Source organism: Ruegeria sp. C10 (assembly GCF_056537805.1).
The window spans coordinates 1-229055 of the sequence record NZ_JBQFSC010000001.1 but is presented as its reverse complement, the minus strand read 5'-3'; the positions used below and the strand labels follow the sequence as shown (position 1 = coordinate 229055).

At 57.0% G+C, this 229055-nt stretch carries 217 protein-coding genes and 1 pseudogene (1 of these 218 running past the window's edge); 99 read left to right on the top strand and 119 right to left on the bottom strand.

Annotation, left to right across the window (positions count from 1 at the left end; translation table 11 throughout):
* Positions 1 to 35 carry the 3' portion of a trans-3-hydroxy-L-proline dehydratase gene (locus tag ACR0DE_RS01090; protein WP_480751204.1) on the top strand. It extends 988 nt beyond the left edge of the window, so the window shows 35 of its 1023 coding nt (coding positions 989-1023); its start codon lies off the left edge, out of view; the stop codon is at positions 33 to 35.
* Positions 36 to 72: 37 nt separating this feature from the next.
* Here the strand turns inward: ACR0DE_RS01090 and ACR0DE_RS01085 are convergent, their stop codons facing one another.
* Positions 73 to 654: a YceI family protein gene (locus ACR0DE_RS01085; RefSeq protein WP_170422841.1), complete on the bottom strand. Its 582-nt coding sequence runs from the start codon at positions 652 to 654 to the stop codon at positions 73 to 75.
* A 98-nt stretch (positions 655 to 752) separates the two neighbouring features.
* Here ACR0DE_RS01085 and ACR0DE_RS01080 point away from each other — a divergent pair, with 98 nt between their 5' ends.
* The 3 genes from ACR0DE_RS01080 to ACR0DE_RS01070 are packed head-to-tail and all read left to right on the top strand — an operon-like array spanning position 753 to position 3150.
* The gene (locus ACR0DE_RS01080; RefSeq protein WP_255612221.1) at positions 753 to 1277 is read left to right on the top strand and encodes an RNA polymerase sigma factor; all 525 of its coding nucleotides are present in this window, start codon (positions 753 to 755) and stop codon (positions 1275 to 1277) included.
* Complete coding sequence (locus ACR0DE_RS01075) at positions 1274 to 2011, top strand: hypothetical protein (protein WP_170596179.1); 738 nt, start codon at positions 1274 to 1276, stop codon at positions 2009 to 2011. The genes ACR0DE_RS01080 and ACR0DE_RS01075 overlap by 4 nt, the downstream gene beginning before the upstream one ends.
* A 59-nt stretch (positions 2012 to 2070) precedes the next feature.
* On the top strand, positions 2071 to 3150 hold the full coding sequence (locus ACR0DE_RS01070; RefSeq protein ID WP_480751201.1) for a helix-turn-helix domain-containing protein: 1080 nt from the start codon (positions 2071 to 2073) through the stop codon (positions 3148 to 3150).
* A gap of 171 nt (positions 3151 to 3321) precedes the next feature.
* Here the strand turns inward: ACR0DE_RS01070 and ACR0DE_RS01065 are convergent, their stop codons facing one another.
* The 8 genes from ACR0DE_RS01065 to ACR0DE_RS01030 all read right to left on the bottom strand — a co-directional run bounded on the left by ACR0DE_RS01065 (position 3322) and on the right by ACR0DE_RS01030 (position 14216).
* A complete protein-coding gene (locus ACR0DE_RS01065; protein ID WP_170646939.1) occupies positions 3322 to 4398 on the bottom strand; it encodes a DUF2793 domain-containing protein in 1077 nt (358 codons plus the stop codon).
* A 181-nt stretch (positions 4399 to 4579) separates the two neighbouring features.
* The gene (locus ACR0DE_RS01060; protein WP_170818456.1) at positions 4580 to 6010 is read right to left on the bottom strand and encodes a mannose-1-phosphate guanylyltransferase/mannose-6-phosphate isomerase; all 1431 of its coding nucleotides are present in this window, start codon (positions 6008 to 6010) and stop codon (positions 4580 to 4582) included.
* 77 nt (positions 6011 to 6087) lie between these two features.
* Entirely contained in the window at positions 6088 to 6981 is an 894-nt protein-coding gene (gene galU, locus ACR0DE_RS01055) for a UTP--glucose-1-phosphate uridylyltransferase GalU (RefSeq protein WP_170407796.1), read from the bottom strand.
* Between the two features lie 242 nt (positions 6982 to 7223).
* Positions 7224 to 9029 carry an ABC transporter ATP-binding protein gene (locus tag ACR0DE_RS01050; RefSeq protein ID WP_480751198.1) on the bottom strand — a complete coding sequence of 602 codons (1806 nt, stop codon included), beginning with the start codon at positions 9027 to 9029 and terminating at the stop codon, positions 7224 to 7226.
* Between the two features lies 1 nt (position 9030).
* Positions 9031 to 9960, bottom strand: a complete 930-nt coding sequence (locus tag ACR0DE_RS01045) for an ABC transporter permease subunit (RefSeq protein WP_170394482.1) — start codon at positions 9958 to 9960, stop codon at positions 9031 to 9033.
* Between the two features lie 10 nt (positions 9961 to 9970).
* Positions 9971 to 10894 carry an oligopeptide ABC transporter permease OppB gene (gene oppB / locus ACR0DE_RS01040; protein WP_170422826.1) on the bottom strand — a complete coding sequence of 308 codons (924 nt, stop codon included), beginning with the start codon at positions 10892 to 10894 and terminating at the stop codon, positions 9971 to 9973.
* A 66-nt stretch (positions 10895 to 10960) separates the two neighbouring features.
* Complete coding sequence (locus tag ACR0DE_RS01035) at positions 10961 to 12589, bottom strand: peptide ABC transporter substrate-binding protein (RefSeq protein ID WP_170407804.1); 1629 nt, start codon at positions 12587 to 12589, stop codon at positions 10961 to 10963.
* Between the two features lie 391 nt (positions 12590 to 12980).
* A complete protein-coding gene (locus tag ACR0DE_RS01030; protein WP_480751196.1) occupies positions 12981 to 14216 on the bottom strand; it encodes a lytic murein transglycosylase in 1236 nt (411 codons plus the stop codon).
* Between the two features lie 132 nt (positions 14217 to 14348).
* Between ACR0DE_RS01030 and ACR0DE_RS01025 the strand changes: the two genes are divergently transcribed.
* The 6 genes from ACR0DE_RS01025 to ACR0DE_RS01000 are packed head-to-tail and all read left to right on the top strand — an operon-like array spanning position 14349 to position 20873.
* A complete protein-coding gene (locus ACR0DE_RS01025; RefSeq protein ID WP_480706210.1) occupies positions 14349 to 15311 on the top strand; it encodes a cytochrome ubiquinol oxidase subunit II in 963 nt (320 codons plus the stop codon).
* Entirely contained in the window at positions 15308 to 17398 is a 2091-nt protein-coding gene (locus tag ACR0DE_RS01020) for a cbb3-type cytochrome c oxidase subunit I (protein ID WP_480751191.1), read from the top strand. Before ACR0DE_RS01025 ends, ACR0DE_RS01020 begins: the two co-directional genes overlap by 4 nt.
* On the top strand, positions 17395 to 18027 hold the full coding sequence (locus ACR0DE_RS01015) for a cytochrome c oxidase subunit 3 (protein WP_480751189.1): 633 nt from the start codon (positions 17395 to 17397) through the stop codon (positions 18025 to 18027). Before ACR0DE_RS01020 ends, ACR0DE_RS01015 begins: the two co-directional genes overlap by 4 nt.
* A complete protein-coding gene (locus tag ACR0DE_RS01010) occupies positions 18020 to 18346 on the top strand; it encodes a cytochrome o ubiquinol oxidase subunit IV (RefSeq protein ID WP_255612219.1) in 327 nt (108 codons plus the stop codon). The genes ACR0DE_RS01015 and ACR0DE_RS01010 overlap by 8 nt, the downstream gene beginning before the upstream one ends.
* A gap of 35 nt (positions 18347 to 18381) precedes the next feature.
* The gene (locus ACR0DE_RS01005; protein WP_480751186.1) at positions 18382 to 19359 is read left to right on the top strand and encodes an HlyD family secretion protein; all 978 of its coding nucleotides are present in this window, start codon (positions 18382 to 18384) and stop codon (positions 19357 to 19359) included.
* Entirely contained in the window at positions 19356 to 20873 is a 1518-nt protein-coding gene (locus tag ACR0DE_RS01000; protein WP_480751184.1) for a DHA2 family efflux MFS transporter permease subunit, read from the top strand. The genes ACR0DE_RS01005 and ACR0DE_RS01000 overlap by 4 nt, the downstream gene beginning before the upstream one ends.
* Here ACR0DE_RS01000 and crcB read toward each other — a convergent pair.
* A complete protein-coding gene (gene crcB, locus ACR0DE_RS00995) occupies positions 20870 to 21232 on the bottom strand; it encodes a fluoride efflux transporter CrcB (RefSeq protein WP_170394509.1) in 363 nt (120 codons plus the stop codon). The genes ACR0DE_RS01000 and crcB overlap by 4 nt on opposite strands.
* The gene (locus ACR0DE_RS00990) at positions 21229 to 21636 is read right to left on the bottom strand and encodes a fluoride efflux transporter FluC (RefSeq protein ID WP_255612218.1); all 408 of its coding nucleotides are present in this window, start codon (positions 21634 to 21636) and stop codon (positions 21229 to 21231) included. Before ACR0DE_RS00990 ends, crcB begins: the two co-directional genes overlap by 4 nt.
* Positions 21637 to 21852: 216 nt before the next feature.
* On the opposite strand from ACR0DE_RS00990, the gene ACR0DE_RS00985 reads away from it, so the two are divergent.
* Positions 21853 to 23433: an FMN-binding glutamate synthase family protein gene (locus ACR0DE_RS00985; RefSeq protein WP_480751179.1), complete on the top strand. Its 1581-nt coding sequence runs from the start codon at positions 21853 to 21855 to the stop codon at positions 23431 to 23433.
* A 6-nt stretch (positions 23434 to 23439) separates the two neighbouring features.
* Here ACR0DE_RS00985 and ACR0DE_RS00980 read toward each other — a convergent pair whose 3' ends face one another.
* The 4 genes from ACR0DE_RS00980 to ACR0DE_RS00965 are packed head-to-tail and all read right to left on the bottom strand — an operon-like array spanning position 23440 to position 27356.
* Positions 23440 to 24096 carry an ABC-type transport auxiliary lipoprotein family protein gene (locus ACR0DE_RS00980; RefSeq protein WP_480751176.1) on the bottom strand — a complete coding sequence of 219 codons (657 nt, stop codon included), beginning with the start codon at positions 24094 to 24096 and terminating at the stop codon, positions 23440 to 23442.
* Positions 24093 to 25409 carry an MlaD family protein gene (locus ACR0DE_RS00975; RefSeq protein ID WP_170394518.1) on the bottom strand — a complete coding sequence of 439 codons (1317 nt, stop codon included), beginning with the start codon at positions 25407 to 25409 and terminating at the stop codon, positions 24093 to 24095. The genes ACR0DE_RS00980 and ACR0DE_RS00975 overlap by 4 nt, the downstream gene beginning before the upstream one ends.
* A 5-nt stretch (positions 25410 to 25414) precedes the next feature.
* Positions 25415 to 26230 (bottom strand): ABC transporter ATP-binding protein, encoded by an 816-nt coding sequence (locus ACR0DE_RS00970; RefSeq protein WP_170394521.1) that lies wholly within the window; start codon positions 26228 to 26230, stop codon positions 25415 to 25417.
* Between the two features lies 1 nt (position 26231).
* Positions 26232 to 27356, bottom strand: coding sequence for an ABC transporter permease (locus ACR0DE_RS00965; protein ID WP_480751173.1), 1125 nt, complete (start codon positions 27354 to 27356; stop codon positions 26232 to 26234).
* Between the two features lie 396 nt (positions 27357 to 27752).
* Between ACR0DE_RS00965 and aspT the strand changes: the two genes are divergently transcribed.
* Genes aspT through ACR0DE_RS00945 form a run of 4 tightly spaced genes read left to right on the top strand, consistent with a single transcriptional unit; the run spans position 27753 to position 33732 of the window.
* Positions 27753 to 29438 (top strand): aspartate-alanine antiporter, encoded by a 1686-nt coding sequence (gene aspT, locus ACR0DE_RS00960; protein ID WP_480751171.1) that lies wholly within the window; start codon positions 27753 to 27755, stop codon positions 29436 to 29438.
* Positions 29439 to 29456: 18 nt separating this feature from the next.
* The gene (locus ACR0DE_RS00955) at positions 29457 to 31073 is read left to right on the top strand and encodes a bifunctional aspartate transaminase/aspartate 4-decarboxylase (RefSeq protein ID WP_480751169.1); all 1617 of its coding nucleotides are present in this window, start codon (positions 29457 to 29459) and stop codon (positions 31071 to 31073) included.
* Positions 31074 to 31128: 55 nt separating this feature from the next.
* The gene (locus ACR0DE_RS00950; protein ID WP_480751167.1) at positions 31129 to 33030 is read left to right on the top strand and encodes a PAS-domain containing protein; all 1902 of its coding nucleotides are present in this window, start codon (positions 31129 to 31131) and stop codon (positions 33028 to 33030) included.
* Positions 33031 to 33732 carry a response regulator transcription factor gene (locus ACR0DE_RS00945; RefSeq protein WP_170394537.1) on the top strand — a complete coding sequence of 234 codons (702 nt, stop codon included), beginning with the start codon at positions 33031 to 33033 and terminating at the stop codon, positions 33730 to 33732.
* Positions 33733 to 33806: 74 nt separating this feature from the next.
* Here the strand turns inward: ACR0DE_RS00945 and ACR0DE_RS00940 are convergent, their stop codons facing one another.
* The 5 genes from ACR0DE_RS00940 to ACR0DE_RS00920 form a co-directional block, all read right to left on the bottom strand.
* Positions 33807 to 35117, bottom strand: a complete 1311-nt coding sequence (locus ACR0DE_RS00940; protein ID WP_170625511.1) for an HlyD family type I secretion periplasmic adaptor subunit — start codon at positions 35115 to 35117, stop codon at positions 33807 to 33809.
* Positions 35101 to 37233 (bottom strand): type I secretion system permease/ATPase, encoded by a 2133-nt coding sequence (locus tag ACR0DE_RS00935; RefSeq protein WP_480751165.1) that lies wholly within the window; start codon positions 37231 to 37233, stop codon positions 35101 to 35103. The genes ACR0DE_RS00940 and ACR0DE_RS00935 overlap by 17 nt, the downstream gene beginning before the upstream one ends.
* Positions 37230 to 37412, bottom strand: coding sequence for a hypothetical protein (locus ACR0DE_RS00930; RefSeq protein WP_480614396.1), 183 nt, complete (start codon positions 37410 to 37412; stop codon positions 37230 to 37232). Before ACR0DE_RS00930 ends, ACR0DE_RS00935 begins: the two co-directional genes overlap by 4 nt.
* Before the next feature lie 367 nt (positions 37413 to 37779).
* Positions 37780 to 38586: a SapC family protein gene (locus ACR0DE_RS00925; protein ID WP_480751162.1), complete on the bottom strand. Its 807-nt coding sequence runs from the start codon at positions 38584 to 38586 to the stop codon at positions 37780 to 37782.
* A gap of 64 nt (positions 38587 to 38650) precedes the next feature.
* Positions 38651 to 42505, bottom strand: coding sequence for an Ig-like domain-containing protein (locus tag ACR0DE_RS00920; RefSeq protein ID WP_480751159.1), 3855 nt, complete (start codon positions 42503 to 42505; stop codon positions 38651 to 38653).
* 349 nt (positions 42506 to 42854) lie between these two features.
* Here ACR0DE_RS00920 and ACR0DE_RS00915 point away from each other — a divergent pair, with 349 nt between their 5' ends.
* Complete coding sequence (locus tag ACR0DE_RS00915) at positions 42855 to 44768, top strand: M10 family metallopeptidase C-terminal domain-containing protein (RefSeq protein ID WP_480751157.1); 1914 nt, start codon at positions 42855 to 42857, stop codon at positions 44766 to 44768.
* A 20-nt stretch (positions 44769 to 44788) separates the two neighbouring features.
* Here ACR0DE_RS00915 and ACR0DE_RS00910 read toward each other — a convergent pair whose 3' ends face one another.
* The 3 genes from ACR0DE_RS00910 to ACR0DE_RS00900 all read right to left on the bottom strand — a co-directional run bounded on the left by ACR0DE_RS00910 (position 44789) and on the right by ACR0DE_RS00900 (position 49527).
* On the bottom strand, positions 44789 to 46096 hold the full coding sequence (locus tag ACR0DE_RS00910) for an HlyD family type I secretion periplasmic adaptor subunit (protein WP_480751155.1): 1308 nt from the start codon (positions 46094 to 46096) through the stop codon (positions 44789 to 44791).
* Positions 46096 to 47835: a type I secretion system permease/ATPase gene (locus ACR0DE_RS00905; RefSeq protein ID WP_170394562.1), complete on the bottom strand. Its 1740-nt coding sequence runs from the start codon at positions 47833 to 47835 to the stop codon at positions 46096 to 46098. Before ACR0DE_RS00905 ends, ACR0DE_RS00910 begins: the two co-directional genes overlap by 1 nt.
* Before the next feature lie 360 nt (positions 47836 to 48195).
* On the bottom strand, positions 48196 to 49527 hold the full coding sequence (locus ACR0DE_RS00900; RefSeq protein ID WP_480751153.1) for a nucleotide sugar dehydrogenase: 1332 nt from the start codon (positions 49525 to 49527) through the stop codon (positions 48196 to 48198).
* Between the two features lie 355 nt (positions 49528 to 49882).
* Between ACR0DE_RS00900 and ACR0DE_RS00895 the strand changes: the two are divergent.
* A pseudogene (locus tag ACR0DE_RS00895) lies at positions 49883 to 50008 on the top strand (IS5/IS1182 family transposase); the annotation flags it as partial.
* Positions 50009 to 50248: 240 nt separating this feature from the next.
* Positions 50249 to 52228 carry a bifunctional 2',3'-cyclic-nucleotide 2'-phosphodiesterase/3'-nucleotidase gene (locus ACR0DE_RS00890; RefSeq protein ID WP_480751151.1) on the top strand — a complete coding sequence of 660 codons (1980 nt, stop codon included), beginning with the start codon at positions 50249 to 50251 and terminating at the stop codon, positions 52226 to 52228.
* A gap of 89 nt (positions 52229 to 52317) precedes the next feature.
* Here ACR0DE_RS00890 and ACR0DE_RS00885 read toward each other — a convergent pair whose 3' ends face one another.
* From ACR0DE_RS00885 to ACR0DE_RS00855, 7 genes are all read right to left on the bottom strand, one after another.
* Positions 52318 to 53466, bottom strand: a complete 1149-nt coding sequence (locus ACR0DE_RS00885; RefSeq protein ID WP_480751149.1) for an amidohydrolase — start codon at positions 53464 to 53466, stop codon at positions 52318 to 52320.
* Between the two features lie 108 nt (positions 53467 to 53574).
* Positions 53575 to 54591, bottom strand: coding sequence for a GlxA family transcriptional regulator (locus ACR0DE_RS00880; RefSeq protein ID WP_170801809.1), 1017 nt, complete (start codon positions 54589 to 54591; stop codon positions 53575 to 53577).
* A gap of 317 nt (positions 54592 to 54908) precedes the next feature.
* Positions 54909 to 55904 carry a helix-turn-helix domain-containing protein gene (locus ACR0DE_RS00875; RefSeq protein WP_480751147.1) on the bottom strand — a complete coding sequence of 332 codons (996 nt, stop codon included), beginning with the start codon at positions 55902 to 55904 and terminating at the stop codon, positions 54909 to 54911.
* A gap of 96 nt (positions 55905 to 56000) precedes the next feature.
* The gene (gene gcvP, locus ACR0DE_RS00870; RefSeq protein WP_170596853.1) at positions 56001 to 58856 is read right to left on the bottom strand and encodes an aminomethyl-transferring glycine dehydrogenase; all 2856 of its coding nucleotides are present in this window, start codon (positions 58854 to 58856) and stop codon (positions 56001 to 56003) included.
* Between the two features lie 111 nt (positions 58857 to 58967).
* Positions 58968 to 59333: a glycine cleavage system protein GcvH gene (gene gcvH / locus ACR0DE_RS00865; RefSeq protein WP_170393732.1), complete on the bottom strand. Its 366-nt coding sequence runs from the start codon at positions 59331 to 59333 to the stop codon at positions 58968 to 58970.
* 17 nt (positions 59334 to 59350) lie between these two features.
* The gene (gene gcvT / locus ACR0DE_RS00860; RefSeq protein ID WP_480439042.1) at positions 59351 to 60448 is read right to left on the bottom strand and encodes a glycine cleavage system aminomethyltransferase GcvT; all 1098 of its coding nucleotides are present in this window, start codon (positions 60446 to 60448) and stop codon (positions 59351 to 59353) included.
* Positions 60449 to 60739: 291 nt separating this feature from the next.
* Positions 60740 to 61927 (bottom strand): Zn-dependent hydrolase, encoded by a 1188-nt coding sequence (locus ACR0DE_RS00855; RefSeq protein ID WP_170664254.1) that lies wholly within the window; start codon positions 61925 to 61927, stop codon positions 60740 to 60742.
* 129 nt (positions 61928 to 62056) lie between these two features.
* Here ACR0DE_RS00855 and ACR0DE_RS00850 point away from each other — a divergent pair, with 129 nt between their 5' ends.
* Genes ACR0DE_RS00850 through ACR0DE_RS00835 form a run of 4 tightly spaced genes read left to right on the top strand, consistent with a single transcriptional unit; the run spans position 62057 to position 65548 of the window.
* Positions 62057 to 62707 (top strand): histidine phosphatase family protein, encoded by a 651-nt coding sequence (locus ACR0DE_RS00850; RefSeq protein WP_170513888.1) that lies wholly within the window; start codon positions 62057 to 62059, stop codon positions 62705 to 62707.
* Between the two features lie 10 nt (positions 62708 to 62717).
* A complete protein-coding gene (locus tag ACR0DE_RS00845) occupies positions 62718 to 63332 on the top strand; it encodes a glutathione S-transferase family protein (protein WP_170394586.1) in 615 nt (204 codons plus the stop codon).
* Between the two features lie 14 nt (positions 63333 to 63346).
* Positions 63347 to 64402, top strand: coding sequence for a saccharopine dehydrogenase (locus ACR0DE_RS00840; protein ID WP_480751143.1), 1056 nt, complete (start codon positions 63347 to 63349; stop codon positions 64400 to 64402).
* Positions 64403 to 64405: 3 nt separating this feature from the next.
* Positions 64406 to 65548: a saccharopine dehydrogenase family protein gene (locus ACR0DE_RS00835; protein WP_480751140.1), complete on the top strand. Its 1143-nt coding sequence runs from the start codon at positions 64406 to 64408 to the stop codon at positions 65546 to 65548.
* A gap of 66 nt (positions 65549 to 65614) precedes the next feature.
* On the opposite strand, the gene ACR0DE_RS00830 is transcribed toward ACR0DE_RS00835, so the two are convergent.
* The 4 genes from ACR0DE_RS00830 to ACR0DE_RS00815 form a co-directional block, all read right to left on the bottom strand.
* Entirely contained in the window at positions 65615 to 65815 is a 201-nt protein-coding gene (locus tag ACR0DE_RS00830) for a DUF1127 domain-containing protein (RefSeq protein ID WP_480563455.1), read from the bottom strand.
* A 57-nt stretch (positions 65816 to 65872) separates the two neighbouring features.
* Complete coding sequence (locus ACR0DE_RS00825; RefSeq protein WP_170394595.1) at positions 65873 to 66109, bottom strand: DUF1127 domain-containing protein; 237 nt, start codon at positions 66107 to 66109, stop codon at positions 65873 to 65875.
* A 130-nt stretch (positions 66110 to 66239) separates the two neighbouring features.
* Positions 66240 to 66557 (bottom strand): DUF3775 domain-containing protein, encoded by a 318-nt coding sequence (locus ACR0DE_RS00820; protein WP_170408475.1) that lies wholly within the window; start codon positions 66555 to 66557, stop codon positions 66240 to 66242.
* An 87-nt stretch (positions 66558 to 66644) separates the two neighbouring features.
* Entirely contained in the window at positions 66645 to 67415 is a 771-nt protein-coding gene (locus ACR0DE_RS00815; protein WP_480751138.1) for a DUF1365 domain-containing protein, read from the bottom strand.
* A 147-nt stretch (positions 67416 to 67562) separates the two neighbouring features.
* Between ACR0DE_RS00815 and ACR0DE_RS00810 the strand changes: the two genes are divergently transcribed.
* From ACR0DE_RS00810 to ACR0DE_RS00800, 3 genes are read left to right on the top strand one after another with little or no spacing between them, the layout of a single operon-like run.
* Complete coding sequence (locus ACR0DE_RS00810; RefSeq protein ID WP_480752556.1) at positions 67563 to 68219, top strand: sigma-70 family RNA polymerase sigma factor; 657 nt, start codon at positions 67563 to 67565, stop codon at positions 68217 to 68219.
* A 10-nt stretch (positions 68220 to 68229) separates the two neighbouring features.
* Positions 68230 to 68880 carry a ChrR family anti-sigma-E factor gene (locus ACR0DE_RS00805; protein ID WP_170426202.1) on the top strand — a complete coding sequence of 217 codons (651 nt, stop codon included), beginning with the start codon at positions 68230 to 68232 and terminating at the stop codon, positions 68878 to 68880.
* A gap of 49 nt (positions 68881 to 68929) precedes the next feature.
* Positions 68930 to 69334, top strand: coding sequence for a hypothetical protein (locus ACR0DE_RS00800; RefSeq protein ID WP_480751134.1), 405 nt, complete (start codon positions 68930 to 68932; stop codon positions 69332 to 69334).
* A 3-nt stretch (positions 69335 to 69337) separates the two neighbouring features.
* Here ACR0DE_RS00800 and ACR0DE_RS00795 read toward each other — a convergent pair whose 3' ends face one another.
* The 6 genes from ACR0DE_RS00795 to ACR0DE_RS00770 form a co-directional block, all read right to left on the bottom strand.
* On the bottom strand, positions 69338 to 70567 hold the full coding sequence (locus ACR0DE_RS00795) for a DNA recombination protein RmuC (RefSeq protein WP_480751132.1): 1230 nt from the start codon (positions 70565 to 70567) through the stop codon (positions 69338 to 69340).
* 52 nt (positions 70568 to 70619) lie between these two features.
* Entirely contained in the window at positions 70620 to 72470 is a 1851-nt protein-coding gene (gene mutL, locus ACR0DE_RS00790; RefSeq protein ID WP_480751129.1) for a DNA mismatch repair endonuclease MutL, read from the bottom strand.
* A 283-nt stretch (positions 72471 to 72753) separates the two neighbouring features.
* Positions 72754 to 73683: a metal ABC transporter permease gene (locus ACR0DE_RS00785; protein WP_480706439.1), complete on the bottom strand. Its 930-nt coding sequence runs from the start codon at positions 73681 to 73683 to the stop codon at positions 72754 to 72756.
* Positions 73680 to 74885 carry a metal ABC transporter permease gene (locus ACR0DE_RS00780; protein WP_223117183.1) on the bottom strand — a complete coding sequence of 402 codons (1206 nt, stop codon included), beginning with the start codon at positions 74883 to 74885 and terminating at the stop codon, positions 73680 to 73682. The genes ACR0DE_RS00785 and ACR0DE_RS00780 overlap by 4 nt, the downstream gene beginning before the upstream one ends.
* A 2-nt stretch (positions 74886 to 74887) precedes the next feature.
* Entirely contained in the window at positions 74888 to 75691 is an 804-nt protein-coding gene (locus tag ACR0DE_RS00775) for a metal ABC transporter ATP-binding protein (RefSeq protein ID WP_480561978.1), read from the bottom strand.
* Between the two features lie 3 nt (positions 75692 to 75694).
* Complete coding sequence (locus ACR0DE_RS00770) at positions 75695 to 76648, bottom strand: metal ABC transporter solute-binding protein, Zn/Mn family (RefSeq protein WP_170426190.1); 954 nt, start codon at positions 76646 to 76648, stop codon at positions 75695 to 75697.
* Positions 76649 to 76847: 199 nt separating this feature from the next.
* Here ACR0DE_RS00770 and deoC point away from each other — a divergent pair, with 199 nt between their 5' ends.
* Genes deoC through ACR0DE_RS00755 form a run of 3 tightly spaced genes read left to right on the top strand, consistent with a single transcriptional unit; the run spans position 76848 to position 81025 of the window.
* On the top strand, positions 76848 to 77846 hold the full coding sequence (gene deoC, locus ACR0DE_RS00765) for a deoxyribose-phosphate aldolase (RefSeq protein WP_480751126.1): 999 nt from the start codon (positions 76848 to 76850) through the stop codon (positions 77844 to 77846).
* Between the two features lie 10 nt (positions 77847 to 77856).
* Positions 77857 to 80190 carry an aldehyde dehydrogenase family protein gene (locus tag ACR0DE_RS00760; protein ID WP_480751124.1) on the top strand — a complete coding sequence of 778 codons (2334 nt, stop codon included), beginning with the start codon at positions 77857 to 77859 and terminating at the stop codon, positions 80188 to 80190.
* 25 nt (positions 80191 to 80215) lie between these two features.
* Positions 80216 to 81025, top strand: coding sequence for an SDR family oxidoreductase (locus ACR0DE_RS00755; RefSeq protein ID WP_480751121.1), 810 nt, complete (start codon positions 80216 to 80218; stop codon positions 81023 to 81025).
* 531 nt (positions 81026 to 81556) lie between these two features.
* Here ACR0DE_RS00755 and ACR0DE_RS00750 read toward each other — a convergent pair.
* The 7 genes from ACR0DE_RS00750 to ACR0DE_RS00720 form a co-directional block, all read right to left on the bottom strand.
* Entirely contained in the window at positions 81557 to 82861 is a 1305-nt protein-coding gene (locus tag ACR0DE_RS00750; protein ID WP_170626781.1) for a M16 family metallopeptidase, read from the bottom strand.
* Positions 82858 to 84198, bottom strand: coding sequence for a M16 family metallopeptidase (locus tag ACR0DE_RS00745; RefSeq protein ID WP_170513933.1), 1341 nt, complete (start codon positions 84196 to 84198; stop codon positions 82858 to 82860). Before ACR0DE_RS00745 ends, ACR0DE_RS00750 begins: the two co-directional genes overlap by 4 nt.
* 85 nt (positions 84199 to 84283) lie before the next feature.
* Complete coding sequence (locus ACR0DE_RS00740) at positions 84284 to 84799, bottom strand: DUF3035 domain-containing protein (RefSeq protein WP_170466572.1); 516 nt, start codon at positions 84797 to 84799, stop codon at positions 84284 to 84286.
* 50 nt (positions 84800 to 84849) lie between these two features.
* Positions 84850 to 85320, bottom strand: a complete 471-nt coding sequence (gene lspA / locus ACR0DE_RS00735; protein WP_170394647.1) for a signal peptidase II — start codon at positions 85318 to 85320, stop codon at positions 84850 to 84852.
* Complete coding sequence (purH, locus tag ACR0DE_RS00730; RefSeq protein ID WP_480751117.1) at positions 85320 to 86909, bottom strand: bifunctional phosphoribosylaminoimidazolecarboxamide formyltransferase/IMP cyclohydrolase; 1590 nt, start codon at positions 86907 to 86909, stop codon at positions 85320 to 85322. Before purH ends, lspA begins: the two co-directional genes overlap by 1 nt.
* A 22-nt stretch (positions 86910 to 86931) precedes the next feature.
* On the bottom strand, positions 86932 to 88671 hold the full coding sequence (locus tag ACR0DE_RS00725; protein WP_480751115.1) for a heparinase II/III family protein: 1740 nt from the start codon (positions 88669 to 88671) through the stop codon (positions 86932 to 86934).
* Between the two features lie 88 nt (positions 88672 to 88759).
* On the bottom strand, positions 88760 to 90019 hold the full coding sequence (locus ACR0DE_RS00720) for an RsmB/NOP family class I SAM-dependent RNA methyltransferase (protein WP_480751113.1): 1260 nt from the start codon (positions 90017 to 90019) through the stop codon (positions 88760 to 88762).
* Positions 90020 to 90109: 90 nt separating this feature from the next.
* Between ACR0DE_RS00720 and ACR0DE_RS00715 the strand changes: the two genes are divergently transcribed.
* A complete protein-coding gene (locus tag ACR0DE_RS00715) occupies positions 90110 to 90292 on the top strand; it encodes a DUF1674 domain-containing protein (protein WP_170394659.1) in 183 nt (60 codons plus the stop codon).
* On the opposite strand, the gene ACR0DE_RS00710 is transcribed toward ACR0DE_RS00715, so the two are convergent.
* Positions 90293 to 91153: a LysR family transcriptional regulator gene (locus ACR0DE_RS00710; protein WP_170394662.1), complete on the bottom strand. Its 861-nt coding sequence runs from the start codon at positions 91151 to 91153 to the stop codon at positions 90293 to 90295.
* Positions 91154 to 91252: 99 nt separating this feature from the next.
* Between ACR0DE_RS00710 and tmpA the strand changes: the two genes are divergently transcribed.
* Positions 91253 to 92389 carry a 2-trimethylaminoethylphosphonate dioxygenase gene (tmpA, locus tag ACR0DE_RS00705; RefSeq protein ID WP_170466584.1) on the top strand — a complete coding sequence of 379 codons (1137 nt, stop codon included), beginning with the start codon at positions 91253 to 91255 and terminating at the stop codon, positions 92387 to 92389.
* The gene (tmpB, locus tag ACR0DE_RS00700) at positions 92386 to 92976 is read left to right on the top strand and encodes a (R)-1-hydroxy-2-trimethylaminoethylphosphonate oxygenase (RefSeq protein WP_170515037.1); all 591 of its coding nucleotides are present in this window, start codon (positions 92386 to 92388) and stop codon (positions 92974 to 92976) included. Before tmpA ends, tmpB begins: the two co-directional genes overlap by 4 nt.
* A gap of 72 nt (positions 92977 to 93048) precedes the next feature.
* Here tmpB and dapB read toward each other — a convergent pair whose 3' ends face one another.
* The gene (gene dapB / locus ACR0DE_RS00695) at positions 93049 to 93858 is read right to left on the bottom strand and encodes a 4-hydroxy-tetrahydrodipicolinate reductase (protein ID WP_480751110.1); all 810 of its coding nucleotides are present in this window, start codon (positions 93856 to 93858) and stop codon (positions 93049 to 93051) included.
* 90 nt (positions 93859 to 93948) lie between these two features.
* Here dapB and rbfA point away from each other — a divergent pair, with 90 nt between their 5' ends.
* The 3 genes from rbfA to truB are packed head-to-tail and all read left to right on the top strand — an operon-like array spanning position 93949 to position 96044.
* Positions 93949 to 94344, top strand: coding sequence for a 30S ribosome-binding factor RbfA (gene rbfA, locus ACR0DE_RS00690; RefSeq protein WP_170513964.1), 396 nt, complete (start codon positions 93949 to 93951; stop codon positions 94342 to 94344).
* Entirely contained in the window at positions 94341 to 95081 is a 741-nt protein-coding gene (locus tag ACR0DE_RS00685; protein ID WP_480751107.1) for a phosphodiester glycosidase family protein, read from the top strand. The genes rbfA and ACR0DE_RS00685 overlap by 4 nt, the downstream gene beginning before the upstream one ends.
* 54 nt (positions 95082 to 95135) lie before the next feature.
* A complete protein-coding gene (truB, locus tag ACR0DE_RS00680; RefSeq protein WP_480751104.1) occupies positions 95136 to 96044 on the top strand; it encodes a tRNA pseudouridine(55) synthase TruB in 909 nt (302 codons plus the stop codon).
* A 7-nt stretch (positions 96045 to 96051) separates the two neighbouring features.
* Here the strand turns inward: truB and ACR0DE_RS00675 are convergent, their stop codons facing one another.
* The gene (locus ACR0DE_RS00675; protein ID WP_170515046.1) at positions 96052 to 97500 is read right to left on the bottom strand and encodes a pyridoxal-dependent decarboxylase; all 1449 of its coding nucleotides are present in this window, start codon (positions 97498 to 97500) and stop codon (positions 96052 to 96054) included.
* A 106-nt stretch (positions 97501 to 97606) separates the two neighbouring features.
* On the opposite strand from ACR0DE_RS00675, the gene ACR0DE_RS00670 reads away from it, so the two are divergent.
* The 3 genes from ACR0DE_RS00670 (at position 97607) to rpsO (ending at position 99654) form a co-directional block, all read left to right on the top strand.
* Positions 97607 to 98110, top strand: coding sequence for a DUF1643 domain-containing protein (locus tag ACR0DE_RS00670; protein WP_170513974.1), 504 nt, complete (start codon positions 97607 to 97609; stop codon positions 98108 to 98110).
* Between the two features lie 96 nt (positions 98111 to 98206).
* Positions 98207 to 99241, top strand: coding sequence for a calcium-binding protein (locus ACR0DE_RS00665; protein WP_480706466.1), 1035 nt, complete (start codon positions 98207 to 98209; stop codon positions 99239 to 99241).
* Between the two features lie 143 nt (positions 99242 to 99384).
* Complete coding sequence (gene rpsO / locus ACR0DE_RS00660; RefSeq protein ID WP_050605082.1) at positions 99385 to 99654, top strand: 30S ribosomal protein S15; 270 nt, start codon at positions 99385 to 99387, stop codon at positions 99652 to 99654.
* A 386-nt stretch (positions 99655 to 100040) separates the two neighbouring features.
* On the opposite strand, the gene ACR0DE_RS00655 is transcribed toward rpsO, so the two are convergent.
* Positions 100041 to 101288: an MFS transporter gene (locus tag ACR0DE_RS00655; protein WP_480751098.1), complete on the bottom strand. Its 1248-nt coding sequence runs from the start codon at positions 101286 to 101288 to the stop codon at positions 100041 to 100043.
* 450 nt (positions 101289 to 101738) lie between these two features.
* On the opposite strand from ACR0DE_RS00655, the gene ACR0DE_RS00650 reads away from it, so the two are divergent.
* Positions 101739 to 101948, top strand: a complete 210-nt coding sequence (locus ACR0DE_RS00650) for a hypothetical protein (RefSeq protein WP_170566948.1) — start codon at positions 101739 to 101741, stop codon at positions 101946 to 101948.
* A gap of 116 nt (positions 101949 to 102064) precedes the next feature.
* On the opposite strand, the gene ACR0DE_RS00645 is transcribed toward ACR0DE_RS00650, so the two are convergent.
* Complete coding sequence (locus ACR0DE_RS00645) at positions 102065 to 103666, bottom strand: BCCT family transporter (protein WP_170394697.1); 1602 nt, start codon at positions 103664 to 103666, stop codon at positions 102065 to 102067.
* Positions 103667 to 103934: 268 nt separating this feature from the next.
* Here ACR0DE_RS00645 and ACR0DE_RS00640 point away from each other — a divergent pair, with 268 nt between their 5' ends.
* From ACR0DE_RS00640 to pnp, 4 genes are all read left to right on the top strand, one after another.
* Positions 103935 to 104288 (top strand): ArsR/SmtB family transcription factor, encoded by a 354-nt coding sequence (locus ACR0DE_RS00640; RefSeq protein ID WP_170426150.1) that lies wholly within the window; start codon positions 103935 to 103937, stop codon positions 104286 to 104288.
* The gene (locus ACR0DE_RS00635) at positions 104269 to 104691 is read left to right on the top strand and encodes an SRPBCC family protein (protein ID WP_170426148.1); all 423 of its coding nucleotides are present in this window, start codon (positions 104269 to 104271) and stop codon (positions 104689 to 104691) included. The genes ACR0DE_RS00640 and ACR0DE_RS00635 overlap by 20 nt, the downstream gene beginning before the upstream one ends.
* Entirely contained in the window at positions 104688 to 105056 is a 369-nt protein-coding gene (locus ACR0DE_RS00630; RefSeq protein WP_480751091.1) for a DUF1761 family protein, read from the top strand. The genes ACR0DE_RS00635 and ACR0DE_RS00630 overlap by 4 nt, the downstream gene beginning before the upstream one ends.
* A 224-nt stretch (positions 105057 to 105280) precedes the next feature.
* On the top strand, positions 105281 to 107431 hold the full coding sequence (pnp, locus tag ACR0DE_RS00625) for a polyribonucleotide nucleotidyltransferase (protein WP_170515055.1): 2151 nt from the start codon (positions 105281 to 105283) through the stop codon (positions 107429 to 107431).
* Positions 107432 to 107725: 294 nt separating this feature from the next.
* On the opposite strand, the gene ACR0DE_RS00620 is transcribed toward pnp, so the two are convergent.
* Positions 107726 to 108226: a helix-turn-helix transcriptional regulator gene (locus ACR0DE_RS00620; RefSeq protein ID WP_170394711.1), complete on the bottom strand. Its 501-nt coding sequence runs from the start codon at positions 108224 to 108226 to the stop codon at positions 107726 to 107728.
* Between the two features lie 36 nt (positions 108227 to 108262).
* Complete coding sequence (locus ACR0DE_RS00615; RefSeq protein ID WP_480751087.1) at positions 108263 to 108802, bottom strand: hypothetical protein; 540 nt, start codon at positions 108800 to 108802, stop codon at positions 108263 to 108265.
* Between the two features lie 250 nt (positions 108803 to 109052).
* Between ACR0DE_RS00615 and ACR0DE_RS00610 the strand changes: the two genes are divergently transcribed.
* Together ACR0DE_RS00610 and ACR0DE_RS00605 are read left to right on the top strand one after the other, a co-directional pair.
* The gene (locus ACR0DE_RS00610; RefSeq protein ID WP_480751084.1) at positions 109053 to 109682 is read left to right on the top strand and encodes a TIGR02466 family protein; all 630 of its coding nucleotides are present in this window, start codon (positions 109053 to 109055) and stop codon (positions 109680 to 109682) included.
* A gap of 315 nt (positions 109683 to 109997) precedes the next feature.
* On the top strand, positions 109998 to 110993 hold the full coding sequence (locus ACR0DE_RS00605) for a Hint domain-containing protein (protein WP_480751081.1): 996 nt from the start codon (positions 109998 to 110000) through the stop codon (positions 110991 to 110993).
* 40 nt (positions 110994 to 111033) lie between these two features.
* Here ACR0DE_RS00605 and ACR0DE_RS00600 read toward each other — a convergent pair whose 3' ends face one another.
* Positions 111034 to 111684 carry a peroxiredoxin gene (locus tag ACR0DE_RS00600; protein WP_170408508.1) on the bottom strand — a complete coding sequence of 217 codons (651 nt, stop codon included), beginning with the start codon at positions 111682 to 111684 and terminating at the stop codon, positions 111034 to 111036.
* Between the two features lie 218 nt (positions 111685 to 111902).
* On the opposite strand from ACR0DE_RS00600, the gene ACR0DE_RS00595 reads away from it, so the two are divergent.
* Complete coding sequence (locus ACR0DE_RS00595; protein ID WP_480751079.1) at positions 111903 to 113342, top strand: aldehyde dehydrogenase family protein; 1440 nt, start codon at positions 111903 to 111905, stop codon at positions 113340 to 113342.
* Positions 113343 to 113398: 56 nt separating this feature from the next.
* On the opposite strand, the gene ACR0DE_RS00590 is transcribed toward ACR0DE_RS00595, so the two are convergent.
* Positions 113399 to 113833, bottom strand: coding sequence for a glyoxalase superfamily protein (locus ACR0DE_RS00590; protein WP_170408510.1), 435 nt, complete (start codon positions 113831 to 113833; stop codon positions 113399 to 113401).
* A gap of 175 nt (positions 113834 to 114008) precedes the next feature.
* Positions 114009 to 114860: a bifunctional helix-turn-helix domain-containing protein/methylated-DNA--[protein]-cysteine S-methyltransferase gene (locus ACR0DE_RS00585; RefSeq protein WP_170636551.1), complete on the bottom strand. Its 852-nt coding sequence runs from the start codon at positions 114858 to 114860 to the stop codon at positions 114009 to 114011.
* Positions 114861 to 114992: 132 nt separating this feature from the next.
* Between ACR0DE_RS00585 and ACR0DE_RS00580 the strand changes: the two genes are divergently transcribed.
* From ACR0DE_RS00580 to ACR0DE_RS00560, 5 genes are all read left to right on the top strand, one after another.
* The gene (locus ACR0DE_RS00580) at positions 114993 to 115430 is read left to right on the top strand and encodes a MarR family winged helix-turn-helix transcriptional regulator (RefSeq protein ID WP_480751076.1); all 438 of its coding nucleotides are present in this window, start codon (positions 114993 to 114995) and stop codon (positions 115428 to 115430) included.
* A 1-nt stretch (position 115431) separates the two neighbouring features.
* Positions 115432 to 116073 (top strand): cysteine hydrolase family protein, encoded by a 642-nt coding sequence (locus tag ACR0DE_RS00575; protein ID WP_480751074.1) that lies wholly within the window; start codon positions 115432 to 115434, stop codon positions 116071 to 116073.
* 96 nt (positions 116074 to 116169) lie between these two features.
* Positions 116170 to 116814, top strand: a complete 645-nt coding sequence (nth, locus tag ACR0DE_RS00570; RefSeq protein WP_480751072.1) for an endonuclease III — start codon at positions 116170 to 116172, stop codon at positions 116812 to 116814.
* Positions 116811 to 117800, top strand: coding sequence for an adenosine kinase (locus ACR0DE_RS00565; protein WP_480751070.1), 990 nt, complete (start codon positions 116811 to 116813; stop codon positions 117798 to 117800). Before nth ends, ACR0DE_RS00565 begins: the two co-directional genes overlap by 4 nt.
* Before the next feature lie 82 nt (positions 117801 to 117882).
* Entirely contained in the window at positions 117883 to 119220 is a 1338-nt protein-coding gene (locus ACR0DE_RS00560; protein WP_480561954.1) for a serine hydrolase domain-containing protein, read from the top strand.
* Between the two features lie 6 nt (positions 119221 to 119226).
* On the opposite strand, the gene ACR0DE_RS00555 is transcribed toward ACR0DE_RS00560, so the two are convergent.
* Positions 119227 to 119712 carry an RNA pyrophosphohydrolase gene (locus tag ACR0DE_RS00555; protein ID WP_170394750.1) on the bottom strand — a complete coding sequence of 162 codons (486 nt, stop codon included), beginning with the start codon at positions 119710 to 119712 and terminating at the stop codon, positions 119227 to 119229.
* A gap of 137 nt (positions 119713 to 119849) precedes the next feature.
* On the opposite strand from ACR0DE_RS00555, the gene ACR0DE_RS00550 reads away from it, so the two are divergent.
* The 3 genes from ACR0DE_RS00550 (at position 119850) to ACR0DE_RS00540 (ending at position 122611) form a co-directional block, all read left to right on the top strand.
* Positions 119850 to 121877, top strand: coding sequence for an FAD-dependent oxidoreductase (locus ACR0DE_RS00550; protein ID WP_480751067.1), 2028 nt, complete (start codon positions 119850 to 119852; stop codon positions 121875 to 121877).
* 96 nt (positions 121878 to 121973) lie between these two features.
* Positions 121974 to 122225: a hypothetical protein gene (locus ACR0DE_RS00545; RefSeq protein ID WP_170394756.1), complete on the top strand. Its 252-nt coding sequence runs from the start codon at positions 121974 to 121976 to the stop codon at positions 122223 to 122225.
* Positions 122222 to 122611 carry a hypothetical protein gene (locus ACR0DE_RS00540; protein ID WP_480751065.1) on the top strand — a complete coding sequence of 130 codons (390 nt, stop codon included), beginning with the start codon at positions 122222 to 122224 and terminating at the stop codon, positions 122609 to 122611. The genes ACR0DE_RS00545 and ACR0DE_RS00540 overlap by 4 nt, the downstream gene beginning before the upstream one ends.
* Before the next feature lie 26 nt (positions 122612 to 122637).
* Here ACR0DE_RS00540 and ACR0DE_RS00535 read toward each other — a convergent pair whose 3' ends face one another.
* Positions 122638 to 123078: a DUF4399 domain-containing protein gene (locus ACR0DE_RS00535; protein WP_170466618.1), complete on the bottom strand. Its 441-nt coding sequence runs from the start codon at positions 123076 to 123078 to the stop codon at positions 122638 to 122640.
* Between the two features lie 228 nt (positions 123079 to 123306).
* On the opposite strand from ACR0DE_RS00535, the gene ACR0DE_RS00530 reads away from it, so the two are divergent.
* Complete coding sequence (locus ACR0DE_RS00530; protein ID WP_170394766.1) at positions 123307 to 124212, top strand: LysR family transcriptional regulator; 906 nt, start codon at positions 123307 to 123309, stop codon at positions 124210 to 124212.
* 66 nt (positions 124213 to 124278) lie between these two features.
* Here the strand turns inward: ACR0DE_RS00530 and ACR0DE_RS00525 are convergent, their stop codons facing one another.
* The 5 genes from ACR0DE_RS00525 to ACR0DE_RS00505 form a co-directional block, all read right to left on the bottom strand.
* Entirely contained in the window at positions 124279 to 125094 is an 816-nt protein-coding gene (locus ACR0DE_RS00525) for a DUF2189 domain-containing protein (RefSeq protein WP_170514036.1), read from the bottom strand.
* A gap of 148 nt (positions 125095 to 125242) precedes the next feature.
* Positions 125243 to 126142, bottom strand: a complete 900-nt coding sequence (locus tag ACR0DE_RS00520; RefSeq protein ID WP_480751061.1) for an OmpA family protein — start codon at positions 126140 to 126142, stop codon at positions 125243 to 125245.
* A complete protein-coding gene (locus ACR0DE_RS00515) occupies positions 126139 to 126711 on the bottom strand; it encodes a peroxidase-related enzyme (protein WP_480561944.1) in 573 nt (190 codons plus the stop codon). The genes ACR0DE_RS00520 and ACR0DE_RS00515 overlap by 4 nt, the downstream gene beginning before the upstream one ends.
* A gap of 10 nt (positions 126712 to 126721) precedes the next feature.
* The gene (locus tag ACR0DE_RS00510) at positions 126722 to 127432 is read right to left on the bottom strand and encodes a GNAT family N-acetyltransferase (RefSeq protein WP_480751058.1); all 711 of its coding nucleotides are present in this window, start codon (positions 127430 to 127432) and stop codon (positions 126722 to 126724) included.
* Positions 127429 to 128151, bottom strand: a complete 723-nt coding sequence (locus tag ACR0DE_RS00505; RefSeq protein ID WP_170394779.1) for a molybdopterin-binding protein — start codon at positions 128149 to 128151, stop codon at positions 127429 to 127431. The genes ACR0DE_RS00510 and ACR0DE_RS00505 overlap by 4 nt, the downstream gene beginning before the upstream one ends.
* A 51-nt stretch (positions 128152 to 128202) precedes the next feature.
* Here ACR0DE_RS00505 and sfsA point away from each other — a divergent pair, with 51 nt between their 5' ends.
* Positions 128203 to 128904, top strand: coding sequence for a DNA/RNA nuclease SfsA (gene sfsA / locus ACR0DE_RS00500; RefSeq protein ID WP_480751053.1), 702 nt, complete (start codon positions 128203 to 128205; stop codon positions 128902 to 128904).
* Positions 128905 to 129013: 109 nt separating this feature from the next.
* Positions 129014 to 129826, top strand: coding sequence for a type I methionyl aminopeptidase (gene map / locus ACR0DE_RS00495; RefSeq protein ID WP_170394785.1), 813 nt, complete (start codon positions 129014 to 129016; stop codon positions 129824 to 129826).
* On the opposite strand, the gene ACR0DE_RS00490 is transcribed toward map, so the two are convergent.
* From ACR0DE_RS00490 to ACR0DE_RS00475, 4 genes are read right to left on the bottom strand one after another with little or no spacing between them, the layout of a single operon-like run.
* Positions 129814 to 129993, bottom strand: a complete 180-nt coding sequence (locus tag ACR0DE_RS00490) for a hypothetical protein (protein WP_170394788.1) — start codon at positions 129991 to 129993, stop codon at positions 129814 to 129816. The genes map and ACR0DE_RS00490 overlap by 13 nt on opposite strands.
* Positions 129994 to 130018: 25 nt before the next feature.
* Positions 130019 to 130654 (bottom strand): HAD family hydrolase, encoded by a 636-nt coding sequence (locus tag ACR0DE_RS00485; protein WP_480752554.1) that lies wholly within the window; start codon positions 130652 to 130654, stop codon positions 130019 to 130021.
* A gap of 1 nt (position 130655) precedes the next feature.
* On the bottom strand, positions 130656 to 131213 hold the full coding sequence (gene rsmD / locus ACR0DE_RS00480) for a 16S rRNA (guanine(966)-N(2))-methyltransferase RsmD (protein ID WP_480751049.1): 558 nt from the start codon (positions 131211 to 131213) through the stop codon (positions 130656 to 130658).
* Positions 131210 to 132421, bottom strand: a complete 1212-nt coding sequence (locus ACR0DE_RS00475) for an NAD(P)/FAD-dependent oxidoreductase (protein ID WP_480568837.1) — start codon at positions 132419 to 132421, stop codon at positions 131210 to 131212. Before ACR0DE_RS00475 ends, rsmD begins: the two co-directional genes overlap by 4 nt.
* Before the next feature lie 99 nt (positions 132422 to 132520).
* Here ACR0DE_RS00475 and ACR0DE_RS00470 point away from each other — a divergent pair, with 99 nt between their 5' ends.
* The 4 genes from ACR0DE_RS00470 to ACR0DE_RS00455 all read left to right on the top strand — a co-directional run bounded on the left by ACR0DE_RS00470 (position 132521) and on the right by ACR0DE_RS00455 (position 134051).
* Positions 132521 to 133006: a peroxiredoxin family protein gene (locus ACR0DE_RS00470; RefSeq protein ID WP_170394799.1), complete on the top strand. Its 486-nt coding sequence runs from the start codon at positions 132521 to 132523 to the stop codon at positions 133004 to 133006.
* A 103-nt stretch (positions 133007 to 133109) separates the two neighbouring features.
* Positions 133110 to 133355: a glycine zipper 2TM domain-containing protein gene (locus ACR0DE_RS00465; RefSeq protein ID WP_170394802.1), complete on the top strand. Its 246-nt coding sequence runs from the start codon at positions 133110 to 133112 to the stop codon at positions 133353 to 133355.
* Between the two features lie 11 nt (positions 133356 to 133366).
* The gene (locus tag ACR0DE_RS00460; RefSeq protein WP_170426101.1) at positions 133367 to 133714 is read left to right on the top strand and encodes a CREC-EF hand family protein; all 348 of its coding nucleotides are present in this window, start codon (positions 133367 to 133369) and stop codon (positions 133712 to 133714) included.
* Between the two features lie 28 nt (positions 133715 to 133742).
* Entirely contained in the window at positions 133743 to 134051 is a 309-nt protein-coding gene (locus tag ACR0DE_RS00455) for a hypothetical protein (RefSeq protein WP_170394808.1), read from the top strand.
* Here the strand turns inward: ACR0DE_RS00455 and ACR0DE_RS00450 are convergent.
* From ACR0DE_RS00450 to ACR0DE_RS00435, 4 genes are read right to left on the bottom strand one after another with little or no spacing between them, the layout of a single operon-like run.
* Positions 134034 to 134339, bottom strand: a complete 306-nt coding sequence (locus tag ACR0DE_RS00450) for a 4a-hydroxytetrahydrobiopterin dehydratase (protein WP_170394812.1) — start codon at positions 134337 to 134339, stop codon at positions 134034 to 134036. The two genes, ACR0DE_RS00455 and ACR0DE_RS00450, sit on opposite strands and share 18 nt — an antisense overlap.
* Entirely contained in the window at positions 134336 to 135523 is a 1188-nt protein-coding gene (locus tag ACR0DE_RS00445; protein ID WP_223117220.1) for a GNAT family N-acetyltransferase, read from the bottom strand. Before ACR0DE_RS00445 ends, ACR0DE_RS00450 begins: the two co-directional genes overlap by 4 nt.
* 45 nt (positions 135524 to 135568) lie before the next feature.
* On the bottom strand, positions 135569 to 136339 hold the full coding sequence (locus ACR0DE_RS00440; RefSeq protein WP_170408532.1) for a glycerophosphodiester phosphodiesterase family protein: 771 nt from the start codon (positions 136337 to 136339) through the stop codon (positions 135569 to 135571).
* Complete coding sequence (locus tag ACR0DE_RS00435; RefSeq protein WP_170394820.1) at positions 136336 to 136791, bottom strand: RidA family protein; 456 nt, start codon at positions 136789 to 136791, stop codon at positions 136336 to 136338. The genes ACR0DE_RS00440 and ACR0DE_RS00435 overlap by 4 nt, the downstream gene beginning before the upstream one ends.
* Positions 136792 to 137088: 297 nt before the next feature.
* Between ACR0DE_RS00435 and ACR0DE_RS00430 the strand changes: the two genes are divergently transcribed.
* On the top strand, positions 137089 to 137904 hold the full coding sequence (locus ACR0DE_RS00430; protein WP_170394822.1) for an MlaA family lipoprotein: 816 nt from the start codon (positions 137089 to 137091) through the stop codon (positions 137902 to 137904).
* Positions 137894 to 138502 (top strand): MlaC/ttg2D family ABC transporter substrate-binding protein, encoded by a 609-nt coding sequence (locus ACR0DE_RS00425; RefSeq protein WP_170408534.1) that lies wholly within the window; start codon positions 137894 to 137896, stop codon positions 138500 to 138502. The genes ACR0DE_RS00430 and ACR0DE_RS00425 overlap by 11 nt, the downstream gene beginning before the upstream one ends.
* Before the next feature lie 59 nt (positions 138503 to 138561).
* On the opposite strand, the gene ACR0DE_RS00420 is transcribed toward ACR0DE_RS00425, so the two are convergent.
* The 5 genes from ACR0DE_RS00420 to ACR0DE_RS00400 form a co-directional block, all read right to left on the bottom strand.
* A complete protein-coding gene (locus ACR0DE_RS00420) occupies positions 138562 to 139371 on the bottom strand; it encodes a methyltransferase domain-containing protein (protein ID WP_480751043.1) in 810 nt (269 codons plus the stop codon).
* 106 nt (positions 139372 to 139477) lie between these two features.
* A complete protein-coding gene (locus ACR0DE_RS00415; RefSeq protein WP_480751041.1) occupies positions 139478 to 140575 on the bottom strand; it encodes an ABC transporter ATP-binding protein in 1098 nt (365 codons plus the stop codon).
* A 5-nt stretch (positions 140576 to 140580) separates the two neighbouring features.
* Positions 140581 to 141480 (bottom strand): carbohydrate ABC transporter permease, encoded by a 900-nt coding sequence (locus ACR0DE_RS00410; RefSeq protein WP_170514078.1) that lies wholly within the window; start codon positions 141478 to 141480, stop codon positions 140581 to 140583.
* Complete coding sequence (locus ACR0DE_RS00405) at positions 141473 to 142345, bottom strand: carbohydrate ABC transporter permease (RefSeq protein WP_480751038.1); 873 nt, start codon at positions 142343 to 142345, stop codon at positions 141473 to 141475. The genes ACR0DE_RS00410 and ACR0DE_RS00405 overlap by 8 nt, the downstream gene beginning before the upstream one ends.
* Before the next feature lie 57 nt (positions 142346 to 142402).
* The gene (locus ACR0DE_RS00400) at positions 142403 to 143647 is read right to left on the bottom strand and encodes an ABC transporter substrate-binding protein (RefSeq protein ID WP_480751036.1); all 1245 of its coding nucleotides are present in this window, start codon (positions 143645 to 143647) and stop codon (positions 142403 to 142405) included.
* A 217-nt stretch (positions 143648 to 143864) separates the two neighbouring features.
* Here ACR0DE_RS00400 and ACR0DE_RS00395 point away from each other — a divergent pair, with 217 nt between their 5' ends.
* Together ACR0DE_RS00395 and ACR0DE_RS00390 are read left to right on the top strand one after the other, a co-directional pair.
* Entirely contained in the window at positions 143865 to 144602 is a 738-nt protein-coding gene (locus ACR0DE_RS00395; protein WP_170408540.1) for a response regulator transcription factor, read from the top strand.
* Positions 144599 to 146041, top strand: coding sequence for a sensor histidine kinase (locus ACR0DE_RS00390; protein ID WP_480751032.1), 1443 nt, complete (start codon positions 144599 to 144601; stop codon positions 146039 to 146041). Before ACR0DE_RS00395 ends, ACR0DE_RS00390 begins: the two co-directional genes overlap by 4 nt.
* On the opposite strand, the gene fliP is transcribed toward ACR0DE_RS00390, so the two are convergent.
* From fliP to fliF, 4 genes are read right to left on the bottom strand one after another with little or no spacing between them, the layout of a single operon-like run.
* Positions 146042 to 146770 carry a flagellar type III secretion system pore protein FliP gene (gene fliP, locus ACR0DE_RS00385; RefSeq protein WP_480586391.1) on the bottom strand — a complete coding sequence of 243 codons (729 nt, stop codon included), beginning with the start codon at positions 146768 to 146770 and terminating at the stop codon, positions 146042 to 146044.
* Positions 146767 to 147054, bottom strand: a complete 288-nt coding sequence (locus tag ACR0DE_RS00380; protein WP_480751028.1) for a FliM/FliN family flagellar motor switch protein — start codon at positions 147052 to 147054, stop codon at positions 146767 to 146769. Before ACR0DE_RS00380 ends, fliP begins: the two co-directional genes overlap by 4 nt.
* Positions 147047 to 147643 (bottom strand): ABC transporter ATP-binding protein, encoded by a 597-nt coding sequence (locus ACR0DE_RS00375; protein WP_170802617.1) that lies wholly within the window; start codon positions 147641 to 147643, stop codon positions 147047 to 147049. Before ACR0DE_RS00375 ends, ACR0DE_RS00380 begins: the two co-directional genes overlap by 8 nt.
* Positions 147643 to 149232, bottom strand: a complete 1590-nt coding sequence (gene fliF, locus ACR0DE_RS00370; RefSeq protein ID WP_480751026.1) for a flagellar basal-body MS-ring/collar protein FliF — start codon at positions 149230 to 149232, stop codon at positions 147643 to 147645. Before fliF ends, ACR0DE_RS00375 begins: the two co-directional genes overlap by 1 nt.
* Positions 149233 to 149351: 119 nt before the next feature.
* On the opposite strand from fliF, the gene ACR0DE_RS00365 reads away from it, so the two are divergent.
* From ACR0DE_RS00365 to ACR0DE_RS00345, 5 genes are read left to right on the top strand one after another with little or no spacing between them, the layout of a single operon-like run.
* Positions 149352 to 149849, top strand: a complete 498-nt coding sequence (locus tag ACR0DE_RS00365; RefSeq protein WP_480591566.1) for a flagellar basal body-associated FliL family protein — start codon at positions 149352 to 149354, stop codon at positions 149847 to 149849.
* Positions 149850 to 149858: 9 nt separating this feature from the next.
* The gene (locus tag ACR0DE_RS00360) at positions 149859 to 150371 is read left to right on the top strand and encodes a DUF6468 domain-containing protein (RefSeq protein ID WP_170802619.1); all 513 of its coding nucleotides are present in this window, start codon (positions 149859 to 149861) and stop codon (positions 150369 to 150371) included.
* Complete coding sequence (locus tag ACR0DE_RS00355; protein ID WP_480751023.1) at positions 150368 to 150961, top strand: MotE family protein; 594 nt, start codon at positions 150368 to 150370, stop codon at positions 150959 to 150961. The genes ACR0DE_RS00360 and ACR0DE_RS00355 overlap by 4 nt, the downstream gene beginning before the upstream one ends.
* Positions 150962 to 151007: 46 nt before the next feature.
* A complete protein-coding gene (gene motA / locus ACR0DE_RS00350) occupies positions 151008 to 151877 on the top strand; it encodes a flagellar motor stator protein MotA (protein WP_170426076.1) in 870 nt (289 codons plus the stop codon).
* Positions 151874 to 154021, top strand: coding sequence for a hypothetical protein (locus ACR0DE_RS00345; RefSeq protein ID WP_480751021.1), 2148 nt, complete (start codon positions 151874 to 151876; stop codon positions 154019 to 154021). The genes motA and ACR0DE_RS00345 overlap by 4 nt, the downstream gene beginning before the upstream one ends.
* Positions 154022 to 154701: 680 nt before the next feature.
* On the opposite strand, the gene betB is transcribed toward ACR0DE_RS00345, so the two are convergent.
* Entirely contained in the window at positions 154702 to 156156 is a 1455-nt protein-coding gene (gene betB, locus ACR0DE_RS00340) for a betaine-aldehyde dehydrogenase (protein WP_480751018.1), read from the bottom strand.
* Between the two features lie 191 nt (positions 156157 to 156347).
* Here betB and ACR0DE_RS00335 point away from each other — a divergent pair, with 191 nt between their 5' ends.
* On the top strand, positions 156348 to 156677 hold the full coding sequence (locus tag ACR0DE_RS00335) for a hypothetical protein (RefSeq protein ID WP_170598300.1): 330 nt from the start codon (positions 156348 to 156350) through the stop codon (positions 156675 to 156677).
* 6 nt (positions 156678 to 156683) lie between these two features.
* Here ACR0DE_RS00335 and ACR0DE_RS00330 read toward each other — a convergent pair whose 3' ends face one another.
* Positions 156684 to 157184 (bottom strand): potassium channel family protein, encoded by a 501-nt coding sequence (locus tag ACR0DE_RS00330; RefSeq protein ID WP_170394876.1) that lies wholly within the window; start codon positions 157182 to 157184, stop codon positions 156684 to 156686.
* Between the two features lie 64 nt (positions 157185 to 157248).
* Positions 157249 to 158154: an oxygen-dependent tRNA uridine(34) hydroxylase TrhO gene (gene trhO, locus ACR0DE_RS00325; protein ID WP_170737172.1), complete on the bottom strand. Its 906-nt coding sequence runs from the start codon at positions 158152 to 158154 to the stop codon at positions 157249 to 157251.
* Positions 158155 to 158250: 96 nt separating this feature from the next.
* On the opposite strand from trhO, the gene pncA reads away from it, so the two are divergent.
* Positions 158251 to 158844, top strand: coding sequence for a bifunctional nicotinamidase/pyrazinamidase (gene pncA / locus ACR0DE_RS00320; RefSeq protein ID WP_170408552.1), 594 nt, complete (start codon positions 158251 to 158253; stop codon positions 158842 to 158844).
* Positions 158845 to 158847: 3 nt separating this feature from the next.
* Here the strand turns inward: pncA and ACR0DE_RS00315 are convergent, their stop codons facing one another.
* Entirely contained in the window at positions 158848 to 159378 is a 531-nt protein-coding gene (locus ACR0DE_RS00315; RefSeq protein WP_480751013.1) for a hypothetical protein, read from the bottom strand.
* Between the two features lie 164 nt (positions 159379 to 159542).
* Between ACR0DE_RS00315 and pncB the strand changes: the two genes are divergently transcribed.
* Positions 159543 to 160835, top strand: coding sequence for a nicotinate phosphoribosyltransferase (gene pncB, locus ACR0DE_RS00310; protein ID WP_170733937.1), 1293 nt, complete (start codon positions 159543 to 159545; stop codon positions 160833 to 160835).
* Here pncB and ACR0DE_RS00305 read toward each other — a convergent pair.
* From ACR0DE_RS00305 to ACR0DE_RS00285, 5 genes are all read right to left on the bottom strand, one after another.
* Positions 160832 to 162283 (bottom strand): aldehyde dehydrogenase family protein, encoded by a 1452-nt coding sequence (locus ACR0DE_RS00305; RefSeq protein ID WP_170733938.1) that lies wholly within the window; start codon positions 162281 to 162283, stop codon positions 160832 to 160834. The two genes, pncB and ACR0DE_RS00305, sit on opposite strands and share 4 nt — an antisense overlap.
* 36 nt (positions 162284 to 162319) lie before the next feature.
* Positions 162320 to 163918 (bottom strand): dipeptide ABC transporter ATP-binding protein, encoded by a 1599-nt coding sequence (locus ACR0DE_RS00300; RefSeq protein WP_170733939.1) that lies wholly within the window; start codon positions 163916 to 163918, stop codon positions 162320 to 162322.
* Complete coding sequence (locus ACR0DE_RS00295) at positions 163915 to 164730, bottom strand: ABC transporter permease (RefSeq protein ID WP_170648868.1); 816 nt, start codon at positions 164728 to 164730, stop codon at positions 163915 to 163917. Before ACR0DE_RS00295 ends, ACR0DE_RS00300 begins: the two co-directional genes overlap by 4 nt.
* A complete protein-coding gene (locus ACR0DE_RS00290; RefSeq protein WP_170426057.1) occupies positions 164727 to 165674 on the bottom strand; it encodes an ABC transporter permease in 948 nt (315 codons plus the stop codon). Before ACR0DE_RS00290 ends, ACR0DE_RS00295 begins: the two co-directional genes overlap by 4 nt.
* 154 nt (positions 165675 to 165828) lie before the next feature.
* A complete protein-coding gene (locus ACR0DE_RS00285; protein WP_480751009.1) occupies positions 165829 to 167316 on the bottom strand; it encodes an ABC transporter substrate-binding protein in 1488 nt (495 codons plus the stop codon).
* A gap of 171 nt (positions 167317 to 167487) precedes the next feature.
* Here ACR0DE_RS00285 and panB point away from each other — a divergent pair, with 171 nt between their 5' ends.
* The 3 genes from panB to glpK all read left to right on the top strand — a co-directional run bounded on the left by panB (position 167488) and on the right by glpK (position 170724).
* On the top strand, positions 167488 to 168327 hold the full coding sequence (gene panB / locus ACR0DE_RS00280; protein WP_480751007.1) for a 3-methyl-2-oxobutanoate hydroxymethyltransferase: 840 nt from the start codon (positions 167488 to 167490) through the stop codon (positions 168325 to 168327).
* Entirely contained in the window at positions 168324 to 169175 is an 852-nt protein-coding gene (gene panC, locus ACR0DE_RS00275; RefSeq protein WP_480751004.1) for a pantoate--beta-alanine ligase, read from the top strand. The genes panB and panC overlap by 4 nt, the downstream gene beginning before the upstream one ends.
* Before the next feature lie 70 nt (positions 169176 to 169245).
* Entirely contained in the window at positions 169246 to 170724 is a 1479-nt protein-coding gene (gene glpK / locus ACR0DE_RS00270) for a glycerol kinase GlpK (protein WP_480751002.1), read from the top strand.
* Here glpK and smpB read toward each other — a convergent pair.
* From smpB to ACR0DE_RS00220, 10 genes are all read right to left on the bottom strand, one after another.
* Positions 170721 to 171203, bottom strand: coding sequence for an SsrA-binding protein SmpB (gene smpB, locus ACR0DE_RS00265; protein WP_170394914.1), 483 nt, complete (start codon positions 171201 to 171203; stop codon positions 170721 to 170723). The genes glpK and smpB overlap by 4 nt on opposite strands.
* Before the next feature lie 44 nt (positions 171204 to 171247).
* Positions 171248 to 171790: an isopentenyl-diphosphate Delta-isomerase gene (gene idi / locus ACR0DE_RS00260; protein WP_170394917.1), complete on the bottom strand. Its 543-nt coding sequence runs from the start codon at positions 171788 to 171790 to the stop codon at positions 171248 to 171250.
* Between the two features lie 144 nt (positions 171791 to 171934).
* Complete coding sequence (locus ACR0DE_RS00255; protein WP_170394920.1) at positions 171935 to 172348, bottom strand: c-type cytochrome; 414 nt, start codon at positions 172346 to 172348, stop codon at positions 171935 to 171937.
* 112 nt (positions 172349 to 172460) lie between these two features.
* A complete protein-coding gene (locus tag ACR0DE_RS00250) occupies positions 172461 to 173474 on the bottom strand; it encodes a P1 family peptidase (protein ID WP_480750999.1) in 1014 nt (337 codons plus the stop codon).
* Positions 173475 to 173556: 82 nt separating this feature from the next.
* Positions 173557 to 174303 (bottom strand): SDR family oxidoreductase, encoded by a 747-nt coding sequence (locus ACR0DE_RS00245; protein WP_480750996.1) that lies wholly within the window; start codon positions 174301 to 174303, stop codon positions 173557 to 173559.
* 60 nt (positions 174304 to 174363) lie between these two features.
* Positions 174364 to 174783, bottom strand: coding sequence for an alternative ribosome rescue aminoacyl-tRNA hydrolase ArfB (gene arfB, locus ACR0DE_RS00240; protein ID WP_480750992.1), 420 nt, complete (start codon positions 174781 to 174783; stop codon positions 174364 to 174366).
* Positions 174784 to 175046: 263 nt separating this feature from the next.
* Complete coding sequence (locus ACR0DE_RS00235; RefSeq protein WP_170394930.1) at positions 175047 to 175694, bottom strand: queuosine precursor transporter; 648 nt, start codon at positions 175692 to 175694, stop codon at positions 175047 to 175049.
* A gap of 91 nt (positions 175695 to 175785) precedes the next feature.
* On the bottom strand, positions 175786 to 176670 hold the full coding sequence (locus tag ACR0DE_RS00230) for an esterase-like activity of phytase family protein (RefSeq protein ID WP_170394933.1): 885 nt from the start codon (positions 176668 to 176670) through the stop codon (positions 175786 to 175788).
* Complete coding sequence (gene mepA / locus ACR0DE_RS00225; RefSeq protein ID WP_170636587.1) at positions 176643 to 177506, bottom strand: penicillin-insensitive murein endopeptidase; 864 nt, start codon at positions 177504 to 177506, stop codon at positions 176643 to 176645. Before mepA ends, ACR0DE_RS00230 begins: the two co-directional genes overlap by 28 nt.
* Positions 177503 to 178870, bottom strand: a complete 1368-nt coding sequence (locus tag ACR0DE_RS00220) for an MFS transporter (protein ID WP_170394940.1) — start codon at positions 178868 to 178870, stop codon at positions 177503 to 177505. The genes mepA and ACR0DE_RS00220 overlap by 4 nt, the downstream gene beginning before the upstream one ends.
* A 133-nt stretch (positions 178871 to 179003) precedes the next feature.
* Here ACR0DE_RS00220 and ACR0DE_RS00215 point away from each other — a divergent pair, with 133 nt between their 5' ends.
* The 3 genes from ACR0DE_RS00215 (at position 179004) to yaaA (ending at position 182213) form a co-directional block, all read left to right on the top strand.
* Entirely contained in the window at positions 179004 to 179291 is a 288-nt protein-coding gene (locus tag ACR0DE_RS00215) for a YggT family protein (protein WP_170394943.1), read from the top strand.
* 78 nt (positions 179292 to 179369) lie between these two features.
* Positions 179370 to 181409 carry a DNA helicase RecQ gene (gene recQ, locus ACR0DE_RS00210; protein WP_480750989.1) on the top strand — a complete coding sequence of 680 codons (2040 nt, stop codon included), beginning with the start codon at positions 179370 to 179372 and terminating at the stop codon, positions 181407 to 181409.
* A gap of 33 nt (positions 181410 to 181442) precedes the next feature.
* Positions 181443 to 182213, top strand: coding sequence for a peroxide stress protein YaaA (yaaA, locus tag ACR0DE_RS00205; protein ID WP_480750987.1), 771 nt, complete (start codon positions 181443 to 181445; stop codon positions 182211 to 182213).
* Here yaaA and ACR0DE_RS00200 read toward each other — a convergent pair.
* The 6 genes from ACR0DE_RS00200 to ACR0DE_RS00175 form a co-directional block, all read right to left on the bottom strand.
* Complete coding sequence (locus ACR0DE_RS00200; RefSeq protein ID WP_170426031.1) at positions 182204 to 182665, bottom strand: VOC family protein; 462 nt, start codon at positions 182663 to 182665, stop codon at positions 182204 to 182206. The genes yaaA and ACR0DE_RS00200 overlap by 10 nt on opposite strands.
* Positions 182666 to 182674: 9 nt before the next feature.
* Positions 182675 to 184888, bottom strand: a complete 2214-nt coding sequence (locus ACR0DE_RS00195; RefSeq protein ID WP_480750983.1) for a response regulator — start codon at positions 184886 to 184888, stop codon at positions 182675 to 182677.
* A 66-nt stretch (positions 184889 to 184954) separates the two neighbouring features.
* Positions 184955 to 186997 carry a hypothetical protein gene (locus tag ACR0DE_RS00190; RefSeq protein WP_480750981.1) on the bottom strand — a complete coding sequence of 681 codons (2043 nt, stop codon included), beginning with the start codon at positions 186995 to 186997 and terminating at the stop codon, positions 184955 to 184957.
* Positions 186994 to 189756 carry a DUF4159 domain-containing protein gene (locus ACR0DE_RS00185; RefSeq protein ID WP_480750979.1) on the bottom strand — a complete coding sequence of 921 codons (2763 nt, stop codon included), beginning with the start codon at positions 189754 to 189756 and terminating at the stop codon, positions 186994 to 186996. Before ACR0DE_RS00185 ends, ACR0DE_RS00190 begins: the two co-directional genes overlap by 4 nt.
* Positions 189753 to 190628: a DUF58 domain-containing protein gene (locus tag ACR0DE_RS00180; protein ID WP_170515220.1), complete on the bottom strand. Its 876-nt coding sequence runs from the start codon at positions 190626 to 190628 to the stop codon at positions 189753 to 189755. Before ACR0DE_RS00180 ends, ACR0DE_RS00185 begins: the two co-directional genes overlap by 4 nt.
* On the bottom strand, positions 190625 to 191632 hold the full coding sequence (locus ACR0DE_RS00175) for an AAA family ATPase (protein WP_480750977.1): 1008 nt from the start codon (positions 191630 to 191632) through the stop codon (positions 190625 to 190627). The genes ACR0DE_RS00180 and ACR0DE_RS00175 overlap by 4 nt, the downstream gene beginning before the upstream one ends.
* 64 nt (positions 191633 to 191696) lie before the next feature.
* Between ACR0DE_RS00175 and ACR0DE_RS00170 the strand changes: the two genes are divergently transcribed.
* The gene (locus ACR0DE_RS00170) at positions 191697 to 192275 is read left to right on the top strand and encodes a DUF1285 domain-containing protein (RefSeq protein ID WP_480750975.1); all 579 of its coding nucleotides are present in this window, start codon (positions 191697 to 191699) and stop codon (positions 192273 to 192275) included.
* Here ACR0DE_RS00170 and ACR0DE_RS00165 read toward each other — a convergent pair.
* A complete protein-coding gene (locus ACR0DE_RS00165; RefSeq protein ID WP_480750973.1) occupies positions 192257 to 193207 on the bottom strand; it encodes a DMT family transporter in 951 nt (316 codons plus the stop codon). The two genes, ACR0DE_RS00170 and ACR0DE_RS00165, sit on opposite strands and share 19 nt — an antisense overlap.
* Before the next feature lie 179 nt (positions 193208 to 193386).
* Here ACR0DE_RS00165 and ACR0DE_RS00160 point away from each other — a divergent pair, with 179 nt between their 5' ends.
* Positions 193387 to 194142, top strand: coding sequence for a TIM barrel protein (locus ACR0DE_RS00160; RefSeq protein ID WP_170408575.1), 756 nt, complete (start codon positions 193387 to 193389; stop codon positions 194140 to 194142).
* Positions 194143 to 194215: 73 nt separating this feature from the next.
* Positions 194216 to 194446: a DUF2798 domain-containing protein gene (locus ACR0DE_RS00155; protein ID WP_170408576.1), complete on the top strand. Its 231-nt coding sequence runs from the start codon at positions 194216 to 194218 to the stop codon at positions 194444 to 194446.
* Positions 194447 to 194491: 45 nt separating this feature from the next.
* Here the strand turns inward: ACR0DE_RS00155 and polA are convergent, their stop codons facing one another.
* From polA to ACR0DE_RS00140, 3 genes are all read right to left on the bottom strand, one after another.
* Positions 194492 to 197293 carry a DNA polymerase I gene (polA, locus tag ACR0DE_RS00150; RefSeq protein WP_170613426.1) on the bottom strand — a complete coding sequence of 934 codons (2802 nt, stop codon included), beginning with the start codon at positions 197291 to 197293 and terminating at the stop codon, positions 194492 to 194494.
* Positions 197294 to 197397: 104 nt separating this feature from the next.
* Positions 197398 to 198060, bottom strand: a complete 663-nt coding sequence (locus ACR0DE_RS00145; protein ID WP_170408578.1) for a YrbL family protein — start codon at positions 198058 to 198060, stop codon at positions 197398 to 197400.
* 44 nt (positions 198061 to 198104) lie between these two features.
* Positions 198105 to 198290, bottom strand: a complete 186-nt coding sequence (locus ACR0DE_RS00140; RefSeq protein WP_170426216.1) for a zinc-finger domain-containing protein — start codon at positions 198288 to 198290, stop codon at positions 198105 to 198107.
* An 87-nt stretch (positions 198291 to 198377) separates the two neighbouring features.
* Between ACR0DE_RS00140 and ACR0DE_RS00135 the strand changes: the two genes are divergently transcribed.
* Entirely contained in the window at positions 198378 to 199370 is a 993-nt protein-coding gene (locus tag ACR0DE_RS00135) for an ABC transporter ATP-binding protein (protein WP_170567003.1), read from the top strand.
* Here ACR0DE_RS00135 and ACR0DE_RS00130 read toward each other — a convergent pair.
* The gene (locus ACR0DE_RS00130; RefSeq protein WP_170566845.1) at positions 199367 to 199834 is read right to left on the bottom strand and encodes a DUF1203 domain-containing protein; all 468 of its coding nucleotides are present in this window, start codon (positions 199832 to 199834) and stop codon (positions 199367 to 199369) included. The two genes, ACR0DE_RS00135 and ACR0DE_RS00130, sit on opposite strands and share 4 nt — an antisense overlap.
* Positions 199835 to 200030: 196 nt before the next feature.
* On the opposite strand from ACR0DE_RS00130, the gene ACR0DE_RS00125 reads away from it, so the two are divergent.
* A complete protein-coding gene (locus tag ACR0DE_RS00125) occupies positions 200031 to 200969 on the top strand; it encodes a DMT family transporter (protein ID WP_170566842.1) in 939 nt (312 codons plus the stop codon).
* 54 nt (positions 200970 to 201023) lie between these two features.
* Here ACR0DE_RS00125 and ACR0DE_RS00120 read toward each other — a convergent pair whose 3' ends face one another.
* A complete protein-coding gene (locus tag ACR0DE_RS00120; RefSeq protein ID WP_170394983.1) occupies positions 201024 to 202136 on the bottom strand; it encodes an S-(hydroxymethyl)glutathione dehydrogenase/class III alcohol dehydrogenase in 1113 nt (370 codons plus the stop codon).
* Between the two features lie 129 nt (positions 202137 to 202265).
* Here ACR0DE_RS00120 and ACR0DE_RS00115 point away from each other — a divergent pair, with 129 nt between their 5' ends.
* On the top strand, positions 202266 to 202553 hold the full coding sequence (locus ACR0DE_RS00115; RefSeq protein WP_170408581.1) for an I78 family peptidase inhibitor: 288 nt from the start codon (positions 202266 to 202268) through the stop codon (positions 202551 to 202553).
* A 2-nt stretch (positions 202554 to 202555) separates the two neighbouring features.
* Here the strand turns inward: ACR0DE_RS00115 and ACR0DE_RS00110 are convergent, their stop codons facing one another.
* Entirely contained in the window at positions 202556 to 203281 is a 726-nt protein-coding gene (locus ACR0DE_RS00110) for an SDR family NAD(P)-dependent oxidoreductase (RefSeq protein ID WP_170515234.1), read from the bottom strand.
* A gap of 185 nt (positions 203282 to 203466) precedes the next feature.
* On the opposite strand from ACR0DE_RS00110, the gene ACR0DE_RS00105 reads away from it, so the two are divergent.
* The 5 genes from ACR0DE_RS00105 to ACR0DE_RS00085 are packed head-to-tail and all read left to right on the top strand — an operon-like array spanning position 203467 to position 207667.
* On the top strand, positions 203467 to 204795 hold the full coding sequence (locus ACR0DE_RS00105) for an FAD-dependent oxidoreductase (protein ID WP_170426006.1): 1329 nt from the start codon (positions 203467 to 203469) through the stop codon (positions 204793 to 204795).
* On the top strand, positions 204752 to 205291 hold the full coding sequence (locus tag ACR0DE_RS00100) for a hypothetical protein (RefSeq protein WP_480750963.1): 540 nt from the start codon (positions 204752 to 204754) through the stop codon (positions 205289 to 205291). The genes ACR0DE_RS00105 and ACR0DE_RS00100 overlap by 44 nt, the downstream gene beginning before the upstream one ends.
* The gene (locus tag ACR0DE_RS00095) at positions 205291 to 206514 is read left to right on the top strand and encodes an MFS transporter (RefSeq protein WP_480750960.1); all 1224 of its coding nucleotides are present in this window, start codon (positions 205291 to 205293) and stop codon (positions 206512 to 206514) included. The genes ACR0DE_RS00100 and ACR0DE_RS00095 overlap by 1 nt, the downstream gene beginning before the upstream one ends.
* Positions 206511 to 207128 (top strand): DUF3833 domain-containing protein, encoded by a 618-nt coding sequence (locus tag ACR0DE_RS00090; protein ID WP_480750958.1) that lies wholly within the window; start codon positions 206511 to 206513, stop codon positions 207126 to 207128. Before ACR0DE_RS00095 ends, ACR0DE_RS00090 begins: the two co-directional genes overlap by 4 nt.
* Positions 207125 to 207667: a DUF3833 domain-containing protein gene (locus ACR0DE_RS00085; RefSeq protein ID WP_170514209.1), complete on the top strand. Its 543-nt coding sequence runs from the start codon at positions 207125 to 207127 to the stop codon at positions 207665 to 207667. Before ACR0DE_RS00090 ends, ACR0DE_RS00085 begins: the two co-directional genes overlap by 4 nt.
* A gap of 36 nt (positions 207668 to 207703) precedes the next feature.
* Here ACR0DE_RS00085 and ACR0DE_RS00080 read toward each other — a convergent pair whose 3' ends face one another.
* From ACR0DE_RS00080 to ACR0DE_RS00070, 3 genes are all read right to left on the bottom strand, one after another.
* Positions 207704 to 208492, bottom strand: coding sequence for an ATP-binding cassette domain-containing protein (locus ACR0DE_RS00080; RefSeq protein ID WP_170395006.1), 789 nt, complete (start codon positions 208490 to 208492; stop codon positions 207704 to 207706).
* A gap of 1 nt (position 208493) precedes the next feature.
* Positions 208494 to 209618, bottom strand: a complete 1125-nt coding sequence (locus ACR0DE_RS00075; protein WP_170408588.1) for an ABC transporter permease — start codon at positions 209616 to 209618, stop codon at positions 208494 to 208496.
* 87 nt (positions 209619 to 209705) lie between these two features.
* Entirely contained in the window at positions 209706 to 210656 is a 951-nt protein-coding gene (locus ACR0DE_RS00070; RefSeq protein ID WP_170395010.1) for a sugar ABC transporter substrate-binding protein, read from the bottom strand.
* A gap of 187 nt (positions 210657 to 210843) precedes the next feature.
* Here ACR0DE_RS00070 and ACR0DE_RS00065 point away from each other — a divergent pair, with 187 nt between their 5' ends.
* Positions 210844 to 211848: a LacI family DNA-binding transcriptional regulator gene (locus ACR0DE_RS00065; protein WP_480750955.1), complete on the top strand. Its 1005-nt coding sequence runs from the start codon at positions 210844 to 210846 to the stop codon at positions 211846 to 211848.
* Here ACR0DE_RS00065 and ACR0DE_RS00060 read toward each other — a convergent pair.
* From ACR0DE_RS00060 to ACR0DE_RS00050, 3 genes are read right to left on the bottom strand one after another with little or no spacing between them, the layout of a single operon-like run.
* Positions 211845 to 212978, bottom strand: coding sequence for a Gfo/Idh/MocA family protein (locus ACR0DE_RS00060; protein ID WP_170408589.1), 1134 nt, complete (start codon positions 212976 to 212978; stop codon positions 211845 to 211847). The genes ACR0DE_RS00065 and ACR0DE_RS00060 overlap by 4 nt on opposite strands.
* Before the next feature lie 13 nt (positions 212979 to 212991).
* A complete protein-coding gene (locus ACR0DE_RS00055) occupies positions 212992 to 213885 on the bottom strand; it encodes a TIM barrel protein (RefSeq protein ID WP_480750953.1) in 894 nt (297 codons plus the stop codon).
* Positions 213886 to 213904: 19 nt separating this feature from the next.
* Entirely contained in the window at positions 213905 to 215008 is a 1104-nt protein-coding gene (locus ACR0DE_RS00050) for a Gfo/Idh/MocA family protein (protein WP_170566823.1), read from the bottom strand.
* Positions 215009 to 215137: 129 nt separating this feature from the next.
* Between ACR0DE_RS00050 and iolD the strand changes: the two genes are divergently transcribed.
* The 9 genes from iolD to ACR0DE_RS00005 all read left to right on the top strand — a co-directional run bounded on the left by iolD (position 215138) and on the right by ACR0DE_RS00005 (position 228644).
* Positions 215138 to 217006 carry a 3D-(3,5/4)-trihydroxycyclohexane-1,2-dione acylhydrolase (decyclizing) gene (gene iolD / locus ACR0DE_RS00045; protein ID WP_170566821.1) on the top strand — a complete coding sequence of 623 codons (1869 nt, stop codon included), beginning with the start codon at positions 215138 to 215140 and terminating at the stop codon, positions 217004 to 217006.
* The gene (locus ACR0DE_RS00040) at positions 217006 to 217845 is read left to right on the top strand and encodes a phytanoyl-CoA dioxygenase family protein (protein ID WP_170395022.1); all 840 of its coding nucleotides are present in this window, start codon (positions 217006 to 217008) and stop codon (positions 217843 to 217845) included. The genes iolD and ACR0DE_RS00040 overlap by 1 nt, the downstream gene beginning before the upstream one ends.
* Positions 217842 to 218819, top strand: a complete 978-nt coding sequence (gene iolC, locus ACR0DE_RS00035; protein WP_170395024.1) for a 5-dehydro-2-deoxygluconokinase — start codon at positions 217842 to 217844, stop codon at positions 218817 to 218819. Before ACR0DE_RS00040 ends, iolC begins: the two co-directional genes overlap by 4 nt.
* A gap of 12 nt (positions 218820 to 218831) precedes the next feature.
* Positions 218832 to 219689, top strand: a complete 858-nt coding sequence (locus ACR0DE_RS00030; protein ID WP_170395026.1) for a 5-deoxy-glucuronate isomerase — start codon at positions 218832 to 218834, stop codon at positions 219687 to 219689.
* On the top strand, positions 219686 to 220516 hold the full coding sequence (locus ACR0DE_RS00025; RefSeq protein WP_170566819.1) for a class II fructose-bisphosphate aldolase: 831 nt from the start codon (positions 219686 to 219688) through the stop codon (positions 220514 to 220516). Before ACR0DE_RS00030 ends, ACR0DE_RS00025 begins: the two co-directional genes overlap by 4 nt.
* A 1-nt stretch (position 220517) precedes the next feature.
* Positions 220518 to 221507: an inositol 2-dehydrogenase gene (iolG, locus tag ACR0DE_RS00020; RefSeq protein ID WP_480750946.1), complete on the top strand. Its 990-nt coding sequence runs from the start codon at positions 220518 to 220520 to the stop codon at positions 221505 to 221507.
* 2203 nt (positions 221508 to 223710) lie between these two features.
* Positions 223711 to 225897 (top strand): adenylate/guanylate cyclase domain-containing protein, encoded by a 2187-nt coding sequence (locus ACR0DE_RS00015; RefSeq protein ID WP_170395032.1) that lies wholly within the window; start codon positions 223711 to 223713, stop codon positions 225895 to 225897.
* A gap of 26 nt (positions 225898 to 225923) precedes the next feature.
* The gene (locus ACR0DE_RS00010) at positions 225924 to 227075 is read left to right on the top strand and encodes a phosphatase PAP2 family protein (RefSeq protein WP_170395034.1); all 1152 of its coding nucleotides are present in this window, start codon (positions 225924 to 225926) and stop codon (positions 227073 to 227075) included.
* A gap of 21 nt (positions 227076 to 227096) precedes the next feature.
* Entirely contained in the window at positions 227097 to 228644 is a 1548-nt protein-coding gene (locus ACR0DE_RS00005) for a S8 family serine peptidase (protein WP_480750944.1), read from the top strand.
* The last annotated feature ends 411 nt before the right edge of the window (positions 228645 to 229055 follow it).

Genomic DNA, 229055 nt, shown 5'->3' with positions numbered 1-229055 from the left:
GCGGCTATCGCCTAAGCGACACTTGGGGGGCATAAGCCGGGGCCAAATTCGACCCCGTACTATTCTTTGGTTTCAACCTTCGAGACTGAACATCAATCGTGCGGTCACCGGTACGGTGCGGGTGATGCTGGGTAGTTGCGCCAACTCCATCAGCTTGTCTACGCCTGCCGAAACGCCCGCATCCTCGGTGCTGATGAACACCATGTCGTTGGTTGAAACCATGACGGTATCTTCGGCCACACGCAGGACAAACATATCGGTGTAGAATTCCACCTCGGTCCCCGCCAGAGCCAGCTTCGCATCCACCTCAATCGTGTTACTGGCCCCCACATCCAGCTTCGACACTTGGTCCATATCAATATTCGCGCTCAATGTCGCGGTCGCGGCCTTGCGAAACACATACTCGATCATCCGTTCGTTACGGATGTCGATATTCGTTTCGACCGACGACAGATCGATATCGATATTAACCTTGCCATCTTCGCTGACATGACCCGAAAGGTTGGTGAAAGAATTGACCTCTCCTACATCATCGATCTTGACCGTTCCATAAGCCAGATGAGACGCATCCGGGTTTAGTGTCCAATCAGCGGCCAGACCCGGGCCTGCAATAATAGCCGACGCAATCGTGATTGTTTTGAACAGAAGTTTCATTTCTTTCCTCCAGGATCTATGACAGTTCTGACCAAGCGGGCCCGGTCCCATGTCAAAGCAAACACACACAGGTCGCGTTTTATTCGATGAGTGTTGAGATGAGCACCGAACAAGCCGTGCGCGGCGCAATCCAGACCCACTCGAAACGGGTCTGGCGGTTTGGGCTGGCTTTGTCGGGTGCGTCGGACGTTGCGGATGATCTGTTGCAGGCGACGGCATTGCGTGCGTTGGAGAAACACCACCAGGTCACCTCGTATGAACGGCTGGACAGTTGGCTGATGACGATCTGCCGTTCAATATGGCTGAACGAGATACGGGCGCGATCCGTAAGAAAGGCGCAGGCGCTTTCGGTCACGCCCGAGGCGGAATTAGTCGCGACAGGGCCTGATTCAGAAACGAATATTTTCGCCGCTCAGGTGTTTACTCAAGTGATGCAACTGCCAGAGGCGCAACGTGAAACGGTGATGCTTGTGTTTGTCGAAGGCTACAGCTACCGCGAAGCTGCGGATATGCTGGACGTACCCATCGGCACAATCATGAGCCGGCTTTCCAATGCCCGGCAGAAACTGAAAACCGTTATGCAGCACGATGCGGCTGACACCGTGCAACGGAGTGGCAAATGAAGTTTTCCGACGAAACACTTCTGGCCTATCTGGAAGGCAGCCTCGATGAGGCCGAAGCCCGCGCCATCGAAGACGCGGTGGCCGAGGATTCTGCACTCGAACACCGTCTCATGGCGCTCGACCCATTTGCCCAGGTTGTGCAGCAGGCTTTTGAAGGCATTCCAACTGAGGCGCCTTCGATCGATCTGCCCATTCCGAGCGCTCAACAATCCAATGCCGGACCGCTCCGTTTGCTGGCGGTCGCAGCCTCAGTTGCTGTTATTGCTGCGTCTGCAACATTCTGGGCCACGCGACCACAGGCATTGGGCTGGGCGGAGCAGGCTGCGATCTATCAATCGCTATATTCACCGGACACGATTGCCGATCTGGACAATTCTCAGCAAACCCTGGACGCGCAGTTTGTTCAGGCCGAGGCTCAGTTGGGTCGTTCACTGAACCGGGACGTGTTGGAAACTCTGCCGGGCCTTGATCTGAAACGTGCTCAGGTACTGTCGTTCAAAGGTAAACCTTTGGTGCAGGTGGTCTTTGCTGACGCCCAGGGCAATCCGGTGGCGTTTTGTGTGATCCGGCAAGGCGCGGGAGCACCGGTCAAGGATGTGAACCTTGCGGTGCTCAGTGGTCTTGCGACAGCTACATGGGCGAATGATGGCTACGGCTATATGCTGTTGGGTGGAGATGCGCAAACAGACCTGAGTGGAGAACTAAGTGTTTTGACCGAGGCGTTCTCAGGCTGAGCGACAAGAATCCGCAAAACCACTTGTGAACCGCGGTAAATGCCCGAAGAATACCCGACATGAAGCCGAACCCTCAGATACCGGACCCGGATGATGAGGCCTTGGAAGAAGGGCCGCGCAGCATCTATGACGCCGATCCGCCGGAAGACGACGATTTGTGGTTCCTTCCGCCCGACGGCGAAGAAGACCCGGGAGAATTTCTGCCCTCTGTACCGAGACCGGACCAGCGTTTGCTGTTTGACCCAAGGGACTGGCGTGCGGCCCAATCCGAGTTATCAGCTGAACTTGCCGATCTGGCCGTGACATTTGGAGCTCTGGATGAACGTTTGCGCGCGGGTCCCAAGGGGTGGGGTCACCGTCTGGCCCTGATGGAGGTCTCGGATCTGGGCTGGTGGACGGGCGATCGGATCAGCATCGACCGCCTTGCGCTTTGGACCGGTTTGCGGATCGGAGCAACCGGTGATGATGTGCAGGCTTTGTATCGGGCGGGATGGGCAGTGAGGCGGCTGTCGTCGGGTGCTGCGCCATCAGAGGGCGGCTGGGATGCGGGGCTGACCGCTTTTCTAGACCGTCAGGCCCAAGGTTTCGAAGATACACCCGAAGCAGTGATTGATCTGGCGGAAACCATGCGAAATGTCGCCGGTTTGCACCCGGTTACCCAGGCCGCCATCGGATTTCACGCGTGGCGCGCGTTGTCTCCTGGCATCGGACAGGATACCGAGGCCGCGGTCATCGCGGCCCGTCATGCCTCCGCGATGGGTCGAGGTGGCGCATTGTTCATGCCGCTTTCTCTGTCGGGCCCAGGTGCATTGCGGGGGGCAGGATCGTTGGACGAGAAACTTTCGGTCTGGATTCAGGGGGCAGGCCAGGCCTCACTTGCGGCTTTGCTGCATTTGGACCGGATCAGCGCTTGGGAAGAGCGCGCCCGCGACGCCATTTCGGACCTAAGCGGTCGAACCCCACCCGTGCTGATTGATGCATTAACGGCTTGGCCGATGGTTTCCGCCCCGCTGGCCGAAGAACTGACCCATGCCTCGCGTGCAGCGGCACAGCGAAATCTGGACAAATTCAGCGATAGGGGGCTGATCCGCGAAGTAACCGGGCAGGGTCGATATCGCGTATGGACGGCGGCCTTGTAACTGGCATTGATCTGTCGCTTTCACAAAGAGTGAAATGATAGGGTTGTTAGCTGGGTTCCTGGTATCGATCTTGGTACAGGATAAGACAGATCTTTGCGTGTTGTCTGGATCGGTCAGAAACCAATTTGCAAGAACGATAACCGTCCGGGCGATGGCCCGAACGGTCTTTATTCAGTACCAACGACCGACTGCGATCACTGTTGGCGCTATACTGGTAGCGTCCAAGGATGGAGCCATCACCTGATACGTCGCTTGAGTTTCTGAAGGTGCGTCAAACCCCATAAATCGGCCAATACCGCCGCCGTTCCCGCTGAGAGCGGGAGAACTGCTGTCAGCAAAGGCAATAGGGAAATCCCAATTGGCGGTACCGCTGGCGAACATACTACCAGTTGCGGTCGTGCAGGCCACCGCACTTAGAACGGCGGTGCAAATCTGGGTTCCGTCAGCAAAGCGCGTGTAGTCACCATTTGCATTGCCGCCCCTCTCGATCACCGCTCCGCTGGGTACGCCGCTGCTTTCGGATACGGTGCCCAGCACATTGCCCGGTCCGTACCCGTAATCTGCCCGCATCAGGCGACCCGAGGTGGTGTCATCGGCGCTGCTTTGCACAGCCGCTCCGCTGGCTGTTCCGGTTGTGGCGTCAAACCGCAAAGCATCGACCCAGCTTCCGCCATCCTGCGAGACCTTGATTGAAAAATTTGTATCGCCGGATAGGCCCATTTCGGCATGGCCGGTCCAGTTCGATTGAAACAGCAGCGAGGCAGTATCACCGGCACCAGCCTTGTTGATCTTGAGTTGGTGGCCAGCGCCCTCATGCGTCAACAAGGTGGCAGGGCTACGTACGGCCAGACGGTTTGTGCTGTCTGATCCGGTTGCGATGCCGATCCCGGAAAGGTTCTGTGTATTGACCGGCGGGTCGATCCACGCCGACCCGTCCCAGACTTTCAACAGCCCTGCATTTTGATCCCAAGCCCGCCAGCCCATGTCGGGCGTCAAGAAATGCCACCCGTTGTCCAACCAAGCCGCCAGTTTTCCATCCTGTCCGGACCATGCTGCGGTTGGAGACGTGCCCAATGCATAGGTTTCACCCTGATCAGGAGCAGCTGGTGGGATAGTCGCGTTAACGGACGCAACGCTTAGCTGCACCACCAGATCTAGCGCACGCAGCGCTTCGTTATGGGTCACATGTTTTTGGGCCTGCGCGGGTTGCAGATAGGGCAGATTTAGACGGGGAGAGTTCTGTGGCATGGGCATCCTCCTGTGGTGTCGGTCCGATGATGATTGCGCGCCACACTGCCGTGATGTGCGTAAATCCCGCCTGACCCAGCCGAACGCCCAGGTTTCGAATTTTTAAGATTTGGTCTCAGAAATATGGAGACATCTGCCTTGCAGATGCCCCAAAACTTGGATCAGTTCTTGAAATCAGATCTCAGTCACGCGCGTAGACATCTTCGTAGCGAATAATGTCATCTTCACCCAAATAGGTCCCGGTCTGCACCTCGATAAGAACCATTGGCACTTTGCCTGGGTTTACCATCCGGTGCACGGCCCCGAGCGGCACATAGACGGATTCATTCTCAGACACGAGCTGTACCTTGTCGTCAATAGTCACCTCGGCGGTGCCTTCCACGACAATCCAATGCTCGGACCGATGGTGATGCGATTGCAAGCTCAGCGAAGCGCCGGGATGGACGTGAATGCGTTTGACCTGAAACCGATCGCCGATGACGAGGCTTTCGAACCATCCCCAAGGGCGATGATCAACGGGCAATGCTTCCGCCTGCTTGGCGCCTTTTGCCTTCAATGCTGCGACGGCCTGCTTGACGTCTTGCGCCCGGTCCATGCTGGCGACCAAAACCGCGTCAGGCATAGCCACGGTGATTACGTTCTCTAACCCCATTGCAACAACTTCTTGCGCGGGCGATTCAGAACGCACCAGCACGTTGCGACAATCTATGGCGGTCACTTCGCCGGCAGTTGCAACGCCGTCCGTATCGGGGTTGCTAAGCTCTTGTACGGCAGACCAGCTGCCCACGTCTGACCACCCGGCGGCATAAGGGACAACGCTGAGATTGTCGGCCTTCTCCATAACCGCATAGTCGATAGAGATGTCCTGAGCCGTCGCCCAGGCCTCGGGATCTAACCGCAGGAAGCCCAGATCACACTGCGCATGCTCAACCGCCTTCTGAACGGGCGCAATTAGATCATGTGCATGCTGGTCGAACGCCTCAAGAATATCTCGGACTGCGAACAAAAAGATGCCCGAGTTCCAAAGATAACTCCCTTCAGCCACCATTGCCTTGGCGTTTTCAAGATCGGGTTTTTCAACGAACCGGTCAAGTTGCACAGAAGCGCCTGACGAGTCCGGTGCTTGGGCGAGCTTAAGGTAGCCATACCCGGTTTCGGGTCGGTCGGGTGTGATCCCAAATGTCACCAGATCTCCACGCTCGGCTATTGTTCGGACACCTTCGGTGACGGCCTCGTGAAAGGCCGCACTGTCTGGAATAACGTGATCCGACGCGGCTACCAGCATCATCCCGTCGGGATCAATGGATGAAAGGTGCAGAGCAGCGGCCAGCACTGCAGGTGCAGTATTGCGTCCTTCGGGTTCGATCAAGATCGGACCCGGATCGACTCCGATGGCCATCAATTGTTCAGGGACAACAAAGCGGAAAGCCTCGTTGGTCAGGATCAGAGGTTTGGCGTAAGGCGCGTCGGTCGGGCCTTTCAACCGCTCGGCACATTGCTGCAGCAGGCTGGTTTCACCAATCAGCGGAACAAACTGTTTGGGGTAGCTTTTACGCGACAACGGCCAAAGCCGAGTGCCGGATCCGCCACATAAAATTACAGGATAGACCATGCTCACGGTGCCTGCCCCTTCTGAACCTTTTATCTTAAACTATTGAATTGAAATCGGAATAGCTGACACAACTAGGCCTACTGCGCGGCCCGATCAGAGGCCACGACTTCATGCAGATATTGGTTTAGGTCGTCGCGCAGATCATCGCGAGCCAATGCGAACGAGACCGTTGCCTGCAGAAAGCCAGCCTTTGAACCACAATCGAACCGCTGTCCGTCAAACTTGTAGCCAAAAACAGGAACACCATTGCCAATATCCTCAGCAATTGCGTCGGTCAGTTGGATTTCGCCGCCACTTCCCTTCTTTTTCTGGTTCAGATTGTACAGAACCGAAGGACCCAAGATGTAACGACCGATCACCGCTAGATTGGATGGCGCGTCCTCGGGTTTCGGTTTTTCAACCATTCCTTTGGCACGGACAACCGTTCCAACATTCTGGCCGGTATCCAGAATACCGTAGGAGCTGGTTTTTTCGTTGGGAACTTCCATCGCGGCGACCATGTTGCCGCCGGTTTCCTCATAGGCTTCGACCATCTGCTGTAGGCAGGGTTTGTCGGCGGCAATCACATCGTCGGGCAGCATCACGGCAAAGGGTTCATCCCCGATCAGTCGACGGGCGCACCAGACCGCATGCCCCAATCCCAAAGCCTTGTGTTGACGGATATAGGCAATTGCTCCGCTTTCCATATTGGTTGCGTTCAAGACTTCAAGCAGTTCGTCTTTGCCCTTAGACTTGAGGTCCTGCTCCAGCACGAGATTGTGATCGAAATAGTCCTCAAGTGCTGATTTTCCGCGCGATGTCACGAAGATGAATTCAGTGATCCCGGCCGCACGCGCTTCGTCGATGGCATATTGGACCAGCGGACGATCAACCAATGTCATGATTTCCTTTGGCACCGACTTTGTCGCCGGAAGAAACCGAGTGCCCATTCCCGCTACGGGAAATATCGCCTTGGTGACTTTGCGTACCATATTACCTCACTAATTCTATATATTGCCGACGACTCTCGGTGATGCCGGAGCCCCCACATATAATCTAAAATCCTACCAATCAATCACACCCGGCTGGTCTGCTACGGGTTCGCTGGAATCTGCCATTAACTTAAGGGCAGAGTCAAAACGAAACACGACCGAAAGCGGGATCACCGAACCAATCCACTAATCACTTGTTCTATGAAGTTTAAAACGCGCCCCTTAGATCGGGGCGCGTAAGATTATGCATTGGCCATAATCACCTCAAGCGGATCGTGTTCGGCGACGAAATGATCCGGGGCAATCTCACTGAGTTGAGGTACATAGTCGGTCTCACCCATAGACAATCTGCTGGGCAAAAAGCGCAAAGCTGCTTTCGGATCCATGGGAGAAGGCAATTCTCCCGGTAGTTTAAGCCTTTGGCGGCTGCGCTCGACATCCGGATCAGGGATCGGAACCGCCGAAATCAGGGACTGAGTGTAAGGATGTTTCGGTTCGGAACAGATCACTTCACCATCGCCCAATTCAACGATGCGGCCCAGATATAGAACCATGATCCGGTTCGAAACCGCGCGTACCACAGACAAATCGTGGCTGATGAAGATCATCGATAGGCCAAACTCTTGTTGCAGTTCACGCAACAATCCTACGATCTGGGCTTGAATGGACACATCCAGCGCAGAAACTGCCTCGTCACAGATAATCAGTTTTGGTTTGTTGATCATGGCACGCGCGATTCCAACACGCTGGTTTTGCCCCCCGGACAGCTCGTGCGGATACCGGTTGATCATGTTGGCCTTCAAGCCAACACGCTCCATCATCTCTGCGACCAGCTCTTTGCGTTCCCGTTCGGTCAGATCCGGGCGATAGGTTTTCAGCGGTTCTGCGATCGAGGCCGAGATCGTCATCCGTGGATCAAGGCTCGCCAGCGGGTCCTGAAACACGATCTGCAGGTCCTTGCGGTACTTGTTCAACTCGGCCCGTTTCAGCCCGACGATCGGATGCCCCAGCCAGCTGACATTGCCCGCGCTGGGTTCGATCAGTTGCAGCACAGCCCGGGCCAGCGTGGATTTGCCACAGCCGGATTCTCCAACAACACCTAGAGTCTCGCCCTTTCGGATGTCGAAACTCACGCCATCAACGGCTTTCAGCGGTACCTTGTGCCCAAATAGACCTCCCGAGACATGGATGGGGAAATGAACCTTGACGTCATCCACTTTCAGTAGCGGTTCTCCCGTCTGCGTAAGAGCTTTCGGAGCATCGCCCGCATCAATTCGCGGCATAGCCTCAAGTAGCGTTCGGGTATAATCATGCTGAGGAGAACGAAAGACTTCGCGCGTGTCACCGGCCTCCACAAACTCACCCATACGCATGACTTGAATATTGTCGCACATGCGCGCAACAACGCCCATGTCATGGGTGATCAGAGCTATGGCCGTACCTTCATCCTTTTGCAACCGTACCATCAGGTCCAAAATGTCGGCCTGAACGGTCACATCCAACGCAGTAGTCGGCTCATCCGCGATCAAAAGTTTGGGATTACACAGCATCGACATGGCGATCATCACACGCTGACGCATGCCACCAGACAATTCATGTGGATATTGATCCAGCCGCCGTTTCGCTTCAGGGATGCGAACGCGATTCAGCCAGTCAAGGCAACGTTGGCGGGCAGCCGAGCCTTGCAAACCTTCGTGAACCTGTAGCACCTCGCGCATTTGCTGGCCGACTCGCAGATGTGGGGTCAGCGCGGTCAGCGGATCCTGAAAAATCATGCCGACGTCTGAGCCACGAATCTTGTTGATTTTGTTCACAGGTAGATTCAGGATTTCCTGACCATTCAGCAAAGCAGAGCCAGACGCATGGCCAGCGGAGGGCAACAGCCCCATCGCTGCCATGAACGTCTGGCTTTTGCCCGAGCCACTTTCGCCGACGATGCCCAGACATTCGCCGGGATTGATGTCGAAACTGATGCCTTTTACAGCGTCAACCACGCCGTCGGGTGTATCAAATCGGACGCTCAGGTCCTTCACGGAAAACAGACTCATATCAGCGATCCTTCGGGTCCAGAGCGTCGCGCAGCCCGTCACCGATGAAGAACATGGTGATGATGATGGCGACATAAAAAGTAAGAGGGAACATCAGCTGCCAGAGCGTACCATACGCCATGGTGCCAGCCCCTTCGGCGATCAGGCGGCCCAACGATGTGTAGGGTTCTGAGATTCCGAGGCCGAGGAACGAGATGAAGCTTTCGGTCAGGATCATCTCAGGCACCAGTAACGAAGCGTACACGATCACAACGCCCAACAGGTTGGGCAGAATGTGACGGTACATGATGGTAAATTCGCTGACACCGGCGGCGCGCGCGGCTTCGATAAATTCGCGGTTCTTCAGGGTCAGGGTTTGCCCCCGAACAATCCGTGCCATCGTCAGCCAACCAACAGCGCCCAAGGCGATGAACAGCATGAAAAAGGATCGTCCCGCCACGACAAGCAGCAAAATGATGATCAGTGTTGCCGGAATAGCAAGCAGGATGTCCACGAACCGCATCATGGCACTGTCGGTGCGTCCGCCAATATATCCAGCGGTGATGCCATAGCAGGTGCCGACGATCAGAGCGGTCGCGGCCCCGATCAAACCGACCAGCAGCGATGTGGTGGTGGCCTGAATGACACGGCTGTATAGGTCGCGCCCCAGATCATCGACGCCGAAAAAGTGTCCGGTTTCGATGGACGGCATGCCCATGCCGCGCACGTCCCCCATGACGTTCCAATCGATCTCTTCATTGTTCCAGACCGCGAAGTAAGGCCCAACAATTGTGAACAACACGATCAGACCTAAAATGAAAACGCTGGCCATTGCGGCCTTGTTGCGGACAAAACGTATCCGTGCGTCCTGCCAAAGCGAGCGCCCCTGAATGACCGTGTAATCAGTGATTTCCTCGGCCAGATGGGCGGCTTTTTGTGATTTTCCAAGCATTGCCTGCCCCTCAGTATCGGATTTTTGGATCGAACCAGGCATAAGCCAGGTCGGTCAGAAGGTTCACAACCACGGTCAACGCGCCGTAAAGAATGGTGACCCCCAGCAGCACAGCATAGTCGCGAGACAAGGCCGAGCCGACATAGGCCTGCCCCAGACCACCGGTTGAGAAATAGATGTCGACAAAAACCGAACCGGTCAGAACGTAGACAAAAACCGGCCCGAGGTACGAGACCACGGGAAGCAATGTCGGCTTAAGCGCATGGCGCCAGATCACGGTTCTTGTCGGCAATCCCTTGGCCCGTGCAGTTCGAATGAAGTTCGAGTTCAGAACCTCCAGCATCGATGACCGCGTAATCCTTGCGATCGATCCCATGTAGGAGGTCGCCAACGCAATCACCGGCATCACCAGATACTGCCATTGACCGCCATGCCAGCCGCCACCCGGCAGCCACCCCAGCCACAGGGTAAAGGTCAGGATCAGGATCGGCCCCATGATGAAGTTAGGAAGCGCCTGAGCGGCGATACCCAGACCCACCGCAAAGTAGTCAATCCAGCTGTTGTGTTTGATTGCAGCGGCAATTCCCAGCGCGACGCCAACGGAAGTTGCAACAAGGAAAGACAACGAACCATAGGTCAGCGAAATCGGGAAACCCTGCGCGATGATGTCGTTCACATCCCGATCCTTGAATTTGAAGGACGGTCCGAAATCAAAATGCACCACGATGTTGTACAGATAGTCCCAAAGCTGTTTCCACAGCGGTTGGTCCAATCCATAACGCGCCTCGATATTGGCCAGAACCTGCGGCGGCAATGGCCGTTCCGAGGTGAATGGCCCGCCAGGCGCGATGTGCATGAGGAAAAAGCAGGCGACGATCAATAACAGGATCGTCGGAATAGCGACCAGCAGCCGCTTTAAACTGTAGGCAAGCATTTTATGCCCCCGTGTTTATTGGCCCTGCCCCGGATGTCTCCGGGGCAGGGCGTGGTTCAAAGACGATTATTCAGCGAGCTTGTAGAGGTTCTTCGAGTACCAGTTCTGCTCGACGTTGTTCACCGGCCAGTTGCCTACATCGCTGTCCATCATATAGACGCCTGCGTAGTGATAGATCGGGATCACAGGCGTTTCTTGGGCGATGATGCGTTCAACTTCGGTGTAAAGCGGAGCCGGATCGTCCGAGGTTTTGGCCTCGGCCAGCAGCTCATCAACGCGCGCGTTGGCATATTTCCCGTCATTATAGCCCGAGTCCGACTGCAGCAGGTCCAGGAAGGTCGACGCCTCGTTGTAGTCTCCGCACCAAGCACCACGTGCCAGCTCAAAGTTTTGGTTGCCGCGCTCCTCGAGGAAGACTTTCCACTCCATATTTGCCAGTTCGGCGTTCACGCCAAGCTTCTGCTTCCACATCTGGCTCAGCGCAACGGCGACCTTCTTGTGGTTTTCCGCGGTGTTATAAACCATCTGGAAGCTCAGAGGGTTGTCAGGCCCATAACCTGCTTCTGCTAGAAGCTCCTTCGCCAACTCGTCGCGTTCGGCTTGGGACATGGATGCCATCTCAACGGCCGGAACGGTGAAGCCTGCGGTTGCTTCGGGGGCGAAGGTGTAGGCTTCGGGCTGACCGCCTGCCATCACTTTTTCGGTGATAATCGCACGATCAACGGCCAGTGACAGGGCTTGGCGGACGTTCGGGTCCTTGAAAGCCTCGGGGCCACCATCAGACAGATTGAAGGTGTAATAATAGTTGCACAGGCGTGGGAAGCTGATGGCTTCTACGGGGTGCTCTTCCTTCAGACGTGGGTACTGGCCGGCTGGAATTTCGGTGCGGTCCAGTTCGCCAGCCAAATAGCGGGTCAGGGCGACGTTTTCATCATTGATGACCAGCGCCACGACCTTGTCGATGATGGTGTTATCGTTGTCCCAATAGGCGGTGTTGCGTTCACGTACCGAGCGTTCCTGCGGCAGGTGCTCGGTCAGAACATATGCGCCGTTCGAGACGATGTTTTCCGGTTTGGTCCAGGCGTCACCAAATTCTTCGATCACTTTCTGCGGTGCCGGGAAGGTTGTCGAATGTGTGGTCATCTGCGGGAAATAGGGCAGGGGGGCGCTCAGGCGGACTTCCAGCGTTTTGTCGTCGATGGCTTTGACACCCAACTCATCTACCGGTTTTTCGCCCGCGATGATCTCGGCAGCGTTTTCGATCGACATCAGTTCCATGAACCACGCATAGGGCGACGACAGTTCGGGATCGACGGCGCGCTTCCAGGCATACACAAAGTCACCTGCGGTCACCGGATCACCATTCGACCACTTCGCTTCATCGCGCAGGGTAAAGGTGTAAACGTCCTTGGTATCGTTGACCGAGAATTCGGTGGCGACACCAGGAACCAGGTTACCGTCCTCATCCTGATTCATCAGGCCTTCAAACAGATCGCGAACAATTTCTGCACCCGACACATCTTCTACGACTTGCGGGTCGACCGAGCTGTGTTCATCGAGAATCCGATAGGTGAAGGTCTGATCGTCGGCCAGGGCTTCTCCGGTTTCGGGATGTGTACCGGCAGCAATTGCAGCACCAGTAATGATGGTCGAGGACAACAGTCCTGCCAAAGAGGTTCTGATTATTTTGTTCATGTGTTTACTCCCATTTTGTATGGTTTCGAACGTCCAAACCGCATTCGCGGTGGGCGCTTGTCTGCCATTTTGTCTCCGGCAATTGTCTGGACTTTACCTTGATCTAGATCGTGCCAAGATCGATAATTTCGGCATTCATGCATCAGGCAATGTCAGAGATCCGAATGCGAAAGCTATCTTTCACTGCCCATGAACCTGTCAGTTTTGAAGCAAAGGTAAAGGGTTTTGCGGTGGGTGAAGACCACAAAGGCTGATTAGAACCGCAGCCGGCGGAGGTGTTAAAATTTTATTTTGAAACGCTTCGTAGCAGTGACATTTTCGTGAAGCTCAACATATCACCGTGGGTGAATGTGTTCGCATTGATGCTCGTAAATGGCGAATCAGTACGCTGCTACGGCTTCAGAACGGCCTTCAATGAGGCATCGGGGAAGCAGGTTGGTATGCTTCCAGAAGCCTCTTGCCAGCGCCCGATCGAGCGTCGGGTTTTGTATCCGGGCAGGCCATCGACGCCACCGACGTCATGACCCTGTTGAACAAGCACCTGCTGCATGCTGGCGACATCTGAACGATAGAGATTGCCGACATCGCCCCAACGACCCCGAAAATCGCCAACTCCGTATTGGATGCGATCACCGACATGTCCCACAAACAGCGCATAAAGGTCGCTGGTGTTATAGTCTTTGAGGACATAGAAATTGGGCGTTACGATAAAGGCCGGACCGCTACGACCGGCAGGCATCATAAGATAGCCCTCGGCATCAAGTTCATGTGCCGGAAAAGGTTTGCCGGAAACGCGATTTACGCCCATGGCGACCCAATCGCGGATCAACCGCCCCTGATCAGGGCCCTCCAACGCGCAAGAAACGGTCGTGGGTAGGATAACTTCGAACCCCCAGTCGCGGCCTGTCACCCATCCGTGCTCGTCAAGATACGCGCCGATCGATGCAATCGTGTCCGAGGCTGATCCCCAGATATCAGTTCGGCCATCCCCATCGCCATCGCGCGCGTAAGTCAGAAAATTTGTGGGCATGAACTGAGGCTGCCCCAAGGCACCCGCCCAACTGCTTTTCAGTGCGTGGCCTTGGCCGTGACCGGATTCAGCGATCTGTAGCGCAGCAATCAGTTCAGCCGTGAAATACTCTGCCCGTGTGCTCATGAACCCTTTGGTGCCCAGCACCTGAAACGCATTATGGCGGATCGGGACTTGTCCGTATCCGCTTTCGCGGCCCCAGATGGCCAGTATGATACGGGCAGGTACGCCGGTTTCTGTCTCGACACGTGATAGCGTGTCCGCGTGGCGCCTAGCCATCTTGCGACCGACGGAGGTGGCACCTTGGACTGATCCGGCATTGAAATATCGACCAGGTGAGCCGAACTCGGCCTGCCGTTGTTGCTTGGGTGTCTTTTTGGGCCTACCCGGCGGAACCAGGTCAGGAAGGTCCCAGTTTAGCGTTACCCCGTCAAAGGCACTTTGGAACGTGCGTTTCGAAACGCCCTTGGCTTTTGCCCGAGGCCATATGGCTTGTTGCAGCCAGTTCTGGAACTGACGTTCAACCTCAGCGCGATCTTGCGCTACCGAGGGGGCGGCAAGACAAACCAGGGAGACTATAGCAAGAACCAAACGCATATGATTGGTCTCGCGCGCGCTTGACCTCATGTCAACAGCGCCGCCGCAGGGTGATTTTGGAAAAGTTCTTGAGAAAATCCGTGACTCTGCCGATAGTTGCCGGGAAACCCCGCCGCAAGAGGATCATCAGGTGTGACCTTGTCTCGGATACATTCAGTCGCTGTGCCAGCCTTGGTGATCTTTGTTGCTCTGTTGTTGACGGCTGAGTCTGCCGGGGCGAGTGATAGCTTCATGGACCCCCAAGGCCCGATTGCAGCGGTGCAAAAGACACACCTTTTGCGCGCGACGGCTCTTATCCTGATCGCTGTGATACCGGTTCTGGCTCTGGTGCCGCTGATTGCCCTGCGTTATCGCCGACGTAAGGGTGGAAATGCTGCATACACGCCGCATTGGGATTTTTCGGCGAAGCTTGAATTTGTGATGTGGGGCGTCCCGGTCGTGATCGTGATGATCCTGTCTTTCTATCTCTGGAAAGCGACACATCGTCTTGACCCTTATTCGGCCCCTTTTGGAGAAGAGCCTGCCCTAAATGTGCAGGTGGTTGGCCTCGATTGGAAATGGCTGTTCATCTATCCGGATCATGGCATCGCAACGGTGGGAGAACTGGGCATACCGATCAAACAGCAAGTTGCGATGACGCTGACCACAGACACGGTGATGCAGTCGTTCATGATCCCGGCGCTGGCAGGGCAAATCTATGCCATGCCGGGGATGACGACTCGGCTACACCTGGTGGCAGACTCGCCTGAGACGATGCAAGGCGAGAACACACAGTATAATGGCCGAGGATTCACAAAGCAGAAATTCCTGGCGCAAGCGATGCAGCCCGAGGATTTTCAGGCATGGGTCGCCAGTGTTAAAGCGCATGGCATACCGTTGACCGAAAGCACCTATCGGACGTTGGCGATGCGTACGGATCGGGATGAGGTGCAGGCGGCATTGGGCACAGAACTCATGCCGCTGAATGCGCTTTATTTCACGCTGGAAGAGGGCGACCTGTTCCATTCGATCCTGCGTCGTTACCACAGCGGAGAGCCTCTGCAGTTGGATCAGCAACCCGGAACGGCTGAATACGGGCAGGAGGCAAGCCAATGACAAATGCCGAGACCGGCTTCTTCGGTCGCCTGAGTTGGGATGCATTTCCCATTGCCGGACTGATCCAGAATCCTGGCGCAAATGAGATCATTGCAAACGCTGCTGCTGCCATTGTGATCGTGGGCGTAGTGGTAGTGATTGGCATCCTGACGTGGTTCCGGTTGTGGGGCCCGCTCTGGCGCGATTGGCTGACCAGCGCTGATCACAAGAAGATCGGCATCATGTACATTGTCTTCGCCATCGTCATGCTGGCGCGGGGCGTCCTGGAAGGTGTGGTGATGCGGGCCCAACAGGCGGCGGGACCGGGGGACGGATTTCTGGAACCCGAGCATTTCGCGGAACTGTTTAGCACTCATGGCACCATAATGGTGTTCTTCGTCGCGGTACCTTTTGTCTTTGGCGTCGCTAATTACATAATTCCGCTCATGATAGGCGCGCGCGACGTGGCCTTTCCGGTGATGAACCAGATCGGGCTTGGTCTGACCGTCTCGGCCGGGCTAATGCTGATGGTCTCGCTGGTGGTGGGCGAATTCTCAACAGGTGGTTGGACCGCCTATCCGCCCTATACCGGGGCCGCGTTCAATCCCGGCGTTGGGCCGGATTACTGGATCTGGGCCATCGTGGTCTCTGGCGTGGGCACAACACTGACTGGCATCAACTTTGCCGTCACGATCTACAAGCTGCGTGCGCCGGGGATGAAGTTCATGCGGTTGCCCATGTATTGCTGGACGATCATTTGCAGCTCGATCCTGATCATCTTTGCTATGCCGCCCCTAGGCGTTGCCGCGCTGCTGCTGGCCGCTGACCGATATCTCGATTTCCACTTCTTCACCAATGACCTTGGTGGCAACATGATGAACTATGCCAACCTGTTCTGGCTGTTCGGTCACCCCGAGGTCTACCTGCTGGTCCTGCCCGCCTACGGCATCTATTCCGAGGTCTTTGCCACCTTTTCGGCCAAGCGGCTTTATGGCTACAACTCACTGGTCATCGCAACAATGTCGATTGCGGTCATGTCATTCACGGTTTGGTTGCATCATTTCTTCACCATGGGGCAAAGCGCTCTGATCAACGCGGTGTTCGGGATTGCCACGATGCTGATCGCCATTCCGACCGGGGTAAAGGTCTATGACTGGATGGCGACTCTGTACCGTGGGCGGATTCGATTCTCGGTCCCGATGCTTTATGGCCTTGCGTTCTTGTTGTTGTTCGTCATCGGCGGCCTCAGCGGAGTGGTTCTTGCCAATCCAACCGTCGATTATCAGGTCCATAATACGCTGTTTCTGGTTGCTCATTTCCACAACGCGTTGCTACCCGGTGTGCTGTTCGGGTTGCTCGCCGGCTATAACTACTGGTTCCCCAAGGCCTTTGGGTTCCGTCTAAACGAGTTCTGGGGCCGCGTTTCGGTTTTCTGCTGGACGGTTGGGTTTCTGCTGACCTTCATGCCGCTCTACTTCGTTGGTCTGATGGGCATGCCCCGCCGGTCGTTCAGTTGGGAGGATCCCAGCTTTCACCCCTACATGATCACCGCCGCCATAGGATCGCTGGTGATTACTTGCGGGTTGCTTTCGATCCTGGTCCAATTGTGGGTCAGTATACGCGACCGAGAACAGACCCGCGCACCGGTCGGTGATCCTTGGGATGGGCGCACGCTGGAATGGTCGATCCCGTCTCCGCCGCCACCCTACAACTTCGCTATTATTCCGCAGGTTAGTGACCGCGATGACTTTGCTGCAGCTAAGGAGCGCGGACAAGCCTACCCTACACCCGCGGCCTACGAAGATATCGAGATGCCGCGCAACACCGGCATCGGGTTTATCCTCTGCGTGCTCAGTGGCATCTGGATGTTCTCTCTGGTCTGGTGGATCTGGTGGCTGGCAGCACTGATGACCATCGCGATGATCCTCGCCATTATCATCTGGAGCTTCGACACCAGCACCGAGGTCATCATCCCCGCCGAAGAGGTCCGCAAAGAACACGAGGCGTGGTTGGCGCTGGTCCACAGCACCGACGCTGTGGATCGCGATCATGAAAGTACACCGGAAAATCGCGGCCTCGCCTGCCCGGATATGGAGGCCGTGACATGAGGCGCGCACCCAAGCACAGCTATCCGGGGATAAACCTCGGCGAGGACCACGCCAGCGCCCACAAGGCGGCCGAAGTCGTCACTTTCGGCTTCTGGGTCTTCCTGATGAGCGATCTGGTCTATTTCGGCCTGATGTTCGCGATCTATATCACCATGATAGACGCGCAGGCCGGCGGTCCGGGCCCGCATGAGCTGTTCGACCTGAAAAGCATCTTTGCCCAGACTCTCATTCTGCTGACCAGCAGTTTGACCGTCGGGCTGGCGATGTTGGCGCTGAAATACAACCTGCCTCGGGCACGGATCGTGCTGTGGTTCGGAGTGACTCTGCTGCTGGGGCTCAGTTTTCTGGTTTTAGAAATCCGTGATTTCATGAACATGGCAGCCCAAGGCGGTATCCCACAGCGTAGCGGGTTTTTGTCGGCCTTCTATGGTCTCGTACCGCTCCACGGCTTGCATGTTGCAGCAGGGTGTCTGTGGCTAATCGTGCTGGGTATTCAGCTGCGTGTGTTCGGGCTGACCGATCTGCTGATGTCGCGTATGGTGCGGTTGGCGCTATTCTGGCATTTCCTCGACCTGATCTGGATCGGCATAATAACCATCGTGTATTTCGGAGGGCTGGCCTATGGATAAACGATCCGAGATGCATCACCGCGAACGGCGGCGTTACGTGATTGGCTATGGTGGGTCACTGCTGCTCACGCTGGTGGTATTTGTGATCGCCTATCATTTCGGTATTGAAACACCAGGCGTCTATATGACCATCGGCCTTCTGGGGTTGGCACAACTGGTTGTTCAACTGATCTATTTTCTACACATCGACCGCCGCCGCAGCAGCCGAGAGGATCTGGACCTGGTTCTGTTCTCGACACTTGTTCTGCTGATTATCATCGGCGGGACAGTTTGGATTCTGGGCAATCTGGCCATGCGCATGCATATGCAGGTGATGTGAGGTCGCTCGATTAGGCACCGAAAAGGAAGCTGCTTATGAAGTCATTCAAGGCAATTGCCGCCGCAGGGATCCTGGTCACGATTGCTGTTGGATTGTTCCTTTTCTGGCGGCATGAAGAGCGGTATCCGTCAACAAAAGACGCCTATATCGGCGCGAATATCATCTATGTGGCCGCACAGGTGACCGGGCAGGTTTCAGACGTTGCGGTGGTCGAAAACCAGCCGGTCAATGCAGGCGATTTGCTGTTCTCGATTGATCCGACACAGTTCCAAGCCTCGGTCGATCAGGCCAAAGCTAATCTGGACAGTGCCATTCAGCAGGCTGACTCCTTTTCGAACCAGATCACCGCTGCACAGGCCGCTGTCGAAAGCGCCAACTCGTTCTTCGATACCGCGCAGAGCAATCTTGAACGTGCCCGGGCCTTGTTTTCGGACGGAGACCTCGCGCAGGCCTCGCTTGACCAAACCACATCCGAATTCGCGCAGGCCTCGGCCCGTTTGACCACCACCCGGTCCGAGCTTTCAGCGTTGCAAAGTGGCCTCGCGGCCCGGCAGGACAATGTGTTGTCCTCGCAGGCTGCGTTGGAAATCGCGCAGGCCGATCTTGTCTGGACCAAGGTCTATGCAGCGGCCGATGGCTGGATCGCAAATCTGACGCTGCGGCCAGGGTCGTCTGTCTCGGCCAATGCGCCGCAATTTTCCATTGTCGAGTCGTCTGACTGGTGGGTCGATGCAAATTTCAAGGAAACATCACTGCCACGCATCCGACCCGGTCAGCCGGTCACAGTGCAGGTGGATATGCTTCCAGACACGACCCTGACCGGCAAGGTTGCGTCGATCGGTCGAGGCTCGGGCGATACGTTTTCGTTGTTGCCGTCCGAAAACTCCAGCGGCAACTGGGTCAAGGTCACTCGACGTTTCCCGGTGCGGATTGAGCTTGATCCAACTGATGCTCCGCTGCGTGTAGGAGGCAGCAGCAAAGTTACGGTGGATACTACCGGAACCAGCCAATGACTGATGCCGGCCATATCAATCGCGTGATTGTCGTGGCCGTCGTGCTCAGTGCAATTCTCGAAGTTCTGGACAGTACCATCGTCAATGTTGCGTTGCCGCATATTCAGGCGGCTTTTGGGGCCACAACCGATCAGGCGACATGGATCTTAACCAGCTATATCGTCTCAGCCGTTGTGGTCATGCCGCTGACCGGGTTTGTCGCGCGTCGGGTCGGGCGGCGCAGGCTGATCCTGACTGCGGTCACGGGTTTTGCCACAATGTCTGTCATGTGCGGCCTGTCATGGAGTCTTCAGACTATCGTCGCGTTCCGCCTGGCGCAGGGCATGTTCGGCGCGTTCCTGATCCCGTTGTCGCAGTCCATCCTGTTTGACGCCTTTCCACGTGAAAAACGGGGGCAGGCCATGGCGGTCTTTGGCTTGGGCGTGGTGGTCGCACCGGTGTTGGGCCCAACTGTAGGTGCAGTCCTGACGGAGTATTTTTCGTGGCGAATGGTGTTTTTCGTCAATCTTCCGGTCGCTGCCATGGCCCTGCTGCTTTTGGCGGGCGAGTTGCCGGACGACAAAACCGAAGAGGTGCGCATCGACTGGAAAGGCCTGGCGCTGCTGGCAGTTGGCATTGGATGCCTTCAATTCATTCTTGACCAAGGTGAGACCAAGGACTGGCTGTCATCGAGGATGATACAGCTGGCGCTGATCGCTTCGGTTCTTGGGGCGCTGGGGTTCATAGTCCATTCTCTGACATCCCGGCATTCTGTCGTTGATTTGAGCCTTTTTGCGGATCGCAACTTTGCCCTGTGCAACCTGGTGATAGCGGGGTTCGCGATCTCATTGTTTGGCGGGATCGCCATACTGCCAACCTTTGTGCAAAGCCTGCTCGATTACCCCGTGATCGAATCCGGTCATTTGTTCATACCGCGCGGGATCGCCGCAGGTGCATCGATGGTGCTGACCGGGGCCGTACTGGTCACCCGGTTTGATCCACGAGTTTTAGCCGGGTTGGGGATGCTGTTGACAGCAGTGGGGAATTTCATGTTGGGCACGCTCAACCTCGACGCCGGTTTCTGGCAACTGGCTTGGCCGGGCTTTGTCAGTGGTCTGGGGATGGGGCTGGTGTTTGTGCCGATGTCTATTCTGGCATTCGAGAGCATCAGTAAATCAAGGCAGGATGAGGCCTCGGGCCTATTCAACGTCACCAGGCAGCTTGGCTCTTCGGTAGGTATTTCATTGGTGGGGACTTGGGTCGTGCGAGGCCTGCAAACCAATACGGCAGTGCTCAGCCAGAATGTGACACCCTACAATCCTGCTGCACAGGCTTATCTTGCGCCGCTGGGGCTGACACCCGATAGCGCCCAGGGTGCCTCCATTCTGGGGCAAGAAATTTCTCGACAGGCCGAGATGATCTCGTACCTTACTGTATTCAACAATCTTGGACTGCTGGCGTTGGCCACGATCCCACTGTTGTTCTTCTGCCGCGCGCCCAGGCCCGATCAAAGGGCTGCAGCACCCGTTCACTAGCGCGTCAGAACAAGGCCCAGCCATAGCGCGAACCAGCACAAGACGAGGCTGAGAACGATGTTACCGGCGGCAAATACGATCGTCCGTTCACGGTGCAATTGGAGCGATTGATAGGCGAAGCTTGAGAATGTGGTAAAGCCGCCGCAAAACCCGAATACAAGGCGTTTTTCCTCTTCGCCCATTTCCGCAGAGCCACCCAGATAACCAATCCATAGACCCAGCAGAAGGCTGCCCAGAACATTCACGATCAGGGTCGAGTACGGCAGATCATGCGTCACCCGAAGCGCCAGCCAATGCCGCAGTACAGCCCCCAATCCTCCGCCCAATGCGAACATGGCATGCAGATACAAGGTCGTCATTCCGATGTTTCCCGGGAATGATGCCGCCGACCCAGCGCTTCCCCAAGAACCGCCGCCGTAAGACCAAATGCGATCTCCGCGCTTACGGCGATAACCACAAACCAATTCCCGGTTTCTGCCAGTCTTTCCAGCTCGGCGACGAATGAGGAAAACGTCGATAGCCCACCGCAAAATCCAACGGCCCCTAGATGCAGGACGTGGGCGTGGACACGATTTCGAATGGCATAGAGCCAACCTAGAACGAAACAGGCCGCAACATTGATGCCGAAAGTCGCGGTTAGGAACGGAGCGCCGGGGATCTCCAGCGAAAATAGCTCGCGCAGCAACGACCCTGCAGCACCCCCCACAAAGACGGCTGTATACATCAGGGCGCGATGCCCGAATACAGGCGCTGTTTTCGACACTGCGGTTGATCCTGCTCTGACCAGCGTTTCATTTTGCATACAGACTGCTTTTGCTTGGTTCAACCGGCCTCGCTAACCCAACCGTTATCTTTGTTTGATTAGCAAGGGCTTGCGCAAACAGGTCAATTTGTTCCACGTTCTGGATGAAGAGCAGGGTCATGGACCCAATGTCCATTCAAAGTCACGCTGTCACAGCGCTACTCAGGGAGATAGGAAATGATTGTTCGCAGGCTTTACTATTTCCTCAGCTATGTCTGCTTGCCTTTGACTTTGCTTTGGGGTTTTTTCTGGCCACCCGCCCACTGGTTGCTGATCATACTGATCCCCTATGCGGTTGTCGGTCTCTACGATATGCTGACAACCAAGCATAATGTGCTGAACAACTACCCGGTACTGGGTCACTTCCGATATATGTTGGAGTTTGTCAGCCCTGAAATCCGGCAGTATTTCGTTGAAACCAATGAAAGCGGGCGGCCCTATAATCGGATCATCCGCAGTCTGGTCTATTCCCGCGCCAAGGGGCAGGTGGATACTCAGGCGTTTGGCACTCAGTACGATATCATGACGGTAGGTTATCACCGCGCTGATCACTCGCTATCCCCCAAGCACGTCGAAGAGAGCGAAGAACGGGTGATACTGGGCGGCCCTCAGTGCGACAAACCCTACAATGCGTCGCGTCTGAACGTATCAGCAATGAGTTTCGGTGCACTCAGCGCCAACGCAATCCGTGCTTTGAATGGCGGTGCAAAAGATGGGGGTTTTGCGCATAACACGGGCGAAGGCGGACTGTCCCCCCACCATCTGGCAGAAGGTGGAGACATCATCTGGCAAATCGGAACAGGATATTTTGGATGCCGCACGCCTGAAGGTGGGTTCGATAAGGACCTGTTTGCCGAAAAGGCCAAGAAAGATGTCGTCAAAGCGATCGAGATCAAACTATCGCAAGGGGCGAAGCCGTCTCATGGCGGGGTCCTACCGGCAGCAAAGGTGGATGAAGAAATCGCCGAGATTCGTGGGGTTCCAGTACATCAGGATGTGATTTCCCCACCTATTCATTCGGCCTTTGATGGACCGACTGGATTGATGCATTTCGTTCAGCATCTGCGAGAGATGTCAGGTGGCAAGCCCGTGGGCTTCAAACTGTGCATCGGTCGTCGATCCGAGTTTATGGCGATTTGCAAAGCGATGCTGGAAACCGAAATCCTGCCCGATTTCATCACGGTGGACGGCGCAGAAGGGGGCACCGGCGCTGCGCCGGTCGAGTTCACCAACCGCTTGGGAATGCCGCTTAACGAGGCGCTGATCTTTGTAAACAACTGCCTGCGCGGTATTGGAGTCCGTGACAAGGTGCGGGTGATCTGTTCGGGCAAAGTGGCAACCGGATTCGACATGGTCGAAAAGTTCGCTCTGGGTGCGGATATGTGCAACGCGGCGCGGGCGATGATGTTTGCGGTGGGGTGCATTCAGGCGCTTCATTGCAACACCAACAGGTGCCCCTCCGGGGTGGCGACGCAAGATCCGATCCGTGGGCGTGCAGTGAATGTGCCGCAGAAACGACAGCGCGTGCATCGGTTTCATGATGCGACGCTTGAAAGCTTCCGCGAGATATTGGGGGCTATGGGTAAAGCAAAAGTTTCCGACCTGCGCCCCGCTGACATCCGCCGCCGCAATGCGGATGAGCGAGAGCGGTCTTATGCCGAGCTTTACAGCTTTCTGGAAGAAGGCTCTCTGTTGGGCAAGAAAGTCCCCGAAGAATTCGCCGCTGACTGGCAAGTCGCCTCGGCCAGCCAATTCTAGCGAGCGCTAGCTAGGTCTTGATCGCGGGTTATTGAGCGTATGCGTATGAATCTTACGGATGCTCCATTCCACGGCATCCCGCATTGTCTTGCCCAAGGCGATATCAAAGGCCTCAACCAGTTCGGGTGTTTTATCGCTGGTCGCCAGCACTGCTTCCTGGAATGAGCTTGAAGCGATGATCTTGTCCTCATACTCATCGATGATTTTGATGTTGATGCGCACTTCCACACGAACCGTTTTGGTGTCTTCGGTTTCGCTAATGACAATGCCCTGAAATTCGCGCAGATCAGGCGCAATCACATAGTCCGCTCTCAGGCCTACGGTCGAACGTCCTACAGCCGCGACCTTGCCCGAATTCTCGTAGCTTTCGACCATCAGCGCCTGCACAATCAACGGCGCGCGATCCACCCAGCGGGCCCGCGGCAGATACTGAACCTGCAGCAAGGTGGGCTGCACGGCGATCTGATCAGTGTTCACGGCAGCCGTCGCTGTGGGTTCTTCGACAACGATCTGTTTTTGGATACGCGGCAGCGATGACGAGAACGTGCTTTTGGGGGTCAGCAAATACAAATCATTAGGCTTGGAAGCCTGCCGCAGCGTGCCCAAGCCCGTGCAGCCCGTCAATGTGGCCAAAACCAGAGTCAATATTAAGGGCCGTATCATTGACGAAACTCCGATGCTTGGGTGCCTAACAAAAAGCGGGCAGGGTCGCGTTCGACCTTGTCGACCAATCTATCCAGACTGATGACCAGACGCTGTGATTCCTCGATGAACCGGATGAACTGAGGCAACCCAACGCGCAAGAAATCTGAAACCTGACGGCGGTTGTCCTGAACGATCCCGTCTATGGTTCCCAAAAGATCCGACGCCGATTGGGAGGCGCTGAGAACATCGTCGGAAATCTTGTCAATCTTTTCGGTGATGTTCGAGACAGTTTCCGCAACCTGATTGGCCGCCTTACTCACATCTTCAGCGACAGGTGAGATATCCTCGTCCATCACGCGGTTTGCCGAGTCAAACGCCCTCTCTGCTGAATCGAGCGCCCCTTTGGCTGAATCCATAGTCGATGTAACCGATTCAAGGGTGGTGTTTGCATTCAGAACAGTCTCGCTGATTACCTCAAGCGTAACGCTGCCTTCATCTGACAGGCGAGTCAGCCTTTCGGCCAGGATTGACCCGCGTTCGATAAAAGGCCGGATATCTTCCTGAATCACGCTTTCAGCACTGGCAATGGCGTTATTTGCAGTCTCTAGCGTTGTTTTGGCGGATTCTGAGGTCTCTTTGATGCTCTTCAGCGTGTCCGTTCCTGTGCTCAACGTCGTCTCGGCCGTGTTCGCCAACGTATCCAGTCTCTTGGTAAATTCTCCAACGTCTTTGGCCGCACCGCCCAAATCGGACGAGAGCGACTGGAAATCCGTCAGAGTTTTATCCAGCTTGCCCGACGCTTCTGCCAGATTGTTCAGGATATCCGACACCGCCTTTCGGTTTTTGTCATCAACAACCGAATTGAGGTTCTCCAACAGGGTGACCGCCTTTTCCAGAACCTCTGGCGCACCCTCAAGCAAGGATTGAATCGAACTGCGCTTGCTTGGGATGACACTGTTCTGGGCTAGCCTTTCTGCGGTTGGAGACCCTCCGGAAAGCTCAACATAAGCAACCCCTGTCACACCCAGAGATTGCAACTGTGCGATGGTTTCTTTGGTAACAGGGATGTCGGCATCAACCTCAAGCCGCACTCGCACCTTTGACGGGTCATCTTTGTCCAAGTCCAGGGAAACCACCTGACCCACAGGCAAGCCGTTGTAATTTACGCCACCTGCAGCCGACAGGCCCGAGACATTGTCGAACAACACATCATAATAGGCGTATTGCCGGGTCACTTCGAATTTGGCGAGCCACAGAAAGAACCCGAAGGCACCAAGGATGCCCGCCAGGGTGAACGCACCGATCAGGATGTAATTCGCTCGGGTCTCCATCGCCTCTACCTGTCCTGCCCCTTCTGTTGTGCCGCACGGGCGCGGGGGCCTGTGAAATATTCCTGAACCCAAGGATGGTCGACCTTGGTCATCTCTTCTATCGGACCTTCAACCAGCACGCGTTTTTCCGCAAGTACCGCGACGCGATCACATATGGCATAAAGGCTGTCCAGATCATGCGTTACCATGAACACGGTCAGCCCCAACGTGTGCTGAAGTTCCCCGATCAGTTCATCATATGCGGCGGCCCCGATCGGGTCCAACCCGGCAGTTGGTTCGTCCAGAAAAACGATTTCAGGGTCCAGCGACAGGGCGCGGGCCAACGCGGCGCGTTTACGCATTCCGCCGGACAGTTCCGAAGGGAACTTGCTACAACTTAGTTGAGGCAAGCCAACAAGACTGATCTTCAGACCACCCAGTGCGGCCATCAATTTTTCACTGATACCCGTGTGCTCGCGCAGAGGCGCCATCACGTTCTGCAATACAGTCAGTGAGGAAAACAGCGCACCGTCCTGGAATGCCACACCCCAGCTTCTTTCGATCCGCTGACGTTCTTCTTCGGGGCCATTAAGAACATCGACGCCAAGAACCTCAATACTTCCCGACTTGGGCTTGTTCAGCCCGACGATCGTACGCAAAAGCACGGACTTCCCAGTGCCCGATCCACCGACAACACCCAGCACTTCACCGCGCCAGACATCGAGGTTGAGGTTGTCGTGGACCACTTGCTCGCCGAATTGGTTGGTTAAATTGCGCACACGAATAACGGCTTCGCGTTTCGTGTCGGATTGGGGCTTGTCCTGAAGCGCGGCTCCATCCATGTCAGATCCCCAACTCTGAGAAGAAGATCGAAAACAGGGCGTCGATGGCGATGACCATAAAGATCGATTGCACGACCGAGGCTGTCGTCCGCTGACCAACGCTTTCGGATGAACCTTTGACCTGCATAGCCTGCCAGCAGGCAATGACACCGATCACCAGTGCAAAGAACGGTGCCTTGATCATCCCGACGGCAAGCTGTGCGACGCCGGTATTTTCCTTCAACCGGGTCAGGAACATGCCGGGGCTGACACCGAGGTCGATCCAACTCATCAACGCTCCGCCGATCAGGCCAGCCATATCGGCAACAAAGCCAAGAATGGGCAACATGATCAACAGCGCCAGAACACGGGGAATGACCAGAACTTCAATCGGATCCAACCCCAGGGTGCGCATCGCATCAATCTCTTCCTGCACCTTCATCGAGCCAATCGAAGCCGTAAAAGCCGAACCGGAGCGACCAGCGACGATGATCGCTGTCAGCAGGATACCAAGCTCACGCAGGATCGAGATGGAGATCAATTCGACAACAAAGATCTCAGCCCCGAACTGTTTCAACTGCGTCGCGCCCTGAAAGGCCAGAACGACGCCGATCAGGAAACCCATCAAGGACACAATCGGCAACGCCTTGAAGCCGACTTGCTCCATCTGTGACACCAAGGCAGCACGACGCAGTCGCCATGGCATGATCAGAGTCCGGACCAATCGATGCAGAGTAAGGCCAAGAAAGCCGATGATTGATAATGTGTCCTGCCAGGCGCCAAAAGCTTTTTGCCCAATCCGGGCAACCCAATTCACAAAGCCATGCGGCGGCAGTTCTTCTCCTGTAACCTCGGATATGTTGTGCGATACTGTTTCGATCAATGACGAATGCGCAGGGGCCAACCCTTCGAGCTGGACCTGAGCGCCTTCGCTTCCCATCCGCTGCACCAAATTGGCGACTAGCCAGGCCCCTCCGGTATCCAGCGATTCCACCTGCGACATGTCCACAATGACATCTTGGCCGTTGGGCTTTTGGGCAGCAAAACCCGCTTCGACACGATCCAACGATTGAGTGCGCAGATCTCCGGCAAGGCGGATACAAACGCCGGTTGCGCTGGTCTCGGAAATAATCGTCGGCCGTGTCATAGCGGTATGTGATGGCAAACACCGGGTCGCTGCAATGGATTTGTTCGAACCCCTCAGGATTTTGCACCCGCGCATTGCGGTAGAGCGACAGTGAAGCCCATGGTTCCGGTTCTGGAGCAGGCAGAGCGGGCGAGCCATGCGTTTCGCGTGTTTGCATTGTGGCGCAGGCTCAGTCGGGGTGTTCTGAATGAGGGCGGACAAGCAGAACTATTAATATTCAGATAATTATAGACAAATGTCCTTTGTAAGGTATCGTGAGGCCGAAGTTTTCCTGTTGCGGTTGTGTGTTCGAACAGGCGGCTTGGTCGGGCAGCAAGTGGGCCAATTGGGCGCTTCTTCACCTTGTCTCCGGCTTTTGCCTCAAATGCCTGTCAGGCGCGGATTGAGAGGTGATTGATGGTCGATTGGCTGGTGCATATTCTTCAAAATTACCCTGAACTGGCGGTGTTTCTGTCCATCGGTATCGGCTTTCTCGTTGGTCCCTGGAAACTGATGGGATTCAGTCTGGGCACGGTCACGGCAACGTTGTTGGCGGCGGTGGTGATCGGTCAGGCCCAGATTGAAATCGACTCGGCGGTCAAATCGACTTTCTTCATCTTGTTCATCTTTGCTGTGGGCTACGGTGTCGGACCTCAGTTCATCCGCGGCCTGAAAGCAGACGGCGCGCGCGAGGTGTTCTTTGCTCTCAGCGTGCTCGCACTTTGCCTTGTAATCCCGATCATCGCAGCTAAGGTCGCTGGTCTGGAACTTGGCTATGCCGCGGGGCTTTATGCCGGATCGCAGACGATTTCAGCGGCGATTGGGGTTGCCACTGACCAGATCGGTCAGCTGGGCCTGTCGGCGGAACAGGCCAAGACCTATGCCAACCAGATTCCGATCGCCTACGCGGTGACCTACATTTACGGCACAATCGGATCGGCCATCATTCTGGCCAAGATCGGCCCGCGCCTGATCGGCGTCGATCTGGTCGCGGCCTGCAAGGAATATGAAGCTAAGCTGGGTGGCACGACGTCGGTTGAAACCGGTGATGGCATCGTCTCGGCATATCGCGCGATCGAGGCGCGGGCCTTTGAGATCCCAGAAGGTAGCGATCTGCTGGGGCAACCGGTCAAAGATCTGATGCCCGGTATCCGCATCTATGCCGAACGCCTGAGACGTGACGGGAAGATCATAGAGGTAGATGATAACACCGTATTGCAGGCCGGAGATGTTGTGATGTTCTCAGGCCGCCGCGCTGATCTGGTGGGTTTGCTTGAGACCAATCTTACAGAAGCTGACGTGCCTGATCTGCTGAGCATACCGTCGGAAAAACTGGATGTGCTGATCACCAGCAAAGAGGTTCATAACAAGACGCTTGAAGAGCTAAGCAAACTGTCGATTGCGCGGGGCATTTATGTCTCGAAACTGATGCGAAACATGCAGGATTTGCCGCTGCTACCCGGGACCGTCGTGCATCGTGGTGACATCGTCACAATTCAGGGCAGCAAGCGGCATGTCGAGGCCGCCGTTGCCCAGATTGGCTATGCCGATCGCCCGGTAGACACTACAGATCTGGCCTTTGTAGGCTGGGGGATATTCATCGGTGGCATCATTGGAACACTGTCAGTCATGATGGGTGGTTTCCCGATCAGCCTTTCCACCACCGGAGGCGCGCTGCTGGCTGGGCTGGTGCTGGGCTGGCTGCGTACGGTGCACCCGACCTTTGGGCGCATCCCGGGTCCGGCGCTTTGGTTGATGAACACTCTGGGTCTGAACGTGTTTATCGCGGTGATAGGGATCACCGCAGGGCCGGGATTTGTCGCGGGACTGCAACAGGCCGGTATTGCGCTGCTGCTATGGGGAATCGTCGCGACTTCGCTACCAATGATCTTTGCAGTTTACGTCGGGCATTACGTGTTCAAATTCCACCCGGCCATTCTGTTTGGTGCCTGCGCAGGTGCGCGCACCACGACAGCGGCGTTGGGTATGATCCAGGAAGCCGCGCAAAGTCGCATCCCGGCGCTTGGCTACGGAATGCCGTATGCGATTGGAAATACATTATTGACCATCTTCGGGATGGTCGTTGTTTTGATCCTAAGCTGATTTGGAGAGGTTCACGTTATGGATAGAGTAACGCTGCACGATTACGAAGCACTCAGCCCGTTTCAGATCAAGGATGAGCTGATCAAACTGGCCTCGGCCGAGGCGCGTAAGGCCAATAGCGCTTTCCTGAATGCGGGGCGTGGCAATCCTAACTGGGTTGCCACCCGTCCGCGTGAAGCGTTCTTTGCCCTTGGTCAATTTGCCATAACTGAATCCAAACGTGTGATGGATCACCCCGCTGGTTTAGGCGGAATGCCGGCGCAAAAAGGTTGCCATGGGCGGCTGCAAAGCTGGGCGTCTGATAATTCCGAAACGCCGGGCGTCGATACGCTGCTTGAGCTCGTGGCGCATGCCATATCCGCATTTGATTTCGATGCGGACGAGTTTGTGCATGAACTGACGGATTCGATCATCGGTGATAACTATCCGGTGCCTGACCGCATCCTGAAACACAATGCCACCATTGCCCATGAATACCTGATGTGGTCCATGTGTCGGGGCCACCGGCCTGACGCTCAGTTCGATCTGTTCGCAGTCGAAGGCGGCACGGCGGCGATGTGCTACATCTTCAAGACGCTCAAAGCCAACCGATTGCTGAACCCGGGTGACACGATAGCTCTGTGCACTCCGATCTTCACGCCTTACTTGGAAATGCCTGAGTTGGAGGATTACAGCCTTGAATCCGTGCATGTGGAAACCGATGAAGAGGATGGTTTTCAACTGACCGACCAAGCAGTGGAAAAGTTGAAAGATCCCAATGTAAAAGCGTTCTTCCTAGTCAATCCCGGCAATCCGTCTTCGGTCGCGCTCAGTACCGCGTCACTTCGCAAACTAGCGGATTTGGTGGAGAATCACCGGCCTGATCTGATCGTGCTAACGGATGATGTTTACGGCACCTTTGTGCACGATTTTACCTCGGTCATGGGCCATCTGCCGCGCAACACAATCGGTGTGTATTCCTACTCGAAGTATTTTGGCTGCACCGGCTGGCGTCTCGGCGTGATTGCCGTGGCGCAAGACAACATCTTCGATCTCAAGCTGGCGGATCATCCGGATGAGATCAAACAGGCCCTGGACAGGCGCTATGGCACGCTTAGCCTGACACCACGTGACATTCGCTTTATCGACCGGCTTGTGGCCGATAGCCGCGATGTGGCCCTGAACCACACAGCAGGCCTGTCGCTGCCGCAGCAGGTGATGATGACGCTGTTTTCACTCAGTGAATTGGTCGACAGCAAGAAAATCTATCAGACCGCCTGCATGGAGCTGGTTCATCGCCGTTTCAAACTGCTGACCGAAGCGATGGGCGTCGAGGTGCAGGCAGGTGAGCATTACGACGCCTATTACGGCATCATCGATTTCGAATATTGGTTGCGAAAATATGTCGGTGAAGATGTCGTGGCTTGGATCAAGCAGAATGTTCACCCATTGGATATTGCGTTCAAATTGGCGGAAGACTATGGGATCGTTCTGCTGAACGGCAGCGGATTTGATGCTCCGGGCTGGTCGGCTCGCGTGTCCTTTGCGAACCTGCCGGACGAGGCGTATTCGCAGATCGGGACAGCCGTTCGATCAGTGGCACGCGGCTATGTTCAAGCCTACCGTGCCGCGAACAATTTGCCGCTGCACGGATAGGTAAATCTCCCTACACCTGCGCCTGAACTGGTGATACCCATGGGCGCAGGGGAGGATGAATTTGGACATTTCCGAACAGCGCATCAAGGCGATGACCACGGCTGGCCTGAACCTGATCGGTCAGGCGCTGTCAATTTATGACAGCCAATTGCGTCTCGTGGTCAGCAACCTGCGGTTTCAGGAAATGTTCGACCTGCCAAACGAACTTGTCGAGCCGGGGGCTCTGTTTCGCGACACCATATATTTTCTCGCTAGCCGCGGGGAATACGGTTCGGTCGGTGATGTTGACGAGATGGTCGAGCTACGCGTTTCGCAGGCCCTCGCGTTCGAGCCGCACTATATGGAGCGGACCCGGCCCAATGGTCAGGTGATCTCGGTCGAAGGTGCACCTTTGCCCAATGGGGGTTGGGTGGCCGTCTATACCGACATAACTCGCACGAAGCGGGTAGAAGATTTGCTGCGTGCCCGTTCAGAAGAACTGTCTGGCCAACTTCTAAGCCATGCCGAAGAGCTTTCCGCAACCAACCGCAAACTGGCCGCAACCATCACCGCGCTGGAAGAAGCCAAGCGTCAACTGACCGAGATCGAGGCCCGCACGCGGATGACGACCGAGATGATGCCGGCTCATATCGCGCATCTGGATGCCGATGGACGATACGATTACTCAAACCGCCGCCTCAGTTCGGTCATGCCCGGCCGTCCGTCTGACATTCTAGGCCTTCATATATCAAAGGCTTTGGGGTCATCTGCCTATGACCGGGTAAAGCCACATCTGGAACAGGCCTATGGAGGCCAACCTTCGGTTTTCGAGTTTACCGAAGATCAGGATTCACGCCGCATTCGGGTATCTTTCACCCCGGATAAAGCGGGTGGTGTTTATGTCATGTCGGTGGATATCACCGAAGAAACTCAAGCCCGTGTCGCCCTTCAGCAAACGCGGCGCAGAGCCATGGCGGCGCAGATGACAAGCGGGCTTGCCCATGACTTTTCTAATTTGCTGACCATTATTCTGGGCATGCAGGCGCGATTAGAGAGGATGGATCTACCCGAGGAAGCCGATCAGCTAGTCACGGCTACGCAACAAACTGCCCGACGCGGGGGGCAACTGCTGAATCGCATCGCAGACATGACCGGCAATCGCACGCCTCAACCTCAGGCGACGGATATGCGCGGTTTACTTGAGGATTTGCGAATCCTTGCCACCCCGTCCTTGCCGCGGGGCATGGGGTTGTCGGTGGTCAATACTCTACCCGACAAGGCGCTGATGCTCGATCCCGGCATGGTTCAGGATGCACTGCTGAACCTGGTTCTGAATGCGCGGGATGCTTGCGGCACATCAGGCCAGATCACAATCACCGCGCATACAATCGGGACAATATGGGTTGAGATCACGGTGTCGGACACTGGCCCGGGGTTTACCGGGGAAGCATTAAAGAAGGCGTTAAACCCATTCTTTTCCACCAAAGGCAGCGATGGCTCGGGGTTGGGACTTCCAATGGTCTACGACACGGTAAAGCTGGCGGGCGGTGACCTTAATTTGCGCAACACGCCTTCTGGTGCTTCGGTCGTGATACGTTTGCCCTACCGTCCTGCCCCGTCCGCGCAAGCGGGTCTCGTATTGTTGGTTGAAGACAGCGATGACCTGCGCAGTCAGTTCCGGGACATGCTGGTCGATTTGGGGTGTTCGGTGATCGAGGCAAGCTCGGTCGATGAAGCTTTGACCTTGACGTCGGAAATCGGTGATATCGCGCTGGTTCTATCAGATATTAAGCTGGAGGGCGAAGGCACTGGGATCGACATTGTCGACCGCCTGAATGGTGCGTTGCCCTGTATACTGATGACGTCGCTGCCGCTAAATGACCCGCTACATCATCAGGCATTGACCCGTGCACCTGTCCTAAGCAAACCATTCACATCGTCGCAATTGTCGGCGTTGATCCGAACCGAGGCCGCCTGAATGACACAACCTTTGGTGACCATTCTCGATGACGAACCTGAAATCCGCCGTATCCTAACGGAAGCGCTGGAAGATGCCGGGTTTCAAACTCAAAGCTTTTCACGTGCCCGTGAATTTGAAGCTTCGCTGAAAAGGGTCACTCCGGATCTGTGTTTGGTGGATTTATCATTGCCGGATACTGATGGACTTGCACTTGTGCACAAACTTGCGCTTGAGCAAGGTGCTGCCGTCATCATCATATCAGGCCGCGCTCAGGTGCAGGACCGGGTAACGGGATTGGAGCTTGGCGCAGATGATTACATCACCAAACCATTTGATCCAGCCGAAGTAATTGCTCGGGTCCGCGCCCGGCTACGCTCTACTGGACCAGCAACGCCGAATTCAGACATAGCCGAATTCAATGGTTGGACCGCACAGTTTGATCGATATGTCTTGATCAATGCCGATGGCGTCGAGACACCTTTCAGTCATGCCGAAGGTGAGGTTCTGCGATTGTTTCTTGAAAGTCCCAAACGCCTGATCAGCCGCGCGCGCATGCAGGACATGTTGGGTGGCGGGGCAGGTGACAGCTTTGACCGCGCTATGGATGTTCGGATTTCCCGCTTGCGAACGAAGCTGGGCGAAGATCCCAAAAACCCGCGCCTTATTAAAACGATATATGGTGCGGGATATATCTTTCTTGGTGACGTGACCTGGTCTTAGTCGTCGGTCCCCCCCGACGCCTAAGATGTCTATCGGCTGGCGCTTTGCTATCTGCTGCCCATCTGTCGTTCTCTTCAATCGCGCAGCGCCTCGTCTTTTATCTTCAGAACAGGTTGGATCAGATAATCAAGAACTGACTTTTGGCCTGACAGAATATCGACTTGAGCGATCATTCCTGGGATGATTTCAACCGCTGTACCACCCGCATCCAACATCGTGTCTGAAGTCTGAATTTCGACGACGAAAACCTCTTCTTCACTTCGTTCCGAGCGAGTGATGGTGTCGGCACCGATTCGAACGATCTCACCATCCAGACTGCCGTACCGCGAAAAATCGTAGGCCGTGATCTTGATTTTGACCTTTTGCTCTGGGTGCAGGAAGGCGATGTCCTTGGGTCGAACATAGGCTTCCACCAACAATCGGTCGTCCAACGGAACAATCTCAATCAGTTCCTCACCGCTTCGGGCCATCCCGCCGATCGTCGTCCGGTGAATCCGGTTTACGACACCCCGTACGGGGGCCCGGATCAGCGCGCGAGACGCACGGTCACGCAAAGAGGGTAGGGCAGGTTGCAAGGCGGCAAGCTCTGCCGAAACCAAAGCCAGATCGGTTAGTGCGGCACTACGAAACCGACTACGCGTCGCGCGGACCTTGTCATCCACTTCATCTAGCCCGGCCTTCAACCGGTTGATCATCGCCTCTGCTCTGACCTTGCGGCCTTTCCATTCCGCCTCGCTACGGCGCAGGGCCAAAAGGGTTGTTGCCGGTTCCATCTTCTGTTCGACCAATGGCACCATCATAGCGCGCTCATCGGCCAACACATTCAGGGTCTCGGTTGACGTGACCTGGTCAACCAATCCCTCTTCGTACTCGCGTTGCCGCTGTTCGCGCTGTCGAGAGAGAATTGCAATCTCAGCTTCAAGTTCTGCTTGCCGACCGTGGTACAGCGCAGTCTCCGACCGCACGACATCTGGCGCGCCAGTCAGAAGATCGTCGTCGAACTCAAGCTCAGCCCCATCGATTTCGGCACGTAGTCGTTGTGCGCGGGCCATCAAACCAAAGGCACGCTGTTGCTCTTGGCTCAACTCTCGTTCGATCTGAGTAGTATTCAGCTCCATCAGCAATGTACCAGCCTCAACCACCAGACCCTCGCGCACGTGAACGGACCGCAAAACACCGGGTTCGGTCGCTTCGATCACCTGAATATCGCCGGATGGCACGATACGCCCATCTGCCCTCACGACATCGTCGAGTTCAGTTAAATGAGCCCAGGCGACGGCGCTTATCAAACAACTGAGTATCAGGAGCAGCAGCAATGATCCCCGCAGCGGTGACCCTCCACGCATTTCACGGGCGAGGCTTTCCAGATCAGGATGCCGCGACATTCAGATGCCTCCCGTGTTTGCGAACTGTCTGCGTCAGGATGTTTTTGGGTCCGTCCATCGCAATTTTGCCATCCTCAATCACTATGACCCGATCAACCAGTTCCAGCAGGCTGGTTCGGTGCGTCACGATGATCATCGTGGTATCTGGCGTGGTCTTTTTAAGGCGGCGTATAATTTCGGATTCGGATTTGATGTCCATCGCGCTCGTAGGCTCATCCAGCAGCAGAACAGGAGGATGCCCGATAAGCGCCCGGGCCAATGCAATCGCCTGCCTTTGACCACCTGACAATCCTTCTCCTCGTTCGGCTACAGGCTGATCATAGCCCCGTGGGTGCCGCGCGATAAAATCTTCGACACCTGCAATGCGCCCTGCACGGATCAGTTCATCATCACGCGGGCGCACCGACCCGCTGGCAATGTTTTCCCGGACGGTACCGGAAAACAGCCAGATGTCTTGCAAGACTGAACCAATATTTCGCCGCAAGTCTCCGGGATCAATCTGGCGAATGTCCAGCCCGTCCAACATCACCGAGCCCACGCGCGGTTGGTAGAGGCCCAACAGCAGTCGCGCAATCGTACTCTTGCCCGACCCAATCTGGCCCAGTACAGCGACTTTTTCACCGGGTTCGATTGTAAATGAAACACCTTTCATCGCGTCTTCCGTTTGATCAGGATATGCGAAATGAACATTGTTAAACGTTATCCGCCCGGAAAACTCGGATCTGCTGATCCAAGATTTGCCTTCAGGCCGCTCATTGCTCGCCTGCATTAACGTGTCCAGATTGCGGTAGGCACTGCGTGCCTGATTGACACGTGTCAGGGTTTGCGCCAATTGTCCCAGCGGTGCCAGGGCACGGCCGGTCAGCATCACCGACGCAACAAGTGCCCCCATGCTCGTCTGGCCATCCGTGATCAGAAATACACCATAAAAGACGATAAGAACTTGCGCGGCCTGCTGAGTAAATCCAGTTAGGTTCAGGGCAAATTGAGTAACGGCCCTGCTGCGTGATCCGTAGTTTGACTGGCGTGCAATTGCACCTTCCCACCGCATTCGCATCTGCCGACTGGCGGCGGTTGTCTTGATGGTTTCCAAGCCTGATACAGCCTCAACCAGAACAGATTGCTTGGATTGTCCGTCTGCAAAACTTTGTTCAGCAAGACGCGACAGGATCGGTTGAACAGCCAGTCCGCTGAGAAGAACGACTGGTACAGCGAGTGCTGGAACAAGCGCCAGCGGGCCGCCCACCATATAGATCGCGAATATGAATACCGCGATGAATGGCAAGTCTACGACAGCGACGAGTGTGGCAGAAGTGAAGAATTCACGCAAAGTTTCGAATTCGCGGATGGTACTGGCCATTGCACCCGTTGAGCCCGTTCGGGACGACATGCGAATATTCAGCACCTGGTCAAATACTCGCCGTCCCATGGACATGTCAGCATTCTGGCCGGCGCGATCTATGAACCCCGCGCGAAGGAGCTTCAGCGCGAAGTCAAAAAGAAGCGCCAACCCCACGCCAAGCGTCAAAGCTATCAGCGACTCGGTCGCCTCGTTGGGCAAAACCCGGTCGTAGACGATCATGATAAAGACTGAGGTCGTAAGCCCCAGAACGTTTGCCATCGCCGCAGCCAGCGCCACCTGAACGTAAGACCAGCGGTTTGCGGAAAGTGCCGACCAGAACCAATGACCCCGCTGATCCGCTTGATCTGCGTTAATCTCGTCGCGGTGCAAGGGTCGAAACAACAATGCATAGCCCGTGTAGACTTCGCCCACGCCGCTTTCGGGAACCTCTCCGATACCGTCATCCAAAGCGGGGTCGTAAAGCAATAGATCGCCATTGCGCGTGCGCCCGTGGTACACAACGGCGCGATCGCCTTCCAACAACAAGATCGCAGGTGCCAGCGTTGTATCAAATGCCGACAGCTTTCGCGCACCAAACCCGACCTGCAGGCCTGCTTGTTGTGCCGCGTGCATCGCATCGCGCACGGTCAACTCACCTGTATCACCAGATTGGCAGGCGTTCAGTGCTGCCACTGTCAACGGTCGCTCAAGTGTCGCCGCGACATTCAACAAGCAAGCTTCCAGTTCGGTCAGAGTTGCACGATCAACATTCATAGCGACTTATCCAGCGTGTCCATCGTGAACCCCGGAAAATCCAGAATGTTCTCAGTTAGGCTCAATGAGGCGTAATTGGCCAAAGCGAAGTTCTGTTCTGCCAGAATCAGCCGTTCCTGTAGCTGCATGTAGTTGCGTTTCTTACCCGACACTCGGGATTTCGCGGTCAATACACCCATTCTAGCTTCATGACCGTTTGATACCCGCAAGCAAGACGGCACTTCACTACTATTGGAGTTCGTCTGTACGGGCCGAGCTATCAACCCCAATAAGGCCTGAGCCAAAAATGCACCGCCAGCGGCATTCTGGTAAGCTTGGATTGTCCTTGTTTTGGACCCACTTCGTGCCACAATCGAACTGCTCTGAACAGCCTGTCGCACTTGTTGGTTAAAAGCGTTCTTTGAAAGTTGTTTTGATCGTGCTGTTGCGCTTGCTCCGGTCGTTCCTCGCGTTAAAGATGTCTCGACATCGGCTAGGTTGGGCGTTGAGGTGCAGGCTGAAACTGACAGCAACCCCGCTGTTATGCCAAGGATTCCAAGCCCGAACTTAACCCGTTGCATGGATCGCGCCCTCCTTGCATTGTCCGTGCCGAACTTCTTCAGCAAGTGCAGTCATGAATCCGCCAAAGGTGTCGTTTTGTTCTGAACTCCTCGTGCCTGATTGGCTCTGTGCACTGGACAGCCAAACGCAATGCGACAGGGATACTTGATGAGCGTGAATCAACCGTAGCGCGCCGCTGGAAAGCAGGGCCAATTTATTAGACTCGGGCAATCGTTCCAGCAGAATTGGATCGACGCCCCAGTAACCCTCGGTCAAAGTGATGCCATTCTGTTCGCCCAGTGGTACAAGCAGACCCATTTCAGCGATCAAAGAGCAGACTTGGTCAGTTTTGTTTGCCGAGGCCAGGCGATTTTGCAGAAAGCGGCGCACACGGCAGAGATCCTGCGTCAAAAGTCCGTCCACTGTAAAAAATGGTTGGTCCTTCGGGTCATGTGTTACCAACCCTGAATCCTCGTCGACAAACAGACGTGACCGAGAGTCGCCCTTTTTCATAGCTTCTGCGTGGAATGGAAAGCAACGCAACGCTGAGGGCACATAAGGCGCAAGCCAGCGACCGTTTTGGTCGACGAAGGGCGGTGCCATTTCCGGGATGACTGAGAATAGTGCGACGGGAGAAAAACCTGTTTGGTTTGACAGGAACACAATCGGAAAAGATGTGGCAATTTCCGGAACTTCTGAGATGACGATGGGACAGGCGTCCATCTCTGCAACAAATTGGTATGATGTGAACCGGCGCCAGAATCGATTCCTGTGCCGTACAAGGCTGACTGGGAAAAGGCCGTTCTCTGCCATGTGATCCTCTTGTTCTGAAGAGGCGAGGCTACATTTGTGCATCGCCCCAAGCTACGAGCGCCGTTTAGGCTGAAGCGCCAGTTGGGTCAGTGATCAGGATGTTGTCGTCGGACAAACTGCTCAGATCGGAAAGGCCATCGAACTGTGCAAGCGCTTCGACCGACGCCGAATCTAGGCCAGAGTAGTCAACCTTCACCAGAATGCTGTCAGTGCCGTCCGTTGCCAGCAGATACATCTCATCACCTGATTGAGCACCATTCAGGTTTTCGGCTGCGCTAGTGATTGTATCCAGATCAAGGTCCGAAAGCGTGGTCTCCAGCCCGACGAACCCGGTGTTGGCACCAATTGTGCCGCCGGCCACCAAGGTCTCCACACCGGTCCCGTCGCCGCGAAGCGATGTGGTATTCAACCCCTGGAACATCAAGGCGTCAGAAACGCTGGCTGCTGGGCCCAGTGTGAAACCATTGATCGTATCAATGCCATTTGAAGATGGGTCAGCTTCGAAAACGATGACGTCTCGACCCGCCCCGGACACATCTATGGTGTCGTCGCCTTGGTTGCCGCGGATGACATCATCAACATCCGAGCCCGTAATGGTATCATTCCCACTGGTGCCGAGATGGTGCTGTGATGGCCCTCCGTCTGGAGTGGTCAACGTCAAGACGATGGGTTGGTTCGCGTCCGGAACTGTCATGGTAAATGTCACCACAGGCTGCGATAAGTCCCCATAGCTCGTGGCCGCGCCCGCGAAACTGATTGCGGAACCTCCATTCGGGTTAGCCAGAAAGAGATTGAAGTCAGGGTTTTCTGTCTCGGAGCCGCTATCGTAGGTCGCCACCGAAGGATCGAACCCCAGCTCGGCGGTAAAGGCCAGACCGCTTGAGATATCGCGATCGGAATCTGCGTAGACCTCGAACGTCACTGTCGTTCCGCTGCGACTGGCTTCAACGATGGTGTAGGCCGCCGGAACATGAGCAATTGCCTGTTCGGACACCGGATCAGGATCGGGGCCGCCTGCGACTGTCGCCTGTGCCGCGAAATCGAGGGCGTCTCCCGCTTCAATCGAGGCAAAGCTTGCGGCAGGCGCGGACAGGGTCCAGCTCCCATCGGCCGCAACCGTCGCCGAACCAAGCGAGACCGAGTTAAGTGTAACATCGACCGCTTGTCCGGCTGACAGGCCTGCGGAACTGCCTGATACGGTCATTCCAGTGTTTTGTACATCGCTCAGCGACACGGCACTATTGGCACCCACATCATCGATGTAGAGGATAGGTTTGAAATCCGTGGCCAACATGGTTGTCGCATCGGTTGTCGGGTTTCCTGCGGCGTCTTGAACCGATGCCGTGACCGCAAAATTGCCTCCATCGGCCAAACTGGCCAAATCCGCCGAAGGAATGCTTGTGCTCCACAAGCCACCAGAAACCACCGCACTGTAGGTCTGGTTATTAAGGCTAATCGTTACAATCTGCCCGTCCTCGGCATTTGTTGTCCCCGACACATTGAGGTCTGTTCCCTGTTCAACGATATCCAGAACCGATCCAACCGAAAGCGGGTTCAATGCAATTGTTGGTGCGCTGAGGTCGGTGGTGAAACTGGTCGTCGCAGCATTCGTGTTGCCAGCCGCATCCGTGATTGAGGCGTTCACGTCATACCTTTGCCCGTCCTGCAGGCCGCTCAAGTCTGCGGCCGCAGCTGTGAATGTCCAGATGCCACCGTTTACTATGGCGATTCCGCCGGTCAGAACCGCACCTCCGGACTGGACGATCTGTACCGAAACTTGCGTACCATTGGCCGCATCAGAAGTTCCCGAGACCACCAGATCCGTTGCTTGCTCGGTCAGGTTGACTACCGCTCCATCTGACAGTGATGATATGGCGAGCGACGGGGCGGAGAAGTCCGTGTCGAAGCTGTTGGTCGCCTGTATCGCCAGATTGCCGGCGGCATCCGATACATCCGCTGTCACGCTGATCGTAGCCCCATCGGGTAGCGCCGCCAAATCCGCCGAGGGGACACTCACCGACCACCCCCCGGTTGAGGCCTGTCCTGTGTAGGATTGGCCGTTCAGATTTACGGTGATTGTCTGACCATCTTCGGCGGATGTAGTGCCCGTAATGGTCAAGTCCGTACCACGTTCCGCAGCATTCAAAACCGCTCCGTCCGAAAAACTGTCGATACTCAGAGTTGGGGCGGTGACATCTTTGGATAAGTTGACGCTGGCTTGCGGGGCGACAAGGCCGTCGGCGTCCGTCACGTCGCCTGTGATATTGAAGTCTCCGCCATCGGCAAGCGCAATGAGATCGGCGCTGGGGATTGTCACACTCCAACTGCCGCCCGAGACCGAGTCGGTATAAGTCTGCCCATCAAGGGCTACTGTTACCTGCTGCCCGTCGGTTACGTTCCCTGTTGTCCCGCTTACGACCAGGTCAGATCCGGTTTCGACCGCATTCAGGATAGCCCCGACCGACAAGGGAGTGATTGCAATTGATGGGCCCGTAAGATCGACCGGAACGGATACCGATATCGGTGTTGCCGAATTGCCGGCTGTGTCGCTGACGGCAACTGAAACGGATGCGGGCACACCGGTTGCCAAACCAGACAAATCGGCATTCGGGATCGTCACTGACCAACTGCCGCCCGATACAGAACCCGTGTAATCCTGACCGTCGAAAGATACATTGACCACCTGGCCGTTTTCAGCTGTGGTCGTGCCCGACAAGACAAGATCCCCAACGACATCGGCCAGATCTATTGAACCGCCACCCACTGGGTTTAGTGTCAGATCAGGCGCGGTCAGATCAGTGTCAAAACTTCCATTGGCCTGAGCTGCTGGGTTCCCTGCGCGATCCGATACATCAGCCGTCACCGTGACGCTTGACCCGTCTGGCAGCGTGGTAAGATCTGAAGCGGGCACCGAAACGCTCCAGCCGCCGTCCGAAACGGTGCCACTATAGGATTGCCCACCAATCGCTACCGTTACGGTCTGCCCATTCTCGGCATCCGTTGTGCCAGAGATTTCGAGATTTGTACCTTGTTCTGCAGCATTCATTACCGCACCCGCCGAGAATGTATCGATGGTCAGGACCGGCGGAATGGTATCAACGTCGAACCTTGCGGTTTCAGCCGATAGCTCCATCCCGCTACCATCCAGATGGCGCACGGAAACATCCGAGATCCCCTGAGGCAGGGCCGCTGCCTCGGCCTGCGTCAGTGAAACGCTCCAGCTTCCGTCGCCTGCAGGAGTGACTGATTTTGTCACCGATCCGATGGTAACTTCGACAGTCGTTGTTCCATCCGGCGCTGTTGTTTGGCTGCTGAGATTGCTCAATGCGTTTGATTGCAGCTCAGCCAGGTTCAGGCTGGGCGGTCGAGGAGGTGAGGGGGTAACGGTGGGTTCGGCATCAGTTTCATCGTCGCTGTCTCCACCGCCGCCGCCTCCGCCACCGGCAGCTGCAGCACCGGCTATTCCCAACCCGCCCAAGGCCAGCCCGGCACCGCTTACGCCACCTGCGGTCGCTGCGGTCGCACCTGCGGCCTCTGCGGCTAGACCTAATTGTGCAATTTCGCCGACGACTTCATCTGCAACCATTATGGTGCCGTTTTCCAGAATCTGTACGTTCTCGGCAGAGACAACAATCGTCCGCCCATCTGTCAGTTTCAGCTGCACGTCGCCATTCGAAAGCAGCTTTGCCACCCGAACGCCCGGAATTGACTCAGCAAACTGATGAGACGCAAGCTGTTCATTGGTGGCCTGCGCAAGAGCTGGTAATGCGAATAGTGTCGAGCCAAGGCCGCCAGCAACCCCGCGTCCTACCCATCGCTGAAGTTTTTTGTCGAACCATTTGCGGATATGGCGCGTACGTTGCGCATCGGGCCCGGCGTCCGTGGTCGATTTATTGGTCGAAACGGTATCTTTGGTCATTTTGCCCTCTCATTAGATGGACGCTGGTCGTTGCGTGATATGCTGTTTTCGGCCGATCTGGTCTGTGGTTTGATCTTCTGAGCCATTCGACCGCTGCGAAAAATTTGAGTTAATCTGGAACTGAAGTCCTTGTTTTCACCACATTTCTGTTCTGGTTCAGAACCGAACATCGTTTCATCCTGTATGTGTTGCCAGGGGTGGCAGGGGGTAACGGGCGATGATGCTTCAGTTCGAAAGAGTGGTGGCAACGGGGACCGCAGCGCTCGATTCAGGTATCGGCGATACGGCTTTAAAAACGTTTAACGGGGAAACGTATCTTTACAGCACGAGCGGATCCGGGGGAGGGCTCGTGTCTTGGCGCCTTGTGGAGGGGGCTGGCCCACAAGAACAGGACCAACAATATTTCGATGCCTCGATTGCCCATCAGGTCGGGCACAGCGGAACCCCGATTCATCTGGCGGGCAATGATCAACTGGTCCTCGACGTCGATACTGCCACAGGGCTTGTGGGTTATCAACTAAACGCGGATGGCACTATCGGTGCCTTGCAAGAAACCAATGCCTTGACGGGCGGCGGGGATATCGCTGCAGCGGTTCAGGTGACGATTGGGGCTGGCGACTTGCTTGCGCTTGCGCATGAGGACACAGGCCAGATCGGCACCTACAGTATTAATGGTGATGGATCGCTGAGCCCGGCGCATAGCATCAACGCGTCTGCCAGTACGCTTCAGACCCTGCAATCGGGGTCGAATCATTTCATAGTCGGCGCAGATGCAACCAGTGGAACAATCTCGTCATATTCGATCGATCAAGGCAGCGGCGTGTTCTCTGAGGTTGCCGGTAATGACGATATCCAAACGCTGGGCATCAGTTCTCCTACGGCGGTTGAGGCAATTCAAGCCTATGGAAAGTCATGGATTGTTGTGGCCGGATCGCAAAGCAATTCGCTAAGCGTTATGGAATTGGGCGCCAGCGGGCAGTTAAAACCGACGGATCATATTCTGGACACCCTGCATACCCGGTTTGGGGCCGTACAGGATCTTTCAGTCCTTGAGGTTGATGGTCGGGTTTTCGTGGTGGCTGGGGGCGGGGATGATGGGATCACGCTGTTTACAATGACGCCGGACGGGCAGCTCATCCATATGGATAGTTTTGCTGATACCCTGGACAGTGGATTGCAAAATGTCCAAACGATCAGCGTTGCGCATATGGGGGATGAGCTGCAGATATTTGTATCATCTCAACAGGATGCAGGGCTCACTCAGTTGAGCGTATCGATTGCCGACCTTGGAATTGTTGTCGAAGGCTTCGGTACAGTAACCGGTACCGCGCAGGACGACATGCTAAAAGGCGGTGTACTGGACACTATTCTGGACGGCGGAGCAGGGGACGATATGCTGATTACGGGCACTAGTTCCACGACCATGACGGGTGGTGCTGGCGCGGACATCTTTGTGATCCGTCAAACAAGTGGCCCGACTGTGATCACGGACTTTCAGGCCGGCACCGATCGTTTGGATCTGACCGATTATCCTTTTCTGCGCACCCCAGCGCAGTTGGATTTCACTTCCACCGCTCGAGGCGCCCAAATCGCTTATCGCGACGAAACGATAGAACTTGTTTCAGCTAATGGCACGTCCCTGACAACTGAGCAGGTATTCGGCGCTGGATTTGGTGGTCCTGATCATATTCCTGTCAATCTGGGTAGCGGGCCGGATAACAACTCATCAGACGGGGTAGCTGGTGGGTTCACGCTGAATTCGACGACTCCAAACGCAGCGTTGGGAAATGCTGAAATCCGGTTCACCCCAGACGGAGGGTCTGCAATTGTTGCTCAGGCAAATGCACAAGGTGAATTTGATCTGGATCTACCAGACGGCGCGTTTCCCGGCCAATTGGACATCATTAAATCGTATTCAACGGCAAGCAGCGAGATAACAGCGCTGGACTCATTGCAGGTTTTGCGCATGTCGGTTGGACTTGATCCGACATGGGGTCCGGCAACGGCCGAAAATTACATCGCGGCCGATATCACCCGAGATGGATCGGTAAACGCGTTGGATGCACTGGCAATTCTTCAGGTTGCGGTTGGCCAGCCTTCTGCGCACAACGCTGAGTGGGTTTTTCTGGATGCAAATGCGGATCTATCCGGAATTTCACGCAGCAACGTCACCTACGAAACCGGAGCAGAGGTCACTATTGTTGATAGTGATCTGTCGGTCGACATGACCTCAATACTGCTTGGCAATATCGAGGCAGTTTGAATGAGACTGCGTGACCGGTGCTATTCTCGAAACGCGCGGTAGAAGTAATCTGCCAATGGTTTGACCAGGTAAGAAAGCGGAGTGCGTTCATCAGTTTTGATCATGGCTTCGACAGGCATACCCGGCAACAGTTCCTGGCCATTCAAACGGTCCAGTTGTCCTTCGTCAGGCACAACTTCAGCACGGTAGAAGGTAAAGCCGCTTGTCTCATCTGTGAATGAATCTGCTGAGACATTGATCACACGGCCATTCAGCTCGGGCGTGTCGCGTTGATTGAATGCGGGAAAGCGCAGGGCGACTTCCTGTCCGCGATGTAACTGATCCACATGCAACGCATCCACCCGTGCTGCGACCAACAAGGGCGTATCCTGCGGCACTACATACATCATCGGCTCACCCGGCTGGATCACAGACTGGATGGCAAAAACCTGACTGTCGTAAACTGTGCCAGCGACGGGTGCACGGATGTCTAGACGCGACAAACGCTCGGAAAGGGAAAGACGACGTTCTGCCAGTTCTACAACGCGAGACTGCACATCCCGAAGCTCGGTGATGGCTTCTTCGCGCCGCGTGGCCTGCAATTCAACAATTTGAATTTCGGTCGTAGCGATCTGGCCTGTCAGTCGCGCAACTGTGGATTCGAGGCTGCCAATTTGCCCTGTTAGATTTGCCTCTTCCCGCTGCAATGCAGAAACGCGGCTGGCCTGCGTCAGGCCGCGATCAAGCAAACCTTGCTGATCTTCGAGCTCCGTTCTGATCAATTCAACCTGAGTATTCAGTGACGCCAATTGCGCCTGCGTCCCCTCAATCTCGTTCTGGATCTGTATCTTCTGTTTCCCAAGCTGGTCGATCTGCTGGGTCAGCGTTTCCAACCTGGCGTTGAACAGACGTTGTTGGCCTTCCAACAGATCGTCGTCGATCGATTCGCGGGCTTTGAGCTCTTGCAGATTTTGCTTTAACGTATCTGCGTTCGCACCATCCCGTTCAGCCTCTAGCCGGGTCTTTCGGGCAAGTAACTCAAATAGCTGAGATTCCACGATCGTTTGTTCCGAGGCCAAAAACGTATCGTCAAGCCGCAGCATCATGTCCCCACGCGCCACTGCGTCACCGTCACGAACGAATATCTCGCCTACAACGCCACCATCGGGGTGTTCGATGACCTGACGATTGCTCTGAACTTCGATCACACCTTGCGAGATAATAGCACCGGCCAGCTCAGTGCGGACGCTCCATAATCCCAGTCCCAGGATCAAAACTGCCAGAGCCAAAAGTCCGACAAAAGCGGGCGCTTTAATACTCCAAACGGGACGTGAACTCTTGTCTGGCATTATTCACCCACCTTGTTCAGGTGCCTTTTGATAACGTTGGCGTTTTGGACCATCGTGTTCAAAACTTCATCGCGCCCACCGGATTTGACGATTTGGCCCTTCTCGACAACGACAAGATCGTCGCATTCCGAGATCGCCTGAGGCCGGTGCGTCATGATGATCGTGGATTTGCCCGCGCTCTTGAGCTCGCGGACCGCGTTGTTCAGGGCGAGGGTTCCGTCTGCATCCAGGGCCGAGTTTGGCTCATCCAGAATCAACAATACCGGATTACCATAGAGAGCGCGCGCTAATGCAATCCGCTGTTTCTGCCCACCGGAAAGCTGGCTGTCATTGCCCTCAAGGAAGGTATCGTATCCTTTCTCAAGTCCCAGAATCAGTTCATGTGCATTGGCTGTTTTCGCTGCGGCAACTACCGCTTCAGGATCAGGGGTTTGTGACATCCGGGCGATGTTTTCAGCAACCGTTCCGTTAAAGAGGGTCACTTGCTGGGGCAAATAGCCAATATGTTGCCCAAGATCATCAGGGTCGTATTGATCAAGTGTAGCGCCGGCCAAGCGGATTTCCCCTGCCGCCGGTTGCCAAAGGCCCAACAACGCTTTGGCTAGGGTCGTTTTGCCAGACCCACTTTTACCAATCACACCCAGAGCTGTGCCGGGGCGCAACTCAAGTGCCGCATTCCGTAGTGTCGGTGTCTTCGCGCCCGGAGGGATCACCGTCAGGCCCTTTGCGACAAGATGTGCTTTGGGAACGGGTAGTTTGGTGCGCGACGCCTCGGGGGGCGTTGAATCAAGAAATGTGTTCAGGTTAATCCATGCCGTGCGCGCGCGTTCGATCATCGACCATTGACCCACCGCCATTTCGACCGGAGCCAAAGCGCGACCTAGAAGGATCGTGCCAGCAATCATAGCACCGGGCGTCATTTCGTTGCGCAGAACCAGCAACGCGCCAAGCGCCAGCATGGCGGATTGCAAAAACAGCCGCAGAGACTTAGTCAACGAAGTAAAGCTGCCGGTCCAGTCGCTTGCGGATATGGATTGAGAAAGCGCCTCGGTGCGTTGGTTCAACCAGCGTTTTGAGACATCTTCCTGCATGCCCTGAGATCTGACGACCTCGGCAGCTTGTCTGGCGTGTTCAGAAAATGCATTTGCTTTGGCAGAGGCGATTTGAGCATCTGCCACTTTGCGATGGGTCAACGCTTGGTTTAGTAGGGCGATAACAACCAGAAGCGTTCCGCCTGCGACGGCCAACCAGCCTAGCAACGGGTGGAACAGGAAAATTGCAGCCACAAAGATTGGAGTCCAAGGGATGTCCATTACCGCCAACAAAACGGGCGAGGCACATAATGCACGGATCGATTCCAGATCTCGCAATGCAGTCGCAGGTGCTGATCGAACCTGTGGGAACAATGCGCGTCGCATGGTCCCTTCAAACACGCGTTCATCGAGTGCTGATTGAAATCGCGCTCCGAACCGAGCCACAATTCGGCCGCGCGCATAGTCCAACATCGCCATAAGCGCATAAAGCAACGCGACAAGCAAAAAAAGCGCTGATAAAGTCTCGACCGAGCGCGACCCAAGGACCCGATCATACACTTGCAGCATGAACAGCGGTCCGGTCAGCATAAGCAGATTGACAAAAACGCTGAAAATGAAGGCAAGCGCCAGGAAACTGTTCCCCTGATTACGAACCTTTCGCAGCTCATGACGCTGAGGCGGGGTGTTGCGGTTTTTCAAGCTCACGCGTTTTGGCCCTTGATTGCTCACAATTGGAACTCGTCAACAGCCAATCTTCCTGTACCCGAAGGCGGCCTGACATTTCCCGCAACTATATCTGCCTACCTGCACCGGAACAACGCGCGTTTCATGCGCCGCCAGTTGTTTAGGCGGTGTTCGTACCTATGAATTGATTGGAATGGCAGGAAAGTGCCGACATTTTTGCCTTGCGGGTCCAATACTCAGCGCATTCATCCAGCGCTTAGGACACCGTCAAACCATTCAGAGTTTTGGTCCCGCGTAAGCGATCATACGAGCGACAGCCGTTCCTAAGTACCATCCGCCAGATGTTCCGGCTCAGCTACGCAGAGCCGGTCGCAGTTTCATTTAAGCACGAACAATATTTTGCTCAGAGGTACGGTATTTACCGCGGGTGTCGATGAGGAGCTTCGCGTGATTTTTGATCAACTCATAATCAAAGGCATCGTGATTGGTCGCCAGAATAACTGCATCCTGCTCCGACAGAACCTCAGGGGTAAGGGTTTCAGATGACAATTCAAAGAAGTGTTCCCGCATCGTGGGAAATTCGGGCACATGGGGGTCCGAGTAGCTGAGGTCTCCTCCATTGTCTCGGATCAGCTCCATCAAGGTGACAGAAGGGCTCTCTCGCATGTCGTCGACATTTTTTTTGTACGCGATGCCCAAAACCATGATTTTACTGCCACGAATCGCTTTGCTGCGATCATTCAGCGCATTGGCGAGTTTGCCAAACACATATTCCGGCATCGCCGTGTTCACTTCACCGGCCAATTCGATGAAGCGTGTGTTGATGCCGTATTCACGTGCTTTCCAGGTCAGGTAAAATGGATCGATAGGGATGCAGTGCCCTCCAAGTCCCGGACCCGGATAGTAAGGCGTAAACCCGAAGGGTTTGGTCGCGGCCGCGTCGATAACCTCAAAAATATCGATCCCCATGCGGTCAGCAACGATTTTCATCTCGTTCACGAGGCCAATGTTTACCGCCCGGTGGATATTTTCCAGAAGCTTTGTCATCTCGGCAGTTTCAGTCGAGCTTACTGGTACGAGTTTATCAATTGCGTGTTCATAAAGCGCGATACCCGCTTTCAGGCAGGCGCCTGTATGCCCGCCGACAACCTTTGGGATGGTATTGGTGGTAAAATCCGGGTTGGCTGGGTCTTCCCGTTCAGGTGAGTAGACCGCAAAAATATCCTCGCCGACCTTGAGGCCGTTCTTCTCAAGCCGAGGCAAAACTTCTTCTTTGGTTGTGCCTGGATAAGTTGTGCTTTCCAGCGCAATAACCTGACCCGGACGCAAATGATCTGCTATCTGATCGCACGTGTCGGTGACAAAGCTCAGATCTGGCTCGCGATATTTGTTGAGTGGCGTTGGCACGCAAAGCATAATGCCATCCGCCTCAGCGATACGCGAAAAATCCGTGGTAGCTTCGAACCCATTTTCCCGTGCCGCTGTGATGCGGGCATCGTCGATATGCTCAATCGAACTGTGACCGGAGTTTAAGTCCTGCACCTTTGTGGCATCCAGATCGAAGCCAATGACCCGGTATCCAATTTCGGTATATCTGAGGGCCAGGGGTTGACCGACATATCCCAGTCCAACAATCCCGATCACAGCCTGCTTCGCATTAAGTTTGTGTAGCAGGTTGTCCAGTGATGTCTGTGTCATGACAAAATCGCTCATTATCTAAGTCTGCGCAGGAAAGTCAGAGGGGGCCCGAATACGAAGTCGCGTCTCTACTAGTTGCTTTGGTGGAAAAGGCAATGGGTATTTGCTTTGCAAACAGTTTTGGCCATTGTAACTTCGTCAAGTTCGGAAGCCATTGACTTGCAGCTTTCACTTTTTTCCCGATTGGAAAATTGAACTGAAATCATGATTTAGTTCATCGGCTGGCTGACGCGCAGTTAGCACGCCTAGACCCTTCATCCCGAAGTCGCCTAGAAAGCCCCGGTTCGACGATAGGTGTGTATTGAGAGAAATAGTCTTTTTCATTCACAATGATATGCGCTGACGTGCCGCTCATGCCGATTATGGTCCGCGCAAGACCCCGGTCAAATATGACAAGCGCCGGTATAAACGGCAAAACCGCATCAAGATCATATCCGATAGACTCAAGGGTCTAATGCGCGTTGCGACGCTCTTTGACCGCTGTTCGGGGGTCTGACTCTCAGCTAGCGCTCTCGCGGAAACCGCCATCCATCGGTTGGAAGGCCTGACGATGGGGGCAGTTCGCTGCAATCGCCTTTGGTGCGTAAAGTGGCTTGGACTGTGCAATTCAATACAATAGGCTTTTAGGATCCTACCCCCAAGTTCGACATGTTTGTTGCAAAGATCTTCACTGTCATACCCTTGTTGTGAAAAGCATCCAGAACACGCGTCGATCCACAAACCTGAGAGGTGCCTTATGTCCTATTCCAATCGTAGTTTGATTTCGCGCCGTCAGTTTCTTGCCACTACGACCGCCAGCGCTGCTGCCATCACCTTGCATCCCTTTTCGGCGGCGGCGGCCAACAATCAGGCGCATCTGAGGATCATGGAAACCACTGACATCCATGTTCACGTGTTCCCATACGATTACTATGCGGACAAACCGCGCGATACTGTCGGGCTGTCGCGGACCGCTTCGATCATTAATGAGATCCGTTCCGAGGCGACAAATTCGCTGCTCGTCGATAATGGAGATTTTCTGCAAGGCAATCCGATGGGCGATTACATCGCCTATGAGCGTGGCATGAAAGAAGGCGACAGCCATCCGATCATCACTGCCTTCAATACTGTTGGTTATGACGCTGCCACTTTGGGCAATCACGAGTTCAACTATGGCCTAGATTTCCTTGAAAAAGCGCTTGCTGGTGCAGAATTCCCCGTGGTTCTGGCCAATGTTGCAAAAGAGACTGGGGCGTCCCCCCGCGATGATACGACTCTGGTGAAGCCCTATGCCATCCTTGAGCGTGAGATTGAAATGGGGGATGGCAGCAAGCATCCGATCAAGGTTGGTGTCATCGGATTTACTCCACCGCAGATCATGAACTGGGATCGCAAGCATCTGGAAGGCAACGTGCAGGCGCGTGACATTGTCGAAACTGCGCAGGCTTACGTCCCCGAGATGCAAGAGCAGGGTTGCGACCTGGTCATCGCCCTGTCGCATTCCGGCATTGGGGATGCGGATCACGCTGATGGAATGGAAAATGCTTCAGTCGTTTTGGCAGGGGTCGATGGCATCGACGCGCTGGTGACCGGGCACAATCACCTCGTATTCCCGTCCGCTACCTTTGCTGATCGTCCCGGCATTGATGTCGACAAGGGGACCTTGATGGGCAAACCGGCGGTCATGGGCGGATTTTGGGGGTCACATCTTGGCCTGCTGGACCTGCTGCTTGAGCGCGACGGGAACGAATGGCGGGTTGTGACGACAACGTCTGAGGCGCGCCCGATTTCAAAGCGCAACGAAGATCGTTCAATCACAGCACTTGTTGGCGACGATCAGAAGGTGCTGGACTCGGTCGCGAAAGACCATGACGAAACACTGGCCTATGTACGCCGTGCGGTCGGCAAGACTTCGGCTCCGCTGCACAGCTACTTCGCGTTAGTTGCGGATGACCCATCGGTGCAAATCGTCTCGATCGCGCAGAAATGGTACGTCGAAGAGATGATGAAGGGCACCGAACATGAGGATCTGCCCATTCTATCGGCTGCAGCGCCGTTCAAGGCCGGGGGTCGCGGCGGCCCGGACTATTACACAGATGTTCCGGTGGGCGATGTTGCGATCAAAAACGTGGCTGATCTTTACCTGTATCCCAATACCGTGCGCGCGGTGCGGGTGAACGGTGCACAGGTTCGGGGTTGGTTGGAACGCTCGGCGGGTATGTTCAACCAGATCGAGGCGGGATCCGAGGATGCGATTTTGCTAAACCCGGACTTCCCGTCTTACAATTTCGACGTGATGGACGGTGTGACCTACCAGATCGACTTATCGCAACCGTCGCGCTTTGGACCCAAGGGGGAAGAGATCAACCCGGATGCAGCCCGTATCGTAGATTTGGCCTTCAACGGTGAGGCGGTCACGGATGACATGGAGTTCATCATTGCCACCAACAACTATCGTGCTTCGGGCGGCGGCTCTTTCCCGGGCGCAATGGGTGATACCGTCGTGTTCGAAGCCCCTGACACCAACCGCGACGTGATCGTGCGGTATATCGTCGAGCAAGGAACAATCGATCCCAAGGCCGATGCAAACTGGTCGTTTGCGCCGCTTTCTGACACCACCGTGTTGTTTGAAACTGGTCCAAAAGCGCGCGACTACATGGGCGAAGTCAAAGGCGTCACCATCGAGGACGCCGGTGAAGGCGCTGATGGGTTTGCGGCATTCCGCATCAGGCTCTAGCAAGGGTAAGGTCCAAATTATAGTGTGAGCGGCCGTCCTAGATCATTCATCTGACGGCCGTTCGAAGGTGCTATGTTGCTGGGCCCCGTTCAGTCTTCGTCTTGAAGCGGAAGCCTATCGCGCACGAGATTTGCCCAGAATTCCGCGCCGATCGGCAGTAACGCATCGTTGAAATCGTAGTCGTTCGAATGCAGCGGTTGACCGTTGGAGCCGGATTCACCGTTGCCCAATAGGATAAAGCAGCCGGGTACGGCTTTGCAAAAATGCGCGAAATCCTCTGAAAAGCTCATCGGTTGACGATTGGGAAGTGTGTCCAGCCCGGATAGCTGCGCGACGCGGATGGCAGCCTCGGTCGGGATCGGTGCGTTGACTGTTTCGATGAATTCGGTTTTGAAATCCACTTGGACTTCGACGCCATGGGCGGATGCGATGCCATGTGCAATCTTGCGCATGTGTTCTTCGATCTTGTTTCGATCTTCAGGGCTGCGAGCCCGCGCATCACCCTTTAGCGTTGCCGTTCCAGGTAGAACGTTGCGCTGCCCGTCGGTCAGAAATTCGGTCACTGACACAACCGCCCCGGCGCCCGGGGCCAGCTTGCGTGCGACAATTGTCTGAAGCGCCAGAACGATTTCTGCCCCCACGGTTAGCGCATCACGTCCAGACTGCGGCATGGACGCATGGCCGCCTTGCCCATTGATCGTAATTTCGAAAAGGCTTTCCGATGTGCATATTAAACCGGTTCGGGTCGACATCTGCCCGACGGGTGCCCCAGGCAGGTTATGTATGGCGTAGACTTCTTCGATTGGAAATCGCGTCAAGACATTCTCGTCCAGCATTGCTTTAGCCCCAAGGCCAAGCTCTTCATTCGGTTGAAACAGGAACACCACCGTGCCGCTGAAACCGGGATCCGAGGACAAAGTCTTTGCTGCGCCCAACAGCATCGTCATGTGACCATCATGGCCACAGGCGTGCATAATGCCGGGATTTTGTGACACGTAATCATGATCGCTGGCTTCCTGAATGGGCAGTGCGTCCATATCTGCGCGTAATCCGATCGCGCGGTTGCCTTGACCGGCCCTGAGGATACCCACCACGCCCACGCCTTCATGAACTTCAAGCCCGTATTGACGCAGCAGCGCCGCAACTTTGGCTTTGGTTTTCGTTTCATTGAAGCCCAATTCGGGGTGTCTGTGGAATGACCGCCTAAGTTGGCGCAGTTCGGGTTGGTTCAATTCCATGGCGGTTAATGTTCCCAGATTACAGGTGCTATCCGAGCGAGGCGAACTCGGACTCTAGCCCTGATTGGTAGAGTACGATGGCAGACGGGTCCACCGGCACGGCATCTCTCAATCGTTCTGTCCCGACCAGCCTCGCCTGAATGAAGTCGGCGCTGCGCCGTATCGTTTCTTGAACCGAACTGTCAGTTGGGTCGCGCTGCCAAAACCCGTGGCGGCCGCAATTTCAGCAACGGTCATTTCTGTTTCGCTTAGCAACGCGTAGGCGCGCGCCACACGCAACTCGATGTAGAATTGTACCGGGGAAACCTCGACATACTTTTGAAACAGCCGCTCCAACTGTCGGCGAGAAATCTGAACGATATTGGCGATCTCAGAGATATCCAGAGGCTCTTCCAGATTCTCATGCATGATCTGGATGGCGTTGATCAGGTATTGGTTCCGACTGCCCAACGCGACAGAAAACGCGGATTTCTGGAGCGTTTTTTGATTGTTGGATCGTGAGTGGATGCACATGTCCGAGACGATGATGGCCAGATCCTTTCCGAAGTCGGTTTCAATCATGTCCAGTACCATGTCGGTTGCCGCGTTACCTCCACCGCAGGTCATCAGATCATTGTCAATCTCATACAGGTTAGCCGATGGTGTCAGGTGTTCGAAGTGTTCAACAAAGGCGGGTTGGTTTTCCCAATGCAGTGTGAACCTCTTGCCGGTCAGCATGCCTGCCTTGGCCAGCGTAAATGCGCCGGTACAAATTCCACCAAGCTTGCAGCCAAACGCTTTCTGACGGCTGATCCACGAAAGGATCGTTGAATTAATGCTTTCCGATGGTTCGATCCCTGAACACACAAACAATCTGGATGATCGCGGTAAATTATGCAGAGCCAAGTCAGCTGCTATTTCGACTCCATTGGAGCATCGAACAGGGTTCCCATCCTCAGAGATCAGAAACCACTTGTAGAGCTCTTTGTTGGTGACCTGATTGGCGATCCTCAGCGGTTCAACCGCTGCGCTAAAGGCAAGCATGGTGAGTTTCGGCAGCAACAGAAAATAGATCTCGTTGGATGATCCGTCATAATCGATGTCGAACGTCGCGGCACCTTTCGGAACGAAATTCCTAGGTTTCATGGTCTCTTTTCCCAGTGCGGACCTGGATGGATAACCGGCCCGTACAATATCGTATCGATCGAAACACCAGCGTATCAACTTCGCAGATCTCAAGCGAGAGGTCCTACGACAACAATTGGCCAGCGCGTAGCTGCGAGCTTGTCTGAAAGACGGCAACTGAGGATTTAGCCGGGCCAATATTTGGGCCGGTGGCAAAGCATTGTTAACTGGACTAACAATCGTATCTGTCGTCAACCTCATGAATGGTGAATGCCAAAAGTTCAGGCCCAGTGTGGTATCAACCGCATTCGACTGCGCTGTCGATTCACACGATCAAGCTAAACAGCCTGAGTTTTGCCTGCAAATCGCCGATTTCGTACACTTTCGGGCGATGCATCATAGTGATCCCGGAACGCACGCACCAATGCACTTGTGGAAGAAAAGCCCGTAGCGGTCGCCACTTCAAGATAAGTCATCTCGGTAAATTGAAGCAGGCCACAGGCCCGTTCTAGGCGAAGTTCCCGATACGTCGTCAGCAGTTTTACACCCGTTCTGTCCAGAAACCGCCGCTGTAACTGGCGCGTTGATGTACCAAGCGCCATCGCAAGTTCCGGTATCCTAAGCGGATCCTCCAGATTGTTCTGCATCTTTTCAACAACCTGTCGCACCATTGGGTCGGCTTTTGAACGTCTGATCAATCGAGCTGCCAGTTGGCTTGCGCATGTAGTTTGCCTGTCGGCCAACCCGATATAGCTGCGTACTGACTCGGCCAGATGCTCGCCGTGATCAAAGGCAACAAAATCGGACAACAAACGCAACGTGCCCAATCTGGTTGATGCGCTATGGGTGCGGCTATCTGAGGACCAATATGTACCCGAACCGACGTCGATCAGGCCAACCTCTTGCGCTGCGGCAGAAAAATTGGGGTGAACCGATGCAATCCGCTTGGTTGCGCGACTAGTCTGGGCGAGAAGAAACGCTGCACCGCCAACGAGAATTGATCGGTAGGACAGGTTCAATACTTGGGCGATCCAGGTTTTGTCCGACGGTGTCAGAGGCCAGCTTTTGTAGATGTCCCCCCAGAAAATCGCGGTTCGCCCGGCCCAGTGCAAGGGTCCGCCCGCCGCGCCGTCGGCAATGGTGCGGATATTTGTAATGTATGTATGGCCTTCGTTCAGTTCATTCAGGGCACGATAGAAATCAACCAGCATATCTGCCGATGCTTCCGCTTCGGCCTCGCAAAGAATGATCTCGATATAATGATCTCGTTTAGGTCTTGCCAACGTGGTTTCGGTCAAATGCGCATGGTCATTTGCAGGGACATAATGCTTCATTTCTCCTCCACCTTCTTTAGCGCTTCGGCCGCGAGCAATCGTTCCCGAACTCGGATTGAAACCCCCGCCAGTTGGCGGGGGTTTATTGATTGAGGTTTATTCAGCTGCGTCCATGTATTCGGTCATTGGCGGGCATGTGCAGATGAGGTTTCTGTCGCCGTATGCATTGTCGACGCGGTTGACGGGGGACCAGTATTTGTCGACGCCCATGGAGCCTGGGGGGAAGCAGGCCTGTTCACGGGTGTAGGGGCGGTCCCAATCGCCGACCAGATCGCGCACCGTGTGGGGGGCGTTTTTCAGCGGGTTGTTTTCCGCGTCGATCTTGCCGTCGATGATGTCCTGTGCCTCGGAGCGGATGGACAGCATGGCGTCGCAGAAGCGGTCCAGCTCGTCCATGGGTTCCGATTCCGTGGGCTCGACCATCAGGGTGCCGGCCACCGGCCAGGACATGGTGGGTGCGTGGAAGCCGCTGTCCACCAGACGTTTGGCAATGTCATCGACGCTGACATGGGCCGCCTCGTCCAGCGGGCGGGTGTCGAGGATGCATTCATGCGCCACGCGACCCGTTTCCGAGGTGTAGAGGATCGGGTAGGCATCCTTGAGCCGCGCCGCGATGTAGTTGGCGTTCAGGATCGCCACCTTGGTCGCCTGCGTCAGACCCGCGCCGCCCATAAGCAGCACATAGGCCCAGCTAACCGGCAGGATGGACGGAGACCCAAAGGGCGCCGCCGAGACCGGACCCACGGCAGTGCCGTATTCCGGGTGGCCGGGCAGATGCTCGGTCAGATGCGCCTTGACGCCGATCGGACCCATGCCGGGGCCACCGCCGCCATGGGGGATGCAGAAGGTCTTGTGCAGGTTCAGGTGGCTGACGTCACCGCCGATGTCTCCGGGACGCGACAGGCCGACCATGGCGTTCATGTTGGCCCCGTCGATATAGACCTGACCGCCGTGATCATGGGTGATCTGGCAGACCTCCTGCACGGTGGTCTCGAACACGCCATGGGTCGAGGGGTAGGTGATCATGCAGGCGGCCAGATGATCGGAGTGCTTTTCAGCCTTGGCGCGGAAATCATTCAGATCAATGTTGCCATTCTCATCCGCCTGCACAGGCACAACCTGCCAGCCGACCATCTGCGCCGAGGCCGGGTTGGTGCCATGGGCCGAGGTCGGGATCAGGCAGACGTTCCGCTGCCCTTCGCCGCGGGCGAAGTGATAGTTGCGGATGGTCAAGAGGCCTGCGTACTCACCCTGCGCGCCCGAGTTGGGCTGCTGGCTGATCGCGTCATAGCCGGTGATCTGGCACAGCTTGTCGTTCAGATCGTCGATCATCTCGTGATAGCCCTGCGCCTGATCTTCGGGGCAGAACGGGTGCAGGTTGCCGAACTCGGGCCAGGTGACCGGGATCATCTCGATCGTGGCGTTCAGCTTCATGGTGCACGAGCCCAGCGGGATCATCGCCCGGTCCAGCGCCAGGTCGCGGTCGGCCAGACGGCGCATGTAGCGCGTGATCTCGGCCTCGGCCCGGTTCTTGTGGAAGATCGGGTGGGTCAGGTACTCGCTTTCGCGCAGCGCGTAATCCGGCAGGCGATAGGCCACGTTCGAGCTGTCATCCTTGCGGTCGATGCCGAAGGCCCCCCAGACCGCCTCGATGGTCTCGGGCCGGGTCTGTTCGTCCAGGCTGATGCCCACTTTCGTGTCGCCGACCTTACGCAGGTTGACGCCCCGGGCCACAGCGGCCTCCATGACCGTTTTCTGCAGATGGCCAACCTCAACCGTGATCGTGTCGAAGAACACTTCCGGCTCCACAGCAAAGCCTGCCTCTTCCAGACCGGCGGCCAAACGCGAGGTCTTGCGGTGCACCGATTGCGCGATGGCCTTGATGCCGTCGGGGCCGTGATACACGGCATACATCGAGGCAATCACCGCCAGCAGCGCCTGCGCAGTACAGACGTTCGAGTTGGCTTTCTCACGCCGGATGTGCTGTTCGCGGGTCTGCAGCGCCAGGCGGTAAGCCTTGTTGCCCCGGCTGTCGATGCTGACACCGATGATCCGGCCCGGCATCGAGCGCTTCAGCTTGTCGGTGGTCGCCATATACGCGGCGTGCGGGCCACCATAGCCCATCGGCACACCAAAGCGCTGGGTCGAGCCGATGGCGATATCCGCGCCCATCTCACCGGGCGACTTCAGCAGCGCCAGCGACAGGATATCGGCGGCGACGATGGCAATCGCCTTGTGTTCATGCAGGGCCGCAATCTCGGCGGTGAAGTCGCGCACATGGCCATGGGTGCCGGGGTACTGGAAGATGGCGCCAAAGACCGCGCCCGCATCCAGCGTGTCCGGATCGGCCACCTGCACCTCGATGCCCAGAGGCTCGGCGCGCGTTTTGATCACCGCGATGGTCTGCGGGTGGCAGTTCTTGTCGACAAAGAAGGCCGCGTTGTTGGCCTTGGACCGGCCACCGCGCTTGGCCATCGCCATGGCTTCCGCCGCAGCAGTCGCTTCGTCCAGCAAGGACGCGTTGGCCACGTCCAGCCCGGTCAGGTCGCTGACCATGGTCTGGAAGTTCAACAGCGCCTCAAGTCGGCCCTGGCTGATCTCGGGCTGATAAGGCGTGTAGGCCGTGTACCAGGCCGGGTTTTCCAGAATGTTGCGCAGGATCGGCGCCGGCGTGGTGGTGCCATAATAGCCCTGACCGATCAGCGAGGTCAGAACCTTGTTCTTGCTCGCCACCTCTTTCATGTGAAAGAGCGCATCGCGCTCGGTCATCGCCGGACCCCAGTCCAGCGGCTCTTTCTGCCGGATCGCGGGCGGGACGGTGGCGTCGATCAGCTCGTCCAGCGTCTTGAAGCCGATCACCTTGAGCATGTCGCGCATCTCGGTCGGGCTGGGCCCGATATGGCGGCGGTTGGCGAAGTCATAGGCTTCGTAATCGGTCAGTTTGAAGGCCATGTGTGCGCTCCTCAAGGATAGGTCAGGCCCGGCGGAGACGGCAGGAGCCTCCGGCGGAAGTATTTGGAAACAGATGAAGGGGCGGGGCCGCGCACGGACCCGCCGCCTGAGTTAACCGATGAAGGCCTTGTAGCCGGCCTCGTCCATCAGGTCTTCGAGCTGCGAGGCGTCCGCGATCTTGATCTTGTAGATCCAGGCCTCGCCTTCGGGGTCTTCGTTCAGCGCGCCGGGATTGTCGGCCAGTGCCTCGTTCACCTCGGTGATCTCGCCGTCGACCGGTGCGTAAAGCTCGGACGCCGCCTTGACGGATTCAATCACGCCGATCTCGCCGCCTTTTTCGAACTCGTCGCCTGCTTCCTGCTGTTCCACGAACACCACGTCACCCAATTGCTCGGCGGCGTGTTTGGTGATGCCCAGCGTGGCGGTGTCGCCGTCAACGCTCAGCCATTCATGCTCTTCGGAATAATAGGTTGCCATGTCTCTCTCTCCTGACTTCAACGCTTGTAATTCTGTTTGACGAAGGGCAGCGCCACGATCTCAGCCGGTTGCGGCTTGCCCCGGATGATCAGGTTCACCTTCTCGCCCGGCTCGCCATGGCCTTTGCTCACATAGCCCATCGCCACCGGTCCACCCACCGTGGGGCCAAACACGCCCGAGGTGATCTGACCGATGCTGTTGCCCTCAAGGCACCGCACTTCCACACCCTGACGCGCAGGCGCACGGCCTTCGGGCTTGATGCCCACCAGCTTGCGCGCGGGACCTTCGGCCAGTTCCTTTTGCACGCGGGCCGCGCCCGGGAAACCGCCCTCTTCCTTGCGGCGCTTTTGCATCGCCCAGCCCAGCGAGGCCTCGACCGGCGAGGTGCTCTGGTCGATGTCATTGCCATAAAGGCACAGACCTGCCTCCAGCCGCAGGCTGTCGCGCGCGCCCAGACCGGCCGGCTCGCAATCCTCATGCGCCAGAAACGCCTTGGTGATCTCGATCGCCTTGTCCTCGGGGATCGAGATCTCGTAGCCATCCTCGCCGGTATAGCCCAGCCGCGAGATACGGCACTCAACACCGTTGATATCGGCAACCGTGGTTTCCATGAACTTTAGATCCCGCGCGGCGGGGCACAGTTCGCCCACAACGTTTTCCGCCGCAGGGCCCTGAACCGCCACCAGCGCGCGGTCGAAAATCTCGATCACTTCAACGCCTTCAAGGTGCTCACGCATATGCGGAATGTCCTGATGCCGCAGCGCCGCGTTCACCACCACAAAGTAATGATCGCCCGCATTCGACACGATCAGGTCATCCATGATCCCGCCTTCTGCGTTCGTAAAGAACCCGTACCGCGCCTTGCCTTCCTTCAGCGTCGCATAGGCCTGCGGGCAAAGCGCTTCCAGCTTCTCACCCACATTCTCGCCCCGCAAAATCACCTGACCCATATGAGACACATCAAACACCGCCGCCTTCTCACGACACTGCTTATGCTCCCCCATAATCCCCAAAGGATACTGAACAGGCATCTCCCAACCCGCAAAATCAACCAACTTACCTCCCAACTCAACATGCAAAGCGTGCAAGGGAGTGCGTTTTAAGGATGAAGTCATGGTGGCCACCTGCTTTGTATCAGTTACCCAGAAACGTTCCTGTCAGTCTGACCCAAGCTGCACAGATTGCAACGATTCAGCCCAGGATTTCAGCAGATCGCCTCGATCACGGCAGAACAGTATACGGGTGCATGCATCAATAATGTTCCTATAGGAAACTTTTTTCCGTTAGGCAACACTCCTTGTTCGGAGTCAGTAAAACTGTGCCGAGCACCCGCCCATAGCTGGTGGACATCCCCGATAGTAACCTGGTTTCGCGTGGAAAATCATGAAATGGTCTTCAACTTACCTTCATTCCTCAAGGGAATGAACTGCGCGATCAAGCACCCTGAGACCCGCAACCAAATCCTCTTCGGCTGTGTCTTCGGCAAAATCGTGGCTGATTCCGTCAATCGACGGGACAAAGAGCATCGCAACCGGCATCAGGCGCGAGACATTGGTGGCATCGTGGAGCGCTCCGGATGGCATATTGCGCCAACGCCCAGGCGCAATGGCCTGCGCGCCGCTTTCCAGCGCACCGCGCAAAACCGGGTCCATGCTGACGGGCTCTAACCCCAGCATCGGGCCGTAGGTTAGTGTTACGCCCTGCTCTTCGGCAATCTGCTGTGCGGTCGCGCGAATGATGTCTTCCATACGCACCAGACGCTCAGGATCGCCGTCGCGCCATTGCATCGAAAACCGCACCCGTCCCGGCACGATAGAGGACGCATTGGGGTGAACATCAACACGCCCGATGGTCCAGACGGTTTGCGGCGTGACCACATTACGGAACCGGTCGTTGAGACGCGCGTTAAACAGCGACAGGGCCTGAAACGCATCACGTCGCAAATGCATTGGCGTGGTTCCGGCGTGGTTTTGCTGGCCTTGGAAGGTGATGGCCATATCGCGGATGCCGACGATATCGGTGACAACGCCGATCTGTTCACCGGCTGCATCCAGTGCCGGGCCCTGTTCGATGTGCATTTCGATGAAACCGCTGAACCGAGCAGGATCAACAAAGCCTTGCGACTTCTTTGCCATTTCAGCCCGCGCGCTGCCAAAGGTGACGCCTGAGCCATCAGTCAGCACGTCCGCCTGTTCCAAAGATAATCCACCTGACCAGACCGCCGATCCGGTGGTGACGCCGAACCGCCCCTCTTCGTCCTGAAAACTGACGACCGAGATGGGTCGATCACTAGAACGCGCGATTTCCAGTGCCGCAATAACGCCCAGGGCTCCGTCCAGCCAACCGCCCTCGGGCTGGCTGTCGGAATGCGAGCCCATCAGCAGCGAGGGTCCATCAGCCAACCCGAACAGGTTTCCAACCGGGTCGACATGCGGAGTCAGGCCAGCCTCGGTCATGCGCCCGACGAGCCACTGGCGCGCGGCGATATCAGCTTTGGAATAGGCGGGGCGGACGACGCCCTTGCCGACGCCCGAAGCCCCGAATGAACGCAGCGTGTGTAGATCGGTCAGAAACCGTGTGTGATCGACAGCCATGGGTCCTCCTTGTCGGGGTGACCATAGCGGTAAACTTCGCCTGATATAGGAGTTTTTTCGGGCCCGCGTGAAAGCCCTCTGGTCCCGGCCCCGAACCTGCCCTAAGACGTCAACGCAAGAGGGATCATCATGTCACATATCACATTAGTGCGCCACGGGCAGGCCAACACAACCGCACGGGATGAGCTGAGCTATGACCGGCTGAGCGAACTGGGTCACCAACAGGCCCGTTGGCTGGGCGCGCATTTGCGCGATACCCGCCTGCATTACCCTCGAGTTTATTGCGGCACACTCAACCGGCACGTGGAAACTGCGGCCAGCATGGGGCTGCCGCAGCCAACTCGGGATGCGCGGCTGAATGAGATCGAGTATTTCACCCTTGCCCAGTTGTTCCAACAGCAGCACGGGGTTGAAATACCAACCGACCGCGAAGGCTTTGTCGAGCACTTGCCCCGCACCTTTGCCGCCTGGTCCCGGGGCGAGATCGAAGATACGCCGGAATCCTTTGAAGAGTTCGAGACTCGCGTTCGCGACGCTCTGCGAGAGATAGGTACCGAAGGCGGTCCGGCAATTGTCGTGACCTCGGGCGGGCTGATCTCGATGGTGGTGCGGCAGGCGATGGGCTTGGATATCCCATCAATGGCGCGGGTGGCGCTTGCCATCATGAACACGTCGATGCATCGTCTGCACCCGATTGGCGCGCAGCTAAGTCCGGTTCTGTTCAACGCAGTGCCCCATCTGGAAGCGCCAGACCGTCAGTTCGCGCAGACCCATCTGTAAGGAGGCTACAATGCAACTTTATTATGCCCCCCGCACAATCTCGGTCGCCGTGGCAATTGCGCTGGCAGAGGCCGGACTTGAGTATGAGGCCATCCAACTGGACTTTGCCGGAGGTGAGCAAACCAAACCCGCCTATAAGCAGATCAATCCAAAAGGTCGGGTCCCGGCACTGGTTGTGGATGGCGGCATTTTGACCGAAACCGGAGCGTTGCTGGAATACATTGCCGCTAAAGCGCCCGAGGCGGGATTGGTGCCATCAGATCCGGTTATGGCGGCGCGGATGCGAGAGGCGATGTTTTATCTCGCCTCGACCATGCATGTGAACCATGCCCACAAGATGCGCGGGCCCCGTTGGGCAGACAAGAAATCCAGCTGGAAAGACATGAAGGACAAAGTCGCGCAAAACATGACTGAGTCCTGCGCATATATCTCGTCGAACGGGTTGCGTGGGCCGTTTGTTTTGGGCGAGGCGTTCTCGCTGGCCGACGCGTACCTGTACGTGGTTTGCAGCTGGCTGGAGGGCGACGGTGTTGACGTCTCGGCCTTTCCAAAGATCATCGCCTTCCGCGAAGCGATGGAGGCGCGTCCCTCGGTACAGGCGGTACGCACTGCCGGTATGCTCTGACAAAAGGAATTGGAATGACACATCTCTGGGTCCGGGCAGAACAGCGCCCGAACGAGGAACGGGTCGGGCTGACCCCCGAAGGCACTGCCGCGTTGATCGCGGCAGGCATCCGCGTGACAGTCGAGGAAAGTTTCGTCCGCGCCATCGCAATTGATGGCTACAAGGACGCGGGCTGTGAAATCGCGGCTGAGAATTCCTGGCCCAATGCCCCGCTGGACGCGATCATCTTTGGCCTCAAGGAGCTGCCCGAGGACGGCACGCCCCTGCCCCACCGCCATATCATGTTCGGCCATGCCTATAAGGGGCAACATTCAGGACGCGCGCTTTTGCAGCGGTTCAAGGCTGGCGGCGGCACACTTTATGATCTGGAGTATCTGGTCGAGGAAAACGGCCGCCGGGTTGCCGCTTTCGGCTATTGGGCTGGGTACGCGGGGGCTGCCGTGACGCTCAAGACATGGGCGGCCCAGCAACGAAATGAAGAATGCCCGCCGGTTGGTGTTTATAAGAACAAAGACACGTTGAACGCCGAATTGCTGACCGAGCTGGACTCCACCGGCGCCGACCGTCCCCGCGCCATCGTCATCGGTGCGTTGGGCCGTGTTGGCACAGGCGCGGCTGATCTCTGCGAGGCAATGGGCGTCAGCGTTACCAAGTGGGACATGGCCGAAACCGCCCGCGGCGGACCATTCCCAGAAATCCTCGATCACGACCTGTTCCTGAACTGTATCTTCGCTCGTCCCGGCACACCGGTCTTTGTCCCACGGTCAGCGCTGACCACCTCGCGGAACCTTACAGCTATCGGCGATGTGGCCTGCGACCCGGATAGCGATTACAACCCGGTGCCGGTCTATGACCGCGCGACCACATGGGATGCCCCCGCCTTGCGCGTGGCCACCGATCCGGTGATGGATGTTATGGCGATCGACAACCTGCCGTCGATGCTGCCTGTCGAAAGTTCCGAGGACTACGCGGCGCAACTACTTCCGTCGTTGTTGACCCTCACCGATCTGGATAGCGGCGTCTGGGGCCGGGCAGAAGCAACTTACAAAACTCATATTGAAGGGATCTGAGCGATGACGATTCACTGGTGCGGCACCGGCCTGTCGGCCATCCCCGGCCTGCGCCGTCTTATTGAAGGCGGGCACAAAGTCACTGTCTGGAACCGGACCATTGAGAAGGCCAAGACAGAGGTTGGTGACCTCACCGACGACATCCGCGCCTTCGACATCGATGCGTTGGGTGAGGTGCTGGGAAAAGGTGACGTCATCGTATCGATGCTGCCTGGTGACTGGCATGTACCTTTGGCAGAGTTGGCAATCACGAAAGAAGCCAACTTTGTCTCTTCCTCATATATCGCACCTGAGATGCGCGCGCTGGACAGCAAGGCCCGCGAGGCCGGAGTAGCGCTGGTTAACGAAGTTGGGTTGGACCCGGGCATCGACCATCTGATGGCGCATGCGCTGGTTGCCGATTACCGCGCCTCGGACGCGTTTGATCCGCAAAACCACCTGAGCTTTATCTCCTATTGCGGAGGCGTTCCCAAGAATCCCAACCCGTTCCGCTACAAATTCAGCTGGTCACCTCTGGGTGTGCTCAAAGCGCTGCGCTCTCCATCCAAGTCAATCCGGGACTACGCGCCGCTGGATGTCGCCCGACCTTGGGACGCGATCACCAGCTACATCGCGCCGCTGCCCACTCCGGAAAGCTTCGAAGTTTACCCGAACCGCGACTCGATCCCCTTCAAGGCCGAGTACCAGTTCGAGGATCACTGGCCGGTCAAAGAATTTGTCCGTGGCACCCTGCGCCTGAACGGCTGGGCTGAGGCGTGGTCGGATGTGTTCACCGAAATCGAAACGCTGTCCGGCCCCGAAGGCGATGCGCGCTTGAAAGAGATGTCGGATCAGTTCTGGGCCGAGAACGCCTATGACAAGGGCGAGCCTGACCGCGTGGTTTTATGTGTGGGCCTGAAGGCGGAAAAGGACGGCGTTGAAGTTTGGCACAAAACCTATGTCATGGATGCCTGGGGCGACGCGCGCGGGACGGCGATGGCGCGGCTGGTTTCGATCCCGGTTTCACTGGCCGTCGAGGCCGTGCTGAACCGCGCTATTCCCGCAGGAGTTCACGCTGCACCCAGCGACCCGAAGCTGGTGCAGGACTGGATGCGCGAGATCGACACGCTGGCGCAGCACCTGCAGATCGTGGACCACACGGCCTAAATCACAAACAGCCGCTCCGGTACCTTCGGAGCGGCTGCGTTCTTAATGCGGCTTAACCCGCTATCGTCAGATGTATTGCGCAATCACCGCTTCAACATCACAGCGATTGATGCCCAGTTCTGACAGATCGGAATCAGAAAGCCGGTTCAGTTCCTGGGCGGCACAAACGATATCCGCCCTGATCGCGTGTATTCTCATCGCCCGGTCAAACAGCATCAATGCGCTTTTTGAAGGGGGTTGTTTCGGGATTGGGTTGGCATCCAGCATACTTGTTACCTCAGCAAAATTTAAAATGGACCGATTTCCGTTCAGCGCCGGAAAGGCTTAAACGCCGTTCAGATAGGGTATGTTCTGATAGACGTTCCGATATACGCGCCGCCTGATCTCACCACGCGGAATGCCGATATCAAAAAGCTGACGATCGCTGAGTTCTTCAAGCGCCCGGATCGTGTTCTTGTAGACCTTGCGGCGCTGCCATCCTGACTTTGGCACTGTTTGGTTCACAAGTTGGCCAAAAAGCAGATCCCGATGATCTGCTCCGGTTGCATTGACATGTGCCATGACGGTTCCTCCTAGATTCATCGCTGTGTTTGATGAACCTGATCAAAGAACTCGACATTAACCCCGACGGAAGGCCGCATTAATTTTGCTTCATACGCTAGGATAAGCTGACCCGTCGCCAGATCACCGACTACATCAGATCGTTTTCAACGTCCTCGGCTGAAATTCCCAGCGCATCCAAACCGTTTTCCAGATGGTCCGACAAATGCGGTGTTCCGATCAGATAATCCGCGCAAGGCGTCGAGGCTTCGGACTTAGCCGTCGCAATCGCTTCGGCCAAATCCTCGGCAAAAAAGCTTTCTCGACCGATCCACATGACGGCCACCAGCTCTGCTTGCTCATCCTCACCCATACGGTCGATGAATGCGCGCAATTCGCCCTCGGCCCGGTCCAGTTCACGCCCCATCATGGCGACTTGGGCGATCTTTCTTGCCGAGATTTCCAACATCTGTCTCAACTCCTCGTGTTCGCGGTCCAGGCATTTCTGCACGATCCCACAGGTGATCGTCTTTGATCTTGCGCAAAGCGGAGGGCTTTAGTGCCGCGACCGGGATACAGGCTGATCGGGAACCGGCGCGGTACGAAACGGGCTGAACCGCGCCCGTTTGAACCACAGCTTCACCGCCTGCCAGTGGATCAGAAATACCGCCCGGCGCGCGCCGAACGGACGCCGCCAGAGAGACTTTAGAATGATCCGGTTGCTGTACGGCTGGCGCGGACCGGTCAGCGTGGCAATCAAACCGCCTCGGGCACGCCCATAATCGATCCAGACACCAACACGTTCGTCCTGATAGTCAAAGCGGAAGGTATAGGTGCCCTCGATCTTCTGAAACGGAGAGACATGCATCAGCTTGTCCGCAAGTATCCGATCGGTAGGTGCAATCGGTGAAAAATCGGGTTTGTGGCACAAGTAGCTATGGCGTGTGCCATAAGTGTTGGTCACCTCGGCCACCACAGCATAAAGCTGGTTATCTTTATCAAAACAGAACCAGAAACTGACCGGATTGAACACATGCCCTAACACACGGGGTTGTGTCAGCAAGGTCATCCTGTCCGGTTGTGGAATATCTTGCGCCTCAAAGCATTCACGCAGCCAGATCGCCCCGCGACCCTGACCAGGTTCACCCCCATGATCGCAATCTTGCCAGCTTGTCAGGTTCGCGCCATTGATCGAAAACAGGGATGGGGTCTTGGGGTGGGCCTCGGGGTCTAGCAAGATGTAATCGACGGAATAGCGAAACGCATTCTCGACCGCACCTTTGCGCCCGTGAAAGGTATGGCCCGCGATATAGTCAATTCTGTTCATAAAACAGATTTCCCGTCCTGCCCGCAAATCATTCAATTGACATGCATTTCCGCATATCTGGTATCTCACAATACGATATTCAGCCGGTTTTGGATGAAATTTATCCAACCGACTGATCCACCTTGGGTGTCCCCACGTATTGTGGTTATGTTTACCGAGACTGACACCGCGACATTGGACGAACCGACGGCAGAAGCTGCTGGAAGAATTGTTTGGCGCGGAACTAAGCGTTTTAAGGGCAACTCGGTGAACGGACAGAATAATACTTGTGGCGCCAGAAAGGATTGGGTGGAACACGTCCGTCGAATCCGAGACGCTCAGGATCAGGCGGCCTTCGCCGAACTGTTTCAGCATTTCGCGCCTCGTATCAAGGCGTTCCTGATCAAGTCCGGTTCGGATGCCGCCCTGGCTGAAGAATGCGCGCAGGAGGTCATGGCGACCTTGTGGCACAAGGCGCATCTGTTTGACCCGACAAGGGCAACGGTTGCGACCTGGGTGTTCACGATCGCAAGGAACAAGCGCATCGACGTATTGCGCAAGCAACGCCGCCCCGAACCCGAAGACCTCGGGTGGGGGCCGGAGGCGGAGCCGGAACAGGAAGTCGTTCTAGCGCTGCAACAGGAAACCGCGCAGCTGCGTGATGCCATGGCGGCATTACCTGAGGCGCAAAGACAGCTGATCGAGAAGGCCTACTTCGGAGATCTGAGCCATCGAGAAATCGCATCTCAGACCGGGTTGCCCTTGGGAACGATCAAATCACGGATACGGCTGGCGCTGGACCGCTTGCGCCACGCGATGAATTGAGATGACGAGCATGAAAAACGAGATTAAACATCACCTGACAGACGACCTGCTGATGGCCTATGCCGCAGGCAATCTGCCCGAAGCGTTTGACCTGATGGTCGCAACGCATCTGTCTCTGTGCGACCACTGCCGCGCCCGCGCTGAAAGCTTTGACGCAGTTGGCGGATGCGTTTTGCAGGAACAAGATGCGTCAGCAAGCATGAGTGACGGCTCACTGGCGGCAACAATGGCATTGATTGCTCAGGGCGCACCAAAGGTGAAACCCGCGCACCCGTCTTGTGCAGTTCTTCCGACACCGCTGCAGGACTATGTCGGCGGCGACGTGAACGCGATCAAATGGAAGCCCGTCGGCATGGGTGTCAAACAGGCAATCCTGCCCACGACCAGCGAAGCCACCGCACGGTTGTTGTTTATCCCCGCCGGGGCAGCAGTGCCGGATCACAGCCATAATGGCATAGAACTGACGATGGTCCTGCAGGGTGCATTCTCTGACGAGATCGACCGCTTCGACCGCGGCGATGTCGAAATCGCTGACCAGTCTATCCATCATACCCCTACGGCAGATATCTCTGAAGACTGCATTTGCCTGGCCGTCACTGATGCTCCACTGAAGTTCAGCAAGCTGATGCCGCGCCTGTTCCAGCCATTCCTTCGAATCTGATCCGTCGTGGTAGGGTTGTTTATCGACGCTAACTAAATCGGGGTTTTAAATGTTCTTAAGGATGGCAGTCACAGCGCTTTTGCTGACTTTTGGAGCCAGCGTTTCTGCACAGATGTCCGCAGACGTTAAATTCCAACCGGGCAATTTCGGCACGATGGTGAACGGCACTGTCACCGGCGACGAATATTTCGACTATAAATTGGGCGCCAAAGCGGGACAGGAGATGTTCGCCGACCTTAAGGTCAGTGACACCAATGGCAACGGCGTGATCTATTTCAACATCTTGCCGCCGGATAGCGACGGCGTCGCAGTTTACAACGGCTCAATCGATGGAAATACCGCCCGGATCGAGCTTCCCGATGATGGCGACTACACCATACGTGTTTATCTGATGGGTAACGATCGCGACACAGGCAAGACGGTTGGTTACAATTTGGACCTGTCGATCCAATAACGCTTACCCTTCGGTTTTGCCCAGCGGCACGACGTTTGTTTGGTCATCCGGCGCAAGCTCTTCGAAATCGAAATTGTCCAACCGTTGCGCCCGGCGACCCGCCTTTTCCGCGCTGATCTTGATTTCCGAGATATCCTTTGCAGCCTGCCCGAAATGACGGTCGAGGTTCGACACCCGGTCGCCTAAACGTTCCACATCCTTATGCAGCAGCCCCAATTCCTTGCGGATCGCACCGGCCTGTTCGCGCATACGCGCATCTTTAAGGATCGCCCGCATGGTGTTCAGCGTCGCCATGCAAGTTGTGGGTGAAACGATCCAAACGCGTTTCGAGAAACTCTCTTGCACCAATTCAGGGAACTTGGCGTGCAGCTCGGCATAGACTGCCTCAGAGGGTAGAAACATCAGCGCACCATCTGCAGTTTCACCGTCCAGAATGTACTTCTCGGCAATATCGTTGATGTGCTTGCGCACGGTACTGCGGAACATCTGTACCGCTGCTTTCAGCTCCATGTCGTTGGTCGATCCGATCAGCGCCTCATAGGCTTCCAGCGGGAACTTACTGTCGATCACGATCGGTCCGGGAGGGTTCGGCAGGTTGATCAGGCAATCAGCGCGCCGTCCGTTCGATAACGTGGCCTGCAGCTGAAAACTATCTGATGGCAGCGCCTTCGAAACGATATCGTTCAGCTGGATTTCCCCGAATGCCCCGCGCGTCTGTTTGTTCGACAGAATATCCTGCAATGACAGCACGTCGCCTGAAAGCTTGGTGATATTGTCCTGCGCTTTGTCGATGGCTGCCAGACGTTCCTGCAATTGCGTCAGCGAGGTCGCCGTCTGTTTCGACGAACCATGCAGCGATTCCTTCATCCGCTCCTGCATCTCAGCCAGAGCGCGCGCCGATTTCATCGCGGTATCGGCCAGCCGGTCATTCATCTGCTGTTGCACCGAAGACAGGCGGGATTCAACGGTCTGGATCAACTGCACCTGCGCGTTGGCCTGCGTGTCCGAGACATGCTGTAGGCCACCCCGCAGTTGTTCCTGCCCCTGGCCCAGTTGCTGCACATGCTGCCCAAGGTGCGCCATCTGCCGGGCCAGCGGCTCCGCCATCCGAGCTGAACGCTGTGACGCTCGAAGTGACAGAAACAGAAGCAGCAGAATCAACACCACCACCCCGCCCACTGTCAGGATAACAGGGTCATTCAACGCATATTGGGTGCCAGCAATCTCGATCATGTTGCCTCAGATGTTCTTGTTTTATTCTTCATAGCCCGAGCGGGCCAGCGGATCAACTGCGGCCGAACAGGCGTTCGATATCGCTCAGCTTCAGTTCCACATAAGTTGGCCGCCCGTGGTTGCACTGCCCGGAATGGGGCGTCGCCTCCATCTCGCGCAGCAGGGCATTCATCTCTTCGGCCCGCATCCGACGGCCAGACCGAACCGAACCATGGCAGGCCACGCGGCTCAGGATCGCCTCGATCCGCGCTTGCACCGTCTGGCTTTCGCCCTGATCAGCAAGCTCATCAAGGATATCGAGGATCATCGCGCGGGCATCGACCTCTCCCAATATGGCCGGAGTCTCGCGCACCGCGATGGCCCCGCCACCAAAGGATTCGATGGTCAATCCAAAGCGCGACAGATCCTCTGCAACGGCCATCAGACGCGCGCAGTCACCGTCTGTCAGTTCGACGATTTCGGGGATCAACAACGCTTGTGCGGCAACGCCATTTTCGGCCATCTGAGCCTTGAGCTTTTCGTAAACCAGCCGTTCATGTGCGGCGTGTTGATCCACGATCACCATGCCGTCTGCCGTTTGGGCGATGATGTAATTCTCGTGCACCTGCCCGCGCGCCGCCCCCAAGGGCAGGTCTTGCGGCTCATCCACCGGTGCAGTTTCGGGCACCGGTTCCACGATGCGTCCGCTATAGTCCTGCGACAGTTCCGCAAAACCCGGAGATTGCGCCCGATAGGCCGCCTGACGCGCCGCGGGTGACGGGCGATCCATTTGATACACCCGCGCCGGGGTTGCGGGTGCGGGCTCGGGCCGCATCGCACCCAAGGTTGCGTTGGCCACGGTCGAAGATGCCCGGTGCCCGGCCTCGGCCAACGCGTGACGCAGGCTGGACACGATCAAGCCACGCGCGAGGCCGGGATCGCGGAACCGAACCTCGGATTTTGCCGGATGTACATTCACATCCACCAGCGTCGGATCACAGTCTATGAACAGCGCCGCCGCCGGATGCCGGTCGCGGCTGAGGAAATCGAAATAGGCCGCGCGCAGGGCACCGGTCAACTTCTTGTCCCGCACGGGTCGCCCATTGACGAACAGATACTGCGCCACTGCAGCCCCGCGTGAATAGGTCGGCAGCGCGGCATAGCCATAAAGCCTGAGCCCTTCGCGTGTGGCATCGATCTGCAAAGCATTCTCAGCGAACTCACGGCCAAGAACGCGCGCCAATCGGGCATGCAGCGCATCAAACAGATCGCCATTCTCGCGGTCGGCACGAAAGGTCACGCGCCCCTCTCCCCCACCCGAGACATCGCGCAGAGTGAACGCGACCGAAGGCTCGGCCATCGCCAAACGTTTCACAATGTCTGAAATCGCCTGCGCCTCGGCCCGGTCCGTGCGCATGAACTTCAGCCGTGCCGGGGTGGCGTAAAACAGGTCTCGCAACTCAACCACAGTCCCAGCGCGCAAGGCCGCTGGCTTCACTGCATCCATTTTGCCACCGGACACCTGGATCGAGGCCGCATCAGCACCCGAGACACGGCTGGTGATGGTCAAACGCCCGACAGCCCCCAGCGAGGGCAGTGCTTCACCGCGAAATCCAAATGTGTGGATATTCAACAGATCTGACCCGTCGATCTTCGATGTCGCATGGCGCGACAGCGCCAGAGGCAAATCCCCCGCTGCGATCCCACACCCATCATCGGTGACACGAATCAGGGTCTTGCCGCCATCCGCGACCTCAATAGCGATGCGTGTGGCCCCGGCATCGATGGCGTTTTCGACCAGTTCCTTGACGGCAGAAGCAGGCCGTTCCACGACTTCACCTGCTGCGATCCGGTTGATCGCTGCGTCGTCAAGCTGTCGAATGACCGGCCGATCGTCGCTGATATTGGGGTTAGCATACACCATACCGCTAGACCTAGCATAGGCGCACGCGATTCGACCACCGGTTTGAATTGTGAAGAGCGGGCTTTAAACGAGGTATCCGGCCAGTTTAACCGCGCCGTTAAGGGGGTAGCGACTAAGGTCAAAACTGGCCGGATATACCAGAGTGAGTGGTGGTCTTGTGGTTTCCAATTGAAAGTTTGGTATCACCGAAAATGGAATAAATCTTGTTAAGAATTCGTGATTGTTTCCACTTGGCGAAGTTCAGCCGAAACTGCGTGATGGGCGTTGGCGTGAATACGCCAAGTCAAGCCTGACTGGGCGCTCCGCTGCGGGTTCGGCATGGGCCAAAGGCAGCGGTCAGCGCCAGAATCAGGCCTGATATCGTGGCGATCATTCCAGCGGCGCTGACAGCATCCGCAGCCCCCAACCACAATGGGCCATAGCCCGCTAAAACATAACCGGACACGGCGGAAAGGGTTGCGAACAGGACACTCCAGACGATCTGGGCTTCCAACCGGTTGGTCATCATCCGTGCCGCAGCTGGCGGGCAGATGAACATTGCAATCACGATGATCGACCCCACTGCATCAAATGCCGCGACAGCAGCAATCGCAGCTATGATCACCAGCGCCATCCCTAACGCGCCGGTGCGGATACCGATAGTGCGCGCAAAGCCTTCATCGAAGGTTGATATCTTGAGCGGTCGCCAGAACAACCACGTGAACAACAAGACCCCCGTCAGTGTCAGCGCAATGCGCGGCAATTCAGGTGGCAACCCTGCCAATGCCTGTAGATCCAGCAGCGATGACCAGTCCGTTGCATCCAGCCAGATCAAGCTTTCCAGATTGCCGTAAAGCGCATGTTCAACGTCCAAATGGACGGTCGAAGTGTCAGTCTGCTCAAGCAGTAGGACACCACCGGCGAACATGGTCGTGAATACGACACCCATCGCTGCCCCCGGCTCGATCTGACCCAATCGCCGGATCGCTTCGATCATAACCACGGCGACCACAGCAGCCCCTGCTGCGCCAAGCATCATCGGCCAAGTTGAAATTGCGCCTGTGAGCAGAAACGCGACGACAATACCGGGCAACACCACATGGCTGATCGCGTCGCCAATCAGCGCCTGTTTGCGCAGCACCAGAAAGTTGCCGGGCAGAGCGCATGCGATGGCCGCGAATGTCCCAATCAACAAAGGCGTCAGCGACAGGGGTACGAACTCTTCTCCGCTCATGGCGTGACCTCCTGCGGACCGCCGATACGACGATCGATCTCGGCGATCTGATCGCGAGTCAGCACGGTCTCGATATCGCGCAGCCCATCGTACAGCGCCGCAGTGGCCTCATGCGCCTGATCCGCGCGGACGATCTCCCACCGCTTTTCGTCTCGTAGGGCCTTGGCCGCACGCGCCCTCCCTTCCTCTGTTGCAACTCCATCGGCGCGCACAAGGCCGGTGCGGCGTAACAGGCGAATGGTTAGGGGTTCATAGATTTGCTGCCCCTGCGCCAGTGCCAGCAGTCCCTGCCGAATGTGCACTCGACGCTGGAACCGAAGGTGGCTGAGAATAGCTGCCAACACACCCCGAACCGGCGCGAACAGGAGCGACAGGGCAAAGAACCCAAAACTGACCAGAACGATGATCGGTCCGGTCGGCAGGTTCGGAGCCGAGGCCGAAATGCCTGCCCCCAGATACCCTGCAAGACCTCCGGCCAAACCTGCCAGAACGACCACGCGGTCGGATCGCTCCGTCCAGAACCGCGCTGTCACAGGCGGGATGATCAGCAGAGCAACAATCAGGATCAGACCAACGATCTTTAGCCCGACCACGGTCACCGCCATCACGAGCCCCATCATCGCCAGATCAATCCGATGCACGGGCAACCCGCGCGCAGCGGCATATTCAGGATCGAAGGCGACCATCGTCATCGGGCGGCGGATGATCATCACCAGTACCAACGTTGCCGCGCCACCGATCGCGATGACCAGAGCATCAGCCCACAGCATCCCAGCAGTAGAACCCAGCAAGAATCCTTCCAATCCTGCCTGGCGTCCAACCCCCATGGTTTGAATAACGGTCAGCAGTACGACACCAAAACCGAAGAACACCGATAACACTGCGCCGATCGCTGCATCTTCTGCCAAACGTGTGCGACTGGTCAGCCAGTTCATACAGAGCAAACCAACCCATGCGGATATTGCCGAACCTGCAAGCAGTCCGATCAAGTTACGCCCATCACCACCGAGGGCCACCAGCACCATGAAGGCAAGGCAAACGCCCGGTAGGGTCGCGTGGCTGATGGCATCGCTAACCAGCGCGCGTTTACGCAGGAATAAGAACGTGCCCGTCACACCTGCTGAAACGCCCAGTAACGTCGCACCAATAGCAACCAGCGTGGCGTTATAGCCAAGCTGTAACGTCAAAGCCTCCCAAAGCATGACTACCCCAGCGCGCGCGAAATCTGATCGATTTGAGCCGTTGCAAGACGTCCGCCATAAGCGGCCTGCAGCGTTTCAGCGGTAAAGGCCTGCTCCACCGGTCCCTCGGCCACTTTGCGGGTGTTGATCAGGAACACATGGTCGAAATAGTCGGTGACCGTGGCCAGGTCGTGATGCACTACAACAACGGTCTTGCCAGCCTCTTTCAACGATTTCAGCACGGCGATGATCGCCTTTTCAGTCGCGGCGTCCACGCCTGCAAAAGGTTCGTCCAACAAATACATGTCGGCATCCTGTGCCAATGCGCGCGCAAGAAAGACCCTCTGTTGCTGACCACCAGAAAGCTGCCCGATCTGACGGTCGGCAAATTCCCGCATACCGACACGGTGCAGACAGTCCATGGCACGGGCGGTATGGCGGGCACGAACCCGACCCAGCAGGCCCAATTGACGCGACAAGCCCATCAGCACCACATCAATCACGCGCGTCGGGAAATCCCAGTCCACGCTGGCGCGCTGTGGTACATAGGCGATGCGTGCCCGCTGGTCCTCGAGCGGCTGACCAAACACGGTCACCTGACCCGACAGTGGAGACACGATCCCCAAAGCAGCCTTTAGCAAGGTTGATTTGCCAGCCCCATTTGGCCCGATAATCGCCGTCATGGCGCCGGGCTGCACCGTCATATCGACCGAGAAAACCGCTGGCTTCTGACCGTACGAGACGGTCAGACCACGAATGGCGAGAGGGCAAAGATCGATGTCCTGCCCGTCGACAGAAACGCCCTGAACTGTTGCGAGTTCAATCATGGTTTAAAACCCCGCCGACAGTTTGCCGTTCATGCCACGTTCGGGAACATCCGCGCCCAGCGCGCCGGCGATAACGGTAATGTTGTGATCAAGCATGCCGATATAAGTACCCTCATATGTGCCCGGCTCGCCCATCGCGTCGGAATACAGCTCTCCGCCGACACCCACTTTGTGACCTTCGGCCGAAGCACCCTCGATCAAGGCACGCATGGATCGATCTGAAACGGAACTCTCCACAAACACGGCGTTCAGCTGACGCTCTACCAGAGTTTCGACCAACTCACCGATCCGGTTCAACCCTGCCTCGGATTGGGTCGAGATGCCCTGAATACCCAGCACCTCATAGCCATATTCATCACCGAAATAGCCAAATGCATCATGCGCAGTCACCAACACGCGGTTGTTTTCGGGAACGGCCGCCAAAACCTGCTTGCCATAGGCGGCCAGCAGATCGATCTCGGCCAGAAAAACTTGTGCGTTGGCTGCGAACTCATCTGCCGCTTCGGGCCGGGCTTCGGTCAGAGCTTCCTGCACTTCGATCACGACATCGCGCCACAGAACCGGGCTCATCCAGACATGCGGGTCAAATTTGTCAGCGTAATCGTCATGGGCGCGCAGTTTCGATGTGTCGATGCCATCCGCCACGGCAACCACTGTCCGCTTGCGGCCCAGATCGTCAAAGAAACCTTCCATCTGAGCCTCTAGATAGAGGCCGTGCCACAGCACCAGATCAGCGCGGGTCATCGCAACAATATCGGTGCGGGTCTGGCGATAGGCGTGCGGGTCGACACCGGGTCCCATCAAGCCCTTCACGTCGACCTGTTCACCGCCGACCTGGCGCGCAGCGTCTGCAATCATGCCGGTGGTGGCGACGACTTTCAGCGGCGCTTGAGCGATTGCGGCGACGGGCCACACAAACACGAGAGCCAATGCCGTAAGTAGCGATCGACGAATCATTTCAGACTCCGAACGGTTATCCTGTTAAGTCAAAATATGAGAACCATTCGCAACTAAGTCAATGCAAATGCGAATTACTCGCAAGAAAACGACTATATTTGTCCATTTGGTCAAAAATTTGCCCCTTACGACGCTGGCACACCTTCCCTTTCGCTGCGACCCATGCGATTTTGACGCGAACCTCCAAAAGGACGGAATAATGGAAACGCAGAGCTCAGAAAGCACCGTGCGCACCCCGCATCTGCCGCAAGTGACCGAGCCCCGGAACCCAGGAATGGATCTGGATCTGGATTGGGTGCGGGCCGTGCAGGCCAACACTTCGGCCATCGAGCGCCGCGCAGCGACGCTGCCCGGTCGGCGGTCAGTGAAAAAAGAATACCAGGCCGCATGGCTGCTCAAGGCGATCACAATGATCGACCTGACCACGCTATCGGGCGATGACACGGTTGGGCGGGTTCGTCGCCTGTGCGCAAAGGCTCGTCAGCCTGTCGCGTCTTCAGTTCTGCAGGCGCTGGACATGCCGCCGATCACAACCGGAGCGGTGTGTGTCTACCATGACATGATCGAAACGGCTGTGGACGCATTGGAAGGCACTGGTATTCCGGTTGCGGCGGTATCCACTGGCTTCCCGGCCGGGCTCTCTCCGTTTCATCTGCGTGTTGCAGAGATCGAAGAAAGCGTGAAGGCCGGAGCCGAGGAGATCGACATCGTCATCTCGCGCCGTCATGTGCTGTCTGGCGACTGGCAGGCCCTGTATGATGAGATGAAGGCCTTCCGCGTCGCCTGCAGCGACGCACATGTCAAAGCCATTTTGGCGACCGGAGAGCTGGGCAGCCTGCGCAACGTCGCCCGTGCCTCGCTGGTGTGCATGATGGCAGGGGCAGACTTCATCAAGACCTCGACCGGCAAAGAAAGCGTCAACGCCACCTTGCCTGTGTCGTTGGTAATGATCCGAGCCATTCGCGACTATTATGACCGCACCGGCTATCGCGTAGGCTACAAGCCTGCGGGTGGGATTTCGAAAGCCAAGGATGCGCTGGTCTATCTGTCGCTGATCAAGGACGAGCTGGGCGACCGCTGGCTGGAGCCGGATCTGTTTCGCTTTGGTGCCTCATCATTGCTGGGCGACATTGAGCGGCAGTTGGAACACTATGTGACAGGCGCATACTCCGCCGGTTACCGTCACTCCATGGGCTGAGGAAAGTACAATGACAGTCAAAGAGATTTTCGAGACCATGGACTACGGCCCTGCCCCCGAAAGCGCAGCCGAGGCACTGGCCTGGCTGGTCGATCAGGGCGACAAGTTCGGCCACTACATCGATGGCGCGTTTACCAAACCCGGCAAAGGATTCGACAGCCGCAACCCAGCAACCGGAGAGGTTCTGGCCAAGCTGACACAAGCCAAACAGGCTGACGTGGACGCCGCCGTTTCTGCGGCGCGCAAGGCGCAGCCGAAATGGGAGAAGCTGGGCGGAGCCGGTCGTGCGCGCTACCTCTACGCGATTGCGCGCCTGCTACAGAAGCACTCGCGTTTGTTTGCTGTGCTCGAAAGCCTCGACAACGGTAAGCCGATCCGAGAATCCCGCGACATCGACATCCCTCTGGCACAGCGGCATTTCTACTATCACGCGGGCATGGCGCAGTTGATGGAAAGCGAATTGCCCGATGCCGAAGCACTGGGTGTTTGCGGCCAGATCATCCCGTGGAACTTCCCGCTGCTGATGATGGCGTGGAAGATCGCGCCTGCAATCGCAATGGGCAACACGGTGGTTCTGAAGCCGGCCGAGCACACCTCGTTGACCGCGCTGCTGTTTGCCGACATCTGCATGCAGGCCGGGTTGCCGAAAGGCGTGGTCAACATCGTCACAGGTGATGGTGCCGTTGGTGAGATGATCGTGTCTTCGGACGTCGACAAAATCGCCTTTACCGGCTCGACCGTCGTGGGCCGTCGCATCCGTGAAGCGACCGCTGGCTCTGGCAAGGAACTGACGTTGGAACTGGGCGGCAAGTCCGCCTACATCGTCTTTGACGACGCCGATATTGATTCAGCGATCGAAGGCTTGGTCGACGCGATCTGGTTCAACCAGGGCCAGGTCTGCTGTGCGGGCTCGCGCCTTCTGGTGCAGGAGGGTATCGCTGATCGCTTCCACGACAAATTGCGTGCCCGTATGGACAAGCTGCGCATCGGCGATCCGCTGGACAAGTGCATCGACGTGGGTGCGGTTGTGGACCCCGTGCAGTTACAGACCATCAAGGGCATGGTCGAAAGCAACACGGTTGGGCATGTTCATCAGGCGGCCTGTGAGCTGCCCTCGAATGGCTGCTACTATCCACCAACTTTGATTTCAGGACTCGAAACCTCCGATCCGCTGATGCAGGAAGAAATCTTTGGCCCGGTTCTGGTTTCTTCGACCTTCCGCACCCCGGAAGAAGCGGTCGAGTTGGCCAACAACACCCGCTACGGGCTGGCCGCGACTGTGTGGACCGAGAACGTGAACCTCGCGCTGGATATCGCGCCCAAGCTGGTTGCGGGCGTGGTCTGGGTGAACGCAACTAACCTGTTCGACGCTGCTGCCGGGTTCGGCGGTGTACGCGAAAGCGGCTTTGGCCGTGAAGGCGGTTGGGAAGGGCTGACGGCCTATACCAAGCCCAAAGCCAAGGCCAAACCGCTGACGAAGATTGAGGCGGCAATGGGCGAAGGCGCTCCAGTCGATCCTATTGACCGCACCGCCAAGATGTATGTCGGCGGTAAGCAGGCGCGGCCCGATGGCGGCTATTCGAAACCCGTCTGGGGCAAGTCCGGCCTACTTGGCCATGTGGGTCTGGCCAACCGCAAGGACGTACGCAACGCGGTTGAGGCTGCAGCGGGTGCAAAAGGCTGGTCCAAGACCACCGGCCATCTGCGGGCTCAAATCCTGTATTACATCGGTGAAAACCTCTCGGCACGTGCGGGCGAGTTCGCTGCTCGTATTGATGCGATGACCGGTAAGATAGACGGCGCGAAAGAGGTTGAGGCCTCGATCCAGCGACTGTTCACCGCCGCCGCCTGGGCGGACAAGTATGATGGTCAAGTACATGGTGTTCCGATCCGGGGCGTCGCCATTGCCATGAAAGAGCCGGTTGGCGTTATCGGCGCCCTGTGTGCGGACGAAACACCCCTGTTGGGTCTAGTTTCGGCCATGGCGCCAGCGATAGCGATGGGCAACCGGGTGGTTCTGGCGGCAAGTGAGCCCTACCCGCTGGCAGCAACGGATTTTTACCAGATCCTAGAAACCTCGGACGTGCCCGCCGGTGTGGTCAACATCCTGACCGGCAGCCACGCAGAGCTGGCAAAGCCGCTGGCCTCGCATCTGAACGTGGATGCGGTCTGGTCGTTCTCGTCCACCGATCTGTCTAAAGAGATCGAGGTCGTCTCGGCCGGAAATCTGAAGCGGACTTGGGTCAATAACGCGACGGCATTTGACTGGAGCGTGGACCATTCGCGCCGCTTCCTGCAGGCTGCGACCGAAGTGAAAAACATCTGGGTGCCCTACGGAGAGTAAGGCCCCCGTACCACCGGAGGCCTAAATGGATTTTTCAAGTAAGACCGTCATCGTCATTGGTGGCACCAGCGGTATCAATCGCGGCATTGCCGAGGCCTTTGCGGCCTCGGGTGCTAATCTGGCTGTCGCCAGCCGGTCGCAGGAAAAGGTCGATGATACCGTGGCTGCGTTGAAAGCAGCAGGCGCATCCGACGCCATTGGCGCGGCGTTCGACGTGCGCGATCCAGAGGCCGTAGCCGAAGGCCTTAAGCAATTCCACGACGCTTTTGGAGATTTCGACGTCCTGATATCGGGCGCAGCAGGCAACTTCCCGGCGCTGGCATCGGAAATGTCGGTCAACGCGTTCAAGGCGGTCATAGATATCGACCTGATGGGCACGATACACGTCATGAAAGGGGCCTACCCCTATCTCAAACGTCCCGGTGCGAGCATCATCAACATTTCGGCCCCGCAATCCTATTTGCCTTACGAAGGGCAGGCCCATGTGTGCGCCGCCAAAGCGGGCGTTGATCAGATCACCCGAACTCTGTCGATGGAATGGGGCGTCGAGGGCATTCGCGTGAACTCGGTCGTTCCGGGCTTTATCGAAGGAACCGAAGGCGCAAAACGGCTAGCCCCCACCGAAAACGCCCATGAAGAGCTGCGCCGGGATGTCCCGCTGGGCCGCTGGGGTCAACCGCAGGATGTGGCAAATGCCTGCCTGTTCCTCAGCTCTGATATGGCCAGCTATATCAGCGGCACGGTCCTGGCGGTTGACGGGGCTTTGTATCAGCGCGGCTCGGGCAAATTTGGCCAGATGATGGGCCAGATGCTGCGCGCGGCGAAAAAGGATTGAGCTTGGGAAAGGGTACGGGGTTTGGCCTGGCGACTGACATATTCAGTCGCTGGGCTTTAATTCCTGCCCATCTAGTTTAAGAACTTCTGAAGTAGACCCCAGCCGCGACCAAAAGCGATGTCAGCAAACCGGCTACCACGTATAGTGCAAACGCGCTGAGTAGGGATTGACCGAGAACCAACGCAGCAGCAAAGGTCAACAACCCTGCAAGCGTTCCCAATCCCATTATCGCAACTATCATCGCGCTTCTATCCGTCCTTAGCTTTGTCACAAGAGGTGTTGATCTGGTGAATCCCACCTCCATTCCCGACTAGCACAGAATTCTCGACATTTCTGGCCAAAGTATGGCCATGACGAGTTAACGATCCATTAAGGCGGAGAATTGCCTATTCTCTACAAGCGCCGCGCCCTCCGAAGGGTCGCATACTTGTTGCTTCCGCCAACGATTCACATCACCTATTGATGTCAAAACCAAGAAAAATCACTCAATAACAACAAATAAGCCTGTCCGGCAGGTGTAGATGGACGACGTCAGCCGTCCACTCCTTCCGGTTTTCCGACGATGGTGAAGTGCAGCCCCTCAGGGTCCAGCAGTTCAGACGCCACCCGGTTCACATCCTCCAAGGTCACTGCATTCACCTTGTCGTTGCGAGTCGCAATGTAGTCGATAGGCAAATCTTCCATCTGCATCCCGACCATGATTCCGGCAATCTGGCCATTGCCGTCAAAACGCAGCGGATAGGCCCCGGTCAAATAGGTCTTGGCGTCATCCAATTCTTTCTGCGTCACACCTTCCGCAGCCGCGCGCGCCCATTCCTGTCGGATCACTTCGACCGCTTCGGCGATACGGTCATTGGCAGATGAGACCGAGCCCAGATACACTGACGCCAGATCCTTGGGTACCAGATAGGTTGCCACGCCATAGGTCAAACCACGTTTCTCACGTACTTCCTGCATCAGGCGACTTTCGAAACCGCCGCCGCCCAGAATGTGATTCAGGATATAGGCCGCAAAGAAATCGGGATCATCGCGATCAATGCCACTTTGCCCGAACAGGGCGACGGATTGCGGAGTGTTGAAGTCCACTACGCTGACACCGCCGTCAATGGTGACCTTCGCCTTCTCTGGAATGGGTTTCCCGGTTGCTGGCAGATCCAACAGCAATTCGTCCAACAGTACGCCCAGCTCTTCTGCCGTGATGTCGCCAACTGCCCCGACATACAGTCTGTCCTTGGCAAAGACATTGTCGTAGGCAGCGACGATATCGTCGCGGGTCAGGCTTGAAACGCTTTCAATCGTACCTTTACCGTCCGACGCATAAGGATGATCCCCATATGCCATTTCAGCAAAGCTGCGTCCGGCAATATCGCTTGGATCAGTCTGGTCGGACTTCAGACCCGAAATCACCTGAGCGCGCACCCGATCGATCGCATCCTCATCGAAACGCGGTTCATGAATTGTGGTCTGCAGCAAATCAATCACTTCATCCCGGTTCTCAGTCAGGAACCGCGCCGAAATGGAGACCGTATCATCTGTTGCCCTGTAGCTGAAGGACGCAGCCAGAGATTCAAGTTCGCGTGCATAGGTGCGGGCATCCATGTCGCCGGCGCCTTCCTCAATCAGGCCGCTCATCAGATAGACCGCGCCGCGTTTATCGGGATCATCCAGCGACGTTCCTCCACGAAACCGCAGTTCCAGCGCAGTGAAGGGGATCGAATGATCCTGGACCAGCCAAGCGGTAATACCACCGGGCGAGGTTACCTCTTTGATCTTAATCTCGGCCCAGGCGGGAAGGGCAATGATCAGCGCAATCAGCGTTGCGGCAAACCGTTTCATTGTGTCACCTCATCGTCACGCATCAGCCAGCCAGTGACCGAGGTTTCAGGTTGCAGCACTTCACGGGCAGCCGCGATGATCTCGTCACCCGTCACGGCCTGTAGTATGTCGGGCCAGGCCTGCACATCCTCGACCGTCAACCCGCTGGTCAACGCACGACCATAGCGGTTTCCAATACCGTCCACGTTATCGCGCGCATAGGTCTGCGCGGCGCGGAGCTGCATCTTAATGCGCTCCAGATCTTCATCCTTGACACCTTCCGCGATGAAATCCGCAACGGCCTGATCCATGGCATCCTCCGCATCCTGAAGCGAAACGCCCTCAGCCGGCACAACGATCAGATCAAAGGTCGTGTCATCCAATGAGACCCCCTTGTAGAACGCACCGGTATAGACCACCTTCTGCTGCTCAAATTGCAGCTTTTCATTCAGATATGAGGTTGTGCTTCCTCCCAGCAATTCCGCCAAAAGGAACAGGGCAGCGGCCTTCTCCTGCTCACCGGCGTCCCGTTCAGGGGCCAGATAGCTGCGCTGCACGTAGGGTTGTGCGACACGCGCATCCTTGAAGGTCAGGCGACGTTCGGCAGTCTGGGGTGGTTCTTGCGAGCGTACCCGCTCGGGCAAATCAGGGTTGGCTGGGATAACACCGTAGTACTGATCGGCCAACGCCCTGACTTCGTCCGGGTCAACATCTCCGGTGACGACCAATATGGCGTTATTGGGTGCATAATGGGTCTGGTAGAAGGACAGGGCGTCGTCCATATCCAACGCCTCCATCTCGTGGCGCCAGCCGATAATCGGCGCTCCGTAACGGTGGTTCAAATATTGCGCTGCATTCATCTGTTCTCCGAACAGAGCGCGTGGATTGTTTTCGGTCCGCTGATTACGCTCTTCCAGAACCACGTCGCGTTCGGTGATGATATCATTCTCGGTCAGGCGGATGTTGCGCATACGATCTGCCTCCATCCGCATCATCAGTTCCAGCCGGTCAGCGGCGACACGCTGAAAATAGGCGGTGTAGTCGTAAGAAGTGAAAGCGTTGTCATTGCCGCCATTGGCCGCGACAGTGGCTGACAACTCGCCCGCTTCCATTGTGTCGGTGGCTTTGAACAGCAGATGTTCCAGGAAATGTGCAACGCCAGAGGATCCGATCGGTTCATCGGCGGATCCGGCCCGGTACCAGACCATATGCTGCACAACAGGAGCGCGATGATCCTCGACCACCACGACGTCCATGCCGTTTTCCAGCGTAAATGTGGTGACAGCCTCTTGCCCCTCTTTCGCGAACAAGGGGGTGGCGGCGATCAGGGCAGCCGACAATGCCAGGGCCCGAACCATGGGGCATCCTCCGTTTCATTTCTGGTATTCAAACTACGGTGGTGCCGCCGGGGTTCAAGGCCAATGACGGAAAGTTAAGAAGAATTCATTCCAGCGGCGGGGCCGACGGCGTTTCGATCCCACGACGACGCGCCGCTTCATTGGTCGCGTTCGCATCGATTGACTGACGTTCATAAACCTGCGAGTACCGATCAACCGGGAACAGGCGCAGGCGGGTCCAGCGACCGCGATTTTTACGGAAAGCCGCATCCTCTTCGGCCGTTACCTGACGCGTATTGGCAGGAACGCCATATCTGCTTGAGGCCGTCACAAGCGCCGCATCGCTGGCCGGTATTGCGGTATTCGGGTTCAGCGCTGCCTCACTACCACCCAGCGCCACAACGGCATCCGCTTTGGGGTTAGGATCGGTCAGGTTTGCACCGCCGGGAGTCGGCGCTGGAAGAAAGGCGTAGTCCTTGGGCTGGGTCAGCGGCTTGACGGGCAATACCGAAAATTCATCCGGCCCCGCTCCGGGCGGATCAAGATTGCGCAAACCAATATCGGAACAGCCCGCAACGACAACGGCGAGTGTCAGAACAAGAATGGCGCGTGGCATACGCATCAGTGTCTCCAGCCAGTTTCAGGCGCTTTTATCGCATATCGTCCGGCAGGTCACGAGGGCTTTTTGCCATCGAACAGGACCAATCCCAAAGCTCCCGCAAATATGAACACATCCGCCAGATTGAACACAAAAGGGTTGCTGATCCCGCAGCAGGACATGTTCAAAAAGTCGAGAACATAGCCGTAAAGCACCCGGTCCACGACATTTCCCAGCGCACCGCCGATCAGGAGACCGCCGCAGAATTGTTGAAGCTTCGTAGGAGCGATGCGGCCCAGCCAGATCAGGACGCCCAGGCAGATCGCCACGGAAACCCCGATCAGCACCCAGCGGGCGGCGTCACCGTCGCCCTGAAACAGGCCAAAATTGATGCCGCGATTCTCGCCGTATCTGAAAACCAGAAGCGGTGGCAGCACGTCGATATCGCCCTGCGCCACGCGCATGACGTGAACGACCAGATACTTACTGATCTGGTCGATCAAAAACGCCGCCAATCCGGCCCATAGGATGAACGAACCGCGCATCAGTGACGGAAATGCCGCATGCCGGTGAAGACCATGGCCAGACCGGCTTCATCCGCCGCCGCGATCACTTCATCATCACGCATCGAACCGCCGGGCTGAATAACGCATGTTGCGCCTGCCTCGGCGGCCTCCATAAGCCCATCGGGGAAGGGGAAGAATGCATCAGAAGCTACGGCCGAACCGATGGTCAGCGGCTGGGGCAAGCCCAGTGCATCAGCCATACGCTCGGCTTTCTTTGCCGCGATCAGTGCCGAGTCAACTCGGCTCATCTGCCCCGCGCCGACACCTACGGTCGCGCCGTCTTTGACATAGACGATGGCGTTGGATTTGACATGTTTCGCCACTTTCCACGCGAACAGCAGGTCGCGCATCTGCTCCTCAGATGGCGCTTTTTTGGTGACCACCTTCAAATCATCCATACCAACAAAGCCGTTATCCTTGTCCTGCACCAGCAGGCCACCGGCCACCTGTCGCACAGTTTTACCACCGGCGGTCACATCCGGTAGAGCTTCGGTCGTCAGCAGGCGCAGGTTCTTCTTGGCGGCGAAGATCGCCTTGGCCTCGTCTGACGCCGCCGGAGCGATCACAACCTCGGTGAAAATCCCCGTGATCTCCTGCGCGGTTTCCGCGTCCAGCGGTTGATTCAACGCCACGATACCGCCAAATGCCGACGTCCTGTCGCAGTCGAACGCGGCTTTATAGGCCTCAAGCAACGTCGCACCTTTCGCTACACCACACGGATTGGCATGCTTGATAATCGCACAAGCTGCCCCTTCGGCCGGGTCGAACTCAGCGACCAACTCAAAGGCGGCATCGGTATCGTTGATGTTGTTATAGCTCAGTTCCTTGCCCTGATGCTGTACCGCCGTCGCCACGCCCGGACGACCCGAGCCATCTACATAGAACGCTGCCGACTGGTGGCTATTCTCGCCATATCGTAAGGTCTGTTTCAGCTCACCGGCAAAGGCGCGGCGTTTGGGCGCCTCAAGCTCAAGCGCATCGGCCATCCAGTTGGACACGGCTGTGTCATAGGCGGCAGTGCGGGCATAGGCCTTTTGCGCCAGCCACTGACGGAAGCCCAGAGAAGTCTTACCGTAATTCTCTTCCAGCTGATCCAGCAGCGACGAGTAGTCTTCGACATCCACAACCACGTTCACAAAAGCATGGTTCTTCGATGCGGCACGGATCATGGCTGGGCCGCCGATATCGATGTTCTCGATGCATTCATCGTAGGCAGCGCCCTTGGCCACGGTCGCTTCAAATGGGTAGAGATTTACCACAAGCAGATCGATTGCGCCGATACCATGTTCGTTCATCGCGGCGACATGGGTGTCATTATCGCGCAGAGCCAGCAGCCCGCCATGGACCATCGGGTGCAGCGTTTTGACCCGGCCATCCATCATCTCGGGGAAGCCGGTGATCTCGCTGACATCTTTCACCTCCAACCCCGCATCGCGTAGCGCCTTCGCGGTACCGCCGGTCGAAAGCAGTTCAACCCCGCGTTCGGCCAACGCCGTTCCCAGCTCGATCAGCCCGGTTTTGTCGGAAACGGAAAGCAACGCGCGGCGCACGGGGTGAAGGTCGGTCATGGGTCCAAAGGTCCTTTTGGCGTCAGTCGAAAACGGGCTCGTCCCGGTGCGTATCCCGCACGGCATAGGCTGTATCCTGAGCCTTGCTGAGCGTCCACCGGATGCGCGTCGCATACTCCATTGCGCGCCCAGATAGAACGATCTGTTTTGTCGCGCGTGGCTTCAAACGGCCTTTTTCAAGGTAAACGCTTGGTTCAACTGACAACTTTCCAACGCCATCATGGCGGAAAACCCATATCTCACCGCTTTTGAGCGCCATCGACACCGCAGCGCCACCCAGATCAAGTGCCGCATCAACGTCAGGATGCAGGTGAAACCGGATGTCAAAGGCGATCCCCTGCAGACCTGCCCCGTCCATCGCGCGATCGAACTGCCGTTTGGCTTTGTCGGTTGCGGTCAGCAGAATATCCTCGCCCACCAGCTCACGCCCGTCAAAGCGCAGTTCAAGCGTGCGGGCATGGGTCAGGCCAAACACTTTGGCGTAGCCGTCATGACCCACCATAAAGCGGGTGCCTTCGAATGCATCCTCGAAATCCACGGGCACATCCTGCGGGCCATCCACCAATGCTTCCTGCGACGACCCATTTGCGCCTTCTGCAAGCCGGGCGCTGGAATACCCTTCGACGCATAGGGTCGAATGCGACGGGGTCGCGCGCCCTGCCCTGCGCCATTCCTGCCCAAAACTGCCGCCTGATCCACAGTTCACGATCAGAGGACGGCGCCCCGAGGTCAGCTCAAACGCAAGCGAGGATGCGTGGGCGTTGAACGACACAGCACCTTTGGGAGGCGCGCTGGCATCCACCAGAACCGTGGTTCTCGAGGCGGCCAATCGTGCATAACCCATTGACAGGTCCGAATGCTGCTGCGGCTTGACACCGCTTTGTGCCAGTGCCTGATCCAGCCGCCCTTCAAGCCCACGCCCGCCCCCGTGAAATCTGGCCAGAGATCCATCTGCATGACGCAGATTTCGCAGAGTAGGTGCAATGCGCTTGATCGCCCCGGTCTGAGAGGCAGGCGTGCCTCGGCCAACTTCACCAAGTGCAGCAGAGGTCCAGGCCAGCAGTGTGAAGACCTCCAGCAATTCCTCAGGGTTGCGGGTGAGAATGCCGCCCTCGGCATCGATCTGGCGGTCGCATTCCCGGGCCAGTGCGCGCAATGCGGGATCAGCCAGTTGCTCCAACCCCTCCAGGGCCAAACCAGCCTGAACCAGCCCTGCGAGCGCTTCGAATCTCGGCAATCCTGGTGTTGCTGCTGTCCAGCGTTTGGAAAGAAACCATGTTTGTTGTGCCAAGGAGCGGAAGAAAGCTCTGCTTTGCGCCTCATCAGCGCCGCGTAGCAGAAATTGCGCGTGGTTGATCCAGCGCATCACCCGACGCCCGGTCAGGTCCGGCGCCCAGCCGGGTCCCTTCCCGCGCCCATGTGCGGTGATCCAGCCCCAGACCCATCGCTGCGCCTTTTCACGGGCGCGCATATCGCCGACGGCTGCCAAATCATCCAGCCAGATGAAACCGTGGCGTTCATCATCGAAATCCGGACTGGGTGCAGCAACATCCCAGAGATCGGTGTCATCCGCCTCAACCAGATATCCTGCGAAAAGGAGATTCCCGGCCACCAGTTGTCGCCCGCGTGCAAACGAACCCACGGTGCGCGGCTCAGGCTGGCTGACGAATCCCGAAACCGCCTTCCGCCTTTGGCTCAGGCGCGCGTAAAGGCGGTTCTGAAACCGCATCCAGCGATTGGCCATTGTGTCCGATTCTGACATGACGCTTGCGACTCTGCCCCTTGCGCTCTGCGGGCGCTTGAACACACGATAGACCGGTCCGCGCGTCAAGTCATCGAAAAGCGTCGCCTCAAGCGGATTTGTTCAGACAGGCGATATAGAACCCGTCCATGCCACCCTTGTCCGCCCAAAAATCCGGGCGCAGACGCAAGCCACCTTCTTCTGTAATCCAGTCCGGTTCAACGCCCGCAATCTCAAGCGCCGCACGGTCAATCTGCATATCCGGGTATTGATCCAGCGCCTCTTCGATCTGCACCTCTCCTTCGTCCGGCAACAAGGAACAGGTGCAATATACCAATCGGCCTCCGGGTTTGAGCAGGGTCCAGGCATGGGCCAGCATACGGGCCTGTAGCTCGATCAATCCCCCGAATTCCGAGCCATCCTTGGCGAAGGGTAAATCAGGATGGCGGCGAATCGTGCCCGTGGCCGAACACGGTGCGTCGAGCAGGATGGCATCATACTGGCCCTGATGGTCCAGCGCATCACCAGCGATCACCTTAGCCTTCAAATCTGTCCGTTTCAGGTTCTCGCGCACCCGCTCCAACCGTGTTTCGGAGATATCCAGCGCCGTGACCTCTGCCCCTACCACAGCCAATTGCAACGTCTTGCCACCGGGCGCAGCGCAAAGGTCCAACGCCTTTTCCCCGGCTTTCGGGGCCAGCACGCGCACAGGCAGCGCCGCTGCCGCATCCTGAACCCACCAGTTTCCACGCTTGTAGCCCGGTAAAGCTGACACCTGCCCCGCATCCTGCAAACGGACTGAGCCGGTGGGCAGGGCTTCTCCGCCCGGCGCCTCGGCGCCCGGTTTCAGCGTCACGTCCAGCGGTGCACCATTGAAATGGGCCTGTTCCATACCCTTTACTGCGTCATCGCCCCACGCCATGATCAGAGGATCGCGCAGCCAGTCGGGCAGACGGGGCACGCGCATCTTGGGCCAAGCATCCGGTCCATCGGCGGCAATCTTGCGCAAGACTGCATTCACCAACCCCTTGAGCCGCCCATGCTTGCGCGAGCGTCCCACGATCTCGACCATCGAATTGACCACGCCATGCGCGGCCTCGCCCTGACACAACTCGACTGTTCCAAGCCGCAGCGCGTTATGCACCGTTAGCGCCGGTGTCTGCCGCAAGTGATCGGCCAACAGCCGGTCGGCACGCTCAAGCCCGCGTAGGGTTTCAATAGTCAGACGCTGCGCGCGCGCGCGATCCTCGGGTACCAGACGATCCAATGCGCCGGCCGCCAGACATTCAGGTAACAGCCGCCCCTCGCCCAATATCTGATCCAGCAGATAGATTGCACTGCGCCGCGCGGCGGTTGCAGAGTTTGACATGATGCTGAGTGCCTCTCGTGACCTTTGCCGCATTGCCTTGGGCGGACGAGGGCGTATATCAAGGCCCTGAACAGAAAGGAACCCGATGTCATGAGTGACGAGCGCAAAGACCTGCCCCCCGCCGCTCAGCGCGCATTGGCCGAGGCTGAGGAACGTCGCAAAAAGGCCGAAGCGGAAGCCAAGGCGCAGCCTAAGGAACTGGGTGGGCGCGACGGTCCCGATCCGGCACGCTATGGTGATTGGGAAAAAAAGGGCATCGCCATCGATTTCTGATCAGGCCCCGCCCCGCAGCGCTTGCAGAAAGTCGTCTATCAACGCCCTTTGCCGCTTCGATCTTGCCCGATCCTCGGGCCAAGTCAGCCAATAGCCATCCTTTGTCCTAAGCTCAGGCATATCCAGTCTGTATAACTGACCAGTCTTGATGCTGCCCGATGCCAGAGGGATTGAACCCAAGGCGATCCCCATGCCCTGACGCGCCGCCGTGATCGCATGACCCACCGAGTCGAAACTGATCCGGCCAGCCGGTAATTCATCAACCCCCGCAACCTGCGCCCAGTCCTTCCAGCCGGGGCGTTCTCCGCGCAAATCAATCAGCGGCGCACCCCAGTTGATGCCGGATGCGGCCATCGGTGCCAGCACTTCGGGCGCAATAAGCTTTGCCTTTCGTCCAGGCCAGACACCTCTGCCATAGCGGATCTGCAGCCAGGTACGTTCTTCCTCCAGCGAGGCGCGGCGGGCCATCGAATCTGTCATTACACGCACATTTGGCTGCGCCTCAAGGAACGTGGGCAAGGCTGGCAGAACCAGCGCGTGGATATGCGACGAAAGTCCCGCGACCCGAAGCTCGCGCGGAGTTTTGCCGAACAGATCCTCGGTATTGCGTTCCAGTGCTTGCAGGCTGTCCTGCACCAATGGCAGATAGCTTTCGCCTTCGATGGTCAGCGAAACACCGCGGGCTTCGCGCACAAACAATGACCGGCCCAGCCACGCCTCAAGATTGCCTATCCGTTGACTGACCGCCGCCTGCGTCAAACCAAATTCGCGCGCAGCAGCAGAAAAACCACCCAGCCGCCCGGCGGCTTCGAACACACGCAGCCAGTCCAATGGAGGTAGTCCGATCTTCTTCTTATCCATAAGATTTTCCAAGTCTCAGAGGCAATAAGGTTTAATTGTAGTAATGTCACGAAGCGCATATCTCCTCAAGCAAAGCCCGCGCCGAACAGGAGAGACCCCATGCTGCGCTCAGCTACTTTCGACCCATCTGTGGTCACTGTCGCGTTTTCCGATGGTACCCAGGCCCGCTTCCACGCCATTTGGCTGCGCGACAATGCGCTGGACCCCGAGACCCGCGCCCCCGGCAACGGGCAGCGCCTGATCACAATCGGCGATATCCCCTCCGATATCTCGGTCAGCGCTGCCGAGATCCGAAATGGCGATCTGAGCGTGACGTTCCAGCCCGAAAACAAATCCGTGATGTTCCCTGCCGATTGGCTGGCCGATCACGTTTATGACCGCGAACAGGCGCAAGAAGTTGGCCGCACCGCATCCGGCGTCACCACATGGGAGCGTGGTATCAGCGCCCCCAGCGGTGACTGGGAAAGGGTGCACACCGACCCTGAGGCCAAGCGCAGCTGGCTGGCTGCCGTCGCGGAGTACGGCTTTGCCAAGCTGACAGGTGGCCCAACCGAGCCCGAATCGCTGCTGAAAGTGGCCGATCTGTTCGGCTACGTGCGCCAGACAAATTATGGCCCCTATTTCGAGGTTCGGACCGAGGTGAACCCGACCAACCTCGCCTATACCGGGTTGGGGTTGCAGGCCCATACCGACAACCCTTATCGCGACCCGGTACCGACACTGCAAATCCTCTACTGCCTTGAGAATTCGGCTGAAGGCGGCGATTCCATCGTTGTCGATGGTTTCCGCGCGGCTGAGCGTCTGCGCGATCTGAACCCCGAGGGCTTCGCCTTGCTTGCAGGCTATCCGGCACGGTTCGAGTATAAAGGTTCGGACGGGGTCTGTTTGCGGTCACGTCGCCCGATGATCGAGCTTTCCCCCGATGGCGAGTTGATCGGCATTCGCTTCAACAACCGCTCGTCTGCGCCGTTCGTGGATGTACCCTTTGACAAGATGGAAGCCTACTATGCGGCCTATCGCCAGCTGGGCGAGATCATTGACGATCCCGCTATGGGCGTGTCTTTCAAGCTGGAACCGGGCGAAAGTTTCATCGTCGACAACACTCGCGTAATGCATGCACGGCTGGGCTATTCCGGGGCCGGGTCTCGCTGGTTGCAGGGATGCTATGCTGACAAGGATGGGCTGCTTTCGACACTGGCCGCCATGCAGATGACACAACCGGAGGCGGCGGAATGAAACCCGATTTCTCGACCTTAAACCGGGACAATATCGTTGCCTTTATCAGCGACATCTTCGATCGTCGGGGGGGTGAGGAATATCTGGGCGAACCCGTCACCATGGCCCAGCACATGCTGCAGGGTGCCACGATTGCGGAACAGAACGGGCAGTCCGAAGAAATTATCGTCGGTGCGCTGTTGCACGACATTGGCCATTTTACGTCGGAATTCGGCACTTACCATCCGGACGATACCGAGGACCGGCATCATGAAGATGCAGGTGCCGAGGTGCTGGAGCAGTTCTTTCCGTCGGTCATCACCGATTGCTGCCGGTACCACGTGGCAGCCAAGCGGTATCTCTGCGCCACCAAGCCGGAGTATTTCAATCGCCTGTCCGCAGCCTCGGTCCATACGCTGGAACTGCAGGGTGGTCCGATGAGTGCCAAGGAGATAGCCGAGTTCGAGGCAAATCCGAACCTGAAAGAGATCATTCAGGTCCGTTATCTGGACGAAGCGGGAAAACGCGCTGATATGGAGACCCCGGATTTCGCCCATTTCGCACCGATGGTACAACGGATGGTCGACCGGCACATTCAGGCAAGCTGAGACAGCTTTCATCCGCCCGATCGATAGAGCCAAGAAAATTCGTCGAATTTTCTTGGCTCTTGATCCTGAAGCCTACAGCCCCAGAACATCCACCATGTCATACTGGCCCGGCGCCTTGCCTTGACCCCACAACGCGGCTTTGAGCGCCCCACGGGCAAAGATCGCACGGTCAGTAGCCAGATGGCGCAACACGATACGCTCACCGGGTGCCGCGAACAGGACATCGTGTTCGCCGACAATGTCTCCGCCACGAATCGCGTGGAAGCCGATATCGCCGCGTTTTCGCGCACCGGTAATACCCTCGCGGCCCCGATCGGCCACATCCGCCAACTTGACACCGCGCCCTTCTGCGGCAGCTTCGCCCAGCATCAAAGCCGTGCCTGAAGGCGCATCGACCTTGTGATGGTGATGCCCCTCGATGATCTCGATATCAAAATCCTCATCCAGCGCGGCGGCGACCTTCTTAGTCAGCTGAACCAACAGATTTACCCCGAGGCTCATATTCCCGGCCCGCACAATCACGGCATGGCGCGCGGCAGGTTCCAAAGCTGCGATCTGTTCATCCGTCATTCCGGTGGTGCCAATCACGTGAACGCACCGCGCTTGTGCTGCCAGCGCGGCAAACTCGAGCGTCGCCTCGGGCGCCGTAAAGTCGATAACAGCCTGCGCCTGCGCAAATGCCTCCAGCGGATCGTCAGTGACGGTAACACCGAGCGCCTGCCCGCCCATTGCCTGACCCACATCCTGACCGATCCAGTCATGACCCTTACGCTCGACCACACCAACCAGACGCGCCTGATCGCTCTCAGACACGGTCTTGATCAGCATCTGCCCCATACGGCCCGAAGCCCCTGTGATGACGATCCCCGGAATATGGGTCATTGCGCTGGTCCTTTCTAAAGTCGGCTCAAAGCCTCCTACCCGGTTCGCGCCCGCTTGGCAAAGCCCCGCTTTGGGCTTAGATCGGGGGGCATGGCAAAGAACAAATTCCACGATGGCCCCGGCCCTTCCCAACGACAGCTGCGCGTCGGCGAACTGATCCGCCGCACCCTGTCCGAGATTCTGGCGCGCGGAGATGTCCACGACCCCGACCTGAACCGCATGTCGATCACCGTGGGTGAGGTGCGCACCTCGCCCGATCTGAAGATCGCCACCGCCTATGTGCTGCCCTTGGGCGGCAAGGGGCAGGAGGACGTGATCGAACTGCTCGCTCGAAACAAGGGTGAGCTTCGGCGCGCAGTGGGCAAGAAGGTGGGCCTGAAATTCTCACCCGACCTGCGGTTCCGTTTGGACGACACGTTTGATCGACTGGACGACACCCGCCGTATGTTTAATCAGGACGCGGTACGCCGCGATCTGGACGAGTGATCCGTACCCTTGTCACGCTGTGTGCTGTCCTTTGGGCCGCGCAAGTCTCTGCAGTCACCTGCGAGAAGCTGACTCATGAGGACAAGCGCTATACCATTTGCGAGGTCGATGCCTCGGAAGATTTGCGCCTGTTTCTGAACGATGAAAATGGCGATCTGCTGGGTCATTTCTCTTCGGTGAATGAGGCGTTGGAGCCTCAGGGGAAAAGGCTCGTCTTTGCGATGAATGCGGGCATGTACCATGACGACCGCTCGCCCGTCGGCCACTATGTCGAAGACGGGGAAGAGCAGATGCGCGTGATACCGAATGCCGGACCCGGCAATTTCGGACTGCTGCCCAACGGTGTGTTCTGCATCCGTGAAAACCGTGCCGATGTGTTCGAGACTTTGGATTTCGTCGATCAGGCGCCGCAGTGCCGCTTTGCGACACAATCGGGCCCCATGCTGGTGATCAACGGAGAGTTACACCCTCGCTTTCTGCCGGATTCAACCTCGCGCTACACCCGAAACGGAGTGGGCACCAGCGCCGATGGCACGCGTGTGGTGTTTGCGATCTCGGACGATTACGTCACTTTCTACGAATTCGGCAGCCTATTCCGCGATGTATTAAAAACACCGAATGCGCTGTTTCTAGATGGCAACATTTCCCGCATGTATGATCGCGCCAGCAACCGGTCGGATATCGGGTTTTCGCTGGGACCCATCGTGGGTGTCGTCGAGGACGTTCCGGCAAATTGACAGCATCGAAACGATCCGCTAACTCGCGCGCCTCAGCAAGACTCAAGGTGTAGAATGGGACGCAAACGCAAGGGCCGCGACATTTCCGGTTGGCTGGTGGTGGACAAGCCCGCTGGCATGACTTCGACCGCGGTGGTCAACAAGGTGCGTTGGGCGATGGACGCCAAGAAAGCCGGCCATGCGGGCACGCTGGACCCAGAGGCAACCGGCGTTCTGGCCGTTGCGCTGGGTGAGGCAACCAAAACCGTTCCTTACATCACCGATGCGCTGAAGGCCTACACCTTCACCGTGCGGCTGGGGCAGGCCACCAACACCGATGATGCTGAGGGTGAAGTCATCGCTAAGAGCATTGCGCGCCCCTCGGATGAGGATATCAAACAAGCGCTCGGCCCGTTTCTGGGCGATATCAAACAGGTGCCGCCCAAGTTCTCGGCCGTGAAAATCGACGGTCAACGCGCCTATAAGCTGGCCCGAGATGGCGAGGATGTAGAGCTGACCGCCCGCCCTCTTTGGGTAGAGGAACTGGTGCTGATCGACCGCCCCGACGAAGACCACGTCGTGCTGGAGATGACCTGTGGCAAAGGTGGCTATGTCCGTTCCATTGCGCGTGATCTGGGTGAGGCGCTCGGCTGCCACGGCCACGTGAAAAAACTGCGCCGCATCTGGTCCGGCCCGTTTGAGGCCGAGGATGGCCTGACCATCGAACAGATCGACGAGATGGCCAAAACCACCGCTCTGGATGATTATCTGCATCCGCTGGAAACCGGCTTGTCGGACCTACCCGAGCTGAAATGCACCTCTGAAGGAGCCACCCGTCTGCGGAATGGCAATCCGGGCATGGTGCTGGCCTCTGACGTGGAATACGGCGACGAGGCCTGGGCCTCGCTGGATGGCAAGGCCGTGGCCGTAGGAATTTACAAGTCGGGCGAATTGCACCCAAGCCGCGTCTTTGCCGCCATCTGATGACTGTTCAGGCGGCGATACGCAATTTGTGACCCAGTCGAAGTATCTCGGACACCAGTAGATCCAGATCCTGCTTTTGCGTGCGGTGATTGTTGACCGCCACCCGTAGGCAATGCGCTCCCTGAACCGTTGTATCCGATAAAACCGCTGTGCCTTCCTCTTGCAGGCACAACATGATTTCGCTGTTAATCGCACGCAGAGTTTCGGGGCTGAGACCGCCCGGGTCATAACGGAAACAAACGATGTTTATGTTGGTGGGGAACATCAAGGTGAGGTCATCCTCTGCCTCGATCAGCGAAGTCAGATAACGCGCCTTTTCGATATCCTGATCAATGAGCCTGCCGAATTTCTGAACGCCGTGCTCCTTCAAGGACATCCAGACCTTGAGCGCTCGAAACCCACGCGAAGTCTGAATGCCGTAATCGTGCAAAAACGCCGCCCCGGCGACGCCTCGGGATTGCGGTTCCAGGTATTCCGGGGTCAGAGTAAATGTCGCGTGGTGGGCATCATGGCTTCGCACCAACGCGCAACCCACTTCGAAAGGCGCGTGTAACCATTTGTGTGGGTCGAGCGCGACGGAATCCGCGCGTTCGATGCCGGACACGCGCCAACTGTTATCATGGGCGATTGCAATTAACGCACCGATACAGCCGTCAACATGAAACCACAGGCCTTCCTCGCGGCAGAAATCGGCAATCGCCGACAAGTCGTCGATGGCGCCTGTGTTCACGGTTCCGGCGGTAGCAATCACACAAGCGGGGTTAAGGCCGTCTGCGCGATCCTGCGCGACCATGCCGGCAAGCGCTTCAAGATCCATCGTCAAATCGTCTTGCGTAGGAGCACGCCGCAGCGCCTTGTTGCCCAGACCCAGTGTTTCGAGCGACTTTTGGTGACAACTGTGCATCTGATCCGATCCGTAGTACCGCATCGGCTTATCCATGGCGGCGATGCCCTCTTCGCGCATGTCGATCCCGGATTTGACGTTGCGGGCCACCGTCAGCCCGATCAAGTTTGCCACGCTGCCGCCGCTGACCAATGTCCCACTGGCCCCTTCCGGCAGACCGATCATCTCGCGTAGCCAGTCGACGACTTGTCGGTCGATCAGGGCTGCCGCATGATTCCCACCCCCTAGGTTCGATCCCTGAACCGCAGCCAGAAAATCCGCCATCGCGCCTGTGAAATTGCTCGCGCCCATATACCAGCCCCAAAACCGGGGATGAATATTGCCCATTGGATACTGCATGACCTGAGACTGGACATCATCCATCAAATCACCCAACGGCATACCCTGCTGAGGTGCAGGCGTTTCGAACCCGTTGCGTATGGCAGTCGGCATATCTTTCCAAATCGACCTATCACGCACATCACGCGTATGATCCAACGCCATATCCAACATTTCATGTGCTAACTTGCGGGTCTGCTCCCAATCCGCCGGATCCAATGTCTCGAATGTCATGTCTTCCCCCAGAATAAGCCGTTCAAATGAAGGCAGGTATAGCACAAGTTAAGGATCAGGACATCGCCCCTTGTAAACGGGCCTAATTCCAGCCAAACCCGACTGCATGATCACCCGTTCTCATACCAAGGGCGACGCGCCCTCGACTGCCATCTACTCCGATTGCGAAAAATACCGCTATAGCCTGACCCGTATCTGGAACCCGGCGGGCCGCAAGGCGTTGTTTGTGATGCTGAATCCGTCGACGGCGACCGAGGTGCAGAACGACCCCACGGTGGAACGTTGCGAGCGTCGCGCACGCACACTGGGTTTCGGAGCTTTTCAGGTCACCAATATCTTTGCCTGGCGCGACACTGATCCGCGCAAGATGCGTGCATCTGCAGATCCGGTGGGGCCTGAGAATGACGCAGCCATCCTGGACGGCGTGGAATGGGCGGATCAGGTCATCGCCGCCTGGGGCACCCATGGCGCACATCTGGAACGCGGCCCCGCAGTTGAGGACTTGCTGCGCGGCACGGGCCAGCCCTTGTTCCACCTTGGGCTGACCAAGGACGGGCATCCGAAGCATCCTCTCTACATTGCGTACACTCAGCAGCCCGAACCCTGGTGATAAAGGATTAACCACGCTCTCAGCTTCGCTTTGACCAAGCCATTGTTTGCATGAGATGTTTTACACTCGGAGCCATTGTGCTTGCGGAGGGTAGATATGTTTCTGATCGGATTATTCGGAATGGCCGCCATGGGTGGTGCGGCCTACGCAATCAGCGACGTACTTGTGCCAGAAGACAAAGGCGATGACGAGGAGGAAGACGATCGCATCGAGGAAACGACCGACGACGACCTGTCGGAAGGCAATTTGCTTGACGCGGACGAGAATGTCGACGAGCCCAGCTCTGCCGAGGAAACCGACTCTGACACTGGCGAGATTGTGTCTGAGTATGAGGGCGATCTGGTCATTGCGGGCGATGAGGATGCGGATGTTGTGACCGGGCAGGAAGGCAACGATCAGATCAACGGATATGGCGGGGACGACTGGATCGACGGCGGCGCCGGCAACGACGTGTTGTATGGCGGTGGTGGCGGGGACGTCCTGTTTGGCAACCTCGGGAATGATGTGCTCCATGGTGAATATGGTGACGACGCGCTGGACGGAATGTCAGGAAATGACGACCTGTATGGTCATTTCGGAACAGATGATCTGAGCGGCGGTGATGGGAATGACCGGCTTTTTGGTGGTCAGGGCGATGACACGTTAAGCGGCGATAACGGCGACGACGCGCTACAAGGCGGAGATGGCGACGACTACCTTGTTGGGGGTGCCGGTGAAGACGCCCTGTTTGGCGGAGATGGTGATGACATCTTGTCCGGAGAAGACGGCCCGGACGAGCCTGCGCGCGACTTCCTAAACGGGGGCTCTGGGGACGACGTCATTCTTGCCGAAGACGGCGATGTGGTCACAGGTGGAGAGGGTGAGGACGAGATCGTTGTGCAGTCCGACCCCGAGCAGGAAGCCACGACAATCATGGATTTCCAGATCGGTCACGACAAGCTTCTGATCACCTGGGACAACCCGGAAGAACCGGAATTAACGATCGAACAGGACAGTGAAAACAACAGCTTGACCCATGTTCGGGTCAATGGCGAAGACGTCGCTCAGCTTTTTGGCGCAGAGGGACTGACTGTTGAAGATATTCAGTTTGTGACCGAAGCCCAGTTGGAGCAGTACGCCTTCACCAGTTGAGCCTGCAGAATCCCTTTGCCATTTGCGGTGAATGCGCCTATACGCGCCCATCCGCATCGGAATCGGTGCGGTTTTCTCCATGGGCCTGTGCTGGACGACATCCCGGCCTGCGCCATCAACTCTAACCTTTAAAGGAGACCCCGATGTCGATTACTGCCGCTGATAAAGCACGCGTCATGAAAGAATTCGCAACCAAGGACGGCGACACTGGTTCGCCTGAAGTCCAGGTTGCTATCCTGACCTCGCGCATCAACACCCTGACCGAGCACTTCAAAACCCACAAGAAAGACAACCACGGTCGTCGTGGTCTGCTGAAGATGGTTGCTCAGCGCCGTAAGCTGCTGGACTATCTGAAGGGCAAAGAAGAAGCACGCTATCAGGACCTGATCAAAAAGCTGGGCATCCGCCGCTAAACGCGTTTTGTTCATGTTGTACAGGCGCTGAGGCCCTGTTCGTACAAATTGTACATCTTGTACGCCCGCCATTTGGTGGGCGTATTTGTTTTGGTCACTGTCTAATCTAGTGAACTGTGCGGCGCGCGAATTTCCCGCCATGTTCATGAGAGACGGCACACACATACCTGCGGCCCAAACCTTACCGCTACGCAAAGAAGCGCAAACTTTTTTAACTTCCTGTGAACCACTTCACTGAACGCGGTCAAAGATTGCGCCATTCTGAGGATGTTAGTGAGTAGGCGCTTCTTTTGTTTCGAGCGTCAGGTTTTTCATAGTCCTCCCTTTTTTACTGGGCGTGCCTGTAGCGGGCGCGCCCATTTTCGTTCGGGACACACTGATGAAACCTACTTGCCTTTGGTATCAAGCGCTTGAACGCCGGGATGGCGAAAGAGTTTCGCCATCGCAATCAATGCCAGTACACCGCAGATGACCGCGAGCACGAAAGGCATCCGCAAATTGATAGCCATGAGGGACCCGCTGAGGGCCGTAATGGTCCCGGAGCCCAACGCGTAGATGGCGACTGTCACACCCATGACCCAACCTTGCTCGGTTGGGCCGACGCTCGCGGAAAACAACGAAAGCATGGTCGGGTACATGATCGCGAACGCGATGGTTATCGGAACAATCAGGACATAGGTCAGATCGGCCATGGGGTTCAGCATGAAGGCCAATATCCCAAGCGCCATGGCTGCAATGGAGACATATAGAATCGGAAACTTTTTATAGCGCTCGTGCAGCGGTGCGGTGAGGTAGGCACTGCCAAAGGCCATGGAGCCTCCGAACACGGCGAGGGCCATGCTGTTTTGAAGCGTACTGAACTTGAACCGGGTCAGCAGATACGTGTCGATGAAGAAGAAAAACGCATTCAGGCACATCAGCGAGAACAACATGACGACCGAAAGCCGCAAAACGACCGGGTGCGAGAAGACTTTCCACAGGTTCAAAACAACATCTAAAAGCCCGAAGTCAATTTTTTGTCTTTTGAAACCGGGTTCGGAGAAGAAGAACAGAATCAGTGCCATGTTGATCAGGATCAGGGCAATGGCGACGTAGAAAGGCAGTTCCAGTGACGCAAATGACCCCATCAGGTTTTGGTCGCTGAGCAACCCTGAAATCAGTGGCCCCCCGAGCAGGCCCAGCGCGGATGCCGCAACAATCATCCCGAGGTTTTTTGATTTCTCCTGATCGTCATGGCTGATGTCGATCAATGCGGCCTGCGCAATGGGTTGGTTGGCCGTCGTAAACCCGGAAGTGGCGCGCCCCAAAAGTAACAGCCAATAGCTGGACGTCATGATCGCGGCCACAGTCAGAACATAGCCGATCAGGGCACCGGTAAGGCAGATCATGATGCCTGTTTTACGCCCGATATAGTCCGACAACTTGGCGATAAAGGCCGCCCCGAAAAAGTAGAACAGAAAGAAGACGACAATCAGAATCGTATAGTCGAGCTGGCGGATATTCGTCGCTGTTCCATGTGCGAGGAAAGCCTGGTGTGGATCCAGCAGGATCGTGTTGAAAATCGGCACGATCAATCCAAAACCCATCACGTCAATGAATACGACCAGCAACAGAGACAATCGTGAAAGGTTCATAACAGCATCCTCGTTACGGTCCCGGAAAAATCCAACTTCAAAAACATCGAGGGGGCAGGTCACATCACAAGAAACACGTGCTGCGCCAAGAGTTGCCCGGAGTCAGGGTATGGGCTCTTTCGTTTTCTGTCCAATTTGGCGCGGCGACGGGCGGTATCCGGGTGGCTGACCTTGGGTTTCGAATTGTGACGCCGCGTCGCGAAAGCCGGGCCCTAGGTTAGAAGGTTGACGTAAGCGTAAGAAGTGCCGTGATTTTTTTCCAAGCGGTCAAAAAAATGATGCAAACAGCAGATTTCTTCCCCCTTTCTCGGCACCCCATTTTTCTTACATGGACGGTGTCGCTGCGGGTTCACACTCACGGAAGTTGGTCTTTGAGCCCTTCCCTCAAGTGGCTTGGACCTGACCCGCAGCGGCAAGGATTTGATGACCATATGTTGCGGGAGTTGAATGATGCCATTGAAGACAATTCTGAGCCGGGTGTTTGCAACCAAGATGTCTGAGACGTCCAACGCCACAAATGCGCGGTCGATTTTGAATAATCCCTACGACCATAAGAAGGCAATTTCGAAGGTCGAGACAGCGGCGGTTCTTCGCGGGATCCTAGAAGATGAAAAGATGGAATATCCAACCCAAGGCAAACGCAAGGATTCGCTGCACTGACCGCCGTTTGGTACGCTCCTGATGACTTCTGCATGGGTACGCACTACAGGGGCCGCTCCGGACCAAAAACGCCCGCCGAATTGGCGGGCGTTTCGGTTTTCTCAGGATAATCCCAGTTACATCTTGGCCTTTTCTGATTTAAGCGCCAGCCACAGGCAGTAGCACATGATCAGAACCACCAAGGTAAACGGAATTCCAGTCGACACCGCTGCCCCTTGCAAGGCAGAGAGACCTCCGCCCAGCAGCAGTGCGATTGCGACGAGGCCTTCAAGCGTGCACCAGAACACGCGTTGCACAACCGGTGCGTCCATCTTTCCGCCTGCCGTGATCGTGTCGATCACCAGCGAGCCTGAGTCCGACGATGTGACAAAGAATACAACGATCAGGATCAGAGCGATCGGGGCAATGATGCCGTAAAGCGGCAGCTCTTTCAGGAAGCCGAACAGCGCGCCCTCGGGGGCATAGCTTTCGATCACTGTGGCGCGGACGCCCTCTGCTCCGCCTGCGTTCAGCATGTCGATGGCTGCGCCGCCAAAGGTCGACATCCACAAGGCACATACCGCAGTGGGTGCCAGCAAGGCGCAGATCACGAACTCACGCACCGTACGACCTTTGGAAATGCGGGCGATGAACATGCCCACGAAAGGTGACCACGCAATCCACCAGGCCCAGTAGAAGGTTGTCCAGCCGTGGAAGTAGCTGGTGTCTTCCCGACCGAACGGATTGGACAGGGCCGGTAGATGGGTCACGTAATCCACCATCACGTTGAAGTACCGTGCAATGGCGGTTCCGACACCGGTAACTACGATGACGAAGATGAACAGTCCTACGGCCATGATCATGTTGATCTCACTCAACCGTTTGACACCTGCATCCATGCCCATCAGGACCGAGCCCAGTGCGATCATCGTAATGCCTATGATCAGCAGGACGGTGACGGTGGGGCTAGGTTCGATGCCAAAGACCTCATACAGCCCGGCGGCCACCTGTTGTGCGCCCAAACCCAATGATGTGGTCAGGCCGAAGAGGGTCGCGAATACTGCCAGAGTATCGATGATGTGGCCCCACCAGCCCCAGACGCGCTCGCCCAGGATCGGATAAAAAGCCGAACGCAGGGTCAATGGTAGCCCGAGATTATAGCTGAAGATTGCAAGCGCCAGACCAACGGCGGCATATACCGCCCAGCCTTCGAGACCCCAATGATGGATCGTGCCGACAATGCCGATATATTCGTTACCCGGCACAGCGATATCGATGCCCAGCGGGCGGGCGTTGCCGTCTTCTGCAAAGTTGTAATAGACCGGCTCCATCACGCCGAAGAACAACAGCCCGATGCCGATCCCGGCCGCGAACATCATCGCGATCCATCCGGCGTAGGAATAGTCGGGTTTGGCGTCCTTGCCGCCGATCCGCACTTTGCCCACAGGCAAGATGATCAGCACCAGACAGAACAGGGTGATTGCGTCAACCGACAGCACCAGAAACCAGTCAAACGTGCTGGTCAGCCATGGCCGGAGCCAGCCAAAGAACGTGGCTGCGGATTCCTGATTTGCCAGCGCGATCAGGACGAACGCAAAGATCAGGATACTAGAGATCAAAAAGACCGGGTTATGGATGTCCAGACCGAAAGGCCGGACATTGTCCTGCCCCAGCTCATATTCGGTCTCAAAGTCATAAATCCGGGGATCCGGATCCAGCATTTTCTTGGTTTGTGCCATGCGTCTGCCCTTCTGTTCGCTACGTGCAAACGCCAAGGTATTCGACCGGCGGACGGAGGTGATATTCGTATTCCCTTGGCGCGTTTCCGTCGTTTCGACCGCAGGTATGGTGGTTTCAGCCTATACGGATACTAAATTTTCACCAAATATATTCGATTTCGCGAATAGTTAGGCGGTGGGAGCGACCGAATTAGCTTTCAGAGCTGCAAATATCCTGTTATTCAACCAAATGGTTGACTGAAGCAGAAAAGGCTTGTAATTCATCCAAATGGTTGAACGAGAGAATCGCTATGACCTAAGCGCTATATTGAAGGCCGCGTCCGACCCAACCCGCCGCGTCATCCTAACGATGCTCGCGCAGCAGGGCCCCTTGCGGGTGACGGATATTGCACGGCAATTCGATATGAGCCTCAACTCGGTGTCCAAGCACATCAAGGTGCTCGAGAATGCCGGGCTGGTGCGGCGTCGGACGGAATGGCGCGAGCATCTGATCGAGGTGCAGATGGCCCCCTTGTCAGCCGTGGATGACTGGTTCGCCGGGCTGCGTTCGATCTGGGCGCTTCGGCTGGACGCCTTGGAAACTGCTTTGGAGGACCCAGAAGATGACGGAACTGTCCCTTGAAATAACCCGCGCCATTCCGCACCCGCCGGAAAAGGTGTTTGATGCTTGGCTAGACCCGGAAATGTTGGCCAAGTTCATGCTGCCCGGTCCCAACATGTCAGTGCCCGAAGCTTATTCTGACGCCAAGGTAGGGGGCCGGTTCAAGATCATCATGCGCGCGCCCGAGGCCGGGGACCTTCCGCATGAGGGCGAATACAAGGTGATCGACCGGCCAAATCGGCTGCAATTCACTTGGAACTCTCCTTACAGTCAGGACGATTCCACCGTGACGCTGGATTTCACTCCAACCGATAAGGGCACGGAATTGCGCCTGCATCACATCCGTTTCCCTTCGCAAGAAAGCCGAGACAATCATGAAGGCGGCTGGACCCGGATCCTTGAAGTGCTGGAGGTCGCGTTGTGATCAACTGGCTTGCCCTTGGCGCGGGAGTCATCGCCGCCTTTCTGCTAGGGTGGCTGGTCTACGGACCTGTGGGATTTCAGAAACGTTGGGCCGAAGGTACTCGGATCGATCCGACACCGCCTGACACACCACCTCTGCCTCAACTGGCAGCCCAGATCATATTTCTGATCCTGCTGGCTGCTGTGATCGCCGTGACCGAGACCAACAACAGCCTTGGCGTTGCGGTGCTGGCGATCCTCGCAGTGGCTGCTCAGGCCGCATCGGTCGGGGCATGGGCACAGAAAAGCGGCTTCGCCATCGCAATCGACACCGGATATGCGCTGGGCTGCGGCGTGGTGATGATATTGGCGCACGCTATCCTTTGATACATCGGCCCCTGCCCAGCTTGGGCGGGGGTTAGGCAATCCCCTGCCCCCCAAAAACTCCCGACTTTCCAAAGCTTGCAAACTGATGTATGGGCCTGTCATCTGAGACGTTGTGCCCTGACCCCGGCACTCGAATGGAAGATAAAGTGGGGTCGGCGGCAATGGGGCCGCCATGCAAACCGGAGACCCGCAGGGGCGGGAGTGCTCCGTTCTAGGATACGCATATGTTTGATGTAACAAAGAAATCGATTCAGTGGGGCGAAGAGACGCTGACACTGGAAACCGGCAAGGTTGCCCGTCAGGCCGACGGCAGCGTGATTGCCACGCTGGGCGAAACCAGCGTGATGGCAAACGTGACCTTTGCCCGTGCTCAAAAGCCCGGTCAGGATTTTTTTCCGCTGACCGTGCACTATCAAGAAAAATACTATGCCGCCGGTAAGGTTCCGGGTGGCTTCTTCAAGCGCGAAGCGCGCCCGACCGAGAAAGAGACGCTGACCGCGCGTCTGATTGACCGTCCGATCCGCCCGCTGTTTGTTGACGGCTTTAAAAACGAAGTTCTGGTGATGTGCACCGTGCTGTCCCACGATCTGGTCAACGACCCCGACATCGTTGCGATGATCGCAGCCTCTGCCGCACTGACCATTTCCGGCGCGCCGTTCATGGGTCCGATCGCCGGTGCCCGCGTTGGTTTCGAGGATGGCGAATACGTTCTGAACCCGACCGTCGACGACATGCAGGACCTGCGCCTGAACCCTGAACAGCGTCTGGACCTGGTTGTCGCCGGTACCAAAGACGCCGTGATGATGGTGGAATCGGAAGCGTACGAACTGTCCGAGGCGGAAATGCTGGGCGCGGTAAACTTCGCGCATGAGCAAATTCAGCCCGTGATCGACCTGATCATCTCGCTGGCCGAAGAAGCCGCGAAAGAGCCGTTCGAATTTGTCGCCCCCGATTACTCGGAGCTGTCCGCCGCTGTTTCGGCTGCCGGTGAAGAGAAGATGCGCGCCGCGTTCGCGATCACCGACAAGCAAGAGCGCACCGCCGCTGTTGCCGCGGCCCGTGAAGCGATCAAGGAAGCGCTGACCGAAGAGCAACTAGAAGACGGTAACCTCGGTTCCGCTATGAAGAAGCTGGAAGCTGGCATTCTGCGCGGTGACGTCGTCAAAGGCGGCAAGCGTATCGACGGTCGTTCGACCACCGATATCCGTTCGATCGTCGCAGAAACCTCGATGCTGCCGCGGACCCACGGTTCTGCCCTGTTCACCCGTGGTGAGACTCAGGCATTGGCCGTGACCACGCTGGGCACCGGTGACGACGAACAGTTCATCGACGCGCTACACGGCAACTTCAAATCGAACTTCCTGCTGCACTACAACTTCCCTCCCTACTCGGTGGGTGAAGTTGGCCGCGTGGGTGGTCCGGGCCGTCGTGAGATCGGCCACGGCAAGCTGGCATGGCGTGCCCTGCAGGCGGTTCTGCCTGCAGCGACCGACTTCCCCTACACGATCCGCATCGTGTCGGAGATCACCGAATCCAACGGCTCGTCCTCGATGGCGTCGGTTTGCGGTGGTTCGCTTTCGATGATGGATGCGGGCGTTCCGCTGAAAGCACCGGTTGCCGGTGTGGCCATGGGTCTGATCCTGGAAGATGACGGCAACTATGCCATCCTGTCGGACATTCTGGGTGACGAAGACCACCTTGGCGACATGGACTTCAAAGTGGCTGGCACCGAAAACGGCATCACCTCGCTGCAGATGGACATCAAGGTTGCGGGCATCACGCCTGAGATCATGGAGAAAGCCCTGGCGCAAGCCAAGGACGGCCGGATGCACATTCTGGGTGAGATGGGCAAAGCCCTGTCCGAGACCAACGAATTCTCGGTCCACGCCCCGCGCATCGAGACCATGAACATCCCCACCGACAAGATCCGTGAAGTGATCGGTTCGGGCGGTAAGGTCATCCGCGAGATCGTCGAGGTTTCGGGTGCCAAGGTCGACATCAATGACGACGGCGTCATCAAGATCGCGTCGCCCGACGGTGAATCGATCAAGAAGGCCTATGAGATGATCCACTCGATCGTTGCTGAGCCGGAAGAGGGCCAGATCTACACCGGTAAAGTGGTCAAGATCGTCGACTTCGGTGCCTTCGTGAACTTCTTTGGCAAGCGCGACGGTCTGGTACACGTGTCCCAGATCGAAAACCGCCGCCTGAACCATCCGTCGGATGTTCTGAAAGAAGGTCAGGAAGTAAAGGTCAAGCTTCTGGGCTTTGACGATCGCGGCAAGGTGCGCCTGTCGATGAAAGTTGTCGATCAGGAAACCGGCGAAGAGATCGTTCCCGAGAAGAAAGAAAAGAAAGAGGAAAGCGCAGAGTAATCTGCCTCTTTTGCAAGAACGAAGGCCCCGGTAATCTGCCGGGGCCTTTTTCTTTGGGCGAATGTCGAGTGCCGTAGCGATACTGTGGAATGTGCCGATCATCAGCTGGTGCTGGGGTAGGCTTCAATTTAGATTAGGATACAGTTTTAATCGCTGAGTGCATTGCCCTGAAACAGAGCCTCGCAACCACTTAAAACGTTGGCTTTACAGGCCCGAGGCATCTACTTGGGCGTTCTTTTCTACTCATTGCCGATAAATGAATGAATTTACGACGATATCCGATCGTTTCTTGGTTTATTTCTTTTCTTCGATCAAAAGCTCTTCTATGAGCGCGCCTAACAGTTGCGTCCTCGATTTGACCTTAGCTTTTTTGTAGATTGAATTGTTCTGGGACTTGATTGTTCCCTCGCTGGTCTCGCGCAGTTTAGCTATTTCTGCGAGGGACAGGCCCTTTACGGTGAGCAGTGCAACATCTCGTTCCGCAGCACTAAGGCCCCAACGGTCGAACTGTAGTTCCAGCATCCGAAAAAACTCGCCTTGTGCCTTTCGCAGGTTCTGTTTGACTTCTTGGTGACGTCGCAAAAACAGCCTGTGGCTTTGCCAAATCAAAAGCCCCCCAAGAATAAACCCAAATAGGGTGATGAGAGCCGTGATTTCATGGACCACCCAACTCGCGGAAAAAATGTAGTACCCTGTTATTTCGCCAATCAATTCGATCACAAACGTCAAAGCAGAGATCGCATATACAGCGATCCCCGCTTTGAACATGGCTTCTTTTTTAAACCATTTGTTCAAACCCCAATCTCGCTTGGGCTCAAGTTGGAAGCTGAATTAATCATCGTCGCCTTCGTCATCCCCTTCGCCATCGTCGCCTTCGCTATCGCGCTCGCCATCGTCGCCTTCGCTATCGCGTTCGCCGTCATCGCCTTCGCTATCGCGTTCGCCGTCATCGCCTTCGCTGTCGCGCTCGCCATCGTCGCCCTCGCTGTCGCGCTCACCATCGTCGCCTTCGCTATCGTTTTCCCCATCGCCTTCGTCATCGTCACCTTCGTCATCAAATCCTTCGTCGTCATCTTCGTCGTCATCTTCGTCATCAAAATCTTCGTCGTCATCTTCCTCATCGTCGAACTCATCGTCTCGCTCTGAACGATCCCGAACGATGGTTCCGTCTTTCCCCAGCACCACTTCTCTCTCGATTCCAGGTCCAGTCGCTTCAAAGCGAAGGTTCCCAAACAGCGTGTTGGTTATTTCGATTCGTTGGAAACCTTGTTCTGTGAGTTCGTCGATGATGTCTTGCTTGGTGGTTTGCGAAAGCGCCGTGGTGGCCATCAGAACGAAAGTTGATGTCAGACCGATAGTTTTCTTGTTCATGTTCCCATCCTCAAAGGAATTGCCAATTGAACTAAAACATCGGCGCTTTGCGATGGGAATATAACTTAAGTTGGTTAGGCCAGACTTGAACCAAAGAACAATATCCTCAACGGTACTGGGTAATGCGCGCAATGTGCGGGAACGTGGATTTGGAAAGCGCCGAAAAATTTTTCAGGAGCAAATTCCTGAATTTGATCTCGGACCGATCTGAATTTACAGCCATGTAGTTTTTGAAGGTGACACCGAGGATATGCCCGAAGCCAAGAAATTCGAAAAGCTCTTCTCTACTCCAATGATGCGATTTGTGGTGCCTAACAGTGCAGCGCTTAATGCGGCGATTCTGTTTGAGGCCGAAAAGATGCGTGAGGAAGACGAGGGTGCCTCAAAATCCAATCGCGGCGGATGGCACTCAAACGGAAACCTCTTTGATCGCGATACGCCCGCTATTCAGAATTTGCGAGACGCAGCCGAAGATGCGGTGTTTCAAATAACGCGAAAGGTCTCAGACAAGGTTGAACTGGATAAACTTCGCCTGAAACTGTTCGGGTGGATAAACGACAATCCTTCCGGCGGGTACAATGCGCCGCATACTCATCCCGGCGCGCATTGGTCTGGAGTGTACTATGTTTCTCAACCCGAGATCGAAGAAGGTTCGTCTGGAATGATTGAGTTTCTCGACCCCCGAAACGAGTTGCCTCACTGGCGCATACTTCAGGCGAGTGCGTTTCGGAACAAAAAGAAGCTGCGCCCGGCAGCAGGCGAAATGATCCTTTTTCCATCCTATCTGACCCATTGGGTCCACCCAAACCAAAGTAAAGAAAGCCGCGTCACGGTTGCCTTCAACGCAACCTTTCGACGTCCAAAATCGAATCCCACTTAATCGCCTCGAGATACGCAGCCTCTGTGGTATCGAACATCATGGCAATGTTTCGCCTGGTCAACGCAGTCAGCGCGGCTTTCAGTTTCCATCAGAAGCTACAATCCTTTGGCAGCGAGACCGCGTTCAACTGACGTATCCGATCCCAACCACCGCCTCGGCAGGCGTGCCCACAGTCGATCCAACATAGCCAATCTGCCTTTTTCGATCAGTGCCGCTTTCGAGCCCTGCACGTCACGGTAAACGATATGTTAACACTTCTAAGTTGAGTTAGCTCAAAGTTAGGGAAATCCAAATCATCTGGGAAGTCGCCGCGCTTTGGCCTCTATCACCATCTTTGAGATCGACGGAGATCCGTTTGGCAACCCCAGTGTGACGGTGACCCAGGGGTTTCAGGTCACCATTACTGATGAAGATAATTTTCTCGAAAATCCGGACAACAACGGCAGCCAACAGTTCGATACCCTCCCAATCCCCGGGCTGAACAATTCCGGCAGCTTTCAAATATTTGAAGGCTACAGCGCGACGGTCGGAGGTGCACCGGTCACCTACACACTGCTGCAATTCTCAGGCACGCAATATATCGTTGTGACCTCGGGAAACGTTGCTGCTAACGATGTACTGACAGGCAACTCACTGGCCCAGGGTACTGCACCTGCGGTCGAATATGATAACCTTCCCAGCTTTGTCTGCTTTACTTCGGGGTCACATATTCTGACACCGTCGGGCCAGCGTCTGATCGAAGAAGTCAAAGCAGGCGATCATGTGATCACCGCAGATGGCACCGGTCGGGCCGTGCGCTGGGTAGGTCGGCGACGGCTGAGTGAGGCGGATCTGAGACAGACCCCTAAGCATTGCCCGATCCGGATCAGTGCGGGCAGTCTTGGGCCGCAGACACCATCGCGAGATCTGCTGCTGTCACCTCAGCATCGGGTTGTCGTGTCCTCACCTGCATTGGAATTGCATCATAGTCACCCGATGATGTTGGCGACGGCCAAGTCTCTGCTCAACGGCAAGTCTATCACGCAAGTACCGCCAAGCGGGGGCGTCGAGTACATTCACATTCTGTTCGACCAGCATGAGCTGGTGAATGTCGAAGGATTGTGGTCGGAATCGTTTTATCCCGGCGGATATACACTGGACGCGATGAGCAGTGCAGTGAAGGAGGAACTATTCGAGCTGTTCCCCGAGCTTCATTCCGACACAGGCGGCTATGGTGATACGGTGCTGCCGGTTCTGAAACCGTACGAAGTGCAAATGCTGCGCCCGGAGCTATCTGCCCCTTGCGGCGCAACCTCGGCGTTTGCGCACTAGAAAAAGGCAGGGGCTTTCGCCCCCCTGCCCGTTGATCCGTTTACGACGGCGCTTTGGTTTTGCGCAGATAGGGGAAGATGGTCTCGAACTCGCCGAACTTCTCTTTTGCCTCATCGTTGGAGACCGCAGGTGGAATGATCACATCCTCACCCGGCACCCAATTTGCGGGGGTTGCCACGCCCTTGGCGCTCATCTGCAGGCCATCCAGCGCACGCAGAATCTCGGCAAAGTTGCGGCCCACGGTCATCGGGTAGGTCATGGACAGTTTCAACTGCTTATCGGGTCCGATGATAAAGACAGAGCGTACAGTTGCGCTGTCGGCAGGCGTGCGGCCGTCGGGCAGATAGGCCTCGGCCGGCAGCATGTCGAAGGCTTTGGACACAGCCAGACCGTCATCGGCGATGATCGGGAAGCCGGGGTTGGCGTTGCCATAGGCCTCGATATCTTTTTTCCACTTCTTATGATCTTCGACACCATCGACCGACACGCCGATCACTTTGGTGTTCCGCGCCGCCCATTCATCGTTCAGCTGCGCAACTGCCGAAAACTCGGTCGTGCAAACAGGAGTGAAGTCCTTGGGGTGTGAGAACAGGATGGCCCAGCTATCGCCAATCCAGTCATGAAACTGGACGGTGCCCTGATCTGTCTCTGCGGTGAAATTCGGGACCGTATCATTGATGCGCAAACCCATTGGGAAACTCCTTTCCTGTGAAAAATCGCGAGTCGATTGCTGCCAACCTAATCACTTTGCGCAGAGGTTAAACCATTCATGTTGCGCTGTCAGAAGATTCAGTAGGTAGATAATTTGATCAAATTATGTTTTACCCTTGCCCGACACCCGGGTGGGTGACAGAGTGCGAATGAAAACCGACCGTTCGGTCGATTGATTCCTGATCCGGAGGATGAGCCATGATCGAAAAACGCGATTTCTATATCAACGGCAAATGGGTCGCCCCATCAGAGCCGAATGATTTCGAAGTGATCGACCCGTCGACCGAAGAACCATGCGCGGTGATCTCATTGGGGTCAGAGGCTGACACTAACGCAGCGGTCGCCGCGGCCAAAGCTGCTCTGCCTGGTTGGATGGCAACCCCGGTGGACGAGCGCATCGCTTTGGTAGAGAAACTGGTCGATATTTACGCCACCCGCTCAGAGGATCTGGCCCAGGCGATGTCGATGGAGATGGGTGCACCGATCGAAATGGCGCGCAGCCAGCAATCGGGCGCGGGGATCTATCACCTGAAAAACTTCATCCGTGCCGCCAAGGCGTTCCAATTCGAACGTCCGTTGGGCGATCATGCGCCGAATGACCGGATCATCTATGAAGCGGTGGGTGTGGCAGCCCTGATCACCCCATGGAATTGGCCGATGAATCAGGTCACGCTCAAAGTCGGGGCCGCCGCGATTGCGGGCTGCACGATGGTGCTGAAACCGTCCGAGCAAAGCCCGCTGAACGCGATGATCTTTGCTGAGATGATGGATGAGGCTGGTTTCCCGGCTGGTGTTTTCAACCTGGTAAATGGCGATGGCGTGGGCGTGGGCTCTCAGCTCTCGGGGCACGCAGATGTTGATATGGTCAGCTTCACCGGTTCGACCCGCGCGGGCACGGCGATTTCCAAGAATGCGGCGGATACACTGAAGAAAGTGCATCTGGAACTGGGCGGCAAAGGGGCCAATGTGGTCTTCGCCGATGCCGACGAAAAGGCGGTGAAACGCGGCGTCCTGCACATGATGAACAACACCGGTCAAAGCTGTAACGCGCCCAGCCGGATGCTGGTGCAGCGTCCGATCTATGATCAGGCGGTTGAGACAGCCGCCGAAGTGGCAAACAAGGTCACCGTCGGCAGTGCCACCGAGGAAGGCCGACATATCGGACCGGTGGTGAACGAAGTGCAGTGGACCAAAATTCAGGACCTGATCCAGAAAGGAATTGATGAGGGCGCGCGTCTGGTGGCAGGCGGTACCGGTCGCCCTGAGGGACTGAACAAGGGCTACTATGTGCGTCCTACGGTCTTTGCAGATGCCAACAACCAGATGACCATCGCGCGCGAGGAGATTTTTGGCCCGGTTCTGACCATGATCCCCTTCGACACCGAAGAAGAAGCCATCGAGATTGCCAATGACACACCTTACGGGCTGACCAACTATGTTCAGACCCAAGATGGTGCACGCGCCAACCGAATGGCTCGCGTCTTGCGCTCGGGCATGGTTGAGATGAACGGCCAGTCGCGCAGCGCTGGGTCCCCGTTTGGTGGGATGAAACAGTCCGGCAATGGCCGCGAAGGCGGGGTTTGGGGCTTGGAGGACTTCCTTGAGGTCAAGGCCGTCGGGGGCTGGGCTACCGAATAACCCGGTTTTGGTGGTATCAAAATGTGAGGCACCCTAAGGGTGCCTCGCTTTGTTTCTTAGGCAGGTCGGACGATAAGCTGCGGCTCTCCGTCCGACGTGTGACGGGTGGATCGACCATCCCAGCCAATCTCACCTGTCACCCGCTGGCGAAGGGACGAAAAACTGTCGAACCGGACCACATCTACGGGCACGTCGAACTGCAGGGTCACCCGGCGATGTCCGCCATCCCCAATCATGGTCAGACCGCGGATTTCGGCGGTGAAGGGCTGACCCAGATATCGGCCCTCAACCCGGTCACCAACGCGCAACTGCACTCGATTTCCTGCCATCGCGTGCAACGTGTTCCAATCCCGCGCACCGAGTTGATGCGCCAACAGTTCCAGCGCCTCGCTATGCGATAGCTTCACTCCGGCGTCCTGCAGGCGTTTGCGCAGGCGTTTTGCCTGCTCTTTCAGCTCCGCAACCGGAGCGATGTTCTGAGTATGTGTCATGGTGTGCCTCGTTTCCTGAAACGGGCGCGAAATCTGGACGGGGTTCGCATTGCCATCCGCGCGCCTGGAAAGGGCAACAGATGTGATTCAATCGGGTTTCACCAAAGCCTAAGGCCGCGAACGGCAGGGGACCCGAACCTGCCGTGCATATGGCAACGACGCGCCAGAATGTCAATCAGGCGTCGGCCTGCGCCGCCTCATAGGCCAGCATGGCGCGCTTGACGGGCAGTCCCCAGTGGTAGCCACCCAGGCCGCCCGATTTGCGTAAGGCACGGTGGCAGGGGATCAGCCAACTGACCGGGTTGCGCCCAACTGCGGTGCCTACGGCGCGCACCGCTTGGGGTGAGCCGACCCGCTGCGCGATCTCGGAATAGGTGGTGACCTGCCCCGAAGGGATGTGCATCAGCGCTTCCCATACCTTGATCTGCAGTGGTGAGCCGATCAGGTAGAGCGGGGTCGGCTCCAACCGGTCGCTGGCCGCACCGAAGGCGCTGAGCACCCAAGGCCGCAGGCGCATCGGGTCCTCGACAAAATCAGCATTGGGCCAACGAGAGATCATGTCTTCCATCGCCGCCTCCTCGCCTGTCTCGGCCCCAAAGGCGATTCCACAGATTCCCTTGTCAGTTCCCATAACCAGCGCAGGGCCAAAGGGGCACTCGAACCAGCCCCAGTAGATCGTGAGACCTGCGCCTTTGCGGGCATATTCACCCGGGCTCATGGATTCCCATTTCAGGAACAGGTCATGAAGCCGCCCACTGCCGGACAGCCCCACATTATGAGCGGTTTCCAGCGTGGTGAAACGCTCGTGCAACAGGGCTTTGGCATGGCCGAGAGTCAGGTATTGCTGGTATCGCTTCGGTGAGACCCCGGTCCAGCGTGAGAACAGACGCTGAAAATGGGCAGGGCTCATATCCATCTGGCGAGCCAACTCATCAAGACTGAGACTCTCTCCGCCTTGATCGATCAAATCGATCGCGCGCCGCATGACGTTATAATGATATCCGCTTTCTGCTGTCTGGACGTTCATCGGTCACCTCATCAGTTACAGGAACAGTAACTTGCCCCTGTCGATCTTGCGACCCGGAACCTGCGCTTTATCTTGTCAACTGAGTTGACGAATCAAATCGATTTCTCCTACCATTCAGGTATGGGACACAGGTTGGATCAGCTTTATCAGGCAGTTCAGGCCACCCGGCCTTTGCTGCGGAACATCACGGCAGCAGTTGAGCAGGGCAGCCAGCGCAAAGGCGTGACCGTCGGGCAACGTGCCCTTTTGGAAGGTCTGTCGCTATCTCCCGGCGCGACAGCCCCGGTGCTATGCGCCGAGCTGCAGCTGAAACGACAATATGTCTCGCGCATCTTAAAAGAGTTGATGGGTGCACAGCTGATCGAAAGCCAGCCCAATCCCAAACGTGCAGGCACCTACTGCTACCGGCTGAGCCCTGCAGGCGAAGAGACGATCACGGCAATCAGAGCGGATGAGATGGCCAAGCTGACACGCTTTGCACAGGATTTTTCTGCGTCAGAGCTTGCCGCCTACCACAAGGTTCAACTGGCCCTGACCCGCTATTTCGCAGAACTCGCCAAGGAGGCCTGACATGACCGTCCTTTGGATAATAGCGGCAAGCATCATGATCGCCGTGTTGTACATCCTCTTGCAAATCCGAAAGATTGGCACTCCGACAACCGGAGCCAAAATAGACCTGGCATCGCGGCCTGAAACGGCGCTGCTGGTGATCGATATGCAAACAGATTTTACCTCGATACCCACCTGGGATGACGCACAAATTGAGGGTGCCTTGTCGACGATCCGGTCAACGACGGACAGCGCCCGCCAGTCTGACTGGTCCGTGATTGCCATCCGTCATGAATTCAAGGGACGGCTTGCGAACTTGCTGAACGGATGGTTCAATCAGGGGCGCGGCAACGCAGGTTCCGACGGAGTTGGGTTGGATCCGCGTCTTGCGCTGAATCCCGATGCCGAGTTTGTAAAATCCGTAGGTGACGCCTTTTCTTCGCCGGGCTTTGAACGGTTCCTGCAAGACAAACGGATCGGAACGCTGGTTCTGACAGGGTTGGACGGGTGTCATTGCGTGAATAAGACCGCGCAGGGCGCGCTCAATCGAGGATATCGGGTTCAGATCAATTCGGCAGCCGTTCTGGCGGCTGATCCGAACCGGTGGCAGGGGATCAGGGATCAACTTGCAACGGCGGGGGTGGATTTCCGACTGCAGACGTGAGGCATAGGGATAAATCGACCAAGACCCGCGCCTAGGCAAAACCAAAACGCACCTTTTCAATTGCGACCGCTTGTCTGGCAGGGCATTAAGGCTCGGATGGCCAAACAACTCGGATACCACAAGATCCGCGAGATCTTTACGCGTTTTCACGACGCCGACCCTGAACCCAAGGGCGAGTTGGAGCATGTAAACGTCTATACTCTGGTCGTTGCCGTCGCACTGTCAGCGCAGGCGACCGATGCCGGCGTCAACAAGGCTACGCGCGCGCTATTCAAGATCGCCGACACGCCACAGAAGATGCTGGATCTGGGCGAAGAAGGTCTGATCGAACACATCAAGACCATCGGCCTGTTCCGCCAGAAGGCCAAGAACGTAATCAAGCTGAGTCGCATTCTGGTCGAAGACTATGGCGGTGAGGTGCCCAACTCCCGCGCGGCGCTTCAATCGCTACCGGGTGTGGGGCGCAAGACAGCCAATGTTGTCCTAAACATGTGGTGGCGATATCCGGCGCAGGCCGTGGACACGCATATCTTTCGCGTCGGCAACCGCACCGGCATCTGCCCGGGCAAGAATGTGGACGCCGTCGAACACGCCATCGAAGACAACATACCGACCGACTTTCAGCTGCATGCGCATCACTGGCTGATCCTGCATGGCCGCTATCACTGCAAGGCACGCAAACCGCAGTGCCCGACCTGTATCATCCGCGATCTCTGCGAATTTGAGGACAAAACCGAATGAAAACCTACCAACTGACCGGCATCGGAAACGCCGTTGTGGACGTGATTTCCCAAGCCGATGACAGTTTTCTTGAGCTGATGGGCATCGAAAAGGGCATCATGCAGCTGATCGAACAGGAGCGCGGCGAGGTGCTGTATGCCTCTATGGAAGGCCGGGTGCAGACTCCGGGTGGCTCGGTTGCCAACACCATCGCCGGGGCGGGTGCACTGGGTCTGGATTCGGCGTTTATCGGGCGGGTGCATGATGATGCGCTGGGGCGGTTCTATGCGGATGCGATGAACGAGGATGGGGTGGATTTCGTGAACCCGCCGGTGCCGGGGGGCGAGCTGCCGACCTCGCGTTCAATGATCTTTGTCTCACCGGATGGCGAGCGGTCGATGAACACCTATCTGGGTATTTCGTCCGAGCTGTCTTCTCGGGATGTCTCGGAAGACGTTGCGGGCAACAGTCAAATCATGTTCCTCGAAGGCTATCTGTTCGACAAGGAAAAGGGCAAGGCGGCATTCCTGGAGGCCGCGCGCAACTGCCACAAGGGTGGCGGCAAGGCGGGCATCGCCATTTCTGACCCGTTCTGTGTAGAACGGCACCGGGTCGATTTCCTGCTGCTGATCGAGAATGAGCTGGATTTTGTAATCGGCAACGAGGCCGAGATCAAATCGCTTTTCGAAACCGACGATCTTGAGGAAGCACTGGCCAAAACCGCCGAGATTTGCCCTTTGGTCGTCTGCACCCGGTCTGGCGATGGGGTGACCGTTCTAAACGGCAACGCACGCATCGATGTACCGGTTGAAAAGGTCGTACCCGTGGACGCGACCGGCGCGGGCGATCAATTTGCCGCCGGGTTCCTTTATGGCATGGCAACAGGCCGCGATTACGAGACCTGCGCAAAAATTGGCAACGTCTGCGCACGCGAAGTCATCAGCCATATCGGCCCCCGGCCCGAGGCGAATATGCAGGAATTGCTGCGGGCTGAGGGATTGCTCTGATCCCGCGAAACGCAACGTAACGCTGGTGCGTCACATTTCGGGATGGCTACCCTTTTTTTGGATGTAAGGGGGGAGCCAATTCATGTTGGGCAGAGCACTCAGGATCACCGCAGGAACATTGGCGTTGGGGCTTGTGGCCGGCGTTGGGTACTTGCTGATCTCTCCGCCCGACCTGTTGCGAGTCGGGACCAACTATTCGGCCAAGATCGTCTGTTCTAACGTGTTCATCGCCGGGCGGGATGCGCAAGAGGTTCTGGCGGTTGATGTGCAGGCGCCCGGGCATCCGTTGCTGAAACACGTCTCGGTCTCGGTTGACCCCGAGGCGCAATCAGTATCTGCAAAGCTACTCGGGATCTTCGCCCCTGCGACCAGCCAATATCGCGAGGGGCTGGGATGTGCGAATACGCATGAGGCCCAACCGGTCAACGCCCAGCTAGACACTCTGCCCGCGCTGTCTGATGCACTTTGGCCGGAAGGCACCACAGTGGCCCCAGCGCAGAACTCCAAATTGGCAATGGTTCTGTCGGACCCGACCATTCTGGGAGAGGGCTTCCGCGCCGTTGTTGTGGTGCATGATGGCCGGATCATTGGTGAGGCTTATGCGGATGGATTTGACGAAAATACCCCTCTTCTGGGCTGGTCAATGACAAAAACCATAACCTCTGGATTGATTGGAACGCTGATAAAATCCGGTCAGATGAAGTTGACGGATACACTGGTCGATTCATTTCCCGATTGGGCAGAGGACAACCGGCAGCACATTACCGTCGAGGATATGTTGACCATGTCCAGCGGCCTGCGATGGAACGAAGGCTATGGTGACGTCTCGGACGTGACTCGGATGTTATATCTGAGCGACGACATGGCGGGGTTTGTCACTTCGCTTGAGGCCGAGGCTGAGCCAAATACTGAATTCAACTATTCGTCGGGCACATCCACCGTCTTGGCGCGGGTCTGGCAGGATCAGGTCAAAGATGACAGCTTGTCCTATCCGCAGCGCGCACTCCTGCTGCCACTGGGCATGACCTCGGCCATACTTGAAACTGATGTTTCTGACACCTTTGTCGGCTCAAGCTATATGTACGCCACAGCGCGGGATTGGGCACGATATGGGCAATTCCTGCTGCAGGGCGGCACATGGGACGGGCAGCAAATTCTGCCCGAAGGGTTCACTGACTGGATGTTCGAACCGGTTGCTGTCTCGGGCGGGGCATATGCCAAAGGTCACTTGTGGCGCGACGTGCCGGGTGGAGAACCCCCGTTCGAAGATGCGGTCTGGATGGCCGGACATGATGGGCAATCGGTCGGGATATTCCCTTCGCGTGATCTGGTGATCGTGCGATTGGGGCTTACACCGTCCGATACCGGTTATTCCCCGCTGCCGCTGGCCAAAGCGGTGATTACGGCGCTTGGTTCCTAACCCGAACTACCCGAGATGCGGCTGAAACGCAGAAAGCACCTGCTGGTAGACGTCCTTTTTGAACGGCACGATCTCATCGACCAGCCGCGTCGTGGTCTGCCATTTCCAATGGGTGAACTCGGGGTGCTCGGTGGCGATGTCGATCTGATCATCCCGGCCCAGAAACCGCATCAGGTACCATTTCTGCTCCTGCCCGCGATACCGGCCCTTCCAGATTTTCGGCACAATGTCATGCGGTAGGTCATAGGGCAGCCAGCCGTCGGTCTCGGCGATGATTTCCACAAGATCAGCGGTCACTCCAGTTTCTTCCCAAAGCTCGCGCAGGGCCGCATCGCAAGGGTCTTCGCCTTTGTCTACGCCGCCCTGAGGCATCTGCCAGGCGTCCTTGTGGCGATCATTGCGCTGACCGACAAAGATCAGACCCTCGGCATTCATCAACATCAGTCCCACGCAGGGGCGATAGGGCAGTTTGGCGATTTCATCAGGGGTCATGCGCGGCCTCGTGATTAAGCTTTGCTGCGTCTCTAGCAAGCGCCGCAGTAAAGGCAAAGGGAATGACGTTAGGTTTCGCGTGACAAAGGTGACGCGAAGGTCAATCTGACGGTCAAAGTCGGGAGGGAGAGTTTGCCATGACTGCGTACCCAAACATGCTGGCCCCGCTGGATCTGGGCTTTACCACGTTGAAGAACCGCGTGCTGATGGGCTCGATGCATACCGGGCTGGAAGAGACTGGCGATTGGAATCGGGTTGCTGAATTCTACGCGGATCGCGCGCGCGGTGGTGTTGCTTTGATGGTGACGGGTGGGATTGGCCCGAACCTTGAGGGCTCGGTGCTGCCCGGGGCCTCGATGATGACCAATGATGAAGAGGTGGCGAACCATTCCATTGTGACCAAACGTGTGCATGAGGCAGGCGGCAAGATCGCGATGCAGATCCTGCATGCGGGGCGCTATGCCTATGGTCCGAAATGCGTGGCCCCCAGCCCGGTGAAATCCCCAATTTCTCCGTTTCCGCCGCATGAGTTGGACGAAGAGGGTATCGAGAAGCAAATCAGCGACATCGTCAACGCGGCTGTTCTGGCTCAACAGGCGGGCTATGACGGGGTTGAGATCATGGGGTCCGAGGGGTATTTCCTGAACCAGTTCCTCGTGACCCACACCAACAAGCGCGAGGATCGCTGGGGTGGGTCATACGAGAACCGGATGCGTCTGCCTATCGAGGTGGTGCGCCGCACGCGGGAAGCCGTGGGGAGCGATTTCATCATCATCTATCGCCTTTCGATGATTGATCTTGTGCCCAATGGGTCGACCCATGATGAGGTTGTGGAACTTGCGCAGCGGATTGAGCAGGCCGGGGCAACGATCATCAACACCGGTATCGGCTGGCACGAGGCGCGGATTCCGACGATTGCTACCAGCGTTCCCCGTGCTGCGTTTGCGTGGGTTACCAAGAAGCTGATGGGTAAAGTCGGGATTCCGGTGATCACCTCGAACCGGATCAACACGCCTGAGGTTGCCGAAGAAGTTCTGTCGACCGGTTGCGCCGATATGGTGTCTCTGGCGCGGCCGATGCTGGCCGACGCGGATTTCGTGAACAAGGCGATTGCGGATGAGGCCGCGAAGATCGCGCCGTGTATCGCATGCAATCAGGCCTGTTTGGACCACACTTTCAGCGGTAAGCTGACCTCATGCCTGGTCAATCCGCGCGCCTGTCATGAGACCGAATTGGTGATCGGCAAGGCCGAGACACGTAAGACCGTGGCCATTGTCGGCGCTGGCCCTGCAGGTTTGTCCACCGCGATGACAGCTGCCCAGCGCGGCCATGATGTAACCCTGTTTGATCGCGCGGCCGAGATAGGCGGGCAGTTGAACATGGCCAAACAGGTGCCAGGGAAAGAAGAGTTCTGGGGACTGGTCGACTGGTACCGTACCATGATGGACGACCTAGGCGTGACGGTCGAACTGAACCGCGAGGTCAGCGCGGATGATCTGACCGGTTATGATGAGGTGGTCATCGCCACCGGTGTCACTCCACGTGATCCACAGATTCCCGGCCAGGATCGGGACAATGTGCTCAGCTACATCGACGTGCTGCGCGACAAGGCCGAGGTCGGCAGCACCGTCGCCGTGATCGGGGCCGGAGGCATCGGGTTCGATGTCTCCGAATTTCTGCTGGAAGACGGTCACAGCCCAACCACGGACCTTCCATTGTGGATGAAGGAGTGGGGCGTGACCGACCCCGCAGAACACCGCTCGGGCCTGGCCCCCGAGGGCCCGCAGCCCGAAGCACCAGCACGGCAGGTCACGCTGCTGCAGCGCAAGGCGCAGCGTCACGGCAAGGGGCTAGGAAAGACAACGGGCTGGATCCACCGCGCGACATTAAAGATGAAGGACGTCAGTTTCGTTGGTGGTGTGAATTATGAGCGCATCGACGAGGACGGCCTGCATGTCAGCTTTGGTGAAACCCGCGATGATCCAACCGTGATCGCAGCCGAGTCGATCGTCCTATGTGCCGGGCAGGTCTCGGACCGGTCGCTGGCGGATGAGCTGATCGAGCGTGGAATGACCCCGCATGTGATTGGTGGAGCAGATGTGGCAGCTGAGCTGGACGCCAAACGTGCGATCAATCAGGGCACACGTCTGGCGGCAGCGTTCTGACGTTGTAATGCCAGTGCACTGGAGAAAGCCGCCCCGGAAGAGGCGGCTTTTTTCGTTTTCCTTGACTCAGTTGTTATCAATATACATATGTACCACATGAGTCAGAAAATAGAACGCACCCAAACAGGAATTCGAATCGAGAAGCGGCTTCTGAAAGTTCTCAAAGGGCTGGCAGAATCGCTGGACATGACCCTTGGCGACCTGATTGAGGGCATCGCGCTGCACAGCTTTGAGAACAAGCCAGCCTTCTCTGAAGAGACACTGAAGAAGATCAAACAGCTCAAAAGTGTCTACGACTTCGATTGGACAGCTGAAGACAGCCACCGTTTCAAGGAGGATGAAGAATGAGCGCATCGCGATACGCCGACGTCACCATCGCATTTGAAGCACACGCAATCGACAACGCAACGTTCGGACACGCCGAACATGTGCAAGTCGCTTATGACCTGCTACACAAGTGTGATTTCATCGATGCCGCAGCGATCTACGCCAAGGGAATTCGCATGTTAGCAGCGAACGCAGGCGCTCCGGACAAGTTCAATCTGACAATCACCTACGCATTCATGAGCCTGATCGCAGAGCGGCTGGCCAACACGCAAGCTACTGACTTTAAGAGTTTCGCACAGGAAAACTCCGACCTGATGGCCAAGTCAGTACTCAACCAATGGTATTCTGCGGAACGTCTCAACACGCAGCTTGCCCGCGATGTATTCCTGCTGCCTGCCGCCGCATAATCGTGTTTTGCGGCGAAGGTGAATTGTTACTCCACTGTGATCGTAATCACCTCGGACACAATGGGCGTCGCATGAGGGACGTGGCCTGCATCCCCAAGCACCAGCTGCAAAGTATGCTCACCCGGAGCAAATTCCAAAGTCACCTCGGTCTGACCGCCACCGAAATGAATGTGATTGTCGTCTGCGGGCAGACCGTATGACAGTTCGTCCGCACCGTCTTCTCCCTGCCCAAGTGGTGGGCGATCAATCAGGAGGTGATGGTGCCCTGTATTTTCCTTCTCGGTTCCAGCGGGGGCAACGCCCATGCCGCTGAGGCCAAAGACTACGGTCACAGGTGATTGCACGGTGTCACCGTCAGACAGGTTGACGAAATAGACCTTCGCATCTGGATTCGATGGTGTTTCCCCTCCGGCCCACGCAAGGCTGGCGGTCAGACACAGGGTAATGACAGCAAATAGGGCTTTCATAGTCTCCTCCGTGGTCACAAAAATGCCATTCTCATCATAGCACGATTGGAAAAAAGTCCAGAAAACGGGGTTTTGTATCGAAAGGCATGGTCCGCGGCATATAGGCCCGGGCGTTTCCTAGTTGCAAACGATCCGATTCAAAACCCTGATATTATCCCATGTCTGCCCAGTTCTTGCCCAGATTGATCGCGATAAAGAGACAACGAACGGAAGACCTGGGGAACGAGAATGGATCGACTAACTGAAATGGAGGCCTTTTCCAACGTGGTGGACCAGGGTGGTTTCACCGACGCGGCCAAGAAAATGGGCATCTCCAAATCAGCCGTGTCTAAACACGTCTCGAGCCTCGAGGCGCGGTTGGGGGCAAGGCTTTTGAACCGGACAACGCGCCGGGTTTCGCCAACCGAGATCGGGTTGGCCTATTATGATCGCGCCCGTCGCGTGCTGAACGACGCAGGCGAAGCGGATGCGCTGGTGACTTCGATGCAATCTGCGCCTTCTGGTCTGCTGCGGATCTCTGTGGCAACAGATTTTGGCGTCAATCACCTGTCGCCGGTCCTGTCGGACTTCCTGTCGGCCTATCCGGACATCACCGTGAACATGGTTCTGAACAACCGCTATGTTGAGCTGATTTCCGAAGGCTTTGACGTGGCCGTGCGCATTGGCGAGCTGGAAGACAGCACGCTGCGCGCCCGTAAGCTGACCGAAACAGTGAAACGCATGGTCGCGTCGCCGAGATATATCGAGCAGTTCGGACGCCCGCAGAAGATCGACGATTTGAACGAGCACAAACTGCTGCATTACTCCAGCCAATCCTCGGGCAGCGTGTGGAAGCTGACGGCGCCTTCGGGCGAGAAGCGTCAGGTCCGCACTGCTGGCTGGCTGAGCGTAAATGATGGGCAGTCGCTGCTGAACGCCGCGATCTCGGGGCTTGGGATCGCGCATCTGCCCAGCTATCTATATGCCGAAGCACTGAAATCGGGCGAGGTGGTAGACGCCATGCCATCGCTACCGGATGAGGTTCAGGGCGTCTATGCGGTCTACCCGCCGGGCCGGTTTACCCAGCCCAAGGTGCGGGCATTCATTGATTTTCTTGTCGAATCCTTTGCTGAAAAGGGTCCGATGGACTGGTAGAATTCTCCCTGTGGCACCTAAACGGCCCGTGCTGAATAGCACGGGTTTTTTTTGTCTAGCGATGCATCAGTTAGTCTCTGGTGATACGGCCCGCTGATACAGGTGCCACGTGGTGTGGCCCAGGATCGGCAGCGTGAAAATCAGCCCCAGAAACGCCGGAACCAGCGACAAAAGCATGGTGACCGAGATGATCGCCGCCCAACTGAGCATTACCACCGGGCTTTCAGCGACCACGCGAATGGAAGTGAGCATGGCGGAAACAAAGTTGGTTTCCCGATCCAGAAGCATGGGCATGGCCACCACAGTCACCGAGAACAGGACCGCCGACAAAAAAGCGCCGATACAGGTGCCGACCGCTAGAAAGGTCCAGCCTTGCGGTGTGAAGAAGATGGTGTTCATGAACCCTTCGAAATCCGAGAAGGACGCCTTTTGCAGGATGATCGCCAGCCAAAGGCGGATTTGGTAGGTCCATACCCAGAAAATGAACAGGGTGACAAAGGCCATCCAACCCATCTCGCGCTTGCGTTGATGGGCCATGACGCTGAGGATTTCGGACCAACCGAAGCTTTCCCCTTTCTGCATCCTACGGGACATTTCATAAAGCCCGGCGGCCGCAAATGGGGCAACCAGCGGAAAGCCTACGGCGGCAGGAATGATCATCCAGATCTTGCCAAGCCCGACCAGGCACCAAACGAACAGGATGCCGAAAACCGCGTAGAACAGGCCGAAAAAGCCGCTCATGACCGGGTGTGCGAGGAAGTCGGAAAACCCGGCCTTCAGCGATGCGGTAATATCCTCGGCCGTCAGCCTGTTAACCTCGGGCATGGATTGCTGTGGGACCGTGTTATCCGGCGGAGTGGTATCTTCGGTTTTGGATGCCATGACGCATTCCTCCCAAAGCATGGTGACTGGTGGGACTGCCTGCCAACAGGCCTGATGGCAAGACAGACGCACCGATTAGCTGCAAGTGTGCATCAGGCCGCGCCATCAGGGCAAGGGGGACACAGGGTGTCCGCGGTGCTCGCGCCTGTTAGTTGACCAGCAACACCGCCTCGACCCGGCGATTGAGATCGCGGCCCTCGGGCGTAGCGTTAGAGGTGATGGGCGCAAGATAGCCTACGCCCTGCGCCTCGATCCGGTCGGCGGCAACACCGTGCGCTTCGATCAGGCGCGCACGCACGGCTTCCGCCCGTTTGGTGCTGACCGCAATATTGGCCTGCAATGCGCCCGTATCATCCGTGTGCCCTACCAGCGCCAAACGGGTCGAAGGATTGTCGGCCAGATAGCCCGCAAGCAGCGCAAGCGAGGCAAACGACCCTTCGCCCAGCGCGACTTCGCCGGTGCGAAAGTGCAGGTCATCAAGGATGACATGTCCGGTACTGCTGAGATCGTTTAGCAACCCGGCAGGGCCCTCAACGGTTTCCTCGATCACAAGTGGCTGCGCAGGCAGCGTACCTTGCGGGGTCACCCGGATCATCTGCACATAGCCATCCGGCGGGTTGCGGCTGACCAGCAGGCTCAGCACTTCGTCACCGCGGGAGGCGGATAGAAAACGGTAATCGTGGATCGCCACATACATGTCAGGCGTCGGCACCACTTCGGTGCCAAAGCGGAAATCGAAACCGCCACAATTGCGTGCCTCGCATTCAAACGCGATCTCGAAACCTTGCGCCTGAAGCTGATCCCGAAGCGGTGCAAGAATTTGCAGCGTCGTGCTGGACCCGGCCTGCAGACGCCATGTTAGCCGCTCGACACGCCCTTCGACAGTGCGGGATGGAACCGCGCCGTCGGCAAACACGCCGGTTGGCAGGTCGTAGCTGTCCAATGCACTGGTGCGATCCGAAATCTGCCGGGCGCTGGCGGGCAACGTCAGTTCCTGCGCCTGCACAGGCACGGCCAAAAGGAGGCTAAGGAACAGGAAACGGATCATCGGAACTGCGCGTGATACTCTGGGTTCGGGACCATGGCAGTGGCACTGGCCACGCGGTTGGTCATATTGAAGAAACCGGTGACATTGGCAATGTCCCAGATATCGCGATCCGAAAACCCGACATCGCGTAAAAGCTGGCGATCGGGCTCTTCGATTGTGGTGCTGGCGGTGGTCATCTTGGCTGCGAAATCCAGCATTGCACGTTGGCGCGCGTCCAATTTGGCGACGCGGTAGTTCATGACCAGCATCTCACCCAGCTGCGGATCGTCCGAAAGCTGCCGCACCGCTGCGCCATGAGCCACGAGGCAGTAGAAACATTTGTTGATCGAGGACACCACGACCGCAATCATCTCGCGTTCCAGCTTGGTCAGCCCGCTATCGGCCAGCATCAGATCATTATACATCGAAGTGAAGGCATTAAGCTTGTCGATATCGAAGGCATAGGCGCGCAGGACATTCGGCACCATTCCCAGTTTCTCAACACAGATATCAAAGTATTTCTGCGTCTCTGACGGTAGTGGGTCCACCATTGGCAGATCCAGGGCAGTGGGCATGTCCTGTTTGGTCAATTCGTCCTCCTCAGGCGCGCTGGCGATAGTGGTATTCTCCGACGATCTTCATCCCAAGCGAGTGGTAGAGGCCATTGGCCCCCGCGTTCGCCTTGGTACAGATCACGCTAAGCGTCTGCGCGCCATTGTCCAGCGCCCAAAAGGCCGCGGCGCGCATGGCCCACTGGCCCAACCCCTTGCGGCGGTGATCCGGCAGGATTTCCAGCGCGTGAACCATCGCGATACCTTCATGGATCGCCACGAAGCCGGTTCCTGCGGGCTGATCGCTGTGGCGCAACAAAAGGCCGGTCTTTGGGCCCGGTGCCCGGTACATGATCGCAATCCGTTCGGGGCCGATACCGCCCTGCGCCCAGATCTCACGCATGATGGCCAGCGGTTCCCAGATGTTGAAAACAGTCACGCGCGGGATCGGGATATCGGTCAACTGCTGCGCCGGGCAGGAATAGATATTAACCGGATCAAGGATGTCGTAGCCGCGTTGCGCAAGCATTGCATCCAGCGCCTCATCTCCGGGCCGTAGGCAGAAGATGCGTTTTTGACCCATCGCCTCCATGGCGCTTTCGGCCGCATCGATATCGGCGCTGGTGACGTCCCCGGTGCGATTGGCGGCAGAGACGCGTGAACCTCCGCCCTGTCCTTGCCGCAGTCGAAATGGGCCTTGCGTTTGATAGTCGGCGGCAGGCCATGTGCCATCGACAACGGCGGCCCAATCGGGATTCAAAGCTCGATCTCTTTCGCAAGGCGGGTCATGGCGGCATCGATCCGTCCGCCCTCGGTGCCGCGCACGACGACGTTGGCTCCGAAGACGCCATTCGTCTGAAACGGATAACAGCCGATCGAGAGATCGCCGAAGTCTTTGGCCAGTGCGGCCAAAGTTGCTGCAATATCGCCTTCACCCCGATCCACACGCAGCGTCTGCGACAAAAGCGGGCTACCTCCGATGAGCGAAGGCAGAACACTTGCAACCATGGCCTGAAAAACCAAAGGCACCCCGGCCATGACATGGACGTTGTTGATGGTAAAGCCGGGCGCGGTCGAGACCGGGTTGTCGATCAATTCGGCCCCTTCCGGAATACGCGCCATGCGCAGGCGAGCGTCGTTCAGCTCCAGCCCGGATTTCTCGTAATGCGCCTCAAGCAATGCACGCGCGTCGTCGCGAACATCGATATGCACGCCAAAAGCACGGGCGATGCAGTCAGCGGTGATGTCGTCATGGGTCGGACCAATACCACCACTGGTAAACACATGGTCATGGGCCTCTGATAGCGCCCTTACGGCTGCCTCAATCGCGGGTGCATCATCGCTGACAATGCGCACCTCTTTCAGGTCAATGCCGTGTTTGGTCAGCTCTCCAGCCAGATAATGCATATTGGCATCGCGGGTGCGGCCCGAGAGGATCTCATCCCCGATCACCAACATTGCAGCGGTTGGATTGGCCATGACGCGCCCTCCCTCTTGATCGACCGTTAGGGCAGGTATAGGCCCTTGGCCATGCGATTTGAAACCCCCCTTGTCCCTGCTCGACTGATCCGCCGCTACAAACGCTTTCTGGCAGACTGCAGGCTGGAAGACGGGCGCGAGGTGACAGCCCATTGCGCCAATCCGGGCTCAATGATGGGGCTCGCAGAACCGGGTGAGAAAATCTGGCTGGAACCCAACGACGATCCGAAGAAAAAGCTGAAATACGGCTGGCGGCTGGTCGATCATGAGAACGGGCATTTCACAGGGGTCGACACATCAGTCCCCAACAAGGCGCTTCGGTTGGCGCTCGAGGCGCGTGAAATCCCCGAGCTGGCCGCCTATGAAACCGTGCGCCCCGAGGTCAAATACGGTGAAAACAGCCGTATCGATTTCCTACTGACCGGGCCGGGCCTACCCGATGCTTATGTCGAGGTCAAAAGCGTCACCCTCTCACGCCAAGCGGGCCTCGCCGAGTTTCCCGACAGCGTCACCGCACGCGGCACCAAACATTTGGGCGAAATGGCAAAGATGGCCGTACAGGGCCATCGGGCGATCATGCTTTATCTGGTGCAAAGGACCGATTGCGATCGGTTTGCACTGGCCGATGATATTGACCCAGCCTATGCGGCGGCGTTTGAGGCAGCGATAGGGGTTGAACGCTTTGTCGTTGGAACTCGGATCACGCCCGAAGGCGTCTGGGTTGAGCCCGCTCGGCAATGGGGCGCGGGCTAGAAACTTCTTTGATAGACCCTATTTACTAGTTGAAAACCGAGCCCTCTGGTACTTTCTGCACAAGCAGCGTAAAAGAAGTGCTGCGTGAAATATTTGGAGTCCCGCACCGATGAAAGAACATCGTGGCCGTCTGACCAAAGACGGTATCCGCATCTATGAACAGAGTGACTTTGCCGGCATGCATGCGGCAGGGGCGCTGGCTGCGCGGATATTGGATGACATTGCTGAACATGTTTTTGTCGGCCAGACCACCGGTGCGATTGACGGGCTGATCACTCAGATGGTCGAGGATGCAGGCGCGGAATCGGCAACCATTGGTTACAAGGGTTATCAGCACGCCAGCTGCATCAGCGTGAACCACGTGGTCTGTCACGGCATTCCGGGTGACAAAAAGCTGAAGGATGGCGACATTCTGAATATCGACGTGACCGTCATCGTTGATGGCTGGTTCGGTGATACGTCGCGCATGTATGTGGCGGGTAAATTGCCGCGCAAGGCCGAACGGCTGATTCAGGTGACCCACGACGCGCTGTTCAAGGGTATCGAGATGGTCAAGCCGGGCAATACCTTCGGCGATATCGGCCACGCCATTCAGGCCTATGTCGAGGCGCATCGGATGAGCGTTGTACGCGATTTCTGCGGCCACGGTCTGGGCAGGGTGTTCCACGCGCCACCAAATGTCCTGCACTATGGTCGTCCGGGTACCGGAGCTGTGTTGGAAGAGGGCATGTTCTTTACCATCGAGCCGATGGTCAATCTGGGGCGTCCTGAAACCAAGACACTGTCCGATGACTGGACTGCCGTGACCCGCGACAAATCGCTGTCGGCGCAGTTCGAGCATTCGGTCGGTGTGACCGCAGATGGGGTTGAGATTTTCACCTTGTCACCGGGCGGCAAATATCACCCGACCTATTCGTCCTGATCGGTCGCCTGATCGCGTAATAGCTTCAGCAGCAAGGTTTCATCCCGCCACGGGATGACCGCGTCGTGAATGAACACCGGCGCGCGCATCGGTTTGGGCGGAGGCCCAGTTGTGGTGTCGGCGTCTTTCGAAAAAGCCCAGAGCGGAGGTGTGATAGCGCGGTCCATGGACCAAGCATAACACGTTTATGGCTCAAAGTCCCAAAAGCTTGGGCGCATGTAACATGTCGGAGAACACTTCGGCCCCTAGTTCTTCCAATCGCGCACCATCATCATGGGCCGCATAGCCCAGGCAGCGCATATTGGCGCGCATTGCTGCGGTGACACCGTTTTCGCTGTCTTCGATCACAACCGGCACCGTTGCGCCGAAATGCTGTGCAGCGGTCAGGAACAGGGTCGGGTCGGGCTTGCCCGTTCCAAGCACCTGAGCCGAAAACATCACATCTTGAAAACGCTCCCAAAGACCATTCTGGCCCAAAGTAATCTTCATTTTCTCAGGCCGCCCATTTGAGGCGACACAGTAGGGAATGTCACTTGCATCCAGTTGCGCCAGCAATTCACGGATACCCGCGACCAGAGGCGTGCCTGCTTTCAGCGTCTCGTAGATTTCCCCACAGATTTGATCAGTCCAGTCATCCGGCAGATCAGCCCCCAGCTCGCGCGCCTTGTCGCGCACACCGGTCATGGTGCCGCCGACAAACAGGGACATGCATTCGGCTAAGGACAAGTGCAGGCCATGGCCAGCGAGATTGTCGACCATGACCTGATTGGACAAAACCTCGCTATCGACCAGAACGCCGTCGCAATCAAAGATAACCAGATCGTGTATCTCAGCCCCCTGTGCGCCACATTAGCGAGATATGCGTGTCGCCATATTTCCGCGTGTCGTGCAGCGTAAAGCCCTCGGGCGCAGTCATTGGGGTGCTTTCTTCCCAGACGATCAGAGCGTCATCAGACAGCCAACCACCTTGGGTAGCCGCGGCCAGTGCCCTTTGACCCAGAGCTTTTCCGTAAGGCGGATCCAGAAAAACCAGATCACAAACAGTGCCCGGGTTTTCGCCCAAACGGGTCGCGTCCCGCCGGATCAAAGTGGCCTGGCTAGCGCTTCCGGTCAGGCCGATATTCTTGCGGATCAGACCCTGCGCGACCCTCCCATCATCGACAAACGTGACGTGGGACGCGCCGCGAGACAGCGCTTCAAGTCCCAATGCACCGGTGCCCGCAAACAGGTCGAGAACCTGCAAGCCGTCGAAGTCGATCTGATGATTCAAAACGTTGAACAGGCTTTCCCTTACCCGGTCAGTGGTCGGGCGAAGATGCGCACCGGCATCGCCTTTGCCAACCGAAGTCAGAGCCCGGCCCCGGAAGTCTCCGGCGATGATCCTCACGCTTTGAGCAGCGGTTTCAGGTCCGCTTCTGGGTCGGCAACAACAGCCGGATCAGCGGTCTTGCCCGCATCAATCAGGCGTTTGCCGACCATATAAGCGCGCGGGTCATTCATCGCGTCGACCGCGATCAGCTGATCGCCCTTGTAGTACCAGAAGGACACCGTCGCGCCCTCACCCTTGCGAGTCACCACACGATCATAGCCGGTATTCAGCCCGGCGATCTGCAGCTTGACGTCATACTGATCGGACCAGAACCATGGCGTTGCAGTGTAATCCTTAGCCGCGCCCAACATGTTCTGGGCCACGATCTCGGCCTGATCAATGGCGTTCGGCACGCTTTCCAGGCGGATACGGCCTTCGCCATGCGGGAACGACGCGCAATCGCCCGCCGCCCAGATCGACGGATCTGAAGTGCGGCCATGGGCGTCGGTCTTGATGCCGTTATCCAGCTCTAACCCGGCTATTTCAGCCAATTGAATCGACGGCGCGATGCCGACGCCAACCACGACGAAATCCACCTCAAGCTCGGTGCCGTCGGTCAGAATAGCACCCTTCACTTTGCCGTTTTCACCAACCAGACGATCCAACCCGACGCCCTCACGAATGTCGGCCCCGTATTCGGTGTGCAGCGTACGAAAGTAGTCGCTTGTCTCTTTGGCCGCGACACGCTGAAGGATGCGGTCGGCCATCTCGACCAAGGTCACCTTGACCCCGCGCTTGGCACAAACGGCGGCGGCTTCAAGCCCGATATAGCCGCCACCAACGATCAGCGCGCGGGCGCCATCCGATACCCGAGGTTCCATCTCGTCGATATGGGCGAGATCTCGCACCACATGGACACCCTCAAGATCGCCCCCGATCGCTGCGGGCAGGCGGCGTGGGTCGGACCCAGTGGTCAGCGCCAGTTCATCATAGGTGATCACCTCATCGCCGAGGGTCACCGTCTTGGCCTTTGGATCAATCGCCGTCACACGTTGACCCAACCGTAGGGTGATGTTGTTTTCGGCATAGAAGCTCTCGGGCCGCAGGAACAGGCGTTCCAGCTCCATCTCGCCCAACAGGTAAGCCTTGGACAAGGGCGGGCGTTGGTAGGGCAAATGCGGCTCGGCTCCGATCAGGGTGATGTCACCTTCGAACCCGTCCTTGCGCAGCCGTGCTACCAAAGAAGCACCGGCCTGCCCTGCCCCGATCACGACAATATGGCTCATGTTTCGCTCACCCTGCAGAATTCACGTGGTTACTTTGTTTCGACCACCTATATTGCGGCAAAGCCCGACTCTGCAAATCCAAATGACAGGAGCGTAAAAATGATTGCAACAGGTGACATGCTGCCCGAGGCCACGCTGATCCAGATGGGTGCCGAAGGCCCCGAGGAGGTTCGGATTTCAGACAAGACCAAAGGGCGCAAGGTTGTGATCTTCGCTGTACCCGGTGCGTTCACCGGAACCTGCACAACCGCTCATGTACCAAGCTTCATGCGGACCAAGGACCAGTTCGATGCCAAGGGTGTAGAGGAAATCATCTGTATCTCGGTCAACGACCCTTTCGTGATGGGCGCCTGGGGAGAAAGCACCGGTGCAACAGCGGCCGGGCTGACCATGCTGGCCGATGCAGCGTCCGAGTTTACCAAGGCCATCGGCATGGATTTCGACGCCCCGCCCGTAGGCCTGATTGCACGCTCCAAACGCTATGCAATGCTGGTTGAAGACGGCAAGATTGTGGCGATGAATCTGGAAGAAAACCCCGGTGTCTGTGAGGTCTCGGCTGGTGAAGGCCTGCTTGATAGTATCTGATCCCTGTCGGCCCCGGTTTGACCGGGGCCACGTGAAACGCATTTAACTTGATGCAACGCCCCGATGCGCCAATACTTGGCCCATACAACTGGGGAGTTCATTGATGCGACTGAAATTGCTTACATTGTTTCTTGGCACCGCCGGGGCCCTGGCGGCGTGCGGACCTGCACCCACACCCCAACAACAGGCTGCCCGACAGCACGAGATCGCCTGCCTGAGTGGTACCATAGGCGGCGCCCTAATCGGTGGAGTGATCGGCAATCAATTTGGCGGTGGTTCAGGCAAGACCATCCTGACGGCGGCGGGCGCCGCTGCGGGTGGCGTGTCTGGCGAACGTTACGCGTGCTGAGGAGATTTGAGATGAAACGAGTATTGATTATCACCACCGCATTCCTGATGGCTGCTGCTGCAAACGCCGAGACCGTCGCAGAACTGCACGAGGCCGAGTTGAATAACATCGACACCAACAATGACGGCTTCCTGTCCAAGGACGAATTCAACGCCTTCTCGGACTATGCATTTCAGGCAATGGACGAAGACAAGAACGGCACTCTGGGCCTGAGCGAAGCAAAACCGTTTTTGGATATCAAACAGTTCGAAGCCGTTGACCGGGATGGCGACAGTCTTATCTCAAAGGCAGAGTATGTCAGCCAGATGCAGAGCGATTTTGACGCTGCGGATAAGGATGGCAACGGTCTCTTAGATTAAACGCCAACTTGGTTGGCAGGAGCATGTCATGAATAAATGGATCTGCCTCGGTAGCCTGGTGGCTTTGGCCGCATGTGACGTACAGCAATCCCCGGTGATCAGCGGCCCTGATGGTCAGGTGCAGATTCAGATCAATACCAGCGGTCTGACCTGTTATGAAAATCGGTGTCTCGACATCAATCCGTCGGCCCGTAGCGTGCGGTCCGTCGGCACCCGTACGATCAGAATTCCGGGCAATATCAATGTCAGCGACGGCACAATCACCCCGGCAGAATTCAAGCAGCTGGGAACGGCAACATTGCTGGCCGGTGGGACGGGTTCACGCGGAGACCGTTAGCAGGCTGTCCATCTTACGCGCCAGCTTGGCGTCTTGTGCAGACAGACCGCCAACATCATGGGTCGACAGGACCACCTCTACCGTGCGGTAGACATTCGACCATTCGGGGTGGTGGTTCCATTTCTCGGCCCAGATCGCCACCTGCGTCATCCAGCCAAAGGCGGCGACAAAATTATCGAAGATGAAGGTCTTGGTGATCGCATCGCGGTCTTCGACCATGGTCCAGCCATTTCTGAACAGCGGGTCCAGCAGCGGGCCGCGGGTCTCGGTTGACAGAAGTTCGGTCATTGCTGTTCCTCCGGGTTCGATTTCCTGAACGGGCCATAATCCGTCAGAATCTCGATCTCTTCTCCCACTGCGTGGGACTCGGCGTCCAGATATTTCTGAACCGCATCAGCAAAACCCGGATCGCCAACCCAGTGCAAGCTATGCGTGCGGGTTGGCAGATAGCCGCGCGCCAGCTTGTGCTCGCCCTGCGCACCGGCCTCAACCCGCGCCAGACCTTCCGCAATGGCAAAGTCGATCGCCCTATAATAGCACAGTTCGAAATGTAGACATGGGTGATGTTCGACACAGCCCCAATACCGGCCATACAGCGTTTCCCGCCCGACAAAATTTAACGCACCGGCGACGGGGTATCCATTGCGTTCGGCCAGCACCAAGGCGATGTCATCCGTCATGGTTTCCTGAGCGATATCAAAGAATTGTCGCGTCAGGTAGGGCGAGCCCCATTTTCGCGCGCCGGTATCCTGATAGAACCGCCAGAATGCGTCCCAATGCTCGGGTCGCAGATCATCGCCGGTGATTGTTCGAATCTGCCCACCGAAATCACAGGCCTGCGTGCGTTCCTTCTTGATATTCTTGCGTTTGCGCGAGGACAGCGCAGCCAGAAACTCGTCAAAATCGGCGTAATCATCATTGAGCCAGTGAAACTGCTGCGAGTGGCGGACCATCAGGCCCATCTGCTCACCTGCCAGCGCTTCGGCCTCGGTGCAGAAAGTAGCGTGCAGCGAGGAAATTCGATTCTCGGCGGCCAGTTGCACCGCTCCTTGCACCAGCGCCGAGATCCCGACAGCATCGTAGCCGGGTCGCACCAAAAAACGCCTGCCAGTCGCGGGTGTGAAGGGCACCGCGATCTGCAGCTTGGGATAATATCGCCCGCCCGCGCTTTCATAGGCATGAGCCCAGCTATGGTCGAAGATGTATTCACCTTGGGAGTGCGACTTGGCAAACATCGGGGCTGCCGCAATCAGCATCCCGTCCAGATAGGCTGTTAGGTATTGCGGCTGCCAGCCGGTACCACGCCCGACCGAGCCGCTTTCTTCCAGGGCATGCAAAAACCGATGTGTCGTGAACGGATCAAGCGGTCGCCCGCCATCGGCAACCTCGGGGCAGGCGCAACTGTCCCAGTCGCTCGCGGAAATCTGCGAGATCGATGTCAGAACCCGAACCTCAATCTGTGCCTGATCCATATCCCCTCCGCGCTGCACCTTTATCTGTGATCGCGCGCGCCGGGATCAAGCGGGATGTTCGGCCAGATAGCCTTCGAACGTAACATTATCGGCAACCTTGCGTGCCTCTGCTTCTTGTTCAAGCGAGCGCACGGTCCAGCACAGGATCGGCACACCCTGTGCCTTCAACTCAGCGACCCGGGGGCGGTCAAGATCGATGACTTCATGGCTGATAAAGCTGGCTCCAACGCGGTCGAAATCCGGGATGTTGCGCAGATGATCGCAGACGGCTTGCGGCAGAAGCTCGACTTTGGGCTCGTAAGAACTGGTAACGAGACCGCGCGGCAAATGTGGCGTAAGGCGTGCAATCTCTGCGACTGAATGCGGGTTGAACGACATCAGCGCGACCGGGCCTTCATAGTCTTTCAGTGCGCTTACAACATCTGCTTCCAAAGCGCCGATATCGGGGCCCATTGCACCATCTTGATCCTTCAGCTCGATGAGCAAGGGCACCCGTCCTGCAACAATGGCCAGCACCTCTTCCAGCGAGGGGATACCTTCACCGTCAGAATGCAGAAGCGTCTGGGCCCGCGCTTGTGTTTCGGTGATCTGTTGGATCGGTCCGGGCTGCCCGGTCAGACGTGTCATGTCATAGTCGTGAAACACCATGGCCCGATTGTCACGGGTGCGTTGCAGATCAATCTCGACCCCATAACCGGCGTCTATTGCGGCACGAATGGCGGCCCGGCTATTCTCGGGCCGCTGATCAGAAATGTCATGCAGCGCGCGATGTGCTATCGGGCGCTGCAGGAACTCAGACGGAAGGGACGGTTTCATTGAACCTCGAAAATACCCTCGATTTCAACGGCAACACCCAAAGGCAATGAGGCTGCGCTGACGGCCGAGCGCGAATGACGACCGGCGTCGCCCAGCGCTTCGACCAGGAAGTCGGAGGCCCCGTTGATCACCTTCGGCTGTTCTGTGAAATCAGCGGTCGAGTTTACAAAACCGGTCAGCTTGATCACGCGCACCAGCTTGTCGATATCGCCACCACAAGCCGCTTTGACCTGAGCCAACAGGTTGATGGCGCAGACTTTGGCTGCAGCGGCGCCTGCCTCAACATCCATATCATCACCGAGCTTACCAGTGATCAGATCATCCGCCTTGGAGATCTGGCCCGACACGTAGACAATGTTGCCGATGCGCACGAAAGGAACGTAGTTCGCTGCCGGAGCAGGTGCGTCCGACAGGCTGACACCCAGGCTGTCCAGTTTTGCTGCGATGCTCATATGATTGATCCTCATCTCGTAGTGATTCAGCGCGGACGCTACCCGGGAAAACCTGTTTCCGAAAGCGGGAAAGCGGGATTTTTCCCATTGCCTGCAAACTGGGCAGGTCTTCTCTTATTCAGGAAGTGTTGAATTCGTGTCACTTTACGTCGCCCCATCGGCTGAGGTAAACGCGAGTTGTTGTTTCAAATCCTGCGCGAAACCTCTATGTGAGACCAATTGCGCCACCAAGGGTGCAAAGGCTGTATTGATTGAAGGCCCGGATACCGCTGGGCAATTTTCGGAGTAACGAAGACAGTGCCAAGTTACATTCGTCTGAAGCACCTGATCATATTCGCCATCCTGACGGTCCTATCGGCATGCGCGACGCAGCCTCAGGACGCAGCGGCGCGGGGTGAGATTTTTGACCCCTATGAAGGGACCAACCGGGGCATTCACAAGTTCAATCTGGGTGTGGACCGATTCCTGTTCCGACCGGCCTCGAAAGGCTATGTGAAGATCGTACCAGATCCGATGGTTACCAGTTTCAATCACTTTGCCGAAAACCTGACGATGCCCGGGCAGGCGCTGGACTATCTGCTGCAAGGCAATCTGAAACAGTCCGGCAATGCGCTGCTGCGCTTTCTGATCAACTCGACCGTGGGCGGCTTTGGCCTGTCAGCCCCGGCTGATGAGCTGAACCTGCCGCCTGTTGATACTGATTTCGGCGAAACCCTGCATGTCTGGGGCGTGGGCGAAGGTGCTTATGTGGAACTGCCCTTCTACGGCCCGTCCACCGCGCGCGATGCGGTCGGCGTTGTGGTCAACCTGTTCTCGAATCCGATCAACTTTAGCCCGACCCGCCCGGTCGACAATATTGGTGTCTATGCCGAGGTCGTGCGGCGGATGGGAGATCGCGGTCGGTTCTCGGATACAGTTGATTCGATTCTGTACGAAAGTGCAGACAGTTACGCGCAAGCGCGCACGATCTACCTGCAAAATCGCCGCTTTGAACTGGCAAGGGATGATGAAGACGCCTATCTGGGTCTGTATGACGATCCCTACGCCACCACCGGGACCGACCCTGTCAGAGACCCCTATCTTGACCCGTACGAGGACCCCTATGCCGAATAACCTGTTGAACCGACGCCGTTTTGTGGCCACCGCCCTGACCGGGATGACAGTTGCCGCATTGCCTCTGCCCGCGTTCGCGCTGACCGAAGCGCAGGCCAAACAGCTGGTCAACAGCGTTGTGGCCGATATCACGCGTATCATTGACTCGGGTAAATCCGAAAATGCCATGCTACGTGATTTTCAAAAGATCTTTGTGCAATACGGTGATGTGCCGATCATGGCCCGCTATGCGCTGGGGGCGGATGCACGCACAGCCTCATCCGCACAGCTGCGTCAGTTCACCAAAGCGTTCGAAGGCTATATTTCGCGCAAATATGGTCGCCGGTTCCGCGAGTTCATCGGCGGTGAGGTCACCGTGCGTAACGCGCGCAAGATCAAGACCGGATACGAGGTCAGAACCTCGGTCAAATTGCGCGGATCATCCCCGTTCGAAGTGACATTCCTGGTGTCCGACAAATCGGGCCGTGGCAAGTTCTACAACATGTTCATCGAAGGTGTAAATTTGTTGCTGACCGAGCGCACAGAGATTGGCGCAATGCTGGATGCGCGCGGCGGCGACCTGAATCGCCTGATCAAGGATCTGAAAAAGACTGGCTGATCAGAGGTATTTCCCTACGCCGGCCACCGCTCGACCCGTTCGCGCGGTGGCTTTTTTGTTCAGGTTGCAGGCTTGCGCGCGATCTGGCTGACATAAGACATGTAGCCAAAAAACGTGTTTGCAGACACACGCGCCCGGGCCTCGGATTTCAGCGCCTGTGCCGTTTCAGGCGCCAACAACCCGGTCTCGGCCATTCGATCCGCACCACGGTCGATAACGGTCAGAAAGTAAGTCGCCTCTCCTTCGGCCACATAGCCGTGCCCCCGGCGACGACCCATTTCAAACCCGGCTTGGGTCAACACCCCGCCAATCTGGCGCATGATCCAAAGGTTGGTAACGTTCTGATTGATCATGAACCGGACAAGTTGATCCAGCGGGTCATAATCCGCAATCTGCGCTGTGGCGGTGTCATAATCTCCATCGCAAATCGCGAAAATCCCACCGGGTTTCAGTATCCGAAACGCCTCGGACACCACATCCTCGGGGCCGGGCACATGGCACAACAGGGTATGTGCCAGAACAAGGTCGACGGAGCCGTCTTCAAGGCCGGTTGCTTTGGCATCGCCAATCTCGAATACAAGATTGCGTTCGTTGGCAAAGCTGTTTCGGGCACGTTCGACCATGACCGGTGAAGGCTCGATACCCAGCGCGCGCGTCACCCCGGCGACCGACAGCAGCTCTTGTGTGATGTGCCCGGTGCCTGATCCCAGCTCAACCGCGAAACCGCCCTCCGGAATAGGCAGATCAGTTAGATAGCTATCCCTGATTTCTTTCTGCGCCGGTTCCAGACACCGGGCTTCCATCGCCTCGGCGATACGCTCCTGAACCGAGATTTCCTGCCCGGCCAGATCAGAATACGGATCGGACATAGCGCGCCTCCCTTCGCTATGTCCCAGGATAGCATACTCAAATTAACCGGCCAAAACCGACAGGCGTTGCTGTGGCCCCCACCAAGGCGGCGCGGGCCATCCGGCGCTAGTTCAGCCGTTCACCGGTTTCCTTGGCGAAATACGACACCTTGCTCATATCAAAGGCGAGGTTCAGCATCTGGCCCGCCTGCGCGCTGGTTTCCGCGTGCAGCCGCGCCGTGACCTGCCTGCCACCCAGTTCCGAGACCACATAGGTATCGGCCCCGGCAGGTTCGACCATATCGACCATGCAGGTGGCCTCCTGCACGCCAGCCCCGGCGCGGAATCCAGCCTCAGCGATGTCTTCCGGGCGCAGGCCAAGGATCACATCCTGTGGCAGCGACAGGTCCCGTGCATCGTTCAGAACCAGTGTTTCACCGGATTCGCGCGCGATCGAGATCTGCGTTCCCGAACCATTGTTCGATGCCTGTGCCGGGATCAGGTTCATCGCAGGTGAGCCCATGAAGTCAGCCACAAACAGGTTGGCTGGGTTGTTGTAGATCTCGGCCGGTGTTCCGATCTGCTGCACGATCCCGCCTTTAAGCACGACGATCTTGGTCGCCAGCGTCATCGCTTCGATTTGGTCGTGGGTCACGTAAACGATCGAAGCGTCCAGCGTCTGGTGTAGCTTCTTGATCTCGGTCCGCATCTCGACACGCAGCTTGGCGTCAAGGTTCGACAGCGGTTCATCGAACAGGAACAGCTTGGGGTCGCGCACCAACGCCCGGCCCATCGCGACCCGCTGACGCTGACCACCCGACAGTTGGCTGGGGCGGCGGTTCAGCAATGGCTCGATCTGCAGCAAGGAGGCGACGTCTTTCAGCTTGGCTTCCTGCGTGGCCTGATCGACCCCGCGCACTTTCATGCCGAAGGTGATGTTCTTGGCCACCGACATGGTCGGGTACAAAGCGTAAGACTGGAACACCATCGCGATGTCGCGATCCTTGGGGCTGACATGGGTCATGTCGTTGCCGCCGATGGACAATGTGCCACCGGTGATCTCTTCCAGTCCCGCAATGCAGTTCAGCAGCGTAGACTTACCGCAGCCCGAGGGGCCGACAAGCACCAGGAAGTCGCCCGGTTCAATCGAGATGTTGATGTCTTTCAGAATCTCGGTCGCGCCGTAATTCTTGTAGAGTTTGTTGATATCAAGGATGGGAGCCATGGGTCTTATCCCTTCACAGAGCCAGCGGTCAGGCCGCGGATGAAATACTTACCGGCAACGACATAGACGAGCAGCGTCGGCAGCCCCGCGATGATCGCGGCGGCCATGTCGACGTTGTATTCTTTCACGCCGGTGGTGGAGTTTACGATGTTGTTGAGCGCAACGGTCACGGGCTGCGTTCCCGCCTGGCTGAACGACACGCCGAACAGGAAGTCGTTCCAGATCTGCGTGAACTGCCAGATCACGGTCACCACGATGATCGGCAGCGACAGCGGCAGGAAGATCGACCAGAAAATTCGCAGGAAGCCTGCACCGTCGACACGAGCGGCCTTGGTCAGCTCGGCCGGAATGGTGACATAGTAGTTGCGGAAGAACAGCGTGGTGAAGCCCAGCCCGTAGATCACATGGACAAAGATCAGGCCCGGAATGGTTCCGGCAATCCCCATCATACCCAGCAGACGTGCCATTGGCAGCAGAACAACTTGGAACGGGATGAAGCAACCGAATAGCATCAGCGAGAAGATGATATTGGCCCCTTTGAACCGCCATTGCGCCACGACATAACCGTTCAGCGCACCCAACAGGGTCGACAAAAATACCGCAGGCACCGCGATCAGGACCGAGTTCCAGAAATAGGGCCGCAGACCTTCACACTGGATACCGGTACAAGCGCCGGACCATGCGGTTTTCCAGGCGTCGAAGCTGACCTCTCGCGGCAGCGAGATCAGGCTGCCGGTGCGGATTTCCTCAAGGCTTTTCAATGATGTCGTCAACATCACGAAGAGCGGCATCAGGTAATACAGTGCGAACAGACCAAGCAGGACATAAAGCAACCAACGCAGGGCAATCTTGCCAGTGGCGCTTTGGGTGCGGGTTTGTGTTTGGGGCATCGACAGATCAGTCATTTTTCGCCCTCAGCTCTGAGTAAAGATAGGGAACCACGATGGCAAAGACGACCAGCATCATGATCATCGCGGACGAGGCTGCTTGACCAATATCGCCGCGCGAAAAGGCCATGGCGTACATGTAAGTAGCGGGCAGATCGGTTGCATAGCCCGGACCGCCACCTGTCAGGGCGATGACAAGGTCGAAGCTTTTGATTGCGAGGTGCGCCAGCACGATGAAAGCAGACAGGAAGATCGGTGCCATCGAAGGGATGATGATCGCCGTATAAATGCGCCACGTGGGGATGCCATCGACCTGTGCGGCCTTGATGATCTCGCCATCGACCGAACGCAAACCGGCCAAAAACAACGCCATGACGAAGCCGGAACTCTGCCAGATCGCGGCGATCACGATAGTGTAGATCGCATAGTCAGGGTTCACCAGCCAGTCGAATTCGAAATTCGGAAAGCCCCACCCCTGCACCATGGATTCGATGCCGAGCCCTGGGTTCAAAATCCACTTCCACGCCGTACCCGTCACGATCATCGACAGCGCCATTGGGTACAGGTAGATCGTGCGAATGGCCCCTTCGACGCGGATCTTCTGATCCAGCAGGATGGCCAGTAACAGGCCCAGTATCATCGCGATCACGATGAAAAGCGCACCAAAGATATACAGGTTGTTGATCGCCGTATCCCAACGGGGTGAGTCAAACAGGCGTTCGTACTGAATGAAGCCCTTGATCTCGTATTTCGGCAGTAGTTTCGATCGGGTTAGCGACACCCATGCGGTCCATCCGATAAATCCGTAGACAAAGATCAATACGGCGATGAACGACGGTGCCAGCACCACCTTGGGCAGGTGGTTTTCCAGCCATTCGGACATTTTAGCCTCCGGGGAAAGATGCTCTGCCCCGCATTATAGGGGGCAGAGCGTATTGGATCAGTAGCTGTTTGCCACTGCGTCCGCCAGTTGCTGAACCGCGTCAGCTGAGGACATATCCGAGTTGAAATGTGCGGTCACAACATCCGTAATCGCACCGGCCTGCGACCCGCGCAGCGCCATACCATGGGCATAAGACGGCAGCAGCGAACCGCCTGCCGAGGTCGAACCCATATCTTCGGCCGAGATCTTGGCACAGATGTCAAACGCATCAAGCGCCACATCAGTCCGGGCTGGGATCGAACCCTTGTTCAGGTTGAACACCTCCTGGAAGTTCGGGCCGACAATCAGTTTGGCCAGCAGTTCCTGACCGGCGCGGTTGTCGTCACCTTCCACTTCGAACATGGCAAAGCTGTCGACGTTATAGAGATAGCCGTCGCCGGGGGTCGAGGCGCACAGGAAATCTTCGCCGGGTTTCTTGCCTGCCGCAAGGAATTCGCCCTTGGCCCAGTCACCCATGATTTGGAAGGCTGCTTCGCCATTCATCACCATGGCGGTGGCAAGGTTCCAGTCGCGGCCTGAGAAGTTTTCGTCCACATAACCGCGCAGGGTGCGCATCTGATCAAAGACCTGAACCATGGTGTCCGAGGTCAGCGCCTCGGGGTCGAGATCGACAAAGGCTTTCTGATAGAACTCGGGGCCACCCAGTCCCAGCGCAACCGCTTCGAACACTGTGGCGTCTTGCCACGCCTGACCACCATGGGCCAACGGGATCACTCCGGCAGCCTGCAGTTTTTCGGCAGCGGCGTTGAACTCTTCCCAAGTTGTGGGCATTTCAATGTCGTTGGCGGCCAGAACGTCAGCATTGGCCCAGATCCAGTCGATGCGGTGCACGTTCACAGGTGCTGCGCACCACGTACCTTCGCACATCATGTGGCCTGCAATCGATGCTGGCAGCACATCGGCCCAGCCTTCGGCTTCTGCCACGGATGAAATGTCTGCCAAAACGCCCTCTTCATACCATTCCTGAATGGCAGGTCCTTTCAGCTGAACAGCAGTCGGCGCGTTACCCGCAAGAACCCGGGCCCGCAGCGCAGTCATGGCCGCATCGCCGCCGCCACCTGCGACCGGCATATCGGTCCATGTGCCGCCGTTCGAGGCGAACTCTTCCTGCAGAACCGCGACCGATTTCGCCTCACCACCGGATGTCCACCAGTGCAGAACTTCGGCCTTTGGTTCAGCCACAACAGCCGACCCGGCCACTACGGCCAAGGTCGACACGGTGGCAAATGCAAAACGCTTCATTTTTTGTTCTCCTCCCTGAGAATTCGGTGCCACCCCAAGGGCGGCCATAGGTGATATAGCGCTAACGGAATGCCGCATGGCAACGCAGAACGCGATGCAATATCCTGACAAGGTGGAAATTTTCACCGCTTTTGTTACCCCGTGTTACGTTGGCCTCGAATCCGTTTCCATTCGTTACAATTGGCGGCGACGGAGAACCCTGAGGAGGAGAAACAGAGTGGGCATTCCCCGGCTCCTGGTGGTGGATGACGATTCGGAGATGCGGTCGATGATGACCCAGTTCTTTCAGCAGAACGGGTATATTGCTCTGCCTGCCAGTTCCGAAAGTGAAATACGCACGCATCTAACCTCGGGGCGGATCGACCTGATCCTGTTGGACGTGATGCTGGGCGATGAAAACGGCGTCGAGATCTGTGCCCGGTTGCGGGCCGAACAGGATGTACCGATCATTCTGGTCTCGGCCCTGTCGGCGGATCATCAGCGCATGGCAGGATATGAGGTTGGAGCAGACGATTACATCGCCAAACCATTCAACCCGCAACTGTTGCTGGCCCGCGTCCGTGCGGTGATGCAACGCGCCCGACGCACGCCTTCGCTGGCATACCGCCGCCGCACGCGCACCTTTCACTTTGACGGCTGGGTCTTTGACGGCAAACGGGACGAGGTGCATTCGCCCGAAGGCTATCTGGTTTCCCTGTCCCAACGGGAGACCGCCCTGTTGAAGGTTTTGCTGGCGAACCCGCATATTCCGCTGACCCGTGATGAGATCGCCGCCGCACTGGATGTAACCGGTGAGGCCGACAAGCCTGAGGCGCAAGGCCGTGCCATAGATATGCTGGTGGGGCGGTTGCGGTCGAAAATCGAGGCCAACCCGAAAGACCCCCAGATGCTGCGCACCGAGCGCGGTGTTGGCTATCTGTTTACCGCTGACGTTATGGTGGATGAGGACGCATGACCCTGCGCCTGCGCAGTATTGGGTGGCTCTGGACCCTGTCCGCCTTTGTCGCGGGGCTGGTGGCTGCCGGGATGTGGTTCACCTCGGCACAGGCTTGGAACCGGTATCAGACCGCAGCATTTGTTGCCGGTTTCACCATATACGAAGACTTGCGAACGGGGATGGCGCCGCCACCCGGCCTATTGATCAACCCATTGCCAACCGAGGCAGCCGCGCTTGCTGATAGGGGAGCGTTCCAGCAAATGCCCGGCTTTGCGGATCGCCGCTTTGTCACCAATCTGTCGATTCTGACCGACAGTTCAGCCCCCCTGAGTGGCCGCGAATTGACGCTTGCGGTGTTATCGGATCGACTGGTCTATCCGGTTTCAGACATCGTATCTGGCAGCGATCAGACCGGCCCCGAGAAGATGGGGAACCTGACCCGCCTGTTGGCCACATATTGCAGCGAACCTATCCTGATCGCGCAATTCGGGCGCGGAGTCTGGCAGCAAGTCGACGGCACCGAAATCTGGGGCTGTAAGGCTGCGCCGGTTGATCTGCGTTTGCCCGCGATATTGCTGGGAATTGTGTCCTTGGCGGTGCTTCTGACCTCGGTCGGGAATGTTTCTGACAGTTTCGCACGCTTTGCTCAGGCACTTGGTGACCGCCGACGTCGCGGCGGGCCGCAAAGCTATGACGCGGACGGGCCCGAAGAGCTGCGCGATATCGTGACTGCGGTGAATGATCACCTGGATGCCGAACGTGCGCAGCTTGAGAAACGCGCCATTGTACTGTCGGGCGTCAGCCACGATCTGGGGACACCTGCAACCCGCGTCCGGCTGCGTGCGGCGCTGATTCCCGATGGCGAGTTGCGCGAAAAGCTCGAGGCCGACGTGGACCAGATGACCGGCATGATAGAAAGCGTGCTTACTTACACGCGATCGGAACTCAGCGTCGAGGAACCGCGCCAGATATCGCTGACCTCGCTGGTTGAGTCGCTTGTGGCCGATTATCAGGATATGGACCGGCCTGTGTCGTTGAAAGCCGTTGATCCCGTTGTCGTCGAAAGCGCGTCGTCTGTTTTCATGTCACGCCGTGGGCATGCGTCGCTGCCGGAAACGCGGCGCATCCTGGTGACGGGTCAGCCCATCGCATTGAAACGAGCTTTGTCCAATCTGATCGATAATGCCCTGAAATACGGTCGTCACGCCGAGGTTGAACTGGAAACCGATGCTCAGACCGCCACGATCGTCGTCGAGGACAAGGGCACCGACCTATCGGTCGCGGATATCGAGGCGCTACTGGCACCGTTCCAGCGCGGATCAAACATCGGATCTTCGGACGGGTTCGGATTGGGCCTGACAATTGTCAGCACCGTTGCCGAACAACATGGCGGAACGCTGAGTTTCGAGGCCGGAGATCAGGGTCTGCGCGCCCGACTACAGATCACACGGCAATAGTCATGGCGCATAGCTGCGCACCAAGGCGCTGGCGATCAAGGCCCAGCCATCAGCGATGACGAAAAACGCCAATTTGAACGGCAGCGAGACCGTAGCCGGGGGCACCATCATCATTCCCATCGACATCAAAACCGCTGCGACAACGAGATCGATTATCAGGAAAGGCAGGAAAATCAGGAACCCGATCTGAAAGGCCCGCGCGATTTCCGACAACATGAAGGACGGCATCAGCACGGATAACGGGGCCTCGGGCGATAGTTGGATCGCAGCATCATCCGGGCGCAGGTCTGCCATGGCCTGAAACGTGTCGGCATCAATACGCGCTGCCATAAAACTGCGAAACGGCACCAGCGCGCGTTCCAGCGCAGGCTCTACGTCAAGCGTTTCCTCGACCATCGGTTGAATCCCGGTCTCCCACGCCTCGGTAAAAACCGGCTCCATGACGAAATAGGTCAGAAACAGCGCCAGACTGACGATCAACATGTTTGGCGGTGACTGCTGCAAGCCGATTCCTTGCCGCAGGATCGCCAAAACCGTGATCAAAAACGGGAAACAGGTGATCATGATCGCCAGTCCCGGTGCCAGGCTGAGCACCGTGATCAGCAAAATCAACTGGATGGTCCGGGCCGAGATCGACCCGCCCTCGCCCAGGGACAGCGACAGTTCTTGCGCCGCGCCACCGGAGGGTATGACCAGCAAAAATGCCAGCCAAAAAAGGTAGCGCATCATCCGATCCCGTTCTGCAGATCCGAGATTTCGGTCAGCCGTACAGCCAGTTGCCCGGCCTGATCGCCCTCCATCTCTTCCAACAGACCGCGCGCGACCAATTGATCCCCGACATAGAGGTCAACCGGATCCTCGATCCGCTTGTCCAGTGTCAGTACGGCATTTTCACCCATGCTCAACAGGTCACGGATCAAAGGCCGCGCACGCCCGACCGAGACGGTGACTTCGATCGGAACAGTCTCGAACGGGTTGGGTTTTTCGGGTTTCGGTAGTTGAGGATCACTCATTTGACAAAGCCTCTTTTGCTTCAAACAGATATGCGTCGAACGCTGCAGCAATGGATGAGAGCAAGGCAGCGCAGTCCACCTCGCGTTGGGCGATCCCCACCTGCAATCGCGCCTGTCCCGGCTGGAGCGAGACATCCTCGATAACCTGGGGACGCGGCGAGATATCCTGCGGCAGCATCGCCTCGACCTGATCCGAAGTGCCCGCCGGAACAGTCAGCTGCAGTGGCTGGCCGACCTGCTCACGCGCCATGTCGCAAAGCTGCTCGGTCAATCGCTTCGCAAAGCCATGCTCGATCGTCTCAGGCAGAATAGTCTGAACCAGGCTGTGGAACATCGGTTCCAGCGACAGGGTCATGCGGGTCAATGCTTCTTGATAGGTAAAGGACAGGTCGGATAACGTCGCCGACAGATCGGAGCTTAGCTGTGTGCCAGTCTGTTCCTGCGCCTGAACCGCATCTTCCCAGCCCGCCCCATAGCCTTGTTCAAATGCAGCAAGCCGCTGTTCTTCCAGTGCGTCTTCATCCAGTAGATGTACGGCCACCCCAGCCGCAGGGGCGGTGAAGTCTTCAAGAAGATGAGCGATCGACATCACACCTTCTCCTCGCCTTCTTCAAGCCAGCTGCGCAGGATCTCTACCGTCTCTTCCTGCTTGTCGCCGATCATGGCGCGCAAACGGTCGACAGGATCTTCCCCACGCGCAGCGGCAATCGCCGGAACATTCGGCTGCGCCGCATCCGCGAGCGGTGCAAAGTCCGGCGCATCTGCGGTCGCAATTTCCCCGGTCAGGGAAGGCGCTGGGGCGACCTCGACCGGTGCACCTGCTGGCAGCAGCGCCGATGCCGCAGATTTCGTCAGAATCGGCCGTATGACAAACAGACCCAAAACAAGGGAAACCAGCGCCAAAACCACCATCTGGATTAGCGACATAGCGTCGATATGCATGTTCTGCCAGATCGACCCGGACACCAACTCGCCCTGGGGTTCAACCATGGGCAAGTCGAGCGATTTCAGTGTGATGACGTCGCCGCGTTCAGCATCAAACCCGACCGCAGAAGCCACAAGCTCTTGCAGTGCATCAAGCTCGGGCTGCGGCATGGGTTCAAAAATTTCGACGCCATCTGTACCTGCCGCTCGTACACCATTGACCAGCACCGCGACAGTCAGACGTTTGATCGCACCTGGCGCGCGATGAACTTCCAACTCGGTCTCTGACACCTCATAATTCACCCGTTCGCGGGTCTGAGTGGCATTCGAATTGGATTCATCGCCTCCGGCCCCGTCGCCATCCGGCAGATTCGACGCCACTGTCACATCCGCCGACTGATTACGCGCACTGTCCGACTGTTCTTCAACATCCGTGCTGATCGCAACACGGCCTTTGGGGTCAAAGCGACGTTCCCGTATAGACTCGGTTTCGGTCACCGTATCTACGCTGACCTCAACCACCGCGTTGCCGGCCCCGACCCGGGCTTCGACCAGACGTAGAACTTTCTCACGCAATTGGCGCGCCTTATCATCTGCAGAATCGGCTGCCACCGCCGTGTCCTGCGCGCCAATCACGGCCCCGTTCGAATCAATCACAGTGACGTTTTCCGGTGCCAGCCCGCTAACCGCCGACGCCACTAAAAACCGGATCGCCTTTGCCTGATCTCCGTTAATAGGTGCACCCGACGGGACCAGATAAACCGAAGCGGTTGGCGCTATGCTGCGCTGAAACGGGTTGGAGGAGCTGTTGGCGATGTGCACCCGGGCCTTGCTGACATGCGGGCTGCCCACAATCGTGCGCGCCAGCTCTCCTTCTTTTGCGCGCCAATAGGCGGCATCAAACATCTGCGACGTAGTGCCAAAGCCGCTGAGCGAATCCAGCAGTTCGTAACCACGATTGCCGTTCGCAGGCAGGCCCTCGCTGGCCAAAGTCATCCGCAACTCATCCCGCTGAACGCCGGGGACGTAGATCGAGCCACCCCTTATTTCATAGTTCACACCACGCTGGTCCAGCGCCCGCACGATATCCCCGGCTGCACCGCTTTCGAGCCCCGCATAAAGCAGCGTCATCGACGGCGCTGTCACAATCCGTGACATCGCAAGCACACCCAGAAACACCAGTGCCACGGCACCGGCCACGATAATTTGTTTGCGCCTGTCCAAACTTGCCCAGACAGTTCCGATCTGCTGCACGCTTACCTCCGACTCACCGACATTCTGTGCGGCTCTGCCCTTGTTTGGACGATTGCCCTTAACAATCGGTTAGTCCCTGAGGGGTTATGACGGTTGCCGAACAGATTCATGAGGACGGCATGACCGACGCAACTGCAGATGAGGCGGAAGCCCCTAAAAAATCAGGGAAAAAAGGCTTTCTGCTTGGGCTGATTCTGGCTATCGCGGGCGGTGTTGGCGGCTATTTCATAACTGCATCCGGCCTGCTTCCCATAGGTGGGTCCGAGATGGTGAAAGAGGCCAAAAAGAAAGGCGAAGACGCTTCCGTAAAGGCACTTCCCGATGTGAAATTTGTCGATCTTCCGCCGGTGATAATCTCGGTCAAGTCAGATGATTCGCGACATTTGAAATTTCACGCGCAGCTTGAAGTGAACGCGGGCTACGCCGCCGAGGTTGAAAAGATGCAGCCGCGAATCATGGACGTTCTGAACAGCTATTTGCGCGCCCTTGAGTTAACCGATCTGGAAGATTCTCTGGCTTTGATGAGGATCCGCGGACACCTGCTACGACGCATTGGGATCGTCGTGGGCGAAGGCCGCGTGCGTGACGTTCTGGTCATGGAATTTGTACTGAATTAGGAGGCGATGGTGGAGTTGATTGCCGATATTCTGCTGGTTGCGGGCGCTCTTGGGGCTGGTCTGTATTGTTTCGTTCTGTCGCGACGCCTGAAGCGGTTTACCGATCTTGAGAAGGGTGTGGGTGGCGCCGTTTCCGTGCTGTCCTCGCAAGCAGAAGAGTTGCGAAAATCGCTGGATAGCGCGCGTCAGGCTTCGGATGATTCCGGCACCGCGTTGCAGACGCTGACCGAACGGGCGGAAACCGTCGCACAACGGTTGGAGCTTATGATGGCCTCGATGCACGATGTCGTTCAGGAAGAGCCCTCTGAGCCGGAAGTTCCCATGGATCAGCCAGATGACGCACCTGCTGAGGACAGGTCTGAGCAGCCCGGCGAAGCACAAGAAACTGCATCCGATCCGTCTGGTGAACCAACTGAGGTTTCGACTGAGCCATCGGAAGCACCACCAGAGCCGCCCGCAAAGAAACCAGAAGGCCTGATGTTCTTTCGTCACGCCGCACCATCTGGCGGAGCAGCGAAATGAGTCGCAACCGGGCAAAAGCGCCGGATCGCCGAGCGCGGGGCGGTGTTCTGACCGTCATTTCCTTGCTGATGGTCGGCTCTGCGATTATTCGCATCGGGCTTGAGGCCGGGCCTGCACTTGCCCGCGGCGCAGAACCAAACATGGCCTCGCCGGTCGGTGGTGAACGCAAAAAGGCGAATGCGGCAGATCTACAATTGCTGCTTACGGAACTATTGCGCCGTGAAAAGACTCTAAACCAGCGTGAAAGCACGATTTTGGACCGGGAACGGGCGCTCGACATTGCCGATCAGGCCATCGAAACCCGGCTCACCATGCTGGAGGACGCCGAGAACGCTTTGCGTGAAACGGTGGCGATTGCCGAAAAGGCCGCCGAAAACGATCTGACACAACTGACTGACGTGTATCAGAGCATGAAGCCCAAAGATGCCGCCGCGTTGTTCGAAACGATGGACGCGGTATTCGCCGCTGGCTTCCTGTCTCGCATGCCACCGGAAGCTGCCGCTGAAGTTATGGCCGGTCTCAGCCCCGAGGCTGCTTACACCATCAGCGTGATCATGGCCGGACGCAATGCACGTGCCCCACAGGAATGACCCTCATGGCCATATCTATCTGCACCCTCAACGCTGGAGACCTTTCATGATCGGGCTCATCGGAATTGCCGTCATCTTCGTCATGGTATTCGGCGGCTACCTTGCCGCAGGCGGCAAGATGGCCATCATTATGAAATCACTGCCCTTCGAGATGATGATGATCGGAGGGGCCGCAGTCGGCGCATTTCTGATCAGCAATGATATCGGCGGCGTAAAACACACTGCCAAGGATATCGTGAAAGTTTTTAAAGGACCCAAATGGAAGCCCGAGGATTATCGCGATCTGTTATGCTTGTTATTCTCTCTGATCCGGATCGCACGCGCGAACCCGGTCGAGGTAGAGCAGCACATTGAAGAGCCAGGAAGCTCATCGCTATTTTCCGCATATCCCAAGATTCAAGCCGACAAAGAAGCGGTGGACCTGATCTGTGACACCATGCGCTCGGCGGCGATGAACTATGACGACCCGCACCAGGTTGAGGAGGTGCTGGAGAAGCGGATGGAGGCGAACTTCCACCATGCCATGCATTCAAGCCACGCGCTGCAAACCGTTGCTGACGGGTTGCCCGCTCTGGGGATCGTGGCCGCCGTTCTGGGTGTGATCAAGACGATGGGATCAATCGACCAACCACCGGAAGTCCTAGGTAAGCTGATCGGCGGCGCGTTGGTTGGGACGTTTCTGGGGGTTTTTCTGGCTTATGGATTGGTGGGTCCTTTCGCGGGCAAGCTGAAATCTGTTGTCGAAGAAGACAACCACTTTTACCAACTCATCAAAGAGGTTCTGGTGGCTAATCTTCACAACCACAACGCGGCCATGTGTATTGAGGTCGGCCGCCAGAACACACCGACCCACAACCGGCCCGGTTTCTCGGAACTTGAAGACGCGCTTAAGGAACTCAAGCAGGCTGCAGCATGATCCGCGCATTGTCTTTGGTCTTGCTCGCATGGGGCACAAGCGCGTCAGCACAGGCTTTGACCGTGCGATCGGGCGAGCATGAGGGATACACGCGTCTGGTGGTACAGGTCCCCTCTGGCACCGGTTGGATGTTGCATCCGGTCGAGAACGGCGCGCGGCTGAGCATTGGCATCGATAATGCGACATTCAACACTGCAGCTGTCTTCGGCCGTCTGTCGGGGAACCGTCTGCAATCGCTTCAACAGGTCGGGCCAGGTGCAGCGTTGGAGATGACTTTTGGGTGCGACTGCGTGGCAACGGCATTTCTGCATCGCCAAACTATGGTTGTCATAGATATCGCACCCGGCCAGGGTACACCTGCAAGTGACCCGGTAGAGCCAGAGGCGCTTCCCAGGATTGCAAGTATCCCGGCCCAAAAACCCTTACCTACTGATATTCCAGCCACCGAACTGGCCTTGCCTTTGCTGCAACTAAATCAACGAAATTTTGAGGAGCAGTTAGCATCACGTATATTGCAAAGCGCTGATCGAGAGGTTGTTGATCTTGAACTGGCAGGTGTCGGACGCAGGGAATCGTCCAGTTTTGGTCCGCTGCGATCTTCGGAAAAGCTAGTGCCAAATCTGCGACTGTCTTCGGTGCTCGATGAGGTTTCGGGGCTGGGCAATCTGGCAGTTCCTCAGATTGATAGCAAACCGGAATGTATCACGAACAGCGAACTGGGTTTTGAGACATGGTCGGGCGCTCGATCATTTTCCGAGGATGTGGCCGAATTGCGGGTCGGGCTATTTCAGGAATTCGATCGTGTCGACCAGGCTTATGCAATGGATTTGGCGAAGCTCCATACGTATTTCGGGTTCGGTGTAGAAGCGCACCAAGCCCTGTCTTTGTTGTCGGAGACCTCGGTTGAGCAGCGCAGATTAGCGGCCATCGCATCAGTGATGGACGGGTTGCCTGCACCGACGCCGAACCCTTTGGAAGGGCAGCAAAGATGTGATGGTGCCGCCGCACTCTGGGCGCTTTTGAGTGAGGGTAAACTTCAATCCGATGCGCATGTGAAAGCGATCGAACGCAGTTTTGGTCGGCTGCCGTGGCATCTCAGGCAACATCTCGGCCCGGATATCGCCGAGATGTTTGTCTCGGCAGGCCGGCTTGAAGCATCGCGCCGGATCTTGCGTGCGGTCGAACGGATCTTAGAGGACGAACCCGCTGATGTAACCTTTGCCCAAGCCAAAATCGCGGATGCTGCAGGGGATACCGATACCGCGGAAACGCTGTTGACCGAGGTCATATCGGCGCCCGATGCCGCGACCGATGCGCCGTTGGCACTTGCGCGGTTGATCGAAAAGCGGTGGTCGGACCGGGGTACGGTCTCGCCCCGCGACCTCGATTTAGCTGCAAGTTATGCGCGCGAGCTTCGGAAGTCCGAACTTGGCCCGATGTTGGCGCGTGCTCACGCTTTGGCGATGGCTTTGTCCCAGGATTTTACCGGAGCTCTTGCCGGTTTTGAGGATGTCTCAGATTCCGACGAATGGCAGAGGACACGAGATCAGGTGTTCCAATTGCTGGCGGAGCGGGCGGACGACATTACTTTCCTGCGCCATGTGATGGAATTGAAGGACAGGCGACGCAACGCGCTGGCGGTCGAAACTGCCGTGTCCATGGCAGAGCGATTGGCTGACCTTGGGTTTTCAGCGCAGGCTTACGCGCTGGCAAACCGACCGCAAGATCGGGAACGCAGCCGTGATCGTGCTCGGCTTCGGGCAAAGGCGGCTCTGTTGGGCAACCGTCCCCGTCAGGCGCTGCTGGAAATCGCGGACGATTCCTCGGACACCGCGCAAGAGTTGCGCGCCCAGGCCATGATGCAAACACAGGATTTCGATGCCGCCGCGCGCGCATTACAGGCAGGCGGGAAGCACGAGATGGCCGATCGATACAACTGGTTGGCGGGCTCCGGCGGTGCGGATGAAGAGAGGTCAAACACTTTCACCGATTTGTCCCGCATCCGAACATCCCTGATCGAGCCCGTTGCGCGGCAGCCGGACAAGCCGTTGTCGGACGCCGCAATGCTATTACAGGACAGCACCATCGCACGCGCGCAGATCACTGAAATGCTTGAGACAGTGCGCGCAATCGACCCGAACTGAACCTTGGAAGTCTGTTCTTGCAGAGACAAGTGTAACTGCTTTGGCCTGTAGGCTGATAGACGCCAAAATCAGCCTCTAACAAAGGTGTTGAATTCATTTGGACTTCCTATGCATCAATCCATGATGCCCATAGGACAGTGGCGGTAAACTCCGTGAACGTGTCGAAGATCTACAGCTGGCTCAATGATCATTCAGGACCACCGCACGCGTTCAAGTGTGCTGGTTCTTGGACAACTCTATCTGAAATTACGATCACCACATCTGCCCTTGGTAAACCAGGCCGAGTGACTCAGACTTTCTGAAACCGTATTCCAGGGCATTACGGTTGCCACATCGGGATCCTGCAGACCCGCCCCAGAGATTTGTTCAGCCCAGATGTGAAAATGCACCGCCAAAACAGCCGCTACAATTGGCATTGCGTATTGTGCCGGGGACATGGTCTGGGGTTGGCCCCAAGTTAGCTCGCCCTTTCCAGCATCGCTACGTCAATCCAACCAAACTTGGCCAGTTGATGAAGGATCAAACTGCTCCGATCACAAAAGCTCGGGTGTGAATTTTCACAGGCTGATCTCCGGTTTGCGGACGAGTCGTCTTGAGGAATTCAGCCATATGTACGAACCGGCATGTGCTCTGCCCCCGACGTGAACTGTCAAGAACAGAGACTATTTAACCGGATTTATTCAGTATGGGGCCTCCACATCATTCATCGAGACGTAGACTGTCTTCATCTCGCTGAAGTGGTTGATTGCCAGTTTCGAGTTCTCGCGACCGACGCCCGACATCTTAGATCCGCCGAACGGTGCCTCAACCGGGGCCAGGTTATAAGTGTTGATGTAACAAGTCCCCGCCTCAAAACCTGCCACGATGCGGTGGGCGCGGGTTAGGTCGTTGGTGAAGACGCCGGCGGCCAGACCGAATTCAGTGTCATTGGCACGGGCCAAAACCTCTTCTTCGGTGTCGAAGTCCAGCACCGACATCACCGGGCCGAAAATCTCTTCGCGCGCGATTGTCATATCGTCCTTAACATCGGCAAAAACCGTGGGCTGCATGTAGAAACCATCGCCTTGGACCCGTTCGCCGCCATAGATCAGCCGCGCGCCTTCAGCCTTACCCTTTTCGACATAGCCAAGCGCGATATTCATCTGGTTTTCGCTGACCATCGGGCCAAAGTTGACCTCTTCATCCATCGGGTCGCCGATTTTCGCCGTAGCGAGGCGTTCAGACAGGCGCTTAAGGAACGCTTCTTTGATTCCCTTTTGCACAAAAACTCGAGTGCCGTTGGAACAGACCTGTCCCGAGGAATAGAAATTTCCCAGAATGGCGCCTGACACGGCATTTTCGATGTCGGCATCGTCGAACACGATCATCGGGGACTTGCCACCCAATTCCATGGTGACATGTTTCATGCCATCGGCGGCAGCAGCGTACACCTTGCGGCCCGTTGGAACCGACCCTGTTAGCGAGACCTTGGCCACTCGGGGGTCGGTCACCAGGCTGGCGCCTACATCACCGTAGCCCTGAACAACGTTATAGACGCCTTTGGGTGCACCTGCCTCGATCAAAATCTCGGCTACTTGCAATGCCGACAGCGGAGTAGTCTCGGAAGGTTTGAAGATCATTGTGTTTCCGCACACCAACGCCGGGGCACCCTTCCAGCAAGCGATCTGCGTCGGGTAGTTCCATGCCCCAATGCCCACACAAACGCCCAGCGCCTCGCGGATGGTATAGACAAAATCCCCGTCTGCCAGAGGGATATGTTCGCCCGTCAGCGAGGCCGCCAGACCACCAAAATACTCCAGCGCATCCGCGCCGCTGGTAGCGTCGGCCACCAGCGTTTCCTGCAGAGGTTTGCCGGTATCATGGGTTTCGATGATCGATAAGTCACGATTGCGATCCCGCATGATGTCGGCCGCGCGTCTCAGCACACGGCCTCGCTCGGTGCCCGATAGGGCAGCCCAGGCCGCTTGGGCCGATTTTGCGCTATTCAGAGCCTTTTCAACAATCTCAGGCGTGGCGGAATGTAGCCGTGCGATGACCTCTCCGGTGGCGGGGTAGATAACGTCGATGGGCGCGCCATTGGTGTCCTCGACATACTCGCCATTGATGAAATGGCTGGCCTTAGGTTGAAACTTCATGCCGGTTCCCTCTGTGTTCAGAAATCTCTTTAGTCAAAGAGATCGCGTGCGTTGAGGATCGAATTATCGATTATTGACTGATCAGTCAATCAAGCTGCAAATTGGCAGGTTCTCGCCTAACCCAAAGGGTCTTCCCTTGAAACGAAAGGTTAATGTTCTATTTATGTTCTACATAGTCAGAGGATTACCCGATGGCCCAGAACATGCGAAATTCCGCCCTGAGCGGCCCGACAAACGACTATCACCTGCTGCCAGTTACCGATCGGCAGATGCGCTTTGCCCGCGCCATCGCGCAACAATCAGCGCTTGAGATTCCGGTCGAGGCGCAGCGTGACCGCAAATCCCTGTCGGACTGGATTTCAGCTCATACGCCGCATGATCCGTCGCCCTTTGCAAACTACCCAACAGGTAAGCAGGTTGCTTTTGCCGAACGTATCTCGCGCAGCAAGCGCCGCCCGATCCCGTCCGAATGTTTCCGCGACAAACAAATGATGTCGCGCTGGATCGATCATAATAAATAGATCGCTCTATTTGCCGTGGTTGCGCGCGTATAGCGCGACGGCGGCGGCCACAAACATGCCCAACAGGATGTAACCCGTCACAGCCTCGGCCACAGCCAGCCCACGGCAAAAGCCAGTTGGGGACATGTCCCCATATCCGACCGTTGTGAAGGTGACGTATGAAAAATACAGAATATCGGCTGGCCCTTCGGCGCCGATCACACAATGGTCGTTATATCCAAACGCGCCGTAGACGGCTGCGAACAGGAATGGCACGACCTGGATGAAGGACACCCCCATCAGGAACAACAACCTCCGGGGAGATTTCACCTGGGTCATGTAGTACCAGGACTGCGAGGCGATCCAGATCAGAAGGCCTACCGAAGAAAGAGTGCCAATGGTGTCGCCTGCAGTAGCTTCGTTCAGGCGCGACAGACCGTACCACGCAAGAAAGCTTGCCAAGACCAGCCCAAGCGCCGCCAGCAAAGTTGATTTCCATTCTTCCAGGGTTCTGGGTTCGTGGGTCATGAGCGCTCCGTCGGTTGGGCTTGCGCACAATCATCCGATTTCAAACGCAGCCTGCAAGCTGATTTCAGTCAGAGCCCAGATGTTCCTCGCCCCGCGCGCGGGCCAGCTGTATCTGCTTTTGCCGCTCGCGAAACCGCGCCTTGTCCTGTTCTGAAGTCTCATTGATACACCGATGGCAGGATACGCCATGCTCGTATTCAGGGCGTTTCACATCTTCGGGCAGGATCGGGCGACGGCAACCATGGCACAGCTTGTGTGGGCCTTCGACCAGACCATGACCAACTGAGACGCGGTTGTCGAAGACAAAACACTCACCCTGCCAAGTGCTGTCTTCGGGTGGCGTTTCTTCCAGATACCGCAGGATGCCACCTTTCAGGTGATAGACATCTTCGACCCCTTGCCCCAGCAGGTAGTTGGTGGATTTTTCGCACCGGATGCCACCGGTGCAGAACATCGCAACGCGTTTGTTGTGAAAGCGGTCCTTGTTATGTTCCCACCACGCCGGGAAATCGCGGAAACTGGCTGTGTTAGGGTCTATTGCACCCTCAAACGTGCCAATCGCCACCTCGTAATCGTTGCGAGTGTCGATCACCACCACATCATCCGAACGGATCAGCGCGTTCCAGTCCTCAGGCTCGACGTAATTCCCGACATTTGCGCGGGGATCGACATCGGGCTGGCCCATAGTCACGATCTCTTTCTTCAACCGCACCTTCATCTTGCCGAAGGGCGGGTGGTCCGAGGTCGCCTCTTTCCACTCAAGATCACTGCATCCTGGCAACGCACGGATATGCGCCAGAACCGCATCGATACCTGCGCGGGGTCCGGCGATGGTGCCATTGATCCCTTCTTGCGCCAACAGCAGGGTGCCTTTTACCGACTGCGCGCGGCAAAGCTCGTGCAAAGCCGGGCGCAGCGCATCGGGGTCGGAAAAACGCGTGAAATGATAGAGGGCAGCGATTGTGTACATGTGGGCGATCTAATGCCCTTGGCAAAAACACACAAGAGACCGGATTGACGATACCCGCTGCGCACCATACCGATAACACGACTTTAGGAGGCCAGCATGTCCCACGCCCTGCTCGTTATCGATGTTCAGAATGACTTCTGCCCAGGCGGCGCGCTTGCCGTAGCCGGAGGGGACGAGATCGTCGCACCGATCAATGCGATCATGGATACGTTCGATACGGTGATCCTGACACAGGATTGGCACCCGGCGGGGCATTCTTCATTCGCCAGTTCTCATACTGGCAAAGCGCCGTTCGAGATGATCGACATGCCTTATGGCCCTCAGGTCTTGTGGCCCGATCACTGTGTTCAGAGCAGCGCAGGCGCGAACTTCCATCCGGATTTGCGAACAGATGGCGATCTGATCATCCGCAAGGGATTTCGCAGCGCTATCGATAGCTATAGCGCGTTTTTCGAAAACGACCATTCCACGCCCACTGGTCTAAAAGGCTATCTTGAGACGCGCGGGATCACGCAGCTTACCATGGTCGGTTTGGCGACAGATTTCTGCGTGCATTATTCGGCGGTAGATGCGGCACAGCTGGGGTTTGATGTCACTGTCTTAAGCAACTTGTGCCGCGCCATTGATATGGACGGATCTTTGGCTGTCGCAGAACAGGCCATGCGCGCAGCGGGTGTGACACTGGCCTGAGGATCAAAGCGCGGCACCATGCTCGGCCAGCAGTTTCAGAAACACGAACAGGATCACGGCAAGACCTAACGCGAAACCGATACGCCCAGAAACCGTGCGACGCTTTGGTCGCACTGGTCTTGGGCGTGGCGCTTGCAATGGTCGCTCGGGCATTTTCCGGTTCACGGTCCCGGGCTTTGCGGTCCTGATATGGCCCAAGAAGTGATGGAAATCGAACTCACCACTATACTCTCCCTGGACACCCATATTCCGGATATTCGCAAAAAGCCGCTTTAGGATCAGGAGGCGATCTTCAGCGTCTTCTGGCCGAAAATAACCTCGGGCAAGATGCCCATCCGACTCGTCCAGGCTAAATCCTGATTCCAGAAATATTCTGCGAATCTTGGGCGATGCAGCGCGCACAGCGTCTGCCGTCTTGATATCCCTGAACCGCGCCCGCACCGGGGGCCGCCCAGTTATCGATGTTTGCCCATGCTCAGGATCAACCTCATCCGGAGCTATTGCAACAATGTCAAAATCGTACTCGAGACTCATTCACTAACTTCAACCTTCAGTTCCATCCCCACCCCTCACTAAAGCGTGAAGGAAACCCACAATAAGCCCGTAATGTGTTCTGTCGTGGGCATTGTTCCCAATTCCGCGACTCTTGCCATTTCGTGCTCCGATTGATCTAACAACGGAAATTGCAGGAGGTCCCCATGGTCGATATCGCGACGCGGGTCTACAATCATAAATGGAAGATTGACCCGATTATCCGGTCATTGATCGACACAGATTTCTACAAACTGCTGATGTGCCAGTCAGTGTTTCGAAATAAGCCCCAAACCGATGTGGTGTTTTCGCTGATCAACCGGTCGAATCACGTGCCATTGGCCCGTTTGATCGATGAAGGCGAGCTGCGCGAGCAGTTGGATCACATCCGCTCGCTAAGTCTGAGTCGTGGGGAAAGCACGTGGTTGCGGGGCAATACATTCTACGGCAAGCGTCAGATGTTCCGCCCGGATTTCATGGAATGGTTCGAGAACCTGCGCCTGCCCCCTTACCACCTGGAGCATAAGGGTGATCAGTATGAGCTGACCTTTGAGGGTAAGTGGCACGAGGTCATGCTATGGGAGATCCCGGCGCTGGCCGTACTGATGGAATTACGCTCACGCGCGGTTCTGAACGATATGCGCCGGTTCGAACTACAGGTGCTCTATGCCCGTGCAATGACACGCGTATGGGAAAAGATAGCCCAGCTTCGCACTATTGAGGGGCTTGGGATCGCGGATTTCGGCACGCGGCGGCGGCATTCCTTCCTTTGGCAGGACTGGTGTGTGCAGGCCATGATTGAAGGTTTGGGCTCGTCCTTTACCGGAACGTCCAACTGTCTGATCGCAATGCGACGCGAAGTTGAGGCTATTGGCACCAACGCACATGAACTACCTATGGTGTATTCTGCGCTCGCCGAAGACGACGCCGCGCTTGCGCAGGCGCCCTATGACGTCCTTAGCGACTGGCACGAGGAACATGATGGAAATCTGCGCATCATTCTGCCCGACACGTATGGCACCAAAGGGTTTCTGGACCGCGCGCCTGACTGGCTGGCAGGCTGGACCGGCATTCGCGTTGACAGCGGCGACCCCGCAACCGGCGCAAAAATCGCAATAGACTGGTGGAAATCACGCGGCGAAGACCCGACGCAGAAGCGGGTTATTTTCTCGGACGGGTTAGATGTGGACAAGATACGCGAATTGCACGCTCAGTTCGCGGATCAAACCAATGTCTCGTTCGGCTGGGGTACGTTGCTGACCAATGACTTCCGCGAACTTGTACCGAATGACGCATTGGCTCCCTTTTCGCTAGTCTGCAAGGCGGTCTCGGCCAATGGCTACCCGACGGTCAAACTATCTGACAACCCGGAAAAGGCGATGGGACCCGCCGAGCAGATTGAGCGGTACAAGCGCGTCTTTGGCGTTGGAGCGCAGGAGCCGATCGAAGTGATCGTTTAGCCGTGGTAGGCCGCAACCGTCTTGAGCTGCGAGAACCCATAAAGCGCCTCGAACCCTTTTTCGCGGCCATGGCCGGATTTTCCAACGCCGCCAAAAGGCAGCTCGACACCTCCGCCCGCGCCGTAGTTGTTAATGAACACCTGCCCCGAACGCAAACCCTTAGCCAGCCGCATCTGACGCCCACCATCTCGGGTCCAGACGCTAGCAACAAGGCCATATTCGGTGCTATTTGCTATGGTTAGAGCCTGTTCTTCGGTGTCAAACGGGATCAGAACCTGTACGGGGCCAAAGATCTCATCCCGCGCCAAGGCATGATCGGGCGGCACATCCGAGAACAGTGTGGGCCTGACATATGCGCCGGATTCGGGTGCGCCAGCCGCAATCTGGCCCTCGGCGGCAATCGCCAAGTCCGAGCCTTGGTGAAGGAAACCGGTCACGATTTCTTTTTGCCGTGTTGAGATCAGCGGACCGACGCGCAAATCCCGGATCGCCGGACCAACGGTGAGTTCTTGATAGGCAGTCGCCATACGGGATTTCACCGCATCATAAACACCGCGCTGCACCAGAATGCGCGAAGAGGCCGAGCAGGTCTGGCCCGCATTCTGTATACCCGCATTCACCAGATACGGCAGCGCGGCATCCAGATCGGCGTCATCGAAAACCAGTTGCGGCGACTTGCCGCCCAGTTCCAGTGTCACCGGAACAACGTTTCGACCCGCCGCCTGCTGAACCAACGCGCCAGTCGCGACCGAACCGGTGAATGAGATGTGATCCACACCCGGGTGTGCCGACAGGGCCGCGCCCGCCTCAGCCCCCAGGCCGGGCACCACATTCAGGGCACCAAGCGGAAGGCCCGCCTGTATCGCCAGATGCGCGAAGGCCAGTGCGGTCAGGCAGGCCTCTTCCGCCGGTTTCAGAACACAGGCGTTACCCATTGCCAGCGCCGCCCCGACAGAACGGCCAATGATCTGCATCGGATAATTCCACGGCACGATGTGGCCGGTCACACCGTGCGGCTCGCGCAACGTGTAGACGGTATAGCCATCCAGATAGGGAATGGTCTCGCCCATCACTTTATCCGCAGCACCACCATAAAATTCGCAATACCGCGCCAATGCTACCGCATCTGCCCGCGCTTGGGTCAGCGGTTTGCCGACATCCATCGCCTCTAGCTGTGCCAGTTCATCCACTCGGTCCAGAACCAGTTGCCCCAGTCGGGTGAGAATACGCCCTCGCTCCAGGGCCGTCATGCGACCCCAATCGCCATCGCACGCGGATCGGGCGGCCCGCACTGCAGCGTCGATATCGGTTTCGCCACCTCGAGCGATCTGGCAAATTTCGGAACCGTCCGAGGGATTCACCAGCGGCAAGGTTTGACCTGACGCGGGCATTTTCCATTCTCCGCCGATCAGGCAAAGGTTGGGATCGAACCAGAGGGGGTTAGTCATCGGAAGCTCCAATATCAGGCTCTATACAAGGGTTTTTCATGCAGCGCCTCGTCCAGTCTCCGGCAATTTCGGTGCCGCATTGATCAGAGTTCTTGTGTAAGGATGCTGAGGCTCTGTGAAGACTTGCTCGGTTTCACCCTGTTCCACAATCTTGCCGGCCTGCATCACCAACACACGGTCGGTGATGGTTCGAACCACGCTCAGGTCATGGCTGATGAACAGGTAAGTCAGATCGTAAGCCGCACAAAGCTCGGCCAGCAGGTCGAGAATTTGGGCGCGGACCGAGACATCCAGCGCCGAGACAGCCTCATCAAACAGGATCAACTCGGATCGAATAATCAGAGCGCGCGCAATAGCGATACGTTGCCGCTGCCCACCCGAGAATTCGTGAATGTAGCGGCCCGCATCATCGGGGCTTAGGCCAACGGCGGTAAGCATCTCAGCGACGCGATCCTGCCGTTCAGAACCGGTTGGCGGGGTGTCCAGCAAATGAAATGGCTCGGTGATCAGGCGCGCGACCCGGTGGCGAGGATTGAAGCTGCCATAAGGGTCCTGAAACACCACCTGCATCTTGCGTCGCACTGCCAGATTGGGTTTGTGGCCGGTGAAAACAGGCTGACCATCAAGGGAAATGCGGCCTTGCTGCACCTCCTCCAAGCCCAAAATAGCTCGTGTTAGGGTCGATTTTCCACAACCGGACTCTCCTACCAGCCCTAAACGCTCCCCCCGATTCAGGGTAAAGCTGACATGATCGACGGCCCGATGATGACCGGGCGTGGCAAACAGGCGCGTTCGGGGCAGACGGTAGTCCCGCACCACGTTCTCGACCTCAAGCAACGCTCGCGGTGCAGGAGAGGTCGGCAGGTTGACTTGATGCCCCGAAGCTTCGAACAGCATACGGGTGTAAGGGTGCTGCATATGGCGCAGGAGATGATCTGTTGCGCCCGTTTCAACAACCTCCCCATGCCGCATGACCACAATCTGATCCGCCATGTCTGCAACCACCGCCAAATCATGCGTGATCATCAGCAGACCCATGCCATACTCCGACACGAGCCCTTTTAGCAGATCAAGGATTTGCGCCTGCGTGGTCACATCAAGCGCCGTTGTCGGCTCATCCGCGATCAACAGTCGGGGGCGCAGTGCAATCGCCATGGCGATCACCACTCGCTGGCGCTGACCGCCTGACAGTTCGTGAGGATAACGCTTCAACGGAAACCTGTCGGTTGGCAATCCAACCCGGGCCAGAACCTCTTCGGCCCGAGCGCGCGCTTTGGCCGGGGGCATGGCCTTGTGGATCAGGATAGTCTCCATAACTTGATCGCCGATGGTCTTCACCGGGTTCAGGGCAGTCATCGGCTCTTGGAAAACCATTCCGATCGCAGCGCCCCGCAGCGCACAAATCTCGGCCTCAGACCGGTTCAGCAGGTTCTGGCCCTCTAACTCTAGCACCCCATCTACTTCGGCATCGTTTGGCAGCAACTGCATCACGGCAAAGGCTGTCATTGATTTGCCCGAACCGCTTTCTCCGGTCACAGCCACGATCTGCCCAGGGGCAATCGACAGGTTAATCTTCTTTAAAATCGGCGTGCCGTGGATAGCCAACGAGAGGTCCTTGATTTGCAAAAGACTCATGCGCGGGCCACCCGTATCCGAGGGTCCAACCAATCGCGCAAGCCATCTCCCAGAAGGTTCAGGCCCAGAACCGTCACGATGATGGCTAGACCCGGAATCAGAGCCAAATGCGGGGCAAAACTAACCATCGTCTGCGCATCGGCCAGCATTCTGCCCCAGCTTGGCGTAGGCGGTTGCGCACCAAGACCGACATAGGACAGCCCGGCCTCGGCCAGAATGCCAAGTGAGAACTGGATTGTTCCCTGAACAATCAGCAGATTGGCGACATTGGGCAGGATATGTTCAGCCGATATCCGTGCCGCGCCTTTGCCTGACACGCGGGCGGCAAGGATAAACTCGCGCTCCCAAAGAGACAAAGCTGCGCCTCGGGTGATGCGGGCAAAAACGGGGATGTTGAAGATACCGATGGCGATGATCGCGTTAATTGCCCCGGCACCAAAGACGGCGGTGATCAGAATGGCGATGACGAGAGAGGGGAATGCAAAGACCAGATCATTGCCGCGCATGATGAATTCATCTAGCCACGATCCACTGCGCGCAGCGGCGGCCAGACCCAAGGGAACGCCCAGCGCCATGCCAATCCCGACCGCGACCAGCGCCACCGCAATCGAGGTGCGCGCACCAACCATGATCATCGAGAACATGTCGCGTCCGAAATGATCGGTACCGAACCAGTGCTGAGCGCTGGGTGGCTCCAGCTTGGCGGGAATGTTCAGCGCGGCGTGGTCGTATGGGGTCCAGACAAAGGACACCAGCGCTGCCAGCACCACCAGTGAGGACAGCGTCGCGCCAAGGATCAGGTTGCGGCTCATGTCCTGCTCCTCAGCCTTGGATCGACTGCGGCATAGGCCAGATCGACAAAAAAGTTCACCATGATGACGGCAAAGACCAGCAGCATAACGACCGATTCCACGACAATCAGATCGCGCGCCGATATGGCCTGAAAAACCAGCCGCCCGAGGCCAGGTAGATAAAACACCTGTTCGATGATGATCGAACCCGCCAGCAGGAAGGAAAATTGGAGTCCAATGATCGTCAGTACCGGGATCAGAGCATTCCGCACTCCGTGTCGCCAAAGCGCCTGCCGACGCGAAAGGCCCTTGGCACGTGCGGTGCGCATAAAATCCTCGGCCAGAATATCCAACAGAGCCGAGCGCATAACCCGCGCAAGGATCGCCGCTTGCGGCAGGGCCAATGCAATGGCTGGAAGGGTCAGCGAATGTAGACCGGTCCAAATGCCGTTCTCCCAACCCGCGAAACCGCCGGCATTGAACCAGCGCAAGTTGATGGCAAAGACCAGCACCAGCATCATCGCGAACCAGAAATTCGGCACCGCGATACCAAGCTGAGTCGCACCCATCACGGTCAGATCACCCGGTTTGCCGCGCCGTGAGGCTGCGTAGATACCGGCGGGGAAAGCAATCAGCGTGGACAGGGTCAGCGCGTACAAAGCTAGCGGCAATGACACCCACAATCGATCTGCGATCATCTGCGACACGGGTGTGCGATAGGTGTAGGACGTACCAAAATCCCCAACCAGCATCCCGCCGACCCAGTTGAAGTACCGCTCGATCTTCGAGACATCGAGGCCCAGTTCAGCTCTCAGCGCAGTCAATGTATCGGCCTGCGCGTTCACGCCCAGCATGAACGACGCCGGATCGCCGGGCGCGACCTCGATCACTGCAAAGATGACAACCGAGGCGACGGCCAGGCTCAGGATCAGCGACAGCAGACGTTTGAGGGCGTAGCGGAGCATTTGGAAACGTTAGGGTCACATCCCGTGTGGGTCCAGCGCCTAAGGCACGAGAAGATAGACAAAAGAAACCCGCCAAACCAGATTCCTTGTGGGTTTCATGGTGCAACAGTTCGCGCCGGGGCGCTGGCCATCGCCCCGGTCCAACTCTGTTCTTCTATTCGGACCAACTGATCCCGGTCAGATCGATCGCTGCCGTGGGTGCGTTTTCCCATAGCCCCTCAACACCGGCCTTGGCCACGCCAAGTTTGGCAAGTTGAAACAGGTACCCGTTGACGTAATCGGTCGAAATCAAGCGCTGTGCCTCACCCAGCAAACGTGTGCGCTCATCAGGGTCCGTGGTCGAATTCAGCGTGTCCATCAATGCCTGAAAGTCGGTGCTGTCATATTGGAAGTAATAGTCGGGCCGGGAATAAATACCGATATCCATCGGCTCGGTATGGCTGACGATGGTCAGGCCAAACTCCTTGCCCTTGAACACGCTTTCCAGCCACTGCGCCCATTCCACATTGATGATCTCGGCGGTGATGCCAATATCGGCCAGTTGCGCAGCGATGATTTCACCCCCGCGTCGGGCGTAGGAAGGCGGCGGCAAGTGCAGCGTGGTCTCGAACCCATCGGGATACCCGGCCTCGGCCAGCAGCGCCTTGGCTTTTTCCGGGTCATAGGCCGAATTGCCGGTCAGATCGACGTAAGCCGGGTTATGCGGAGCAAAATGCGTACCGATGGGTGTGCCATAGCCGAACATAGCCCCATCAATGATGGCCTGCCTGTCAATCGCGTGGGCCAATGCCTGTCGGACCAATATGTCATCAAACGGGGCTTGTTTGTTGTTGGTCGACAGAATGGTTTCCCCCTCGGTCGAGCCGACAAGAACCTGAAAGCGCGGATCAGCCTCGAATTGCGGCAGATTCTCGGGTGCGGGGAAGTTGTCGAACACGTCTACATCCTCGGCCATCATGGCGGCAAAGGCGGCGGTCGGATCCGAGATGAACTTAAACGTTGCGGTCTCTAGCGCAGGCTGTTCGCCCCAATAGTCGGGGTTGCGATTCAGGATGATGCTGTCACCCTGCAGCCAGTCAGAGAAGGTGAAGGCCCCCGTGCCAACCGGATTGGTCTTGATATTCTCGATGCTTTCGGGCGCAACGATCACCGCGTCACCCCAGGCGAGATTGAAAAGGAAGTTCCCGTTTGGCTCATTCAACGTCACCTGAACGGTCAGGGGGTCCACCACCTCGACACTTTTAATGCCCGCAAACAAAGCCTTCTGCGCGTTGGCGCTGTCTTCTGCCGTGGCGCGATCAAGGGTGAACTTGACGTCCTCGGCATCCATCGTTGTGCCATCGTGAAATGTCACACCGTCGCGCAGCTTGAATGTGTAAACAGTACCGTCATCCGAGATTTCCCAGCTTTCGGCCAGCCCCGGCACCACCGAGCCATCCCCCATGAACCGGGTCAGGCCTTCGAAGATATTGGTGTAGACAACCGAATCGATAGCCTGCGCCGCAGCGCTGGTCGGGTCCAGATGCGGTGGCTCAAGCTGCATGGCGATGGTGATGTCAGATTTGGCCATGGCCTGCGTGGCAAACAGGCCCGCGCCAAGGACTAGGGCCGACGCGAACGAGCGAAAGCGCTGCTTTGTCATGAAAATCTCTCCCCACTGAAATTGGCTAGCCCTGCTTTTTTCGGGCCGATCTGCGACCAATGTCCTCGCAAACCCGAGGTCAATCAAGGAATTGTTGGCGCAACCGGGGTTTCTTTGCGCCTGCCGCATCTGCTATGCCGCGCTGCAACATGAACCCTGCGAGGAGCGAGCATGAGCGCCACCGCCCGCAAGAAAGCCCCGAACGCCGAGGATATCCGCGCCCGGAAAGGTACTGATCCTCTGGTCTCGTTGACCGCCTACACAACACCGATGGCGCAGTTGATGGATGCGCATTGTGACTTCGTTCTGGTCGGTGACAGCGTCGGCATGGTGTTGCACGGGTTGACGTCGACCCTTGGTGTGACGATGGAGATGATGATCATGCACGGCCAGGCCGTTGCCCGTGGTCTGGACAAGGCAATGATGGTGATCGACATGCCTTTCGCCAGCTACGAGCATGACCCGGCTCAGGCATTCCGCAACGCAGCCCGGCTGATGTCGGAAACAGGAGCTGGGGCGGTTAAGCTGGAAGGTGGCGTCGAGATGGCTGAAACCATCCGGTTTCTGGTCAAACGTGGGATCCCGGTGATGGCACATATTGGCCTGACACCGCAGTCGATAAACACTTTGGGTGGCTATAAGGTACAAGGGCGCGACGAACAGGCCGATGCCGTATTGGCCGACGCCTGGGCCGTCGCCGAAGCAGGCGCGTTTTCGGTCGTGTTAGAGAAAGTTCCGCAGGGTTTGGCCAACCGGATTACCGCTGAGATTGCGATCCCCACAATCGGCATTGGTGCCTCGGCCGGGTGCGACGGGCAAATTCTGGTGGTGGACGATATGCTTGGCTTTTTCACCGCCTTCAAACCGAAATTCGTCAAACGCTATGCTGATCTTGGCCCGTTGGCCGAAGCCGCCATTGCTGAATACGCAGCCGAGGTTCGTGCGCGAAGCTTCCCGGCAGACGAACATGTCTTTGCCGATGCCGTACCCGTCAAAGGACCCAAGTCATGACCGCGCCTATTCTGCGTCGACTGGCAGACTTGCGCGCTCTGACCCGTGATTGGCATCTGAATGGTGAGGTGATCGGAGTTGTCCCCACCATGGGTGCGCTGCACCAGGGGCATCTGTCGCTGGCCGAAGCTGCGAAGACGGCTTGCGACCGGGTGATCGTGACGATCTTTGTAAACCCCAAGCAGTTCAACAACCCCGAGGACCTCGCCAACTATCCGCGCACCGAACGGGAAGACGCGAAAAAGCTCGCGCCTTACAACGTCGATGCGATATACGTGCCCGACCCGGATGAGATTTACCCTGATGGCTTCGCCACCACAGTCTCGGTCTCGGGTCTGACCGACACGATGGAGGGAGAATTCCGCCCGGGTCATTTCGATGGTGTGGCAACCGTTGTCGCCAAGCTGTTCCTGCAAACGCAAGCGGATCGAGCCTATTTCGGGGAAAAAGACTATCAGCAGCTTATGATCGTCCGCCGGATGGCCCGCGACCTCGATATCCCGATCGAGGTGATTGGGTGCCCCACGGTGCGTGAACCTTCGGGCCTCGCAATGTCTTCGCGCAATCAAAGGCTATCCGAGGATAGTCTGGCCATCGCAGCCGAAAAACATCGCATCATGCGTGCAGTCGTTCAGGCGCTGGAAAACGGCGAAGAATTTGAAACTTTGGCTTCTCAGGCACAGGCCGATCTTTTGGCCGCCGGTTTCAACGAAGTGGAGTATCTGCAACTACGCTGCGCTGAAACGCTGGAGCCTATGACCCATGCCAAACGACCCGCACGACTGTTTGCGGCAGCCTTGGTCGACGGCGTGCGGCTGATCGACAATCTACCGGTGTCTCCGGTCTGATTTCCCCTCTGGCACGTTTGGTTGTGTTTGCGCTAAAGTCCTGCAAAACCAAAGCGGGAGGGGCGCAGGAATGACCTATATTCTGGCAATCGATCAGGGCACCACATCGTCTCGTGCAATCCTGTTCGACGCGCAAATGCAGCGCGTCGGCACTGCGCAGCACGAGTTTACACAGCATTTCCCACAGGAAGGCTGGGTTGAGCATGATGCCGAGGAGATATGGGACAGCGTTCTGACGGTTTGCCGTGAAGTGATGCAAACGACAGGTGTATCCGCAGCACAGATCGCTGGTATCGGGATTACCAACCAACGCGAAACCACTGTCATCTGGGATCGCGCCACTGGGGCCCCCATTCACAACGCAATCGTCTGGCAGGACCGTCGCACCGCTGAGATTTGCGAGCGTCTTCGCAAAGCGGGATGCGAGGATGACGTAACTGCCCAGACCGGTCTGCTGCTAGATCCTTATTTTTCAGGCACCAAGGTCAAATGGTTGCTTGATACCGTCCCCGGCGCACGCGACCGTGCCGCCGCCGGAGAGCTGCTGTTTGGCACAATCGATACCTTCCTGATCTGGCGACTGACAGAAGGGCGCGTGCACGCCACCGACGCCACCAATGCGGCCCGCACATTGCTATTCGATATTCACAAAGGGGAATGGAGTACCGAGATCTGCGACTTGCTGGACATCCCCCAAGCTTTGTTGCCCGACGTGCGCGATTGCGCCGCAGACTTCGGATCGACCTCACTGTTTGGCGGTAACATTCCAATTCTCGGCGTGGCGGGGGATCAGCAAGCTGCCACCATCGGACAGGCCTGTTTCCAGCCGGGCATGATGAAATCCACCTATGGCACGGGCTGTTTCGCACTACTCAACACCGGTACGCAGCCAGTTGAATCGAAAAACCGGCTGCTAACGACAATTGCCTATCAGTTGGACGGGCAGAAAACCTATGCGCTTGAAGGCTCGATTTTCATTGCCGGTGCAGCGGTGCAATGGCTGCGCGATGCGTTGCAAATCATCGAAACCGCGCCACAAAGCGGTGAACTAGCCGCCAAAGCTGATCCAAACCAGCACGTTGTTCTCGTCCCTGCCTTTACTGGGCTGGGCGCGCCTTATTGGAAACCCGATTGCCGGGGCGCAATCTTTGGCCTGACTCGCAATTCAGGCCGCGCCGAAATCACGCGCGCCACGCTGGAAAGCATCGCGTTCCAGACCCGCGACCTGTGGCACGCAATGCAGGGCGATTGGGGCGCAGAGACTGACGTGATCCTGCGCGTCGACGGCGGAATGAGCGCCTCGGACTGGGCCATGCAGGGGCTTTCCGACATTCTGGGCGCCCCGGTCGACCGCCCGGTGATGCAGGAAACCACCGCGCTTGGTGCCGCATGGCTGGCGGGCATGAAAGCGGGTGTCTACCCGGATCAGGCCGGATTCGCCGAAACCTGGGATCTGGACCGGCGGTTTGAGCCTGCAAAACCCGTTGCTGACCGAGACGCGGCCTATGCGCGCTGGCAACGCGCGGTTCAGGCGGCCATGGCGTTCTAACTGTGGTCCTTCATCAAGCGCTGTTTCTGCCGTGACCAGTCGCGCTTGGCCTGCGTTTCGCGCTTGTCGTGCAGCTTCTTACCTTTGGCGATGCCGATCTTCAGCTTCGCCCGACCCTTGTGATTAAAGTAAAGCACCAGCGGCACCAGCGTCATGCCTTTGCGTTGGGTCGCGTTCCACAGGTTCGACAGTTCCTTGCGTGACACCAGCAGTTTACGGCGGCGGCGTTCTTCATGTTTGAAGACCTTGGCCTGCTCATAGGGCGCGATATAGCTGTTGATCAGCCATAGCTCTCCGTCATCAACCGACGCATAGCTTTCAGCAATGTTCGACCCACCGGCACGCAGGGATTTGACCTCGGACCCTTCCAGGACAATACCGCATTCGAGATCGTCTTCGATCGCATAATCGAAGCGCGCACGCCGGTTTTCGGCGATCACTTTGTAATTCGGGTCAGTGTTCTGCTTCTGCTTGGCCATGACGCGTTGATGTATGCCGCTTGCGTCCGCCTTGCAAGGCAGGGTTATGAATTGGCCGAGATTATCAGGTCAGGTCCAAATATCGTGTCAGCGTGATTGTGCAGATAAATCTTGAGCCACGGGGTAAAACGGTCGGGGTGCCGCTTCACCTCGGCCAGCAGATCGTGGTAATCGACCCAGCGGATATCCATCACTTCTTCCGGGTTAGGCTCGATTTTCAAGGCTCCACGCACATGGGCCAGAAAGACGTCGACCACCTCGTTCTCGACCATTCCGTTGCCGACATCGGCGTGATACTCCAATCGATGCCGGTATTCGGGGTAAAGTCCGGTGATGCCCAATTCTTCGCGCAGGCGCCGGACGGCACAATGCGAAGCGCTTTCGTCCCAATCCGGATGCGTACAACAGGTATTCGCCCATAGACCCGGCGTGTGGTATTTGCCCATCGCCCGGCGTTGCAGCAATATCTCGGTCCCGCGCACGGCAAACACGGACACAGCCTTGTGTCGCAGCCCCTTTTCATGCGCCTCCAGCTTGTCGACGGGTGTCAGTTCGCCCTCAACCCAAGCCGGGATCAAGATTCCCATCTGTCGTCTCCTGTTGGCGATCTCCGGTGCACATGGCCTTACCGGTTTTCCCCAAAGTGGCGCTGATTACAATGTCAATCAATCGCACGAAAGGCCGCAGGGGCTGCGGCATTTCGAAGTTCGTCTGTAAACCTGTTGGCGGAGTTACTCTCCCGAAACGCTCACGATATAGGCGTAAACGTCTTCGGCGCCTTTCTTCAGCTTGAAGGTCATTTTCGACTTGGCCGAGGTTTCCCCCAAATAGTCTTTCAAGAATGCTTTGGGGTCTTGGGCGTAGGCCACGAAAGTCTCTTCATCCCAGACCAGCCCATTTTCGCCCGCGGCCACGATGCTATCGCCGTATCTGAAGCCTTCTTCAGTGCCGGCGGTGCGGCCTGCGATTCCGTACAGGTTCGGACCCGTCTTACCGCCCTTAACGATAACTTCACCCGCAGGGTCAGCAATCATGTGACAGGATTTACATTTATTGAAGGTCTTCTTACCCGCTTCGGCATCACCTTCTGCATAGACAGGAAGGGCCAGCAGACCGGCAATTGCGGTGGCAAGGATACGATTCATAGCTTTTGCTCCGATATGAATTGGCTGCACCGAATGGATCGCTGGCACAGCAGAGAGTCAACGCGCAGATTGCCGCGCGACGGCACTGTGTCACAGGCGATCGGTGTCGTACTTAACCGAAGTCATGTAACTGCGACCAGCAGGGCAGCAGGTCGCCAGCGCGGGGGGAAGCCAGATAGATAGCCCGTGCAATCGCGCGCGCAAGACAGATCGAGGCCGCATGGCCGATCATCGCCATCGCCTCGGGGCCAATCGTGCGCGCGCCGGTGCTGAGACCAAACACCAGATCTCCATCGCCAGGCGTGTGCGCAGGAACAATGGCACGGGCGATGCCGTCATGGGCTGCTACCGCCAGACGCTGGCATTGCGGTTTGGTCAGCGCTGCATCAGTTGCAACTATAGCAATCGTGGTGTTTGCGCGATCTGGCGGAGCAGAATGCATCATCTGCGCCTTACGGCTGACAAGAGAGGAACCAAGACCCGAGGTCGGATCTGGCCCCAATCCACCGAACTCGTCATTGATCTCAAACGGCGCAGCCCAAAAATGCCGATCATCCGGTGTGGTTACGCTGCCAAGCGGATTGGCGGCAACCAGCGCGCCGACGGTTACGCCACCCTCAAGCTTTAACGAAGCCGAGCCTAAGCCACCCTTGTGCATCGCGGCCAATGCGCCGGTACCAGCCCCCACCGAGCCCAGTTCAAATTCTGGTGAGGCGGTCAAATACGCAGACTTCCCCAGATCGCGATAAGGATTTTCGGTCCAGTTCTTATCTCCACCATTGAGTAGATCGAACAGAATCGCGCCCGGCACGATGGGCACGACGGCCGAACCGACCTGAAATCCGCGCCCCTGAGCGCGCAATGCGTCTGAAACGCCCGAGCACGCATCCAGTCCAAAGGCCGAGCCGCCGGACAAAGCAATCGCGTCGACCCGATCAACAGTTTTGTCGACCGCCAGAAGGTCGGTCTCACGCGTGCCGGGGGCGCCGCCCATCACATGAACCGAAGCTGTGAACGGGTCGTCCGCCGTCAGGACAGTTGTGCCTGATTTAAGCGTATCATCGTGCGCATTGCCAACCTTGAGGCCAGCGACATCAGTGATCAGGTTTCTGGGTCCGGGGTTCATTTTCGTCTCGCGCACTGGGCCGGAAAGCGCGCTGGGGCGCGCTGCCTCCGGCGGAGATATTTATGGCCAGATGAAGGGCGGATCAAATGCATCGGCCTCCGTCCACTTCCAGGGCTGTGCCGGTGATCATGCTGGCCTCGTCCGAGCAGAGGAAACAGGCGGCGTTTGCCATGTCTTCGGGCGTTGAGAAGCGACCAAGCGGGATCGTTGACAGGAATTTGGCGCGGATTTCCGGGGTGTCTTCACCCATGAAGGATTTCAGCAGCGGGGTTTCACCCGCCACCGGGCAGATCGCGTTGACGCGCAGGCCCGAGGGGGCAAGTTCGACGGCCATCGTCTTGGTCGCGGTGATCATCCAGCCTTTGGAGGCGTTGTACCAGTTCAGATTGGGCCGCGGCGACAGGCCTGCTGTTGAGGCCACGTTCAGGATCGCCCCCGCGCCGCGTATCTTCATCTGCGGAACAAAGGCGCGCGCGGTCAGGTAAACGGATTTCATGTTCACGGCGAAGACGCGGTCGAATTCATCGTCATCGACGTCCTCAAGTGGGGCCGGCAGGTGCGTCACGCCCGCATTATTCACCAGAATATCAAGCTTTCCGAATTCTTCCGATACCGCATGTGCCATGGCCTGAACCGATGCCGCATCCGAGACATCAACGTGCTGTGCGATGGCATTCGTGCCCTCCGCGGACGCCATGTCGGAAGCCGCTTCGCCATTGATATCTGCGATCATCACGCGGGCGCCTTCGGTCAGGAACTTTTGCGCAATCCCAGCGCCGAACCCGGATGCGCCGCCGGTTACGATGGCGGTTTTTCCCTCAAGCCTCATGGCTTTACCTCCCCTGCGTCTTGCACCGGCAGAGTAGCAACGTGCAGCGAAACTGCCAGATCAATCTTCGGACACTTTGCCTCGCAGGGCTTTGACATCCGCGCGGGCTTTCTTAGCAGCAAGCCTTCGCTTGACCGAACCATAAGTGGGTTTGGTCGCGATCCTGCGCTTGGGATTGACCAATGCCCGCGTGATCAGTTCAGCCAACCGGGCGCGCGCGATGTCGCGGTTGCGGGCCTGAGAACGTGTTTCTTCACATTGAATGATGATCGCGCCGTCCTTGGTCCAGCGACGTCCGGCCAGCCGTTTCAGACGTGTCTTGACCGGATCAGGCAAGGAAGGTGAGCGCGCGGCCTCGAACCGCAGCTCAACGGCGGTGGAGACCTTGTTGACGTTCTGCCCACCCGGACCAGAGGACCGCACGAAGCTTTCGGTGATTTCCCAGTCTTGCAGGGCGATATCGTCGGTGATGCGCAACATGGATCGGACCTTACAGGGCGCAGTTGAAAACAAAAAGGGCCGCCCCGGCGGGACGGCCCTTCGAAAGTTCAGGAGGTTGGGTCGGTTAGATCAATCGACCAGCCGGAGCGAGCGCTCCGCCAAGGGCTGCCTTAACAGGCGATCCCCCCGGTTGTTCCAACACCTCTCTCCAATCTCTTTCTCGACACTGGATCACCTCCTTTTCTATCTGTTGCGGTTAACAAGGAGCGTGACACAAGTTGTGCCAATCTCAAAGAACTTTTTTACGCAGGCTGTGCAGCGGTCAGACGGGCGACGATCACCTTGAACGGAATCAGGGCGATTAGTGCCAGCGACAGTTTCACCAGCCAGTCAGCGAAGGCCAGCGTCACCCACAGCGGGGCCATCGGGCCGGACAGCATGAAGGGCACAGGCTCCCACGCCCAGTTGATCGCAGCGTCTGCATTGGCACCAAAGACGGTAACCGAGGCCGAGAACGCCAGCGTAAAGAAGATCGCGGTGTCCAGCGCTGAACCGACCAGTGTCGACACCAGCGGCGCGCGCCACCAGCGGCCACCACGCAGTGAGTTGAACACAGTGACGTCGGTCAATTGCGCGATCAGGAAGGCGGTGCCCGAAGCGACTGCGATGCGCAGCGGCACGGCGGCATAGGTGAAGCCGTCACCCTGCAGCATGATCTGGCTGCCGATCAGCGAGCAGATGATACCGGTGACAAATCCGGCGAATACGACCTTGCGGGCCGGACCCACGCCGTAGACGCGGTTCATGATGTCGGTGACCAGAAAGGCCAACGGATAGGTGAAGGCACCCCAGGTCAACAGGCCGTCAAGGATCAGGAACTGGACCAGGATGTTTGAGGCCACGACGATCGAGGCCATGGCAAGGATGCCGGGAATAAAGCTGCGTTGCATTTTCAGATGCCCGTTTTGACAAGGTAGCGGCGACTTGGCCCCAGGCTCATCCCGAGGCAGGCCGTGCGTTTAGACCTTTGTCTGCCGCCTGTCAATCAGGCAGCAAGTATTCGACCAATTCAGTGCGTTGCAGAAAGAAGAAGTTGTCGTCGGAAATCATCGTTGCGCGCAGCCGCCCCTGCACATCGCGCCAGACAGAAAGGCCCTCGAGATTGTCATGCGTCCCGGTGCTGGTTTCGAACAGAATCTCTTGTGACACGGGTGCATCATCTGCGATCACCCAGCGCCGCAGTCGCGAGCGGAAGCCGAAAAATGACACCGCGCGCTCTAACACATACAAACGCCCATCGGGCCCAAAATCTGCCGCAACCGGCAGGAACCTTCCACTCGGCGGCAAAACAAACGGCCTTGTCCAGTGGTGGCCATCCCACCGATAGACGAGGATTTTACCGTCTGCGGTGCGGGATTTCTCGGTCAGGGTGTAAAGCCTGCCCCGATCATCGATCGCCAATGCTTCGAACGAGCCATTGCGCTCTAAATCATGAAAAGCCTCCGGGCGGGGCAATACCTTGGCTTTGGCCCCCGGTGTGGAATAATGGACCACTCGGTGCACACCTTCGAACGAGATATATAGGCTCCCATCCGGAGCGACAGCGATCCCTTCGGAATCCCCTGCCCGACCGCTCAGGCTGCGCCCTTTGCTCGAGAAGATGGGTCCGTATCTCAGTATCTGGATATTCCTGATTTGGTCTCCATCCCGGTTGATCCGCGCGGTCACAAGCCTCGACCGGTCGCCGAGCACGATCATTTGCCGGCCGTTTTCCGACAAATGAAGGGCCGAGAACCCGCCAAACCAACCGGCACTGTTGTTCCAGTCAAATCGGGCTAGAAGCGTTGCCGGGCTGGTACCAACTGCCGAAACGGCACTGGCCAACAGCGTTGCAACAATCAGTTGGATTGCAAGACTGCGGCGCATTGCTGGGGAAGGTCCGCCATTCGATATTCACGACGTTTCTTGGGCGGCGGCGCATTTGGATCAGGTGGCGGTGGGTTCAGAATATTGCGCACCCATTGCTGCGCCTCGGCGCAACCATCACCCTTGGGTGGCGGGTCCTGATTTACACAGCCTTTCGATCCTTTCGGGCATTTCAGCCGCACGTGGAAATGATAGTGATGTCCCCACCATGGCCGGATCTTGCGCAGATAGGCTTTGTTGCCCTTCTCGTCATTGCACATCTGCACCTTTGCACCCGGGAATACGAAGATCCGGGCAACGCGCTTGTCCTTGGCGGCTTCGCGCAATACCGCATGGTGCTGCTTGGTCCAGTTGCCGTTTACATACGCGCCGTTCGCGCGGCGCAAGGATATAGACGAGATATTCTCGCGTGCTTTGCGGCTTAGGCGCATGTTATCGCCCGGCAGCATCCAGATATCGATATCCAAACCCAACTGGTGCGAACGATGGCCCGAGGTCATCGGCCCACCCCGCGGTTGGCTGATATCCCCGATATAGAGACCATTCCACCCCGGTTGTTTCGCGGCAAACCGGCTGAGATCCTGCACATAGTCGATCGCCTGAGGATGCCCCCAATTGCGATTGCGCGACAGGCGCATGGCTTGCCAAGTTGGCCCGGTTTCAGGGAGTTGCACCGACCCGGCGGCGCACCCGCGCGAATAACTGCCGAATGCGGCAGATTTTTGCTGCGACCCAACCTTCTGGGCTCCGAATAACTGTTTGGCCAAGGGCTGTGCCGTGGCCGCGCCTGCCAGTGCTATTGCGGCCAGAACGGCCAAAAAACGTAGTAAAATCATCTGCTCTGATCCCCTTCCGGTTTCACCCAGCGCATCAGGACTAGGCCCAGAATAAACAACAGAATGATCGGTGACACCCCCAGTCTTGCACTACCGGTTGCTGCTGTTGCTATTCCGATCAATAGCGGCGCTGCAAAGGCGGTCGCCCGACCCGAAAGCCCGTACAGCCCAAAACTCTCGACCGGGGTGGCGGGATCAGTATGGCGTACCATCATTGAACGGCTGGCGGATTGCAGAATACCTCCCATGCCGCCGATCAGAACTCCGCACCCGAAGAACGCCATGTCCGGCAGGCCCGAGCCTACGGGTAATGAAATTCCGTAGATCTGTGTTCGATCCATCGACACAACCGTTACGCAGACAAAGATCAGAACCCAAATCGCAACCAATATCACCGGTTTAGGGCCGTACTTGCGATCCATCTTGCCTCCGATCCACGCAAAGATGGCCGAAGCCAGAACGCTGACGATCCCAAATACGCCGATTTTTATCAGGTCCCATTCAAGCACTAACCGCGCGTAGACGCCTCCGAAACTGTATAGCCCGTTCAACGCGTCGCGATAGAACATAGAAGACCCCAGATAGGTCGCCAGACTGACCCGGTGACGCAAAGCCGCCACGGACTTGCCCAGCAAGCGCAGCGCCTCACCCACGCTACCCTGTTTGTTGGTCTCAGGATCATCCCGAACCCACAGGAAATACGGCACCATGAACAACACGAACCATCCAGCGGTGAAGGGGCCGACAAACCGCGTCCCTTCACGCGTTGCCGCATCCAGCCCGAACAACGGATCCATACCAATCAAGGTCTTGCCGTTGGGCTGTTCAACAAACAGCGCCAGCATGATGGCCAGCGACAACAGGCCTCCGAAATAGCCGAAGGCGAAGCCCGAACCTGAAATCTCGCCCACTTCTCTATCGTCACCCAGATCGGGCAACTGAGAGTTGATGAAGATCAGTGCATATTCTGCGCCCACAAAGCCCAGACCAAAAGCCGACAGCATCAACCACATGTTCGAGCCATCGGGCATCGTATACCACAACGCGGCAGACCCCACCGCGTACATCACCGAAAACCCGAGAATCCACGGGATGCGCCGACCCGAAACATCCGCCATCGCGCCCAAAAGGGGCGCTCCGAACGCGATGATCAGCCCAGTTATGGTCAGGCAATTCGCCCAGACGGTCTGCGCCTGCGCCGCCGCAGCATCGGTGTCTAATCCGGTATTCGCATAGTATTGAGCCGCCACCCCGGCGAAATAGGGGCCAAAGACAAAGGTCACCAGCAATGTATGGAACGGCTGACTGGCCCAGTCGAAAAACCACCAGCCCCAGATGCGCTTACGCTTGGAAATCTCCGCCATCTCTGCCCCATATTATTATTGTTGCGATCATAAGACGGGGCTTTGGGTCAATTCGCAAGCGTTCTGTTGGGGCGCACTTGCTCTTTGCGGCTGTGACGCTTAGGTCTCAGGGCAATTGACGAACGGAGTGCCCATGCTGTCGCTGATCCAAATCCTTCTGCTGATCCTGGACATTGTCTGGTTCATCATCCTTGCCCATGTGATCATGAGCTGGCTGATCAACTTCCAGGTGCTGAACCTGCACCAGCAACTGGTGGCGCAAATCTGGTACGGACTGAACCGTTTGTTAGAGCCGATCTACGGCCCCATTCGCCGCATTCTGCCCGCCATGGGCGGTCTGGATCTGACCCCTCTGGTGGTGCTGATCGGAGTCTATGCGTTGCGGATCATCCTGATCAACAACGCGGTCTATTTCTACTGACCTCTTGTTCACCGAATCTTAGTATGTGATGGTCCTGTCTTAAGAGCAGATAAACCATAAAACAGGACCCTCCGTCGCATGTTCGACTCCGCACCCTTGTTGCGAGACGTTTTCGGATTCGACGACTTCCGCCCCGGTCAGGAAGAGATCGTCGACGCCGTGACCGCAGGTGAAAACGTGCTGGCGATCATGCCCACTGGTGGGGGCAAGTCCTTATGTTTTCAGTTACCTGCGTTGCTGCGAGACGGCGTGACTGTTGTGATCTCTCCGCTGATCGCCTTGATGCGCGATCAGGTGCGTGGGCTGCAGGAAGCCGGTGTCGAGGCGGGCGCGCTCACCTCGGGCAACACCCCCGAAGAAACTGATGCGGTATGGGACGCATTAGAGGCTGGGCGGCTCAAGCTTCTGTATATGGCGCCCGAGCGTCTGGCCGCCGGGTCGGCGCTGGGGATGCTGCGCAGGATCAACGTCAATCTGATCGCGGTGGATGAGGCCCATTGTGTCAGCCAATGGGGCCACGATTTCCGCCCTGATTATCTGCGGATCGGAGAGCTGCGGCGCGCTTTGAATGTGCCCCTCGCCGCGTTCACCGCGACAGCGGATGCGGAAACGCAGGACGAGATCGTCGAAAAACTGTTCGACGGTGTTGAGCCGCGCAAGTTCCTGCGGGGGTTCGACAGGCCCAATATCCATCTGGCTTTTGCCGCCAAGGATGGACCGCGCAAACAGATCCTCGATTTCGCTGCCGCGCGCAAAACCCAATCCGGCATCGTCTATTGCGGGACCCGCAACAAGACCGAGGTGCTGGCGCAAGCCCTGCGCGCCGAAGGTCACACGGCCTGCCACTATCACGGCGGGATGGAGGCCGAGGATCGCCGCATCGTGGAAGCTCGCTTTGCGCGCGAGGACGGGCTGATTGTCGTCGCTACGGTCGCCTTTGGCATGGGTATCGACAAGCCGGACATCCGCTGGGTCGCCCATGCGGATTTGCCGAAATCGATCGAGGCCTATTATCAAGAAATCGGTCGCGCCGGACGCGATGGTGGACCAGCCGAGACCCTGACCCTATTCGGGCCTGACGATATCCGACTACGACGCTCACAGATCGACGAAGGGCTGGCCCCACCTGAACGGCGCATGGCGGATCATGCGCGCCTTAACGCGCTGCTGGGATTGGCCGAAGCCCTGAAATGCCGCCGCCAGAGCTTGCTGGGGTATTTTGGGGAACAGGCTGAACCCTGCGGCAAGTGCGATCTCTGCGACAACCCGCCCGAAGTCTTCGACGGCACAACGCCCGTCCGCATGGCTCTGTCCGCCATTCTACGCACCGAGGAATGGTTCGGGGCAGGTCATCTGATCGACATTCTGCTTGCCAACGAGACTGATAAAATTCGCGCACGGCGACACGACAATCTGTCCACCTACGGCATCGGCAAGGACTGGTCGCGCCCACAATGGCAAGCGATCTTCCGGCAGATGATGGGCCATGATTTGGTGCGCCCCGACCCTGAACGCCACGGCGCGCTGCGTATGACAGAAACCGCCAAACCCATCCTGAAAGGTGAGGCGCAGATCGATCTGCGCAAGGATACCATCCGCAAAGCCACCCGACGACCCGCTGTCAAAGCGATGGTGTCCGAGGAAGACGCGCCGCTGCTCTCGGCGCTCAAGGCCAAGCGGCGCGCACTGGCCGAGGCCGCTCGGGTCCCGGCTTATGTTATTTTTCCTGATCGCACCCTAATTGAGATGGCAGAAACCCGACCTGCAAATCTGGACGACATGGCGCGGATCAGCGGTATTGGGTCAAAGAAACTGGAGCGCTATGGTTCCACTTTCCTTGAGGTGCTGACCGGCGCGGTAGAAGAGCTGCACCCCGCAAGGCGCAAACTTGCCGGCCGCAATCAGGGCGACATTTACGATCAGTTGCTTGAGGTTCAATCGCAATTGTCGCGTGGCCCCGACGGGATCGACAAACCGCTAAGCTGTACGGCCTCGCAACTGGCGAAAGTGGCGCAACTGCACCCGGATGATCCACGAGCGATGGAGCAGGTTCTGGGTGACCGTCGTCACGAAAGGTTTGGCGCGGCGTTTCTGGACGTGCTGCAACAGGCGGGCTAGATACGCCTGAGCAGGCGAGAAACGAGGGCGGATATGCTGGTAGTGATTTCCCCGGCCAAGCGGCTGGATTGGGCTGAACGAAACGTCGAAGTGACACAACCCGATTTTCAGGATGACGCGATCCGCTTGTCGAAGACAGTACGCAATCTGACATTGGGCGATCTGAAAAAATTGATGGATCTGAGCGATGATCTGGCACGCTTGAACCGCGACCGATATCGTATGTTCTCGGACGCGCCTGATACGGAGATGACGCGCCCTGCCGCACTGGCGTTTGCGGGCGATACCTATCAAGGGCTTGAAGCCGCATCGCTGGATGCCGACGAAATGGCCTGGGCACAGGATCACCTGCGCATTCTGTCCGGGCTTTATGGCGTATTGCGCCCGCTGGATGCCGTACAGGCCTACCGGCTTGAGATGGGTAGTAAACTGAAAACCAGACGCGGAAAAAACCTGTACGAATATTGGCGCGATCAGCTAAGCAAGGTGCTGAACGCGCAGGCCGCCGAAACTGACAGCAAGGTTCTGGTGAACTGCGCCAGTCAGGAATACTTCGGTGCGGTCGACCTGAAGGCACTGAAGCTGCCCGTTGTGACCCCGGTCTTCATGGAGGACAAGGGCGGCACCCCCAAGATCGTCAGCTTCTTCGCCAAGAAAGCGCGCGGTGCGATGGCACGCTACATCATCCTGCACCGCCTGACCGATCCCATTGGCCTGTTGGATTTCGACAGCGGTGGTTATGAATACAGGGCAGACCTGTCTGACGACTACAAACCTGTGTTTGTTCGCCCCTATCAGGCCTGATCGAGCAGTGAAGGGTCGTAGGCTACAAGCTCAACGGTGTTCCCTTCGGGGTCTTGGGTGAAGATACCGCGCCAGCCGATCCAGCCAAAATGCTCGACCCGATAAGGCTGGTCGATCTGGTCGTACCAGCGCATGACAGCATCCTGTTCGACAAAGGGCAGCGACAGCGCGATATGGTGCAGGGCCGAGGCACCCCCTGTTACTCGCACTGCCGCGCCAGTCTGGCCCGATCCACGCTCAGAGCCAACAGATTGGTGAAACAGGGCCAGCACCTGTGTATGTCCACCAAACCCTTCGGCAATCCGAAAAAAGGTGATGGCGCTGTTATGGTCGCCTTGCAATCGCTGCAACCCGATCACCTTCTCATAGAAATACACCATTGCCGCCATATCGGCGCAGCGAATTGCAATCTCACCCAATCCCCGGGGGCGAAAACCGCGCTCATCTGACATAAATCGATCCTATTCCGTACTTTCACCTTCTGCACCGACCAATTGGGCATCGGCTGGACGATGTTCCAGTATCATCTTGTGGATCAGTTTCTTGTGCAACGGTTTGGTCAGATAATGATCAAGCCCGGCTGCCAGTATGCCCTGATCATCCCCTGTCATGGCATGGGCCGTCAGGGCCACTATGGGAACATGTCGATCCGTTCCGATCTCGCGACGCCGGATTTCACCCGTCGCCTCTTTCCCATCCATCTTGGGCATCGAGATATCCATGAAAATCAGGTCCGGGTCGAAACTGGCGAAGGTTTCGATCGCCTCCAACCCATTGGAGACGAATTTCAAATCGATATTCAGATCTTTGGTCATCTTTTGAAGGATCAGTTGATTGGTTCGATTGTCCTCGGCTGCCAGAACCCGCATCAGCCTCTGATTCTGCGGAACTTGCGCATGAGTCTCGGGATCAGCGACGCAGTCGTCACTGCGATCCGACTTGAATACGGGAGCGCCCAGCGCCATCAGCCGTGAATACAGCTCGGCGCGCGGGATGGGCTTTTGCAACACGCCGTCAATCAGGCGATGGGCCGGGTCGGCATGAATCACACCCGGATTGGCCGACATCACCACAATTGGCAGATCACCCCATCCTTTGTCGCGCAGTGTTGTGGCGAGTTCCAGACCGTCCATGTCCGGCAGATCGTGATCGCACAGCACCAGATCAATAGTTTTGTCCATTGCAGAAAGCGCTTCAGCCCCTGTTGAACACGTGAGCGCCTGAGACCCAAGGCGGCTCAGTTGTTTGGTCAGAATGGCGCGGTTGACGGCCATATCCTCGACCACCAGAACCTGCCCCAACTGCCCCGCCAGATCGGGCGGAACGGGCTGCGGACCTTCGGCCGTGGGCAGTGTGATACGGAAACCAAAGCAAGATCCTTTGCCCGCGTCGCTTTCGACCCAGACGGCACCGCCCATCATCGAGATCAGCCGCTTGGTGATTGCCAGCCCCAAACCCGTGCCTTCGAATTGGCGGTTCTGAGCATCCTCAACCTGATTGAATTCACCAAAGATGTGCGGGACCTTGTCGGCTTTGATTCCGATACCCGTATCCTCGATGGCCACGTGGATGTCGCAGGTTTCAGTTGTCGCGTCGGGAACGCCGGTCACCCGAATAAGGACATGGCCCTGCGCGGTAAACTTCACTGCATTGCCGACAAGGTTGGTCAGAATCTGCCGAATCCGCCCCGGATCCCCCACAAAAAGCGTCGGCAGGAACAGGTCATAGTCCACCAGCAAGGTCAGGCCCTTGTCGCGTACGCTGGGTTGCAACAGCATCGCGACCTCAAGGATACAGCGCTCCAAATCGAACTGTTCGGGGTGCAGCGTCAACTTGTCGGCCTCGATCTTGGAATAGTCGAGGACATCGTTGATGATGACCAGCAAAGCCTCGCCCGAATTGCGAATTGTGCTTACATAGAGCCTTTGTTCTTCGTTCATCGGGGTTTCGGTCAGCAGTTCGGTCATACCGACGATCCCGTTCATCGGCGTGCGAATCTCATGGCTCATATTGGCCAGAAAGGCGGATTTGGCGCGGTTTGCGGCCTCGGCCCGTTCACGTGCAGCGTTTAGCTCGGCCTCATGCCGGACCGAGGCTGTGATGTTCAACGCCAGGCTCAGCACGTCACCGCCGTGGCCCCGCTGATCAATCAGCCGGATATACTGGCCGTTCCACAACTGGATCACCTCGGGTTCGGGGTGCGGTTGCGCCCAGCGTGCAAGCATACGCGCCTGCCAGTCCGCGATATTCTCCGCGCCGATGTCCACGATCCCTTCATGGGTCAGAATTTCGAGAATACGCGTGTAGCTGATCCCCGGCGCGACCTCTTCCAGCCCATCGAAAACGCTTAGGTAAGCGGCGTTGGCACCGATCAGTGTGTTGTTGCCGTCGAAAAAGGCAAACCCGTCAGGGATGGTCTGGATCGAATGCCACAGGCGGCGTTCAGCCTCTTCGATCTTGGCATTGGCCACGGTCAGATCGGATTTGACCTTTTCGTTTTCATCGCGAACCGTCGCAACCTCGGCCTGGGTCTCATCGATCTGGCGCGTAAGCGCGATGGCGTGGCGGCCTAGTTTGCGATTGGCGGCCGACAGCTCGGCCTGTTTCAGGTGCAAAAGCCGTTCGGCGGTCAAACGTGCGCGCCGCTCTTGTGCCAGTTTTTCTGCAAGGCTCATGAATCGTGTTCCCGCGATACTTTGCGCCGAGCATCGCGGGAGAGCATGAAAAAGTGCTTAAGCGGTCTAGCGACGCCCTTCGCGCAACCACCCGCCCAACAAGAACCCACCGGCCAACAACAGCACCAGCCAGGGCGGAAGCAAACCAGCCTGGGTGACGTCGCGGGTTTCATAGGCGTCGCGCGGAGTCAGACCGATCCAGCCGCGACCCGCTGCGGGTCGACCAGTGCGAACATTTCGAATTGAGGGCAGGCCCTCTTCTACCCGGATCGTACCCCCGCGCAGGCTGGCGAGAACCGGGTTAAGGATCTCATCGGTCGCGATTGTGCGCTCAAACTCTTTGGGTGCGGCGGGGCCAAGACCAATCACCGCAGAATGTTCGCCCTCTTCCAGACGATAAAGGCCAATCTCAGGGCCGAAATATTGTGCCTCAAACCGACCGGGAGAGACTTCGTTCAGTGTGATCTCCAAAGTTTCGCCGTTGGGGCGGGTGACGGTGACGGGGCCAACATCATCCTCCAGCGTTTGACGGATGATACGCATGGACTGGCCGTTTGCCTCGGCCCACAGTGCCTCTTCCTCAAGCTCGGGTTCTTTCATCATCCAGTGCGCCAGCCTGCGCAGAAGTTCCAATTGCGGGCCACCGCCCTCAAAGCCGCGACTCCACAACCAGGCGTGATCTGAGGCCATCAGGGCCACACGGCCCTCACCCACACGATCCAGCACCAGCAGCGGGCGGTCATCGACTCCGGTCATCAGCATGTCACCGGATAATTGGCTGACATCGATCTGGCGCAACCATGCGCCCCATGTCTCAGCATCGCCCAGATTGGTGGTCACCGGGTGCCGCTGGCCCAGTTCTGAGACCATTGGCACATAACGCTCCTCATAGACGCGCGCGCTGGGTTTTGCCGGAAGAACCGGCCCCAGTGGTGAACGGAACAGACTGTCGGCTGTGGCGAAATCGGGGCCCGCAGCAACCAGAACTGCGCCGCCGTTGACGATATAATCACCCACATTGTCCAGATAGATCGCGGGCAGGATGCCGCGCCGTTTATAGCGGTCGAAGATGATCAGGTCGAAATCATTGATTTTTTCCAGAAACAGCTCACGCGTCGGGAATGCGATCAGCGAGAGCTCATCCACTGGCACGCCGTCCTGCTTTTCCGGTGGCCGCAGGATGGTGAAATGGACCAGATCAACGGAACTGTCAGATTTCAGCAGGTTGCGCCAAGTGCGCCCGCCCGGATGTGGCTCACCCGATACGAGCAGGACGCGCAGACGATCGCGTACGCCGTTCATCTGAATCAAGGCGGTGTTATTGCGATCAGTCAGCTCGCCCTCGGCCTGCAGGACCGTGAACTGGATGACGTTCCGACCACCATGCGGCAGCGTGATCGGGAGCTCGACGTCCAGACCGATTGGAATGGTGAACTGCTCGGGTTCACCTCCATCGACGGATATCTCAAGCGGAGCGTTAGTAACTCCAGCAGGCGCAGCGCCAGTATCTTCGACGCGCAGGGTCAGGGTCACGGGCTCACCGATAATGGCGAAGGCTGGGGCGTTACGCACGATCAGGCGCCGATCCCAATCGCCTTCGCGCCCGGTCTGCAACAGATGCATTGGAGCAGGTAGGTCGGGTGCCAGGTCTGCATCATGAACGATGCCGTCTGACACCACGACAATGCCCGCAATCCGTGCACGGGGTTCTTCGGCCAGTGCCGCGTTCAGCGCAGCCATGACCTGCGTGCCCTCGTCACCATCGCCGTCACCAACCTGGATGCGGCGCAGCTCGGTATTATCTCGGGCTTCGATCTCGGTCGCGAGGTCGTTGGCAGCCTGAGCAGTCTGTTCGGCACGATCCGATAGGGTTTGACTGGCGCTTTCATCTTCGATCATCAACACGATGTCGGTAAGCGGCGCGCGATCTTCGACCTGATAAACAGGACCGCTAAGCGCCCCGAGGATGACCAAGGCCGCCAAGCCGCGCAGGGCCCAGCCCGACAGACCGCGCCAAATCGCCAGAACCACACCTGACATGGCAATCAATGCCACGGCTGCCAGAAACGGCCACGGGATTAGCGGGTCAAAGATGACGGTTCCGGTCATTGTCCCAACCTGTCTAAAAGCGCGGGCACGTGAACCTGATCGGATTTGTAATTCCCGGTCAGCACATGCATTACCAGATTAACCCCAAACCGATTGGCCAACTCGCGCTGTCGTTCTCCGGCATAACCGCGACCCACGGGCAACAGGGACTGACCGTTGCGATCCACCGCCCAGGCCCCGGCCCAGTCATTACCGCCGATCACCACCGGGGTCACGTTATCGTTGAGGTTTCGGAAGGGCATTCCTTCGATCTGCTCGGCATCGGGTGGCGCGGCCTCGACCCAGACCTCGGTGCCAGAATATCGTCCGGGGAAATCCTGCAGCAGATAAAAGGCGCGGGTCAGGACATGATCACGCGGGACAGGCTCTAATGAGGGGATATTCAACGGGGCGGCCAGTTGTTGCAGCTTGCGCCCATTGGGGCTGGACGCCCCGAAACCGGCGATATCGGCGTCGCGCGTATCAAATAAAATCATCCCGCCCGAACGCAGATAGGCGTTCAGCTTTGCATAGGCTTCAACCGAGGGCTGTGGCTGGTCCGGAGTAACAGGCCAATAGAGCAGCGGAAAGAATGCAAGCTCATCACGTTCAAGGTCGATGCCAATCGGGTCGGCGGGTTCGACCGAAGTGCGAAAATGCAGCGTCTGCACCAACCCACGCAGCCCGGCCAGCGCGATATCGTCGACCTGAGCATTCCCGGTAAGTACATGGGCCAGCACAAGCTCATGCGTCGCGTTCAATGCAAAATCGGTGTCTTCAGGGGTCTGCGCCCGCGCCTCGGGGGCAAGGAACAGGGCAGCAAGCGCAAATGCAACAGGGGTTGCCTTGGCCAAGCGCCCCGACAACGCCAAAGACGCAATCACATCGATTGTCAGCAACAACAGTGCAAGGCCAAGCAACAGCCCTTCCAACGGAGTCTCATTGCTGATCTCCTGACCCCGGATTGGGACGTCAGACGGCCAGATCACCGGGGATAGTACAGCATCCTCGGCAAGAACATTCCGCGCCAGTTTCTGCTTGCCGTTTTCATAAAGCCCCGGGCGCAGGTCCGGCCCGATTTGCCCAGAAACCAGTTCGACTCCATCGACACCGGGCAGCGTTCCTGCGTCAGTCAAAACACCGAAGCCATCCATTATTTGAATCGGCTCCCATACGGTGCCCTGCATCTGAGCCTCTTGACGCGATTTGGCAGCAGAGGCAACGGCAAGCCGGTCGAGCATTTCGACAAACAGCCCGGACAGCGGCAGGCTGGACCATTCCGCATCAGCCGTGACATGGAACAGAACCACCTGCCCCAGCCCCAGCGGTTTTCGGGTCACCAATGGTGTGCCATCCGACAGTGACGCAATGACCCGATCCGCTAAATTAGGGTCTGGTTGTGCCATGACCTGAGTGGTCACAGAGACGTCCGCAGGAATCTCCAACCCATAGAACGGCGAGTTTTCAGTGAACGGAGCAAGCCCCTTCGCTTCACCCCAGCTCATGGCGCCGCCGACCGAGCGGCCACCGCTACGAAGTCGAACCGGCAACAGTGCATCCTCAGTATCGCGCCCCAGATCGCTGGCGGCCATGCGTGGGCCGGCAAAGCGCAGCAGCAGGCCGCCCTGTTCAACCCATTCGACGACTTCAGCCTGTTCCGACTCGGACAGCTTGGCCACATCCGCCAATACGATCACATCCGGGTTAGCGGGGAGAACCTCGGCCAGGCCGCCTTCGACAAAATCAGCGGTCGGAATCAGCACCTGTGTCAGGTAGTGAAGCGGCGACAGTAACTCTAACCCTTCGCGGTTCAGGGTGCCTGCGATCAATGCCACTTCGCGCCGACGCAGGCTGTCATCTGTCAGTGTAATGGCACCGGCAGAGCGCTGGCCTTGAATCTCGAACCGTGTAATGCGTGCGCGCAGTTCCGATGGAAGCGCAAGATCAATTTCCGCCTGCGTAGAGCCGTTTTCGAACTCAAGATTGGTCGATTGCAGCACCCGCATTGCTCCTGCCGGGTCGCGCCCTTGCGCCAGAACGGTGACTCTTTCCTCTGGTCCTGGATTAGCGCGCTGTACGCTTAATCGGATTGCGCCGTCCTGATAGGTGGCGGGCAAGATCGCGGTAACGGGTGCAGAGGATTGGTAGACAATCACGTCCCCACGCGCCTGTAGGGCAGAAGTCAAACGATCATGGCCGACATAGGACAGACGGTCGCTGAACCAATGGGTGTCGAAGCCACCTTCGACCTGTCCCAACGCGATCAGAGTTTGGTCAATCTGCGCTTGGGTTGGTTGCCACGGCATCGGTGTAAGGCCCGGCAGACGCCCACGCCACGCCTCGGCGGCCTGAAACACAGGTGCCTCAGGCTCAGTCAGACGCAAGATCGACACAGGACGACCCGCCCGCCCGGCTTCCGTCAATTGCGCATCAATCTGATCAAGTGTCGAGGACCAACGTGTCGCGCCCCCCCAGCTTGCATCCAGCACCAGCAGAAGCGGCCCAGATCCGGTCTCATCGCGTGAGGGGTTCAACACCGGCCCTGCCAGCCCGATGATGATCGCTGCGGCTGCCAGCATCCGCAGTAGCAGCAACCACCATGGTGTACGGTCCGAAACGCTTTCATCATCCTTAAGGCCCAGCAACAAGGTAACCGCAGGGAACAGTCGGCGGATCGGCGCAGGCGGAACAGCGCGCAGGATCAGCCACAGGATCGGCAGGGTCAAAAGGCCCAGCAGCACCCATGGCGCGGTAAAGCCGATGCCTGCAAGAACCGTCATTGCGCACCCCCATCTAAGGCGCGATAAAGCCACAACAGAGCCGATTGAGCACTGTCACCGGTGTGATGGAGCCCCATCTGCCATCCGGTCGCACGACAAAGCTGCGTCAGCGCGTCCTTACGCTGCGCAAGGCGATCCAGATAACGATCACGCAGGTCTGCGGCCTTCAAGGTTTCATGTCGAGCGGTGCCACCAACACTTTCAAAAATGGTACGTCCCGAATAGGGAAAGGACTCCTCGCTGGGGTCCAGAACCTGCAGCAACACGCCGCGCACGCCCCGGTCAGCGGCTTTGGTAAGGGCCAGCTCGACCTCGTCCAGCGGCCCAAGAAAATCCGAGATAAACACCGCACGCGCATGCGGGATCATGGCGCGGTGTTCGGGTGGCGCGTAATCGGTTTGCGCATCTTCAGACCAGGCTTGGGCCAGCCGAATGATCTGAGCATTCCCCCTGCGCGGGGGCAGCGTCGTGCCAGTCAGACCAACGCGCTCGCCGCCACGCACAAGCAAGATAGCGGTCGACAGCCCCAGCAGGCGCGCACGATCGGCCTTGGTCGGCAAGTTCTTGTCCGAAGCAAACCGCATCGACGCGCCCTGATCGACCCAAAGCATGATCGACTGTGCAATCTGCCATTCGCGCTCACGTACAAACTGCTGATCACCACGGGCCGAACGGCGATGGTCGATCAACCGGCGACTGTCGCCAATCTGCGCAGGGCGGTACTGCCAGAAATCATCCCCCAGACCCGAGCGTCTCCGCCCGTGATCGCCCAATAAAACGGTTCCGGCCAGATGCTCGGCCCGCGCCAATAACGGCGGCAACCGGGACGCTTCGGCCTCGGAGCGTTCGCGTAGGGTCTGGGCGGCGCTCACGCCGCGGCCTCAGTTCGGACCAGCCCAGTAGCGGTGGACTCAATCAGGTCAGAGAGGCTGTCACCACGTGCCCGCGCCGCGAAGTTCAACGACATACGGTGGCTGAGAACCGGACGCGCCATGGTCAGAACATCCTCGGCATTGGGGGCCAAACGGCCTTCCAGCATCGCATTTGCGCGCACGGTCATCATCAGAGCCTGCGCAGCGCGCGGTCCGGGACCCCAGGCAACAGTTTCCTTCACCCGCTCTGACACACCTGCCTCATCCGGGCGGAAGGCGCGGACCAGATCGAGGATCAGTTCGACAACCGACTCTCCTACAGGCATCCGGCGCAACAGAACCTGTGCGGCCAGCAATTCTTCTTTGGTGAAAATCTGATGCGCCTCGGCTTCCTCAACACCCGTGGTAGCCAGCAGAATATCACGCTCGGTCTGGCGATCCGGATATTCCACGTCGACCTGCACTAGAAACCGGTCCAGTTGAGCTTCGGGCAATGGATAGGTCCCTTCCTGCTCAATCGGGTTCTGCGTTGCCAGCACATGGAACGGTACGCCCAATTCGCGGTCTTCGCCCGCGACTGTCACCGTACGCTCTTGCATCGCCTGCAACAGCGCCGATTGGGTCCGGGGACTGGCACGGTTGATCTCGTCCGCCATCAGCAACTCACAGAAAATCGGGCCGGAGATGAAGCGGAAATGGCGGCTGCCATCTTCGGCAGTATCCAGCACTTCCGAGCCCAGAATATCAGCAGGCATCAGGTCCGGCGTGAACTGGATGCGGTTGCCATGCAGGCCCATCACGGTCGAAAGCGTCTCGACCAACCGCGTCTTGCCCAGCCCCGGCAGACCGATCAGCAGCGCGTGACCGCCGCACAAAAGCGCGGTCAGAGTCAGGTCCACGACCTTCTCCTGCCCGATAAAGCGGCGGGTGATCGAGGATTTGGCCTCTTGCAGCTTGTTTTCCAGCGCTTCGATCTCGGACACGAGGTCGGCAGGTTCGGACATGAGGTTCCCTTCCGTGGACTGTTATGATTGAAGTGTATCGCGCTGAGAGGAAATGGCAAAAGCAATGAGCGGACAAAAACCCGTGACCCCTTCACCAGACGGTCTGGCGGCTTCGGTCAAAGCGGCCAAAACGCGGGGTTTGCCGCCCGTTCACCTATGGAATCCTCCGTTTTGTGGCGATCTGGACATTCGGATCGCCAAAGATGGCACTTGGAGTTATCTAGGGTCACCGATCAACAGGGTCGAGCTTGTTAAGCTATTTTCCTCAATTCTTAAGAAAGAAGAGGGTAGGTACTTTCTCGTCACTCCCGCTGAAAAGGTGGGAATCACCGTCGAGGATGCGCCGTTTGTTGCCGTTGATTTTGAGCATGAGGGACAAGGCGAAGCCCAACGTCTGACTTTTACGACGCAAGTGGGCGATACAGCCATCGCCGGGCCCGATCACCCGATCCGCATTGTCCTAAATACGGAAACTGATGAGCCCTCACCCTACATATTGATGCGCGCGAATCTTGAGGCGCGCATTGATCGCAAGAGCTTTTACCGGTTGGTCGAGATCGCCAGACATCACGAGGGTTGGTTTGGCGTCTGGTCGGACGGCCAGTTTTTCCCACTGATCGCATCTTATGTGCTAGAGGATTGAACCGGTCGCGGCTTGCGGTCCTGCGCCAGCACGACCGCAAGCGCCACCAGCGACGCGCCCAGCGCGCGGGTCCAGTTCCAGTCCTCGCCCAGCGCCATCATGATCACCATCACATAAAATGGCGCGATATTGATGTGGAATGACGCCAGGGCGACCCCTAATTTTCCCACTGATGCTATGAAGAAAAACTGGCTCAGGCCCAGTGAGAACAGTGCGTAGAACACCAACATACCCATCTGCGCCACATCTACGGGGCGTGTAGGCATGACCTCTAGCCCAAGCAATCCGGCTAACGGTACTAGAATGGCTGCGGTCGACAATCCTCCGACCAAGGTAATGGTGCTACGGCCCAACTGGCTAAGCTCGGGGAAGTCGCGCGCAGTGGCCATGCTGGCCCAACAGAACAGCGCGGTAGACACCACTGCGCACATCGCGCCCAGTCCTAATTGTGCCGGTGCCACCGCGCTGGTGGCAATCAGGCCGCCAATGATTGAAATCACCAATCCCAGCGCAAAGCTCCAGCGCAATCGCCGCGTTCCCGCCACAAGCTCCATGATCGTAGCGATCAAAGGCGCACACGAGGCGATAATGGCAACGGTAACTGGGTCGGTCAGCTTCTGCGCCACAAGGATCAGGAACATCCCCGACCCTAGCCCCAAACCTCCAACCAGGAGGGCATGGCCCCAACGGGCGCGCAATACCTGAGCCGGTCCGTCCAGAATCAGCCAGATTGGTACCATGACCAACACCGCAAGAGACATCCGTGCTGCGAACAGGGCGATAGGTGGCCAGCTTTGCAATAGGATCTCAGCCGCCGGGAAACCCGCCGCCCACGTCAGCATCGAAGCCACCGCCAGCGTATTTCCGGTGAACGCGGTCTGTCGACCGTCAGATACAGCTATAGCGGTCCCGCGCGCGGGTTCAGGGCTCATGGCCATCGTGATCAGACCTTATTGTTGGCGCGGCCCTCGCAACGGGATACCGCTCGAGCCTGATGGTCCCTGATTCGAAAGCCTTTATCTGGCCGATTTTCGACAATCTGTCGTTTTCAGTCTCTTTCACGTGGCCGTCGTGATCGCTAGGCTCTGCAAAGTTCGACACCGGATGCCCGATGCCCAGATTTGCCGCCAATCTTTCACTGCTGTTTGCAGAACTGCCCTATCTCGACCGGTTTCAAGCCGCCGCGCAGGCCGGGTTTACGGCTGTTGAAATTCTCTTCCCCTACGACCTCGCGGCCAAAGAGACCCGCCGCGCGCTGCTGTCCAGCGGGCTTGATCTGGTGCTGATCAACGCCCCGCCCCCGAATTATACCGGCGGTGAACCGGGTTACGCCGCCATGCCCGGCAGCTCTGACAGGTTTAAGTCCGATATCCGGCGCGTTCTGCGCTACGCGGATGTGCTGCGGCCAGAGATGATTCACGTTATGGCCGGATACGCTTCCGGCCCCGAGGCCCTGCGTTGTTTTGTCGAGAACTTGCAATGGGCCGCCGACCTCGCGCCGGCACAGCGGTTTACAATCGAACCGCTCAACCCCGTATCGCAACCCGGTTACTTCCTGAACAATTATGATCTGGCCGCCGAAGTGCTGGACCGCGTCGACCGCGCAAATGTCGGCCTACAATATGACAGTTTTCATGCGCAGATGATCCACGGCGACGCGCTGGCGATTTGGCTCCGTTTTCAGCCCCGTATTGTCCATGCACAGATCGGGGCTGCGCCGGATCGCTCGGAACCCGGGCTGGGTACAATGGACTTTGCCGCGTTGTTTGCTGCGATGGACCAGTCGGATTACAGCGGCTGGGTCAGCGCCGAATACAACCCCTCAACCCGGCGGACTGAGGACTCACTGGCTTGGATACAGTATTAAACCCTGCATGAACGCTGGATTTTCAGACTGAAATGGCGCAATTGAGGGCATCGACACGCCAAGGATGCCTCGCATGATATCTGCCCGCTATGCCAATGCCCTGTTCGCCTTGATCATGTCCGGCCTGATGTCCTGCGTCGTCACCGGCATAGCCACGCTCAAAGCTATCGGCTTCAGCCCTTCAACACTCGGAGACTGGATGGCCTCTTGGGCCTTTTGCTGGCCTATCGCCTTTACCGTCATCCTGACGCTGGGCCCTTTCGTAAAACGCCTGATCGCCCGCCTGGTCAGGCCAGAAGCCTGACCCGCTGCAAAGAGGGCCCGCAGGGCTTGATGAGCAGCGCCGCCCCTAATGGGCCTCGGCCCAGTTCGCGCCTTGTCCGGCATCCGCGACCAGCTTGATATCCAGCTTCACTGCCGGATCAGCCGCCCCTTCCATCACCGCGCGCGCGACCGAAATGGTTTGATCCACAGCCTCTTCAGCCACTTCGAACAGCAGCTCGTCATGCACCTGCAACAGCATCTTGGCGGGCAAGCCGTTGATCGCATCCGGCATCCTCACCATCGCGCGCCGGATCACATCTGCTGCCGTCCCTTGGATCGGAGCATTGATCGCAGCACGACGCGAGAACCCCGCATGCGGCCCCTTGGCATTGATCTCGGGTGTATGGATTTTCCGGCCGAACAGGGTCTGGACATAGCCATTCTCTTTGGCAAACGCGATCGTGTCGTCCATATAGCGCCGGATGCCCGGGAAACGTTCGAAATAGCGATCGATGAAACCCTGCGCATCCGCCCGGGGAATGCGCAGATTGCGCGCCAACCCAAAGCCCGAAATGCCGTAGATCACACCAAAGTTGATCGCCTTGGCCTGACGACGGATATCCGGCGTCATCTCGTCCAACGGAACATCAAACATCTCGGACGCTGTCATTGCGTGAATGTCCAATCCATCCGCAAACGCCTGTTTCAGGGTCGGAATATCGGCGATATGGGCCAGTATCCGTAGCTCAATCTGGCTGTAATCAAGGCTGACCAGCACATTGCCCGGTTCGGCAATGAACGCCTCACGTATGCGCCGACCTTCCTCAGTCCGCACCGGAATGTTTTGCAGGTTCGGATCGGTCGAGGCCAAACGGCCCGTATTCGCCCCCGTAATCGAATATGACGTATGCACCCGGCCCGTATCAGGATTGATATGGGTCTGCAGCGCGTCCGTATAGGTCGATTTCAGCTTGGAGAGTTGCCGCCAGTCCAGCACCCGGCGCGGCAGTTCATGTTCGGTCGCAAGGTCCTCAAGAATGTCCGCCCCGGTCGAGTACTTCCCGGTCTTGCCCTTCTTGCCGCCCTCAAGCCCCATTTTGTCGAACAGGATTTCACCCAGTTGCGCCGGCGAACCGACGTTAAAGTTCTCACCCGCCAATTCGTGGATTTCAGCCTCTAATCCGGCCATCTTCTGCGCAAATGCATTTGACATTCGGCTGAGAACATCGCGATCGACCTTGATGCCATGCATCTCCATTTCTTTGAGAACCGGCACCAATGGACGTTCAAGTGTTTCATACACCGTCGTCACCTGCACCTGATGCAACTGCGGCTTGAACAATTTCCACAGGCGAAGGGTGATGTCCGCATCCTCGGCAGCGTAGGCCGTGGCCTCGTCAATCGGCACCTTGTCGAAAGTGATTGCAGACTTGCCCGAGCCAAGCAGAGGTTTGATGGGAATCGGCGTATGGCTCAGATAGCGTTCAGATAGCGTATCCATGCCATGCCCATGCTCACCGCCATGCATGGCGTAGGACATCAGCATCGTGTCGTCGATGGGGGCAACGTCGACGCCATATCGCTTAAAGATCTTGGCATCGTATTTCATGTTCTGTCCGATCTTCAGGATCGACGGATCCTCAAACATCGGTTTCAGCAAGTTTAGAGCCTCATCCAGCGGCATCTGTCCATCGGCCAGCGCATCCGATCCGAACAGATCATCGGTCGCGCTTTCACGGTGAGTCAACGGGATGTAACAAGCCTCACCCGCCTCGACACATAGCGAAATCCCGACCAAATCGGCGATCATCTCATTCAGGCCAGTGGTCTCGGTATCCACCGCAACCCAGCCGCGCTCGTATGCCTGATCGATCCATTTCTGCAATGCCGCAGCATCGCGCACGCATTCATATTTCGATGCATCAAATGGGACGTCTTCGGCCTGTGACTCCGCCTCAGGCGTGGATATCTCGGGGATGACGGGGGACTCAACGCCCAGCTTGTCAGCAATGCGTTTGGTGAGCGTCCGAAATTCCATCTCTGCTAGAAACTTCATCAAAGTCTCAGCATCGGGATCCTTCACCTCAAGGTCATCCAGAGTGAAATCCAACGGTGTGTTTTCATCCAATTGCACAAGTTTCTTCGAAAGCTCGATCTGGTCGCGCTTTTCGATCAGAGTCTGGCGGCGCTTGGGCTGTTTGATCTCTTCAGCGCGATCCAGCAGGGTTTCCAGATCGCCATATTCATTGATCAACAGCGCTGCCGTCTTCACACCAATGCCCGGAGCGCCCGGTACGTTATCCACCGAATCCCCGGCCAAAGCCTGCACATCGACAACCCGCTCGGGCCCGACGCCGAACTTCTCAACCACCCCATCGCGATCGATCCGCTTGTTCTTCATCGCATCCAGCATCTCGACACCGCCGCCCACAAGCTGCATCAGGTCTTTGTCAGAACTGACGATGGTCACCCGCCCACCGGCCTCACGCGCCTGAACGGCGAGGGTCGCGATGATGTCGTCGGCTTCATAGCCTTCAAGTTCTTTGCAGGCGATGTTGAACGCCTTGGTGGCTTCGCGAGTCAGCGGCATTTGCGGGCGCAAATCCTCGGGCATCGCTTCACGGTTGGCCTTGTAGAGATCATACAGATCATTACGGAACGTATGCGAGCCCTTGTCGAAGATCACCGCAACATGGGTCGGCGCATCCGGCCCGGCGTTTCCTTCGACATATTTCTGCAGCATGTTGCAAAAGCCCGACACGGCCCCAATCGGTAGCCCATCTGATTTACGCGTCAACGGCGGCAAAGCGTGATAGGCGCGGAAGATAAAGGCTGATCCATCAATCAGATGCAGATGGCAGCCTTTTCCGAATTGGGTGGTGGTCATATGAGGCTCCTGCGCTGGGTTGCGCCAAGTTGTACAGAAGGGCTGCACGAAAGACGAGGCCACCTGGCCAATTCGTTGTGACCTAATTTGCCCGTGGTCTGGCCTTAGCTATTCGAAAAGGTGCGCTTATCCGCATTCCAAGCCAAGCCTGCTTTTTGCGCGATCAACGAGAACTGTTTGTTCAGCGAGCGATCATTCAGACGTTGGGACAGGCTGCGCAGTGGGATGAGGTTCCGCTCACCATATCCATCGATCAGGAAGCAGGCCGGACCAGCGCCCCTTGTCCCGTAGACAATATTCGAACTTTTGACGTCGCGCGCGACGATGTGAAGGTCAAACATCTGCCCGACGAATGCATTCAGCGCATCTAAAACCGGGGCGTCCAATCCACTACGGCAGACTTCATACAGCTTTGGTGCAAGCCCGCCATCAAGGCCAGAAATGCGCTCAACCACAACCCCCGCCCCATGCGTCGTCTGAACCACGCCCAACATCCTGGACAGGGGTGAACGCTCAATTTCCGTCCCGAGTTTAAGTGATACGCGAAGCTCGCATTCCAGCTCTTTCAATGTGCTGCGATACTGCGCCTCGGGGAACAGTTTCCATGCCAGTCGCTTGCCAAGCCTGTGCGAGACACGATCTTGGGACCGGGTAAAAACTTTGATCAGTAAGTCAGGATGACCGGGAAAGTCATAGACACTGCGCACAGTCCCGTTCGCGATTGGCTGGCTGTCGGAAAGGTCAATCGTTTTGGCTGTGAACAGCATTATCCATCCTCGCCAGTTACGACCGCCTGCCGTCCTGATCGCCCTTACGCGTCCTGACCAGAGTCCTCACCACGCAGCACGTATTTGCAATCGCAATAGGGGCACTCGACCCAACCAGTGTCTTCGGGAATCTGCAGCCAGACGCGCGGATGACCCAGCGCACCCTCGCCACCATCGCAGGCGACGCGGGTATTTTCGACAATCTTGGTTTCCGGCGCTTCGATGGTCACGGCTGGCGATCCTTCTTTGGTTGTCGGCCTCGCGGGCATGTATTAGGTGCGTTTATGGGCGATGAGCAAACCGGGGGCAAGGGCCACATGTCCGATGCGGCAATCACAATCAGATCACTGCGCAAGACCTATCGCGGCGGCAAGGGCCAGCCCGAGAAACAGGCTTTGAAAGGGATCGACCTGACGGTACCGCAGGGGTCCGTTTTCGGTCTGCTTGGCCCGAATGGAGCCGGTAAATCGACCCTGATCAACATTCTGGCGGGGCTGGTAGTCAAAACGTCTGGCAGCGTCTCGATCTGGGGCTTCGATCAGGATCAAAACCCGCGCCAATCCCGCGCCGCCATCGGCGTGATGCCTCAGGAATTGAACCTTGATCCGTTCTTTACACCTCGAGGCGCATTAGAAGTTCAGGCCGGGCTGTACGGTGTTCCCAAGTCTGATCGGCGAAGCGATGAGATCCTCGACCTCGTTGGCCTTGCCGACAAGGCCGAGGCCTATGCGCGCACGCTTTCGGGCGGAATGCGGCGGCGTCTGCTGCTGGCCAAAGCGCTGGTGCACCATCCCAAGATTCTGGTGCTCGACGAACCCACGGCGGGTGTGGATATTGAACTGCGACAGATGCTTTGGGCCAATGTGCGCAAGCTGAACGAACAGGGCATGACCATCATCCTGACCACGCACTATCTGGAAGAAGCGCAAGAGATGTGTGACGAGATCGCCATTATCAATCACGGCGAAAAGATCGCACAAGACAGCACGGCCAATCTGCTGGGCCGCATGGACAGCCGAACCATGGTGATCGTGCCGGATAGCCCCATACAGACTCTGCCTGTAGCGGATAACGTGATTGCAGCGCAACGTGAGAACGGCGACCTTGTGCTGCAATACCACAGCAACCTAACTACAGCCGAGCAGGTGCTGGAATCTGTACGTCAGGCCGATATTCGCATCCAGGACGTCCGCACTGAAGAAGCTGATCTTGAGGATGTGTTCCTTGCGTTGACCTCCAGTCGGGTCGACGACGCAACTGTCAACGACCCGAACCAACCACGTCGGGGGATGCACCGCGTCAAGCTTTAGACACGATCGATCCGTGCGTGATAACAGTTGTTCAGAGCAGATCGGATGTGGATGTAAGCGACATCAGCGCGGGAGAAGATTTTTTTAGCCGCCTCATGCAACTGCGCCTGTGGGGTGATGATCCCGGTTCCATAGACAATTCGGTCGTCCGGACCATACCCTTTGATCAGGTAGTTGGGCGAGTCGGTCAACGCCTCGGGCAGCACATCCTCACTTTCATAGCGTGCGCAGGGGTCGGCACAAAGGAAGATCGGTCCAGTCTCTGCATAAGGCTGCGTTTCCGGGAAGGGTCGGTGCGCCAACACCAGCATCTCTTTGCCTTCCGGTATGTATTTCAAACAATGACGGCATGGGTTGCCCGCCCCATTGGAAATCGCACGCTCTGGTGGGTTTCCATATCCATCCGGCGCACCGGCGCGATATGCCTGAACCTGCTGTGTTGGTAGGGCTGAAATTCCGTGCATGATGTTTCTCCTTGATTTGAGATGATCATGGCAATCGCTTGTTTTGGACTCGACCCGTTTCCTGCGTATTGCAAAATCTGCAACCCTGCTTGCAAAAGAATGTTAGCGATAAAATAAGGGCTACCCGTCAGACCAATTTGGGTCTAAGCAAACATCAAACACCCCAAACGATCCATCTATGATTGAGGCTTTTGTCATGAGCGCTCAGAACTCCACCCTTCGTGGGCTTGCCTTTGCGTTCTTAGGCTTTGCCGTCTTCGCGACGCATGACGTGCTGATCAAGGTGCTGGGTGGCACCTATTCGGTTTTGCAGATCATCTTCTTTGCGACGCTGTTTTCCTTTGTCCCCATGGCAGTAACAATTCTGGCCGATCGGACCACTGGGAATTTCCTGCCGCGGCATCCGTGGTTGGTGCTGTTGCGATCAGCGACGATGATCATGGCCATGTCTTGTGCCTTCTACGCTTTTTCGGTGCTGCCGCTGGCCGAAGTCTATTCCCTGCTATTTTCCTTCCCGCTGATCGTAACTGTTCTGTCGATTCCGATTCTGGGGGAGGTGGTCCGTGCCCAAAGGTGGGCGGCCGTGGGCGTCGGCCTGGTCGGCGTCCTGATCGTCCTGCGCCCTGGCGCGACCGAGATCACCCTGGGCCATTTAGCGGCTCTGGCAGCAGCCTTCTGCAGCGCATTTGCTTCGGTTCTTGTCCGCAAAATCGGGAATGAAGAACGCTCTGCCGTCCTGATCCTTTATCCTATGCTGCTGGCCATCGCCGTCATGAGCGTCACCCAACCGGCTGTCTATCAACCACCATCATTGCTGCATCTGGCGATGATGGCGTTTGTCGGGGTGTTCTCGGTAATCGCACAGCACCTGATCATCCTTGCTTATCGCGCCGCCCCCGCCGGCGTCATTGCGCCCAGTCAATACAGCCAGATCATCTGGGCCACGATCTTCGGCGTGATTTTCTTTGGCGAGCACCCGGATATCTGGGTCGCCGTTGGCGCAAGTATCATCATCGCATCAGGTGTTTTCGTGGTTTGGCGAGAGAGCCGATCAAACACTACCTCTGCTAATACGCCTGTGCTGCGCGTCAGGTCGCCCCGATCAGATACTGGAGCGACGAGGCCCGGAGAATAAGAAACGGCGCGCATTGCAGCGCGCCGTTCAATCCATTTCAGCCCTTATAGAGCCTTAGTAGACGACCACTGATCGGATACTCTCGCCCTTATGCATCAGGTCGAAACCGTGGTTGATGTCATCCAGGCCCATGGTGTGGGTAATCATGGGGTCGATCTCAATCTTCCCGTCCATGTACCAATCCACGATTTTCGGGACGTCGGTGCGTCCACGCGCTCCGCCAAACGCGGTGCCACGCCATGAGCGGCCAGTAACCAGTTGGAACGGTCGAGTCGAGATTTCAGCGCCCGCAGGTGCCACACCGATGATGATCGATTCACCCCAGCCTTTGTGAGCCGATTCCAGCGCTGCGCGCATTACGCCGACATTGCCTGTGGCGTCAAAGGTATAATCCGCGCCGCCCTTGGTCAGGTTGACCAGATACGGCACCAGATCACCTTCGACCTCAGAGGGGTTCACGAAATCCGTCATGCCGAACTTGGTCGCCATTTCCACCTTGGCTGGATTCAAATCAACGCCCACGATCTGATCCGCGCCAGCCAGACGCAGGCCCTGAATCACGTTCAGGCCGATACCGCCCAAACCGAACACGATGGCACGGCTGCCAATTTCTACCTTTGCAGTGTTGATCACCGCGCCAATTCCGGTGGTCACGCCGCAGCCGATATAGCAGATCTTGTCAAAGGGCGCGTCCTCACGCACTTTGGCGAGCGCGATTTCAGGCAGAACCGTATGGTTCGAGAAGGTCGAGCAGCCCATGTAGTGCAGAATCGGATCGCCATCCAACGTAGAAAAACGCGAGGTGCCATCCGGCATGAGGCCCTGGCCTTGGGTTTCGCGAATTGCCTGGCACAGGTTGGTCTTGGGATGCAGGCAGTATTCGCACTCACGGCACTCGGGCGTATAAAGCGGGATGACGTGATCGCCGGGTTTCAGGCTGGTTACACCCGGGCCGACCTCAAGCACGACACCTGCGCCTTCATGGCCCAGAATGGCGGGAAACAAGCCTTCAGGGTCGGCGCCCGACAGGGTGAATTCATCGGTATGGCAAATGCCTGTCGCCTTGATCTCGACCAGAACCTCGCCCGCTTTGGGGCCTTCAAGGTTTACGTCCATCACTTCCAAAGGTTTGCCTGCCTGAACGGCGACGGCGGCACGGGTACGCATGGTGCTTGTCTCCCTGTCTGTTTTGCCCGACCCTGCGTCAAATACAGGGTTTTTTCAACTGCGCTTTCATGACAGGTTGGCTAAATCTTTGATATTTCAGAAACGACATCACCAGAAAGCCCTGCGCCAATGTACCGTTTATTTCCGATCCTAATTCTTCTGACCGCATGTTCTGAGACCTCTGCACCGCAGGACGCGGCGCTTGAACTAGAGGAGGCACCGGTTGAACTTGCATTTTGCAAGGGAGAACCGTTCGCGAACACCATTGGTGAGCCGGTTTCAACCATACAAGCCCAACTGCCTGAACGGTCGCGCGTTCTGGGCCCGGATGATATTGCCACGCAGGATTATCGCATCGACCGGCTGAACGTTTATGTGAACGGCGCAGGCACAATTCAGAGGCTTACCTGCGGATAGGGTCACTTTCCCCGGTACACCAGAATATCAGGCAAATAATCGATCAGGCGCACAACCCATGAGAACGGTGCCGGGAAATCGGTTCGAAACCGGCGACGGGACATGGCGCGCACTACGCGATCGGCCGCATCTTCGGGTGTCATCAGCATCGGCATTTTGAAACTGTTCTTGTCGGTCAGACGGGTCTTGATGAACCCCGGATTGACAATGCGCACCGTCACGCCTGACCCTGCCAGATCGTGCCGCATGGTCTCGGCCAGCGAGATCAGCGCAGCCTTGCTGGCCCCGTACGAGATCGCATTGGGAAGCCCATGATACCCGGCAAGCGACCCGATCAGCGTGATATCACCACTGCCTGAGCCCACAAATCCTGGGACGGTTTCACCCAACACCCGAAGCGCACCGGAATAGTTCACATCGCTGATCGCCAAGGCGGCATCGGTGTCCCAATCTGACGTACTGATCGGCTCATAGGCGCCTGCGTTGTAGACAAGCGCGTCAATTGAGCCAGCCTCCACCACAGCGCGGCGCACAGTGTCGAGATCAGTCACATCCATCGGTACTGCACGTGCATTAGGCAAGGTGCCACAGATTTCATCCAATCGCTCGGCATTGCGAGCAGAAAGGATCAGATGCGCGCCTTCGCGGCTCAGCTTTTCGGCCAAGCAACGGCCCAGCCCTTCGCTGGCGCCAATGATCCAATAGGTTTTTCCGTCAAAACTGCTCATGCGTAAGTCTTTTTTCGTACTACTAGGTCGAATACGTTCTGACAGCAGCAATGGATCACGCCCAGCGCTCGTAGCATTCGGCCAGATAACACTACATAGAGCGTCGGAAAAAAACTTCTAACGCGGTTGATCCAAAGCCTCATTCCCTGCGTATCTTGTTGTAAATACCGAATAACGAGGATGGAATGTTCGACGAAACCCGGGGCGTACGCAAGAAAATCGCAGTCATAGGCGCAGGCATTTCAGGTCTCTCCGCAGCTTATTACCTTTCCGAAGACAACGATATAACCGTGTTCGAGGCTGAGCCCCGACTGGGCGGCCACGCCCGCACGGTGATCGCCGGAAAGAACGGAGATCAGCCGGTAGATACCGGTTTCATCGTCTTCAACTATGTCACATACCCCTATTTGACCCGGCTGTTTGATGAGCTGAACGTGCCAGTTACCAAAAGTGAGATGAGCTTTGGCGCAACTATCGACAATGGCCGCATCGAATATGGGTTGAACAATCTGCGCACTTTGACCGCGCAGAAACGCAACCTCGCGCGTCCAGCCTATTACAAGATGATCGCCGATATCCTGCGGTTTGGCAAAGAGGCCCCCGAAGCCGCGCAGGACGACGACACCACGATCGGTGAGCTTGTGGATCAACTGCGTCTCGGCCACTGGTTCCGGCACAATTATCTGATGCCGATGTGCGGCGCGATCTGGTCAACTCCGGTCGAGTTCGTCGATCAGTTCCCAGCCCGCTCGCTGGTGCAGTTCTTCCGCAATCACGCGCTGCTGGCCTCGGGCCGTGCCAATCAGCACCAGTGGTACACCGTGAAAGGCGGCAGCATCGAGTATGTCCGCCGGATCGAAACTGCGCTACGTGCGCGCGGTGCTGACATCAGACTGTCCGCACCCGTGCAGCGGATCGAGCGGCATGATCTGGGCGTCACCGTCCATGCAGGAGGTGAGGCCGCTCTGTTTGACGAAATCATACTGGCAACCCATTCCGATCAGTCTCTCGCCATCTTGGGTGATGCAGCGACCGAAGCGGAAAAAGCGGCGCTCGGCGCGATTAGATATCAACCAAACAAAGCTATCCTGCACTGTGATCCCCGCCAAATGCCCAGGCGGCGTGCTTGCTGGTCCAGTTGGACCTATCGATCGCAAAAGGGCAATGTTGGGGTCACATATTGGATGAATCGGCTTCAGAATATCCCCGACAGTGACCCACTGTTTGTGACCCTGAACGCCGCATCAGACATTCCCGCGGACAAAATCTATGACGAGGTCGAGTTCGCCCATCCGGTGTTCGACAAAGCCGCCCTGCGCGCGCAAGGGCAAATCCGCGAGATGCAGGGACAGAACCGAACCTGGTTTGCCGGGGCGTATAATCGGCATGGTTTCCACGAAGACGGGATTGCCAGCGCAATGCATGTTGTCGAGCGCCTCACCGCCATCCCGCAGAGCATCGGAGCTGACAATGGTATCCCTGAAACGGACCTCGCTGTTTCGGCCAGCGTATAGAACCTGTTGCGCTGCGCTGCTGTCACTGGCGCTGATGGTCCCCGGCGGATTGGCGGCTTCGCCTTTGTCGGATGCAATCAAAGACCCTAAGCTGCGCGGCACCGGGACATTCCGTTTTCTGGGGCTGCCGCTCTATGACGCCAAGCTTTACACGCCCGGCGGTGCCGCATTCAGCTGGAACGAGAATTTCGGCCTACAATTGACCTATCGAAAAAACCTGAAACAAAAAGCGCTGGTCGAGTCGACACTGGAAGAGATGGCCCGACAAGGCAATTCTGCGCCGACGGAAGCCCAATTGCAGGGCTGTTTTCAGGCGGTCAGCAAAGGCGATAGCTATCTGGCCATCGCGCAAGGCCCCAACAGCGTCAGCTTCTGGCGCAACGGAAGCAAAACCTGCACCCTGACAAATCCGGGTATTACACGCAGCTTCATGTCAATTTTTCTGGGTAACAATACACGATCCGCCTCGTTCACACAGCAGTTGAAGGGGAAGTGATGCTGTACCCGCGTGTCAGCCTCTATGCGCTGATGCTTGCTGCAGCAGGTATCCCGCTTTACATCCACCTGCCCCGCTTTGCCGCCGTGAATCTCGGTATCGGGCTGGGGGTCATTGGCACCATTCTGCTGGTCATCCGGCTGGTCGACCTGGTGCAAGATCCACTGATTGGCTGGGCCATTGATCGCTGGCCCGGTGGGCAGATGTTATTTGCCGCCGCCGCTGCGCTGGGTCTCGCTATTGGATTTCCATTGCTGTTTGGTTTGCCAGAAGGGGTAAGTATCGCCGCATTAGTGTCTATTCTGATCCTGTTATTCTCGGCCTACAGCCTTGGGACCATCTTGCTTTACGGCCGCAGCGCCACGCTGGCGAAACAGGCTAGCGCGAAGGAACTGATGACACTGGCCGCCTTCCGCGAAGGCGGACAACTGACCGGAGTTATCATAGCAGCCGCAGCACCCGCTGTGTTCGTGGCGCTTGGCGCAGCCGCGCAGGGGTATCCGGCCTTTGGAATGTTTCTCGGGCTTCTGAGCGTTGTGACTCTGGCTGTTACCCTGCCAATGTGGCGACGCACGCCGATCACCGGTCAAGGGCTGTCCTTTGCAGGCTTAGGACAGGCGGGGGCTTTACGTCTGCTTGCCCTTGCGTTGGTCAACAGCCTGCCCGTCGCCATCACCTCGACCCTGTTTCTGTTCTTTGTTGAAGATCGGCTGCAACTGCCAGGCAAAGCGGGGCCATTGCTGATCCTGTTCTTCCTCAGCGCCGGGCTCAGCGTTCCGTTCTGGGCCAAGCTCAGCAACCGAATTGGCCCGAAGCAGACTCTGATGATCGCCATGCCGCTGGCCATTCTCGGCTTTGTCGGGGCCGCTCTTCTAGCCCCTGGGAATCTCGTCGGTTTCGCCATCATATGCCTCGCATCCGGCGCGGCGCTTGGGGCGGACATGGTTGTCCTGCCAGCAATGTTCTCGGTCGTTCTGACCCGGGCCGGGCTGAACGCATCTGCTGCGTTCGGCATCTGGTCTTTCGCAGGTAAGCTGGGTCTAGCTCTGGCCGCCTTTTTCACACTGCCGCTACTGGAACGCAGCGGCTTTACACCTGGACAGGCCAATTCTGCCGAGGCTTTGAATACACTCACCCTCGCCTATGCGGTGCTGCCCTGCATTTTTAAACTCGGAGCGTTTGGCATGGTCCTGACCCTCCCGACAGAGGTCTCTGCCAAATGAAAACGCTCCTGATCTGTCTGCTTGCGATTTTTGCGCTGTTTGCTGTGAAAAACCGGTTCCTCAGTTTCCGCTCGCAATCACCCTCCGACTACAGCGGAACCGGGCCTGAGTTTTCGCTGAAGAAGAACCTGAATGGAGAGATCCTGTCCGAAGGATTGATCTATGGCCCCAACGGCAAGATGTCGAACAGCTTTGTCGCGCGTATGGTCGGCGAATGGGATGGCAACACCGGTACGCTTTCCGAGTATTTCACCTATTCCAACGGCAAACAGATGAGCCGCAAATGGCATCTGACGTTGGGCACGGGCAACACTTTCACCGCAACAGCGGACGATATTGTCGGCGAGGGCAAAGGCGTGATTTCAGGCTCAACTGTCAAGCTGACCTATCGCATCATCCTGCCCGAGGACGCGGGCGGGCATACACTGGATGTGACCGACTGGATGTATCTGACGGAGAACGGTGTAATCATGAACCGGTCCGAGATGCGAAAATTCGGGATCAAGGTGGCCGAGCTGGTCGCCACGATGCGCCCTGCGCCTGAAGTGAAATCCGCCCATCTGCATGGCGCAAACGGCCACGATACAGACTCTGAGCTGAGGGTTTTGCAATGATCGCCCGCCGTACCCTTATTGCAGGTATCGCGATCGCGGGGTTGGCCATCCTCGCCGCATGCTCGGCCAAACCGCGTATACCAAAATCGTTTCTGTCAGATCGTCAGCTGAACCTTGAAGAGTTCTTCGAAGGTAAGACTGTCGCTTATGGTCAGTTTCAGGATGTACTAGGTAATGTCCCGCGTCGCTTCCAGGTCGATATTGACGGCACATGGGACGGAGAGACTCTGACGCTTGTCGAAGATTTCGTCTATGACGATGGTGCGACCGAACAACGGATCTGGACCCTGACCAAGACCGGCGATGACACCTGGACCGGCACCGCTCCCGGTGTGCTGGGCACAGCCAGTGGGGTCGAAAGGGGCGATACGTTTAACTGGAAGTACAAAATCGACCTGCCCGTCAAAGACGGCACCATGCGTGTCAATTTTGATGACTGGATGTGGTTGTTGTCGGATGACCGGTTATTGAACCGAGCCTATGTTTCGCGTTTTGGCGTAAGGCTGGGTGAAGTCATATTGTACTTCGAGAAGAAGTAGTCACCCCGCCAGCACAACCAGCGGGGCAAAAAAGTATCAGACGGTTCCGCCCAGACTGCCTTCAAGCTCGACCATCTCCTGACCACCGGCCATCAGGTCCTGCAGCTCTTCAGGGGTGATCTGGCCACGCTGCGCCGTACCCAGCGTTTGACCGCGGTTGAGTACCGTGAACCGGTCCCCCACTGCCAACGCATGGCGGACGTTATGAGTAATAAAGACCACCGCGATCCCCTGCTTGCGCACCTTGTCGATGGTCGCCAGAACGTTGGCTGTTTGGCGCACCCCAAGGGCCGAGGTCGGTTCATCCAAGATCAGAACCTTCGCCCCGAAATGCACCGCCCGCGCGATGGCGACGGTCTGGCGTTCACCACCTGACAGCGTGCCCACCGCCTGATCAGGGCCGCGCAAGTTGATCCCCATTTTCTTCATCTCTTCCATCGTGACCTTGTTGGCATAGTCATGATCAAAGAAGTGAAGAGGTCCGACCTTCTTTACCGGCTCATTGCCCATGAAGAAATTGCGCGAGACCGACATCAGCGGGATCATGGCCAGATGCTGATGTACGGTTGCGATCCCGGCCTCGATGGCATCACGCGGGTCGGCGAAATGCATGGGGTGGCCTTCGAACAGAATCTCTCCGTGGGTGGGCTGGTGTACGCCCGACATGGTTTTGATGAAGGTCGACTTGCCCGCACCGTTGTCGCCGAGAAGGCAGTGACATTCACCGGGAAACACGTCCACCGAGACACCCGCCAGCGCGATCACGCTGCCGAAGTGCTTTTCGATGTTTTTCATCTGGATGATGGGTTCATGTTCGGGATTCATATCAACGCTCTCCCGTGATGATGCGGCGAATATAGGTGTTGAGGATCACAGCCCCCAGCAGGATCACCCCAAGGAAGACTCGGAACAGCGAGCTTTCGACACCGGCAAAGAACAACCCCTGTTGCACCACGCCAAAGATCAACGCGCCCAGCGCCGCGCCCAGTACCGAGCCGTATCCTCCAGTCAGAAGCGCGCCGCCGATGACCACGGCGATGATCGCCTCGAACTCTTTCAGCAAACCCCGGTCAGCACCAGCCGATCCGAACTCCATCACCTGACAGACCGCAAAGACGGTGGCGCAGAAGGCCGTGAACATAAACATCAGAATCTTGACCCGGTTCACAGGCACACCCGAGTTGCGCGCCGCCTCAGCATCCCCGCCCGAGGCGAAGATCCAGTTGCCGAACCGCGTTTTGGTCAGCAGCACGTGACCAAAGATGATCAGTGCGATCGCCCAGACGATCAGCATTGGAATACCATCCACAACTGGCTGACCGGCGCGGGTGCCACGCTCGAATACGGCGATGATCCCGGCATCCCCGAGCCATTGGAACAATCCCTGCAAAATTTTACCACCAAAGATCGGCGCCAGCCAATCGCCTTCGGCTGCGTCTTTCACACCGCCGATAATAGTTTTGCGCTCGATCACCTGCGGCAGGAAGATTGTAAAGCCGCGCAAAATGAACAGAAAGGCCAGCGTTACGATAAAGCTGGGCAAACCAGTCCGGATCACGATCCAACCGTTCAGCGCGCCGATTGCCACCGCCATTGCAAACGTGACGAGAATTGCCATCCAGACCGGCCAAGCCAGCGTGACCGAAAAAATTGCGATCATCATGCCCGAAAAGCCAATCATCGACCCGACTGACAGGTCAAACTCACCGGCAATCATCAGAAGGCACGCACCTACGGCGATGATCATGAACTGCGCCGAGACAACCGACCAGTTCATCATGCCCTGTGCGTTGAACATGCCGCTGTCAAAAGCGAACAAAAGAAAGAAGGTGAAGACGGCAACGGTGCCAACCATCCCGCCGAGTTCAGGCCGGATCAAGGCCTTGCGCAGCGGCGATATTTCTTTAATCCGTTCGTCGGTTACAGCCGTGTTTTGAGCAGACTCGCTCATTAGAACGCCCCTCCGAGTTAAGCAGTGATTTTGCGTCAGATAGTTGTTGGCGGGCGCCGCTTTGGCGGGGCGCCCGCGCTGTAAGAATCAGCGGTACTCGCCAGCAAATTCTTCGATCTTGGTCAGACCATCAGCAGTTACGAAGCCGGGACCCGAATTGATATTGTTGCCCGGCAAAACGCCATAGCGGTGATAGTTGGTCATCACAACAACCGGCAGGTAAGCCTGCAGGAAGGGCTGCTGATCAATTCCCCACTGGATCACGCCAGACTTGATGCCTTTGACAATCTCACCACCCAGATCGAAGGTGCCGAAATAGATGTCACCGGCCATACCATTTTCTTCCAGCGCCAGAATTGTCGGATCAGCCGAGGTTGGACCCAGTGTCAGAACCGCATCAGTATCCGGGTTCGCCGACAGATAGGCCAGCACGCGGTTCTTGATCTCGGCTGGGTCCTGGCCGGCGTCGATCATCTGATCCCCCAGTTCAATGCCCAAGCCGTCTGCAAAGCCCTGACAACGTTCCTGGCTTGAGGGCTGAACGATATAGTGGTTCACACAAAGGAACGAGCCGATGCCGTCACCCTTGGCGCGCTGGCCTGCAGCAAATCCGGCATCATATTCGGGCTGCCCCACATACATCAGGGCACCAACTTCCCGGGCCTGATCCGGCGTACCAGTGTTCATGATGATGACATCAACGCCCGCATCGACCGCTGATTTGATCGGTCCGCTCAGCACATCATAATCCGCCAACGTGGTAATGATCCCGTTCGGACCCGAAGCAGCCGCCTGATCGATAATCCGCGCCATATCGGCAAGGTCGCCTGTGGGCGGATTGCGGTATTCGACTTCGACACCCATCTGGTCGCCTGCCAGCGCGATGCCGTTCTTGATCGTGTTCCACCAGCTATCGCTGTCTGGCGCGTGGCTGACCAGAATGTATTTCTCACCTTCCGCCGCAGCGCCCGTGGCTGCGATCAGAGGCGTCGCAGCTACCGCCGCCGCCAGCGCCAACTTCTTCGTCAGTGAAGTCATGATGTCCTCCCAAAACTCATGTTATCGCGGATTGAGGCAGTCCTTCGCACCTCTCCGACTCGAGTTAGAGCATATCTGTCAAAATTTTGCAACCGGTTGCAAACGGTGTCAGATGTGTTTCATACTGTATCTGCCAAAGAATACAGGTAAAAGGACTGCCACTAAACGCAGGAAGGTCAGACGGATCATGGCTGTCACATTGAAAGAGGTTGCAGAACGCGCCGGCGTTTCACGCTCGGCGGTGTCGCGCACTTTCACCGATGGGGCCTCGGTTTCCGACAAGATGCGCCGAAAAGTCGAGAAGGCCGCGCGTGAGCTGGGATACAGCCCAAATGCACTGGCTTCATCTCTGACCACAGGCCGAACTAAGCTGATCGGGCTGGTCTCGAACAACTTCCACAACCCGATATTTCTTGAAGTTTTCGACCTCTTTACCCGGGGGCTGCAGGACCGAGGCCTGCGCCCGTTGCTGGTGAATCTGACCGACGAGGTTGAACCCGAAAATTCGGTACGAATGCTGCGCCAATATTCGGTCGATGGCGTTGTCGTAGCGTCGTCGACCTTGCCGCCCGGGTTCGCAAAAGCGTTTCGGGATGCTGGCGTACCAGTGGTGCACAGCTTTGGCCGGTCATCCTCTTCACCGCAGGTTCATGTGGTCGGGATCGACAATGTGGAATGCGGACGCATGGCGGCCCGCGAGCTGGTCGCGCGTGGTTATACGAAAGTAGCCTTTCTCGGCGGGCCCGAGGCGGCGACCTCGACTCAGGATCGCCATGCGGGATTCATGTCAGAGATGGACCGGCATCCTAGCATTGATGTGACCTGCTCGTTTGCTGAGGCTTACTCATTCGATGCAGGTCGTCAGGAAATGCTACGCTTGCTGCAATCTGAGCGGGCTGATGCATATTTCTGCGGCGATGACGTGTTGTCCATCGGGGTGTTATCCGCAATTCTGGATAGTGGCCTAAAGGTGCCCGAAGACATCGGCATCATCGGCCTGAACGACATGGAAATGGCACGGTGGGAGAATATTGATCTCACCACCATCCATCAGCCGATCCGGCAAATCGTGAGTTCCTCGATCGAGCTAATGGTGGCAACCCTGAACGAACCCGACCGATATCCGGAGGCGCGGATATTCCCATGTTCGGTGGTGGAACGGGGCACATTGCGCCCCGTATCTGAGAGTTAACGAAACATCGGTGGCCGGGCATCCATCCACGCGCTGCCCTGTTTCGCCGACTCGACCGCTGTATGCACAGCCGCCATCGACCGCACGCCGTCTGCCGCATTGGGCAAGCCGTCGCGGGTTTCCCCGGCAATAGCATCTGCGAGATCGCAATAGATATTCGCAACCGCCAACGGGAACCCTTCGGGATGCGCAATCGCCACCCGGCTGAGTCGTTGCGCGTCTTCATGTAGCCCGCCTTCGCCTTTTTCTATGATCTGCAGGCGACCACCAACAGGCGTGTAGATAAGCTGGTTCGGCTGCTCCGACGCCCATCGAAGACCGCCGGTTTCTCCGAACACCTGAATGTCGAACCCGTGCTGCCGACCGATGGCGACCGAAGAGGTCCACAACCGGCCAACAGCGCCTTTTGTCGTGCGGAAGTTGACCATGGCATCATCTTCAAGTTCACGGCTGCCAATGGTTGAAGCAAAATCTGCAGACAGGGTCTCAACCTCATCATCCGCAATGAATCCGGCCATGTGCATCGCGTGGATACCGCAATCAGCGAACTGCCCGGAAACACCCGCCATCGCAGGATCATAGCGCCAGCGCACGCGTGGATTGTCAGCATCAGTGGCGTCTCCGTGATGGCCGTGACTGAAATTGGTAACGACCAGACGGATTTTGCCGATCTCACCTGCGCGCACCATCGCGCGAGCCTGACGCACCATCGGATAAGCCGAGTAACAGTAGTTTACCGCGCAAATCTTCCCTGATTTCTCGGCGACTTTGACAATCTCTTCGCCCTCTTCCACCGTCATGGTCATGGGCTTTTCGCACAGCACGTTGAACCCGGCCTCAAGGTACGCTTTGGTGATCTCGAAATGCGTCGCATTTGGAGTGGCTACAGTGACCAGATCAATCCGATCCTCGCGCCCGCGCTCACCTTCCAGCATCTCGGTCCAGTCGCCGTAGGCTCGGTCTGCCGCGATACCCAATCGTTGGGCGTATTCGCGACCAATGTCAGGCCTGTGATCCAGCGCTCCGGCGGTGAATTGGAAATGCCCGTCCGCCAGCGCCCCCAACCGGTGCGCCGGTCCGATCTGGCTACCTTCGCCGCCTCCGATCATGCCCCATTTCAGCTTGGTCATGGTCTGGACCTCCTTAACTGAAACCAATTGATTCAAGGTATTCACGATTCTTCCGCGCGTCCCCTACAGGATCAGGGTCGAGCGTTGGGTCGCAATCCTGCTCGACCGTGCACCATCCTGTGAAACCAGCGTCCAGCAGCACCTGGCGAACGGTCGGAAAGTCCACGTCGCCGTCGCCCAGATTGCAGAAAATCCCCTGCCCGCAAGCATCATAGAAGCCCGTCCGATTGGCAATTACATCCGCTTTCACTGTCGGAGAGATATCCTTGAAGTGCATGTACGAGATCCGATCAACGTAGCGCTTCATGAAGCCGACCGGATCGAACCCGGCATAAGAGTGATGCCCCGTATCGAAGCAAATTTTAAGAAGGCTTTCATCGACCTCGTCCAGCAAACGGATAAGTTCAGGTTCAAAGTCCATGAAGCCCGCAGCATGAGCGTGCATCCCAACGGTCAGCCCGTATTCCTCGGACCCGATCCGCGCGCTTTCAGAAATCCGATCCCGGAACGACGTCCACTCGGCCTTGTCCATCTGCTCAGCCTCATCGGCGCGACCAGCGGTTGGCGCGCGGCGGGGTGAGATCGCATCGATCAGCACCATGTGCTTCGCCCCATGCGCTTTCAATGCGCGAGCGGTGCGGTGGGTGGCGTCCAGCACGTCTTCCCACGCGTCGGGGTCGTGATAGTTGCGGAACACAACGCCGCCGATCAGTTCAAGATCATGCTCGGCCAGCGCATCGGCCAGCACCGCAGGGTCTTCGGGCATGAAACCCACCGGGCCGAGTTCGATACCCTTATACCCGGCCACAGCGCATTCGCTGAGAACTGTTTTCCAATGCGGATTGCGCGGGTCCTGCGCAAATTCCACGCCCCAGGAACAGGGCGCATTGCCAATTCTGATGCTCATCTTGTCTTGTCTCCGATGCTCAGAAATCTTCGATATTTTTCCAGCTTTCATCCGCTGACGATGCCAATGCCGCAGCGACGACCCGGTTGACCTCATGCCCGTCGTGGAAGGTCGGCCAGACCGGTTTACCTGTCTCGATCGCGCGCAGGAAATCTCGCGCCTCGATGATGATCTGATCCTGATAGCCCGTGCCATGGCCCGGCCCTTGACAGAACGGCTCATAGTCCGGGTGCGCAGGGCCGGTCAGGATCTTACGAAAGCCACGCTCAGCTTCGGGACCCTCCATACGGTAGAGCCACAAAACGTTCTGGTCTTCCTGATCAAAGCGGATCGCACCCTTGGTGCCACTGATCTCATAGGCATAGCCCATCTTGCGCCCAGTCGCGATTCGACTGATATAGATCGATCCCATTGCTCCGTTCGCGAACCGCACCATCATCTGAGCGTGGTCGTCATTGTCAACTTCGCCACCCGGGCGGCTATTGTGCACGGTTTCGACCTCGGCCATCACGCGTGAAATCGGGCCGATCAAAGCCAGTGCGGCATTGATCATATGAGGCGCAAGATCACCCATCGTTCCGTTCGACATTCCTGTTGTACGCCAGGTTGCCGGGGCTTGAGGGTGCGCGTAGAAATCTTCGGTATGCTCACCCCGAAACCATGTGATGTCGCCGATCTCTCCTTCGGCTATCAGAGCGCGAGCGTATTGGCTGGCCGGGGTGCGGATATAGTTGAAACCAACCATGTTGGCCAAGCCCGAGGCCTCGGCCGCTGCTGACATCGCCGCACCATCCTCCAGCGACGCGCCCAAAGGCTTTTCACACAGCACAGGTTTGCCCAGCGCAAACGCTGCCTGAGCGATCTCGCGATGTGTTTCCGGAGGCGTGGCGATCACAACGGCCTCGACCTTCGGGTCGTTCACCAACACACGCCAGTCATTCGTCGAGCGCGCGAATCCATAGGCCTGACGATACCGCTCAGCGCTTTCCGGTGACGAGGCGCACACCATCTCTAACCGTGGTCGCAAGGCCGTGTTGAACACCGCCCCAACCGAGGACATGGCGACCGCATGGGCCTTGCCCATATATCCGCCGCCTAGAATGCCAATGCCGATCTCTGCCATTCCGACGTCCTCCCTCGCTTTTTCTTGAAAACCATTTGCAACCGGTTGCAAAACTTGTATCGTGAGAATAGGACTCTCGCAAGCTGCATTCGGCACTGCATCATAATTTTCCTAAAGGAGCCCGCAGACATGTCCGCGCAACACGAAACTGTTTACCTGACAACGGCGCAGGCGATCATTCGCTGGCTGTCGAACCAGTTCATCGAGATCGACGGGCAAGAATATCGCTTATGTGGTGGTGGTTTCGGGATTTTTGGCCATGGCAACGTGACCTGCCTGGGTGAAGCCCTGAACACAGTGCGGGATGAGCTGCCGCTGTATCGTGGGCAGAACGAACAAAGCATGGGATTCGCCGCTTCGGGCTATGCCAAGCAATGGCTGCGTCAGCGATTCATGTTCTGCACTGCCAGCGCGGGACCGGGAACAGCGAATCTGCTGACAGCCGCCGGTCTGGCCCATGCCAACCGCCTGCCGATGCTGATGCTGTGCGGGGACACCTTCATCACCCGCTTGCCGGATCCGGTTTTACAGCAGATGGAGAATTTCAACGATCCAACCTTTGGCCTGAATGACGCGTTCAAGCCGGTCAGTCGGTATTGGGACCGCATCACCCATCCGGCGCAGGTGATCCAATCGCTGCCCGCTGCCATTGCGACGATGCTGGATCCCGGCGATTGCGGCCCTGCGTTCCTCGGGTTGCCACAGGATGTTCAGGGCTGGACCTATGACTATCCGGTCAAGTTCTTCGAGAAGAAGGTGCATCGCATTCGCCGTCAAACACCCGATGCAGATGAGATTGCCGATGCGGCCGCTGCGCTGACCAGAGCGAAGCGTCCAATCATCATAGCGGGCGGTGGTGTGCAGTATTCGCAAGCCGTGGCTGAACTGACCGAATTCGCAGAGAGTCACCAGATTCCGGTGGTCGAAACCATCGCTGGCCGCGCCAATATGCTTGCGACTCATCCGCTGAATATCGGCCCGATTGGCGTGACCGGATCAGACAGCGCCAACGCGATTGCGGAACAGGCCGATGTGATAGTTGCCATTGGAACCCGGCTGCAGGATTTCACGACAGGATCATGGACAGCCTTTTCCAAGGACGCCCAGTTCATCTCGATTAACGCCGCGCGACATGATGCGGGCAAGCATATGTCATTGCCGGTTGTCGGGGATGCTAAACTGTCAATTCAGGCTCTAACACAGGCGATTGATTACTCTGCGCCATCCGATTGGGTATCTCTGGCGCAGGACGAACGGCGTAAATGGGATGCCTATGTGGCCGAGAATGTCGCGTACGGGAACCGTCCTAGTTCTTACGCGCAAGCCATCGGCGTTGTGAACGAGCTTTGCGACCCGCGCGACCGTCTGATCGCCGCTGCCGGAGGTTTGCCCGCCGAGGTCACTGCCAATTGGCGCACCCTGGATATCGGCACAGTCGATGTCGAGTTTGGCTTTTCCTGCATGGGCTATGAGATCGCAGGCGCTTGGGGCGCGCGCATTGCCCAATCTGAGCGTGAGCCGGATAAGGACACGATTACCTTCTGCGGAGATGGCTCATATCTGATGCTGAACTCGGACATCTATTCCTCGGTTCTGAGCCGTAAGAAGATGATTGTTCTGGTGCTGGACAATGGCGGTTTTGCAGTCATCAACAAGCTGCAGAACAACACAGGCAACGAAAGCTTCAACAACCTGCTGGAAGACTGCCCTACCATCCCCGAAGCCTTTGGCGTTGATTTCGCGGCCCACGCGGCCTCGATGGGGGCCACCAGCGAAAAGGTCGCGAACCCGGCAGAACTGGCCGAAGCGTTCAAGCGCGCCAAGGCCAGCGACAAGACTTATGTGATTGTAATGGACGTGGACGCCTATGAAGGCTGGACCACTGAAGGCCATGCATGGTGGGAGGTTGGAACGCCCCACACTTCGGCTGACGAGAGGGTTCGTGATGCCCATGTCGAATGGGAATCGACCCGCGAAAAACAACGCAAGGGCATCTGATGAAACGGTTCAAGGCAGAAACGGCTGACCCAGACGTCATTGTGGATGAATTGCTGAACGGTGACGGAGTCGTCGCAATCTCGGGCCTTTTCACCCCTGAAGAGATCGCCGAGGCACGTGCCATCGTCATGGCCGAATCCGAAACGGCGGCCGAGAAAGTGACCCATTTCCAAGGCGCTGCGGAAGAGGATGGCAAACTGAACCTGCAGCGGCGGGTCTGGAACCTGTTGGCCAAGGGCGACGTGTTTTCACGCATGGCTGCGCATCCGGTTCTGATGAAGATCCTCCGCAAGTTTCTGGGGACCGAGTTCATCATGGGCTCGATCGCTGCCAATCGCATCCTGCCGGGCGGGCCGGGGCAGGAGCCGCATGTCGACTATCCCTATTGGGACTTTCACAGCCCCGAAACGCATCCCGTCGGTCTGAATGGATCATTTCCGATGAATGCACAGGTCTCGGTTTTGCTGGACCCGTTCACCAAGGAAAGCGGTGCGACCGGCTATGTACCCGGATCGCAGAAAGAGCTTCGTTATCCCACGCCCGAAGACAAGTTCTATGACAAATGCGAGCAGATGACCGGTGAGCCTGGCGATGTTGCTCTGTTCTATGGCGTAACGTGGCATTGCGCGATGCCGAACAAAGCGGATCACGACCGCAGCGCGATCCTGATCCAGTATCTGCCCAAATGGGTTAAACCGATGGAAGATATGCCCGCTGCGCTACCGCAGGATTTCCTTGATCAGGCAAGTCCCGATCTGCGGCAGTTGCTGGGCCTGAATTATCCCTACCCCGAGGTGCTGGATGCCGCGCGGGCAGGCAATACCGAGGGGCGCACGTGACTCTGATCGAAGGTATAAAAGGTAACCGCTTTGCCGTGTTCGGCAGGGCCGGAATGGACATGTTTGCGGATCCGGTCGGAACCAAAAGCGAAGACGCACAAGTGTTTCGCGCCGATCTGGGCGGATCAAGCGCCAATATCTGCGCCGGACTGGTGAAGCTGGGATCGCAAGCGGCGCTGGTCACCTCGGTCTCGGATGATGCCGTGGGGCGGTTCTGTGTGAACCGGCTGCGGGACTATGGCGTTGAAACGAGATATGTCCGAGCTGTGGGTGGCGAGGCGCGTACGTCCTTGGCTGTCTACGAAAGTTGCATTGAAGACTTTCAGAATGTCATCTACCGCAACGGCGCCGCTGATTTCCAGGTAACCGAGGCGGATATGGATGAGGTCGACTACAGCGCCTTCTCAGCCCTGATCACGGCGGGCACGGTGTTTGCTGCGGAACCCTCACGCTCGGCCACCTTCCGCGCATTTGAAAATGCGCGCGCCTCAGGTCTGCCGGTGATCTTCGACATCGATTACCGCCCCTATAGTTGGCCATCACCCGAAGTCGCCTCAGAGGTTCTGACCCGCGCAGGGAATGAAAGCGATCTGATCGTAGGCAATGATGAAGAGTTCGGCTTTATGGCGGGCGGCATCGAAAAAGGTTTAGACAAGGCCCGCGAATTGGCGGCCAACGGCAAGATGGTGATCTACAAGATGGGCCATGAGGGGGCCATTACGCTGGCAGACGGACAAGAGGTCCGCACCGGTATCTACCCCGTTACCGCCGTGAAGCCCAACGGCGCAGGCGACAGTTTTCTGGCCGGACTGCTGGCCTCGATCGCTGCGGGGCATGACCTGCGCGATGCGGTGCTGCGCGGTTCGGCCTGCGCGTCGATCGTCGTGTCGAAACCCGGCTGCGCCGGGGCCATGCCGACGACGCCCGAACTTGACGAATTTCTGGCCCAACACCCGGGCTCCACGGATACCTGAAAGGAGACGCAGATGCATATTGCGCCCCATGACAACCAGAACAAACCTATCGTCGATGCCGACCATGATCTGGTGCCGCTAAACTATTTCAACATCGTCAAACTGAAAAAGGGCGAGGTGTTCGAATATGCCGTACCGGGCTATGAGACCTGCATCGTGCCCGCTACCGGTACCGTGGATGTCGATGTGGACGGCGCGATCTATACCAACCTTGGCAACCGCACCATCGACGTCTGGGATGGCGAGCCCGAGGGCGTATACGTTCCCGTCGGCGCCAAGGTTCGAATAACCTGCATGACGGATGAAACCGAAACCTTCATCGCGGGCGCAAAATTCGACCGTGTGCTTGAACCCTTTGATGTCCGCGTACCCGAGCTGGATCTGGTGCAGTATGGATCGGACGACACCAAAACCCATCGAAAGATCAAACACATTCTGGGCGCGAACCATCACGACAAGGTCGGCCGCTTGCTGGTGTCTGAACTTTATACCGTGGGTCAGGGCGGCTGGTCCGGCTTTCCCAGCCACAAACATGACACCGACCGCAAAAGCGACGATGGCGAAATGATCGAAACCCGCCATGACGAAACCTATAATTTCCGCTTCCGGCCCAACTATGGTTCTGGCGTCCAGATGCTGCAGCGCGAAGACAACAAGCCGGGTGATGCCTATCACATCATGGATGGCTCGACGATCCTGCTGGACAAGGGCTATCACCCCTGCGCAGTTTTGCCGGGGTATGAAATGTACTATTTCACCATCCTCGGCGGGCTCAGTCAGCGCTCGCTGAAGCAGTATTTCCAACCGACCCATGCAGCCCAGCTGCATACGATCCCGGGCATTATGGACATGGTGGCCAAGTTCAAATGAGCCTTGTGACATTATCGGACGTGCTGCAACCCGCGCTGCGCGACGGCTATGCCGTGGCCGGGTTGGTGACGCTGGGCTGGGAGGACATGCGTGCCTACGTGGTCGCTGCCGAAGCCGAAGGCGTGCCCATCATTCTGCAAGCCGGACCGTCCTGCCGTGAACACACGCCGCTGCCGGTTCTGGGTAAGATGTTCCGCCATCTGGCCGAAGGTGCCAGCGTGCCCGTCGTGGCGCATCTGGACCATGGCTACACCTATGACGAATGCCACATCGCCATCGACAGCGGCTTCACCTCTGTCATGTTTGACGGCTCACGCAAGCCTTTGGAACAGAATATCGCCGAGACCGCTGCAATTGCCGAGATGGCCCATGCCGCTGGTGTCTCTTGCGAGGGGGAAATCGGTTTTGTCGGCTATTCGGGTGGTGAAGGTTCGGACGGAACCGACCCGGCGGAAGCCGCGCAATTCGCCCGAGAGACCGGCGTGGATGCAATGGCGATCTCGGTCGGCAACGTCCACTTGCAGCAGAACAAAGAGGGCGGTCTGGACGAGGCCCGAATCCGCGCCATCGAAGCCGTGACCGATATACCTCTGGTGATCCATGGCGGCTCGGGCGTGCCGGTTGCGCAACGTGCTGCGCTGGCGCGCGGATCGAAAATCTGCAAATTTAACATCGGGACCGAGCTACGAATGGCCTTTGGGAATGCCCTGCGAACGGCCGTGAATGCCGATCCGGACAGGTTCGACCGCGTTCAAATACTGAAAGATACACATGAACCGGTGGTCGAGGCGACGTGCCGAGTACTGAAAGCGTTCAAAGGGGCATGACATGCTGAATATCGGGCTATTGGGGTGCGGGCGGATCGGTCAGGTTCATGCGCGCTCGATCGGGCAGATTGATGGCGCACGGGTGAGCGCAGTGGCGGACGCATTCACAGAACCGGCTCAGATGCTGGCCGACAAAACTGGCGCACAGATCCTGTCGGCGGACGAACTGATCGAAAGCAAAGATGTCGATGCTGTCGTCATCGGTACTCCGACCGACACCCATTACGATCTGATCCATAAAGCGGCGAATGCCGGCAAAGCGATCTTCTGCGAAAAGCCAGTGGACATGTCCGCTGACCGCATCCGCGATTGCATCAAGGTTGTCGAAGCCACCGGCGTGCCCTTCATGACGGCCTTCAACCGCCGCTTTGATCCGAGCTTTGCCAATATTCAATCCCGCATCGCCGAAGGTGAGATCGGCACGGTCGAAATTGTTACCATTCTGTCCCGCGACCCCTCGCCGCCACCGATCAGCTATATCGAAAGCTCGGGTGGGTTGTTCCGCGATATGATGATCCATGACTTGGATATGGCACGTTTCTTACTGGGCGAAGAACCTATCAGCGTTTACGCTGTTGGATCATCGCTCGTCGATCCCGAGATCGGCAAAGCCGGAGACGTCGACACCGCAGCCGTAACCCTGACGACGGCCAGTGGCAAGATTTGCCAGATCTCCAACTCGCGCCGCGCCAGCTATGGCTATGATCAGCGCATCGAGGTGCATGGCGCGAAGGGTATGTTGCGGGCTGAAAACATGTTGGAGAATGCGGTTGAGGTCGCGACTCCGTCGGGTTTCCGCAAAGCCCCCGCCCAGCATTTCTTTCTTGAACGCTACGAAGGCGCCTATCAAGCTGAGATGGCCCATTTCACTGCCGCTGTGTCCGGATCAGGACAACTTGCACCAAGTATCATCGATGGGCTGCGGGCTCAGTTGCTGGCCGATGCGGCGGACGCGTCCTTGAAGCAGGGCACCGTTATCAGCCTCGTTTGAGGTTTTTGGGAAATCATCGAGGTTCAAGGTACGACGCGCCAAACTCGTACCCCCTCAAGAAATCATCAGACATCTTCTAGGCGCGCCGTATCGTTTTGGTATCTGGGCGAGATGTCCGGAATGTGTCTGAAAGATTAATTTTCCCAACTACGGGGAACCCCCAATATACGGGCCTACACGCATCGCATAACCTGAGCTCAACGGACCACTTTCACTGTTCCGTGTATCCCCTTCAGAGGGGTTGGCTCGACCCCCTCGCCAACCCCTCTGCTAGGTGGAATACGAGGCGACGCTTTCAATCTAATACCGCTACCGCGAGATTTGGACGAAGCGGGCTTGTTTTCGGGCCCTAGGCCTTTTCACTTTGGGCGACGACGGCGTCACCGATCAACGAAAAAGAAGTGCGTGCTGTTTATTTAATTGTTTAGTTTCAATGTCTTACTACAAAGCCACCGACACCCCGAGAGAACAGTTGTCACGAGCGCGACAACATGCGCCTAAAGGCCCTACAACTTTGCGGTGCTACATTAGATCGCTGAAACAAGCGCATTCACGGCTCCGGCAAAACCAGCCACTGCCACAATACTTGCCAAAATGACGCAAAGGATTTCCAACGCACTAAGTTTCATATCGGCCCCCACCGGAATGCTGCTCCCGGCATAGAGCAAGTCTTGAAAGGCGAAAAGTGAGCTTATGTTTACGTTGCGGAAACTTGCTATCCAGGCAGCGCTTACATGCTCAGATACCGCTCTCAGGACGTTAGTTGGGGTCGTTCTGATGGCATTTCTATCTTGACCTGTTGCACCTCTGCATCGCCGATTGCACATCATTCGGCGTGCAACGATCAATGGAAAGATACCTGAAACTGCGCCCATAGAATCTAATGGCGCTGTCGAGGTACACCATAACTACACCCAGATGCGCGATACAAAAGGTTTGAACGCGCATTGTATCAACGCCACCGAGAATGCGCTTCATTCATTGGACGATCAGAAGACTGCTCGTGGGGCGGCATATCGAACTAGGTAACCCCCTCAAATCCAGTTGGAAAAACTAGAAAGTGCTAAAAATAAAGACATGCCGCCCTCTGTGGCAGGATGGCATTATGGCAAAAATGTGTCCACGGCTAAATTCGAAACTCTTAGTTCGCGAATTGGAAACAAGATGTTTCGGAAAGATTCTCGGGGCCACTGAGAACCCTGCACTTCGAAGGTGCTCAGTGATGAAAGTTTGAATTCGAAAGATAACACTATGACGTCACTCTCTCCACCTATGAAGAAGGCTCGATAAGCGGACTATCGCTGCTTGGTGTCCTTCTCAGCAGAAACTACGATACCTCTCATTGGATGAGGGATAGCCTCATCAAGCTTCAACCGAATAGCACAGCCAACACTGGATGGGCACTTCCCGAGCTACTGAACTGACACTTTAAACTGGAATGCATCTTGCTTCCCCATCTGTGCCCATCGCGCATCCTTCGTTCCAGAGAACGGGTCAAGTCATCAAACCTTGGGAGCAAAATTTGTTCTAAACAAAAAACGGGGGAGTTCTAGGTTAGTTCAATATACTTCAACTGATAAGCATCCATTTTGACGAAATATAGTACAATGCTTCAATTGGTAGAAATCCAAAGATCTAATTCAATTGTAACACGACCCTTGGGTTTTACCGTTGTGTTGTCATAGAGAAAGATGAATTAGCAGCGCTTGAAGTCTTGGTACGTGTTGATGCAAAAATAGAATCCAATGACAAGATGTCAAGAAACGCCTTTTGTCGATATTCAAGTGGCATTCACTCTTTGACCTCTTAATGTGCATCCTTATCTCGCGCTGCGACGGTGCGTTTCTTTCTTATTCACCGGAATCAAGCACTTATGAAGTAATGCGGAAGCTTTCCCTCTTTAACATTTACCAATGACCGGAAAGTATCAGTTCATATCACCCACCACTAAATTTATTTATTTATATCTGGCACTTAACAAATACCTGCGTTCGCAATTGCAAATGTCGAGCGCGTTTAATGTCGACGAGTTACTGAGATTAGTGTACTACTGACCCTAACTGTGGGGTTATTTTTATTTAAAACAATCGATCAGGGTGTCGAATTTTAGGCATTAGAAACGTTTAATCTATTTACTTTGAGGTCAAGATATGGGGTAGACCAGACAAAGTTTTCCAAGACTAAAACACCCGAAGCCCGCCTAATGGCCATCGTGTTCATTGATGCATGTGGGTACTCGTTAGCGGTTCGCGAAACTGAAATGCGAACCCTATCCACTATTCGCGCGGATCTGAATTTAGCCAGTGAAGTAGTGGTCGCTCTTGGAGGTGAAGTCACGGGTATTGCTGGTGATGGTTTTTGCGCGACATTCAGAAGTGTTTCAGTCGCGGTAGAAGCCTCGTTGAGGGTACAGGAAACTCTTTCCGAACAAGTCGGGAACTATGATCGCGGATTCAGGATCGGTGTGCATGTTGGTGATACATTTGAAATAGACCGCCAAATCATAGGGAATACCGTAAACACCGCGGCCCGTATCGAAAGTGCTGGATCGGCCGGTGATGTCCTGGTCTCCAGTGCGGTCCGAAATTCGCTTCAGGGTGGAAACGACTTTCGGTTTGTCTCCATCGGCTACCCAACACTAAAAAATCTGGGAAACTCTCTCGAGTTATTCAAGGTGATCAGAGTTTCGGACCAAGAGTCGCTGGCAAAGGCCCGTCTCGAATTGATTGGGTATCCGAAGTATTGGGGCTCCCAAAACACTTTGCTGGACCTAAACAACGAGCAGACAATGCTTCTCTCGCTCTTAGCTTGCTCTCAAGGTGTTTTTTCAGCGCATCGGGCTGGCGAAATTATTTGGGAGGACCAGTCTACTTCTGAAAGGTCTGCTTTATTGGAGCGGCTCGTTGACGCCACCAATGAACACACGGGTTTGGCAACCCTAATCAGTGTAGTTCGCGACAAAGATCTCATTTGCCTCAATCAACAAGAATTAGAAATAGACGTAACGGAGCCAACAGCAGAACTATCGAATAATAGGCTGTTGGAGGGTTTCAATTGCCGCAATGCTGCTTTCATGGATTGGCTCCAGCATCAACGGTCTGCGGTTCGATGCATCAACCAAGATGATGCTAATCTAGTAAGTAAAACAGATCTCACAACTCAGCCAACGCCTAATGCGTCATGGGTAGAAACTACGAGAACAAATTTCGTAATTGGCCTTCTAGCCTCAGATGTGGGAGCGGGATCGGAAAAAGCCTCTTTCGTAGCAAATATCGTCGCAGAGCAGCTATCAAAATCTCTTTCGGAAACCGAGGCCCTGATTGTTCAGGACTATCGCACCCCGAACGTGCCCGGGCCATACAACTCCAGCCCCAGCCACGGTGTTGGTCCCGACTTGTTTCTTCAGTGCAGAGCGTCAGCCTGCGAAAGCATGCTTCAAGTTTCTGTCACTGCAATGCGCCCCGAGGACCGGAAAGTTATTTGGAATCAGAATGTGGTGGCTGATCAGGGCGACTTTCTTGGGCTCTCAACCTCCAGCGTTGCAGCTTTTGTAAGCTACGCTACCGATGCGCTCCTCACGGCATTGGTGAATGGGCGTCATATGCGAGACCCCGCTGCCCATCATGCTGCAAAGACGGCGATCTCAGCTGTCCATCACTTGCTAACAATGTCCGGACCCGGTTTGGACCATTTGCAGGCAGACATATTGGCGGCCTACGAAATCGACCCCAAGCCTGTTTACTTGGCCTGGCTAGCATATTTTACGACGTTCCAAATCGGCGAACGTTACGGAACGTGGGACATTGAGCTTGAAGAAAGAGCACGAGAGCTAGCGAGGCGAGCAGTCGAAGCTGACGCAGATAACGGGACCGTTTTAGGGCTTGTCGCTCACGTCTATTCCTACGTGTTCCGCGAGTTTTCGATTGCTCAGGACCTTTCTGACAGAGCCCTGGAGCTGAGCCCATATCGTGCAATGTGTTGGGATTCTGCTGCGATGCTCTATTGCTATACCGATCGTCCGAGGCTTGCAGTGGAGGCCGCGAACAAAGCTAGGGTTATCGGACGGCACAGCCCTTATCGTCATCTATTCGACGGCGCAAGCTGCGTAGCTTCGTTGGTAAATGGCGACTTCGAACAAGCCGTCAAATTTGGCGAAAACGTAATGGCGGTACAACCACAGTTTAAAGCAGTTATGCGCTATCTGGCGGCATCTTACGGTCACTTGGGCGATCACACCAAAGGTGAGAAAGCGTTACATCGACTTGTCGAATTGGAGCCAGACATGTCTCTCACAAGTATTCGAGAAGACTGGTTTCCGGTTCCAACCCGCTTCAGCGCAAAACTTATGGAGGATGGTCTGAGCCGTATCGGGCTGCCAAAACAAATTTAGTATTTCGATCAAGGGAGGGGGATTCATTGAATTACGTTAGTTTTCTCAACAACTTCGGTATGCTCGTTCGGCGTGGGGAATTGATTTCGTGTAAAGTTTTAAAGCTGGCGAACTTGGGCGCAGAGGACAATCCTGAGCGAAATAGGGATGAACTTGTATCGCTAATCTATGACGAACAGCAGCAAACATTCTGGGCGTACATCAATGCGATTCGTGAGATCAAGGACGACATAATTGATGATCCAACACTTGAAAAATTGAATTTGTTTTTTGATGAGATGACTCTGGTAGATCGTCTTCAGCGGAACGAACAAGTAGCTAATTCGGTTGCCACAGAAATTGGAAGCCGGTCTGCACTCGGAGCCGCTGTAATCGCGATGGGTCAGTCTTCATCCTTTGCCCTGAACCGCAACAGAAATAGAAACCGCAATAGAAATAGGAATCGAAATAGAAACAGAAATAGGAATCGAAATAGAAACAGAAACCGCACTGAGTTCGATTTCGGTGGGAGCGATGCCTCATTTGGGTGGCGCGAAATGCGTGATCTCTGTAAAATTGGCATTCCTATTGATACAAGTATTCTCGGGAAAATCTGGGAGAATATTGATCTTCTACCACCTCCAGGACCCGATGAAAGCCTGAACGAAACCACTCATCTGCTGGAGCTTCAGGAGCAACTGAAACAGCCAGATCAAGTGCGCCGTCGCGACGAAATTGTTGCACAAGCGCAGTTCGGAATTGACGATTACCTGACCCCTTTAGGGATTGACGAGCAGGGCGGATTTGATGCGACGAAGGCCTTGATGGTCATCCTGCTGGAAATCACCAACGAGATCGGCCTTACTTACAAGAATAGGTTCAGCCGACCTCGACCAAACATCGTGCAGCCGCTTATCCGTCCTTACATCCCCGTACCGTATCACGCTGCATATCCATCCAACCATTCTTATCAATCATTCGCGATTGCAGAGCTGTTCTCTCGGCTGGTTCCAGAGCATCCGGGAACGATAGCGCTTTTCCATCGCGCCCAGCGTATTGCCGAGAACCGAGAATGGGCAGGTCTACACTACCCAAGTGATACAGCTGCAGGACGAAGTCTCGCAAAGAAAACAGTGGTTTATCTAACAGAAGCTCTCGATGAACTGATGGATGAAGCCCAAGACGAATGGCTGGGATAGCTACAAAGGGGAGGTGAGCCAATGCCTGTTGGCGATGAGTTATATAAACGTTACTACTATCTTTGGCATCTGGTGGCGATCAATGCGATTTCCGTACCAACTGGCACCTCATCTGGTGAGGTTTGCCCGACGATAACTGGTGTCGAATGGGATTTTGCAGGACGGGATGTAAAAATTGGCCTCATTGATATGGGGGTGGCCCGGCATCATCCAAACTTAGAAGCGCCAGAGGCCCCCCTTCCCCCTCCAGATCAAGTTATTTGGAATGACGCAATTGATCTAGCGAGCCACCCGTTTGGAGCAAAGTACGAGGAGTTATCGGCATATCCTGCAGCAAACAGACACCGCGAGCTACCAGAACAACATTTGACCGGAATCAGCGCTTTGGTCATACCTGGTCTCGACCCCGAAGAAACCGAGATAATTAACAGAATTAGTAACGGTTTTGGCGTCAAGCGTTACGTCGATGCCTATGATGATCGGTATGCCGCTCACGGGACTGGATGTGCCGGCCTGACGAGCGGTACCAGTTATGAATTGGATCAGTTCGGCAATGCGGGTAATGTTGCCCCTTACTTTGGCGTAGACCCGCTAAGCAAAATAGTTCCTATCACAACTTCAATATCTCCTAGCCCTGAAGAACTGATAGCGGCCTTTCTTTATGCAGAAGCGAAAGGTGTGGATGTCATTCTATTTCCGCGCGATGCCGCTGACCCTTCGTATTGGCCCGGCTATCCAACCTCTTTTGACGATGATGAAGAGACCCGCCTTCACAAAAGCAAGGCGGGAGAAGTTCATGAAGATATTTTGGATATCCAAAAATCCTGGGCTCTACTTGAGAAAGTCATAGAATGGGTAAGCAAGCAGACGCCTGTTGTATGCGCCGCAGGTAATGAGGGCAGGAGTGAACTGATTTACCCGGCCAGTTTGTCATCGAATTCCGCAAACGGTGTCATTTCAGTAGGCGCCGTCAATTACAACGGCTACCGATCGGGTTATTCCAACTACTCGGGTGATCTGACCGTAGTCGCACCTTCAGATGACGGAGAAGTATATAACAGATACCAAATCCGATTGGACCGTCGCGCAGCTTCAGCAGGCGACTTCTGGGTAGAGAACGTGCACAAAAAGCGCGAACCACCTTATGATGATATCCCTGAAATTTCATTTGCCTCACAACGGTTACTTTCGTTGGATGTTCCAGGACCGCGGGGCTACGTGGAAGGAACATTCGCTGGCCCTGTGAAGAAACGAGAAAGTGCGCGCGACGATCCTTCGGGATTATATGCTGAATTTGGAGGCACATCGGGTGCTGCTGCCTTGGTCGCCGGAGCAATCGCGATGATGCAGCGCAAGTCGACTTCAAAGGTATCAGGTGTTGACGTCAAGAACATTTTCGAAGGTTTTTCGGCTGATACCAATAAACTAAATCTAGACCACTGGTATTGGTTAGATGCAGGGTCATCTTTGCAGCCAGATGCCATGAACTCATATACTACACCGAGCACTGATGAGCTTTTTGGGCAGGCAGGACTATTGGACGTTGCAAAACTACTTTTGCAGGTTTGAACAAACTAGTACGTGTGATTGGTTGATGCCGCTCCTTTCAAGGCATTTTGCCGCAAAGGAGATTGAATATGGGAATGAAGCGCACGGATTGATTCGTCTCTGCTGCGCGACGGATCAAGCTGATCATTGGGCTTTCATGCAAACAAACTGCGTTTGAACGCGGCATTGGCATTAAGCGATCGGAACGCTTGGCGCAGAATACCAATATCGCGCCATTAATGGGTTGAGATCAGAAGCACGTAGAGCGATAGATTCAGGGTCATCCCTATTCTCCCATTCTTCCTCATGCGTCGATTTAAGGGCGTGGCGCTATAAAGTGCTTGATCGTTAAGCAATTGATCCGGTGGACTGTTTGTAGTCTGCACGGGCTGTGTTTGGATTTTCTAAAGTTGGTTGCGGGAGCAGGATTTG

Bases quoted from the DNA above. Each gene is read 5' to 3' on its own strand.
- ACR0DE_RS01000 (WP_480751184.1), top strand. From the start codon at position 19,356: ATGACTGATGCCGGCCATATCAATCGCGTGATTGTCGTGGCCGTCGTG.
- ACR0DE_RS00955 (WP_480751169.1), top strand. From the start codon at position 29,457: ATGGATAGAGTAACGCTGCACGATTACGAAGCACTCAGCCCGTTTCAG.
- ACR0DE_RS00785 (WP_480706439.1), bottom strand. From the start codon at position 73,683: ATGAGCGGAGAAGAGTTCGTACCCCTGTCGCTGACGCCTTTGTTGATT.
- ACR0DE_RS00600 (WP_170408508.1), bottom strand. From the start codon at position 111,684: ATGGGTTTGCGCATCAATGATACGGTCCCGAATTTCACCGCAGAGACA.
- purH (WP_480751117.1), bottom strand. From the start codon at position 86,909: ATGACCGACCTTCACCCCGTGCGCCGCGCGTTGCTTTCCGTTTCCGAC.
- ACR0DE_RS01050 (WP_480751198.1), bottom strand. From the start codon at position 9,029: ATGAGTCTGTTTTCCGTGAAGGACCTGAGCGTCCGATTTGATACACCC.
- ACR0DE_RS00250 (WP_480750999.1), bottom strand. From the start codon at position 173,474: ATGAACCCCGGACCCAGAAACCTGATCACTGATGTCGCTGGCCTCAAG.
- ACR0DE_RS00565 (WP_480751070.1), top strand. From the start codon at position 116,811: ATGAAAACCTACCAACTGACCGGCATCGGAAACGCCGTTGTGGACGTG.
- rpsO (WP_050605082.1), top strand. From the start codon at position 99,385: ATGTCGATTACTGCCGCTGATAAAGCACGCGTCATGAAAGAATTCGCA.
- ACR0DE_RS00315 (WP_480751013.1), bottom strand. From the start codon at position 159,378: ATGAGTCTCGAGTACGATTTTGACATTGTTGCAATAGCTCCGGATGAG.
- ACR0DE_RS00670 (WP_170513974.1), top strand. From the start codon at position 97,607: ATGATCACCCGTTCTCATACCAAGGGCGACGCGCCCTCGACTGCCATC.
- ACR0DE_RS01020 (WP_480751191.1), top strand. From the start codon at position 15,308: ATGACAAATGCCGAGACCGGCTTCTTCGGTCGCCTGAGTTGGGATGCA.
- ACR0DE_RS00980 (WP_480751176.1), bottom strand. From the start codon at position 24,096: ATGATACGGCCCTTAATATTGACTCTGGTTTTGGCCACATTGACGGGC.
- ACR0DE_RS00875 (WP_480751147.1), bottom strand. From the start codon at position 55,904: ATGAAGCATTATGTCCCTGCAAATGACCATGCGCATTTGACCGAAACC.
- ACR0DE_RS00070 (WP_170395010.1), bottom strand. From the start codon at position 210,656: ATGACTTCACTGACGAAGAAGTTGGCGCTGGCGGCGGCGGTAGCTGCG.
- ACR0DE_RS00675 (WP_170515046.1), bottom strand. From the start codon at position 97,500: ATGACATTCGAGACATTGGATCCGGCGGATTGGGAGCAGACCCGCAAG.
- ACR0DE_RS00635 (WP_170426148.1), top strand. From the start codon at position 104,269: ATGACGGAACTGTCCCTTGAAATAACCCGCGCCATTCCGCACCCGCCG.
- ACR0DE_RS00490 (WP_170394788.1), bottom strand. From the start codon at position 129,993: ATGGACCGCGCTATCACACCTCCGCTCTGGGCTTTTTCGAAAGACGCC.
- ACR0DE_RS00775 (WP_480561978.1), bottom strand. From the start codon at position 75,691: ATGATTGAACTCGCAACAGTTCAGGGCGTTTCTGTCGACGGGCAGGAC.
- trhO (WP_170737172.1), bottom strand. From the start codon at position 158,154: ATGTACACAATCGCTGCCCTCTATCATTTCACGCGTTTTTCCGACCCC.
- ACR0DE_RS00825 (WP_170394595.1), bottom strand. From the start codon at position 66,109: ATGGCACATGTCAATGCAACCGGAGCAGATCATCGGGATCTGCTTTTT.
- ACR0DE_RS00910 (WP_480751155.1), bottom strand. From the start codon at position 46,096: ATGCCAGACAAGAGTTCACGTCCCGTTTGGAGTATTAAAGCGCCCGCT.
- ACR0DE_RS00645 (WP_170394697.1), bottom strand. From the start codon at position 103,666: ATGGCACAAACCAAGAAAATGCTGGATCCGGATCCCCGGATTTATGAC.
- ACR0DE_RS00885 (WP_480751149.1), bottom strand. From the start codon at position 53,466: ATGGAATTGAACCAACCCGAACTGCGCCAACTTAGGCGGTCATTCCAC.
- ACR0DE_RS00725 (WP_480751115.1), bottom strand. From the start codon at position 88,671: ATGTCAGAATCGGACACAATGGCCAATCGCTGGATGCGGTTTCAGAAC.
- ACR0DE_RS00235 (WP_170394930.1), bottom strand. From the start codon at position 175,694: ATGCAACGCAGCTTTATTCCCGGCATCCTTGCCATGGCCTCGATCGTC.
- ACR0DE_RS00710 (WP_170394662.1), bottom strand. From the start codon at position 91,153: ATGGATAAGAAGAAGATCGGACTACCTCCATTGGACTGGCTGCGTGTG.
- ACR0DE_RS00220 (WP_170394940.1), bottom strand. From the start codon at position 178,870: ATGGCGGAGATTTCCAAGCGTAAGCGCATCTGGGGCTGGTGGTTTTTC.
- ACR0DE_RS00095 (WP_480750960.1), top strand. From the start codon at position 205,291: ATGCTGTACCCGCGTGTCAGCCTCTATGCGCTGATGCTTGCTGCAGCA.
- ACR0DE_RS00715 (WP_170394659.1), top strand. From the start codon at position 90,110: ATGAGTGACGAGCGCAAAGACCTGCCCCCCGCCGCTCAGCGCGCATTG.
- ACR0DE_RS00290 (WP_170426057.1), bottom strand. From the start codon at position 165,674: ATGCTCCGCTACGCCCTCAAACGTCTGCTGTCGCTGATCCTGAGCCTG.
- ACR0DE_RS00665 (WP_480706466.1), top strand. From the start codon at position 98,207: ATGTTTCTGATCGGATTATTCGGAATGGCCGCCATGGGTGGTGCGGCC.
- pncA (WP_170408552.1), top strand. From the start codon at position 158,251: ATGTCCCACGCCCTGCTCGTTATCGATGTTCAGAATGACTTCTGCCCA.
- dapB (WP_480751110.1), bottom strand. From the start codon at position 93,858: ATGACCCATATTCCGGGGATCGTCATCACAGGGGCTTCGGGCCGTATG.
- ACR0DE_RS00085 (WP_170514209.1), top strand. From the start codon at position 207,125: ATGATCGCCCGCCGTACCCTTATTGCAGGTATCGCGATCGCGGGGTTG.
- ACR0DE_RS00155 (WP_170408576.1), top strand. From the start codon at position 194,216: ATGATATCTGCCCGCTATGCCAATGCCCTGTTCGCCTTGATCATGTCC.
- ACR0DE_RS00555 (WP_170394750.1), bottom strand. From the start codon at position 119,712: ATGACCCCTGATGAAATCGCCAAACTGCCCTATCGCCCCTGCGTGGGA.
- ACR0DE_RS00090 (WP_480750958.1), top strand. From the start codon at position 206,511: ATGAAAACGCTCCTGATCTGTCTGCTTGCGATTTTTGCGCTGTTTGCT.
- ACR0DE_RS00560 (WP_480561954.1), top strand. From the start codon at position 117,883: ATGTTGGGCAGAGCACTCAGGATCACCGCAGGAACATTGGCGTTGGGG.
- ACR0DE_RS00820 (WP_170408475.1), bottom strand. From the start codon at position 66,557: ATGTTGGAAATCTCGGCAAGAAAGATCGCCCAAGTCGCCATGATGGGG.
- ACR0DE_RS00935 (WP_480751165.1), bottom strand. From the start codon at position 37,233: ATGAATGTTGATCGTGCAACTCTGACCGAACTGGAAGCTTGCTTGTTG.
- deoC (WP_480751126.1), top strand. From the start codon at position 76,848: ATGGAAACGCAGAGCTCAGAAAGCACCGTGCGCACCCCGCATCTGCCG.
- ACR0DE_RS00375 (WP_170802617.1), bottom strand. From the start codon at position 147,643: ATGTCGATCGCTCATCTTCTTGAAGACTTCACCGCCCCTGCGGCTGGG.
- ACR0DE_RS00355 (WP_480751023.1), top strand. From the start codon at position 150,368: ATGAGTCGCAACCGGGCAAAAGCGCCGGATCGCCGAGCGCGGGGCGGT.
- ACR0DE_RS00455 (WP_170394808.1), top strand. From the start codon at position 133,743: ATGAATAAATGGATCTGCCTCGGTAGCCTGGTGGCTTTGGCCGCATGT.
- truB (WP_480751104.1), top strand. From the start codon at position 95,136: ATGGGACGCAAACGCAAGGGCCGCGACATTTCCGGTTGGCTGGTGGTG.
- ACR0DE_RS01010 (WP_255612219.1), top strand. From the start codon at position 18,020: ATGGATAAACGATCCGAGATGCATCACCGCGAACGGCGGCGTTACGTG.
- ACR0DE_RS00200 (WP_170426031.1), bottom strand. From the start codon at position 182,665: ATGTCAGATGAGCGCGGTTTTCGCCCCCGGGGATTGGGTGAGATTGCA.
- ACR0DE_RS00610 (WP_480751084.1), top strand. From the start codon at position 109,053: ATGCCCGAAGCCAAGAAATTCGAAAAGCTCTTCTCTACTCCAATGATG.
- panB (WP_480751007.1), top strand. From the start codon at position 167,488: ATGAGCGCCACCGCCCGCAAGAAAGCCCCGAACGCCGAGGATATCCGC.
- ACR0DE_RS00165 (WP_480750973.1), bottom strand. From the start codon at position 193,207: ATGAGCCCTGAACCCGCGCGCGGGACCGCTATAGCTGTATCTGACGGT.
- ACR0DE_RS00880 (WP_170801809.1), bottom strand. From the start codon at position 54,591: ATGAAACCTAGGAATTTCGTTCCGAAAGGTGCCGCGACGTTCGACATC.
- ACR0DE_RS00005 (WP_480750944.1), top strand. From the start codon at position 227,097: ATGCCTGTTGGCGATGAGTTATATAAACGTTACTACTATCTTTGGCAT.
- betB (WP_480751018.1), bottom strand. From the start codon at position 156,156: ATGAAGTTTCAACCTAAGGCCAGCCATTTCATCAATGGCGAGTATGTC.
- ACR0DE_RS00780 (WP_223117183.1), bottom strand. From the start codon at position 74,885: ATGCTTTGGGAGGCTTTGACGTTACAGCTTGGCTATAACGCCACGCTG.
- iolD (WP_170566821.1), top strand. From the start codon at position 215,138: ATGTCCGCGCAACACGAAACTGTTTACCTGACAACGGCGCAGGCGATC.
- ACR0DE_RS00545 (WP_170394756.1), top strand. From the start codon at position 121,974: ATGAGTCAGAAAATAGAACGCACCCAAACAGGAATTCGAATCGAGAAG.
- arfB (WP_480750992.1), bottom strand. From the start codon at position 174,783: ATGTTGCGCATCACCGACGATATCGCCCTGCAAGACTGGGAAATCACC.
- ACR0DE_RS00890 (WP_480751151.1), top strand. From the start codon at position 50,249: ATGTCCTATTCCAATCGTAGTTTGATTTCGCGCCGTCAGTTTCTTGCC.
- ACR0DE_RS00440 (WP_170408532.1), bottom strand. From the start codon at position 136,339: ATGAAACCGTCCCTTCCGTCTGAGTTCCTGCAGCGCCCGATAGCACAT.
- ACR0DE_RS00080 (WP_170395006.1), bottom strand. From the start codon at position 208,492: ATGAATCCCGAACATGAACCCATCATCCAGATGAAAAACATCGAAAAG.
- ACR0DE_RS00060 (WP_170408589.1), bottom strand. From the start codon at position 212,978: ATGACCAAGCTGAAATGGGGCATGATCGGAGGCGGCGAAGGTAGCCAG.
- ACR0DE_RS00720 (WP_480751113.1), bottom strand. From the start codon at position 90,019: ATGTCAAACTCTGCAACCGCCGCGCGGCGCAGTGCAATCTATCTGCTG.
- ACR0DE_RS00120 (WP_170394983.1), bottom strand. From the start codon at position 202,136: ATGCGTACCCGTGCCGCCGTCGCCGTTCAGGCAGGCAAACCTTTGGAA.
- ACR0DE_RS00795 (WP_480751132.1), bottom strand. From the start codon at position 70,567: ATGATCGAGATTGCTGGCACCCAATATGCGTTGAATGACCCTGTTATC.
- smpB (WP_170394914.1), bottom strand. From the start codon at position 171,203: ATGGCCAAGCAGAAGCAGAACACTGACCCGAATTACAAAGTGATCGCC.
- ACR0DE_RS01085 (WP_170422841.1), bottom strand. From the start codon at position 654: ATGAAACTTCTGTTCAAAACAATCACGATTGCGTCGGCTATTATTGCA.
- ACR0DE_RS00920 (WP_480751159.1), bottom strand. From the start codon at position 42,505: ATGACCAAAGATACCGTTTCGACCAATAAATCGACCACGGACGCCGGG.
- ACR0DE_RS00740 (WP_170466572.1), bottom strand. From the start codon at position 84,799: ATGCGTATGCCACGCGCCATTCTTGTTCTGACACTCGCCGTTGTCGTT.
- ACR0DE_RS01065 (WP_170646939.1), bottom strand. From the start codon at position 4,398: ATGCCACAGAACTCTCCCCGTCTAAATCTGCCCTATCTGCAACCCGCG.
- ACR0DE_RS00065 (WP_480750955.1), top strand. From the start codon at position 210,844: ATGGCTGTCACATTGAAAGAGGTTGCAGAACGCGCCGGCGTTTCACGC.
- map (WP_170394785.1), top strand. From the start codon at position 129,014: ATGAAAGAACATCGTGGCCGTCTGACCAAAGACGGTATCCGCATCTAT.
- iolG (WP_480750946.1), top strand. From the start codon at position 220,518: ATGCTGAATATCGGGCTATTGGGGTGCGGGCGGATCGGTCAGGTTCAT.
- ACR0DE_RS00930 (WP_480614396.1), bottom strand. From the start codon at position 37,412: ATGGGTGTATTGACCGCGAAATCCCGAGTGTCGGGTAAGAAACGCAAC.
- lspA (WP_170394647.1), bottom strand. From the start codon at position 85,320: ATGCGCGGTTCGTTCATCCTATGGGCCGGATTGGCGGCGTTTTTGATC.
- ACR0DE_RS00815 (WP_480751138.1), bottom strand. From the start codon at position 67,415: ATGAACAGAATTGACTATATCGCGGGCCATACCTTTCACGGGCGCAAA.
- ACR0DE_RS00540 (WP_480751065.1), top strand. From the start codon at position 122,222: ATGAGCGCATCGCGATACGCCGACGTCACCATCGCATTTGAAGCACAC.
- ACR0DE_RS00470 (WP_170394799.1), top strand. From the start codon at position 132,521: ATGATTGCAACAGGTGACATGCTGCCCGAGGCCACGCTGATCCAGATG.
- ACR0DE_RS00460 (WP_170426101.1), top strand. From the start codon at position 133,367: ATGAAACGAGTATTGATTATCACCACCGCATTCCTGATGGCTGCTGCT.
- ACR0DE_RS00655 (WP_480751098.1), bottom strand. From the start codon at position 101,288: ATGAACCTTTCACGATTGTCTCTGTTGCTGGTCGTATTCATTGACGTG.
- ACR0DE_RS00835 (WP_480751140.1), top strand. From the start codon at position 64,406: ATGACGATTCACTGGTGCGGCACCGGCCTGTCGGCCATCCCCGGCCTG.
- ACR0DE_RS00405 (WP_480751038.1), bottom strand. From the start codon at position 142,345: ATGTCCGAATGGCTGGAAAACCACCTGCCCAAGGTGGTGCTGGCACCG.
- ACR0DE_RS00650 (WP_170566948.1), top strand. From the start codon at position 101,739: ATGCCATTGAAGACAATTCTGAGCCGGGTGTTTGCAACCAAGATGTCT.
- ACR0DE_RS00130 (WP_170566845.1), bottom strand. From the start codon at position 199,834: ATGCACGGAATTTCAGCCCTACCAACACAGCAGGTTCAGGCATATCGC.
- ACR0DE_RS00755 (WP_480751121.1), top strand. From the start codon at position 80,216: ATGGATTTTTCAAGTAAGACCGTCATCGTCATTGGTGGCACCAGCGGT.
- ACR0DE_RS00415 (WP_480751041.1), bottom strand. From the start codon at position 140,575: ATGGCTCCCATCCTTGATATCAACAAACTCTACAAGAATTACGGCGCG.
- ACR0DE_RS00975 (WP_170394518.1), bottom strand. From the start codon at position 25,409: ATGGAGACCCGAGCGAATTACATCCTGATCGGTGCGTTCACCCTGGCG.
- ACR0DE_RS01045 (WP_170394482.1), bottom strand. From the start codon at position 9,960: ATGCTTGGAAAATCACAAAAAGCCGCCCATCTGGCCGAGGAAATCACT.
- ACR0DE_RS00550 (WP_480751067.1), top strand. From the start codon at position 119,850: ATGACTGCGTACCCAAACATGCTGGCCCCGCTGGATCTGGGCTTTACC.
- ACR0DE_RS00030 (WP_170395026.1), top strand. From the start codon at position 218,832: ATGCATATTGCGCCCCATGACAACCAGAACAAACCTATCGTCGATGCC.
- ACR0DE_RS00015 (WP_170395032.1), top strand. From the start codon at position 223,711: ATGGCCATCGTGTTCATTGATGCATGTGGGTACTCGTTAGCGGTTCGC.
- ACR0DE_RS00305 (WP_170733938.1), bottom strand. From the start codon at position 162,283: ATGACTAACCCCCTCTGGTTCGATCCCAACCTTTGCCTGATCGGCGGA.
- crcB (WP_170394509.1), bottom strand. From the start codon at position 21,232: ATGACGACCTTGTATCTGCATGCCATGTTCGCATTGGGCGGAGGATTG.
- mutL (WP_480751129.1), bottom strand. From the start codon at position 72,470: ATGGTGTATGCTAACCCCAATATCAGCGACGATCGGCCGGTCATTCGA.
- ACR0DE_RS00970 (WP_170394521.1), bottom strand. From the start codon at position 26,230: ATGGATGGAGCCGCGCTTCAGGACAAGCCCCAATCCGACACGAAACGC.
- ACR0DE_RS00365 (WP_480591566.1), top strand. From the start codon at position 149,352: ATGACCGACGCAACTGCAGATGAGGCGGAAGCCCCTAAAAAATCAGGG.
- ACR0DE_RS00965 (WP_480751173.1), bottom strand. From the start codon at position 27,356: ATGACACGGCCGACGATTATTTCCGAGACCAGCGCAACCGGCGTTTGT.
- ACR0DE_RS00830 (WP_480563455.1), bottom strand. From the start codon at position 65,815: ATGCTGGATGCCAACCCAATCCCGAAACAACCCCCTTCAAAAAGCGCA.
- yaaA (WP_480750987.1), top strand. From the start codon at position 181,443: ATGCTGGTAGTGATTTCCCCGGCCAAGCGGCTGGATTGGGCTGAACGA.
- ACR0DE_RS00345 (WP_480751021.1), top strand. From the start codon at position 151,874: ATGATCCGCGCATTGTCTTTGGTCTTGCTCGCATGGGGCACAAGCGCG.
- ACR0DE_RS00215 (WP_170394943.1), top strand. From the start codon at position 179,004: ATGCTGTCGCTGATCCAAATCCTTCTGCTGATCCTGGACATTGTCTGG.
- ACR0DE_RS01035 (WP_170407804.1), bottom strand. From the start codon at position 12,589: ATGAACAAAATAATCAGAACCTCTTTGGCAGGACTGTTGTCCTCGACC.
- ACR0DE_RS00770 (WP_170426190.1), bottom strand. From the start codon at position 76,648: ATGATTCGTCGATCGCTACTTACGGCATTGGCTCTCGTGTTTGTGTGG.
- ACR0DE_RS00105 (WP_170426006.1), top strand. From the start codon at position 203,467: ATGTTCGACGAAACCCGGGGCGTACGCAAGAAAATCGCAGTCATAGGC.
- ACR0DE_RS00940 (WP_170625511.1), bottom strand. From the start codon at position 35,117: ATGTCGCGGCATCCTGATCTGGAAAGCCTCGCCCGTGAAATGCGTGGA.
- ACR0DE_RS00100 (WP_480750963.1), top strand. From the start codon at position 204,752: ATGGTATCCCTGAAACGGACCTCGCTGTTTCGGCCAGCGTATAGAACC.
- ACR0DE_RS01030 (WP_480751196.1), bottom strand. From the start codon at position 14,216: ATGCGTTTGGTTCTTGCTATAGTCTCCCTGGTTTGTCTTGCCGCCCCC.
- ACR0DE_RS00520 (WP_480751061.1), bottom strand. From the start codon at position 126,142: ATGATCCGTTTCCTGTTCCTTAGCCTCCTTTTGGCCGTGCCTGTGCAG.
- glpK (WP_480751002.1), top strand. From the start codon at position 169,246: ATGACCTATATTCTGGCAATCGATCAGGGCACCACATCGTCTCGTGCA.
- idi (WP_170394917.1), bottom strand. From the start codon at position 171,790: ATGGGAATCTTGATCCCGGCTTGGGTTGAGGGCGAACTGACACCCGTC.
- ACR0DE_RS01005 (WP_480751186.1), top strand. From the start codon at position 18,382: ATGAAGTCATTCAAGGCAATTGCCGCCGCAGGGATCCTGGTCACGATT.
- ACR0DE_RS00425 (WP_170408534.1), top strand. From the start codon at position 137,894: ATGCCGAATAACCTGTTGAACCGACGCCGTTTTGTGGCCACCGCCCTG.
- ACR0DE_RS00255 (WP_170394920.1), bottom strand. From the start codon at position 172,348: ATGAATCGTATCCTTGCCACCGCAATTGCCGGTCTGCTGGCCCTTCCT.
- ACR0DE_RS00050 (WP_170566823.1), bottom strand. From the start codon at position 215,008: ATGGCAGAGATCGGCATTGGCATTCTAGGCGGCGGATATATGGGCAAG.
- ACR0DE_RS00640 (WP_170426150.1), top strand. From the start codon at position 103,935: ATGGTTGAACGAGAGAATCGCTATGACCTAAGCGCTATATTGAAGGCC.
- ACR0DE_RS00595 (WP_480751079.1), top strand. From the start codon at position 111,903: ATGATCGAAAAACGCGATTTCTATATCAACGGCAAATGGGTCGCCCCA.
- ACR0DE_RS00390 (WP_480751032.1), top strand. From the start codon at position 144,599: ATGACCCTGCGCCTGCGCAGTATTGGGTGGCTCTGGACCCTGTCCGCC.
- ACR0DE_RS00110 (WP_170515234.1), bottom strand. From the start codon at position 203,281: ATGAGCAGTTTTGACGGAAAAACCTATTGGATCATTGGCGCCAGCGAA.
- ACR0DE_RS00445 (WP_223117220.1), bottom strand. From the start codon at position 135,523: ATGGATCAGGCACAGATTGAGGTTCGGGTTCTGACATCGATCTCGCAG.
- ACR0DE_RS00750 (WP_170626781.1), bottom strand. From the start codon at position 82,861: ATGAAACGGTTTGCCGCAACGCTGATTGCGCTGATCATTGCCCTTCCC.
- sfsA (WP_480751053.1), top strand. From the start codon at position 128,203: ATGCGATTTGAAACCCCCCTTGTCCCTGCTCGACTGATCCGCCGCTAC.
- ACR0DE_RS00195 (WP_480750983.1), bottom strand. From the start codon at position 184,888: ATGAGCCTTGCAGAAAAACTGGCACAAGAGCGGCGCGCACGTTTGACC.
- ACR0DE_RS00810 (WP_480752556.1), top strand. From the start codon at position 67,563: ATGTTTACCGAGACTGACACCGCGACATTGGACGAACCGACGGCAGAA.
- ACR0DE_RS00760 (WP_480751124.1), top strand. From the start codon at position 77,857: ATGACAGTCAAAGAGATTTTCGAGACCATGGACTACGGCCCTGCCCCC.
- panC (WP_480751004.1), top strand. From the start codon at position 168,324: ATGACCGCGCCTATTCTGCGTCGACTGGCAGACTTGCGCGCTCTGACC.
- ACR0DE_RS00840 (WP_480751143.1), top strand. From the start codon at position 63,347: ATGACACATCTCTGGGTCCGGGCAGAACAGCGCCCGAACGAGGAACGG.
- ACR0DE_RS00420 (WP_480751043.1), bottom strand. From the start codon at position 139,371: ATGTCCGATCCGTATTCTGATCTGGCCGGGCAGGAAATCTCGGTTCAG.
- ACR0DE_RS00945 (WP_170394537.1), top strand. From the start codon at position 33,031: ATGACACAACCTTTGGTGACCATTCTCGATGACGAACCTGAAATCCGC.
- ACR0DE_RS00465 (WP_170394802.1), top strand. From the start codon at position 133,110: ATGCGACTGAAATTGCTTACATTGTTTCTTGGCACCGCCGGGGCCCTG.
- ACR0DE_RS00590 (WP_170408510.1), bottom strand. From the start codon at position 113,833: ATGACACATACTCAGAACATCGCTCCGGTTGCGGAGCTGAAAGAGCAG.
- oppB (WP_170422826.1), bottom strand. From the start codon at position 10,894: ATGCTTGCCTACAGTTTAAAGCGGCTGCTGGTCGCTATTCCGACGATC.
- ACR0DE_RS00925 (WP_480751162.1), bottom strand. From the start codon at position 38,586: ATGGCAGAGAACGGCCTTTTCCCAGTCAGCCTTGTACGGCACAGGAAT.
- ACR0DE_RS00845 (WP_170394586.1), top strand. From the start codon at position 62,718: ATGCAACTTTATTATGCCCCCCGCACAATCTCGGTCGCCGTGGCAATT.
- ACR0DE_RS00800 (WP_480751134.1), top strand. From the start codon at position 68,930: ATGTTCTTAAGGATGGCAGTCACAGCGCTTTTGCTGACTTTTGGAGCC.
- pncB (WP_170733937.1), top strand. From the start codon at position 159,543: ATGGTCGATATCGCGACGCGGGTCTACAATCATAAATGGAAGATTGAC.
- pnp (WP_170515055.1), top strand. From the start codon at position 105,281: ATGTTTGATGTAACAAAGAAATCGATTCAGTGGGGCGAAGAGACGCTG.
- ACR0DE_RS00525 (WP_170514036.1), bottom strand. From the start codon at position 125,094: ATGGCATCCAAAACCGAAGATACCACTCCGCCGGATAACACGGTCCCA.
- ACR0DE_RS00145 (WP_170408578.1), bottom strand. From the start codon at position 198,060: ATGCTGTTCACAGCCAAAACGATTGACCTTTCCGACAGCCAGCCAATC.
- ACR0DE_RS00855 (WP_170664254.1), bottom strand. From the start codon at position 61,927: ATGGCTGTCGATCACACACGGTTTCTGACCGATCTACACACGCTGCGT.
- gcvT (WP_480439042.1), bottom strand. From the start codon at position 60,448: ATGACTTCATCCTTAAAACGCACTCCCTTGCACGCTTTGCATGTTGAG.
- ACR0DE_RS00575 (WP_480751074.1), top strand. From the start codon at position 115,432: ATGACCGTCCTTTGGATAATAGCGGCAAGCATCATGATCGCCGTGTTG.
- ACR0DE_RS00435 (WP_170394820.1), bottom strand. From the start codon at position 136,791: ATGAGCATCGCAGCAAAACTGGACAGCCTGGGTGTCAGCCTGTCGGAC.
- ACR0DE_RS00950 (WP_480751167.1), top strand. From the start codon at position 31,129: ATGAATTTGGACATTTCCGAACAGCGCATCAAGGCGATGACCACGGCT.
- polA (WP_170613426.1), bottom strand. From the start codon at position 197,293: ATGACCACCACCCAATTCGGAAAAGGCTGCCATCTGCATCTGATTGAT.
- ACR0DE_RS00190 (WP_480750981.1), bottom strand. From the start codon at position 186,997: ATGACCGGAACCGTCATCTTTGACCCGCTAATCCCGTGGCCGTTTCTG.
- ACR0DE_RS00135 (WP_170567003.1), top strand. From the start codon at position 198,378: ATGTCCGATGCGGCAATCACAATCAGATCACTGCGCAAGACCTATCGC.
- ACR0DE_RS00505 (WP_170394779.1), bottom strand. From the start codon at position 128,151: ATGGCCAATCCAACCGCTGCAATGTTGGTGATCGGGGATGAGATCCTC.
- mepA (WP_170636587.1), bottom strand. From the start codon at position 177,506: ATGATTTTACTACGTTTTTTGGCCGTTCTGGCCGCAATAGCACTGGCA.
- ACR0DE_RS01015 (WP_480751189.1), top strand. From the start codon at position 17,395: ATGAGGCGCGCACCCAAGCACAGCTATCCGGGGATAAACCTCGGCGAG.
- ACR0DE_RS00410 (WP_170514078.1), bottom strand. From the start codon at position 141,480: ATGACTGATCTGTCGATGCCCCAAACACAAACCCGCACCCAAAGCGCC.
- ACR0DE_RS00075 (WP_170408588.1), bottom strand. From the start codon at position 209,618: ATGAGCGAGTCTGCTCAAAACACGGCTGTAACCGACGAACGGATTAAA.
- ACR0DE_RS00335 (WP_170598300.1), top strand. From the start codon at position 156,348: ATGGCCCAGAACATGCGAAATTCCGCCCTGAGCGGCCCGACAAACGAC.
- ACR0DE_RS00745 (WP_170513933.1), bottom strand. From the start codon at position 84,198: ATGGTTCGGGCCCTGGCATTGTCGGCTGCCCTGATCGCCGCCACCCCC.
- ACR0DE_RS01070 (WP_480751201.1), top strand. From the start codon at position 2,071: ATGAAGCCGAACCCTCAGATACCGGACCCGGATGATGAGGCCTTGGAA.
- ACR0DE_RS01060 (WP_170818456.1), bottom strand. From the start codon at position 6,010: ATGGTCTATCCTGTAATTTTATGTGGCGGATCCGGCACTCGGCTTTGG.
- ACR0DE_RS01080 (WP_255612221.1), top strand. From the start codon at position 753: ATGAGCACCGAACAAGCCGTGCGCGGCGCAATCCAGACCCACTCGAAA.
- ACR0DE_RS00230 (WP_170394933.1), bottom strand. From the start codon at position 176,670: ATGCGCCGCAGTCTTGCAATCCAACTGATTGTTGCAACGCTGTTGGCC.
- ACR0DE_RS00125 (WP_170566842.1), top strand. From the start codon at position 200,031: ATGAGCGCTCAGAACTCCACCCTTCGTGGGCTTGCCTTTGCGTTCTTA.
- ACR0DE_RS00380 (WP_480751028.1), bottom strand. From the start codon at position 147,054: ATGAGTGATCCTCAACTACCGAAACCCGAAAAACCCAACCCGTTCGAG.
- aspT (WP_480751171.1), top strand. From the start codon at position 27,753: ATGGTCGATTGGCTGGTGCATATTCTTCAAAATTACCCTGAACTGGCG.
- recQ (WP_480750989.1), top strand. From the start codon at position 179,370: ATGTTCGACTCCGCACCCTTGTTGCGAGACGTTTTCGGATTCGACGAC.
- ACR0DE_RS00900 (WP_480751153.1), bottom strand. From the start codon at position 49,527: ATGAGCGATTTTGTCATGACACAGACATCACTGGACAACCTGCTACAC.
- tmpB (WP_170515037.1), top strand. From the start codon at position 92,386: ATGAAACCCGATTTCTCGACCTTAAACCGGGACAATATCGTTGCCTTT.
- gcvP (WP_170596853.1), bottom strand. From the start codon at position 58,856: ATGGCCTTCAAACTGACCGATTACGAAGCCTATGACTTCGCCAACCGC.
- ACR0DE_RS00040 (WP_170395022.1), top strand. From the start codon at position 217,006: ATGAAACGGTTCAAGGCAGAAACGGCTGACCCAGACGTCATTGTGGAT.
- ACR0DE_RS00245 (WP_480750996.1), bottom strand. From the start codon at position 174,303: ATGAGGCTTGAGGGAAAAACCGCCATCGTAACCGGCGGCGCATCCGGG.
- ACR0DE_RS00585 (WP_170636551.1), bottom strand. From the start codon at position 114,860: ATGAACGTCCAGACAGCAGAAAGCGGATATCATTATAACGTCATGCGG.
- rbfA (WP_170513964.1), top strand. From the start codon at position 93,949: ATGGCAAAGAACAAATTCCACGATGGCCCCGGCCCTTCCCAACGACAG.
- ACR0DE_RS00475 (WP_480568837.1), bottom strand. From the start codon at position 132,421: ATGAGCCATATTGTCGTGATCGGGGCAGGGCAGGCCGGTGCTTCTTTG.
- ACR0DE_RS00615 (WP_480751087.1), bottom strand. From the start codon at position 108,802: ATGAACAAGAAAACTATCGGTCTGACATCAACTTTCGTTCTGATGGCC.
- ACR0DE_RS00175 (WP_480750977.1), bottom strand. From the start codon at position 191,632: ATGTCCGAACCTGCCGACCTCGTGTCCGAGATCGAAGCGCTGGAAAAC.
- ACR0DE_RS00295 (WP_170648868.1), bottom strand. From the start codon at position 164,730: ATGAGCCGCAACCTGATCCTTGGCGCGACGCTGTCCTCACTGGTGGTG.
- motA (WP_170426076.1), top strand. From the start codon at position 151,008: ATGATCGGGCTCATCGGAATTGCCGTCATCTTCGTCATGGTATTCGGC.
- ACR0DE_RS01075 (WP_170596179.1), top strand. From the start codon at position 1,274: ATGAAGTTTTCCGACGAAACACTTCTGGCCTATCTGGAAGGCAGCCTC.
- ACR0DE_RS00055 (WP_480750953.1), bottom strand. From the start codon at position 213,885: ATGAGCATCAGAATTGGCAATGCGCCCTGTTCCTGGGGCGTGGAATTT.
- nth (WP_480751072.1), top strand. From the start codon at position 116,170: ATGGCCAAACAACTCGGATACCACAAGATCCGCGAGATCTTTACGCGT.
- galU (WP_170407796.1), bottom strand. From the start codon at position 6,981: ATGGTACGCAAAGTCACCAAGGCGATATTTCCCGTAGCGGGAATGGGC.
- ACR0DE_RS00330 (WP_170394876.1), bottom strand. From the start codon at position 157,184: ATGACCCACGAACCCAGAACCCTGGAAGAATGGAAATCAACTTTGCTG.
- ACR0DE_RS00400 (WP_480751036.1), bottom strand. From the start codon at position 143,647: ATGAAGCGTTTTGCATTTGCCACCGTGTCGACCTTGGCCGTAGTGGCC.
- ACR0DE_RS00530 (WP_170394766.1), top strand. From the start codon at position 123,307: ATGGATCGACTAACTGAAATGGAGGCCTTTTCCAACGTGGTGGACCAG.
- ACR0DE_RS00300 (WP_170733939.1), bottom strand. From the start codon at position 163,918: ATGAGTCTTTTGCAAATCAAGGACCTCTCGTTGGCTATCCACGGCACG.
- ACR0DE_RS00185 (WP_480750979.1), bottom strand. From the start codon at position 189,756: ATGACGGTTCTTGCAGGCATCGGCTTTACCGCGCCATGGGTGCTGCTG.
- ACR0DE_RS00985 (WP_480751179.1), top strand. From the start codon at position 21,853: ATGATTGTTCGCAGGCTTTACTATTTCCTCAGCTATGTCTGCTTGCCT.
- ACR0DE_RS00450 (WP_170394812.1), bottom strand. From the start codon at position 134,339: ATGACCGAACTTCTGTCAACCGAGACCCGCGGCCCGCTGCTGGACCCG.
- tmpA (WP_170466584.1), top strand. From the start codon at position 91,253: ATGCTGCGCTCAGCTACTTTCGACCCATCTGTGGTCACTGTCGCGTTT.
- ACR0DE_RS00025 (WP_170566819.1), top strand. From the start codon at position 219,686: ATGAGCCTTGTGACATTATCGGACGTGCTGCAACCCGCGCTGCGCGAC.
- ACR0DE_RS00535 (WP_170466618.1), bottom strand. From the start codon at position 123,078: ATGAAAGCCCTATTTGCTGTCATTACCCTGTGTCTGACCGCCAGCCTT.
- fliP (WP_480586391.1), bottom strand. From the start codon at position 146,770: ATGATGCGCTACCTTTTTTGGCTGGCATTTTTGCTGGTCATACCCTCC.
- ACR0DE_RS00805 (WP_170426202.1), top strand. From the start codon at position 68,230: ATGAAAAACGAGATTAAACATCACCTGACAGACGACCTGCTGATGGCC.
- ACR0DE_RS00160 (WP_170408575.1), top strand. From the start codon at position 193,387: ATGCCCAGATTTGCCGCCAATCTTTCACTGCTGTTTGCAGAACTGCCC.
- ACR0DE_RS00170 (WP_480750975.1), top strand. From the start codon at position 191,697: ATGAGCGGACAAAAACCCGTGACCCCTTCACCAGACGGTCTGGCGGCT.
- ACR0DE_RS00850 (WP_170513888.1), top strand. From the start codon at position 62,057: ATGTCACATATCACATTAGTGCGCCACGGGCAGGCCAACACAACCGCA.
- ACR0DE_RS00285 (WP_480751009.1), bottom strand. From the start codon at position 167,316: ATGACAAAGCAGCGCTTTCGCTCGTTCGCGTCGGCCCTAGTCCTTGGC.
- gcvH (WP_170393732.1), bottom strand. From the start codon at position 59,333: ATGGCAACCTATTATTCCGAAGAGCATGAATGGCTGAGCGTTGACGGC.
- ACR0DE_RS00115 (WP_170408581.1), top strand. From the start codon at position 202,266: ATGTACCGTTTATTTCCGATCCTAATTCTTCTGACCGCATGTTCTGAG.